Source organism: Mycobacterium sp. PDNC021 (genome assembly GCF_048282635.1).
Lineage (GTDB): Bacteria > Actinomycetota > Actinomycetes > Mycobacteriales > Mycobacteriaceae > Mycobacterium > Mycobacterium llatzerense.
The window spans coordinates 2,679,781-2,907,326 of sequence record NZ_CP182502.1 but is presented as its reverse complement, the minus strand read 5'-3'; the positions used below and the strand labels follow the sequence as shown (position 1 = coordinate 2,907,326).

The window sequence follows — 227,546 nt, the reverse complement described above, 5'->3', positions numbered from 1 at the left end:
GGTTGGTGTTGATCGCGATGCCCTTGCTGACGGTCTTCATGGCGTCGCAGAGCGCGATCTTGGCCGTGTCCTGCTCGGCCTCGGTGTACGTCTTGGCCTGATGCTTCACCGCGTACAGGGCGTAGCCGCCGATGGCACCGGCGATCAGGCCGATGACCACGGCCGCAATCGCGATGATCTGCGTGACGGACATCGAACCCGAATCCGACGTCGAGTCGGTGTCCTTGGCAGCTTTGCTCAGCGTGGTGGTCTTGTCTTCGGTCTTCTCGTCTTCCGCCATGACCGTGATAGTAACGGCCGAGCTAGGTATCGAGGCCGACGTCGAGCACCCGCACCGAATGTGTCAGCGCGCCAATGGCGAGGTAGTCAACGCCGGTCGAGGCGTAGGCCGCGGCCGAATCCAGGCTCAGCCCGCCCGACGACTCGAGCTTGGTGCCGGGTGCGCGGGCGTCGCGGCGCTGCACCGCGATCTGCGTCTGCCAGACCGGGAAGTTGTCCAGCAACACCAATTCGACGTTCTCGCCGAGGATTTCGTCGAGCTGCTCGAGTGAATCCACCTCCACCTCGCACGGCAGGTCCGGCGCCACGTTGCGCACCGCCTGTAGGGCTGCGAGCACCGATCCGGCGGCCGCGACGTGGTTGTCCTTGATCAACGCGGCATCGCCGAGCCCCAGCCGGTGATTGACACCGCCGCCGACCCGCACCGCGTACTTCTGCAGTAACCGCAAACCGGGCAAGGTCTTTCGGGTGTCGCGGATGGCCGTGTCGGTGCCGGCCACCTCCTGGACCCAGCGGGCCGTCTCCGAGGCGATCCCCGACAAGTGGCAGACGATGTTGAGCATGGTGCGTTCGGCGGTCAGCAGAGCCCGCGTCGGTGCCTCGACAGTCAGCACCGCGTCGCCGGGTTTGACCTCGGCACCATCCTCGGCGCGGTCCCGGATCTGATAGGCACCCGCGCCGATCACCTTGTCCAGCACCAGCACCGCGATGTCCAGGCCCGCGATGACGCCCGGCTGCCGCGACACCATCGATGCGACGGTCGTGGCATCGGCAGGCACCGTCGCCGCCGACGTGACGTCCGGCCCGTAGCGCAGATCCTCATCGAGCGCGCGATCGATGATCGCGTGCGCGTCTGCCAGTTCGGCTGCAGTCAATGCCATCAGTTACACACTCCTATCGGCAGGGCGGCCAGCGCGCGCCCGGCGGCGTCCAGCCGCACATCGATCGACACCCCGAACGCCGGATCGCGGTCCGGCCGGTCGCTTCTGTGGTGGCAGCCACGGGATTCGGCGCGGGCCGCCGCTGCCGCGGCCACCGCCGACGCCGTCACGGTCAGGGCCGCATCCTCGACGGCCGTGCGATCCGACATGGCCGTGCCACGGGCGCCGGCGAGCAACTCGCCCAGCTGCCCCAGTCCGGCCGCATCGCGCACCACCGACGCGTACCGCGTCATGCCGCGTTGCAGCGCATCCCGATCCAGCGCCGGCCGCTTGCCCAAATCCGGTTCCGGCACACGGTTTCCGCCGGCACTGCGAGCCCGCTCCGCTGCCGCTCGACCGGCCCGGCCACCGACCACCAGCCCTTCGAGCAGGCTGTTGGAGGCCAGCCGGTTACCGCCGTGCATACCGGTGCGGCCGACCTCACCAGCGGCGTACAGACCGGTCATCTCGGTGCGACCGTGCACGTCGGTGACCACGCCGCCGCAGCTGTAGTGCGCGCCCGGTACCACCGGAATCGGTTGGCGCGCAGGGTCGATACCGGCAGCCAGACAGGCGGCGGTCACCGTCGGGAACCGGGCGGCGACATCGGAGACACCGCGGGCATCGAGGTAGACGTAGTCGTCGCCGGTGGCAGCCAGGCGCGCATCGATGGCGGCGGCTACCACGTCGCGCGGCGCCAGATCACCCATCGGATGGACGCCGTCGGTCACCGAGTCGCCGTGGCGGTCACGCAGGATCGCGCCTTCGCCGCGCAGCGCTTCGGTGATCAGCGGGCAACGACCGCCGGCCGCGCCGGTGTACAGCATCGTGGGGTGGAACTGGACGAATTCGATGTCGCGGACCGGCAATCCGGCGCGCAGAGCCAGGGCGATGCCGTCGCCGGTGGATCCGTCGGGGTTGGTCGTCGCGGTGTACAGCTGGCCCAGTCCGCCGGTCGCCAGAATGACCGACGGCGCCGTCAGCACACCGGGTCCTTCGGGGCTCAGGACCAGCAGCCCGCTGACCGCTCCGTCGTGGTGCAGTACCTGCAGCGCAACATGATTGGGCTGGATATCCAGCGTCTGCGTCGCGGCGGCCAGAGCGCGCTGGACCTCAGCGCCGGTGGCATCGCCGCCGGCGTGGATGATGCGGCGGCGGCTGTGCCCGCCCTCGCGGGTCAGCGACCAGTCCCCCGGTCCGACCTCGTCGAAAGCCGCACCGGCGCCGACCAAGTCGCGCACCGCGGCATAGCCGTCGGCGACGATCGAGGTGACCGCCTCGATGTCACATAGACCGGCACCGGCCGCGACGGTGTCGGCGACGTGCGCCTGCACCGAGTCATCGGTGTCAGGGATGACGACTGCGATGCCGCCCTGGGCGTACGCGGTCGCCGTCTCGCCGGACTTGCCGACGACCACGACACGGCTGCCGGCCAGCTGAGCGGCACGTGCGGCCGCCAGGCCGGCCACACCCGTGCCGACGACGACCACGTCGGCCCGTTGGCGCCAGTAGCCCCGCCCGCCGCACGCGCCCAGCGGACGGGCCGCGTGGAGGCTCACCGCTACTCCCCGCCGCCGGGCTGCCCGATCCCGATCATGCGCTGCACGCTCAACCGAGCTGCGGCTGCGACATCCTCGTCGACGTTGACCTCGTCGGCACCGTCCCGCAGGCAGCGCAGCAGCGCGCCCGGCGTGATCATCTTCATGTACGGGCAAGAGGCCCGATCGTTGACGGCGAGAAACTCGGTTTCCGGTGCGGCACGGCGCAACTGGTGCAGCATGCCGATCTCGGTGGCGACCAGGACCTGCTTGGCCGTGGTCGCCCGGGCGGCGTCGAGCATGCCGCCGGTCGACAGGATCTTGACCCGGTCGTCCGGCACGGCGCCCTCGCCGGCCAGGTAAAGAGCCGAGGTGGCGCAACCGCATTCGGGGTGCACGAACAGTTCGGCATCGGGGTGCGAGCGGGCCTGGTCGGCGAGTTCGTCACCGTTGATGCCGGCGTGCACGTGGCATTCCCCGGCCCAGATGTGCAGGTTGTCGCGGCCGGTCATCCGGCGGACGTGCGCGCCGAGGAACTGGTCGGGGCAGAACAGCACGGTCTTGTCCGCCGGGATCGAGGCGACCACCTCGACGGCGTTGGACGACGTGCAGCAGATGTCGGTGAGGGCTTTGACCGCCGCGGTGGTGTTCACGTAGGACACCACGACCGCATCCGGGTAGTCGGCCTTCCAGGCCCGCAGGTCGTCGGCGGTGATCGAATCGGCCAGCGAGCAGCCTGCCCGCTGATCCGGGATCAGCACAGTCTTGGCCGGTGACAGGATCTTGGCGGTCTCGGCCATGAAGTGCACACCGCAGAACACGATGGTGCCCTCCGCGGCGTCCGCGGCGATGCGCGACAGCGCCAGCGAGTCGCCCACGTGGTCGGCGATGTCCTGAATCTCGGGCAGCTGGTAGTTGTGCGCGAGGATCGTGGCGTTGCGTTCTTTCGCCAGGCGGCGCACCTCGTCCGCCCACTGCGCGTCGGCGACCACGTCGCCGAAACCTTCGAACTCCGCCGGTCGGTCCAGAACCGTCATGGCCGTCTCCTTTGAACCTGGCCAGGTTTTCGACTTATGATCGAAAACATGCCACATACTAGCACTGCACACGAAAAGTTCACCTTGGTGTACCGCGCGCGACCCCAAAGGACCTGAAAGCCACCCAGCGCGAACTGGCCGCACCGCGACCAGTCGATCTGCGACACTGCCCGGTTTGACCAGCAAAGACGGCTACGGCCGTCCGGACCGAACCTCATCCAGCGTCGGCAATTTCCAGAGCACACGAACCAGCCGCCCCGTTGGCGCGCTCTGGGGAAGACGGCTCCGCTACCTACGCGGCGTCAGGACGATTCTGGATAGTTCTGCCAGGTCTGTTGCGTCTGGACGGCGATGGCGTCGTTCGCAGTTCCACTGCCGTCCCAAAGGCCCCGGCTGGCAACCAGCACGATGGGCCAGAAGTGGGCGGCGACATCACGCACCTGGCGGATCGGGATTCCCCTCGATACGGCGGCGTAGTGCAGCCAGTAATCGTCAGCCCGCGGACACACATGGGCGAACGCCTCGCCGCGATCCCGCAGCGCCCCAAGCAGTTCCGGAGGGTAGGCGACACCGGATACTCCTGTCGCGAATACCGTGTCGGATGCTTCGGTTGTGGTGCACATCGGCCAGGTGCCATACGGGCCATCGCTCCTGATGCGCGCACGAAAAGCGGTGACCTCGCCGGGCCGATGCGCCGCGAGCAGCTCCGCGAGCCAGGTGGGCGGGTAGTAGACGTCGTCATCCGCTGTGACAAGAGTGGCGTCGGGTTCGTCCGGCAGTATCTCGTTGACATACGGAAAGTACTTCTTGTGTGGTCCGTAGTCGCGGCAGTGACGAATTTCCAACCCGCGTGCCTGCAAGCGTTTCAATGTTGCCGGCGGATCGAGATACGCGTCGCGGTCATCCAGCCAGAGGATCAGGCGGCGAGGCTTCACAGCTCCGGCACCGATGGTCTCAATCGTTTGCCACACCGTGGAAATCCGCTTGCCATAACTCGTCAACGACACGTTGGCGGCACCGGTACCGACGACGAGCTCAAGGGACCTGTGGTTTCTCACGCTCAGTCGCGAACGCAGTGTGCCGAACTCCGCGAAGGTCAACATCCACCCGAGCGGGTCTGTTGGATCAACACCAATATTGCGCATGGCCCCCTGGCCCTTTCCCCCACGTACCGACCATGAAGTTTGCTGGAATCGCGCCTGGTCAGTCTAGCTACTGGGCGGCACCTGCGCCGGTTACAGCTATGGCCACCCACCGCCCCAGCGGGCGCTTTTGAACTCCGATGTTTTCGACTTAAAATCGAAAACGTGACGGATGTGGGTACTGCGCATGAAGTGCTCGCCGTCGTGTTTCAGGTGCGCCTCCTCGACGGAAAGAAACCGCAGCTCAGTGTGCTGTTGTGGGAGCGCGCCATGGAGCCGCAGCGTGGCGCATGGTCCCTCCCTGGCGGCCAGCTGCGGCACGACGAAGACATGATCAGTTCGGTCCGGCGCCAACTCGCCGAGAAGGTCGATCTGCGTCAGCTGACCCATCTCGAGCAGCTCGCGGTCTTCTCCGAGCCCAAACGCGTGCCCGGCCCACGCACCATCGCCTCGACCTTCCTGGGCCTGGTGCCCTCCCCCGCAACACCCGAACTCCCGAGCGACACGCGCTGGCACCCCGTGTCGGCACTGCCTCCCATGGCCTTCGACCACCGCCCGATGATCACGCACGCACACACCCGGCTGGTGGCCAAGATGTCCTATACCAACATCGGATTCGCCTTGGCGCCAAAGGAATTCACCCTGACCACGCTGCGGGACATCTACTCCGCCACGCTGGGCCACCCGGTGGACCCGACCAATCTGCAACGGGTACTGGGCCGGCGCGGCGTCATCACCCCGACCGGCACCACAGCCCGCTCCGGACGCAGCGGCGGCCGCCCAGCCGCGCTGTACCGGTTCACCGACTCGACATATCGCGTTACGGACGAGTTCGCCGCCTTACGCCCACCTAGTTAACCTACGGGTCGTGACGTAGGTCACTTTCCGGCCACATTTCGCGAGCCAGAATTGGTTTTTAAGGGTTCCTTAAGACATGATTTCCCGATGACCATGGGCAATGCAGCCAGGGCGTTCGACGCCGAGTGGATCGGCCAGCCGTACCACGAGGAACTCCAATCCGGCACCCGCCCACTGCGCCCCAGCGACGACGCGTTCTACGTCGCGCCCGTCGGCTTCGAGCACACCGCACCCGGCACCGTCCTGCGCTCGCGCGACGTCGAGCTCGGCTTCATGGGCGTGATACCCCAGGGCGTCACCGCCACGCAGCTGCTGTACCGCAGCACCGACCTCAATGGCACCCCGCAGGCCGCGGTCACCACCGTCCTGCTGCCCGTCGGGCACAACCCGAACGCCCGCTGCCCGATCGTCTCCTACCAGTGCGCCATCGACGCCGTCTCCGACGCCTGCTTCCCGTCGCACGCGCTGCGGCGCCGCGCCCGGGCCCTCGGCTCCGTGGCACAGCTCGAATACGTGCTCGTGGCCGCGGTCCTCGCGCAGGGCTGGGCGGTGTCCGTCCCCGACCACGAAGGCACCGACGGCATCTGGGGTGCCCCGCACGAACCCGGGTACCACATCCTCGACGGCCTGCGCGCGGCCATCAACACCGAATCCCTCGGCTTGTACGCCGACGCGCCGATCGGCCTGTGGGGATACTCGGGCGGCGGCCTCGCGAGCGCCTGGGCCGCGGAGGAATACGCCAACTACGCACCCGAGCTCAACGTCGTCGGCGCGGCCCTGGGGTCGCCGGTCGGTGATCTGGCCGAGGTCTTCCGCCAGCTGAACGGCACTTCCAAGGCCGGCCTGCCGGCCACGGTGATCGCGGCTCTCATGCATATCTACCCCGGCCTCAAGCGCGTCATCAACGAGCACGCCACCGAGGCCGGCAAGGCCATGCTGCGCAACATCGAGGGCATGACCACCGCCGAGGCGGTCTTCCGGCATGCCGGGCTCGACTTCGACAGCCTGTTGAAGTCGCCGCTGCAGGAAGTGCTCGACACGCCCGAGGTGCAGCACGTCTTCGAGGCCATCAAGCTCGGCAAGACCGCGCCGACGCCGCCGCTGCTGGTGATGCAGGCTGTGCACGACCAGATCATCAACGTCGGGAACATCGACGAGCTGACCGACACCTACGTCATGGGTGGCTCGCACGTGACCTACCACCGAGACATCCTCAGCGAGCACATCGTCCTGCACCCGCTGGCTGCGCCGATGACGCTGAGCTGGCTCGCCGACCGGTTCGACGGCAAACCGCTGGGCCCCACCGTGCGGACCTCGTGGCCGGCGCTGCTGAACCCGGCGACCTACCTCGGCCTGATCAAGCTGGGCGTCGTCAGCACGAAGGTTCTGCTGGGACTTCCGGTTGGGCGTCGGTAGCACCGGGAGCGGCGGCAACCGGTAGCCGGACGGGCGCCCATTCCACAGGCGGCCAGGCCCCCAGATCGTCGCGCTTGGTCGCCAGCGTGCAGAACAGATAGACCAGCGCGGCGATGCCGGCCGGGAAGAACAGCGTCGTCGCGATCACCCACGGCGAGTGCCCGAAGAACACCGGCGGCGCCTCGACCAGGTAGCCCACCCGATGCTCGGGAGACAGTGGCGCACCCGCAAGGTCCGGAGTCCCGTACCGCCAATGAGCGACGACCGCGCCGACACCGGCGAGCGCCCCTGCGGCAGCCACATTGCCGAGCGCCAGCGCACCGGCCAGGACCGGCCCACGATGCGCGCGCCACTGCCACACCAGCGTCGCCGCCACGACGGCGATCAACGTCAGCAGACCGACGGCCAGCGCACCACCCATGAACACCCGGTCCGACTCGTCTCCGAAGTACCCGTGGATGCGCTGACCCTTCTTGGTCAACGCGACGACGGCGTCGACCGGCGGCGCCAGAAACGCCCACAGCAGGCCGCCGAGCGCGCCGGCCAACGTCAGGCCGACGACGACCCGCAGCGCTGCCCTGCGATGCGAAAGCTTCGGCGGCTCAAGGGTTTCGGCGCCCTGCGCGAAATTCTGCTCTTCGCGCGGGCGCTCGTCGCCGCCGTCCGTCATCGCTGGGTCTCCAGGTCCTTCGAGTCCACCACCCCGTGCCGCGAGCACTTCGCCCACCAACCGTCGGGACGCACCTGCACCACCATGCGGCGGCCGCATTCGGCACAGAACCGGGGCGCCTCCAGGCCGAGCTGGGCCGTGGTCGGCATGACGGCGCCGTCGACGGCATCCGCCGCGACACCGGTGTAGACGTTGAACTTGCCGGCACTGACCGGTGCGGGCAATTCGCGAGTCATCACAGTGTGGCGTTGAGGGCCTTGATCGGCATCTGCAGATCGTCCAGCAGTTCCAGATCGGACTCGGCCGGGCGACCCAGCGTGGTCAGGTAGTTGCCGACGATGACGGCGTTGATGCCGCCCAGGATGCCCTGCTTGGCGCCCAGGTCGCCGAGGGTGATCTCGCGACCACCGGCGAAGCGCAGCATGGTGCGCGGCATGGCCAGACGGAACGCAGCGACGGCGCGCAGCGCGTCGGCGGCCGGCAGCACCTCCAGGTCACCGAACGGGGTACCCGGACGCGGGTTCAGGAAGTTCAGCGGCACCTCGTGCGGGTTCAGCTCGGCCAGGTTCGCGGCGAACTCGGCACGCTGCTCAAGGGTCTCGCCCATGCCGAGGATGCCGCCGCAGCAGACCTCCATGCCGGCCTCGCGAACCATCTCGAGGGTCTTCCAGCGCTCTTCCCAGGTGTGGGTGGTGACGACATTCGGGAAGTACGACTTCGAGGTCTCCAGGTTGTGGTTGTAGCGGTGCACACCCATGGCCTTGAGCCGGTCGACCTGCTCCTGATCGAGCATGCCGAGCGAGCACGCGATCTGGATGTCGACCTCATTGCGGATGGCCTCGATGCCGGCGGCGACCTGAGCCAACAGGCGCTCGTCGGGCCCGCGCACCGCGGCGACGATGCAGAACTCGGTCGCACCGGTCTTGGCGGTCTGCTTCGCGGCCTCGACCAGGCTCGGGACGTCCAGCCACGCGCTGCGCACCGGAGAGGCGAACAGGCCCGACTGCGAACAGAAGTGGCAGTCCTCAGGGCAGCCGCCGGTCTTGAGGCTGATGATGCCCTCGACCTCGACCTCGGGACCGCACCACTTCATGCGCACGTCGTGCGCCAGGGCCAGCAGGTCCTCCAGTCGATCGTCGGGCAGCTGCAGAACCTCGAGCACCTGCTCTTGGCTCAGGCCTTCGCCACGCTCGAGCACCTGCTCGCGGGCTACACCCAATACATCGGTCGCGGCCTGAGTCATCGGCGCTCCTTACTCCAGGCCGACTGCGGCCTACAACTTGAACGGTGTTTAGGATACAGACGTGCAACTGCACCGAAGCGACGTGGTGGCCAAGGCCGCCGAAATCCTGGACAACTACGGGATAGCCGACCTGACCATGCGCAGGCTGGCGCGTGAACTGAGCGTCAGCCCGGGCGCTCTGTACTGGCATTTCTCCGACAAACAGGAGCTACTGGGCGCGGTCGCCGACCGCCTGCTGGCCACCGCGGCTCCCCGCTCGATCAGCGGACCGGCCGGCGGACCGTGGCCGGACCGCGTCGTGGCGTTGTGCTCGGCTTTGCGTGACGCGCTGCTGTCCGCCACCGACGGCGCCGAGCTGGTCTCGGCCAGTTTCTCGGCCGGGCGATCGGCCGAGCTCAGCCGCATCGTGGAGGCGTTGGCCGACGCGTGCCGCGAGTCGGGCCTCACCGCCGACGACGCCAACCTCGCGGCCCGCACCATCATCTACTACGTACTGGGCTTCACCGCCGACGAGCAGTCCCGCCTCCAGTGGGACGCGGCCGGCGCGACCGTGGCCGACAGCGACTCGGTGTGGTCCGAAAACGCCGGTGGCCGTTTCACTTTCGGCCTGGACCTACTGGTCGACGGGCTCGCGGCGCACGGGGATGACCGCGCGCACACGGTTGACGCCCTGCGCGCCCCGTAAACCGTCCAGGTCAACATCACCCGAGCCTGACCGGACTCGAGCACCAGTAGGGATCACTGGAACGAGTTGAAAAGTCCTTGAGTGCAATCAAGTTGGCGATCTGCCCGTGATCATTGCACTCAGGGACGCCTGACGGTCTCGAGAAGTACCTAGCTTCAATCACGACGGGTGCGAAGGCCTCGCAATGGCAGCCAGGTACTTCAGCCGCTCGGTTCGGGGTCCGTCGCGCGGCGTCAGGGCATGCCGTTGGCGACGACGCCCGTGTTCAGCCAACCCTCGCTCAAAGGATCCGAATCTCTGTGCGCGCGTTGCCGTTCCACAGCCGCAGCCCGCTGGCGCTAGCACTGATCTCTGCCGGACGGCCGGCGATGCCGAGTGCGCGGGCGAGCCGGTCGGGCGGAACGCGACGCGCCAGGGTGACGTGCGGTGTCCAGTCACCCGGATTGGTGTGGGGCATCGGTCCCGGCCGCAGATGCGGTGCGCTGAGCCGGCAGACCTCGGCGTGCAGGTCGAGCAATTCGGCGCTGGGCACCACGAGCCGTGCCACGATTCCGGCAGCGCGGCCGAACACCAGCGTCGCACCGAGGCGGGCCGGGAAAGGGAACCTGCCGGCGAGGCCGGCCAGCACCGGTAGCACCGTGTCGTCGATCTGTTGAGCGACGCACAGGGTGGCATGTGGACGAGCGGCGGGCGACTGAGCAGCGATCCCCGTCTCGCGCAGGTCGTCCCAGGCGCGCCGGATCACGGCCTCGGTGTCGAGGTCGAACAGCAGCTCGACCGAGTGCACCACGTCAGCCGACCAGGCTCGAAACCCATTGCGGATCAAAGGCTTCCGCGCTGACCGTGGCGAAGACGTCAGGCGACAACCGGCCCGCGCCGTCGGGCAGCACGGCGCGCACCGAGGCAATCTCGTCGAGTGCACCCCGGTTGGATGCTTCCGCCAGCCCCGGCTCCTGAGGCCAGCTGCCGATCACCAATCCGGCGCAGGCAATGCCGTGCGCGGCCAGCGACTCGACCGTCAGCCCCGTGTGGTTGAGGGTGCCCAGGCCCGGCGCGACGACGACCAGGACCGCGGCCCCGAGTTCGAGGGCCAGGTCGCGCAAGGTGGTGCCGTCGGCGCCGAGTTGGACGAGCAGTCCCCCGGCGCCCTCGACGAGGGTCAGCTGGCGGGGCCGGTCCACGTTCTTGATGAGCGCGATCAGCTCGTCGCGTGAGGGCAACGTCATGCCCGCCAATTCGGCGGCGGCGACGGGCGCCAATGGCTCGGGATAGCGCCAGCCCGGCACCAGCGAGGTGACCCCGGCCAGGCGTCCCACTTCGGCCAGATCGTCGTCACCGTGACCGGCGGCCGGCGAGATTCCGGTCTGCACAGCCTTGCACACGGCGACGTCGAGACCGGCCTGTCGAGCGGCGCAGGCCAGCGCCGCGGTCGCAATGGTCTTGCCGACGCCGGTGTCGGTACCGGCGACAAGCAGCACGGTCACGACTGCACCAGGGCGAGCACCTCGCCGAGCACCCGGCCCGCCAAGTCCAGCTCGGCGTCGTCGAGCGACGCCCGCGCGGTCAGCCGCAGCCGGGAGGTGCCGGCCGGCACGGTCGGGGGCCGGAAGCAGCCGACCCGGACACCACGGTCCAGGCACGCTGACGCCGCGGCCAGCGCGACCTCGGGGTCGCCGAGGATAACCGAGACGACGGCGGAATCCGGGGTGCCGACGGCGCCGCCGAACCGGGCCAGCGTCGCGGCGTGGGTCAACACGGCCTGTGCCCGCCACGGCTCGGCGATCAGGACCTGAAGCGCCGCGCGGGCCGCGCCGACGGCGGCCGGGGCCAGGCCGGTGTCGAAGATGAAGGTTCGCGCGGCGTCGATGAGATGGGCCCGCACCGCGGCGGGGCCGAGCACCGCCCCACCCTGGCTGCCGAGCGACTTGGACAGCGTTGTCGTCACCACGATGTCGGGCTCGCCGGCCAATCCGACCTCGTGCACCAGGCCGCGCCCGCCGGTGCCGCGCACGCCGAGGCCGTGGGCCTCGTCGACGATCAGCAACGCGCCGTGCCGGCGACAGACCTCGTGCAGGGCGCGCAGCGGGGCCAGGGCACCGTCGGTGGAGAACACCGAGTCCGTGATCACGACGGCCCGCTCCTCGGACCGACTGACCAGCGCGGTCTCCACGGCGCCGACGTCGTTGTGCGGGGACACCACCACCCGCGCCCGGGACAGCCGACAGGCGTCCACCAGCGAGGCATGGCTGTAGGCGTCCGACACGACCAGTGAACCCGGCCCCGACAGGGCTGCGACCGCACCGATGTTGGCGGTGTAGCCGGAGGAGAACACCAGCGCCGACTCGGCGCCCATGAAGTCGGCCAGGTCGGCCTCGAAGTCCTCGTGCAGTTCGGTGTTGCCGGTCACCAGGCGCGATCCGCCGGAACCCGCGCCCCAGGTGTGCAGCGCCGTGACGCCGCCCTCGATGACGTCGGGATGCTGCGTCAGGCCCAGATAGTCGTTGGATGCCAGGTCCAGTTCGGTGGCCACCGCGGGCCGGACCCGCAGCGACCGGCGCAGGCCCGCCGCCCGGCGCTTGCGTTCGACATCGGCCAGCCAGGCCAGCGGCGAGTGATCAGTCATCGGCGCGCTCCTGACTCCAGTGCCATTGAACGGTGTTCAGGTTAACGCACGGGCAACGGCGACCACAGCAGAGGTGACCTGGTCGATCTCGTCGGGCGTGCAGATGAAGGGCGGCATCACATACAGCAGCTTGCCGAAGGGCCGCAGCCACACGCCGTGTTCGATCGCGGTGACCGTGGCCAGCGCCATGTTCACGGGTTCGCACATCTCGACGACGCCGATGGCGCCCAGCACCCGCACGTCGGCAACCGAGGGCAGCTCCGCGGCCGGCGCCAGCCCACGCCGCAGCCCCTCCGCGATCTCGGCAACCCGGGACCGCCAGTCCTGACCCAGCAGCAGCTCGACAGCCGCCACCGACACCGCGCACGCCAGCGCGTTCGCCATGAACGTCGGCCCGTGCATGAGGGCGCCCGGCTCGCCGGAACTGATCACCCGCGCGATCTCAGCGGTGCACAGCGTCGCCGCCAGCGTCACGTAACCACCGGTCAGCGCCTTGCCGACGCACATGATGTCGGGGCTGACGCCGGCGTGATCCGCGGCGAACAGCTCACCCGTCCGCCCGAAGCCGGTTGCGATCTCGTCGAAGATCAGCAGCACGTCGTGCCGGGTGCAGATGTCGCGCAACGCCGTCAGATAGCGCGAGTCGTGGAACCGCATGCCGCCCGCGCCCTGGACCACCGGCTCGACGATGACGGCCGCCAGCTCGTCCACGTGCGCGGCCAGCTGGGCCTCGAACGCGTCGACGTAGTTCTGGTCGAACTCCGTGGGCACCCGCGGCGCGAAGATCTGGGGCATCAGGACGTCGGTCCAGATCGAATGCATGCCGCCGTCGGGGTCGCAGACGCTCATCGGCGTGAACGTGTCGCCGTGGTAGCCGCCGCGCCAGGTCATCAGCTTGTGCCGGCCGGGACGGCCGAGGCTGCGCTGGTACTGCAGGGCCATCTTCGCGGCGACCTCGACGGAGACCGAACCCGAATCCGAGAAGAACACCGTGTCCAAACCGGTAGGGGTGATCTCCACGAGCAGCTGCGCCAGCCGCGCCGCGGGCTCGTGCGTCAGCCCGCCGAACATGACGTGGTTCATGGTGCGAAGCTGCCGGGTGATCGCGGCATCGAGCACCGGATGCCCGTGTCCGTGCACCGCCGTCCACCACGAGCTCATCGCGTCGATGACCTGGACCGGTTCGCCCTCATGGATGAGGGTCAGCATGATGCCGTGCGCCTCGGTAGCAACCACCGCGGGCAACGCTTCGGCGCCGATGGTGCTGTACGGGTGCCAGATGTGGGCGGTGTCGATCGCCGAGATTTCGGCAGGGTTCAGCGCTGGCACGATGACCGAGCCTAATCGCCCGCTCAGCACGTCGGAACCGGCCCACTCAGCGAGCGGGCGACTCGCCGCTACATGAACGCGGCTTGGATCTTGGGTAGATTGACAGCCGACCATGACGACTCTTGCAGCACCGCGGCCGGCGTCGCAGCCCGGGTCGGGCAACGCCGTGCACGTCACCGACAGCGGTGCGGACTCCGCTGCGGGCAACGCGCCGAGCGGGTTCTACCGCCACGACCTGGACGGCCTGCGCGGCATCGCCATCGCCATGGTCGCGGCCTTTCACGTCTGGTTCGGCCGGGTTTCCGGCGGCGTCGACGTCTTCCTGGCCCTGTCGGGCTTCTTCTTCGGCGGCAAGCTCCTGCGGATCGCGCTGACCCCGCACGCGCCGTTGTCCCCCGGTCCGCAGCTGCGCCGGCTGGTCCGTCGTCTGCTGCCCGCCCTGATCGTCGTGCTGGCCGCGGGCGCCGTGTTGACCATCGCGATCCAGCCCGAAACCCGCTGGGAGACGTACGCCGACCAGAGCCTGGCCAGCCTCGGCTACTACCAGAACTGGGAGCTGGCCGAGACCGCATCGAACTACCTGCGGGCCGGCGAATCCGTCAGCCCACTGCAGCACCTCTGGTCGATGTCGGTGCAGGGCCAGTTCTACGTCGCGTTCCTGGCTCTGATCTTCGGCTTCGCGTATCTGTTCCGGCGCCGACTCGGCGACCGACTACGGCCCGCGTTCATCGCATTACTCAGCGTGTTGACCGTCGCGTCATTCGTCTACGCGATCGTCGCTCACCAGGCCGACCAGGTCAGCGCCTACTACGACAGCTTCGCCCGCGGCTGGGAATTGCTGCTGGGTGCCCTCGTGGGGGCGCTGGTGCCGTCCGTCCGGTGGCCGATCTGGCTGCGCAATGTGGTGTCCGTGGTCGCGCTGGCGGCGATCTTGTCCTGTGGCGCCCTGATCGACGGCGTACAGGAGTTCCCCGGGCCGTGGGCGCTGGTGCCGGTCGGCGCAACCATGCTGTTCATCCTCAGCGCCGCGAACCACACCGGGCGGCTGCCCGCGCCGAACCGGCTCCTGGCCACCGGCCCGTTCGTGTCCCTGGGCGCGATGGCGTACTCGCTGTATCTGTGGCACTGGCCGCTGCTGATCTTCTGGCTGGCCTACAGCGGCCACAGCCGGGCGCATCTCGTCGACGGCGCCGCCGTGCTGCTGGTTTCCGGGGTGCTGGCCTGGCTCACCACCCGCTATGTGGAGAACCCGCTGCGCCGGCCGGCACGTACGCCTGACGTCCCACTCGGAACCCGGTTGCGCCGCCCCACCGCGCTGTTGGGGACCGTCGTCGCCATGATGGGTGTGACGCTGACCGCCACGGCATTCACCTGGCGCGAGCACATGAACACCGAACGGGCCAACGGTAAAGAACTCGCCACGCTGTCCCCCGTCGACTACCCGGGTGCACGTTCGCTGCTACACCACGCGAAGGTGCCGAAACTGCCGTTCCGCCCGACGGTCCTCGAAGCCAAGGACGATGTGCCGGCTACGACAGCCGACAGCTGTATCGCCGACTTCGACGACCTGTCGATCCGCAACTGCTCATACGGCGACATCGCCGCTACCCGCACCGTGGCGCTGGCCGGCGGCTCGCACGCCGAGCACTGGATCACCGCGCTGGACATCCTCGGCAAGCGGTACCACTTCAAGGTCGTCACCTATCTGAAGATGGGTTGTCCGCTGTCGACCGAGCCCAATCCGCTGGTGATGGGCGACAACCGGCCGTACCCGAAGTGCTACGAGTGGAACGAACTGGTCATGCCGAAGCTGGTGACCGACCGCCCGAGCTTCGTCTTCACCACGTCCACGCGCCCCTGGAACATCAAGCCCGGCGACGTCATGCCCGGCACCTACATCGGCATCTGGCAGCGACTGTCCGACGCGAACATCCCGATCCTCGCCATGCGCGACACCCCCTGGCTGGTCAAGGACGGTAAGCCGTTCTTCCCGGCCGACTGCCTTGCCAGCGGCGGTAATTCAACGTCCTGCGGTATCGCTCGGTCCGAGGTACTGTCCGAGCACAACCCGACCCTCGATTTCGTCGCGCAGTTCCCATTGTTGAAGCCGCTCGACATGAGTGACGCGGTGTGCCGTTCTGACATCTGCCGCGCTGTGGAGGGAAATGTCTTGCTGTATCACGACTCTCATCACCTGTCCGCCACCTACATGCGCACCATGACCGCCGAACTCGGCCGCCAGGTCGGGGCTGCAACCGGCTGGTGGTGAGCTGCCTTCATGGTTGTCGGCGTCTGGCCGGGTAGCGCCTATCCCCTCGGTGCCACGTACGACGGGTCCGGCACCAATTTCTCGCTGTTCTCCGAAGTCGCCGAGCGCGTCGAACTGTGCCTGATCGCCAAGGACGGCAGCGAGGAACGCGTCAACCTCGACGAGGTCGACAGCTACGTGTGGCACTGCTATCTGCCGGCCGTCACGCCCGGGCAGCGGTACGGGTTCCGGGTGTACGGACCATGGGATCCGGCCAACGGGCATCGCTGCGATCCCAGCAAGCTGCTGCTCGATCCCTACGGCAAGTCGTTCTACGGCGACTTCGACTTCACGCAGGCGCTGTACTCCTACGACATGTCGGCACCCTCGGCCACCGGCGAGCCGCCCGGCGTTGATTCGTTGGGGCACACCATGACCAGCGTGGTCATCAATCCTTTCTTCAACTGGGACAACGACCGCGTGCTGCGGACGCCCTATCACGAGACGGTGATCTACGAAGCCCACGTCAAGGGCATGACCCAGACCCACCCGGCAATTCCCGAGGAACTGCGCGGCACCTATGCCGGGCTCGCGCACCCGGCGATCATCGAGCATCTGCAGTCGCTCGGCGTCACGGCGATCGAGCTCATGCCGGTGCACCAATTCCTGCACGACCACCGACTACTGGACCTGGGCCTGCGAAACTACTGGGGCTACAACACGTTCGGCTTCTTCGCACCGCACTACCAGTATTCGTGGAACCAGCACGCGGGCAGTGCGGTCGCCGAGTTCAAGACCATGGTGAAGTCGTTCCACGAAGCCGGCATCGAAGTCATCCTCGACGTGGTCTACAACCACACCGCCGAAGGCAATCACCTCGGCCCGACGCTGAACTTCCGCGGCATCGACAACGCAGCGTACTACCGGCTCGATGACGACGACCTGTCGCTCTACAAGGATTTCACCGGTACCGGCAACAGCCTCAACGCCCGCCATCCCCACACGCTGCAGCTGATCATGGATTCACTGCGGTACTGGGTACTCGAGATGCACGTCGACGGCTTCCGCTTCGACCTCGCCTCGACCCTGGCTCGCGAGTTCTATGACGTGGACCGGCTCTCGGCGTTTTTCGATCTGGTGCAACAGGATCCGGTGATCAGCCAGGTGAAGCTGATCGCCGAGCCGTGGGACGTCGGCGAGGGTGGCTACCAGGTCGGCAACTTCCCGGGTCTGTGGACCGAGTGGAACGGGAAGTACCGCGACACCGTGCGCGACTACTGGCGCGGTGAGCCCGCAACCCTGGGCGAGTTCGCCTCGCGGCTGACGGGCTCGTCGGACCTGTACGAAGCAACCGGCCGGCGCCCGAGCGCGAGCATCAACTTCGTCACCTGCCACGACGGCTTCACGTTGACCGATCTGGTGTCCTACAACGAGAAGCACAACGACGCCAACGGCGAGGAGAACCGGGACGGCGAGAGCCACAACCGCTCCTGGAACTGCGGCGTCGAAGGCCCGACCGACGATCCCGAGATCGTCGCGCTGCGGGAGCGGCAGCGCCGCAACATCTTCGCGACTCTCATGCTGTCGCAAGGCACCCCGATGATCAGCCACGGCGACGAGATCGGCCGCACCCAGCAGGGCAACAACAACGTCTACTGCCAGGACAACACTCTGTCGTGGATGGACTGGGCCATGCGCGAAACCAATTCGGCGCTCCTGGAATTCACCCGCACCGTGGTGCGGCTACGCCGCGAACATCCGGTGTTCCGGCGCCGCCGGTTCCTGGCCGGACAACCGGTTCGGAGCAGCGGACAGGTCCGCGACATCGCCTGGCTGACCCCGGCCGGGGACGAGATGACGCTCGAGGACTGGGATTCCGGTTTCGGCAAGAGCATCTCGGTATTCCTCAACGGCGACGCGATCCCCGAGCCCAACGCGCGCGGTGAACGAGTCACCGACGACTCGTTCCTGCTGTGTTTCAACGCTCACGACGAAGGTCTGGATTTCGTGATCCCCGACCAGGGCTACGGCGAGAAATGGGCGGCGGCCCTGGACACCGCGGACCCGCACGGGCGCACCGAACTGGTGGCCGGCGCAGGTGAGACGATCTCGCTGCAGGCCCGCTCGCTGCTGGTGTTGCGTAAGACGGCGTGACCGAGATGGCAGCAGCGCCGGTCTTGCCCGTTGTTTCTACGTACCGGCTGCAAATGCGCGGCGACGGAATGACCTTCGACGACGCGCTGGCACTGCTGCCATATCTCGACGATCTCGGCGTCTCGCACCTCTACCTGTCGCCGGTGCTGACCGCCGTCACCGGGTCGACGCACGGCTACGACGTCACCGACCCGACGGCCATCTCGACGGAACTCGGTGGACCCGAGGGCTTCTCCCGGCTGTCCGCCGCGGCACGAGCGCGCGGCATGGGACTGATCGTGGATATCGTGCCGAACCACGTCGGCGTCGAACGGCCCGAGCAGAATCCGTGGTGGTGGGACGTCCTGACCCACAGCCGTGAGTCGCGCTTCAGCAGCTTCTTCGATATCGACTGGGACTTGGACCCCGACGGGCGAATCGTGTTGCCGGTACTGGGTTCTGCCGCCGACGCCGATGCCCTGACCGTCGACGGCGAGGTGCTGCGACTGGGTGACCGGATCTGGCCGATCCGGCCCGGGACCGGCGCGGGCACCGCGGCCGAGGTCCACGCCCGGCAGTCATACCGATTGGTGGGGTGGCGTTCAGGGTCGTGCGGGTACCGGCGGTTCTTCTCCATCACCTCGCTGGCGGCGGTGCGTCAAGAAGACCCCGACGTGTTCGACGCCAGCCACGCCGAGATCGGACGCTGGTTCCGCGCAGGTCTGGTGGACGGTTTGCGGGTCGATCACATCGACGGATTGACCGATCCCGCAGGCTATCTCGCCCGGCTGCGCGAGCTGACCGGGCCCGACGCCTGGATCGTCGCCGAGAAGATCCTGGCCGCCGACGAGCCGCTCGAACCCAGTCTGCCCATCGCGGGCACTACTGGATACGACGTGCTGCGGGAAATCGGCGGGCTGTTCGTCGACCCGGACGGTGTCGGGCCGCTGACGGAACTGGCGCACGAGACCCGGTGCGACACCCGGGAATTGAAGGCCAAGGCCGCCCGTGGGACCCTGCCCAGCGAGCTTGCCCGGCTGGGCCGCGCGATCGTGCGCACCACCGGAACCGACGACCCCGCGCTGCCGGAAGCCATCGCCCAACTACTCAGCCGTGTTGGCGGGTATCGCACCGACTACCCGGTGTTGGCCCCGGTGCTGCCCGAAGCCATCAGCGAAACCATCAGCGCGGCACCGGAACTGACATCCACTGTGCGGCTGATTGCCACAGCACTCGACCAGTCCGAACCCGCTTCCCGGTTACAGCAGTTATGCGGCGCGGTGACGGCCAAAGCAGTCGAGGACACGCTGTTCTACTGCGACGCTCGCCTGGTATCGCTGAATGAGGTCGGTGGCACCCCCGAGCGATTGGGCATGAGCACGGGCGAATTTCACCAGCGCGCCGCAGCGCGTGCACGGGACTGGCCCGCCACCATGGTGACCCTGTCCACACACGACACCAAGCGCAGCGAGGATGTCCGGGCCCGCATCACGGCGCTGTCCCAGTGCGCCGACCTATGGGCACAACGCGTGCGGCGCTGGAACACGGTGTGCGTACCGCCCGACGAGGGCACCGGATTGTTCCTGTGGCAGAACATCATCGGCGTGTGGCCGGTATCCGGCGAGGTCGACGACGCCCTCCGTAACCGGCTGCACGCCTACGCCGAGAAGGCGATCCGCGAAGCCGAGCTGCACACCGGCTGGGAGCAGCCGGACCGCGAATTCGAACGGGCCGTGCGTGACTGGATCGATGCGCTGCTCGACGGACCGGTCGCCAATGAGGTGACCGCGTTGGTCGGGCAGCTCGACGAGGCCGCGCGTTGCGATGCCGTCGCGCAGAAGCTGCTGGCACTCACCGTGCCAGGTGTCCCCGACGTCTACCAGGGCACCGAGCTGTTCGACGACAGCTTGGTGGACCCCGACAATCGGCGTCCGGTGGATTTCGCGCTCCGCCAAACCGAGCTCGATTCCTTGAGCCACCCCAAGATTCGGGTCGTCGCGGGAGCGTTGCGGTCGCGCCGGGAGCGGCCCGCCACGTACCTGTCGGGCGACTACACGCCCGTCGTCGCCGACGGACCCGCCGCCGACCACGTCATCGCGTTCCGGCGCGGCGCCGACGTGCTGGTGGTCGTACCTCGGTGGACGCTGAAGCTCGACGAATCCGATTGCTCCGTCACCACTATCGCGCTGCCCGACGGCGACTGGACCGACCGGCTGACCGGCCGGACCTGGTCCGGCACCGTGACCGCTGACGTGCTGTTCGCCGAACTGCCCGGCGTGCTCCTGGAGCAGGCCCGTGCCTGATCACGAGTTCTCGGTGTGGGCACCCACCCCTGACATCGTCGCGCTCGAGGTCGACGGGGCCAGATACCCGATGAGCCGCTCCGACGACGGGTGGTGGCGCGTCACCGTGGACGTACCCGCCGAGGCGCGATACGGCTTCGTCCTGGATGACTCCCAACCACTACCCGACCCGCGTTCGCCGCGGCAACCCGATGGCGTGCACGAACTTTCACAGCTGTGGCCAGCCGAGTCCGCGGCGCCCTGGGCCGGCCGGGCCATCGACGGCGCAGTGATCTACGAGCTGCACGTCGGGACGTTCACCGGGGCCGGCACGTTCGACGCCGCCGTCGAGCGGCTGGACCACCTGGTGGCACTCGGCGTCGACTTCGTCGAACTGATGCCGGTCAACGCGTTCGGCGGCAATCACGGCTGGGGCTACGACGGCGTGCTGTGGTACGCGGTGCACGAACCTTACGGCGGCCCTTCGGGTCTGGTGCGTTTCGTCGACGCCTGCCACCGGCGGGGCCTGGGCGTGCTGCTCGACGCGGTGTTCAATCACCTTGGCCCGTCAGGGAATTACCTGCCCAAATTCGGGCCGTACCTGACGGCAGGCCGGACCCCGTGGGGCGAGGCGATCAACATCGCCGGCGCCGACTCCGACCCGGTGCGCCGCTACATCATCGACTGCGCGTTGCGCTGGATGCGGGATTTCGGCATCGACGGCCTGCGATTGGACGCGGTGCACGCGCTGGTCGACACCACTGCGGTGCATCTACTGGAAGAGCTGGCCACCGAAACCGACGCACTGGCACAAGAATTGGGCCGACCACTGTCACTGATCGCCGAAAGCGACCTCAATGACCCACGCGTGATCACTCCGCGAGACCGCGGCGGGTACGGCCTGGCCGGACAGTGGGACGACGACATCCACCACGCCATCCACACCGCGGTCTCCGGGGAACGGCAGGGCTACTACGCCGATTTCGGGTCCATGCAGACGCTGACCACCACCCTGACCCACGGCTTCTTCCATGCCGGCACCTACTCGTCGTTCCGGCACCGCCGCCATGGCCGCCCGCTGGACATCGCGCAGATGCCGGCCACCCGACTGCTGGCGTACACGTGCACTCACGATCAGGTGGGCAACCGGGCGATCGGCGACCGCCCCTCGCAAAATCTCGATTTCGGGCAACTCGCGGTCAAGGCCGCACTGGTCTTCGGATCACCTTATACGGCAATGCTTTTCATGGGTGAAGAGTGGGGCGCATCGACGCCGTTCCAGTTCTTCAGTTCGCATCCCGAACCCGAACTGGCCCGCGCAACGGCCGAGGGACGCAAGGCCGAGTTCGCCGATCACGGCTGGGCCGCCGACGACATCCCCGATCCGCAGGACCCCGCGACGTTCCAGCGCTCCAAACTCGATTGGGACGAGGTCGGCACCGGCGAGCACGCCCGGCTACTGCAGCTGTACCGCGACCTGATCGCGTTGCGGCGCACCGAACCCGACTTCGCCAACCCGTGGCTCGATCAACTGCGCATCGAGTTCGACGAGTCCGACCGCTGGATCGTCATGCACCGTGGGGCGTTCGCCGTGGCATGCAACCTCGGCGAGCACCCCGTCGCGGTACCCGTCACCGGCGAACTGGTGCTGTCGTCCGCCGAGCCGAAGGTCGGTGCTGATACCACGACGCTGCCCCGCCAGAGCTTCGCCATCCTGCGCCGAGTGGCCAGTTAGCACAAGGTTTTTCGTGAAATTCGTGCGCTAGCTGACCACTCGGCGGGAGGAGGCTAGGTCAGGTAGCGGTACGCCGGCGACCCCGGCTCCAACGGCTCGACGTGGATGCCCGAATCGTGCATCCGCTCCAGCAGCCCGTCGAAGTTGGCGGCCGAACCGAGTTCGATGCCGACCAGCGCGGCACCGGTCTCCCGGTTGTTGCGCTTGACGTATTCGAACAGGGTGATGTCGTCGTTGGGTCCGAGCACCTCGTCGAGGAACCGCCGCAGGGCGCCGGGCTCCTGCGGGAAATCCACCAGGAAGTAGTGCTTGAGACCCAGGTGCACCAGCGACCGCTCGAGCACCTCGCCGTAACGCGAAACGTCGTTGTTGCCACCGGAGATCAGGCACACGACCGTCGAACCGGGCTCGACGCCGTTCTCCATCAACGCCGCCACCGACAGCGCGCCCGCGGGCTCGGCGATGATGCCCTCGTTCTGGTACAGGTCGAGCATCGCGGTGCACACCGCGCCCTCGTCGACCGTCGTCACCGACACCATGTCCCCGGCGGCGGCGAGCGCCGCGTAGGTCAGCGCCCCGGCCTGCGCCACCGCGGCGCCGTCGACGAACTGGTCGACATGCTCCAGCGTCACGGGCTCGCCCTTGGCCAATGCCGCGATCATCGATGCCGCTCCCGCAGGCTCGGCCCCGAGCACGGCGGTCGCTTTGGTGTGTGCGGTCAGGTACGTGGTGATGCCGCTGATGCAGCCGCCGCCGCCGACCGGCACGATCACCAGATCGGGCTCGCCGTCCAGTTGCTCGAGGATCTCGACCGCGATGGTGCCCTGACCGGCCATGGTGCGCAGGTCGTCGTACGGCGGGACCAGGGTGGCTCCGGTGCGTGCGACGTCCTCTAGCGCCGCCGCGGCGGCCAGGTCGTAGGTGGCGCCACCGACAATGAGCTCGATGAAGTCGCCGCCGTGGTATCGGATGCGGTCCCGCTTCTGCTTGGGCGTCTTGGCCGGGACGTACACCCGGCCATGCACACCCATCGAGCGGCAGGCCAGCGCGAAACCCTGGGCGTGATTGCCGGCCGACGAGCACACCACGCCGGCGGCCTTCTCCTCATCGGAGAGCTGCATCAACAGGTTGTAGGCACCGCGCAACTTGTAGGACCGCACCGCCTGCAGGTCCTCACGCTTGAGATAGACCTGGGCACCGGTCAACGCCGACAGCCGATCGCTGAACTGCAGCGGGGTCCGGGTGACCACCGAGGAAATTCGCTGGGCAGCCGCATCGATGTCAGCCGCGGTAAGCGGCGACGACCTGTGGGTTCCCTGGCTCAGCTCGGCAGACACCGTCTAATGGTGTCATCTCGGTGCGAAACTGAGCGCATGGACCCCACCCCAGAACCGGTGCCGCCGGCGGTCAGGACGTTCGTCGAGCGCACCCACCGTCTGACGCACAGTGCCGAAAGCCACGTGCCGTCGTGGCTGCGGCCGGGCGATCCGGAGAATCGGCTGCCGGTGATTGTCGCGATCCTGGCCGCGGTGACGCTGCAGCGCGCGATCCCTGTGCAGTACACCGTCCCGGAAATACCCCGGTGGCCGTTGATCACGCTGGAACTGCTGCTGGTGGCCGTCCTCATGGTCATCAATCCGGTTCGGCTGTCCCGGCAGACCACCGTCGGCCGCTGGACAATGATCGTGCTGACTGCGGCCATCACGCTGGACAACACGGCATCGGCGATCATCTTGGATTTGAATATCCTGTCCGGCAAGGTGAGCAACGACGCCGGCGTCCTACTGGGCAGCGGCGCAGCGATTTTCATCACCAACATCATCGTGTTCGGCATCTGGTACTGGGAGCTGGATCGCGGCGGCCCCTTCGCCCGGCGTGCGGGCGACAACCCCTACCCGGACTTCCAGTTCCCGCAGATGTGCGACCCGCAGAACGCCAAACCCAATTGGCGCCCGACTTTCGTCGATTACCTGTACACCAGCTACACCAATGTGGTCGCGTTCTCCCCCACCGACACCATGCCGCTGTCGCGTTGGGCCAAGACGATGATGACCATGCAGTCGATGGTGGCGGTGTCGACGACCGCGTTGGTCGTCGCCCGCGCCGTCAACGTGCTGAAGTAGGTCCGTCGCAATCGCGGTGCGGTTCCAGCAGCTCGGCCTGCCCCACCTCGGGGCGAGTGGTGGGCAGCCAGCGCCGCGTGGACTGCAGCGATCGCTCGATGAGCTCCGCGGAGCGGGAGAAGTCGACCGGCGAGACCCGTACCGGGCACAGCGGCGGCACGACATGCAGTTCGATCGATCCTTCGAACCGCTCGACGTCGGTGGCCAACCGCCGATTGATCGCCAGCGTGAAGGCGTGCATGGCCATGGCCAAGGCGGCCCTCGGCGGTTGCGGCATCGCGCACGAGTAGCCCGTCGGCAGCACCCACACCTCGGTCGCGCCCAGTTCCACCGCATACGACAGCGGTGTGTTGTTCACCACGCCGCCGTCGACCAGCTCGCGTCCGCCGATCCGGACCGGGGGCAGGACGGCGGGGATGGCGGCGCTGGCCACGATCGCGTCGATGGCGTCGCCCGACGACAGCAGGACGTCCTGCCCGGACAGGACATCGGTCGCCACCACATGCAGCGGCGTCGGCGCGTCCTGCAGCCGCCGGAAGCGGAGGTTCTGCTGGAGCAGAGAGCGGATCCCGCTGTCGGATACCAGGTGCGGACGGCGCCCCAGAAACCCGAGCAGCCCCATGCTCGGGCTGGTCGGGAACACTTTGCGGCGCGAGAGGGTCCGCCACAGATCGGCCAGCGCCAGGGCGCCGTCGTGGTCGGACCGCCCGGCGATCCACCCGCCGTTGAGGGCGCCGACCGAGGTGCCGACGATCAGATCCGGTGTGATGCCTGCCTCGGCCAGCCCCAGCAGCATGCCCACCTGGATGGACCCCAGGCTGCCGCCGCCGGACAGCACGAACGCCGTCGTCATGCCGACACAGTACGCACATCGAGGCGGTTCACCGGGACGATTCCGGACACCTGAAATGAGCGCCCGACGCCATCAGGGAATTGCTCGCGGTGCCCGATCATCCGCTAGAGTGAACAACGCCAGGCCGCAGTAACCCCGGGCCCCAAATTTCGCCGCCACGAGCGGCCTACCGCCGAGAGGCGTTCTGCGGTCTGGCTTTAACTTCTCGGACGTAGTCGGCCGACACCGTCGGCCGCCGCGTCAATCCAGCGAATTGCTGCGCCACAGCGCGGCTGCGGCATGCAGCTCGTTGGCGATGCGCGTGAACGTCACAGCGCGGTCGGTCAGCTCAGCGGCGCGCTCCGGCGCGGCCGTCGTCGCGTCCTCGGCCAGACTCGTGCAGCCGGCCGCACTCACCCGGCAGTACGCCGCCGCCCGTTCCAGCGCGACGGCGAAGTCGCCCTCGAACACGCCGCGCAGGATGCGGTCGGCGAGCTCCCGGATCTCCGTCGGCCCGACAGGGGTCTCGGCACCGGCAACCACAGGGTCGATCGAGTGCAGCACCTCGGTGCCGCGGCCGAACATCAGGCTGGCCGAGTACGGGTCGTCGCGGATCGACAACCGCAGCAGGTAGACCCGCCACAACGCGCCGGGCAGACTGCGCGCGCCGGCACCCGCCCACAATTCGGCGATGGTCTCGATGCCGTGTTCGTCGGTGTAGGCCACCAGCCGCGACACCACGTCGGGATCCGGGTAGCTGCGAACGCGTTCCAGGAGCGCAGCCGCCGTCTCGTGGGCGATGCGACTCTCCTGGACGGGGTCCTCGACGTCGTGGAACGCCTCGAAGCCGCGGCCCAGGAACTTGGTCGGCTTGTGGATCCGCCGACGGTCGTCAGTCATGCATCAATTCTTTCCCGTCGCTGCGCGCGCCGTCAGCGCCAACCGTCGGCGTCTTTCGCGGCCTGCAACAGCACCTCACACAGCTCTTTCAATTCAGTGGGTCCGGCGCCTTCGGCAACAGCCGTCGCGACGTCCTCGGCCGCACACCGTACCTGATAAACGCGGTCCGAGAGGGCCGCTGCTTCCTCTGCGCTGAGCACCACCGAGTCCTCGGCCAGCGAAGTTCCCTTGACCATGGCCCGCTGTTCATAGGCACGCTGCCGGCACGATTGGCGGCAGTACTGGCGACGACGACCCATGCCCGCGTCGGCCACCTCCCGGCCACACCACCGGCACGGTTGGGCCTTCGAGCGCTTCATGTCCGCCTCACGATCGTGACTGTATCGGGAGACGGTCCGAACCCCGGTATCATGGACAACCGAGTCGGGAACTTCACGGCGCTGGCCTGCGTTGATTCCCTGTCGCTATACCAAGGGAGTGATTGACGATGGCTGATCGTGTCCTGAGAGGCAGTCGCCTCGGAGCTGTGAGCTACGAGACCGACCGTAACCATGACCTGGCGCCGCGGCAGGTGGCCCGTTACCGCACCGACAACGGCGAGGAATTCGAAGTTCCGTTCGCCGACGACGCGGAAATCCCCGGTACCTGGGCGTGCAAGAACGGCATGGAAGGCACCCTGCTCGAGGGTGACGTTCCCGAGCCCAAGAAGGTCAAGCCGCCGCGTACCCACTGGGACATGCTGCTCGAGCGCCGTTCCGTCGAGGAGCTCGAAGAGCTGCTCAAGGAGCGGCTGGAGCTCATCAAGACCCGCCGCCGCGGCTAACTGCGCAGACGAAAAAGCCCCGCCTCGCGGCGGGGCTTTTTTGTGCTTGGTGGGTGACTAGCGCACGATGCCGCGGGCCCGGTCCAACCGGCCGCGGATGCCCCACTTGGCCACCTGCGACATGGCCTCGCGGATGTTCGAGCCGCTCATCTTCGACACACCCAGCTCACGCTCGGTGAACGTGATGGGCACCTCGACGACGGTGAAGCCCGCGTTGATGGCACGCCACGTCAGGTCGATCTGGAAGCAGTAGCCCTTCGAGTCGACGTCGTCGAGGCCGATCTTCTCCAGCACGTCGTGTCGGTAGGCGCGGTAGCCGGCGGTGATGTCGTGAATCTTGACGCCCAGCAGTACGCGGGCATAGGTGTTCGCGGTGCGCGACAGGACGAGCCGGCGACGGGGCCAGTTGCGGATGGCACCGCCGGGCACGTACCGCGAACCGATCGACAGGTCGGCACCGGCGTCGACAGCGTCCAGCAGCCGGTACAGCTCCTCGGGCGCATGGCTGCCGTCGGCGTCCATCTCGACCAGGACGCTGTAGCCGCGACCCAGGCCCCACGCGAACCCGGCGAGGTACGCGGCACCCAGACCACCCTTGCCGGCCCGGTGCATGACGTGCAGGCGGTCCGGATCGGCCAGCGCCAGCTCGTCGGCCAGCTGGCCGGTGCCGTCGGGGCTGTCGTCGTCGACGACCAGCACGTGGACGTCCGGACGGGCGGCGTGCACCCGGCCCACGATCAAGGGCAGATTCTCGCGCTCGTTGTAGGTCGGAATGATGACCAGCGTGCGCTGACTCGGACGATCTTCGCCCATGGTCAGTTCCCCTGTTCGTTGTCGGCGTCGGTGTCGGTATCAATCGCGGCGTCGTTGCCGGCCTGATGTTCCGCCGCCGCCTGGCGGCGGCGGACGAGCTTCCTATTGTGCAGCATGGCCGCCAGAAGAGCCGCAACGCCGACCCCGATGAGCACACTGTTGATGACCGGTCCCCACCGCGTGGCGAAGGTCAGATCGGTCTTCAAGCGCACCTGCCGGTCCAGATAGGCGGGCTGGAAGAACTCCGTCCGCTCCAGGACTTGGCCGTTCGGCGCGACCACCGCGCTGATCCCGGTGGTGCCCGCGACGATCACGTACCGGTCGTGTTCGACGGCCCGCAGCCGGGCGAACGCCAGCTGCTGCACGCTCATCGGCTCGTCGAACGTCGCGTTGTTGGCAGGGACGGCCAGCAGCTGCGCCCCGTTGAGGACCGACTGCCGCGCGGCGCGGTCGAAGATGACCTCCCAGCAGGTCGTCACCCCGATCGGCACCCCGGCGGCGGTGACGACGCCGCTGCCGTTGCCCGGCACGAAGTAGCCGGCCCGATCGGCGTACGGCGACAGCAGCCGGAAGAAACTGCGCCAGGGCAGGTATTCGCCGAACGGCTGCACGATGGCCTTGTCGTGGCGCTCCCCCGGCCCGTCGGTCCCGTTCCACACGATCACCGAGTTGGTGGTCACCGGGTGCTCCGGCGTGTATTCCGGCGCCGCCAGCACGGTGCCCACCAGGATCGGCGCGTGGATGGCGGACGACGCCGCAGAGATCAGTTCCGCGGCGTCGGCATTGACCAGCGGATCGATGTCCGACGAGTTCTCCGGCCAGATGACCACCGTCGGCTGCGGTGCGCGGCCGGCACGGACGTCTTCGGCCAGTTCTTTGGTCTCGTGCACGTGGTTGTCGAGCACCGCGCGGCGCTGGGCGTTGAAGTCCAGGCCGAGGCGCGGCACGTTGCCCTGAATGGCGGCGACGTTGATCGCGGGGTCGTCGCCCGCACCAGCGCCGGCCTTGCGGACGTGCGGCCAGGCCAGCACGGTGAGCAACAGGACGATGGCGATGCAGATGCCGGGGATGAACACCTCCGGCGGGGCCGCGGCACCCGTGCGGTGGTCATGCCGCCAGTGCCTGACCGCCTCGAGCACGATGGCTGTCGTGCTGAAACCAATCAGCGCCACCGCGAACGACACCAACGGCGCACCGCCGACCTGGGCGAGCGGCAGCAGTGGGCTGTCGGTCTGGCTGAAGGCCACGACGCCCCATGGGAATCCCCCGAACGGCACGGTCGACTTGAGCCATTCCGCAGACACCCAGAGCGCGGCGAACCACAGGGGCCAGCCCGGCAGGCGCCGCACGAGGACCGCGGTCAGCCCGAACACACCGGTGAAGAACGCCTCCAGAGCGGCGAGCATCAGCCACGGGATCGGCCCGACGAAATTGCTGATCCACGGCAGCAACAACACGTAGAACACCAGGCCGGCCAGCATGCAGTAGCCGAAACCGCCTGCGGGCGTTGTGCGTTCGTCGACCAGCGCCCAGGCCAGCAGCGCCAGCGCAGGGAATGACAGGTACCAGAGGTCGAAGGGCGGGAAGCTCGCGCACAAGAGCAGGCCGGCCACGACGGCCACGGCCAACCGCATCAACCGGGGCTCGAAGAACCGGCGCACGCCGGCGACGATGCGCGCGGCCCGGCCGGGACCCTGCGGCTGTTCGGGCTCTTCCGGCGTGGGCGACTCCGCCTCGTCCTGGACGTCGTCGTCCAGGGCTTCCTCCACGCTCTCCTGGCCCTCAGCCATGGATCTGCTCGCCGCGGTGGACGGTCTGCAAGCAGGTCGGCAGCTCGTCGTCAGGGCCCAGCGGAGGTAGCGCGGGTACCCGCGACCGCGGATCGGTGGACCAGCGCTGCACGGCGTCGGCCGGCGCGGTGACATCCAGGGCGTCGGCGCCGCCGGGCACCCGCCACACCGCGTACGACGCGACGGCCCCCGGCACCAGCGTCCCGGTCATGCCGTCGCGGACACCACCGGCCCGCCAGGCGCCACGGGTGGCAGCGAGGAACGCCGACCGCGCCGAGATGGCACTACCGGACGTGCGGTGGCTGATCGCGGCGCGCACCGATTCCCACGGATTGATGCTGGTGACGGGACTGTCCGAACCGAAGGCGAGGGGCACGCCTTGCGATGCTAACAGCGCAAACGGGTTCAAACCCTGTGCTCGATCGACACCGAGACGTTGGGCGTACATCCCGTCGGCGCCGCCCCACAGCGCGTCGAAATTCGGCTGCATGCTGGCGACCACGCCCCACGATCCCAGCCTGCGCGCTTGCTCGGCGTCCACCATCTCGAGGTGCTCCAGCCGGTGCCCGCAGCGCGCCACCGCGGGTGCCCCGAAAGCCGCCACGGTCCGGTCCAAGGCTGCCACGACGGCAGCGACCGCGGCGTCGCCGATGACGTGGAAGCCGGCGGTGATGCCGGCCTCGGTGCAGGCCAGCAGGTGTGCGGTGACGGCGTCGGTGTCCAGGTAGGTGTTGCCACAGCAGTCGGGCGCGTCGGCGTAGGACTGCTGCAGCCAGGCGGTCCGTGAGCCGAGCGCGCCGTCGATGAAGAGGTCACCGGCCAGGCCGTGGGCTCCGGTCCGGTCCATCAGGTCGCGGGCGGCTGCGGCGGTGTCGACCGCCTCACCCCAGTAGCCGACGATGTCGACGCCGTGTTCGGTGGCGCGCAGATCGGCCCAGTCGTCGAGGCCGCCGATCTCAGGGCCTGCGCACTCATGCACCGCGACGATGCCGTTGCGCGCGGCCAGGTCGAGCGCGGCGCGTTGGGCGCCGCGGCGCTGCGTAGCGCTGAGCAAGTTGCGGGCCGCGGCCCGCACGCGGTGGTGCGCGTCCGCGGTCAGTGGGCCCTGCTCGGAGAAGCCCGCGCTGTCGGCGAGCCCGGGTACCAGCTGCCGCAGGCCGGTCGTCGCGGCCGCCGAGTGCACGTCGACCCGGGCCAGGTACGCGGGCCGCCCGCCGAGCACTCCGTCGAGGTCGGCGGTGGTCGGGATGACGCGTTCGGGCCAGCCCGATTCGTCCCAGCCGTGTCCCCAGATGACGCCGTCCGGCTGCCGCGCGGCGTGCTCGGCCAGCAGGGTCAGCAGATGCGGCAGCGACGTCGCGGTGCGCAGATCCAGCCCGGCCACGGTGAGTCCGGTGGCGGTCAGGTGCACGTGGCTGTCGACGAACGCCGGGGCCACGAACGCACCTTCGAGGTCGACCACGGTGGCGTCCGGATGCAGCGCCCGGCCGACGTCATCGGAACCGAGCCAGGCCACCACTCCGTCGCGGATTGCGATCGCGGTGGCGTCGGGCGCAGCCGGGCTATGAATACGACCGCCGAGCAGCAGCGTCGTCGCAAAGGTCGTCACGAAGGTGAGACGTTAGTCCGTTCAGCCGGCCTGCCGGTGCACAGCGACCGGTGAGCTGTCGATGACGTCGATCACTTCCCCGTCGATGTACTCGCCGCGACCGCGGTAGCGCTCATCGTGATTGATGTAGATGACCTGCGTCGGGAAATCCATCGGGGTCAGCCGTCGACCGAACAAAGCGTTTGCCGCAGGCCGCACCGCGCGCCGCGTGAACGGCACCAGCATGAGCGCGCCGAGCACCGTGCTGGCCAGCCCGGGGACGACAACCAGCACCGTGCCGAGGGCCACCAACACACTGTCCGTGGCCAGCGTCGGGTCGGTGGATCGAGCGCTCAGCGCCTCGGACAACCTGCCGAAATGCCGGGTGATCTGGGTGCCTGCGATGGCCAGACCAGCGGCAAAGGTGGCCAACAGCGCAAGTAACGTCCATGCCACACCGATGGTCGAGGCCAGGACTGCCAGCACCGCGACCTCGACGAGCGCGTAAGCCAGAAATAGTCGCATCGCCATGCACTGGACAACGCCGAAACGCCGGAATTGGTTCCTAGTAGGCGGGAATCGGCTCCACCTCGATGGCCGCGTGCACCTTTTCGACACCGCCTCGGATGATGGCCTGCGGTATCCACCACCAGGCATGCCACCAGTAGCGCCTGGTCACCATGTCGAATACCCGCTTGGTCTCGGAGTCCGGCAAATTACGGGCGACGGCCTCGACCGGCTCCCCTTTGACCTTGCCCAGCGCACCGCACTTCTGGATGGTCACCCTCGGGGTGTTCTTGATCCGTTTGGTCTTCCACGAGCCCGCATCAGTGCTGATCAGCAGCTTGCCGTCGTGCGGCACACCCCAGACCGGAGTGGGCTTGGGCCGCCCATCCTTCGTGAAGGTCGTCAGCAACAGGTACTTCTCGCGGTACACGTCTTCGAACGTCGGCGCCATGGCTCTAGAAGACCACGGTTTCGTTGCCATGGCACAGGATGCGGTCCTGGCAGTGCCACAGCACCGCCCGGGACAGCACGGCTCGTTCCACGTCGGCACCGAGCCGCACGAGCTCTTCGACGCTGTCGTTGTGGTCGACCCGCACCACGTCCTGCTCGATGATCGGGCCTTCGTCCAGGTCCTCGGTGACATAGTGCGCCGTGGCGCCGATCAGCTTCACGCCGCGCTCCTTGGCCCGCCGGTACGGCGTGGCACCGACGAACGCCGGCAGGAACGAATGGTGGATGTTGATCAGCGGACACCCGATGGCGTCGAGGAACCCCGGCGTGATGATCTGCATGTACCGGGCCAGCACCACGAGATCGACATTGCCTTTGAGCAGCTCCAGCTGACGCTGTTCGGCCTGCTCCCGGATGTCCCGGGTCGCCGGGATGTGCACGAACGGCACCCCGAACGCCCGGACCTGCTCGGCCAGGTCGGCGTGGTTGGAGATCACCATCACAACGGTCATGTCGAGTTCGCCGCGGCGGTTGCGCCACAGCAGGTCGAGCAGGCAGTGATCGGCCGTCGAGGCCATGATGGCCACGCGCTTGGGTTTGGACGCATCGGTGAACCGGTAGTCCATGTCGAATTCTTCTGCCACCGCGGCGAATTCGCGCTCCAACTCGGGTTGGGCGGCAGCCAGCCCGGGCAGGTGGAAGACGGTGCGCTGCAGGAACACACCGTCTTCTGGAGCCGTCGAATGCTGATCCAGCGAGATGATGTTGGCGCCCGAGCGGGTCAGGAACGTCGACACCGCGGCGATCACGCCGCGACGGTCCGGACAGTTCAGCAACAGCCGGCCGATGTCCTTGTGGCGCGGCAACTTTGGCGCGCCGGCAGGGAATTGACTCACTATGCGGCCCGCAGCTCCAGCGCGACGTTGTTCTCCATACCGCCGCGCAGCTTGGAGAAGAAGTTGAAGGCCTTGCCGATCAACCCGTAGCGCTTGCCGATGCCGTCGTAGACTGCGCCGACCTGCGACTGGTCCAGGATCGCCGCCTTGGCCTCGACGGCCTCGCTCTTGGGGTTGCCGCGCATGTCGCACTTGGCGACGGTGACGCGCGGGGTGTTCCGGATTCGCTTGACTTTCCACGCCTTGGCCTCGGAGATGACCAGCAGCCGGTCACCGTCCGGGACCGCCCAGACGGCGGTGGGCTTCGGCCGACCGTCCTTGGTGAAGGTGGTCAGCAGGATGTAGTTCGCGGTGGCGACGTCGGCGAAGGTGAGAGCCATGGCCATCAGGTTAGTGCTTGTGCGACGAGCGTGAGCGCTGTGTACGTCCACCAAAGCAGATGCGTGCACAACCCTCGCAAGCGCTACGTCTTCTCGTGCGGCAGGTGCGGCGCGGTGGGGATCGGTGGCTGTGGAATCACCGGGTACTCGCCGGTGTATCCGACACGCTTGGCCGCGATCGCCAGGACCTTGCCCCGCACCGCATACCAGCCGCCGATCAGTAACGGGACCAGCAAGATGATGGCGATCAGATTCCAGTAGTTCTCGTAGCACATCAGCGCAGTGACGGCGACGAGGAACAGCAGCGTTGCGTAGCTGGTGTACGGCGTACCGGGCAACCGGAAGCTGGGCCGCTGCAGGATGCCCTTGGCCTCCCAGCGGTACAGCTGGATCTGGCAGGCGACGATCATGCCCCAGGTGAAGATGATGCCAAGCGCCGACAGGTCGAGGGCAATGTTGAATGCGTCTTCGGGCACGAACAGGTTGAGGATGACGCCCAACAGGGTGAGCCCGGCAGTCAGCGCGATCCCGCCGAATGGCACGCCGTTGCGGTTCATCTTCGCGGTGAATGCCGGGCCGCTGCCATTCATCGCCATCGAGCGCAGCACGCGGCCGGTCGAGTACAGGCCTGCATTGAGGCTGGACATCGCGGCTGTGAGTACCACCATGTTCATGATGCCGCCGGCCGCGGGAACGCCGATCTTGGAAAAGAATGTCACGAAAGGACTTTCGCCCTTGTGGTACGCCGTGTAGGGCAGCAGCAGCGCCAACACCACCAACGACCCGACATAAAAGATTCCGATGCGCGCGACCACGGAGTTGATCGCCCGCGGCATCACCTTGGCGGGCTCCGCCGTCTCCCCGGCGGCGATGCCGACGAGTTCGACCGCGGCGTAGGCGAAGACGACGCCAGAGGTGACGATCACCAGCGAGAACAGACCCACTGGGAAGAGTCCGCCATTGTCGGCGAGCACGCCGAATCCGGTTTCCTGTCCTTGGATTTCGAAGCGGCCGCCGAGGAAGACGATGCCGACCACCAGGAACGTGACCAGCGCGGCGACCTTGATGATCGAGGCCCAGAATTCCATCTCACCGAAGAGCTTCACCGAGATCATGTTCAGGGTCAGCACGATCCCCAGCGCGATGAGCGCGATCAACCATTGCGGTATCGCCTTGAACATGCCCCAGTAATGCATATACAACGCAACAGCCGTGACATCGACGATCGCGGTGGCCGCCCAGTTGAAGAAGTAGAGCCAACCGGTGACGAAAGCTGTTTTCTCACCGAAGAATTCGCGCGCATATGACACGAATGACCCAGAGGACGGCCGGTGCAGCACGAGTTCACCGAGGGCCCGCAGGATGAAAAAGACGAAAACGCCGCAGATGGCATACACCAGGAACAGGCCCGGCCCGGCCGAATGCAGGCGACTGCCCGCGCCCATGAACAAACCGGTGCCGATGGCGCCGCCGATGGCAATCATCTGGATCTGACGCGGTTTGAGGGCCTTGTGATATCCCTCGTCTTCGTGCGCAAGCGCTGAATTATCGTAACTCGTTGATTCAGTGGTCATTCGGTTCCCGTCAGCCGCCGGATGGGCTCTGTCGCCGCGGGGCCTTGTTGATGTCGTCCGCACGGGAGGTCGGCCCAACACTGCTCTGCGACTCCTGCACGTGGCCCCACGAAAACAGTAAGTCGGATGCTCCGTACGCGTCGGCTCAGGCTGTAAATACTGGGTGAACCATGAATTTCAGGGGCGCGACCACGCCGGCCACCGCCGGCCGCGCCGCTGCGGCGCCGCGACGTCCCGCAGTATCCTCGCGACTATGGCGACGAACTCGGTGCATGAGTCATAGCGCGCAGCGGGCTCTTTCGCGAGCGCCTTCGCGAACACCGAATTCAATGCGGTGGGCAACCAGGATCGGCGTGAGGTGAGCGTCGGCACTTCGTCGTGCAGATGGGCATATGTGATGGCGAACGTTGTGTGGCGTGGATACGGCGGCAGACCCGTCAACCACTCAAACATGGTGCAGGCCAACGCGTAGACATCCGTTTGCGGCAACAACTGTTGCGCTGTAAGAAGTTCCGGAGCCGCGTACGCAATCGACCCACGGACCCGACCATTGCGGGCCAGCGGTTTTGCATCGTCCAACAACTGCGCGATGCCGAAATCCGTCAAGAACGCCGAGCGCCGATCGGAGCTCAGTAAGATGTTGGCGGGCTTGACATCCCGATGTATCACGTCCATTTGATGCGCATAGTCCAGGGCCGAGCCAATCTGCGTCGATGCCCGAACGATCGCGTCGACATCAGGCTCCTGGTCCGGTCCGGGTATCAACACCGTCGACTCCGGGCCGTCGACGTACTGCATGGACAGCCACAGCCTGGTCGGTTGTGCACCATCTTCGTCTGCCCCACCGCCGCCGGCCCGCAGCTCTCCCTGCTCATACATCGCCACAATGTGCGGGTGCCTCAGTCGGGAGGCGATGCTGAACTCCCGCTCCAGCCGCCAGGCCACCCGGTCATCGGCATCCTGGTTGTGGAATATCTTCAGCGCCACCGGAACTGACTCCGCCGGTCGGCGAGCCCGGTACACATCAGCGCTACTGCCGCTGCCGAGGTGGCTTTCGATGACATAACCGGCGACCACCGCACCGACCTCGAACACCGAGCCAGGATACCTGCGAGCGTCGGATTTCTCCCGGTCAAGGAGCTTGGCGCTACCCCTCCAGCTCCCCTTCGGTCTCCAGCAGCACCTGCTTGAGCCCGTCCAGGGTCTCGGACTCCGGCGCAGCCCACATGCCACGGCCGGCCGCCTCCAGGAGCCGCTCGGCCATGCCATGCAGCGCCCACGGGTTGGACTCGCTCATGAACTTGCGGTTCTCCGGGTCCAACACGTAGCTCTGAGTCAGCTGCTCGTACATCCAGTCGGCCATGACGCCCGCGGTGGCGTCGTACCCGAACAGGTAGTCGACGGTGGCCGCCATCTCGAAGGCGCCCTTGTAGCCGTGCCGGCGCATGGCCGTCATCCAGCGCGGGTTGACGACCCGGGCCCGGAACACGCGCGTCGTCTCCTCCGACAGCGTGCGGGTCCGCACTGCGTCCGGCCGGGTGTTGTCCCCGATGTACGCGGCGGGGTCCTTACCGGTCAGCGCGCGCACCGTGGCGACCATGCCGCCGTGGTACTGGAAGTAATCGTCGGAGTCGGCGATGTCGTGCTCGCGGGTGTCGGTGTTCTTGGCCGCCACCGAGATTCGCCGGTAGGCCCGGTTCATGTCGTCGGTCGCCGGGGCGCCGTCGAGGCCACGGCCGTAGGCGAAGCCACCCCACGCGGTGTACACCTGGGCCAGGTCCGCGTCGTCGCGCCAGTTGCGGCTGTCGATGAGCTGCAGCAGCCCGGCGCCGTAGGTTCCCGGCTTGGAGCCGAAAATCCTTGTCGTGGCACGCCTTTGGTCGCCGTGATCGGCGATGTCGACCTGCGAGTGGGCGCGCACGTAGTTGTCCTCGGCGGCTTCGTCCAGGCCTGCGACGAGTTGGACGGCGTCGTCGAGCATGGTCACCACGTGCGGGAAGGCATCCCGGAAGAAGCCGGAGATGCGGACGGTGACGTCGATGCGGGGACGGCCGAGTTCGGCCAGCACGATGGGCTCCAGCCCGACCACGCGGCGCGACGCGTCATCCCAGATGGGCCGAACACCCAGCAGCGCAAGCACTTCGGCGATGTCGTCGCCCGCGGTGCGCATGGCCGACGTGCCCCACACCGAGAGCCCGACGGACTCAGGCCAGCGGCCGTAGTCGGTGCGGTAGCGCTCCAGCAGCGAATCCGCCATCGCCACACCGGTTTCCCACGCCAGCTTCGACGGCACGGCCTTGGGGTCGACGGAGTAGAAGTTGCGGCCCGTGGGCAGCACGTTCACCAGCCCGCGCAGCGGGGAGCCCGACGGCCCGGCCTCGATGAACCCGCCGCCGAGCGCGTGCAGGATCTGATCGATCTCCCGGTCGGTGCCACGCAGCCGCGGCACCACCTCGGTGGCGGCGAACCGCAGCACCTTGGCGACCTCGGCGTTGTCGGTGATGCCATCGACGGCGGCGGCGTCCCAGCCGGACGCCTGCAGTGCCGCGACCAGCTCCCGGGCCTGACTCTCCGCAGTGTCGACGGCTTCGCGTGCAGCAGAACCGTCCTCGGCCAGGCCCAGCGCCTCGCGCAGCCCCGGCACCGACTGCTCGCCGCCGAACAGTTGGCGCGCCCGCAGGATGGCGAGCACGAGGTCCAGTTCGGCCTCGCCGGTCGGTGCCTGGCCCAGGATGTGCAGACCATCGCGGATCTGGACGTCCTTGATCTCGCACAGCCAGCCGTCGACGTGCAGCAGCATGTCGTCGAACACGTCCTCGTCGGGCCGGTCCTCCAGCCCCAGGTCGTGGTCCATCTTGGCGGCGCGCATCAGCGTCCAGATCTGCTGGCGGATGGCCGGCAGCTTGCCGGGGTCCAGCGCCGAGATGTTGGAGTGCTCGTCGAGCAGCTGCTCGAGACGGGCGATGTCGCCGTAGGTCTCGGCGCGGGCCATCGGCGGGATCAGGTGATCGACCAGGACCGCGTGCGCCCGGCGCTTGGCCTGCGTGCCCTCGCCGGGATCGTTGACCAGGAACGGGTACACCAGCGGCAGGTCGCCGAGCGCGGCGTCGGTGCCGCATGCCGCGGACATGCCGAGGGTCTTGCCGGGCAGCCATTCCAGGTTGCCGTGCTTGCCCAGGTGGACCATCACGTCGGCGCCGAAATGCTTGTTGATCCAGTGGTAGGCGGCCAGGTAGTGGTGGCTCGGCGGCAGGTCCGGGTCGTGGTAGATCGCGACGGGGTTCTCGCCGAATCCGCGTGGCGGCTGGACGATCAGCACGATGTTGTCGGAAACCATTGCGGCGATGACGATTTCGCCGTCCGGGTCGTTGCTGCGGTCGACGAACAGCTCGCCCGGCGCCGCGCCCCAATGCTCGGTGACAGCGTCGGTGAGCTCGGCCGGCAGGGTCGCGAACCAGGCCCGGTAGTCCTTGGCCGACACCCGGACGGGGTTGGCTTCGAGCGCTTCGGTGCTGAGCCAGTCGGGGTCATGCCCACCGCGCTCGATCATCGCGTGGATGAGGGCGTCCCCATCTTCGGCGTCGACGCCGGGGACGTCACCGATGCGGTAACCGGCCTCGCGCATGGCGCGCAGCAGCGCGACGGCGCTGGCCGGGGTGTCGAGGCCGACGGCGTTGCCGATGCGGGCGTGCTTGGTCGGGTAGGCCGAGAACACCAGCGCGACGCGCTTGTCGGCCGGCTCGATGTACTTCAGCCGGGCGTGCCGGACAGCGAGTCGGGCCACCCGCTCGCAGCGCTCGGGGTCGGCGACGTACGAGATCAGACCCTCGCTGTCGATCTCCTTGAACGAGAACGGGACGGTGATGATGCGGCCGTCGAACTCGGGCACCGCCACCTGCGACGCGACGTCCAGCGGCGTCAGCCCGTCGTCGTTCTCGTCCCATTGCGCGCGCGAGCTGGTGAGGCACAGGCCCTGCAGGATCGGGATGTCGAGGGCCGCCAGGTGCGCGACGTTCCAGTTGTCGTCATCGCCGCCGGCGCTCGCGGTGGCCGGGGTCGCGCCGCCGGCCGCCAGCACCGTCGTGATCAGGGCGTCGGCGGTCCCCAGCAGCTCGATGAGCTCGGGTTCGGCGGTACGCAGCGAGGCACAGAAGATCGGTAAAGGGCGGCTGCCCGCGTCTTCCAGTGCCCCACACAGCGCATCGATGTACGCGGTGTTGCCGGCCAGCTGCTGGGCCCGGTAGTAGAGCACCGCGACCGTCGGACCCTCGGCATCCGACGAGCGCTGCAGCAGCCCCCAACTCGGAGCCGATACGGGCTCACCGAAACCGAAGCCGGTCATCAGGACGGTGTCTGAAAGGAAGGCGTGCAGGTTGCGCAGATTCTCGGTGCCACCCTGCGCCAGATAGATATGCGCCTGAAGGGCGACGCCCGCCGGGACGGTCGAATGGCTCATCAGGTCGGCGTCGGGCGCCTGCTCCCCCGACAGCACCACGGTGGGGACGCCGCTGGCGACGACGGCGTCGATGTCGTCCTGCCAGGTGCGATAGCCACCCAGTACCCGCACGACCGCCAGGTCCGCACCGGCCAGCAGGTCCTGCAGTTCCCCGGCGATCAGCCGGGACGGATTGGCCCATCTGTACTCGGCTCCGCTCGCGCGGGCGGTGATCAGATCGGTGTCGGACGTCGAGAGCAGCAGTACGGTCGGCACTGACTATTCGTACAGCACCGACGTGGTCGCGCGGTCGCGCCCCTGGAGTGGACCGGAAAGCGCAACGGGGCGGGTTGCTCTCGCAACCCACCCCGTCGGCGGTCTTATCTACGGCGCTGAATTAGCGCTCGGTGGTCTGCCAGCGCGAGTACCACGTCTTGCCCTGGTAGGGCAGGCCGGCGGCCACGATGAGCGCGAAGACGCCACCAGCGTAGAGAGCGAAATCGGACATTGCGTCCCTCCTTAGGTCATCCGAATGCGATGTAGCAAACGGAAGTTCGTGTTCCACGGTACGGGCGGATGCATTGAAAACAAGGGACTTGTAAGCCACGGAACAGGCCGGAAACGGCAGTGACCTATTTCACAATTTGCGGTACAACGTAACGTGGACAAGGTGATTCGGACGCGTGACGACGACGCCTGCCCAGGTGCCCTGCAGGTGCACCAGGCGGCTGACGGCGGCCTGGCCCGCATCCGCCTGGCCGGCGGCATGATCAGCGCCGCACAACTGGCGGCGCTGGCCCACTCCGCCGCCGAATTCGGTTCGCCGGCAATGGAACTGACCTCGCGCGGCAACATCCAGGTGCGCGGGATCCACGACGAGGCGGGGCTGGCGGCAGCGGTCGATTCGGCGGGCCTGCTGCCCTCGGCCACCCACGAACGCGTCCGGAACATCGTGGCGTCGCCGCTGTCGGGCCGCAGTGGTGGTCTCGGCGACGTCCGCGGGACCGTCCGAGAGCTCGATTCAGAGCTACAAAAACGCCCTGACCTGGCCGAATTACCCGGGCGCTTCTGGTTCGGCATCGACGACGGCCGGGGTGACATCTCAGGCCTGGCGCCCGATGTGAGCACCCATCTGACGACCCCCAACACCGCCGCCGTACTCGTGGCGGGCCGCGATACCGGGGTTCGCGTACCCACCGCGCACGCCGCGGACACCCTACTGGACCTGGCCACCTCATTCCTGAATACTCGCGGGAACCGCTGGCGGACAAGCGAACTGGACAACGCCGACGAGCTCCTGGCCGGGGCCGACCTGCGCCCCACCGAGCAGTCAGGTGCGACGTGGCCACCGATCGACGCGCCGCCGATCGGCTGGATCACCCAGGACGACGGTCGGATCACGTTGGGCGCGGCCGCCCCGCTGGGTGTGCTGCAGGCCCGCACCGCAGAGTTTGTGGCAGCCATCACCGCCCCGATCGTGGTCACGCCATGGCGCTCGTTACTCATCTGTGACCTCGAAGAGGGCGTCGCCGACACTGCCCTGCGGGTGCTGGCGCCGATGGGTCTGATTTTCGACGCGCACTCCCCCTGGCTGTCGATCAGTGCCTGCACCGGGAGTCCGGGGTGCGCCAAGTCACTGGCCGACGTCCGCAGTGACGCCGCAGCGGCCGCGGCAGCGGGCGAGCCCGGTGGCCGCCGGCATTTCGTCGGCTGCGAGCGCGCGTGCGGCAGCCCGACCAACGGCGAGGTGCTGGTGGCGACCAACGCGGGGTACGAACCACGCCACCCGTAGGGTTATCGGGTGCTCGACTACGTCCGCGACGCTGCGGAGATCTACCGGCAGTCGTTCGCGACGATCCGCGCCGAGGCGGATCTGGCGCGATTTCCCGACGACGTCTCACGCGTCGTCGTACGCCTGATCCACACCTGCGGCCAGGTCGACGTCACCGAGCACGTCGCCTACACCGACGACGTGGTGGCCCGCACCTATGCGGCCCTGGCGGCCGGTGCCCCGATCCTGTGCGACTCGTCGATGGTGGCGGCGGGCATCACCCGCTCGCGGCTGCCCGCCGACAACGAGGTGGTGTCGCTGGTCGCCGATCCGGGCGCGCCTGCCATGGCCGAGAAGCTCGGCAGCACCCGTTCGGCGGCGGCCGTCGACCTGTGGGCCGACCGACTCGGCGGCGCTGTGCTGGCCATCGGCAATGCGCCGACCGCCCTGTTCCGGCTGCTGGAGTTGCTGGACGAGGGCGCGCCCGTGCCTGCCGCGGTGCTGGGCGGCCCGGTGGGCTTCGTCGGCTCGGCGCAGTCGAAGGACGAACTGATCGCGCGGCCGCGCGGCATGGACTATCTGGTGGTGACGGGACGGCGTGGCGGTAGCGCCATGGCCGCCGCCGCGGTGAATGCGATTGCGAGTGAAACCGAATGACAACGGGAACCCTCTACGGTGTCGGCCTCGGCCCAGGCGACCCGGAACTGGTGACGGTCAAGGCCGCCCGGCTGATCGGCGAGGCCGATGTGGTCGCGTACCACAGCGCGCGGCACGGCCACAGCATCGCGCGGCGCATCGCCGAACCGTATCTGCGTCCCGGCCAGATCGAGGAGCACCTCGTCTACCCGGTGACGACCGAGACCACGTCGCACCCGGGCGGGTACGACGGCGCGATCGAAGACTTCTACGCCGAGGCCGCCGAACGCATCGCCACCCACCTGGCGGCCGGCCGCAACGTCGCGCTGCTCGCCGAGGGCGATCCGCTGTTCTACAGCTCCTACATGCACATGCACACCCGGTTGACCGAACGGTTCCACGCGGTGATCGTGCCGGGCGTGACGTCCGTCAGCGCCGCGTCGGCCGCGATCTCGACGCCGTTGGTGCAGGGCGAACAGGTCCTCACCATCCTGCCCGGCACGCTGCCGGCCGGTGAGCTGCAGCGCCGGCTGGCCGACACCGACGCCGCCGTCGTGATGAAGCTGGGCCGCTCGTACCCGGCTGTGCGGCAGGCACTTTCGTCGGCCGGACGGCTGGACGAGGCGTTCTACGTCGAGCGCGCGAGCACCGAGGCGCAGCGGGTGCTGCCGGCCGCCGACGTCGACGAGACGACAGTGCCGTACTTCTCGATCGCGATCCTGCCGGGCGGCCGGCAGGACCGGGCCACAGCCGGCAGCGTGGTCGTCGTCGGGCTGGGGCCGGGCGACCCCGAGTGGACGACGACTCAGACCCGTCGCGAGCTGGCAGCGGCCACCGATCTGATCGGCTACGGGCCGTACCTGGACCGCGTGCCGGACCGACCCGGCCAGCAGCGCCACCCGAGCGACAACACCGACGAGCGTGCGCGCGCCGAGCTGGCGTGCAAGCTGGCCCAGCAGGGCCGGACCGTCGCCGTGGTGTCGTCCGGTGACCCCGGGGTGTTCGCGATGGCGACTGCGGTACTCGAAGAGGCGAGGCAGTGGCCCGGCGTAGAGGTCCGGGTGATCCCGGCGATGACCGCCGCGCAGGCTGTCGCCAGCCGGGTCGGTGCGCCGCTCGGCCATGACTACGCGGTGATCTCGCTGTCCGACCGCCTCAAGCCGTGGGACATCATCGCCGAACGGCTCACCGCCGCCGCCCGTGCCGATCTGGTGCTGGCCATCTACAACCCGGCGTCGAAGACCCGCACCTGGCAGGTGGCCGCGATGCAGGACCTGCTGCTGGAATACCGCGACCCCAACACCCCCGTCGTCATCGGCCGTGACGTCGCCGGACCGAACGAATCCGTGCGGGTGGTGCGCCTGGCCGAACTCAACCCGGCCGAGATCGACATGCGCTGCATGCTGATCATCGGGTCGTCACAGACGGTGTGGCACACCACCGACGCTGGCGACCGGGTGTTCACCCCGCGGTATTACCCACACTGATTCGATTGGGCCACTAGGGTTTCCGTACATGAGCGAAAGCCCTCGAGTCAATCGCCTGGTCATGTACAAGCACGGCATGGCGCTGGTCGAACGCAGCGGTCCGGTCGACGGTGATTTCGCACTGACATTCCGCCACGCCCAGATGAAGGACGTGCTGAAGTCGCTGTCGATCACCGGCACTGGCACTGGCACCGAGTTGGCCGTCGGGGCGGTCTCGTTCGACACCCCAACCGACCCACACACCCAAATGGGCGGCCGCGGGATGCTGATCGACTCCGGCAACGCGCTGCGCGGACTGTTCGACGGGCTGCGGGGCCGCACCGTCGAAGTCGATTGCGACGGCACCCAGCACCGGGGCGAGGTGATCGGCGTCGATGAATCCGCAAAGTACCGGCAGGTGCTGGTCCTGCGCACCGACGCCGGGTCGGTCAGCCTGATCGAACTGGCCCGCATCGGTGCCGTGACGCTGACGGAGGGCCCATCGCGCGACAACCTCGACTACCTCCTGGACCGATCCCGTGCGCTGACCGCGGGCCAGCATTGCCAACTGGGCGTACAGGTTCGAGGCAGCGGGATCGTCCAGGTGTCCTATGTGGTGCCGGCTCCGCTGTGGCGGCTGTCGTACCGGCTGGTGCGCGACGGTGACAGTCTGGTGCTGACCGCGATGGGCATCGTGCACAACCCGGTCGACGAGGACCTCACCGACATCGAGCTGACCCTGACCACCGGCGAACCGGTCTCTTTCGATATCGACCTGTACCAGGGCAAGCACGTTCATCGTGAGGTCGTCGAGGAGAGCCGCCGCGGCGCAGCTCCGGTGCCTGTGCCCGCGGCGGCGAAGACTCGGTCTGCGGAGGCCATGCCGATGCTGGCGGGTATGCCGGCGCCCGCCGGAGCGGGATATGCCTATGCCGATGCCGTCGACGATGTCGAAACCGCTGACCGCGGTGAGTATTTCGAATACCGGCTGAGCACCCCGGTGTCGCTCAAGCGCGGCGGCGCGTCGATGATTCCGTTGGCAGTCCAGGCCGTCGACGGTGTCCAGCGCGAGTTGGTGTGGCACGGCCACGACGGCTCCCCCGAGATCGTGCTCGCCTTCACCAATACCGCGGGCATCGTGCTCGAGGAAGGTCCCGCCGTCATCTACGAGCAGGACGCCTATGCCGGTGAAGCGATGGTGCCCTTCACCGCCCGTGACGCGAAAGTGCGGCTGCCGTTCGCGAAAGACCTTGCGGTGCGCTGCCGACATACCTCGGCCGTCACCGACGTCACGGCCCGGGTCCGGCTCGCCCGCGCCGCGCTGGTGCACGAGCAGCGCCGCGAGCGGCTGCACACCCTGCGGGTCGAGAACGACCATGCCGAACCTGTCGAGGTGATCTTCGAAATCGCCCGTGTTCAGAGGCGTGGCGTCGAACCGCGGAACAACGTCACCGCGATCTCCGACGACGGGACCAACCACCGCATCACGGTCACCGCGGCGGGCCACCAGGCGGTTGAAGCGACGGTGCTGGAAAGCTGGCCCCTGTCCAGCGAGATCGCCTACGAACATCTCGCACCGGGTCAACTCGAAGAGTGGCTCGCCGACCGGTCACTCGACGCGACCACCATCACTGCGCTCGGCGGTGTCTTGGACCGGTGGGCGGCTGCCGAGCGGCTGGAATCCGAAGCCGAGCAGGTCCAGGCGGCGCGCTCGGGTGACTACGAGGCACAGAGCCGAATCTCGGAGCAGCTCAACGTACTCGGCAGCGACGGACCCGAAGGTGAACTACGGCGCCGACTCATCGTCGACCTGGAGACCCTGCGGGACCGCAGCACCGAGCATGGCGAACAGGTCCGTCAGCTCCGCGACGATGCGGAGGCACAACGGCGGGCGGCGTGGGACGAACTGCAGCGGCTCATCGGCGCTCCCTGACCCAGGCTTCGGCTTCGTCGACGGTGGCAGCCGTCGTCACGCCGACGGGCAGCCCCGGCCGATCCACCATGAGCACCGGAATGTTCAGCGCCGCAGCAGCATCCAACTTGGCGCGCGTCATGCCACCGCCGCTGTTCTTGGTGACCAGGGCATCGATGCGGTGGTCGACCAGCAATGCCAGCTCGTTGTCGTAGCCGTACGGGCCACGGGAGAGCAGGATTTCATGATCGGGTGGCAGCGTCTCGGCGTCGGGCGGCGTGACGGCGCGGATCAGGAACCAGGCGTCTGACTCGCGGAACGCCGTCGTGCCGGACCGTCCCGTGGTGAGGAAGACCCGTTGGTAGCCACGGTCTTTGACGGTCTGCGCGGCCTGTCGGTCGTCGGCGACGACGATAGCGTCGCCGCGCGGCCACGCCGGCCGGGCCAAGACCAGGTGCGGCAGCCCCAAGCCGGCACAGACCTGTGCGGCAGTGGCGGTGATGGTGGCGGCGAACGGGTGCGTGGCGTCGACGACGGCGGTGATCTCGTTGTCCTGCAGGTACATTCGCAGGCCGTCGATGCCACCGAAACCACCGATCCGCACCGGACCCACCGGCAGCGCCGGGTCGGGGACGCGGCCGGCCAGGGAGCTGATCAGGTCGATGTCGGGGTTCAGTCGTTTGGCCAGCGCCCGCGCTTCGGAAGTCCCACCCAGCAACAGGAGCTTCATCAGTGCGAGCTTCCCCTACGACGGTCACTCGAGTACAGGTAGCTATCGGCAAAACCTTGGGCGCCCAACACGTCTCCGACGAAGATGACCGCGGTCTTGGTGATGCCGGCCGCTTTCGTGCGTTCGGCCAGCTCCGCCAGGGTGCACCTGACGAGCTGTTCGGTCGGCCAGCTGACGAAAGCCACCACCGCACAAGGGGTTTCCGGACGGTACCCGCCCTCGAGCAGCTGTGGGACGATGTTGTCGATCTGCGCTGCCGCCAGATGCAGCACCAAGGTGGCGCCGGGCTTGGACAGAGTCACCAGATCCTCGCCGTCGGGCATCGCCGTCGACAGCGTCGCCACTCGGGACAAGGTGATTGTCTGAGCCACACCCGGTACCGTCAACTCCCGCCCGATGGCTGCGGCCGCAGCGGCGAAAGCCGGTACGCCGGGGACGATTTCGTAGTCGATACCGAGTTCGTCGAGCCGTCGGCACTGTTCAGCGACCGCACTGTAGATGGACGGGTCGCCGGAGTGCAGACGCGCCACATCGAGTCCGGCTTGGTGCGCGGCGGCCAGCTCGCCGATGATCTGCTCCAGGTTGAGCGGACCGGTGTCGACCACCCGAGCGTTCGGCGGGCACTCCGCCAGCAGGTCGTCGGGCATGATCGAACCGGCGTACAGGCAGACCTGGCACGACTGCAGCAGGCGCTGCCCCCGCACGGTGATGAGGTCGGCGGCACCGGGCCCCGCGCCGATGAAGTACACCGTCATTCTTTGACCACCGTCCACTGGGTTATCGGCAACGCCGGGCGCCAACCGGTGAAGCCACCGATCGGTTCGCCGTGATAGTGCTGGAAGCGGCGCAGGTCGCCGCCCAGCTTTGAATAGAGTTGCACCACATAGGCTTCCGACTCCGCCGTCACCGCGTTGGCGACCAGCCGTCCACCGGATTCGAGCGCGTCGAAGCAGGCGTCGAACAGGCCCGGCCGGGTCAGGCCGCCACCGATGAAGATGGTGTCCGGCGCGGGTACGTCGGCGAAACTCTCCGGCGCTGCGCCGCGGACATCGACCCGCACGCCGAATGTGGTGACGTTGTCGATGATCCGCTCGCGGCGCACGTCGTCGCTTTCGAAGGCGACCGCGCGACCACCCGAGGCCCGGCACCATTCGATCGCCACACTGCCCGAACCCGAGCCGACGTCCCACAGGATTTGGTCCGGCCGCGGCTGCAGCGTGGCCAGGGTCACCGCGCGCACGTGCTGCTTGGTGATCTGCCCGTCGTGCGCGAAAGCGGTGTCCGGCAACGCTGCTCCGATCCGCAGATCGGGGACGTACCGCACGGCAATGACATTCAACGCGTCGACGTCAGGGGCCGCCGCATCCCAATCCGCGGCAGTCATGGTGGTCACGCGTTCGGCCGGCCCGCCGAGTTGTTCCAGGACGGTGAATTCCGATTGGCCGCGCCGAGCTTCGGTGAGCAGCCGGGCCAATGTCCGCGGGGTGTCGGCACCCTTGGACAGCACGACTGCGTGGCCGCCGAGCCGCATCGCGGTGTGGGGCGCGGCGTTGACGAGGCTGATCACCTCGGTGTTCTGCACGCTCCATCCCAATCGCGCGCAGGCCAGGGTCACCGACGACACGTGCGGCAGTACCGTCACCCGATCCCGACCGCACAGCCGGATCAGGGTGGCGCCGATGCCGTGCAGCATCGGATCACCGGAAGCCACCACGTGCACGTCGGGCAGTCCGTCGAACAACGTGGGCAGGGCCGGCAGCAGCGGGGACGGCCAAGCCCGGCGCTCGGCGGTCACCTCCGGGTCCAGCAGGTCCAGCTGCCGCGGTCCACCGAAAATCACTGTGGCGCTGAGCAGTTCATTGCTCGCCGGCTGACCGAGACCGGCCATGCCGTCGGCCCCGATACCGACGACGGTGATTTTCCCTTCGCAAGCGCTCATCTCGGCATCTTCCGCCAGATCGCCTTCGGCACAAACCGCGTCGCGAAGATCAGCGGCCGGATACCCCAGGGCACCCACACCGCTGACTTGCCCCTCCGCAGCGCCGTCGCGGCAGCGTCAGCGACCTGAGCCGGCGTGCTCGACATCGGCGCCGGGTCCATGCCCTCGGTCATCCGGCCGATGACGAAGCCGGGCCGCACGATCAGCAGCTGGATGCCGGTGCCGTGCAGCGCGTCGGCCAATCCGCAGGCGAAGCCGTCCAGGCCCGCCTTGGCCGACCCGTAAACGTAGTTCGCCCGACGGACCCGGGCTCCGGCGATCGACGAGAACACCACGAGGCGTCCCCGCCCGGCGGCACGCATGCGCTGCGTCAGCAGCGTCAGCAGGTTCACCTGGGCCACGTAGTCGGTGTGCACGACGGCAACCGCGTGTGCGGCGTCATCCTCTGCCCGGGCCTGGTCACCGAGGACTCCGAACGCCAGGACCGCGGTACCGATCGGCCCGTGCTCGGCTTCGATCTCGTCCACCAGCGCCGCGTGTGAGGCCAGGTCGTCGGCGTCGAACTCGCAGGTCTGCGCGTTGACCGCGCCCGCAGCCCTGACCGCCTGCACCTCGTCGGTCAGCTGGTCGGCCCGGCGGGCCGCAAGCACCACCGTGTTGCCCGGCGCCAGCCGGATGGCCAGTTCCAGGCCGATCTCGCTCCGGCCGCCGAAGATGACGACCACCTCGCCGCCAGCATCCGCCGTGTCGTTCACGGCTGCGATTATCACCTGCGCTACTTTTGACCGTGATGGCCAAGGCAACGACACGGCTCACCAGTGACGCGCTGGCATTCCTCACCGAGCGTCATCTGGCGATGCTGACCACCCTGCGGTCGGACAATTCCCCGCACGTGGTGGCTGTCGGTTTCACCTTCGACCCGAAGACCCATATTGCGCGCGTCATCACCACCGGCGGTTCCCAGAAGGCGCTCAACGCGGCCCAGCGTGGCGTCGCGGTGCTGAGCCAGGTCGACGGCGCCCGGTGGTTGTCCCTCGAAGGCAAGTCGACGGTCAGCCATGACACCGACGATGTCCGCGATGCCGAACTGCGCTACGCCCAGCGCTACCGCACCCCGCGGGTGAATCCCCGGCGCGTGGTGATCGAGGTCCGGGTGGAACGCGTCCTCGGCTCCAGCGAACTGCTGGACCGCGGCGAGGCGTAGTCCCACCGGGGCGTTGCGCTTCGCCGACAAGGTGTAACGGGGCCTGACAACCCGGCCTCGCAGCGGCAACCAACCGGCATGACGCACGTCACCCCGGCATGGTTCGATCTAAGGCGCCATGACTATCGCCAGCCCTTTCCCCGAGGTCCAGATCCCGACGACGGCCGTCTACGAGTACATCTTCGGCGATCTGGCCGAGTCGGATGCCGATCGCATCGCCATCACCGAGGTCGCGACCGGCGCTGAGTTCACCTACCGCGAGCTGACCACCCGGATCGAGGCGTTCGCCGGTGCGCTGACCGCCCGAGGCCTGGGCGTCGGCGACGTGGTGGGCCTGCTGGCACCCAACAGCGCCGCGTTCGCGGTCGCCTTCCACGGCATTCTGCGCTCCGGTGCCACGGCCACCACGATCAATGCGTTGTTTACCGCCAAGGACATCGCCAAGCAGCTGACCGACTCCCGTGCCGCCGTGCTGATCACCGTTACCGCGCTGGCCCCGCAGGCGCTGCAGGCAGCCGAGTCCGTCGGGCTGGCCACCGACCGTATCGTCATCCTCGACGGTCCCGGCAGCTCGGCCGACAGCCATCCGAATGCCGCCGAACTGCTCGACGCCGCACTGCCCGCACCGCAGGTCAGCTTCGACCCCGCCACCCATCTGGCGGCGCTGCCGTACAGCTCGGGCACCACGGGAAATCCCAAGGGCGTCATGCTCACCCACACGAATCTGGCGGCCAACGTGGCGCAGATTCGCCCGATCCAGGCCATGGGCCAGGACGACCGGGTGCTGGCGGTGCTGCCGTTCTTCCACATCTACGGCATGACGGTGCTGCTCAACTCGGTCCTGCACGCGCGGGCCCGGCTGGTCATCATGCCCAGCTTCGACCTCGCCCAGTTCCTCGGGACCATCCAGGACCACAAGTGCACATTCGCGTTCATCGCGCCGCCGGTCGCGGTGGCGCTGGCGAAGCACCCGATGGTCGACTCCTACCGGCTCGATTCGCTGAAGGGGCTGATGTCGGGCGCCGCGCCGCTCGATGACGACCTCGGGATGGCGGTCGCAGACCGGCTCGGCTGCCCCATCGTGCAGGGCTACGGCATGAGCGAACTGAGCCCGGTGAGCCACTGCATGCCGTTCGACGGTGGCCGCGAACTCGTCGGTGCCGTCGCGCCATTGAGCTCGTGCGGCTGGACGGTGCCGGGAGCCGTCAGCAAGATCGTCGACCCCGATACGGGCGCCGAGATCGGCCAGCCCGAGCACGGCCTGAGCGAGGTCGGCGAACTGTGCTTCCGCGGCCCCAATGTCATGGCCGGCTACCTCAACAACGATGCCGCCACCCGCGAGACCATCGACGCCGACGGATTCCTGCACACCGGCGACCTGGCTCGGGTCGACGCCAGCGGCTGCATCTACATCGTCGACCGGCTCAAGGAACTCATCAAGTACAAGGGCTACCAAGTGCCGCCGGCCGAGCTCGAGGCGGTGCTGCTCACGCACCCCGGTATCGCCGATGCGGCGGTCGTCGGGGTCCGCGATCCGGATTCGGGCGAGGAAGTGCCCAAGGCATTCGTGGTGCTGCAGCCGGAGGCCACGTTGTCGGGCGACGAGATCATGGATTTCGTCGCCGGCCAGGTCGCGCCGTACAAGAAGGTCCGTCAGGTCGCGTTCATCGATGCGATCCCGAAGTCCGCGGCCGGCAAGATTCTGCGCCGCGAACTGCGCGCCATCCGCGAGATTTAGGGACGGATCGGCAGGCCGACATCGCGCGCGGCCTTGGCCTGCCGATACCCGACCGCGAGTCCGATGAGCGGCATCAGCACCAACCCGGCCAGCCCGAACAGGTCGCCGCGCACCCCGACCGGCTCGGCGGCGGCCCACACCGGGATACCGGTGTGGTCGACAGACAGCAGATCCGCGGCGCCCTCCTCGCTCGGCGCCGCCGGCGCGGGTACCTCGACGACGGGCGGCGCCACGTTCGGCGCTGACCACCAGGACCGGCCCGCCGGCGCTGTGCCGGTGTGCTGTTCGGCTACGACGACGGGCACCGGCGGGTTGACCGGCGTGGGCACCACCGCGACAGGGCCGTCAGAACCGCTGTTGGCCTGGGCACCCGGTGCGAAGTTGTTCCAGCCGCCGTTTCCATTGCCATTGCCGTTCGATTTCGACGAATTTCCGGTGTTGGTCTGGCCCGAGGCCGACGATTTGGGGCCAGAGTTGCCGTTCCCGGCGGACCCGCCGCCAGTGCCGGAGTTGCCGCGCGCCGCGCTGCTCTGGCCGGAACCTGACTTGCCTGAGTTGCTGTTCCCACCGTTGCCATGCGATCCGCCGGGGTCGGCGGCGGCGATCGGCAGCGAAGGGCCGGCCAGCATCAGAAAGGCAGCGATCGAAAAGGTGGCAACCCTCGGCAGCGCATCGTCACGGCGCACGTCCGCCCCCGATCACTCCGGCTGAGTGGCAACCCCCTGCGCACTCCGGATCCTCATCATGGCACGTCACCACGCCCGGGTTGACGATTTCCGCGGTTCGCCGGGCAGGTCAAGCTCAAGCGGAATCCGGGTCCTGCGCGATCCCATCGGCGGCCTTGCGCAACAGCGTCAGTGCGCTGCGCGCCCACGTCTGCGTCGCGCCGGCCAGACCGCAGGCGGGTGTCAATCCGACGCGCTCGCGTAGGACCGCGCGCGGAAAGCCGAGTCGATCGGTGACACTCGCGGCTGCGGCGGCGACCTGCTCGACCGGGACCGGATGTTCCGGGGCGACGCCCGGCAGCACACCCAGCACAATGGTCCGGCCCGCCTCGACCCACTCGCCGATGCCGTCGAGATCAGCCGCGGTCAGCTTGGACGCATCCACCGAGATCGCGCTGAAGGCAGTGCGCGCCAAGGTTTTCCACGGCACGTCGGTGGCACATACGTGAATACTCGCCGGTCCCCCGACGGTCGCGATGCACTGATCGAGCAGGCTCGCGGCCAACAGCGCGTCGACCGGCGCCACCGGCGACATCCGGGTCACTCCCGCCAGCCGCCCGGCCAGGGCGGCGGGCAGTGATGGTTCGTCGAACTGCACCACCACCTCGGCGTCGCAGCGCCGGGCAACCTCGGCGCGATGGTGCGCAACGCCCTCGGCGAGTGAACCGGTCAGGTCGCGCAGCGCGCCCGGATCGGAGATGGCCCGGTGTCCCCCGGACAATTCGAGTTCGGCGGCCAGCGTCAACGGACCAGGAACCTGCACCTTGATGGTCCGTCCGGTCCCGCGCAGCCCGGCCTTCTCCCACGCCTCTTCCAGCGCATCGACATCCTCGTCGAGCAGACCCGTTGCGCGGCGCACGACGGAGCTGCGGCCGGGGGCGATGCGATACCCGCGCGAAACGGTGTCCATGCCGATATCGACCAGCAGCGCAGCTGCCCGTCCGATGATGTCGGCTCCCACACCGCGGGCGGGAAGCTCCACCAGGTGCGGCAGGGCGGGCAGCTCACCGACCACAACGGCAGCCGCTTCCCGGGCGACCGTTCCCGGCCACGAGCCGATACCGGTTGCCTGGGCGAAAATAGTCACGCGGCCAACACTATTCGATGGGCTCTTCCACGTAGCTGCGCAGGCGGTCGAGTGCGCGGTCCCAGCGCTTCGACAGAGCGATCAGGTACTCGCTGGCTTCGGCGAGCCGAACAGCCGGCAGCGCAACCGTTTGGTTGCTCTTGATTGGGTTCAGCGCGCGATGGTGGCGCTGCCGATGACCTCGTCACCGTCAGGGTCGCGACGGTACAGCACCATGGTCTGGCCTGGGGCGACACCACGCAGTGGCGTCCGCAGCTGCACATCGAGCACCCCGTCGGCGAACTCGGCGACCGCGTCGGCCAACCCACCGTGCGCCCGCACCTGGATCAGGCATTCGATAGGCCCGACCGGCTCCACACCCGAGGTGAACACCGGACGCTCGCCGGTCAACGAGTGAATCTCGAGATCTTCCACGCCGCCGACGTGCACGGTTCCGGTCTCCGCATCGATGCCGGTGACGTAGCGCGGCAGGCCGTCCGGCCCCGGGCCGGCGATGCCGAGGCCCTTGCGCTGCCCGATGGTGAACCCATGCACGCCGTCGTGCTCCGCGAGTTTCGTGCCGCCGGCATCGACGACGGCGCCGGGCCGGATGCCGATGCGGGCGCCCAGGAAGGCGCGGGTGTCGCCGGACGGGATGAAGCAGATGTCGTGGCTGTCCGGCTTCTCGGCCACTGCCAGCCCACGCTCGGCGGCTTCCTGCCGGATCTGCGGCTTGGGGGTGTCGCCGATCGGGAACAGCGCGTGGCTGAGCTGCTCGGCGGTCAGGACACCGAGGACGTACGACTGGTCCTTGTCCGCGTCGACGGCACGACGGAGCCGACCGTCCTCCAGTCGCGCGTAGTGCCCGGTTGCGACGGCGTCGAAACCGAGCGCCAATGCGCGGGCCGACAGCGCCGAGAACTTGATCTTCTCGTTGCAGCGCACGCAGGGGTTCGGCGTCTCGCCGCGGGCGTACGACTCGACGAAGTCGTCGATGACGTCTTCCTTGAATCGGTCCGCGAAATCCCAGACGTAGAACGGGATTTCCAGGATGTCCGCGACCCGGCGGGCGTCCCCGGCGTCTTCCTTGGAGCAGCACCCGCGCGACCCGGTGCGCAGGGTGCCGGGCGCGGTGGACAGTGCCAGGTGTACGCCCACGACGTCATGGCCGGCGTCGACCATGCGCGCCGCGGCCACCGAGGAGTCCACTCCCCCACTCATCGCTACCAGAACCCGCATGACTACCTTCCCAACCCGGCACTGGCCAATGCAGCCTGACGAGCCCGTTCGACCGCAGCCGGCAGCACAGCCAGCACGGCGTCGATGTCGGCATCAGAACTGGTGTGCCCCAACGAAAATCGGAGTGATCCGCGGGCACTGGCCGGAGCGGCGCCCATCGCGATCAAGACGTGTGACGGCTGCGCGACGCCGGCCGTGCAGGCCGAACCCGTCGAGCATTCGATGCCCTTGGCATCCAGCAGCATCAGCAGGGCATCGCCTTCGCAGCCACGAAAAGTGAAGTGCGCGTTGCCCGCAAGGCGGTCATCGCCGGTGCCGCCATTGAGCACCACATCCTCGATGCCGGACAGCACGCCGTCGACCAGGCGGTCACGCAAGGCGCCGATCCGGGTCCGGTGCGCGTCCAGGCCCTCGACCGCGACGCGCGCCGCGGCGGCCATGGCCACCACGCCCGCGACATCCGGTGTGCCCGAACGCACGTCACGTTCCTGCCCACCGCCGTGCAGCAACGGCACGCATGCGACATCGCGGCGCAGCAGCAGCGCACCCACCCCGGTGGGGCCGCCGAACTTGTGTGCCGCCACGCTCAACGCGGACAGCCCGCTCGCGGCGAAATCGACCGGCACCGCACCGATCGCCTGGATCGCATCGCTGTGCATGGGTACGTCGAATTCAGCTGCCACAGCGGCCAATTCAGCGATCGGCTGGATGGTGCCGACCTCGTTGTTGGCCCACATGACACTGACGAGCGCGACGTCGTCGTGGGTTTCGAGAATCTCGCGCAATGCCTCGGCCGACGTGCTGCCCGTGCTGTCCACGGGCAACCAGGTCACCTCCGCGCCTTCGTGCTCGACCAGCCACTCGACGGCGTCGAGCACCGCGTGGTGCTCGATCGGCGACGTCACGATCCGGCGGCGTCCCGGGCAACTGTCCCGGCGCGCCCAGAAGATGCCCTTGACGGCCAGGTTGTCACTCTCGGTGCCGCCGGCGGTGAAGATCACCTCGGAGGGCCGGGCACCCAACTGCTGGGCCAGGGACTCGCGGGCCTCCTCCATCCGGCGCCGGGCCGCCCGGCCGGACGTGTGCAACGAGGACGCATTACCACCGGCCGCCAGGACCGCCGTCATCGCCTCGATGGCAGCGGGCTGCATCGGGGTCGTGGCGGCGTGGTCCAGGTATGCGGGGCTCATGGCCTGTCCAGGATACCGGCCAGGCCAAACCGGTCAGGCGGCCAGCGCGTGCCCGTGAACAGCAGCGACGGGCAGCGGGCCCACCTGGTGCACCGCAGCTTGGCAACGGCCGGCCAGATCGCGGCGGTCGGCGCCGGGCAGCTGCAGCGACTGCACCTGGATGTGGCACACCGTGAGCTTGGCGGTGATGACGCGTTTGATCGACGTCAGCAGCGAGTCGTCACCGATGAACGCCGGAACGGTCGACTGCGCGCCGTCGCGGTGCCGGTACGTCAGCTGCAGCGGCTGTACGGGGCGACCGGCGTCGACCGCGGCCTGGAACATCGCCGGGGCGAACGTGCCGTGGCCCAGACCGCACCACGTGGTGCCCTCGGGGAAGGCGACGACGGTCTGACCTGCGGTGAGCCGGTCCGCAACGGTGCGGACCACATCGGGGAGACGGCGCAGACTGTTGCGGTCGATCGGGATGACCTTCATCAACCGAGCCAGGAAGCCCAACGCCGGCCACTCGATCAGATCGGCACGCGCCACGAACGACCCGGGCATGACCGCGCCGATCACGAAGATGTCGACCCACGAGACATGCCCGGCGACCACCAGGACGCCGCTCAGGTTGCGGATCGGCCCGCCGGAGACAGTGATCCGGACGCCCAGGCCGCGCAGCACCAGCCGGCAGTACATCCGCTGGATGCGTGACCGGCCGGGCAGCGGCACCGCCAGTAGCGGCAGGGTGGGCAGCAACAACAACGTCATGACCAACCGCGCGGCGGTGCGCAGCGCGACGACGACCGGACGGCTGACGTGTGCGGCGTCCACCCGGATGCAGCTGGCGTCGCAGGACGCCTTGGGCAGCCAGGGGTGCTCCTGCACCGTCGCGGGCGCAGTCACTGTCCGGCCTTGTCGGTTGCGGCGGCGGCCGAACGCAGCCGCGTCAGGTACCGGACGTCGGCCTCCCGCTTGTCCAGCAGGGCCGGGAAGTCACCGACCCCGAAGTCGGGGTCGTAGGCCGGGTCGCCGCACACCTTGGCGCCCAGGCGCAGGTAACCGCGCATCAGCGGCGGCACGGTCACGCGGGCCGGCGGCTCGATGTCGTCGAGCAGCTTGCCGTCGATGATCACCGGGCGGTACGGGCGCACCTTGTACTCCGAGGCGTGCCGCTTGTTGACGAAGTCGCGCACACCGCGAATCTGGGTGGCCGGGGCCTCGTCGGGGCTGCCCTGGATGGGCACCGACACACAGCCGGTGACGTAGTCGTAGCCGCTGTGGTCCAGGTAGGCCAGGATGCCGCCCCACATGAGCAGCACGACGGCGCCGTTGCGGTGATCGGCGCGCACCACGGCGCGGCCCATCTCCACCATCGACGGGCGGATGCTGTCCAACGCGCTGACATCGAATTCGGTTGCGGTATACAGCCCGCCCGCGGCGATGGCGCCGGGCGGAGGGAGCATGCGGTAGCAGCCGACGTACTCGCCGGTGTGGTCCTCGCGGACCAGCAGGTGGTCGCAGAATTCGTCGAATCGGTCGGCGTCCCGGCCGCTTTCGAAACCGGGGCTGTCGTCGGTGAGGGTGTAACCCGGCTCCGAGGTGAACACGTGGTGACGAAGCCGTTGCGCGGCCTCGATGTGTTCGGAGTCGGCCGACAACAGCAGTGTGTACCGCGGAGTGTCGGTCGATGCAGTGGTGTCGTCAGGGGCGATGAGTACAGAACTAGTGCTCATGTTGTGCACGGTGACGGAGCCGTTCGGCGCGGCGGCATCAAGCACGTAACGCGTTGATGACCGGTTGCGAAACATCACGGTCCGTTACATTCGGCGCATGATGCCGCGATGAGGAGCCGCGCCGCGATTGTCCGTGAGGTCGGCGGGGACTGGTCGGTGGAGGAATTCGAGCTCGACCCGCCACGCGCCGGTGAGGTTTTGCTGCAGATGGCGGCCGCCGGACTGTGCCACTCCGACGATCACATCCGATCGGGGCAGCTGGCCGCGCCCAAAGGTGCTGCGGTGCCGAGCATGCCGCCCACGATCGGTGGTCACGAAGGTTCGGCGGTGGTGCTCGAGGTGGGTCCGGGCGTCACCCGGTTCTCCCCCGGCGACCACGTGGTGACGTCGTTTCTGGCGGTGTGCGGGAAATGTCGTTGGTGCACAAGCGGTATGGAGTATCTGTGCGACGTGGGCGCCGGCACCCTCATCCCGGGAATGCCGACCGATGGCACCTTCCGCCACCACAGCCTCTCCGGCGAGGAGCTGCGGCACACCTCGAAGATCGGCGCGTTCGCCGAACACACTGTGGTGGCGGCAGATTCGCTGGTGAAGATCGACCCGTCGTTGCCCCTGGTGCCCAGCGCGCTGCTGTCCTGCGCGGTGCCCACCGGCTACGGGTCTGCGGTGCGCCGCGCCGGGGTACGCGCCGGCGACACGGTCGTGGTCATCGGCGCCGGAGGCATCGGCACCGCCGCAGTCCAGGGTGCGCACCTCGGTGGCGCATCGCAGGTTGTCGCGGTCGATCCGGTGGCGTTCAAGCGGGATTCCGCGCTGTCCTTCGGCGCGACCCACACCGCGGCGACGGTCGCCGAAGCTGTTGACCTCGTTCGGGAGCTGACCCGCGGCGTGATGGCCGACGCCGTGGTCGTGTCACCGTCGATGATCGGTGACGGCGACGTCGCCGACGCCTTGTCCCTGACCCGGAAGGGCGGCACCTGCGTGCTGACGGGGATGGCCGCGCCGTCTGCCGGGGCCGTGCAGCTCGACCTGCAGGACCTGATCCTGATGAACAAGAACCTGTGCGGCACGCTTTTCGGCTCGTGCAACCCGACCACCGAAGTGCCGGCGCTGGCACAGCTGTATCAAGATGGCCGGCTCAAGCTCGACGAGATGATCACCCGCCGCTACCGGCTCGACGAAATCAACTCTGCGTTCGACGATCTGCTCGGCGGCCGGGTGATTCGGGCCGTGCTGGATTTCACCTAGCCCAGGACTGCGTTGATCCTGTAACCAGGGCGGTGGTTACTCGCACAAACGAGCCGTAGGTACAGGGTCAACGGTTTCCCGCAATGCCCTTGGCGACCAGCTTGGTCTCCAGGTACTCCTCGAATCCGGCCAGGCCCATCTCCCGGCCGATGCCGGACTGCTTGTAGCCGCCGAACGGTGCGTCCGGCGAGTACCAGACACCGCCGTTGACGTTGATGGTCCCGGTGCGCAACCGCGAGGCCACCCAGTCGACCCGGTCCTGATCGGTGCCGACGACCGCGCCGGACAGGCCGTACGGCGAGTCGTTGGCGATGCGCACGGCGTCGGCGTCACCGTCGTGGGCGATCACGGTGAGCACCGGGCCGAAGATCTCTTCGCGGGCCACCCGGGCGTCGTTGGTGAGGCCGGCGATGACGGTCGGCTCGATGTAGAAGCCGCGGGTCCGGTCCGCGGGGCGGCCGCCGCCGCAGGCGAACCGGCCGCCCTCCTCGAGCGCCAACCGCAGGTAGCCCTCGACCCGGTCGCGCTGGCGCGCCGAGATCAGCGGACCGCACACCGTGGCCGGGTCGGTCGGATCCCCGAAACCGATGCCGGACATGGCCGTTGCCGCCGCGGCGACGGCCTCGTCGTACCGCGCGCGCGGCACCAGCAGTCGGGTGGTGAAGGCGCAGCCCTGGCCGGCATGCATCGCGACGCCGGCGGCCGCGGCGGCACAGGCAGCAGGTAGGTCGGCGTCGTCGAGCACGAGGTAGGCCGACTTGCCGCCGAGTTCCAGGAACACCTTCTTGATGGTGTGCGACGCGGCCACCATGACGGCCCGGCCGGTGGCCGTCGATCCGGTGAACGACACCAGATCCACACGTGGATCCTCGGTCAGTTGCGCGCCGATCCGGTGCTCGCTGGAGGTGACGACGTTCACGACACCCGCGGGAAAGTCCGTGCGTTCGTTGATGATCCGGCCCACTTCAGCCGCGCACCACGGAGTGTCCGGGGCTGCCTTGAGCACGACGGTGTTGCCGGCGGCCAGCGCCGGGCCGAGTTTGGCGAAGTTGATCTGGTGCGGGAAATTCCAGGGCGTCACCGCACCGACGACGCCGCAGGGCTCGCGGACCACGGTGCGCCGGGTCGGTTTGCCGAACGGCGCGGCCTCCCCGAGATCGGTTGTCCATTGGTAGTTCTCGGCGAGGTCGGCCACATAACCCAGACCGTCGACCGGTGCCTGCAGGTGACCGCCGTAGGTCGGCGCGACCGGGGCGCCCACCTCGGCGACGGTGATGGTCCGCAGGTGCTCGATCTCGTCGGTGAGCGCATCGTGCAACTGCCGCAGGCAATGCACCCGCAGCGCGGTGTCCCGGGACCAGTCGGTGTCATCGAATGCGGTGCGGGCCGCGGCGATGGCGCGGTCCATGTCGTCGCCGTCGGCGTCGGCGGCATGCCCCAGCGCCTCCTCGGTGGCCGGGTTGATCGTCGCGAACTCGCCGGCGCCGCCCGCCACGAGCTGCCCGTCGATCAGCAGGGCGGTGATCACGTGATCGTCAGTCCCTCAAGGGTTTCCGCGTCACGCCAGGCCGCGAGAATGTCGGCGTACTCGGTGGGGCTGCCGAAGAAGAAGCTGTCCTGGTTCAGCCGATCGCTGGGCTGCCCTTCGCGGTTGTAGTAGCCGGGTGTGCAAGCTTCGCGGCGGCCGGCGATCACCACCGACCGTGCCACCACATTCCGGACCCAAGCCTCCTCGGCCGCTTCGCTCGCTTCCAGTTCCGCGATGTCGTTCTTGAGCGCCCACGCGATCACCCACGCGGTGTGCCTGGACTGGGTGTCGATCAGATACGGGAAGTTCACCGTGAATCCGGACTGCGCGATGCTGGCGATGAAACAGTTGGGAAATCCGTTGACGTGCAAACCATGCAGGGTGCGGACCCCATCGGACCACTTGTCGGTCAACGTCTTTCCGTCGCGGCCGATCACCTCGAAGCCGGTGCGCCGGGTGTAGTCGGTGCCGACCTCGAAGCCGGTGGCGAAAATCAGGCAGTCCAAAGGGAACTCGGTGCCGTCCACCACGACCCCGGCAGCGCTGATCTGCTCGACACCGCGGCCCCGGGTATCGACCAGGGTGACGTTGTCCCGGTTGAACGCCTGCAGGTACTCGTCGTGGAAGCAGGGCCGCTTGCAGTAGTAGCCGTACCAGGGCTTGAGCCCCTCGGCAGTGGCCGGGTCGGTCACCAGCGCGTCGATGCGCGCGCGGATCTGTTCCATCTTCGCGAAATCGGCCAGCTCCGCTGTCGAGGCCCGCGGGTCGGTGCCTTCCTTCGCGATCGGCATGGCTTTGGCCAGGCCCGTCCAGGCATCAGCCACCAGGTCCTCATCGGCCTGCCCACCCGCGGTGAGGATCTGAAAATTCTCGATGCGGCGCTGCTGCCAACCGGGTTCGAGCGCTGCCGCCCAGGCCGGGTCGGTGGGCGCGTTCGCCCGCACGTCGACCGTCGACGGCGTGCGCTGGAACACGAACAACTCTCCGACCGCCGGCGCCAGGCGCGGCACGCACTGGATGGACGTCGCACCGGTCCCGATGATCCCGACCCGCTTGTCGGCCAGGTTCTCCAGGCGTGCGCCGGTGTACTCGTAGTCCCAGCGGCTGGTGTGGAACGCATGACCTTGGAACTCGGTGATGCCCTCGATACCCGGCAGCTTCGGCTTCTGCAGATAGCCGTTGGCCATCGAGACGAACCGGGCCCGGATGGCGTCGCCGTGGTTGGTGGCGATCACCCAGCGCGAATCGGCCGGGTCCCAACGGATTTCCTGCACCTCGGTCTGCAGGCAGGCGTTCCGGTACAGGTCGTAGTGCTCGGCGATGGCCTGGCAGTGCGCGAAAATCTCGGCACCCTTGGCGTACTTCTCGGTCGGCACGTAGCCCAGCTCTTCGAGCAGCGGCATGTACACGTACGACTCGACGTCACAGGCGATCCCGGGATACCGGTTCCAATACCAGGTGCCGCCCACGTCGGACGCCTTGTCGATGAGCCGGATATCGGCCACGCCCAATTCCCGCAGCCGGGCGCCGGTGAGCAGCCCGCCGAAACCGGCCCCGATGATCGCTACGTCGACCTTGTCGGTCATCGGCTTGCGGGTGAAACCCGGCTCAGCCCAAGGGTCTTCACCGAAGGTGGCGAATCGGCCGGTGATCTCCACGTATTGGCCGATGCCGTCGGTCCGCAGCCGCCGCGCGCGTTCCTCCGCGTACCGCCGGCGCAATGCCTCTGGGTCGAACGTCGCGCTGCTGCCGCCATGCGTCATCGATGCATATTGGAACACGTTTCAGTTTCTGGCAAGGGTTCATGCGCTGTCCCGGTGCGCCAGCGCCACGCGCAGCTGCTGCCGGCCGCGCGACACCCGCGACACCACCGTGCCCATCGGCACGCCCATGAGCACGGCAGTCTCGGCGTAGGTATGGCCCTGGACCCCGACGTAGAACACGGCCGTCCGGGCACCGTCGGGCAACTCGGCCAGCGCGGCCACGACGTCAGCGTCGGGCATGACGTCGAGCACCTCCACCTCCGCGGAACGACGGGCGGCCGATGGTTCATGGCCAACCGCGGCGACCACCTCGAGTGACACTTCGGCGGGTCGACTCTGCCGGTACCGGTGTCGGCTTACCCACCGGTTGTGCAGAATCCGGAAGAGCCACGCGTTGAGATTGGTGCCCGGCCGAAACGATCCGAAGCCCTCGTAGGCATGTAACAGGGTGTCCTGCAACAAATCTTCGGCGTCGGCTTCAGAGTGCGTCAGTCGGCGGGCGCCGCGGCCGAGCGCGTCGAGCAGCGGGACCGCCTCGACGACGAACCGGGCCGCGAGTTCAGGGTCCGGCACCGCTGCTGCCGTCACGATCGAATCCCCTTTGCAACCGGTGACGGTGATGTCGCACCGCTGAATTCAGACTCGTCGCACGGCGGCCGCAGGGGACCTTTGAAAGTCCGTAGTCGACAACTCGGATCCGTGGTCGCGGCGGGATGGATGACTTCGCGGGCCGGCTCGCGTTCAACACCGCGCAGGGTCAACTCCCTGCCGAACCAGCCAAAGGAGACAACGTGAGCTTGGACAACATTTCCCACCTCGGGCAGGCAGGGCTCGGTGAGTTGGTTCCGTCGCGCTACGCGCTACCCGTCGGCGACATCGACGTACTGGTGATCAGTGACGGCGTCCTGCCGATCACGGCGTCGACGCTGGGCACCAATGTCCCGCCGGCCGAACTGACGGAATGGTTGGACGACAACTTCCTGCCACCCGAGATCGTCGACTGGCCGCTGAACATCGTGGTCGTCCGTAGCGGGGACCGCACGATCCTGGTCGACGCCGGGCTGGGGCTGGAATTTCCGGACTTCCCGCGGGCCGGGCAGACCATCCAGCGCCTGGAGGCCGCCGGTGTCGACCTCGCGTCGGTGACCGATGTCGTGCTGACCCACATGCACATGGACCACGTCGGCGGGCTGATCACCGAAGGGGTGAAGGAGCGGTTCCGGCCGGACCTGCGCGTGCATGCCGCCACCGCCGAGGCCGAGTTCTGGGCGGCGCCTGACTTCTCCCACACCGTCATGCCCGGGCCCATCCCGGACGTGCTGCGCCGGTGCGCCACGCAGTTCCTGGATCAGTACAGCGGTCAACTGCGGACATTCGAGACGGACTACGAAGTCGCGCCAGGCGTGCTCATCTCCCGCACCGGCGGTCACACCCCAGGGCACAGCGTGGTTCGCCTGGAGTCGCGCGGCGAAAAGCTCACCTTCGCAGGCGATGCCGTGTTCGCCCCCGGCTTCGATAATCCCGAGTGGCAGAACGGTTTCGAGCACGACCCCGAAGAGGCGGCCCGCGTCCGTGTCCGCCTGCTGCGGGAGGTCGCGGCGACCGGCGAGGCATTGGTTGCGACGCACTTGCCGTTCCCTTCGGTGTGCCATGTGGCCGCCGTCGGCGACACCTTCCGGTGCGTGCCCGCAGTCTGGGACTACTGACCCCAGCAACGAGAACGGCCCCCGGACCTATTGTCCGGGGGCCGTTCTCAGCCTGTCTTTCGGTGGGATCAGGCCGCCGCGCCGCCGCCGTCCGCGTGCAGCGTCGAACCGGTGATGAAACTGGACCGCGGGGACGCCAGGAACAGCACCGCCTGCGCGATCTCGGCCGGCTGTGCCGTGCGACCCAGCGGCAGCCCGCGTCCCAGTTCGTCGTTGCTGTCACCCCATTCGGCGACCACACCGGGTGTCGCGGTCGGTCCGGGGGCCACGCTGTTGACGCGCACGCCCTGTGGCCCGAATTCCGTTGCCCACGTGCGGGTCAGCGATTCCAGCGCGGCCTTGGACGCGCTGTAGCTCGATGCCCCGGGCACACCCTTGAACGCGACCATCGAGGTGACGTTGACGATGCTCCCCCGGCCTCGGCGGAGCATGCCCGGCACCAGTGCCGCGACGAGGAAATAGGCGCCGCGCACATTGGTGTCGAAGGTGGATTCGAACGACGCCACGTCCTGCGCCACGGTCAGCGCGCCCGGAAAGCTGGCGGCGTTGTTGACGACGATATCGACATCACCGCACTGTCGGGCAAGGGCTTTCACCGATTCGAGGTCGGCCAGGTCCGCGGCGATGAACCGCACCCCGAGTGCGGCGGCCGCCGCCGCACCGCGGTCCGCGGAGCGTCCGGTGATGATCACCGCGGCGCCTTCAGCGGCCAGCAGGCGCGCCGTCTCGAACCCGATGCCCGCGGTCCCGCCGGTGACCAGCGCGGTCAGCCCGGTCAGTTCCGTCACTGCGTGGCCAGCCAGTCCACCAACCGGAGGTCGGAGATGATGGCGTCGCCGCTGGTGACCAGACCCGTGTCGCCGACCTTGGTGCCGAAGTACACGGCCGCCGGGTCGACCACGATCGGTAGGGTTTGGCCGCGGTGGGCCAGCGCCAGTTTGGCCAGGCCGGCGAACGTCAGCTTGTCCGGTCCCCCGATGTTCACGATGCCGTCGACTGGTGCGGCCTGCGCGGCCCGTGCGACTTCCGCGGCCACGTCGGCGCCGGCGATCGGCTGGATGAGACCCTCGGGCACCCGAACCTCGCCGTCCACCGTCAGCGATGCGGTGATCGCGTCGGCGAACTCATGAAACTGGGTGGCCCGCACGAGGGTGTACGGCAGCCCCGACTCGACGATGATGCGTTCCTGGGCGACCTTGGCGCGCATGTACCCGCTGTCGGGCAGGCTGTCACACCCCACGATCGACAACGCGACGTAGTGTCCGACGCCCGTGGCCTTCGCCGCAGCCACCAGATTGGTCGCCGACTTGGTGAAGAACTCCAGCACCGGACCGTCGGCGAAGTCGGGCGAGTTGACGACGTCGACCAGCACGTCGGAGCCCGCGAGCGCCTCCGTCAGACCCGCGCCGGTCAGGACATCGGCGCCCGTGTCCCGCGAAGCCGCTACGGTCTCGTGACCGGCCTCTTTGAGCAGCGCGACGACCTTCGAACCGATCTGGCCGCTGGCGCCCATCACAGTGATCTTCATCAGACACACCCTTTCGAGTTGTTTCGGTTGTGCAGCTTCAAGCCTGGCAGTTACCGAGGGCGTGCGGACCCCGGAAAGTCCGTAGTCTGCGCCCGGTGATCAGTCGAGGAAGGCCACGTTCTCGCCGATCGGATTTCGGGGCGTATCAAGGTGGTTGGCCGGGAAAGCCGGGTCGGGGTAGCCGATCGCGATCCCGCACAGGATCGAGAGCTCCTCGGGAATGTCGAGCTGCTCACGCAGCACCTCCGGGTAAAAACTGATCGACACCTGAACACAACTCCCCAGGCGCCGCTCGGTCAATGCCAGCATCAACGTCTGCAGGAACATCCCGACGCCCATCGCGTCCACGGCGCCGAAGTCGCGGTGCATGCACACCACCCCCGCGACGGGGGCACGAAAGAACTCCCAGTTGCGCCGCTGCGCCGCCCAGCGGCCCTCCGCGTCGGTGCGCTCGATGCCCATCGCGCCATAGACCAGAGCGCCGCTCTCCCGACGCAGGTGCGCGAACCGGGGCGGCAGACCGGCCGAGCCCACCTCGGGCGGCGCGGTGTCGACGGCGGTGAGCAGTGCATCGACCAGCCGTGCGCGCCGCTCGCCGGTAACGAGGTACACGTGCCACGGCTGGGTGTTGGAATTCGACGGCGCCCGGATCGCCAGCGCCAGGGCCTCGTCGAGCAGCTCACGCGGAACCGGCTTGTCCGGCAAGAACATCCGCGCTGAGCGACGCGCCCGGACGATGTCGCCGAACCCGGCCGTCATCGGACTCGCCGGTCCTTGCGAGCTTCGAGTTCGTCCTCCTCGACGACCACGAGCATCGGCACGCCCGGCGTGCAGATCATCGTGACGAGGAACCGCAGCGGCACATCAGTGCGGTTGTTGGCGTCCGAGTAGTGGATGATGTCGCCGCCGGGCTCCCAGAAGGCTTCCCCGGCCTTGATCACCCGAGGTGCTTCACCTTCCAATTCGAAGAGCATCTCGCCCTCCAAGACATAACCGAACGACGGTCCACCGGGGTGCCGGTGCGGCGGTGCACCCGCGCTGCCGGCGGGCCACTCGATGATCGACGTCATCACGTGGGCATCGGCCGGAATGAACGGCGGCGTGACGGTCTGGATCGTCGTGATGGCTTTCATGAGGTCAGCTGTCGCGAACATCGTTGCTCCCTGCGTCGAATTCAGACCCGGCCGGACGGCCATCGCGGGTATGACTTCAGCGTCGCAGCGGAGTGGATCGGCGACACCCTTGGAAGTCCGTAGTCCTGTGGGCGCCGACTCAGCTGGCCGGGAAGATCGTGCGGAGCTGACGCCGGGAGGTGATACCCAACTTCACGAAGACCTTTCGCAGATGCCATTCCACGGTGTGCGTGCTGATGAACAACTGCGCACCGATCTCCTGGTTCGTCAGCCCTTCGCCGGCGAGGCGGGCGATCTGGGCCTCCTGGGCCGTCAGCTCGTCCCCGGAGTTCACCGGCTCCTTGCGGACCTTCTTCCCGGCGGCGATCAGCTCTCGACGCGCCCGCTCGGCGAAGGCCTCCGCACCCATGCGGCTGAAAAGCCGGTACGCCTCGTCGAGGTGCTTGCGGGCATCGGTGCGCCGGTTCATCCGACGCAGCCATTCGCCGTAACACAGGTGGGTCCGCGCCAGGTGGATGACGATCGTGGTGCGCTCGAGTCGCTCGATCGCTTCGACGTACAGGGCGTCGGCGTCGGCGTCATCGGCGATGAACGCGCGCGCATGGGCGAGCGCACCGAGGCCCCAGTCGGTGCCACTGGGGCCCGCACGCAATGCCAGCAGCTGCACCGCCCACTCGGCAGTTGCCTTGTCACCGACGCGCGTTGCCGCTTCGGTCAGCTCGAACAGACCCCAGCTGTGGAAGCCGAGGTCGTTGTATTCACAGCAGTCCCGGGCCGCGGCGAAGGCCTCCGGATACCTACCCAGCCCGTTATAGAGCACCGCGGACAGATAGCCCGTGACGCCGAGCACCCGACCTTCACCCCTGGCCCGCGCGTCGGCGGCGGCAGATTCGATCAGGCCGGTCGCTTCACCCGGAACGCCGCGGAACGCCGCCAACGACAGCGAGTGGTAGCGCAGGGGTGCATAGTCCGTCGCGGCGGCGATCGAGGCGGCCTCATCGATCAGCGTTGTCGCCGTGCTGAATTCACCTGCCACCATGTGAACACCCGCCCGGAAGGCGAGCGCCGCCGGAAGGACGGCCAGGGCTCCGGCATCCCGCGCCTGCCGCACCGCGGCGGTGGCCAATTGCCGGTAGTGCGCATCGTCCCACACCTCACCGGTGGCTGATTCCTGAATGATGGCCAGGCCCAACGACATCCACCGCAGGACATGTCCGTCGTGCGCATCACTGCACATGAGTTCCAATGCGGCGCGCATCTGTTCCCCACCGCCGCCGGTGGTGATTCGGCTCGTCACACCACTCAACAACAGGTCGACGGGGCGATCGAGGTTCTTCGCGTCACCGAGCGCCGCACCCGCCGCTTCGGCCACCCGCACCAACATGTCCGGTCCGCCGAGCCGGCCGGCATACATCGCCGCGGCCAGCGCTTCGAGGTACGTCTCTCTGGCGAGGTTCTCGTCAAGCGCCTCAAGACATTTCGCCGCCGCAAGTAGTTCCGGCACGGAGTCGCTGAGCGGCCGGACGTCGGGACCGCCGCCCCGACTGCGAGCGAACGCCATCTGGGCTCGCAACCGATCCACTTGCGCGCGTTGCAAATCCGTGAGTGGACCGAGCTCTGCAATCGCCAGCAGTTCATATGCGGCAGCCGGTGCTGCGGCGTCGCGTTTGGCCTGTGCCGCTGCAAGCGCCCGGACCGTGCGCGTCGCCGGGTCTGCGGTGAGCACAGTCGCACGCTCCAAGAACGCCGCCGCCGCCGCGATGCCGCCCTTGCCGTGCGCGCGGTCGGCGGAACGCGCCAGATCCGCGGCAACCACATCGTCGGGACCAGACGCGGCGTTGGCCGCGTGCCAGGCCCGGCGGTCCGGGTCATGGATCGGATCTGTGGCATCGGCCAGCGCCCGGTGGACTGCCCTGCGCTCGTTCAGGTTTGCCGCGCGGTATGCGGCCGAACGCATCAACGGATGACGGAAGCGCATCCGCGACCCGAGCTCGATGCATCCCGCTGCCTCGGCCGGCGCCAACGCGTCGACGGGCACCCCCAGGTTGGCCGCCGCGCGTACGAACAACGCGGCGTCGCCCACCGGTTCCGCAGCCGCCAACAACAACAATCGCCGGGCATCCGGTGAAAGCGCCTGGATACGACGGATGTAGCCGTCCTCGACCTGCCCCATCACGCCGCGTCCGGTCGCCATGTTCCAGAAACCGCCCGCAAGCTCCGCCGCGGGGACACTTCGCGGCACTTCGAGCAGGGCCAGCGGAATCCCCCGCGTCTCGGCCACGACGCGGTCGCGGACCCGCTCGTCGATCCGGGCCAGGAGCACCGAGTCGAGTAGATCGCGAGCGTCGGCATCCGACAGACCGGTTATCGCCAGTTCAGGCAGGCCACCAAGCGCCTCGGCACCGGTGTTGCGGGCCGCGAACAGGACCACGACCGGCTCGGCCAGGAAGCGCCGCGCGACGAAGGCGAGGGTCTGCACCGATACCTGGTCAAGCCACTGCGCGTCATCGACGAGGCACAGCAGGGGCTGGTCGGCGGTCGCGGCGGCCAGCAGGCTGAGCACCGCAAGCCCCACGAGAAACCGATCGGGCGCCGCGCCCACGCCCCGACCGAAGGCCACATCCAAGGCTTCGCGCTGCGGCGTGGGCAGCTCGTCGAGGTGATGCAGCAGGGGTGCGCACAGCTGGTGCAGGCCCGCGTAGGCCAGCTCCATATCGGACTCGACGCCCGTCACCTGGATGCGGCGAAATCCGTCGGCCGTCTCCGCCACGTGCCGCAGCAGCGCGGTCTTGCCGACCCCGGCCTCACCGCGCAGCACCAGCACCTGGCTGCCGCTGGACTGCGCGGTCGACAACAGATCGCGCAGCGTCGCGATCTCCTTGTCACGGCCACGCAAGCGCGGCCCACGCCCCTGGCTCGACATCGGCACCACCGAATCTAGTTGCTGTCAGCAGTCTTACCAGACACAAAAGTGCCCCAAAACCGGAGTTCTGGGGCACCTTCGCGTCTGCTCGTGCAGAGAAGAACTAGCCCTTGCGAGCCTTGATGGCGTCGGTCAGCTGCGGGCTGACGTTGAACAGGTCGCCCACGATGCCGAGGTCCGCGATCTCGAAGATCGGGGCCTCTTCGTCCTTGTTGACCGCGATGATGGTCTTGGACGTCTGCATGCCGGCGCGGTGCTGGATGGCGCCCGAGATACCCAGGGCGATGTACAGCTGCGGGGCAACGGTCTTACCGGTCTGGCCGACCTGGAACTGACCGCCGTAGTAGCCCGAGTCGACCGCGGCACGCGAGGCACCGACGGCACCGCCGAGCGAGTCGGCCAGGGCCTCGACGACCGCGAAGTTGTCGGCGCTGCCGACACCACGGCCACCGGCGACCACGACGCTGGCCTCGGTGAGCTCCGGACGGTCACCGGCGACAGCCGGCTCGCGCGAGGTGATCTTGGTGGCGTTCTCGGCCTGGGCCGGAACCTCGACGTTGACGACCTCGCCGGCGCCAGCTGCCGGGGCGGCCTCGATGGCACCCGGACGGACTGCGATGACCGGGAGCACGTCGTTGGCCTGTGCCTCGACGGTGTAAGCGCCACCGAAGATGCTGTGCACGCCAACGCCACCGGCCTTGACGTCGATGACGTCGACCAGCAGGCCGGCGCCCAGACGCGCGGCCAGGCGACCCGCGACCTCTTTGCCCTCGGTGCTGGCGACGGTCAGGACCGCGGCCGGGCCGGCGGACTCGACGAGCGCCTCCAGCACATCGACGGTGGGGGTGACCAGGAAGCTGGCCGCGTCAGCCGACTCGGCGACGTAGATCTTGGCCGCGCCGGCGGCCTTGAGGGCGTCGGTCAGCGGGGCGGCGGTGCCCGGGGCACCCACCACCACGGCAGCCGGCTCACCGAGCACGCGAGCGGCGGTGATCAGTTCGGTGCTCACCTTCTTGAGGGCACCATCGGCGTGCTCGACGAGCACAAGTACTTCAGCCATGCGTATTTGCCTCTGTGTCTTTCGTGGAAGTTTCGGTGGGGTGGGGGCTAGATCAGCTTCTGAGCAACGAGGTACTCGGCGATCTTGTTGCCACCCTCGCCCTCGTCAGCGATCTTCTCGCCCGCGGCCTTGGCCGGCTTCGGCGTCGACGACAGCACCTTGCTGCTGGCGTTGGCGACACCGACCTCGTCGGCCTCGACACCGATCTCAGCCAGGGTCAGCACGGTGACCGGCTTCTTCTTGGCGGCCATGATGCCCTTGAACGACGGGAAGCGGGCTTCGCCGATGCGCTCGTTGACACTGACGACGGCGGGCAGTGCGGCCTCCAGGCCGAAGACGCCCTCGTCGGTCTCGCGCTCACCGGTGACCTTGCCGCCCTCGACGGAGATGCTGCGCAGGGAGGTCAACTGGGGCAGGCCCAGCAGCTCGGCGATGACCGCGGGAACCGCGCCACCGACACCATCGGTGGACTCGTTGCCACCGATGACCAACTCGGCGCCCTCGATGGTGCCCAGGGCGCGGGCCAGGGTCCAACCGGTCTGCACGATGTCCGAACCCTTGAGCTGGTCGTCCTTCACGTGCACCGCGTTGTCGGCGCCCATGGACAGAGCCTTGCGGATGGCCTCGGTGGCCCGCTCCGGTCCGACCGTCAGCACGGTGACGGTGCCGGCGCCGCCGGCGGCCTCTTCCTTTTCCTTGATCTGCAGCGCTGCCTCGACGGCGCGCTCGTTGATCTCGTCGAGCACCGCGTCCGCGGACTCGCGGTCGAGGGTGAAGTCGCCGTCGTTGAGCTTGCGCTCCGACTCATAGTCAGGGACCTGTTTGATCAGGACCACGATGTTCGTCATGGGTGTGGTTCGTCCTCCTCGATGAGGCCGGCGTCGGCCTGGCATTCACGATTCACGCAACGACCAACATGTTACTACTCGGTAACTTATGTGGCATGGCGCAGGAACACCATAGCTGGTCGAGCGCCGCCCGAGGATGCCGCCTTTTGTTTTCTTGACCACACTTGAACCGGTTCGGCAACATGGCAGAACCAGCAGGTGGGACGGCCCAACCAATTGGGCCTGGTAGTTCAGCGACCACTCTGCACTAGCCTGCCTATCTAATGAGCACTTTTCCCGAAACCCAGCCGACGACAAACGAGGCCTCGGCTGCAACGCTCTTGCCAGTCATGCCACTGACCGGTGAGCGCACCGTTCCGGATCTGGCCGAGGAGAACTACTGGTTCCGCCGCCACGAGGTGGTCTACCGGCGACTGGTCGACCGCTGCCGCGACCGCGACGTCCTGGAAGCCGGTGCCGGCGAGGGCTATGGCGCAGATCTCATCGCCGACGTCGCGCGCCGCGTGATCGGACTGGATTACGACGAGTCCTCGGTGGCGCACATCCGCGCCCGCTACCCGCGGGTCGAGATGCTGCACGGCAACCTCGCCGCGCTGCCCCTGCCCGACGCCTCGGTCGACGTGGTGGTCAACTTCCAGGTCATCGAACACCTGTGGGACCAGGGCCAATTCGTCGCCGAGTGCCTGCGCGTGCTGCGTCCGGGTGGCGTCCTGCTGATGTCGACGCCGAACCGCATCACCTTCACGCCCGGCAGCGACGTCCCGCTGAACCCGTTCCACACCCGCGAACTCAACGCCGCCGAGATGACCGAGCTGCTGACCGAACAGGGCTTCGTCATGGAGGCCATGCTGGGCGTCTATCACGGTGCCGGGCTGCGTGCGCTCGACGCCCGGTACGGCGGCTCCATCATCCAGGCGCAGATCGACCGCGCGGTGGCCGACGCACCCTGGCCGACGGACCTGCTGGCCGACGTGGCCGCGGTGACGATCGACGACTTCGATCTGCTGGATGCCGCTGCTGCCGACATCGATATCGACGACAGCCTCGACCTGGTGGCAATCGCGGTGCGGCCGTGAGTGATTCGTCCAGCACGCCCGTACCGGGGATGTTCACCCTGGTGCTGCACACGCACCTGCCGTGGCTGGCGCACCACGGCCGCTGGCCGGTCGGCGAGGAGTGGCTGTATCAGTCATGGGCGACGGCGTACCTGCCCCTGACCCGCGTGCTCCACGAGCTGGCGGAGGAAGGTCGCAGCCACCTCCTGACCCTGGGCATGACGCCCGTCGTCACCGCACAACTCGATGATCCGTACTGCCTGGCCGGCATGCAGCAGTGGCTGTCCAACTGGCAGCTGCGCGCCCTCGAGGCGACCACCGTTCGGGACGGCGGCGGCGCCCCCGAGACCTTCAACTCACCGGAAGCGTTGCGCGCCTTCGGCATTCACGAGCACCAGCAGGCCGGTGCGGCACTCGCCGAATTCGCCGACCACTGGCAGCACGGCGGCAGCCCAGTGCTGCGGCAGCTCATCGGCGCGGGCACCATCGAATTGCTCGGCGGCCCGCTGTCGCATCCGTTCCAACCGCTGCTCAACCCCCGGCTGCGGGAGTTCGCACTGGGCGAGGGCCTGGCCGACGCCGGCGCCCGGTTCGCGCACACCCCCGGCGGCATCTGGGCGCCCGAATGTGCGTACGCCCCCGGCATGGAGACCGGCTATGCGGCCGCCGGCGTCACCCACTTCATGGTCGACGGCCCGTCGCTGCACGGCGACACGGCGCTCGGCCGCCCGGTCGGCGAGTCGGACGTCGTCGCCTTCGGGCGCGACCTGCAGGTTAGTTACCGCGTGTGGTCCCCCAAGTCCGGTTACCCGGGACACCCGGCCTACCGGGACTTCCACACCTACGACCATCTCACCGGACTCAAGCCCGCCCGGGTCACCGGCCGCACCGTCGCGTCGGAGTCGAAGGCGCCCTACGAGCCGGAACGGGCCGTCGCGGCCATCGACGCGCACGTCGCGGATTTCGTCAACACCGTTCGGCGACGGCTGCTTTCGGAGTCCGAGCGCATCGGACGCCCGGCACACGTGGTCGCCGCATTCGACACCGAGTTGTTCGGGCACTGGTGGCACGAGGGACCGGAATGGCTGGCGCGGGTATTGCGCGCGCTGCCCGAGGCCGGGGTCCAGGTCGGCACCCTGTCGGACGCGATCAACAACGGCTTCGTCGGCTCCCCGGTCGAGCTGCCGCCCAGCTCCTGGGGTTCGGGCAAGGACTGGCAGGTCTGGTCCGGTGAGCAGGTCGCCGACTTCGTCACGCTCAACGCCGAGGTCGTGGATACCGCGCTGACCACGGTGGACAAGGCCCTGGCCCAGGATTCGGCCTACCCGGCACGGGACCGCGTGGCCGACCAGATCCTGCGCGAGGCGCTGCTGACCGTCTCGAGCGACTGGCCCTTCATGGTCAGCAAAGACACCGCGGCGGAATATGCTCGCTATCGCGCGCATCTGCACGCACACGCCACCCGCGAGATCGCCGGTGCCCTCGCGTCTGGACGGCGCGATCAGGCCCTGACGCTCGCGGAGGGTTGGAACCGCGCCGACGGACTGTTCGGCGCCCTGGATGCCAGGCGGTTGCCCCGATGAAAATCCTCATGGTCTCGTGGGAGTACCCACCCGTGGTGATCGGTGGCCTCGGACGCCACGTCCACCATCTGGCGGTCGAGCTGGCCGCCCGCGGCCACGAGGTCGTGGTGCTGTGCCGCCGGCCCGCGGACACCGACCCCAGCACGCACCCCACCACCAACGAGGTGCACGAGGGCGTGTGGGTGATCTCCGCGGCCCTCGACCCGAACGAGTTCACCTTCGGCACCGACATGATGGCCTGGACGCTGGCCATGGGGCACGCCATGGTTCGTGCCGGCCTGAGCCTGCGCGACTGGACGCCCGATGTCGTACATGCCCACGACTGGCTCGTCGCGCACCCCGCGGTCACCCTGGCCGAGTTCTTCGACGTGCCACTGGTCTCCACCATCCACGCCACCGAGGCAGGCCGGCATTCCGGCTGGCTCTCCGGTCCGGTGAGCCGGCAGGTGCACTCGCTGGAATCGTGGCTCGTGCACGAGTCCGACTCACTGATCACCTGTTCGGTGTCCATGGGCGAGGAGATCACCGAGCTGTTCGGGCCCGAGCTGCCCGACGTGAGCGTCATCTGTAATGGCATCGACACGGCCGGCTGGCCGTTCGCGATGCGGCGCAAGCACGACGGCCCGGCCGAGCTCCTGTTCGTCGGCCGCCTCGAGTACGAGAAGGGCGTGCACGACGTCATCGCCGCGCTGCCCCGCATCCGGCGGACCCACCCCGGCACCACGCTGACCATCGCCGGCGACGGCACCCAGTACGACTGGCTGGTCGAGGAAGCCCGCAAGAACAAGGTCACCAAGGCCGTGAATTTCGTTGGCCGCGTGGACCATTCAGGCCTGCTGGAGCTGCTGCACCGGGCCGACGCCGCGGTGCTGCCGAGCCACTATGAGCCGTTCGGCATCGTGGCGCTGGAGGCCGCCGCAGCCGGCACGCCGCTGGTGACCTCCAACGTCGGCGGGCTCGGCGAGGCCGTGATCAACGGCAAGACCGGTGTCTCGTGCCCGCCACGGAACGTCGGCGCGCTGGCGTCCGCGGTCCGCAAGGTGCTCGACGATCCGCCGGCCGCGCAGCAGCGCGCCCTGGCCGCCCGGGACCGGTTGAACCACGACTTCTCGTGGCAGCACGTCGCCGCCGAGACGTCGGACGTGTACCTGGCCGCCAAGCGCGGCGAACGCCTGCCACACGCCCGTCGTCCCATCGTGGAGCGCCCCCTGCCCGACCGCGGCTGAGGGTTTCGCCGCGAGCTTCGCTTGACGGATATACCCCCCGGGGGTACAAACGGCAGTGTGTTCACTCGCCGCAGTTTCCTGATCGCGTCTGCTGTCACGGGCGCGTCCACCTTCGCCGGGGTCGCCGCGTGCGGCAAGACGCCGTCCCCCGCCGCGGCAAGTGGCATCGACAAGAAGGCCATTGCCGCCGCCGAGGCGGCCCGTCCGCACACCGGCCGCACCGTCTCCGTGGCACTGCGCCCGCAGCCGGCCACCGTCGACCTCGGCGGCGTCACCGTGCAGACCCTCGCATACGGCGACCAGGTGCCCGGCCCGCTGATCCGCGCGTCGGTGGGCGACGAGTTGGCAGTCCGCGTGTCCAACGGCCTCGACCATGACACGTCGTTGCACTGGCACGGCATCGCGCTGCGGGGCGACATGGACGGCGCGTCGCCCGCGACACCGAACATCAAGCCGGGCAACGACTTCACCTACAACTTCTCCGTCCCGCACGCCGGCACCTACTGGGCGCATCCGCACACCGGGCTCGACGCGGACTACGGGCTGTACCTACCGGTGATCGTCGACGACCCGGCCGACCGCGGCCGGTACGACGCGGAATGGATTGTGGTCCTTGATGACTGGACCTCAGGCGCTGGCAAGTCACCGCAGCAGATCTACGACGGCCTGCGCGCGATGGGCAACATGGGCGGGCACGACATGAGCAGCATGGGCGACATGCCAATGGCGACGAGCGCGCTGCTCGGCGGCGACGCCGGTGACGTCAAGTACCCCTACTTCCTCGCCAACGGCCGCATTCCCACCGCACCAACAGTTTTCAATGCCAAGCCGGGACAACGAATCCGGCTGCGCATCATCAACGCCGGCGCCGATACCGCATTCCGGGTGGCCCTGGCCGGGCACCGCATGACCGTCACGCACACCGACGGATTCCCGGTCGACCCGGTGGACGTGGACGCGCTGCTGCTGGGCATGGGCGAGCGCTACGACGTCATCGTCACCGCGGGCGACGGGGTCTTCCCATTGGTGGCAGAGGCCGAGGGCAAAGACAGCGCCGCCCGCGCCATCCTGTCGACCGGCGCGGGCACCGCGCCGGAGCCAGCATTCCGGCCCAAGGAGCTGACCCAAAAGGTCGGCACCGTCGCCGATTTCACCGCCACCTCAGCCGTCGACCTGGGGCCGCTCACGCCGGACGTCGCGCTGACCGCGGAACTCACCGGCTCGATGATGAAGTACGACTGGGGTATCAACGGGCGGTCGTTCGACAACCGGCAGGCACTGACCGTCCGTCAGGGCCAGCGCGCCACCATGACCTTCGCCAACTCGACGACCATGTGGCATCCCATCCACCTGCACGGGCACACCTTTCAGGTGCTACACGCCGACGGGAGTCGCGGCCCACGCAAGGACACGCTGATCGTGCTACCCAAGCAGAAGGTGACCGTCGCGCTCATCGCGGACAACCCCGGCGAATGGATGCTGCACTGCCACAACGCCTATCACCAGGAGGCAGGCATGATGACGACGCTCAACTACACGAGCTGACTACCGAGAGCTCTTCTTGCGTTCGATGTCGGCCAATGCCCGGGCGAGTTCCTCGCGCTCGGCGGCGGAGGTCTCCCAGTCCAGCTTGCGGTTCCTGACCACCTTGGCCGGTGCACCGACGGCAATGGAGAAGTCCGGAATCTCGCCCTTGACCACCGCGTGGGCACCCAGCACGCAGCCGCGGCCGATGCTGGTGTTGCGCAGGATCGTCACCTTGGCGGCGACCCAGGTGTCCGGACCGATCCGCACCGGGCCCTTGACGATGCCCTGGTCCTTGATCGGCAGCTCCATGCTGTCCATCTTGTGGTCGAAGTCGCAGACGTAGCACCAGTCGGCCATCAGCGCCGAATCGCCGAGCTCGATGTCCAGGTAGGTGTTGATGACGTTGTCGCGGCCCAGCACCACCTTGTCGCCGAATCGCAGCGACCCCTCGTGACAACGAATGGTGTTCTTGTCACCGATGTGGACCCAGCGGCCGATCTCCATCTGCGCCAGCTCGGGCGTGCACTGAATCTCCACGCCCTTGCCGAGGAACACCATGCCGCGCGTGATGATGTGCGGGTTGGCCAGCTTGAACTTGAGCAGGCGCCAGTACCGCACGAGGTACCACGGGGTGTAGGCCTTGTTGTCGAGCACCCATTTCAACGACTCGCGGGTGAGGAAGCGCGCCTGTCGCGGATCGCGCAACCGCGAACCCCGCCATCGTTTGTGAATCGGTGCGCCCCACATCGTCGTCATGGCCGGAAAGCCTACGCGAGGCGAAATCGGACATTCGCCGGTCTCGGGCTAGTCTCGGGACTCGATGCCTGCACACCGAATGCGCCGTCTTGCCGCCAGCACGGCCACTGTCGCCACCACCCTGCTGACCTCGGCGGCCGCCCTGACCATTGCCGGGTGTGGCAACACCGACTCCTGGGTCAAGGCCCATCCTTCGGACGGCTGGCCGGCACAGTACGGTGACGCCGCCAACAGCAGCTCGACCACGCTGGCCGGGGCAAGCAACCTGAAGCAGGACTGGGCCCGGTCGGCCAAAGGCAACCTCGGCGCCCAGGTGATCCTCGGCTCCGGCAACTATCTGGCGATCAACGCGCAATCGGCCAACGGTTGCTCACTGATGGTCTGGGAAAGCGACGAGCACGGCCGCCAGCGCTGGTGCACGCGCCTGTGGCAGGGCGGTGGGATGTCCAGCCCACTCTTTGATGGCTTCGACAACATGTATGTCGGGCAACCGGGCGCGATCATGTCGTTCCCGCCGACCCAGTGGATCCGATGGCGCCAGCCGGTGATCGGGATGCCGACGACGCCGCGCATCCTGTCGCCCGGCCAGCTCCTGGTGGTGACGCATCTGGGCCAGGTGCTGGTGTTCGACGCGCACCGCGGCCAGACCATCGGCGCCCCGCTGGATCTGGTCAGTGGCGTCGATCCCGCCGACTCGGCGCGCGGCCTCGCCGATTGCCAGCCCGCCAAAGCGGCCTGCCCCATCGCGGCGGCGCCCGCGTACTCCCCCGACACCGACATGGTGGTGCTGGGTCTGTGGCAGCCGGGCACTGACGCCCCCGCCCTCGTCGGGCTGCGCTACCACGAGGGCCAGACGCCGCTGCTCAGCCGCGAATGGACCAGCACCGCGGTCGGCGGCGGCCCGATCGCCAGCCCGGTGCTGTCGGCCGACGGCAAAACCGTCTACGTCAACGGCCGCGACCAGCACCTCTGGGCGCTGAACTCCGCCGACGGCAAGGCCAAGTGGTCCGTCGATCTCGGCTTCCAACCGCAGACGCCGCCGTCGGTGACGCCGGACGGCCTGGTGGTCGCCGGAGGCGGGCCGCAGACCAAGCTCACCGCGGTCAAGGACAAGGGCAACAAGGGCGATGTGGCGTGGTCCCGCAACGACGTCGAGCCGCTGACGACGTCTACGCGCGCCGGCAGCGACGTCGGATACGCCGTAGTCCGCGACGGCGATCACGGCCAGGCATTGCTGGTCTTCTCCCCCGCCGACGGCCACACCATGAACAGCTACCCGCTGCCGGGTGCCACCGGCTGGCCGGTCGGGGTGTCCGTCGGGCACGACAAGCGCGTCGTCACAGCGACCAGCGACGGCCAGGTCTACGCGTTCGCGCCTGCCTGATCAGGGATTTGTGCACGAAAATCCGCGGCCGGCGCGGAAAATCGTGCACAAATCGCTAGGCCAGCATCGCGTCGACCGGGGCCCGAGGCACCGTCACCTGCACCGCACCGGCGGATTCCGGCAGCACTTGGCCCTGGCTGAAGAAGAAGATCAGCGAGTCGTTGGTGATCGCGAAGTTCTGATACGTCGACGGGTCCAGTCCCGCGCCCGGCGGCAGCAGCACGGGCTGCGCGGACTGCCTGACGAGTTCACCCTGCACCATCGGCAGGATCACCGGAAATGGTTGTGCGCCAGGGGCGAATAGGTTGTCGATGGTGATCGGCCGGCGCTGACTCTGGTCCCAGTTGAACGACTTGTAGAAGGTCTGCGGGTGCGCTCCGCCGACATCCTGGAACGTCTTGAACACCACCGACTGGGTGTTGCGAGGCGGGATCGTGGCGGTGTACTGGGTTGCTGTGGTGTCCAACTCGTACGACGTCTCATGCGGCCCAGGCATCTTCGCGACGTTGACATAGCCGTCACGGGTCTGCGTGATGTAGTCGACCACGGCCTGCTGATCCGGGTAGTCGATCGGGTAGCTGATGTTCAGCGAGTAGCCGCGTGAAGTGTCTCGAATCTGGCACATCCGCGAGCCGTCGACCACACCGGCCAGCTCCGCGCATTTCGGCGGGTTCGCGGCTGCCAGAGGCACGCCGAGCCAACCGACAGCGCCTGAAGCAGCGATCACTGCGGCGAGTACGGGAAGGCGCATCTGGTGAATCCTCCGGGGGATGAATGAATGGCGGCACATCGCCGCCGGTTCCAGCGTACCTGTCAGTCCCACCCGGACCGGGCATGATCTGCGACCAGGTGGTTCAGCGCGATGGGCGGCAAATGAAGGCCGTCGGCCGGGCCGCGGCACCGGTCCCGATACGGGTGATCACCACCGACAGCTGCACACCCGAACGCTGGAGCTTCAGCTTGGACCGCAACGCATCCGGGTCGACGTCGACGCCACGAATCAGGATCTCGACGGCCGACGCCCCGTGCGCGGAGAGCGCCTGGCGCAGCCGCTTCTCATTGAAGGCGATCTGCTCGACGACCTCGAATCCTCTTGTGCCGCTCGGCAACTCGTCGCCAGACAGGTAGGCGATCGCCGGATCCAGCTGCCACAGGCCATGCCGCGCCGCGTAGTGGCGGACCAGACCGGCCCTAACCACCGCGCCATCGGGGTCGACGATCCACCGCCCCACGGGTGCACAAGGACAATCATCGGGGTCCGTATCGGCGAATTCCTCGGCTACCCGGCCCGTCTTGTCCAGCACGGTGGCCCGGCGGGTGACCCCGGATACCGTCAGCCCCGGCGACCACAGACAGGCCTCCCGGACGCTGCCGGCCAGCGACGTGATCTGCACCTCGCCGCGGAATCCCAGCTCGGCCAGCTGGCCGAAATCGACGCCGGGAGCACACTTCACCACCAGGTCGCGGCCCCGGTACACCTCGAGCAGCTCGTCCAACGGCGGCGCATAGTCGCGGGGGTCGAACTTGCGGCGCCCGGAGCTGCGCCGCGCCGGGTCGACGACCACCACCGCGTCCCGGGTCACCGGGCGCAGCGCGTCGGCGCGGCACAGCAGCGCATGGTCGCCCACGTTGTGCTGCGCCATGGCCAGACGGACCGCATCGAGGTCGCTGCCGATGAGAAGAGACGCCGAATCACCCGAATCGCTCAGGGCGGCAAGCTCTGTCCCGACCGAACACGTCGCATCGTGCACGACACGGCCGGACAGCCGGCGCGCGCGATGCACCGCGACGGCCCCGGCGGTGGCCTGCTGCAGCGCCTCGTCGGTGAACAGCCAGCCGGCGACGTCGCCGAGGTCGCCCAGTTTGGCGGCAGCCCGCCGGCGCAGCAGCACCGTCGCGACCAGTACCGCCGCGCGGTCGCCGAAACGCGAACGCGCCCAGGCGATGTCGGATACCCGATGGGCGTCGGTCAGCGGCCGGGCGGCCACCTCGACGAGCGCCTCCTGACCGGCTCCGGTCAGGTAGGCGACATCGTCGAGCGTGAAAGCGTAACCGCTCACGTCGGGAGCGTCAGATGCGTCAGGGACGCCGTCAGGACGGCTTGACCCCGGTGATCATCACGTTGTAGAACCAGCCCTTCGGCACCACGCGGCGCCACACGTTGGCGTCGAACCAGCTCAGCGTGGTCCAGCCGCCGAAAGCGAACTTGGCCCACTTGAAGCCGAGCTTGCCCTGGGGCACCGTCGACTCGAAGGTCCGCACCGGCCAGCCCAGCATGGCGGCGGTGAATTCCTCACTGGCGGTGGCGACTTCGACCGCACCGGCGTTGGTCGCCATGCGCTCCAGGTCTGCGGGATCGAAGGTGTGCAGATCGACGATCCACTCCAGCGCCGCGGCGCGCGAGTTCTCGTCGAGCTCTTCCTGCGGACGGCGCCAGGACTCCAGCCCGGGCAGCTTCATGGCCGCGACGGTGGTCTTCCAGGTCAGGTCGGCCAGGCGACGAGCGTAGAAGTTACCGACGGTGGTGGGCTCGCCGGCGAAGATGAACCGGCCGCCCGGCTTGAGCACCCGGACCACCTCGCGCAGCGACAGCTCCACATCGGGGATGTGGTGCAGCACCGCGTGTCCGACGACCAGGTCGAAGGTGTTGTCCTCATAAGGGATTCCCTCGGCGTCGGCGACGCGGCCGTCGATGTCCAGGCCGAGGGCCTGGCCGTTGCGGGTGGCCACCTTGACCATGCCCGGGGACAGGTCGGTGACCGAGCCACGGCGGGCGACGCCGGCCTGGATCAGGTTCAGCAGGAAGAAGCCGGTGCCACAGCCGAGCTCGAGGGCGCGGTCGTAGGGCAGCTCACGCTGGACCTCGTCGGGGACGATGGCGTCGAAGCGCCCGCGGGCGTAGTCGATGCACCGCTGGTCGTACGAGATCGACCACTTGTCGTCGTAGCTCTCGGCTTCCCAGTCGTGGTACAGGACCTGCGCCAGCTTGGTGTCGTGGCGTGCCGCCTCGACCTGCTCGGCAGTCGCGTGCGGGTTGGGTGCCTGGTCAACTACGTCGGACACCTGGGTGGCTGCCTCGGCTGCCGCGACCTCAGACGTCTGGTCGGTACTCGTCATGCAGGTCAGCCTAACTGCCCGGTCACCGTGAGTTCACATCCACGGTTCTGTACATGGATCGAGCAGCGGTTCAGCGAACCCCGAACGCTGCCTTTGCTGTGGCCAGCGCCTCGGGCGCGGAGTCCAGGAACCTGCGCGCCCACTGCTGCGCCTCGTCGTAGACGTGGTCGGGAGCCACCAATTGGTCGATCAGACCCAGCGACACCGCTTCCTCAGCGCCGGCGAACCGGCCGCTGAACACCAGGTCCTTGGCTCGGCTGTCGCCGACGGCCGCCGCCAGCCGCGCGGCCGCGCCCTCGGCCGGTGCCCGGCCGGACAGGATCTCCGTCGACCCGACCTTCACGTTGTCGCCGCTGATCCGCCAGTCGGCCGCCAGTGCCAGCGTCAGGCCACTGCCCAGCGCGTAGCCGGTCACGGCCGCGACGGTGGGCCGCGGGATGGCGGCGACGGCGTCGACCGCGGCACGGCAGACCGCGCCCGCGACGCGCGCTTCGGCCGCGTCGAGCGTGCTGGTCTCGTGGTCGTCGTCACCGGTGCAGAACACCTCGTGGCCGCCGTACACGATGACAGCGTTGACGTCGGACCGCTGCCCCAGCTCCTCGGCGGCCACCCCGATCTCCCGGCACATCTGGCGGGTCAGCGCGTTGAGCGGGGGCCTCGCCAGCAGCAGGGTGCCGATGCCGTCGGTGACGTGGATCTGGACGAACTCGCCGATGTCCATCACTGCGCCCTACCGCCGCGCGCGGCCTTGTACCGGTCAGCGTCGAAGAACTCGATGTCCCAGCTGCCTTCGCCCATGGTGAGCACGGGTTCGATCGGCTCGATCTTCCGCTCGTCCTTGAGCAGTTCACCGACCGTACGGCCGTCCAGCGAGCTGAGCTGGGTCCAGGTGGGAGGCAAGAGGAACGAATGCCCTTGCGCGAACTCCTGCAGCGCGGCTTCGGGTGTGCGCCAGGCGACGTGGTCACTCTCGGTGTTGTTGCCGTCGGCCCGCTGTCCGGCCGGCAGGGCGCCGACGAAGAAGAACGTGTCGTAGCGGCGGGTGCGTTCTTCCTTGGGCGTGATCCAGTTGGCCCACGGCCACAGCAGATCGGCGCGCAACACCAGCTTCTCGCGGGCCAGGAACTCACCGAACGACAGCTCGCGGCTCTCGAGCGCGACCCGCGAGTCGTGGTACACGGAGCTGTCGGAGACGATGCCGTCCGGGTCATCGGCCGGCCCGGCGAACAGCACGCCGGACTCCTCGAAGGTCTCCCGGGCGGCGGCGCACACCAGCGCGCCGGCCAGCACCGGGTCCACTCCGAACTTCTCGGCCCACCAGGTGCGGTCGGGTCCGGTCCAGGCGATGTCGGCGTCGCGGTCGCGCTCATCCACGCCGCCGCCGGGGAACACCGTCATACCGCCGGCGAATTCCATCGACATGGTGCGGCGCATCAGGAAGACCTCGATGCCAGGGGCACCGTCGCGCACCAGCATCACGGTCGCGGCCGGCCTCGGATGCAATGGGTCTGGTTCGGTCATAAACGCCTCCTGTGTGCCGCACGACTGCGGGTACGACGGGCGAAGTACCGCCCGTCGATGTACTCCAGGGCAATCGACTGACCGAAGGCCTGGGAGAGATTTTCGGACGTCAGCACGTCGGTCAGCAGACCTGAGGCGACGGCCTGGCCTTCGGAGAGCAGCATGCAGTGCGTGAAGCCCTCGGGGATCTCCTCGACGTGATGGGTCACCAGGACCGACGCCGGTGCGTCCGCGTCGGCGGCCAGATCCGCCAGTCGGGCCACCAGTTCTTCCCGGCCGCCGAGGTCCAGCCCGGCCGCCGGCTCGTCGAGCAGCAGCAGTTCCGGATCGGTCATCAACGACCGGGCGATCAGCACGCGCTTGCGCTCGCCCTCGGACAGCGTGCCGTAGCGGCGGTCGGCGAGGTGTTCGGCACCGATGCTCTCCAGGGTGTCGAGCGCCCGGTTGTAGTCGACGTCGTCGTACTGTTCGCGCCACCGGCCCAGCACCGCGTAACCGGCGGAGACCACCAGATCGCGCACCACTTCGTCGTCCGGTATCCGCTGCGACAGCGCCGAACTGCTCAACCCGATCCGGGACCGCAGCTCTGACATGTCGGTGCGGCCCAGCCGCTCGCCGAGGACGAACGCGGTGCCCGACGACGGATGTTCGACGGCGGCCGCCATACGCAGCAGCGACGTCTTGCCGGCGCCGTTGGGGCCGAGGACGACCCAGCGTTCATCGAGTTCCACCGACCAATCGATCGGACCGACCAGGGTGGCTCCGCCGCGGCGCAGCGTGACCCCGGAGAATTGGATCAGGAGGTCGGGGTCGGCGGGGCCGACGATCAGACCGGGGTCGGCGGAGTCGATCAGCTGGTTGGAGTCGGGCGCGACATCTGGTCTTGCGGGGTTGTTGCTGAGGGCGCCGGGCACTCGCTCATCGTAGCCACGGCCGGTTCGACATCCGATTGGCCGGCCCGGTCCCCCACCACGTGCGCCCATCCACTGGCCGCGAGCCAGCGAGCCGGGGTGCACCGCAGCACCAGTTGCACCAGCGGCCCAATCCCCAAGGCGTACACCACGGTTCCGACGCCGACGGTGCCGCCCAGCAGCCAGCCGGTGGCCAGCACCGTGACCTCGATGCCTGTGCGAACCAGTCGCACGGACCATCCGGTCCGAGCCACCAGCCCGGTCATCAGTCCGTCGCGTGGGCCTGGTCCCATCCCGGCACCGATGTACATCACGGTGCTCACCGCGTTGAGCACCACGGCGCCGACCATCATGACCGTGCGCACCGGCAGCGTCGCCGGCTGCGGCATGACCGCCAGTGCGGCGTCGACGGTGATGGAGATGACGATGACGTTCGCGACGGTGCCGACACCGGGCCGGTTGCGCAGCGGGATCCAGCCCAGCAGCACCACGACGCCGACGAGCGCGGTGGCGCCGCCGATGGTCAGCCCGGTGTGCTTGGCCAGGCCCTGGTGGAAGACGTCCCACGGGTCCAGGCCGAGGCCGGCCCGCACGAACAGCGCCATCGAGACGCCGTAGCCCGTCAGCCCCGCCAGCAGCAGCACCGAGCGGGCGGCAGTGGTCGCGGCCCTGCGTCCGGATGCGCGTGCCACCTGCTGCTTCACGCGTGGTCCTGGAAGCGCGCACGGATGGCATCCAGTTCGTGACGGACTCGGGCGGCATCGAGGTCCCGGATATCGGCGCGGTTGTCGCGTCCTGACCGGAGACGCTTGGCAGCCAGTTTAGATAGCCAGTTCGTACGCATGACACCAGTTTTCCGACCAACTGGCTTGCTTATCAATAGCCAGTTGGTCGATACTGGCTTCAATGTCGATCGAGATGTCAGCCAGATCACTTGACGAAGTCCTTCTGGCACGCGAACTGGGCAACTGGCGCACCTCCAGCCTCAGTGGCCCCGCCTATCTGGGCCTGGCCGACGCCATCCGGCTGCTCATCGTCGACGGCCGGCTCCCCGTCGGCGCCCGGTATCCGAGCGAACGCGCGCTGGCCGACGCCCTGCGCGTCTCCCGCACCACCGTCACCGCGGCCTACGCCCAGCTCCGCGAGGACGGCTACCTCAACGCCCGGCGCGGCGCCCGCAGCACCACGGCCCTGCCACCCACCGCGCCGACCGCCGGGCCGACGCCCATCGTCCGAACAGGCACGCTGAGCCTGGCCGACGCCGCCCCGTCCGCACCGGCGGCCGCCACCCTGGAAGCCTTCACGCGCGCCACCCAGCGCCTGGCGCCACACCTGCACGACATCGGCATCGAGCTCACCGGCGTCCTCGAACTCCGCCAGGCCATCGCCGAAAGATATTGCGCCAGAGGACTTCCCACCGATCCCGACGAGATCATGGTGACCAGCGGGGCGCTGCACGCCATCAATCTGGTGCTGGCCACCTATGCCCGTCCAGGCGACCGGGTGCTGATCGAACAGCCGACGTACCACGGCGCCATCTCGCTGATCGCCGCGTCCGGAGCCCGACCGGTGCCGGTCAGCATGACCGACGACGGCTGGGAACTGGACGCCGTGCAGGCCGCCATGCGGCAACTGGCCCCCAATCTGGCCTACCTGATCGTCGACAACCACAACCCGACCGGGCTGAGCCTGCCGGCCGCGGGGCGCGAGCGCCTCGCCCGCATCATCTCCGAGACCCGGACCCGCACCATCATCGACGAAACCATCTGCGACATCTGGCTGGACCAGCCACTGCCGCCGCCACTGGCCTCCTACCTGGAGAGCCGCCGCGACCTGGTGATCACCGTCGGCTCGATGTCCAAGTCGTTCTGGGGCGGGCTGCGGGTGGGCTGGATCCGTGCCGAACGGTCCACGCTGGCCGCCATCGCCGCGGTGCGGCCGTCGATCGACCTGGGCACCGCCATCGTCGAGCAACTGGCGTCGGCCGACCTGCTCCGGCAGGCCGACACCGTGCTGCCCACCCGGCGCGAACTGCTGCGTGCCCGGCGGGACCTCGTGAGTTCGCTACTGCGAGAACAACTTCCGGATTGGACGGCCAGCCCCTGCCACGGCGGCATGTCGATGTGGATGCGGCTACCCGCACCCATGAGTTCAGCGCTGTCCGCCGCGGCATCCCGGATGGGACTCGTGATCCCGGCGGGTCCCCGATTCGGGGTCGACGGCACGCTCGAGCGCTTCATCCGGGTGCCCTACACCCAGCCCGAGGAGCGCCTGCGCGAATCGGTTGCGGTGCTGGCTCAGGCGTGGCGCGGCGTCACCGGCGCCGGCGCGCCGGACGCGCACGCCGTCATGGTCTGAGCGGTATTACTGCTGACTCTGGATCATGCCGATGCACGAACCCATGTGCTCCGGCGTGCAGGGAATGCCGTTCACCGTCTGCAACCCACCGACCGACTGGGTGATCTGAGCACCCGTGCCGCTGTTGGACGTCTGCGGCGGCACCGCCTGCGGGCCGCTGCCATTCGCCGTGCCCTTGACGCACACGCCTTCGAAATGGCTCGGCACGGTCCCCCACGGGCACGCGTAGGCCGGCGCGGCCGCCGTCAGCGACACGACCGACAAGGGGCCGGCGACCAACGCGACAGCACTCACACCAACCAGAACCGCACGCTTCATGTCACCATCTCCCAAACGCTTACGCAGCAAATCAATATCAATAGTCACCACTGTAACGCGACAGTGGACCCAGTGTGTCCTGGCTAGGGAATATCGACCCGGCGCACCACACCGTCAACGGCGTCGGCGGCCTCGATCTCGCCACGCGTGATGCCGAGGATGAACAGCACGGTGTCCAGATACGGGTGGCTCAGTGAAGCGTCGGCGACGGCCCGCAGCGCCGGCTTGGCGTTGAACGCCACCCCGAGGCCCGCGGCCGACAGCATGTCGATGTCGTTGGCGCCATCGCCGACCGCGACGGTCTGTTCCATGGGCACGCCGGCCTGGTTGGCGAAGTCACGCAGCGCCTTCGCCTTGCCCGGACGGTCGACGATCGGGCCGGTCACCCGTCCGGTCAACTTGCCGTCGACGATCTCCAGGTGGTTGGCCGCCACGAAGTCGAGCATCAGTTCCTCGGCCAGCGGCTCGATCACCTGACGGAACCCGCCGGAGACCACACCACAGTGGTAACCCAGCCGGCGCAGCGTACGCAGGGTGGTCCGGGCGCCCGGAGTGAGCTCGATCTGATCGGCGACCTCGTCGACCACCTCGGCCGGCAGACCGGCGAGCGTGGCCACACGTTCCCGCAGCGACTCCTCGAAGTCGAGCTCGCCGCGCATGGCCGCCTCGGTGATCGCGGCGACCTTGGCCTCGGCGCCGGCACGGGCGGCCAGCATCTCGATGACCTCACCCTGGATCAGGGTCGAGTCGACGTCGAACACGATGAGCCGCTTGGCCCGCCGGGCCAGGCTGTAGTCCTCGAGCGCGATGTCGACGCCCTCGTCGACCGCGACGCGGGCCAGCGCCGCCTGCAGCTGCGCGTAGGCCCCGCCCACCGGCGGCACCGACACCCGCAGTTCCAGCCCGGTCACCGGGTAGTCGGACACACCGCGGATGAAGTCGATGTTCACCCCGAGCGCCGCGACCTCGCGGGCAACGACCGTGAAGGCCTCGGCAGTGATGGGCCGGCCCAGCACCACGATGGTGTGGGTCGACGGTTCGGTCAGGACGGGCTGGTCGTCACTGCTGTCGATCGTGACATCAAGACCCAGCTCCCCGATGGCCTGCTGCACGTCACTGCGCAGGACCTCGCCGGCCACCTCGGCCGGCACCGCAACGAGCACGCCGAGGGTCAGGCGGCCTCGGATGACCACCTGCTCGACGTTCAAGAGTTCGATGTTGTGCCGCGACAGCACGCCGAACAGCGTCGACGTCACACCCGGCTTGTCCAGTCCGGTGACGGTGATCAGCACCGACCCGTTCGATTTGCTTTCCTGCGTCATCCGTTAGGTCCCCTAACGCAGAACCGCCCGCGCCTTAGGCGCGGGCGGGTCGGCTGATTTCTAGTGGTGCGATCGGCCGATGTGCGCTTCGGCGCGCATCCGCTCGACCATGTGCGGGTAGTGCAGCTCGAACGCCGGGCGCTCCGAACGGATCCGGGGCAGCTCGGTGAAGTTGTGCCGCGGCGGCGGGCAGCTGGTGGCCCACTCCAGGGAGTTGCCGTAGCCCCACGGGTCGTCGACCACGACGGGCTCGCCGTAACGCCAGCTCTTGAACACGTTCCACACGAAGGGCAGCGTGGACAGGCCCAGGATGAAGGCACCGATGGTCGAGATCACGTTCAGCGTGGTGAAGCCGTCGGTGGGCAGGTAGTCGGCGTAACGACGCGGCATGCCCTCGTCACCGACCCAGTGCTGGACCAGGAAGGTGGTGTGGAAGCCGATGAAGGTCAGCCAGAAGTGCAGCTTGCCGAGGCGCTCGTCGAGCAGACGGCCCGTCATCTTCGGGAACCAGAAGTAGATGCCCGCGTAGGTGGCGAACACGATGGTGCCGAAGAGCACGTAGTGGAAGTGCGCGATGACGAAGTAGCTGTCCGTCACGTGGAAGTCCAGCGGCGGGCTGGCCAGCAGCACGCCCGACAGACCACCGAGAAGGAAGGTGATCAGGAAGCCGACCGAGAACAGCATCGGCGTCTCGAAGGTCAACTGCCCCTTCCACATGGTGCCGATCCAGTTGAAGAACTTGATACCGGTCGGGACCGCGATCAGGAACGTCATGAACGAGAAGAACGGCAGCAGCACGGCGCCGGTGGCGTACATGTGGTGCGCCCACACGGCGACCGACAGAGCGGCGATACCGAGCGTCGCGTAGATCAGGGTGGTGTAACCGAAGATCGGCTTGCGGCTGAACACCGGGAAGATCTCCGACACGATGCCGAAGAACGGCAGCGCGATGATGTACACCTCGGGGTGGCCGAAGAACCAGAACAGGTGCTGCCACAGCAGGACGCCGCCGTTGGCGGGGTCGTAGATGTGCGCGCCCAGGTGGCGGTCAGCGGCCAGGCCGAACAGCGCGGCGGTCAGCAGCGGGAAGGCCAGCAGCACCAGGATCGAGGTCACCAGGATGTTCCAGGTGAAGATCGGCATGCGGAACATGGTCATACCCGGGCAGCGCATGCAGACCACGGTGGTGACCATGTTGACGGCGCCGAGAATGGTGCCAAGACCACCGACGGCCAGACCGACGATCCACAGGTCGCCACCGGCACCGGGCGAGTGGATCGCGTCGGTCAGCGGCGAGTAGGCGGTCCAGCCGAAGTCAGCGGCACCACCGGGGGTGATGAAGCCTGCGATGGCGATCATTGCGCCGAACAGGAACAGCCAGAAGGAGAAGGCGTTCAGACGCGGGAACGCGACGTCCGGGGCGCCGATCTGCAGCGGCAGCACCAGGTTCGCGAAGCCGAACACGATCGGGGTGGCGTAGAACAGCAGCATCACGGTGCCGTGCATGGTGAACAGCTGGTTGAACTGCTCGTTGCTCAGGAACTGCAGTCCCGGCATGGCCAGCTCGGTGCGCATGAACAGCGCCATCAAGCCACCGATGAAGAAGAACACGAAGCAGACGACGCAGTACATGATGCCGATCAGCTTGTGATCGGTGGTGGTCACCAGCTTGTAGATCAGGTTGCCCTTGGGGCCCATACGCTCCGGGAACGGGCGACGAGCCTCGAGTTCTCCGATTGGGGGCGCTTCGGCTACCAACAGATCCTCCAAATGTTCCGGGCGAATAGTTCGAGCACACGGGGCATCCCATGTTGTCTGCCGGTGATCTTATCCCCCATTGCACAGCCTTGCGGCGAGGGTCCTACAAACTGTCGTAATTGGCTGGACCGGCCGCCGGCGTCGGCGTGGCGCCGGCGGCCGCGACCGCGCCTCAACTGGGCCGGACCACCCGAGTGTTACCGTCGGCCACGTGCAGTTTCCGACTCCCCGTACCCGGCCGGCCAGCGCGAGCGCAGCGGTCCTCACCGCCCTCAGCGCGGCGGCCGCGACCGTCCTGACGGGCTGTTCGGGCAACACCAGCGACCCGCCGACGGCGAACTCAGCTCCCATCACCAGCACCACGCGTATCGCAACCTCCGGCGTGTTGGGCAACCAGCGCCGGCCCGACGACTCGTGCGCGCCGGCCCCAGCAGCACTTGAGGACGGCCCGCCGACGCGCTCGGTGCACCATGCGGCGGGAGACACGGACGTCAAGGCCGACCCGCAGCGCATCGTCGTGCTCTCGGGCACCGCACTCGACGCGCTGTGCGCGCTGGGACTGCAGTCCCGCGTCGTCGCCGCGGCGACCCCGACGGATTCCTCGGGCCAGACGTCGTACCTGGGCACCGTCATCCACAACGCGCCGACGGCGGGCACCCGGAGCGCGCCCGACATGGCCGCCATCAAGGGCGCCAATCCCGACCTGATCATCGGCTCGCAGGCGTCGGCGACGTCGGACACCTACGGCGCCTTGTCGGCGATCGCGCCGACCGTGCTCACCGGACCGTCCGGCGCGGCCTGGCAGGACGATCTGCGCATGGTCGGTGCGGCCACGGGTCGCGGCGTCGCCGCCGGCGCACTGGTCGACGGATTCAACGCCGACGCCTCGAAGGTCGGCGGACAGAACGACGCACCGCATTTCCAGGTGTCGGTGGTGCAACTGACCGAGGGCACCATGCGGGTCTGGGGCGCGAACAACTTCCCCGGCAGCGTGCTGGCCCGGATCGGCGCGGATCGGCCTGCGCCACAACGATTTACCGACAAGCCGTACCACGAGATCGACATCTCGAAGCTGCGTCCCAGCACCGATTTCTCGTCGGCCGACGGCGACATCGTCTATCTGTCGTTCGATTCCCCGGCCGCCAAGGAACAGGCCAAGACCCTGCTCGACAGCCCGGCCTGGAAGAAGCTCGCGGCCACCCGCGACAACCGGGTGTTCATCGTGAACAACGAGGTGTGGCAGACCGGTCAGGGCATCGTGGCGGCCCGCGGCATGCTCGACGACCTGCACTGGCTCAACGCGCCCATCAACTAGTCCACCTCCTGCAGGGCCTGCTGGCCGAACTGTCCCAGACCCAGCGAACCGTCGGGCAACACCAGCTCGCCCGTCTCGATGCGCTGCCGGAGGTAGGCGAAGGTCTGCGCGGTCTGCGCGAAGAGGTGCTCGCCGGCCCGTAAGGTGGGGCGGCTCCTGGCTTCCGGGGTGGCGAACTGCGGCAGCGGCTTGACCTCGGTGTAGTAGTCGACGTTGAAGAACAGCGGGAATGAGTACCGCTCCTCGGCCACCTTGCGGACCCGGTGACTGGTCGCCACGAACGCGCCGTTGGTCCACAGCTCGAGCAGGTCGCCGATGTTGACGACGAACGCACCGTCCACCGGCGGCACGTCGATCCACTCGCCCGCCCCATTGAGCACCTCCAGTCCCGGCGCGGTGGGCTTGAGCAGCGTGAAACATTCGTAGTCGGTGTGCGCGCCGATCCCGATGCTGTCCTTGGCATCCGGGTTGTAGGGGTAGTGGATGAGCCGCAACTGGCTCGGGGTCTTGGTGGCGTGCCGGGAGAACACCTCGGGGTCTTCGCCGAGCGCCACCGCGAATGCCCACAGCAGCCGCTGCCCCACCGCCAACAGCGCCTGGTAGTAGGCAGTCACCGCCGGGGCGAAACCCGCGAGCTCCGGCCAGGCGTTGGGGCCGAGCATCGGGTTGCCGGACAGATAGTCCGGGTCGTCGACAGGCAGGTCGAGCGCGGTATCGAATGCTTCTTTCAGGTCCGGGACGGTGCCCTCGAGGCCCTCCTCCCCGATCGGCACGTAGCCGCGATGGCAGCGGGAGAGCCCGATGTAGTTGCGCATCTTCTCGTCCACCGGCAGCGCGAAGAACTCCTTGACGGCGGCCAGCATGGCGTCGAACAGCGACTCGTCGATACCGGTACCACTGATGTAGAAGAAGCCGACTTCGGCTGCCGCACGGCCGATCTCGGCAGCCACCCGTTCCTGCTCGGCGCACTCGGGTGAGTACAGTCCACCGATGTCGATGACCGGCACCGACGTGAATGACGTTATGCCACTCATGAATTCAAATCTCCTTCCGATTCATCCACCGTCCAGCGCACGCCGTTGGCCTGGAATTCGTCGCCGCACATCACGATTCCGAGCTGCTGGTAGGCGGCATCGCCGACGGTGCCGATGAGCACCTGGCCACGATCGGCCCAGCCGAACAGCCCGCCGGCCCGGACCAGCAGAGCCTGGGCGCCGTCCGCTCCGGAGAGGAACACTGCGCCTATCGGACCGTCCAAGTCCGGGTCGCGGACCCAATGTTCGATGTAGTTCTCGTGCACACCGGCTTCGATGAGAACCTCACCGTCCCAGGTCATCACGCCGGCATCCGGAAACGGGCCGGGCGGCTCCACGTCTACGGCACGATGCCACTCGAAGACGTCGCCGTGCTGCGCCAGCGTCCCCGCGAAGCCGCGCGAGTCGACGTACGCCGTCAGCCCCTGCAGCCACAGCACTCCGGGCTCGTCGTCCCGGGTGCCGTCCGCCCCGATCAGCAGGGTGCGCCGCCACAGCCCGGCGCACTCGGTCATCTGCACGGTCACGAACTCTCCTCCCATCGGTCATGCAGTACCTGCAACCCGTCGGCGGTGGGAACCCCGAGTGCCCGCACCCTGGCGATCCCGCCGTCCGGGTAGGCCTGCACGCGCAGTGCGGCCACGCCGGCCACATCGACCGGGAAGACCTGTCGCGCATCGGGAATCAGCGTCGTGCGCGCCAGCACCGGGACGTCGAAAGCGACCAGACCCCAACCGTGTTCACGATCGGCACCACAGCGGCTGCCCAGCACCGACACCTCGGGGCTGGCGTTGAACACGAAGTAGGACGTGTCGATCTCGATCCGGAGCAGGTCGGCGGGGACCGCGAACGAGATGATCACCGCATCGTGGGTGTCGGGCCCGATATCGCGGCGCCGCCGCGTTTCCCAACCATCACCCATGTTGTGCGGCCGGTTCGGGGCGATCAGCGAGCCGGCGCTGGAATAGAAGCTGTCGCTGCACCATTCGACGCGCCCGCCCTGCTCGAGGCCCGACACCTCGACGGTGACACCGGCCCACAGCGCCGGGTTCGGCACCACTTCGCCGTAGGCGCGCAGCCGCGCGACACCACCGTCGGATTGCAACCGCAGCCGTAGATGCGTCCACCGGCGCCGGTCTGTCACGGCCAGCAGATTGTGCGAATCTGGCTTCAGCACAGTCATTTCCACTATCGGTGTCCACACCACGGCGGGGCCCGCCGGATCCTCGGTGCGCTCCAGTGCGCAGGCGTCGATGGCGCAGGCGGTCGGGTGGTTGCCGGAAAAGAACCGGGTGTCGACGTCGACACAGTGCAGCCGGCCGGCGGCACCCAGCCGGATGATCGCCCAGTCACCGTCTCGCCCTGCGTGGCGTTTGGTCTCCCAGCCGTCCACCACTTCGCCGCGCAGGTCGTAGGTACCGGGCACGAAGGCGGGCTCGGCCGGATCGACGAGCCGTTCCTTGAACCCGAACGATTCGTCGCTGGCCGCCACCACGCTGCCTCCGACGACGCGGGAGGCGAGATCGACGTCGGTCATGAACCCGGAACTCCCGACCCCAGCGCTGTTGATAACGGCCAATGACTGCGCGGATTGTCCGGCCCGGGTGCGTAAACCCCGGCCTTGCTGGTGGACAAGCCGAGGCCGACAACGGCTTGTGCGAGGGCCACCGCGGCGGCCACTCCGTCGACGGCGGGAACACCGAGTTTGGCCGAGATCGCCGCCGTCACACCGGCCATCCCGGCGCAGCCCAGGCAGATCACGTCGGCGCCGTCCTCGCTGATCGCACGGGCCGCCTCGTCGACGATCGCCTGCACGGCACCGGCCGGGTCGGCGTCCACCTGTGCCGTGCCCAGGCCGCAGGCCCGCACGGAAGCGCAGTGCGCGTTCAGCCCGGCGAGCAGCAGACGGTCTTCGATGGCAGGGATCGACCGGGCCAGCGTGGTGATCACCGAGAACCGCCTACCGATCAGATGGGCGACGTGCGCGGCGCATTCGGCGATGTCGAACACCGGCACGGTCAGCATCTCCGCCAGCGCATCGCGCCCGTGCTCACCGAATCCCGCCAACACGACCGCGTCGAAGTCGAAGACCCCGTCCCCGGTGAGCCGGGCCACGACATCCATCACCCCGACCGCCGACAGATAGCTCTCCGCCGCGGAATCGATCGCCTCCGCCCCGAAATACGGTGACATGCAGACGATCTCGACCCCAGGATGGGCCGCCGCCCGTGCGGCATCCGCGATCTCGGTGGTCATGGCCGCCGAGGTGTTGGGGTTGAGCACCAGAATTCTCATACCGACTCCCCTATCCGGGCCAGCGCGGGCCTGCCCGCCACCCACGTCTGCAGCACCGCACCACGCAGGCGCACACCGTCGTACGGGCTCACTGGGTGACGGTGCCGCAGCGTGGCCGCGCTCACCGTCTCTTCTACGTCGGGGTCGAAAGTGCACAAGTCGGCCCGCATTCCCACCGCGATCCGGCCGCGGTCGCTGTAGCCGGCCAGGGCCGCCGGTTGCTCCGACATCCACCGGCTCAGGTCGGCGAGCCCGAAACCGCGTGCGGCGGCCTGGGTCCACACCACCCGCGGACTGAGCTGCAGCGAGCTGATCCCGCCAAAAGCCCGGCCGAAATCGCCGCCGGCTTTGAGCTGCGGCGCACAGGGCGAGTGGTCCGACACCACCAAATCCAGGGTGCCGTCGTGCAGCGCGGACCACAGCATCTCCCGGTTGGCTCCGTTGCGAATAGGCGGACAGCAGGCGAATTCAGTTCCGCCGTCGGGGACCGCCTCTGCGGTGAATGTCAGGTAATGCGGACAGGTTTCGGCTGTCACCGCAATCCCGGCCCGCTTGGCCGCCGCCAACCGGGACAGCACCGCGGCACTCGAGACATGCACGACATGCGCCCGGGCCCCGGTCTCCCGCGCCGTGTCGATGACCAGCGCCACAGCATCCGCTTCAGCGACATCCGGGCGTGACGCCAGGAACGACCGGTATCGGCGACCCGATGGTGCCGGCCCGGCGTCGATCACTCGGTGACTCTCCGCGTGTACCAACATCACCGACCCCAGTTCGGCGACGCGTGCCATGGCGTCCCGGAATTGTGCAGGGGTCAGGTGCGGAAAATGCGGGTTGCCGGAATCGGCGAGAAAACACTTGAAGCCGCGTACCCCGGCGCGCAGCAGCAGGGCCAGCTGATCCAGGTTGTCCGGTACCACGCCGCCCCAGTACCCCATATCGACGTGGCAATTATCCTCGGCCGCGGCCTTTTTCACATTCAGCGCCGCGACGCTGGTGGTGACCGGATCACAGTCCAGCGGCATGTCCACCAGCGTCGTGGTACCGGCCGCGGCGGCCGCCGCGGTGGCGGTGTCGAACCCCTCCCAGTCGGTGCCCGGATCGTCGATATGAACGTGCGTGTCGACGAACCCCGGCAGCAGCACCGCGGTGTCAGGTATCCGAATCTCTTCGGCGGCAGCGCAATCCGCGTCGACGGGGCCGATGAACTCGATCCGGCCTCCGGACACGCCGATCGACGCCGGGCGCATATGACCGTCGACAAGTGCCTGATCCGCGCGCAGTACGCACTGCATCACACCGGACCGAACCTGTGGTGGAAATGCTCGGTGAGGTCCGGCCAGACATGTGGGTCATGTCCGGGGATCAACTGGAACCCCTTATCCGCGGCCAACTTCTTGAGCTTGCGAATCGGCTCGATGGTGTCCTGCGGGTCGACGTCGATGAACCCGCCGATGGCGAGTTCGTGCTCGATGTTCTCGGTGAGATCAGCCGCGTCGAAGGCGAATACGAAGCCATCACCGCCGACGGACTGGTCCAGTTGGACGACGAAGCTCTGATGACCCGGCGTATGCCCGTACGTGGGCACCGCGGTGATCCCCGGGGCTATCTCGGCTTCCCCATCAGCCAGGCGCCATTCGATGTTCGGGTCGTCGAAGTCCACCCGATTGATCGCATTGCGTTCGGGCTCAGGATGATTCGACAGCCCGTACTCGAGTTCGCGGCGCTGGGCATGTACCGGCACCTTGCCGGCGAACAGTTTCAGGCCGCCGGCGTGATCGTGGTGCAGGTGGCTGACGGCGACGGTGTGGATCTCATCGAAATCCACCCCGACCTCGGCGAGCCGCTGCTCGATGGGCTCGCCGGGACCGGGCAGCACCGGGCGGTATTCGACGGTCGGGAAGTACCGCCGGTACAGCGCCGGGTCACGTATGAGCGCGGTGTTGAAGCCGGTGTCGAGCAGTACCCAACCGCCGTCGGTCTGCAGCAGTACCCCGGGCACCGGCTCGCGCATCCGCTCCTCCGGTGGCGCGCCGTACACCGACACCGACTTCGGCAGTTCCTCCCAGCCCAGGGTCAGCAGGATGATCCGCCGCACCCCGGGCTTGCCGACGAGCGTTGCCATCAGCCGACCGAAAGCGCGTTCAGGCGAAGCGAGTTCGGGTTGGTGACGACGTGTGCCTGTTCGATTCCCTTCAGCCAGGGCTGGGCGACCATGAAGTCGTTGACATCAGCGACATTCAGCCAGCAGCCCGTCTTGACCGCTTCCACACCGGCGGTCGAGAAGTCGGTGGCCGAGGCGTTCGGCAGACCCGCGGCGAGCGCCGCGCTGACCGGCGGCGCTGAACACCCGAAGAAGTTCAGGCCACCGTCGGCGTCCCACGAGATGTGACCCCAGGTGTACGGCGACGGCGCATCCGGCCAGCCGAGGTAGGTCATGATCTCCGGCGCGGCCTGCCCGTCACCACCGACCCAGCCATAGATCTCCGACGTGGGGTACGCCTGCACCTTGGCAGTCAAACCGGCAGTGGCCAGTTCGGTCTGAATCAGGTTGCTGATCAGCTGGTTATCCGGGTTGCTGGAGTCGTAGCCAATGGTGACGGACTTCTGATCGGCCGGCAGTTTCCCGGCGATTTCGGACAGCGCAGACAGATCGTGCGGGACCGACTGCTTGCCGAACTCGGCGGCCATCATGTTCGGCGGGTAAATCTGCTCGGCCTTCTTGCCGCGCCCGAAATACGTCTGCTTGACCAGTTCGTCGACGTCGATCGCCTGCATCACGGCGGTGCGATTCTTGACGTCGGTCATCATGCCCTTACGCGGGTTGACGTACACGTAGTTCGACATCATCGTCGGCAGCGAGTAGTTGGCGAACGACTTGTTGCTCAGATAGGACTGGACGGCTGACGACGGCAGGTCGTGCAGGATCGCGGCCACCTGGCCGTTGTTGAACTGCAACTGCTGCGCCGATACGTCGGTGATGACCGGGATGTCGACCTTCTCGAAATACGGTTTGGTCCCCCAGTAGTCAGGGAAGGCGGCGAGTGCGTAGTGCGAGCCCACCGCCGCATCCGTCAGCACGAACGGGCCGGTACCGAGATCATGGGTGGTCAGGTAGGCCTGTGCGTTGTCGGCAGCGCCGTTCTTCTTGAGGCCTTCTGGACTGAGCATGCGGGGACCATAGGGACATGCCAGGTAGTCGAGGAATGCCGAGTTCGGCGCCTTGAGCGTGATGGTGACGCCGTAATCACCTTGCGTGGTAACCGATTCCACATCTTTGACCATGTAGGCCGGCCCCTGGTTGACCGCCAGCCTGCGATCGAACGACGCCTTGACCGCCGCCGAGGTGAACGGCGTGCCGTCGTGGAACTTGACGCCCTCGCGGAGTTTGAACGTGTACACCTTGTTGTCCGGTGACGCTGTCCAACTGGTGGCCAGCAGCGGCTCCAGGACGGCCTTATCGATGCCGGATTTGTATTGCAGCAGCCCTTCATAGCTGTTGGTGGTCAGCAGCAGACCCTGGCCGGCGTAGTAGATGTCGGGGTCCGGCGGCTGGCCCGGATCCTGCAGGAACGACAGGTGTAGCACTTTGTCGGTGGGGGCGGCATTCGGGGTGCCGCCGCCACCGGAATTCGAGCCACCGCAACCACTTAGCGTCAACATCACGGCGGCACCGGCGGCCGCGTACCGCCACCCGCCACGTGCGCGAGCGGGGACCTTGTGGCTCTTCATCATCGGGCAACTCCTTCGAGGGCGGGTTCGGACAATTCGGTGGACATCTCAGTGAAGGCGGCGACGATTTCATCGGTGGTCCGCATGGCGCCGGACTGCAGGTACTCCATGGCGTCCAGGGCAGCGTCGTGCCGGTACTCCGACGAGCCCCCCACGCAGTCGGTGACCACCCGTACGTAGAAGTCGCGCTGGTGCGCGTCGGCGAACGTGTAGTGCACGCAGACATCGGTGAGCCCACCGATGAGGATCAGCGTCGAGGCCCTGAGACCGGACAGCACGATCTCGAAATCCGTTCCGATGAAACCGGAATAGCGGCGCTTGACGATATGGAACTCGTGGTTGGGTCCGGCGAAGTCGGGCCGCAGTGCGGGATGCAGCGGCGTGCCGGGCCGGCCGTCGACACAGTGCTCTCCCTCGGCGCCGTCGAGTTCGCGGCCGAAGTCGATCCCGTTGGGGCGGTGCACCTCTTGGAAGAACACGATCGGGATTCGCGCGGCACGTGCCGCGGCGATCAGGCGCTGCGCCCGGGCTATTCGGCCGTCGTACCCGGTCATGTGCGCGATGCCGACCAGTTCGGCCGGCATGTCTCCGGACTCCTGCATGTCAACCACGACCAGCACGGGATTGCCCACGATGAGCGGCTGTTTCGGCATCTAACCTCCTGTGATTGCGATACGTGGATCGGCGGCAGCCTGGAGCAGATCCACGACTGTGTTGATGACGACGTAGATCGCACCCAGCATCAGCGTGACGCCGGCGATCGCCGGAAAGTCCGCGACGGGAATGCTCTGCGCGACGTACTGTCCGATACCCGGCCAGCCGAACACCTGCTCGACCACCAGGACCCCCGAAAACATCAGGCCCACTTGAAGTCCCGTCATCGACAGGGCAGCGCCGACCGAGTTGCGCAGCACATGCCTGGCCAGGATCCGGGTCTCGGACAACCCTTTGGCCCGGGCGGTCCGCGCGTAGTCGCTGTCGATATCGGCCAGCAGGCTGCTGCGCAGTACCCGGCCGATCGCGACCGCCGGGCCGATCGCAATGACGAACGCGGGCAGAATCAGGTGGTGCATGGCATCGGCCACGACATCGAGCCGTGCGTGTAACAGACCGTCGACGGTGAGCATGCCGGTCGGGCCGGTCGGCGGGTTCGGCACCGCGATCCGCCCGTTGGCCGGCAGCCAGCCCAAGTCCTGATAGAAGACGATGAGCCCGAGGATGCCGAGCAGGAACATCGGCGCCGAGGAGCCGGTGAACAGCACTGCCCGAAGCACATTGGCGCCGCGCCACTTCAGGGTCGTGCTGAACGCCAGCAGCACCGCGAGCGCGATGGCGATCGCCAGGCCGCACAGCGCCAGTTCCAGGGTGGCCGGAACGAACGACCCGAGATCGGACACCACCGAGTGCCGGGTCCGATACGAGGTGCCCAGATCGCCGGTGGCGGCGCCGACCAGGTAGTGCCAGAACTGCACCAGGACAGGGTCGTTGAGTCCCAGGGCTGCCCGCCGAGCAGCCACCGCATCGGCAGACGCCTGCGCACCCAGCTGCGCTTTGACGGGATCGAGCGGCGAGATGTTCTGCAGGACGAACATCACTGCCGTGAGGGCGACCAGGATGGCCACCATCGCCCCGAGACGGGACGCTATGAATGTCTTAATGGTCGCCGACCTCTCTTCGCACAGGCACTCCGTGTCCCCAACCGGCCCATCGTCATCAGGCGGTCGTCTTCATCAAATTGCGCAAGCAGTCGCCGGAGATGTTGGCGACCAGAGCCAGCACCAACACGCCCAGCCCCGGCATCACCGGGATCCACCACTGCTGCAGGAAATAACTCAGGTTTCGCGCCGAGTCGGCACCGAGCTCCGGAGCGGGCGCGGCTTGGCCGAGTCCGAGAAAGGACAGGCCGGCCAGGGTGAGGATCAGGGTGCCGATGTCGAGGCTGGCGGCGACCAGCGCGCCCGGCACCGCGCCCGGCAGCAGGTGCCGTCCGGCGAGCCGAAATCGGCTGACGCCGGCCAGCTTTGCGGCCTCGACATGTGGGCGCGCAGCCAGCCGCGCCACCTCCCCGCGTACCAGCCGGGCATAGAACGGCCACCACACGATGGACACCGCGATGAGCGTGTGAAGGAAACTCGGTCCCATCGCTGCCACCACCGCGATCGCCAGCACCGGTGCGGGCAGGGACAGGAAGCCGTCGGTGATGCGCATCAGCGTCGAGTCGATCCAACCGCCCGTCGCACCGGCGACCAGGCCCACGAACCCGCCGATCAGCAGCCCCAGCGCGACCACCGCCAGTGCCGCCAACCAACTCGACCGCGCGCCGTAGAGCACACGCGACAGGATGTCGCGTCCCACGCTGTCGGTGCCGAGCAGGAATCCGTGGTCGCCCGGCGCTTGTAGCGGCATCCCGACCGGAATCAGCGGGTCGTGCGGAGCCAGCAGTGGCACCGCGATGACGACCAGGGACAACACGATCACCAGGGAGAAACCGACCCAGTTCACGATCATCGAGCGCGACTGCGGCAGGGCCAGGCGCAGCCGGCCGCGGACCAGGCTCGGGGCGGAGAGCGCGACAGCCATCAGGGCACCTTCTTTTCGATACAGGCCACCTGGTGTGCGCCACCGGCCTTCCCCACGAGTCGGACATCGAGTTCGTCGCCGCTGCACGCGTCGACCGAGATCGGGCACCGCGGATGGAACGCGCATCCCGTCGGCGGTGACAGCGGGCTTGCGGGTTCGCCTGGCAATACCCGTGATTCGCGTCCGAGGTCGGGAATCGCATCGACCAACGCGCGGGTGTACGGATGCGTCGGATCTCCGATGACCTGTTCGGCCGGCCCGATCTCCACGATGCGGCCCAGGTACATCACGGCGATTCGATCGGCCACCACGCGGGCGACCGACAGGTCGTGTGTCACGAAGACCACCGACATGTCCAGACTGCGGCGCAGGTCGCCGATGAGGTTGAGCACCGAGGCTGCCAGTGATACGTCCAGCGCACTCGTCGGCTCGTCGCACAACAGCACCGCGGGCGGCACGATGGTCGCGCGGGCCAGCGAAACCCGTTGGCGCTGACCACCAGACAGTTGACCGGCACGCGATTTCGCCACCTCGGCGGGCAGCCCGACTCGGGCAAGCACCTCGATGACGGCATCGCGTCTGGCGGCCCGGGAGAGTTTCGCGCCGCGCAATCGCTCGGAGATCAACTCGCCAACCGACAGCCACGGGGTGAGTGACGCGCCCGCGTCCTGGAACACCATCTGCGGTCGCTGCTCGCCGGCCACCTCCACACTGCCCGTGGTCGCCTTCTCCAGGCCGGCGATCACGCGCAACAGGGTGGATTTCCCCGAGCCGCTCTCCCCCACCAGCGCCAGCGATTCGCCGTGTCCCACCTGCAGCCGCACGCCGCGCAATGCCTGCAGCTTGCCGTGCGGCGCGACGGCAAAGGTCTTGGTCACGTCAGTCACCGTGACGGCGGCGGGTAGCTCTGCGTCGGCCGCACTGATCGGCTGTCCGACAACGGGTTCCGGCATGTCGACGGGGCCCGGCTCACGCTCGTCCGGCAGCTGCTCCGGTGTCAGCAGGCAGGCACTGACCCGGCCGGCACCGACGGAAACCGGCTCGGGCGGTGATTTCGCGCAATCGTCGGTGGCATGCTCGCAGCGGGGGGTGAATGCGCATCCGGGCAACGGCGTCAGCGCACTCGGTACCGACCCCGGCATCGCGGCAAGCCGCGTGTCACGGGCGGTCTGCAACGTCAACCGTGAACGCAGCAGTCCGCGGGTATACGGGTGAGCGGGCGAACCGAGGACCTCTGCGGTGGGGCCGACCTCGGCAATCCGGCCCGCATAGAGCACCGCGATGCGGTCGGAAATTTGGGCCGCCACCCCGAGGTCGTGAGTGATGAATACGATGCTGCAACCGATTTCGTCGCGCAGCCGCTGCAGCAGCCGGAGTACCTGGGCTTGCACGGTGACGTCGAGTGCGGTGGTCGGCTCGTCCGCGATGATGAGGTCCGGGTTGCCGGCGATCGCGATGGCGATCATGACCCGCTGCCGCAGACCGCCGGAAAGTTCGTGCGGATAGGCACGCATCCGCCGCGCCGGGTCGGGGATGCCGACCGCGGTCAACAGGCGCAGCGCTTCGTCGGCGCTGCCGGCGGCCTCGGCGACCTGCTTGCCAATCCGCATCGTCGGATTCAACGACGTCATCGGGTCCTGGAACACCGCGCCCAGATCGAGCCGACGAACGGTGCGCAGCGCCTTGGCGTCACCGTGCACCATGTCCGAACCGGCGACCGAGATACTGCCGTCGATTCGGGCCGACGCCGGCAGCAGTCCGAGCATGCCGAATCCCAATACGCTTTTGCCCGAGCCTGATTCGCCGACCAATCCCAGGATTTCACCGGGCAACACCGCCAACGACACACCGCGTAGCGCGTGCACCTCGCGCCCATTACGCCGAAAGGTGACATGCAAGCCCGTGACCGTTGCCACCGCGTCGGGGTTCGGCGATGCCGCGGGGCGCGCCTGCGACGCGTCCAGTACAGATACAGCGGTGCCCATGAGCGCTCTCCCGCATTGTCATCGCCACGCCTTGGTACGTCTGCGAACCGCTGGCCTGTCAGTTGACAGTTTTCCCTTCGGACGAGCCCGCCTGGTATCGCCTGGGTAAGCACGATGTAAGCAACTCGCTCGCCTGAGTAACCGCGGCATATCGCATGTTTCTGTCGCATGACAGATACGGGCGGCGATACCGGTCGGCGCCACGATGGACCACGATGAATGGATGTCGATCACCCGCACCGGACGACCACGGCTGCACACGCAACGTCGTCCGGGCATCACCGCACGAGACGAAATACTCGATGCGGCAAGCGAATTGTTCACCACGTTGGGATACACGGGCACGTCCACGAGAACCATTGCCGACTCGGTCGGCATCAGGCAGGCCTCGCTGTATCACTACTTCAAGACCAAAGACGACATCCTGTGCGCCCTGCTGAGCCAAACCGTCACACCGACACTGGCGTTCATCACCACCCTGACGGACGCCGCCCCGACCTTGACCGCCACTGAACACCTGCACGCACTCGCAGCCTTCGACGGAGACCAATTGCTCAGTGGCAACTGGAATTTGGGCGCACTCTATTTGCTTCCCGAGGTGCGCGCCGACCGTCTCGAGCCGTTCTGGTCCGATCGCGAACGGCTTCGACTGCACTACCTGGCACAGAGCGAGCGAGTGCTGGAGCGGACCGGCGTGCATCCGGCCGCCGCCGATCTACCGTTTCGGCTGGTCGAATCCCTGGTCAACATGTGGTCGGTGCCGCACGGCCCGCGGCGATCGGAATTACCCATGCACGTCGCCGATGCCGGCGTGCGGGTACTGGGCGTCCTCGACGCCGAGACACCCGGACTGCGCAAGCGCACCAGCCAAGTCATCGAGCTACACACCGGCGGTCATCAGCCGGCATGAACCTCACTTCCGCCCGGAACGCGACGCCCGTCCACCGTCACCAGCCCTGCCGGATAGCCTCGTAGCGTGTTTCACGTACTGAACATCACGTACACCCAGCCCCTCGACGTCGTCGACCAGTCGCGGCCGGCGCATCTGGAATGGCTTGGCAAGCTGGTCGAGGAACGCCGCATCCTGCTGGCCGGCCGGCTGGAGTCGCAGGGCGGCGCCGTGCTGATCGCCTCGGACATGTCGGCTGAAGAAGCCGACGCCCTCACCGCCTCCGACCCGTACGTGCACGCCGGCGTCGCCAGCTACGAGCGGGTCAGCTTCAACGCCGGATTCCGCGCCGCCGGACTGTAGCGCGCAATTCACAGCCGAATCCGGGATTAGTTCCGCCCCGGCTGCCGTTGAGTGTGGTCAGGGCTTCACAATTGCCCTCATTTCGTTACCTTCGCTAATCTTTTGCGTTAGGTACACGCCGCTAGGCAAGCCGAGAATGAAGAGGACTGACAAAGCATGACCACGACTGTTTCCGCCTACGCCGCGACCTCAGCGACCAGCCCGCTGACCAAGACCACCATCGAGCGCCGTGACATCGGCCCGCACGACGTGGCATTCGACATCAAGTTCGCGGGCATCTGTCACTCGGACATCCACACCGTCAAGTCCGAATGGGGCCCGGCCAACTACCCCGTCGTACCCGGTCACGAGATCGCCGGTGTGGTCACCGCCGTCGGCTCCGAGGTGACCAAGTACCAGGTCGGCGACCACGTCGGCGTCGGCTGCTTCGTCGACTCCTGCCGTGAGTGCGAGAACTGCCTGGCCGGACTGCAGCAGTACTGCACCGGTAAGGGCGGCAACATCGGCACGTACAACGCCACCGGCCGCGACGGCACCCCCACCTACGGCGGCTACAGCACCGCCATCGTGGTCGACGAGAACTACGTGCTGCGCATCCCGGACAGCATCCCGCTGGACAAGGCCGCTCCCCTGCTCTGCGCCGGCATCACGCTGTACTCGCCGCTGCGGCACTGGAACGCCGGGCCGGGCAAGAAGATCGCCGTCGTCGGCCTCGGCGGCTTGGGCCACGTCGGCGTGAAGCTCGCGGTCGCGATGGGCGCCGAGGTCACCGTCCTGAGCCAGTCGCTCAAGAAGATGGAAGACGGCCTGCGCCTGGGTGCGCACCACTACTACGCCACCAACGACCCGGACACCTTCCGCACGCTGGCCGGCAGCTTCGACCTCATCATCAACACCGTGTCGGCGAACCTGAACATGGGCCTGTACCTGAACCTGCTCAAGTCCGACGGCACGCTCGTCGAGCTGGGCGCGCCGGAGAAGCCGCTCGAGGTGCCGGTGTTCCCGCTGGTCGGCATGCGTCGCACCCTCGCTGGTTCGTTGATCGGCGGCATCCCCGAGACCCAGGAGATGCTGGACTTCTGCGCCGAGCACGACGTCACCCCGGAGATCGAGATCATCGACGCGTCGTATGTCAACGAGGCCTACGAGCGCGTCATCGCCAGTGATGTGCGGTACCGCTTCGTGATCGACACCGCGACCATCTAGCCGCGGGTTCCCCTCGTCAACGCCGAGGATTGCGGTCGAATAGTGACCGCAATCCTCGGCGTAACGCGTTATCGGCCGTCTTTGACACCCGGGGTCAACCCACCACTGGACGCGTTCCTGAAATCCCTCTGAGCACAACCGGTGGCCAAGCACTGCCGTCCCGGCATCCTCGGCATGGTGACCCGCGTTATCCGCTTCAACGCCTTTGACATGAACTGCGTCGCCCACCAGTCCCCCGGCCTGTGGCGCCATCCAGAAGATCAGTCCTGGCGGTACAAGGACATCACCTACTGGACCGAACTGGCGAAGTTGTTGGAACGCGGTCGTTTTGATGGTCTGTTCATCGCTGACGTGCTCGGCACGTATGACGTGTACGGAGCCAGCGATGAAGCAGCGATCCGGCAGGCCGCGCAGATCCCCGTCGGGGATCCGATGCTGTTGGTATCGGCCATGGCCCTGGTCACCGAGAATCTCGGCTTCGGGATCACCACCGGCACGGGATTCGAGCATCCGTACCCCTTCGCCCGGCGGATGTCGACGCTGGATCACCTCACCAACGGTCGCGTCGGCTGGAACGTCGTCACCGGATATCTACCTGCCGCCGCGCGCAACATGGGCCAGACCGATCAGCCGGCGCACGACGCGCGCTACGACCATGCCGACGAGTACCTCGAGGTGCTCTACAAGTTGTGGGAAGGGTCCTGGGAGGACGGCGCCGTGGTCCGCGACGCCGAACGCGGAGTCTTCACCGATCCAACGAAGGTGCACCACATCGGCCATTCCGGAACACATTTCAACGTCCCCGGGGTGCATCTGGCCGAACCTTCGCTCCAGCGCACGCCCGTCATCTACCAGGCCGGCTCCTCGCCGCGCGGGGTGCGTTTCGCCGCCGAGAACGCCGAGGCGATCTTCACCGCGGCGCCTACCAAAGCCCTTCTGCGTGAGACGGTTTCCACGATTCGCCGCGAACTCGAGTGGGCCGGCCGGGATCCGTACTCAGCCAAGATCTTCAACCTCACCACCATCATCACCGGTGAGAACGACGAGGGCGCCCACGCCCGGCACGCCGAGTACCTCGCGTACGGCGATCCCGAGGGCGCGCTGGTGTTCATGTCCGGGTGGTTGGGCGTGGACCTGGCCCGCTACGGCCTGGACGAGCCCATCGGTAACGTCGATTCCAACGCAATCCTGTCCGCGGTCAAGGCATTTCAGTCCGCCTCGGACAAGGGCGGCGAGTGGAACGTGCGCGATATCGCCGAGTGGGGCGAGATCGGCGGCATGGGGCCGCGCATCGTCGGATCCGGCGTGCACGTCGCCGACACCCTGCAGGAGTGGGTCGAGGAAACCGACGTCGACGGCTTCAACCTGGCGTACGCGATCACGCCCGGATCCTTCGAGGAGTTCATCGAGCACGTCGTCCCGGTTCTCACCGAGCGCGGCGCCTACCAGTCGACATATGCGCCGGGCAGTCTGCGCAACAAGCTGCTGGGCCACGGCGACCGCCTGGCCGACGAGCACCGCGGGGCCAGTTACCGGGTAGGAGGGCCGAATTCGACGATCATCGAGCGCCCGTCGACCGTGCCGTCGTCGTCGGGGTCGACGGCTGCTCAACCCGCGCGGGGCCGATGAAACTCGCCAAGCAGACGCGGTACCGGGAACAATCACCTTCATGTCCGACGATCCGGTAGACGTCCTGCAACGCTGGGAGCTTGCCGGCGGCGTCTGGCGGATCATCGGTCGCCGCGTGCACGAACTCACGATCGGACTGTTCCAGTGCGATGGTGGTGAACGCGTCGACGTGATCCGGTCCAACGACGCCGCACTGCTCGCCTTCGTCGGCGACCGGGAGACGAACGCGGACTAGCGGACTAATTGACGCGTCGATGAAAAAGTTGACGGCGTTCGTTGTGGCGCATTACAAATTGACCATGACGTCCACCTGCCGCGTTCCGCTGTCCCAGCTGGCTCTCGCCGGCGTGGCCATCGCTCTGCTGCCAGTGAGCGTCGCGCATGCCGACCCAGATCCGGCTCCCGATCCAGCTCCAGTGTCCCCCGGCGTCACCGGCGTACTGAACGACTGGCAGAAATCCGTATGTGCGCCGGGCAGTTTCACTCAGGACGATCCCGCGATCGCCGCCCGCGACTGGCCGGGCGCGGTCCGGGCGGGCACCTGCGCGAGTGCGGTGAATCCCGGTCTGACCAACGGCCTGTGGATCTCGCAGTGGACCGCCAACAGCGACATGACCTCGGCGCTGCAGCGGAATTTCATGGCGCTGTTCGCGTCAGCAGTCAGCGATCAGACGGCGATCATCACGTTCGCAGTGGCCTCGCCCGAAGCGCGGAAATCGCTTGAGCCACTGACCAAATTCGGGTTCACCATCAACCCGGTGCCGCCGCTGGCCTGACGGCCTGCACCAACGCCGAGCCAACTAACTGCGGGGCGCATTCGGCAAGCCGATACGCCCCGCAATCACAGCATTGAACTGCGCTTCTAGAAATCCCAGTCCGCGTCTTCGGTGTTGACGGCCTTGCCGATCACGTACGAGCTGCCCGAGCCTGAGAAGAAGTCGTGGTTCTCGTCGGCGTTCGGGGACAGCGCCGACAGGATCGCCGGGTTCACGTCCGTCTCGTCGCGCGGGAACAGCGCTTCGTAGCCGAGGTTCATCAACGCCTTGTTGGCGTTGTAGCGCAGGAACTTCTTGACGTCCTCGGTCAGGCCGACGCCGTCGTACAGGTCCTGCGTGTACTCGACCTCGTTGTCGTACAGCTCGAACAGCAGCTCGTAGGTGTAGTCCTTGAGCTCGGCACGCTTGGCCTCGTCGACCAGGGCCAAGCCACGCTGGTACTTGTAGCCGATGTAGTAACCGTGCACCGCCTCGTCACGGATGATCAGCCGGATCATGTCGGCAGTATTGGTGAGCTTGGCGCGCGAGGACCAGTACATCGGCAGGTAGAAGCCCGAGTAGAACAGGAAGCTCTCCAGCAGCGTCGAGGCCACCTTGCGCTTGAGCGGCTCGTCGCCCCGGTAGTACTTCATGACGATCTCGGCCTTGCGCTGCAGGTTCGGGTTCTCCTCCGACCAGCGGAACGCCTCGTCGATCTCCACGGTCGAGCACAGCGTCGAGAAGATGTTGCTGTAGCTCTTGGCGTGCACCGACTCCATGAAGGCGATGTTGGTGTAGACGGCCTGCTCGTGCGGGGTCAGCGCATCGGGGATCAGGCTGACGGCGCCGACGGTGCCCTGGATGGTGTCCAGCAGCGTCAGACCCGTGAAAACGCGCATGGTGAGCTGCTTTTCACTGTCGGTCAGCGTGCCCCAGGACGGGATGTCGTTGGACACCGGCACCTTCTCCGGCAACCAGAAGTTGCCCGTGAGGCGGTCCCAGACCTCGGCGTCCTTGTCATCCTGCACACGGTTCCAGTTGATCGCGGAGGCCCTGTCGATCAGCTTCATACCTTCAGACACCGTGACCCCATTTCACCTGGAACTGTGTTTGCCGAGCTGGCACCACAGACACTACCCCTGGTGTTTACCTTCGACGAACACCGCTAAAAGTTGTGTTTTCGTGTCGCGCCAGCGAGGCCGATTCAGCGGATGAATTCGTACTCCGTCGACTGGAATTTCCGGGTCTCGAGCCAGTACTGCCAGGTCATGCCGCTCCACAGCGTGCGGTTCACGCCGTGCTCGTCCATGTACCAGCTGTGGCAACCCCCGGTGCTCCACACGGTGCCGGCCAGGTCCTGCTGCAACTCGGCGTTGTAGTCGTCCTGCGCGCGCCGGCTCGGCATCAGCGCGGCGGCGCCCGCCTTGTCCGCCGCGGCGATCGCCTGCGCGGCGTAACGGATCTGCGACTCGATCATGAACACCACCGAGTTGTGCCCCAGCGCGGTGTTCGGCCCCAGCAGGAAGAACAGGTTCGGCATGTTCGCCACGGTGATGCCGCGGTGCGCCGCCATGCCCTCGCGATTCCACCGGTCGACCAGGTCCTCTCCCCCGAGGCCCTTAATGTCGACGTAGGTGTACGAGTCGGTGACGTGAAAACCGGTGCACCACACCACCACATCGACCGGATGCTCGACGCCGTCGCGGGTGACGATGCCGTTGGCCGTCATCCGCTCGATGCCCTCGGTGAACACCTGCGTCTTGGGGTTGGCGATGCCGCGATAGTAGGTGTCGGAGTTCAGGATCCGCTTACAGCCCGCCACATAGTTCGGGGTGAGCTTGCGACGCAGTTCCCGGTCTTTGACGCTGCGGTTGATGTTCCATTTGCCCAGCAGCTCACCGATTTTGAGCAGTCGCGGCTGTTTGGTCATCGCGAAGCCGACGCCTTCGTGGATCCAGTAGATGCCGGCGCGCATCAGCGCGCGAGCACCGGGCACCCGGCGGAAGGTGTCTTTCATCCACTCCGGAAAAGCGTTGTTGGGCCGAGGCATGACCCAGGCCGGGGTGCGCTGGTACAGGTGCAGCTCGGCCACCTGGTCGACGATTGCGGGCACGATCTGGATGGCACTGGCACCGGTGCCGATCACCGCGACGCGCTTGCCGGTGATGTCGACGCTGTGGTCCCACTGCGCGGAATGGAAAGTGGCACCGGCGAATTCGTCACTGCCGTCGATCTCGGGGACGGACGGGATATGCAATCCGCCGGCCCCGGAGATGAGGAACTGCGCGACGTACTCCTGGCCGCTGCTGTCGTAGATGTGCCAGCGCCGTTCGTCTTCGTCCCAGTGCGCGCGGTCGACGTGCGTGTTGAAGCGGATGTTGCGGCGCAGCCCGTGCTTGTCGGTAACGCCCTTGAGGTAGTCGAAGATCTCGGGCTGGAACGACCACATGTGCGTCCAGTCCGCCTTCGGCTCGAAGGAGAACGAGTACATGTGCGACGGGATGTCACACGCGCAGCCCGGGTAGGTGTTGTCGCGCCAGGTGCCGCCGACCTCGCCGGCCTTCTCCAGGATCAGGAAGTCGCGCTCACCGAAGCCCTGCTTCCGCAGCGCGATGCCCATGCCCAACCCGGAAAAGCCGGACCCGATGATCACCGCCCGCGTGACGATGGGCTCGGCGGCGACGTCAATGTCGGCAGACTGCTCGGAGACCGTCATGAACCTGCTCTTTCCTGGGAACGGCGGTACCGGATACTTCACAGTCTCCGGTCAGACCCACGCGGTGTCAACGCACCACGTCAGGACCGGATTGTCAGCCGACGGATTCTTCGCGGCGCACCGCGTCGTGCACCGGCAGGTCGAGGTCGAACCGGATGCCGAGCAGCCTGGCGGTGCCGTTGATGGCACCGATCATGATCGTGGTCATGTGCGCGACGAACTGGTCACGGGGCAGCCGGCGCGGGGTGTCGTCACTGCCGCCGAGCCACCAGTCGGTCGCCGACGCGGCCGCGCCGAAGAGCGTGAACGCGGCCAGCTCGAAGATCGCCGAGTCCAGGTCCATGTCCTTGAGCTCGCCGCTGATCATGGCGGCGATGGCCAGGGTGATGTCGCGGCCCCGGTTGACGGTCGTCATCGCGGCGGCAGACTGGTCGGCGAACCGACCCTGCAGCAGGAAGCGCACCACGTTGGGGTGCTGGTCCACCAGGTCGACGTAGTGCTCGACGGCACGGCCGATGATCTGCCCCGTCGAATCGTGCTCGATGTCGATGGACGGAATGACGGCCGCCCACAACATGTCCCGCATCCGCTCGCCGATCTGCGAGAACATGTCGGACTTATCGGCGAAGTGCCGGTAGATCTTGGGTTTGGCCGTACCGGCCTCTTCGGCGATCTCCCGCACGCTGACGTTCGGGCCGAGCCGGTCGATCGCGCGGAACGCGGCGTCGACGATCTCCTCGCGGACCTTCAGCCGATGTTCGCGCCAGCGTTCGCTGCGCGCATCGACCTTCTCGGGCGCACCCTTGGGCGGAGTGACCTTCACCTGCACGGTGACCGAGGGAACGTTCACGCCCGGCACACCAGGAACTTTCACCCCGGCCTGGATGCCGGTACGTGGAAGAGATGGCCTGCGCACCCAGCCACTGTACCGGGCCAGGCAATTCTGACCTGCTCAGACTGCCCGGCGCGGCGAACGTCACATGCGCCGGCACGTCGTCGCACCCAGGCGACCGACAGGCTTCGCGCGTAGCATCAGCCTCAGGCCCCGCCCGAAAGTACCGGCCTGACAGGGACTGATCACATGGTGCAGCGGTACGACGTCGTCGTTGCCGGCGGAGGTCCGGCGGGATCGGCCGCTGCCTGGCAAGCCGCGCAGACCGGCGCGAGTGTGGTCGTCCTCGACAAAGCCACGTTCCCGCGCGACAAGCCGTGCGGTGACGGCCTGACCGCCCGCGGGGTCAGCTACCTGCAGAAGATGGGCCTGGCGAAACAGGTCGCCGAGTTCCACCAGATCAACCGGGTCACGGTGTTCAGCCCACACCGGTGGGAGCTGTCATTCCCCCGCCGCCCTGGCATGCCCGACCACGGCTGCACCGTCAGCCGTACCCGGTTGGACGCGCTGCTGCTCGGCCACGCCGCCGCCGCGGGCGCGGAAGTGCGCGAGGACACCGAGGTGTCGGGCGTCGAGTGCAATGACGACGGCAGGGTCACAGGTGTCGTCCTCAAGGACGGCGAGACCGTGCACGGCGACGCCGTCATCGCGGCCGACGGTGCGTACTCACCGATCAAACGGGCGCTGCATGTCGAGTCCGATTACCAGGGCTATTCGGCGATCGCGATTCGTGCCGAGATGCCGGCCGACCGTCCCGACTCCGATGCCCTGGAGATCTATCTCAAGCTCATCTTCGATGGCGACCAGTTGCCCGGCTACGGCTGGGTTTTCCCAATGGGCAACGGCGCCTTCAACATTGGGCTCGGCTATGTAAACAGCTACCGGAACTGGCAGGCCATCAATGCGACCCGGTTCCTCGGTGACTTTCTGCACACGCTGCCGCGCGACTGGGATCTGCCGTCGATCGACGCGTTGAAGAAGAACAAGAGCGTGCGGGCTTGGCGGTTGCCGATGGGGTTCACCACGTGGCCGCCGTGGCGGCCCGGGGTCTTGTTCGCCGGCGACGCGCTGGGCGCCGGTAAACCCGCCTCCGGTGCCGGCATCTCCAAGGCGCTCGAATCCGGTTTGGCCGCAGGCGAATGCGCCATCGCTGCGCTCATGAACGGCAGTCCCGACGACTTCACCAACTACCAGCAGCGCATCGAATCCGCGTGGGGCCGCGAATACCGGCGCGGCCGCTTCTTCCACAAGCTGGCCGGTATCCCGATGGTGGCCGGCGCCGGGCGCAGAGCGGTCGACAGCCGTGCCTTCCGCGATCTGCTGCTCAAGTCGCTGTACAAGAAGGCCGAGGGGCCGGCGCACACCTAGCGCCGAATGGCCACTTACCGCATGGTTTTTCGCATTTAGCGTGCAACAGCCGGCCGCTCGGTGTCGACCGGCGTCGCCGCCTCAGCGACGGCCGCGCTGCGCCTTCCCCGGCTTGCGGGCGACCTTGCCTGCCGCGGTTTTTCCCGCCGCGGCCCGGGCAGCCTGCTTCGCCAGGGTCTTTTCCCGCGCGCTGCGTTTCGGCGCCGGCTCGGCCTGCCCCCGCGACGAGCTGGCCTTGCGGCCCCGCACGATGCCGATGAACTCCTCGACCAGTTCCGGCTGCTCCCCTTCCGGGAAGGCGAGCGCGACGGGGCAGGTGGGCGCGTCGGTGATCGGCCGGTACGTGAGGTCTTTGCGGTGATACAGCCGCGCCAGTGACTGCGGAACGATGAGCGCACCCATCCCGGCGGCGACGAGTTCTATTGCGTCCTCGGTGGTTTCGGGCCGGTGATCGACTGGGTTACCGGGCGCGTCCGCCCACGCGACGACGTGGTCGAGCGGGATGAGGATCGGCTCACCGTCAAGGTCCGCGGCAGCGATGTCGTCGACGGCGGTGAGCACGTGATCGGTCGGCACCACGGCCACCGTCGTCTCCTCATAGAGCGCGATGACGGCCAGTCCCGTCGTGTCCGCCGGCAGCCGGAGCAGAGCGACGTCGATGGTCCCGGCCCGCAGTGCGTCGGCCGCAGCCGCCGCGGTGACGGGGTGCAGCACCAGCGGGACCCTTGGGTGGCGATCGGCCCAGATCCGCGCCCACTTCGCGGGCGTCCCGCCGGGGACGTACCCGAGGGTCAACGAGGGCGAACTCACGGCCATCACGCTACCCAAACGAGTGTCGGGTGGTTCGCTGTCGGCGCCGATAATTGAGGCATGACCCGACTCGGCGTCTTCACATTCCATCTCGTCGAGATGCCTGTCACTGCGACGGTGCCGCTACTGCGACGACCGCCGCGGCCGGAGCAGGTGGCAGGGCTGCACTACGCCGAGTGCCTGTCGTTGATGCGGCTCGGCGCGCCGACCGTCTCCCCCGACCGACTGCAGTTGCGGCGGCTGGCGATGTTCGCCCGCTGGGACGACGAGAGCGCGATCGACGAATTTCTGGCCGGTTCCGGCGCGCGGTTCGCCGCGGGCTGGCACGTCCGGATGACGTTCCTGCGACGCTGGTCCACACTGGCGGCGCTCCCCGGCCTGCCGCAACAGGCAGATGTCTCCGACGACGACGAGCCCGTCGTCGCAGTCACCCTGGCCCGGATGCGATTGCCCGAGGTCCCCCGCTTCCTCACCTGGGGCAAGCCGGTCGAGCGGCTGGTCCGCGACCATCCGGAGGCCACCCTGGCGCTGGCCGCGATGCGCCCGCCCCGCTCGATCTCGACCTTCTCGATCTGGAACTCGGTTCGGGCGATGACGGACATGGTGCACGGCCGGGGTGCCGCGGCAGAGGTCGTCGAGCCGCTTCGACATGCCGATGCGATGGCAGAACGGCGTCGCCGCGACTTTCACCGCGAGTTCGCGACCTACCGGTTCCGTCCGCTGTCCGAGCACGGCAGTTGGGACGGGCGTACCGGTTACGTTCCGCGGCGTTCCAGCTTGTAGTGCAAGCGGACGGCCGGCATGTTCCACATCCGCAGGACATGATCGGTGCGGAGCACCTGCTCACCGTCGACGTAGAGGTCGAATGTCTCATGCACGGGCGCGCGCCGCGCGAAATAGCGCCCGCGATCGCGCACCAGGACGTACGCCCCTTCGGCACCCCACGGGCCCGCCGGTGAGGACAGTCGCAGGCCGCCGTCCGGCAGGTGCTGCGGCTGCAGGAACACCTGAACGTTGCCCTCCTCCAACGGGAACGTCACGTGCACGCTCGGCCGCTCGGCACCGGGAAGCGTTCTGCGCGAATAACATCCGCTGAACACGGTGTCACCATTGCCGCGCAGGGTCCGAATCCAGCCAGCGGCAACCTGTGCCCCGCCGCCGTCAGTGATCACCGAAACCCGGCCGTCGATGCCCCGCGCCACATCGAGGGGTCGCATCGGCAGAGCCAGTTGCTGCACGCGCTTGCCGAACACACGCGAAATCAGCTCACCGCCCGGCCAGAACAACGGCGACCAGCTGCTCCAGACCTCCATGCGCCACCGCGCCGTGTGCGTGTAGAAATCGTGAATCATCGGGTGGACGGCCGCGGCGTCGAACCCCGGCCCGGAAAGACCCTCGAGATCGGGTTGCAGGCCGGCGTCCAGATCGCCGTCCAGCAAGGCCCCACCGCGCCGAGCCGCTTCCTCGAGCAGCCAGCTGTTCCCGCCGCCGCGGGATCCAAGTGGCGCCTGCAGCCAGGCCTCGCCGCCATCGAGGTCGACGCCTCGTCCGGTCGCCCGCCAGAACTTGCGTGTCGCGAGATCCAGCGTCGAAAACTCCACCTCGCGGATCGTACGGGGTTATCCCGGCGACCTACCGATAGGCTGATGCCCATGAGCAGGCCCAACGCGCAGTCCATGAAACCCGCCACCGCGGCGAAGAAGCTGGACGTCTACTTGCCCGCGACGCCTGCGGAGTTCCAGGAGAACGCAATCACCCGCGACGAGCTCGCCGCCCTGCAGGCCGACCCGCCGCAGTGGCTCATGGACCTCCGCAAGAACGGGCCGCACCCCAAGAACCTGGTGGCTGCCAAGTTGGGCATCTCGATCTCCGGTCTTGCGCGCGGTGACGTCGGGGATGCCCTGACCACTGAGCAGATCGAGCAGCTGCTCGAGGAGAAGCCGGATTGGCTGATCATCGAACGCGAGAGCTACCAGCAGGTGCTGCGCGATCAGCGACGCATCAAGGCGCTGCACGCGGATCAGGCCCGCGAAGGCTGACGCCTGACTTGATCTGAGACGGGTAGCTCGCGGGGCCTACGAGCGCACCACGATCTGATTGCGGCCCCCGAGTTTGGCCCGGTACAGCGCCTCGTCCGCCTCATTGACGAGGGCGTCCAACCGGGATCGCGGGCCGCCGGCGGCGATCCCGAAACTCGCAGTCACCGTTGCCATTCCGTCGCCGAGCTCGGGAGCTTGAGCGACCATCCGGGCCCGGGCGGCGTCGGCCCACTCGACGGCGGTCTGGGTATCGGCGTCGGGCAGCAGGACGGCGAACTCCTCGCCTCCGACGCGACCGATGATCCGCGCCTCGCCCGGACATTGGTTCAGGATGCGCGCGAAGGCCTTCAGCACCTTGTCTCCGCCCGAATGCCCCAAGGTGTCATTGACGGCCTTGAAGTGGTCGAGGTCAGCCAGGATGAAAGCGCAGCTCTCGGCGCTCTGGAGCATGGCCTCCGCACGATGGTTGAAACCCCGCCGATTGAGCACACCCGTCAGCTCGTCCCGATCCCGCTGGAACCGCAGCTCCTGCACGACATCGATCACAGTCACAGCCAACAGCGTGATCATGCACGCCGGCAGCACGATCGTGCTCGCCACGATGAGAAACACCTCGAGGTTCGAAGACATGTAGCTGTCCAGTTCGGCCCGGTTCGTCAGTTCACGCGGCACGTTCGAGAACAGTGCGGCCACCACATCCGCGCCGAGAGCGACCGCCAGCGCAGCCGAGGCGGTGAGCGCGGCCCGATCGGTGCCGGTTTTTGGCACGCGGCGCCAGAGGCGACGCACCACGGCAAACAGTAGCAGCGCCGTCCCCAGATTCTGGGTGATGATCCGTCCGACGATGAGGGGCCAGGGGTAAGCGAGGCACCACACCACGATCACGGAGACCGTGACGTACCAGACCAGGTAACCGCGGGGCAACCGGTCTCCCACCCGCCGCAGCAACCCATCGGCCAGCAGCGCCATGGCGACCGGGAACAGTACTCCGTGGACCGATGATGCGAACGCTGCAGGCAGCGGGACCGAAAGCGCGGTCGTCGCCGCGCTGTAGCACCCGATCGCCAGGGCGAAAAAGAGCGCGCTGGTCCGCCTTCGGTCCACCAGCCATACGACGAAGAAGAGCAGCCCGACGCCCGCCATCGCCAGGGTTCCCAGACTGACGGCGAGCACCCACTCCTGCGACACGACCACCCTCTCCGTCGGTACGACAGCGCGATCAGCGTGACACTACCTGCAGATCTAGCAAACGCGGCGGGTTAAGCGGCTGCACCGGCTGAATCGCACTCCACCGATCGGCCAACTCATCGCACACACAGTCGCGATCTGCGTGCAATGACTAGCCAGTCGGCGTGCAACCCGAGGCGCGACGACGTCACCATGCCGATCTGCTTTGGTAGACCCGATGACTGACACGCCAAACTCGCCGCTGGGCATCGCCACGTTCAACGTCAACGGGGTCCGGGCGGCACGCCGTCGCGGCTTCGACGCCTGGCTCGCCGGGCGGGGGCTCGATGTGGTGGCCCTGCAGGAGTTGCGCTGCCCACCCAAGGAGGTCGGCGCATTCGACGGTTATCACGCGGCAATCGACTGCGGCTCGATCCCGGGCCGCAACGGCGTCGCGATCCTGACGCGCGAAGCACCGTCGGGTGTGCGGACCTGGGTCTCACATCCGCCGCGCACTCGGGGCCTCGGGGCCTATGCGCACGAGGGCCGGTACCTCGAGGTCGACCTCGCGGACGTTCCACTCACGGTGGCGTGCCTATACCTGCCGAAGGGCGGCCTGCCCGCGCACCTGCAGCGGCCCGGCAACATGCGCGATACGCCTGACGGTGGCGCCAAGTACGACCGGAAGATGCGCTTTCTCGGGGCATTCGCGCGCGAGATGAGCCGGAACCGCCGAGCGGCGCTCCAGGCGGGCCGCGAGTTCCTGCTGCTCGGCGACCTGAACCTGGCCCATCTTCCGCACGACGTGACCAATTGGCGGCCCGCACAGAAGATGGAGGGCTTCCTCCCTGAGGAACGCGCCTGGCTGGACGCACAGATCGGGCCGCGCACTCTCGTCGACGTGGTCCGGACGTTGCACGGCGACCGCCCGGGGCCGCTGTCCTGGTGGAGTTGGGCCGGCGAGTCATTCGTCAAGGACGTGGGCTGGCGGATCGATCACCACCTGGCCACGCCGCGGCTCGCGCGGACCGCCGTGTCGGTGACCGTCGACAAGGAAGCCGCACCCGACGCGCGGCTGTCCGACCACGCGCCCGTGGTCGTGCGGTACGCCTTCCCCTGAACACGGGCCGCGCGCGACGCTACCGGTCGACATCGGAACATCTTCGCGCACACGATGAGTTCCGCGTGGGTGGGCGGTCTACCTCTGTGACGGCCCCACTTCCGGGCGCCGCGGACCACAGGAGTTGCCCGATGCATCCCATGCTCTTCATCAACATGCCCGTCGCCGACGTCGCGCGCTCGCGAGAGTTCTTCAGCGGCCTCGGGTACTCGTTCAACGAGAACTTCAGCAGCGACAGCGCCGTGACGTTGACGCTGGGCGAGAACCAGTTCGCGATGCTGACGCAGCGCGACGTCTTCGACTCCTTGCATCCAGTCCAGACCGCTGACGCGTCGCAGAAGGAATGCGTTGTCTGTTTGGGCGTCGACAGCCGCGAGTGCGTGGACGGGCTCGTGGACCGCGCCATCGCCGCTGGCGGCACGGTGGGCGACACCGATGACGAGGACTTCATGTACGGCCGGAGCTACAACGATCTCGACGGCCATTCCTGGCAGATCTTCTGCATGACGCCCGTGGCGGCAGGAGTGTCCGAATAGAAGCAGGCCAAGGGATCTGGCCGTCAGCGCGGGCAGCACAACCCTGAGCGAAACGCGCAAAAGCCCGATTAATATGTACAAGCTCGCATTGTGATGCCGGTTACAGCGACGCTTCTGAGATTGCTCCAGTCACACCCTCAGGAGATAGCTGATGTTGGTTGCCCTCGGCCTGACCATGGTCGCCGCCTTCATGGTCGTCATCATGACCAAGCGCGCAACGCCCATTGTGGCGTTGATCGCCGTTCCCGTGACCTTCGGCCTGCTGGCCGGGGCGGGCAGCGGGATCGGGAAGATGATCACCGACGGCATCAAGGACCTGGCGCCCACCGCCGCGATGCTGTTCTTCGCGATTGTGTTCTTCGGGATCATGATCGATGTCGGACTGTTCGACCCGGTGATTCGCACCGTCATCCGCATGGTGGATCACGATCCCGCGAGACTGGTGGTCGGCACCGCGGTGCTCGCGGCGGTGGTCTCGCTCGACGGTGACGGTTCGACCACCTTCATCGTCACGGTCTCCGCGCTACTCCCCCTCTACTTGAAGCTGGGGGTGAGCCCGGTGGTACTCACCGTGGTCGCCGGCTTGGCGAACGGCACCATGAACATCCTGCCGTGGGGCGGCCCGACCGCGCGCGCGGCGGCTGCACTGAAGATCTCTCCGTCCGAGGTGTTCGTCCCGATGATCCCGTCGCTGATCGCGGGAATGTTCATCGTGCTGGCGTTCGCATGGCACCTGGGAGTGCTGGAGCGCAAGCGGATCGGCTCGATCGTGGTTCGCGAGCGGGTCCTGGCCGGTGTCGGAGGTGGGTCGGAACCGACAGGCCTCGGCGGTGATGCATTCGAGGGTGCCGCCGACGACTCGGGCGCGATCTCCGGTGAATTCGCTCGACCAAAACTGTTGTGGTTCAACGCGATCGTCACCGTCGCACTGCTCGCGGTGCTCACCATGGACATCCTGCCCATCCCGGTGCTCTTCATGATCGCCGCCGCGGTGGCCCTCATGGCGAACTTCCCGCAGGTGGCCGAACAACAGGCCGCGATCACCCGGCACGCGTCGTCGATCGTGTCGGTAGTGGGCATGGTGCTCGCCGCAGCTGTGCTGACCGGAGTGTTCAAGGGCACCGGCATGGTGGAGGCGGTGGCCACCTGGGTCACCGGCATCATCCCCGAGTCGATGGGTCCGCACCTCGGCGTGATCACCGGCGTGCTGTCCATCCCGTTCACGTTCCTGATGTCCAACGACGCCTTCTACTTCGGCGTCCTGCCGGTGCTCTCGGAGACCGCGAGCCACTACGGAATCAGCGCGGCCGAGATGGCGCGGGCCTCGATCACCGGCCAGCCGTTCCACATGCAGAGCCCACTGGTGCCGGCAATCCTGCTGCTGGTCGCGCTGGCCGGCGTCGGGCTCGCCGACCATCACAAGAAGGTGTTGTGGCGTGCGGCGGTGGTCTCGCTGGTAATGCTGGTGGTGGGCGTCGCTCTCGGCCAGATACCGCTCTGACGCGCCGATCCGCGGCCGAGGCGTCATCGGCGGGGATAGCCTCGACCATCATGCCGAGGATCCGATTACGCACCCAGATCCTGATCCTGCAGATGGTGATCGTGACCGCCAGCCTGGCCGCCGGTTTCGGCATCATCATCCACCGCACCGACACGCAGACCCGAACCGAATTCGCGCACCGCGCCCAGGCCATCGCGGAGACAGTGGCCTCGGATCAGGAGGTCCGGGCCGGTGCTGCCGCCCAATCTGCGGCGCGTCGGGCCGGGCACCCCGCCTCCGCTGCCGAGTTGGCTGCCGCCCCGCTGCAGCGGCAGGCCGCAGCCATCACCGCCCGTACCGGGGTGCTGTTCGTGGTCATCGCCGACGACGCCGGCTATCGCATCGCACATCCCGACGCGACGCTGCTGGATCGGCCCCTCAGCACCGATCCGTCCGCCGTACTCGGTGGAGAGTCCGAGCTGACCGTGCAGCAGGGCACACTCGGCGATTCGGTCCGCGCAAAGGCACCGATCCGCGGTCTGGACGGCACCGTCGTCGGCCTGGTCAGTGTTGGCGTGCCGATGGATACCGTAAATCGGGCGACCCACCGCAGCCTGCTGCTCCTGATTGCACTGGTGGGGTTTGCGCTGACAGTGGGGACGATCGGCTCGGCCCTGTTGACCAGGCGGTGGCGCCGCCTCACCCTCGGCCTGGAGCCCGAGGAGATGGCCGAGCTGATCCGTGAACAGGACGCGGTATTGCATTCGGGTGCGGAGGGAGTCATCGCGATCGACGCGGATGGCATCGCCCGCGTGATCAACGAGCGGGCGCGGGAGTTGCTCGGTGTCACCGCCGCGCCGGGAACGCCGCTCAGCGATCTGGGCCTCACCCCCCGCGTGTCCGCGGTCGCGGCGGAGCCGACGACGGTGCCGGTCGCCGCGGCCGTCAACGAACGCGTCGTGCTGGTGTCGTCCCGACGGGTGCACCGCGACGGCACCGACCTGGGCACCGTGCTGACCGCCGTGGACCGCACCGACATCGAGGCGCTCACGCGAGAACTGGACTCGGTGCAAGCGATGAGCTCGGCATTGCGGGCACAACGCCACGAGTCGGCGAACCGCCTGCACGTGGTGGCAGGCCTGCTCCGCGACAACCGGACCGCCGAGGCGCTGACGTACCTCGACGAGATCACCGGGCAAGCCGGCGTCGCGCCCGTGCCGGGTCTCGAGCGGCTGGACGAGCCGCATCTGCGGGCGTTCGTCGGCGCGAAGGCCGCCCGTGCACACGAGCGCGGTGTCGTGCTGCGGGTGGGCGAAGAGACGGCACTGGTCGGCACGCTCGCCCACCCGGTGGATACCACCACGGTGGTGGGGAATCTGCTCGACAACGCGATCGACGCGGCGGCCGATATCTCGCATGCGCAGCCTCCGGTCGTGGAGCTCGATCTGCTGCGCGACGGAAATGATCTGGTGATCGTGGTGACCGATACCGGGGCCGGGTTCACCGTCGACGACCCTTTCCTGGAGGGGGTCACCACGCGATCGGATCCGACGGTGCCGGGTGGGCGCGGTATGGGCCTGGCCATCGCACGGCAAGTGGCGCGTGGGCACGGCGGGGACGTCGTCGTCGCCGCGCGCGGCGGCGGCACGGACGGCGAGCCGACCACAGTGCTGGCCAAAATTCCGGGAGGTGTTCTGAACGATGACGCGTGACCTGCGAATCCTGGTGGTGGACGACGACTTTCGGGTCGCCGCGCTGCACGCCTCGGTGGTGGACTCGATGGTCGGATTGGTCACGGTCGGCTCGGCGCGAACCGTCGCGGAAGCGACGGCGATCGTGGCCCGCGCCGACGCCGCGCAGGTACCCGTGGACCTGGCGCTGGTAGACGTCTACTTGCCGGACGGCTCTGGCATCGACCTGGTGCGTAGCTTGCGCTGCGACGCGTTCGTCCTGGGTGCCGCGGACGATGCGGCGAGCATCCGGGCCGGGTTCGCGGCGGGCGCCCTGCACTATCTCATCAAGCCGTTCCCGAATACCGAGTTGGCGCGACGCCTGGCCGCCTACACGGCCTATCGGCGGATCCTCGACGGCCCACACCTGACTCAGGAGCAGGTGGACTCTGCGGTCTCGGCGCTGCGGTCCGAGCGGCCAGCCACCAAGAAGGACGACGGCGCCCCGCTGACCGAGCGCCTGATCGTGGACGCGCTCCGCGAGGCGGGCGAACCTCTGTTGGCGGACGAAATCGCGCAGCTGGTCGGCGTCGCTCCGGCTACAGCGCGGCGCTACCTCGCGGATCTGGTGCGAGCCGGCACGCTCACGATGGGCCTGCAGTATGGCTCGACCGGCCGACCTCGCCAGCGCTACTCCCCGGCGTGAGCAGGTGACTGGCTTTCAGCCCTGATCCGGTGAGGACCGCAACGATCGTGTCTGCGGCGTTGAGCTCGCCGGCTGCCCGTAGCCGGCGCAGCGCCGGCAAGATCTGGGCGCTGGTGGGTTCAACGAACAGCCCGGTGCGGGCGAATTCACTGACTGCAGGCAGCAATTCGTCCTCCGGGATCGCGACAGCCGTCCCCCTGGTATCCCGGATCGCTTGCAGGACTTCACGATCCCGCACCGGCTTCGCGATGGCTGTGCCCTCGGCGAGGGTCGTCGACCATCGTTGTTCAACAGCCTCAGCCCGGCCCTGCTCGATGGCGGCGACGAGCGGGCAGCAGTTCTGCGGCTGACTGACGAAGATTCGTGGCACGCGGTCGATCGCGCCGGATCGGTACAGTTCGCCGAATCCGACAGCGCAGCCGAGGACCAGACTGCCGGCGCCGGCAGGAACGACAATCGCGGTGGGAGCGCGGAATCCGAGGTCCTCCCAGATCTCGTAGGCGATCAGTTTGATGCCTTGCAGGAAGTACGGGTGCCAATTATGGCTTGCGTAGAAACATGTTTCGGCTCGACGCACGGCCTCGTCGGCCACCTCCTGACGAGTGCCCGGCACCAGCTCCACGATGGCACCGTGCAGTCGGCTCTGCACGATCTTGTTCGGCGAGGTGGCAGCGGGCACCAGGATGTGGGCTTCGATGCCCGCCGCCGCACAGTACGCGGCGACGGAAGATCCTCCGTTGCCGCTGGAATCCTCGAGTGCCCGGCTGATCCCCTGATGACGTAAGGCAGTCGTCATCACCGCAACGCCGCGATCCTTGAAACTGCCGGTGGGGTTCATCGACTCGACTTTCAGTCCGACGTCGATGCCGTCGAAATTGCGGGTCATCAATGGTGTCCGACCCTCACCGAGGGTCACCGGTTCGATGTGCGCCAACGGATTTGGCAGAGCGGCGCGATACCGCCACTGGGAGTTGATCGCGGTATCGATCTGCTCGCGGCCGATGCCCGGCAGCGCCTCGAAGACCAACGGGGTGCCGTCATCACCACGCCATCGGGGTTCGTCAGCCGGATATCGCCGGCCAGCGCGGTCGATCAGGATCGGTCCGTGCGAGCTCGCGGGCACACTCAACTCGAGTCTTCAATGCAGTACTGGCAGGTGTCTTTCTTGATTCCGCGATTTGTGTGGTGTCGGGTATGTGCACTACGTCGACTCGACGGCATCGGCCGGCCTTTTAGAGCCGCTGACAGTTTGGCGCGCGTTTCTTCGCTCGCACTCCGACCAAAATTGGGGTTTCCAGCGCCTTTCCGCTGCTCTGAAAGCTTGGCCTTGGCCTCGTCCGACATCACATGGCCGAAACTGGGGTGGTCAGCACCAAACTTCCCGTAGTTGGGATTGTCAGCACCGACGTTCGTGCCTTTACGTGTCACCGACCACTTCGCTCGTTGCTCGGCGGAGTGCGTCCGCTGATAGAACGGGTTCTCCTCGCCGAATCGGCTGGGAACCTTCCGACCGGTCGATCGAATCCTCGCCGCCTCTCGCATCTCCGCGGTCCACACAACGCCCGTCGGTCCGAGTCCACCGTCCGCGAGGTTCAGCAGTGGATGACCCTCCTGGCGAAGAAGCGATATCCACGCAATCTCGGCCTCGCCGAGCTCGTCGAGTCCGTCTGTCCAGTCCAGCGGATCCACGATCAGATCTTCGCGCTGCTGCTTACGCAACCAGTCATAGAACGGCGTCTTTGTCTCGGTACCAGCGACTTTCAGATGCTGCCGCAGCCGCACCTGTGCCGTTTTTGTCGTAAGGCCGACATAGCGATAAACAGACTCCGACCGGAGCCTGATCCCATAGATCAGGCCTCCGGTCGGAGTTCTGGCAGTCATGAATCCCGCTGTCAGCAACCAAGTATCACAGCATGCAGCTGACGCAATTCTCCACGGCCGTCCCTTCCAAGGCCATCTGGCGGAGCCGGATGTAGTACAGCGTTTTGATGCCCTTGCGCCAGGCGTAGATCTGCGCCTTGTTGACGTCACGAGTACTGGCTGTGTCCTTGAAGAACAGCGTCAGCGAAAGCCCTTGGTCCACATGCTGAGTGGCCGCGGCGTAGGTGTCGATGATCTTCTCGTAGCCGATCTCGTACGCGTCCTGGTAGTATTCCAGGTTGTCGTTGGTGAGGTACGGCGCCGGGTAGTAGACGCGGCCGATCTTGCCTTCCTTGCGGATCTCGATCTTCGACGCGACCGGGTGGATCGAGCTCGTCGAGTGGTTGATGTACGAGATCGAGCCCGTCGGGGGAACGGCCTGCAGGTTCTGGTTGTAGATGCCGTGCGCCTGCACCAACTCCTTCAGTGAACGCCAATCGTCTTGCGTCGGAATGTGAATGCCGGCGTCGGCGAAGATCTGGCGGACCTTGTCAGTCTTCGGTGTCCACTCTTGCTCGGTGTACTTGTCGAAGAACTCACCCGAGGCGTACTTCGACTTCTCGAACCCACCGAACTTCGTACCGCGTTCGATCGCAATGCGATTCGAGGCGCGCAGCGCGTGGAAGAGCACCGTGTAGAAGTAGATGTTGGTGAAGTCGATGCCCTCGTCAGAGCCGTAGTAAATCTGCTCGCGAGCGAGGTAGCCGTGCAGGTTCATCTGGCCAAGGCCGATGGCGTGAGAGTCGTTGTTGCCCTGCTCGATCGACGGCACCGACCAGATGTGGGTCTGATCCGACACTGCGGTGAGCGCGCGGATCGACACCTCGATGGTCTGCGCGAAGTCCGGCGAATCCATGGCCTTCGCGATGTTCAGCGAGCCCAGGTTGCACGAGATGTCCTTGCCGACCTTGGCGTAGGACAGGTCCTCGTTGAACTCCGACGGGGTGGAGACCTGCAGGATCTCCGAGCACAGGTTGGAGTGGGTGATCTTGCCGGCAATCGGATTCGCCCGGTTCACCGTGTCCTCGTACATGATGTACGGGTAGCCCGACTCGAACTGCAGCTCGGCGAGGGTCTGGAAGAACTCGCGGGCCTTGATCTTGGTCTTCCGGATGGCGCCGTTGTCGACCATCTCGTAGTACTTCTCGGTGACGTTGACGTCGGCGAACGGCACCCCGTAGACCTTCTCCACGTCGTACGGCGAGAAGAGGTACATGTCCTCGTTCTTCTTGGCCAGCTCGAAGGTGATGTCCGGGATGACGACGCCCAGCGAGAGCGTCTTGATCCGGATCTTCTCGTCGGCGTTCTCGCGCTTGGTGTCGAGGAAGCGGTAGATGTCGGGGTGGTGCGCGTGCAGGTACACCGCACCCGCGCCCTGACGGGCACCGAGCTGGTTGGCGTAGGAGAACGAGTCCTCCAGCAGCTTCATGATCGGGATGACACCCGAGGACTGGTTCTCGATGTTCTTGATCGGCGCACCGTGCTCGCGAATGTTGCTGAGCAGCAACGCAACTCCGCCGCCGCGCTTGGACAGCTGCAGCGCCGAGTTGATGGAGCGGCCGATGGACTCCATGTTGTCCTCGATGCGCAGCAGGAAGCACGACACGGGCTCGCCGCGCTGCTTCTTGCCCGAGTTGAGGAACGTCGGGGTGGCCGGCTGGAACCGGCCGTCGATGATCTCGTCGACCAGCTTCTCGGCCAGCTCGGTGTCACCGGCGGCCAGCGTGAGGGCCACCATGACGACGCGGTCCTCGAAGCGCTCCAGGTAGCGCTTGCCGTCGAAGGTCTTGAGCGTGTAGCTGGTGTAGTACTTGAACGCACCCAAAAACGTTGGGAAACGGAACTTCTTGGCGAAGGCCCGGTCCAGCAGCTCTTTGACGAAGTTGCGGCTGTACTGGTCGAGCACCTCGCGCTCGTAGTACTCCTTCTCGATCAGGTAATCGAGCTTCTCATCCTGGCTGTGGAAGAACACCGTGTTCTGGTTCACGTGCTGCAGGAAGTACTCCCGCGCTGCGAGCGCATCCTTGTCGAACTGGATCTTGCCGTCCGCGTCGTACAGGTTGAGCATCGCGTTGAGAGCGTGGTAGTCGCTCTCACCGGGCAGCGCGTGCGTGGTTGCGGCTACCGGTTCTGCAGCTGTGACGGTTGGTGGCACGAGAGTTCCTTCCAGAAGTCTTCCAGACCCTCACGAACGGCAGTGACGTCGTCCGGGGTTCCCATGAGTTCGAGGCGGTAGAGGTACGGAACACCGCACTTACGGGAGACCACATTGCCCGCGTAGGCGAATTCAGCACCAAAGTTGTTGTTGCCCGCGGCAATAACGCCACGGATCAACGACCTGTTGTGTTCATTGTTGAGGAAAGCGATGACCTGCTTCGGTACGTAGCCACCGTCGTTGACGTCCGGGGTGGCCCGCCCGCCGCCGTAGGTCGGCAGCACCAGGACGTAGGGTTCGTCGACCTCGACGCGGCCATGCAGGGGGATGCGAGTGGCCGGGATACCCAGCTTCTGGACGAAGCGGTGGGTGTTCTCCGACACGCTGGAGAAGTAGACGAGATTGCTCACTGTTCCTTCTCCTCCCCCGGTTGGTTGGTTGCTAGGCGGTGACCGCCACGGTGCTGAGCGCCTTGATCCGGTCGGGGCGGAAGCCCGACCAGTGCTCGCTGTCGGTCACCACGACCGGGGCCTGCAGGTAGCCGAGCGCCAGCACGTACTCACGAGCTTCATCATCGATGCTGATGTCGACCTTCTCGTAAGCGATGCCCGCCTTGTCCAGCGCCTTGTAGGTGGCGTTGCACTGCACACATGCCGGCTTGGTGTACACGGTGACGGTCATCTCGGTACGACTCCTCTTCGAAGGCCTGGAAGCTGAACTGAACATGGCTGGCAACTGACGGGTTATCGCTTTCCGCTGATATCCCCATCTGGATCAGCGGCCCGGCAATCCCTGAAATTCCCGCATCTCCGGTCGTCCTGAGCCGCTCCGCCAGTACGTCCGAGAATCCCTGAGAATCCCCGCCCGACTGATTTTCCGGCCCCGGCCGACCCTCAATTCGTTGGGGCCTGTCGGTCCGTCAAACACTACACCTAGTGGGCGACAAACCGAACAGATACAAGATGTTCTGAACAACATTCGTGAAATTCCCAGGTCGTAAGGCTGATACCGAGACACTCTCCCGGCGTGTCGCACATCACACCCGGGGGCGTGTCGCGCTCCAACTACCGGTTTATCACCAGCCACCGACAAGTTGCGGCGACGCGCCGCCTGCGACACGCCGGACCCCGTCCGACGGAAGTCGCCAGCTACGCCGATTCCCGCGCGACAGACGCCACAGCTGTGGTACAGCCGTGACGGACGTGACAAATGCGACTATCACCCCCGCGTGGCACGTACCGCCCACACCCCTGCCGCCAGCACGGCCACCGCTTCGGCGACCACACTGAGGACTGCATACGGTACCGGCTCCCAACCCGTCTCCACGAATCCGAACAATCCGACTGTTCGCGACATGCCGAAGGCCGCCAGCGCCCCCGCCGACAGCAGGCCCGACGCCCAGCCGAACCACCGCGGAGCACCCACCGCCAGCAATGCCCCGACGGCACAGAACACCGACGCCTGCACCAGGAAGCCGGTGCCGACCGTCGGGATGTGCCGGTACCCGTGCAGATAGAGGTACGCGTGCAGCACGCCGCTCGCCAGCATGGCCGCTGCGATCACGAGACGGTAGACAAGAGTCACAGCAGGGTCCGTTCCTTGAGCGCGAGCGCCTGCTGGCCGGTCTGGTAGCTGACCTCACGGATACCGAGCGCGTCGTGCAGCTTGCCGGCCGGCAGCGTCAGCGGTTTCGGCGCCGGACCGTCCCCGGGATGCGGCAGCGGATAGGCAGTGGTGGTCCCGCTGTGGAAGGTGATGTTGCCTTCCGTCTTGGAAAACACCTGGTGCACATGGCCGTTGAGGCAGGTCACCGACGCGAACCGCTTCAGGTAGCTCAACGCCTGCGCGGAGTCGTCGGTCCCCCAGCCCCAATCGGGGTACATCGCGAACAGCGGGATGTGGCTGAACACCACGACCGGCGTATCACTGGACAGCGAGGCGACGTCCTTCTCCACGAATTCGAGCTGATCGACGCCCAGGTGACCGAGCTTCTTGAGGTTCAGGGTGTTCACCAGAGCGATGACATGAACCCCGGCGATATCGAAGCTGTACCAACCGTCACCGCGGGTGCCCGCCCCAAACGCCTGCCGGTACTTGGCCCCGGCGTCGTCGGCCGAATCATGTTCCCCCGGAACGGTGAACACGTGCGGCGTGCGCAACCCGGTCATCATCTGCCGGACCTGATCGAACTGTTCCGAGGTCGCCAGATGCGTCAGATCGCCGGTGTGGATGACGAAATCCGGGGTGTAGCCCAGGTTGTTGATGGTGTCGATGGCATGGGTGAACGAGCCCGCGACGTCGGTATTGGCGGCACCGGTGAAGCCGATGTGGCTGTCACTGACCTGCGCGAAGCGCAGCGTGGGCTGCGGCGACGGGCCGGATGAGTTGCCCGCGACATGCGACAGCACTTCCCCACCGACCACCGACAATCCGACTGCGGCGCCGAACCACGCGGTGTGCCGGAGCAATTGACGACGGTTCATCTGCTGCGGGTCGCCGGTTGCCGAGTCATTCATCGGACCACCACCGTCCCGTGCATGAAGGGATGAATCCCGCACACGTACGTGAACGTGCCGGGCGCCGCGAAGACGTAGCTGAAGGTGGCCCCGGAACCCATTGTCGGAGAGCGGAACTGGCCACCTTCGGCGACGATGTTGTGCGGGTCTTCGTCGCGGTTGGTCCAGGTCACCGTCGTTCCGGCCGGCACCGTCAGGGTGTCGGGAGCGAAGGCGAAGTTGTCGATGTTGACGGCGTTCGGCCCCGCTGGAGCCGGCGCCTGGTGGCCGGGTTCGGGCGGGGACATGGTCATCGACCCCATCGAGCCCATCGCAGGTCCGGAGCCGGCACCAGGTCCGCTCATCCCGGGCGTCCCACTGACGTCGGAGCTGAAAACAGGTGTGGGTGCTGCTTTTTGCTGCGGTGCCGTCGAGCTGCATGCGGCCAGCAGCAGGGCGGCGGCAGAGAGCGCCACCAGGGATCGTCGCGACACGACGGGAACCTCCGTAGTCGTCGGGTACGGGTGCGCCTGCGCACCCTCACCAACAGATACGGCGGCGGGTTACACGCCTCAGGCCGGCTGAGTCGGAGGAGTCGGCGCGAACACCTCGATCACGCCGCCCACCTCGCGAACATCGAACTTCGGCAAGGGTTTTGGCGCGATCGGCAGCTGATGCGTCAGGACGTGCCCATCCGTGGCGAACGACGTGGAATGGCACGGGCAGCGCAGCCGGTTGTCCGGTCCGTCGAACCAGAGCCGGCAGCCCTGGTGCGTGCAGACCCCCGAGATGCCTTGCACGTTCCCGTCGACCCTGCGCACGAACCCCACGACCGAGCCCAGGTCGAACGGATGCACGGCCCCCTCAGACACGTCGGAGCTGTCGGCGACCTTCTGCCAGCTGCCCGCGGACGGCACCATCTCCTGGCTCGCGGTGTCCGGATTCGCCGGCCCACTGCGCCCCACCAAAGCCCGGTCGACGGCCACCGCCGCGACCGCGGCGCTGGCGGCCGCGGAGGTCCCGACGATCACCTGACGACGGTTGGCACGTAGCCAGCTGGTCTTCGCCGCTGCCGCGTCGTCGCCGTCGAATTGCGCAGCCAGGCGACCCTGCAGATCGGCGAGGAATTCCGGACGCGGCTCGTCGGCACCGGGCCGGGCCGCCTGCAGGTCGATCGCCGTCCGCATCTGCGCCGCATCGAAGTCGTCGGGCTTGAACCCGGACGGCTTGCGCCCGCGCAGCAGATCGTCGAGGTACCGACGCAACCCCCGCGCGTTCATGGCTCGCCCTTCTCGTTGATCTGTGCCGCCAGCCGTAATGCCCGGTGTTGCAACACCTTTGCGTTGGCGACGCTGACACCGAGCTCCGCTGCCGATTCCTTGATCGACTTGGTCTGGAGAAATCGCAGCTCCAGTATGCGTCGATAGTTGTCCGGCAAGGCCTCCAACACCGCGGCGACGCGGTCCGGCGCGGTGCTGATCGACGGTTCCGCTTCCGGTGGCGCCTCGATATCGAGGTCGATCACGGTGATCTCCCGACCCATCGTCTCGCGCCAGTGCGCGGCGAGCACCGTGCGCGCGGTACTCCGCAGATAAGACCGCACCTCAGCGGCACTCGCCGTCAGCCGCAACGGCCGCAACGCGGCGAGGAACACCTCGGCGGTGAGGTCCTCGGCGTCGGCCTGATTGCCGACCCGCGCGTAGATCGTGCGGTACACCCACCTCGCGTTGTCCTGATAGACGGATTCCCAGTCGGGATACCGGGAATCCGACGAGACCACCCGCAGTGGGGGTCGGTGCACAGGGTCACGCTGTGCAGACACATTGGCCCCGTCTCATCGGTGCGGCCCGGCACACCCCGGGGCCACTTCGAGAAGTAGATAGCCACCGGGGTTACACGAAGGGACATCGCGCGCCAGCATGGCTCGCCGTCACCCGCCCCTACCCGCCGTCATCCGCCGGATCCAGCATTCGGTCACCGAACTGACTGCACAGCAGCAGGGCGACTTCCACGTCGAGCCGGTCGTCTTCGATGGGCCTGCCCCGGCGTTCGATCGCGCGCTGCACCCGGTACTTCACCGAGTTCGTGTGCAGATGCAACTCCTCTGCCGCGGCCTTGTTGCTGCCGCCCGCCTTCAGGAAGGCCTGCAGCGTCTCCCGCAGGCGCTGGTCGCTGACCGTCGAACAGGCCAGTGGGCCAAGCACTTCCGTGGCCCACGCAGACAGCGCGTCGACGTTCGACCCCAGCAGCGCCGCGAGCGCGACACCGCGGTGACCGAACGCGGTGAATCGCCGGCGCTGCGGTCCCGACGCCACGGCGACGATGCGGGCATCTTCGGCCTGCCGGTGTGACAGCCGAAAGCCGGCGACGCCGGACTGCGGGGTGCCGACCGCCACGTATGGGCCCTCGGCCGGCACCAGGCTGCCCAGCCACGTCACCGCCTCATCCATCACTGCCGCGGGCACCGCGACCCAGGCCCACGCCGTGGCCCGATCAACCGAGATGAACAGTGGAGAATCTGCCGCGCCGATCGATGCGGCGAACTGCTGGACCAGGCGCTCCATCTCGGCCAGCCGATCCTCGGAGTCGTCGCACCACAAGACCACTGCGAGGTGGGTGCGCTGCAGCGGGTACCGGATCGCCACCGTCGCGGTGTCGATGTCGACGTCGCCACCGGCAAGTAGTTCACGAATCTCTGTGATACGCACGCTATTTCGGTTCTCCAGCCAGCTCTCCCGAGCCTGCTGGTAGACCTCGACCACCTCTTGGGAGATCCGGTCGATGTAGTTGAACGAGATCGTCGACATCACGTCGAACACGTCCAACCCCAGTCGCGGATCGAGGTCCGCGGTCCGGATCTCCTCCAGCACAGCTTTCAACACCGCCTGATGACCCAGTCGGTACGACCGGACCAGCACATTGGCCGAGATGTCCCGTTGCGCCAGTCGGCGCGCGTGTTCGATCGCGGCCGCCGGAGCGTGCAGGAGGTCGATCGAGATACCGTGCCGGGCTGCGGCGAAGAACGCGTCGATGTTCGCGGCGACCGAATCGCCCAGAATCTGCTGCAGTTGTTCCTCGTCGCGCAGCTCGGCGATATCGGACACCAGCTGATCCGAGACCGAGCGCGTGATGTCGGTGAGGCGAGTGTCCAGCCGCGTGCCGATTCCGGCCACCGCTTGGGTCAACGCGTCATCGTTGCGGTCCCCGCCACCGGCCATTAGCTGCCTGTTCTCCCGGCCACCCCCAAACCGTAGTTCGTCGTCAGTCCTTTTGTCCCCGAAGGACGACAAAGGGCCGTCGGCATCCGTTCCCGGATGCCGACGGCCCTGCCAGTTCTTGGGTCAGCCGACCTCGGCGGCCAACTTGGCGATCACCTCGCGCACGCCATCGACAACCTCCGCAGCCTCCCGCGGATGTTTGCCGTCGAACGCCGAAGCCGGCAGCGACAACTTGACGTCCACGACATCCGCACCGGCGATGCCGAACGACTTGCGCGTCTCGTCGTGCGCCCACACACCGCCGTACTGCCCGAGCGCGGTACCGATCACGGCCAACGGCTTGCCGCTGACGGCACCGGCGCCATAGGGGCGGGACAGCCAGTCGATCGCGTTCTTCAAGACGGCGGGAATGGTGCCGTTGTACTCCGGCGTCACGGCCAGGATGGCGTCGGCGTCGCCCGCGATCTGGCGCAGCGCGACCACCGCTTCGGGCAGTGACTCGTTGTCCAGGTCTTCGTTGTAGAACGGCAGGTCGGCCAGCCCGTCTGCCACGCGTACCGTCACACCGTCTGCCGACGACTCGACCGCGACCTCGGCGAGTTGCCGGTTCAGCGAGGCCGCACGGAGGCTGCCGACCAGGACCAGGACCTTGGTTTCTGCCATTTTCTTTCCCCTAGCTTGTGTCTGTGGCCGGTTCCGGCGAACCGATCCTCGCACGAGTCAACCGGACTGTGGTCCGATTAATTCCACCTGAGCTAAAGTTTTTTCATGAGCGACGGGTTGGCGCAGCTGCGGCCGACAAACCTGCCCATGGCCGGCCTGCCGATGACACCCGCGGCGCCGGTCGAACGCGGCGACGCAGCGCGCAACCGGCTCCTGCTGCTCGACGCGGCCCGCCGACTCATCGCCGAGCGCGGCGCCGAGGCCGTCACGATGGATGACATCGCAGTCGAGGCCGGCGTCGGCAAGGGCACCTTGTTTCGCCGGTTCGGCAGCCGCTCCGGCCTGATGCTCGTACTTCTCGACGAGGACGAGCAGGTCGAGCAGAATGCCCTGATGTTCGGCCCACCCCCACTTGGACCCGGCGCACCACCACTGGAACGGCTGGTCGCCTACGGCCGTGACCGGCTCCAGTTCGTCTGGCAGCACCGTGCCCTGCTGTCCGACGCGGGGCGCGACCCGCAGAGCCGCTTCGGGGCCGCTGCCGCCGTCCACCGCACCCACGTCCGGATGCTGCTGAACTCCGCCGGCACCACGGGGAATCTGAATGCCCAGACCGATGCCCTGCTGGCCCTGCTCGAAGCCGACTACGTGAGCCACCAGCACGACGATCTCGGCCACAGCCTGCAGGCGCAGGGCGCTGCGTGGGAAAGCGTGGCGCACAAGCTTTGTGGGCACTGAGATGACGTGGGTGCTGCACGTCGACCTCGACCAGTTCCTGGCTTCCGTCGAACTGCGCCGGCACCCTGAGCTGGTCGGGCAGCCGGTCATCGTGGGTGGTAGCGGCGATCCCACCGAACCTCGCAAGGTCGTCACCTGCGCCTCCTACGAGGCAAGGGAATTCGGCGTCCACGCCGGGATGCCGCTGCGCACCGCAGCCCGCAAGTGTCCGGAGGCCGTGTTCCTGCCCTCCGACGCGCCCGCGTATGACGAAGCCTCCGAACAGGTGATGGGCCTGCTCCGCGACCTCGGACATCCGGTCGAGGTGTGGGGCTGGGACGAGGCGTATGTCGGTGCGTCCGTGGCTGATCCGTTCGAACTCGCCGAGAAGATTCGCGCCGTGATCGCCGCCGAGACCGGGCTGTCGTGCAGCGTCGGCATCAGCGACAACAAGCAGCGCGCCAAGGTCGCCACCGGATTCGGCAAGCCGGCCGGGGTTTTCGCCCTGTCGGCCGAGAACTGGATGACGGTGATGGGCGACCGTCCGGTCGACGCGCTCTGGGGCGTCGGCCCCAAGACCGCGAAAAAGCTTGCCGAGCTCGACATCACCACCGTCGCAGAGCTGGCCCGTACCGATGCGGAGCTGCTCACCTCGACCTTCGGCCCGACGACGGGACTGTGGATTCTGTTGCTGGCCAAGGGCGGCGGCGACAGCACCGTGACGGCCGAGCCGTGGGTGCCGCGCTCGCGCAGTCATGTGGTGACGTTCCCGCAGGACCTCACCGACACCGCCGAGATGGCAGCCGCTGTCACGGATTTGGCTCGGCGCACGCTGGACGAAATCGTCGAGCAGGGTCGGGAGGCAACCCGGGTCGCGGTGACCCTGCGCACCAAGACGTTCTTCACCCGCACCAAGATTCGTAAGTTGCCGGTTGCCGGGACCGATCTCGAGACCATCACCCGGACCGCCATCGATCTGTTGCACGAGTTCGAGCTGGACCGGCCGGTGCGGCTGCTCGGGGTACGCCTGGAACTGGAGATGCCGTAGCAGTGCTCACCACCATCGCCATCCGGGGCTACCGGTCGCTGCGCGAGATCGTGCTGCCGCTCTCGGAATTGACCGTGGTGACCGGCGCCAACGGCACGGGCAAGTCGTCGGTGTACCGGGCACTGGGACTACTGGCCGACTGCGGGCGTGGTGAGGTCATCGGATCCCTGGCCCGCGAAGGCGGGTTGCAGTCGGTGCTGTGGGCCGGCCCGGAGAACACCAGTGGGGCCCGCCGGACCGGCGCCACAGAGGGCACCGGCCGGACCCGGCCCGTGTCACTCGAACTCGGCTTCGCGGCAACCGATTTCGGCTATTTCATCGATCTCGGGCTGCCGCAGGACCCGGGCCACAACTCGATGTTCGGGCAGGACCCGGAGATCAAGCGGGAGACCGTGTTCGCGGGGCCGTCGCCCCGGCCGAGCAGTTCCTTGGTCCGTCGCACCCGGACCTACGCCGAAGTGGCCTCCGATTCGGGCCGCGGTTTCGACGAGCTGACCCGCGCCCTGCCCAGCTACCGCAGCGTGCTGGCCGAGTACGCGAACCCGGAGGCACTGCCCGAGCTGGCCGCGGTTCGGGATCGGTTGCGCGACTGGCGCTTCTACGACGGCTTCCGGGTCGACCGGGATGCGCCGGCCCGCCGCCGCCAGGTGGGTACCCGCACCCCGGTGCTCAGCGACGACGGCAGCGACCTGGCCGCCGCCGTGCAAACCATCCTCGAAGCCGGGTTCGACGATCTGCCACGGGCGGTCGGGGATGCGTTCGACGGCGCCGAGATATCGGTGAGCTCCGACGGCGGCCTGTTCGAACTGCAGCTGCACCAGCGCGGCATGCTCCGTCCGCTCCGGTCGGCAGAATTGTCCGACGGCACACTGCGATTCCTGCTCTGGGGCGCCGCCCTGCTGTCCCCCGAGCCACCTCAGCTCATGGTGCTCAATGAGCCGGAGACGTCACTGCACCCCGACCTGGTAGGTCCGCTCGCGGACATGATCGCCGCCGCCGCGCGCAAGACGCAGATCGTGGTGGTCACCCACTCGGCCAGGCTGCGCGAGCTGCTGGCCGGTTGCGACGCAAGCGAAGTCGAGCTGGTCAAGCAGTGGGGCGAAAGCCATGTCGACGGCCAGACCATGATCAGCGCGCCCCCGTGGGACTGGGGAAAGCGCTGACCCTCAGCGGTTTTGGGGCTCAGCCCGTTTGGGCCGCAGGGCCCGGGTGAACAACACGTTCACCTGACGCATCGACACGCTGTAAGGCCACCATGCCAGCCGCTTGAACAGATACAGCGCCCGGATGTCCGCCGACGTGTAGATCATGAACCGGTTCTTGGCCACCCCGGACAGCAGTTTGTCCGCGGCCTGCTCCGGCGACACCGCGTGTCCGGCGAACCTGGCCACCCAGCGCTGCACCTGCGGATCGTCGCGATCCACGCCCGCGATCTGAACCGTCTGCACCAGAGGCGTTTTCACCGCGCCGGGCACCACGACCGACACCCCGATACGGTGCCGGGCCAGGTCGAAGCGCAGCACCTCGCTCACGCCACGCAGGCCGTACTTGCTGGCACTGTAAGCGGCATGCCAGGGCAACGCGACGATGCCCGCGGCCGACGACACGTTGGCCAGGCGTCCGCCGCGGCCGGCGGCCACCATGGGCGGAACCATGGTCTCGATGACGTGGATGGGCCCCATCAGGTTGACGTCGACCATCGAGCGCCAGTGCTGATGGGTCAGGGTGCTGACGGTGCCCCAGGCCGAGATCCCGGCGATGTTGAGCACCACATCCATGGCCTCGTGCCGGCTGTGGATGTCCGCGGCGAAGGCCGCGACGGCGTCGTAGTCGGAGATGTCGAGCGCACGGCATTCGGCCACCTCACCGCCCAGTGCACGGGCATCGGCGGCGGTCTGTTCCAGACCCGAAGCGTCGCGGTCCGTCAGGAACAGGATCGCGCCCTGCTGGGCCAGCTTGAGCACGGTCGCCCGGCCGATCCCGCTGGCCGCCCCCGTCACGAAACACTGCTTACCTGCGTAGCCGCTCCACCGCGTCATGGCCCGACCCTACACAGGCAGGTCTCCGCCACCCCATAACGCGCTGAGCCACATCCGCTCCACGACCTCGATGGCGCGCTGCGGGTCACCGTCGCGACCGATGAAGGCACTGTCGCGGGACAGCGTCAGGGCCGTCGTGGACACCAGGATCCGGACCAACCCGGGCAGATCGCCGGAGATCGGCCGGGCGCCCGTGTCCTGTTCGACGACCCCGACGATCTTGGCGATCACCCCGTCTTCGAAATCGGCCATCAAGTCGCGGATTTCTGCGTCGGTGTTCTGCGCGATGGTGCACGCCGCCATGATCGGGTCATTGCTGGCGAATACCGCCGCCGCACTGCCGACCATTCGCTTGGCGAAGGACGCCGGCGTCTCGCCCGGCTCGCGCGGCGCGAAGTTGTGGGTGAGCGAATCCAGTTCCTCCATGGCCTCGGACACGATCTTGGCCAGCACGGAGTACTTGGAGTCGAAGTAGAAGTAGAAGCCCGACCGCGCCACACCTGCCCGGGCGCTGATGGTGCTGACAGACAGGTCGGCGAACGGCTTCTCCTCCAGCAGCTCCCGGACCGCGGTGATGATGGCGTCGCGTTGCCTGTCGCCTCGGCTGCGGCCCCTGTCGACCGTCTCGACTTCAGCGCTCATGGCGCTCACGATGTCACCGCCGACACACCAATTCAAAACTTGACACGCGTCAAGTATGCCAGCCAAGATGACATCAGGTGGTGACTTTCACCACAAACTTCGCATTCAGGAGTGGTCAATGGCGACTATCAGCACCCCGAACTACCTCCTCGATCAGGCCATCCGGCGAATCAAGCCCACGCCGTCCAACCTGCCGGGCATGGGCCTCGTCGAGCAGCGACTGCGCGCCAAGAAGTGGGACGAGTTCGTGTTCGCCGAGCCGCCGGCGGGCAGCGGCCTCAAGGCGATCAAGGGCGATTCGGGACTGCCGGTCATCGGCCACCTGATCGAGGCGTTCCGCAGTGGCCCCGAGTTCGTGCTGGAGCAGTACCGCAAGCACGGTCCGTTGTACTTCGCCGACTCGCCCGCGATGTCCGCGGTCGCCGCGATGGGACCCGACGCCACTCAGGCGGTGTTCTCCAACCGCAACAAGGACTTCTCCCAGAAGGCCTGGGATCCGGTGATCGGACCGTTCTTCGAGGGCGGCCTGATGCTGCTCGACTTCGACGAGCACATGTTCCACCGCCGGATCATGCAAGAGGCCTTCACCAGGTCCAGGTTGACCGGTTACGTGTCGCACATCGACTCCGTCGCCACCAAGGTGCTGGCCACCGACTGGGTGGCCAACGATCCCCGGTTCCTGTTCCACCCCTCGGTCAAGGAACTGACCCTCGACATCGCCGCCGAGGTCTTCATGGGCATCCCGGCGGGCACCGACCACAAGCTCGTCACCACCGTCAACCAGGCCTTCACCACCACGACCCGGGCCGGCAACGCGATCGTCCGGACGCCCGTCCCTCCCCTCAAGTGGTGGCGCGGCATCCAGGCCCGCAAGACGCTGGAGGAGTACTTCTCCCGCTCGATCGCCGAGAAGCGCCGCAGCGAGAGCACCGACATGTTCAGCGTGCTCTGTCACGCCCAGGACGAGGACGGCGGCAGCTTCACCGACGACCAGATCGTCAGCCACATGATCTTCCTGATGATGGCCGCGCACGACACCTCGACGTCGACGATGACCACAATGGCCTATCACCTGGCGGCCAACCCGGAGTGGCAGGACAGGTTGCGCGAGGATTCCGCGCGCATCGGGGACGGCCCGCTGGACATCGAATCGCTGGAGAAACTCGAGACCTACGACCTGGTGATCAACGAAGCACTGCGCTTGCAGACGCCGCTGCCGTTCAACTTCCGGCGGGCAGTGCGCGACACCGAGCTGCTGGGCTACTACATCCCGGCGGGCACCGACGTCATCACCTGGCCGTCGCTCAACCACATGCTGCCCGAATTGTGGACGGCGCCCGAGAAATTCGATCCGGACCGCTTCGCCGAGCCGCGCAATGAGCACAAGTCGCACCGCTACGCGTTCGCCCCGTTCGGCGGCGGTGCGCACAAGTGCATCGGCATGGTCTTCGGCCAGCTGGAGATCAAGACCGTCATGCACCGGTTGCTGCGTCGCTACCGCCTGGAACTCCCGCACAAGGGCTACAAGCCGCGATACGACTACGGCGGCATGCCCGTGCCGATCGACGGCATGCCGATCACGCTGCGCCCCATCAGCTGATCCCCCGCCGAAACGGCATTCCAGCAGGTGCTTACTCGCACTTTCTCTGCTGGAATGCCGTTTCGGCGTCTAGAAACTAGGCGTGCAGCCGGTTGGCGCACGCGATCATCGCCCGCAGCGCCGACTGGACCGGGTCGCGGGCCCAGCCCATGGCCCACTCCGCGCGCACACCGTCGGTGCCCTGGATGAAAGTTGCGATGCCGCCGCCGACGGCGGGCAGCTGATGGAACTTGATCATCTCGACGGCCATGCCGCGCTCGTGCAGCATCGCGGTCAGGGCCGCGATGGGGCCGGTCGCGGCCGCCGTCGAGGTAGCGATGCGGTCGCCGACGGCGATGCTGGCCCGGTACCGGCGCGCAGCGGTGACGCCGCGGCGACGGTCGTCGTCGCCGGTGGTGCCCCAACTGCCGAGGCGGACCGGCCCACGCTGATGGCCGTAGTGATCGATGAAGGTGTCGTGACACATCGCTTCAGCGTGTTCGCGCAGGTCACGAGGCACGGGGCGGTCAAACAGATCCGCGAAACGCGAAGTGGTGGAGATGGCGGTGGAGGTGAACATGCGTCGGTCTTTTCTGCTCGAAAGAAGTGACCGACAGGTAGTAGCGTCCGACCCACAGCGAGGGGTCGGTCAGGATCAGACCCCGCTGTGGGTACTGGCTACTACGAGCATGTGAAGCATGGTCGCCGAGGTTAGTCCGCGACCGCGCCTCGGGTCAAGGCGATTTCACGGCCTTGTTGAGCAGCCACAGGAACGGCCGGTGGCTGGCGTGCCCGTCCCGGTGCAGCGGCGTGCTGTCCCGCGACGCGGAATACCAGGCGGCGCGGCTGATACCGGTGAAGTCCAGTTGCCGCCCGCATCGGCCGGCGAGCGCGTGCAGCAGCAGCATCCCGGTGCGCCCGTTGCCTTCCCGGAACGGGTGAATCTGGTTGTACCGGGCGTATAGCCGGGATAGTTCCCAGGCCAGCCTCGGGTTGTCGAAGCCGGCTCCGATGTCCGCCAATACTGTTGCGGTGAGCTGGATTTCAGCCAGCCGAGCCGCGACGTCAACCTGCCACGTGAACGCCGAGTTGCCGCGGCGAAGGTCGACGGTGCGCAGCTCCCCCGCCCAGGAATACACGTCACCGAAGAGCTCGCGGTGCAGGGCGCTGATATCGATGCTCGCCTCGGACTGCCTGCCGTGCCACAGCACCATTCGGCCCGCCGTCACCTGAAATTCCACCGCCGCCAGATCAGGCCCGTGTTGAATACCAAAGTTGTTGCGCAGCACCGATGTTCCGGGTATCAGGTACGGCACCCGGCGCCGGAGGAACCGGCGCCGCACCGGCGCCGACGGATACTGCTCGCGACGCCGCGTCAGGTAGTCGCCGAAATCCATGGCGCCAGAAGCCAGTGCGCCCAACTCGACAATGTGGGCGGGCTCGGGTTCCCAGCCTTCGATGCGTTGGGCGGCGAGTGTCTGCTGCACCGCGCGGTGTGCCGCGAGCGCCGTCGCGGTGGCCTCGGTGAACTCTGCCGCCATCAACGGAACGCCGACGTCGACGCGAGAAAAGTCAGCTTGCGGCTGATGCCGGCCACCTCTCGGGCCACACTGCGCAGCATGGCTCGCTCCTGCGGCGGCAGCTCCGAGAGCACCACCTGGTCACCGCCGGACCTCGACATCCACCGAAATCTCACCAACGCGGTGAAACACTCATGAAGGCTCGAAACATCTTCGGCATCAAGCACATTCGCGGCTCCGGCGGCGTCGAGCCGGCTGGGCGTCGACAGCGCGGTGGAACCGGCCGACACCGCCGCCCACCGCGCGATCTTCACCAGCGGATCGATCGCAGCCAGTTTGAGGTCGACGGCGTCGGACTGGTTGGCCAACATGCGCAGCCGGGAGGGAAACGTGGCCCGAAACGTGGTGGCGTCCTGCAGCAGGTACTGACGGACCGGGTAGTTGTCACCGGCAGCGCGCACCACCTGGGCGCGCAGTAAGTCGTCGGTCACCGTCGCGTCGGCCAGGTGGACGGCACGGGAGTCGGCGAGCACGCCGGTCATCACCACGCCGCGGTCCTGCCGCGGATCGGCTGCCCAGTGCGCGATGCCGTCAGACCACGCGCTCGCCGATCGGCAGAACCGCGGCCGGCTGGCCAGCACCCCGTTGGCATCGGCTCGCACACCGCACCGCTCCAGGACGGCGTGCACTGCGGCGGCCGCTTCCAGTGCCTCGTCCCGCCCGGCGTCGTCCGCCAGCACGACCAGGGTCTCGACGTCGGATCCCGCCACCGCCTCGCCCCGCGCGACACTGCCGGAGACGAACCACGACCATGGCATACCGACGGGCGTCAGCCGAACAGCCGCTGCGACGCCGGATCGGAGCACCTGAGACCAGGCGGCCGCGACCTCACCGGCCGGAGCCGACGCGCGTGCCGCGGCCCGCACCGCCTGCAGGCCCTGCTCGATTCCCGAGCGCAGCGCGGCGTCGTCGCCCGCCTCATCGATCGCACCGATCGCGTCCATGACGCTATTTCTATCGGACGACAGTTACCTCCGCGTTTCGTGCACGATTTTCCGCGGTCAGCGCGGATTTTCGTGCACAAATCGCCAGGTTGTAGGGTTTGCCGCGATGAGCTGGCAGCACGCACTACTTCTGCTCGCCGCCGGTGTCGCAGGCGGCCTGACCGGCAGCATCGCGGGGCTGGCATCCGTCGCGACGTATCCGGCCCTGCTGATGGCCGGGCTGCCGCCGGTGGCGGCGAACGTGACCAACACCGTCGCGCTGACCTTCAACACCATCGGATCGGTCTGGGGTTCCCTCCCCGAACTCGACGGCATGGGACCGTGGCTGCGCCGCGTCCTGCCGGCCGCCGCACTCGGCGGGGCGGCCGGAGCAGCCCTGCTGTTGGCCCTGCCGGCCGAAGGCTTCGAGGTGGTGGTTCCGGTGCTGCTCGGCCTGTCCTCGGTCACCATCGCCATTCCCCAACGGCGCGGCGCCGACACCGAACCCGGCCGGGGGCGGGCGGTGCTCATCTCCGTCGCGATCTTCGTGATCTGTTTGTACGGCGGGTATTTCGGCGCCGCGGCCGGCGTGGTGCTGCTCGCCTTGTTGCTGCACAGCGGCAGTGAGTCGATGGCCCACGCCAACGCCGCGAAGAACGTCATCCTCGGCGTGGCCAATGGTGTTGCCGCCGTGGGCTTCATCGCGCTCGCCCCGGTGAACTGGCTTGCGGTGGTCCCGCTGGGCTTCGGGTGTCTGGTGGGCTCCCGACTGGGTCCGGTCGTGGTGCGGCACACCCCGGCGACACCGCTGCGATTGACCATCGCAGTGGCCGGCCTGGCGTTGGCCGTCAAACTGGGCTGGGATACCTACCGATAGGCGAACGGGTTGTCGCCCTTGGCAACCCGCACACCCAGGTGGATCAGCTCGGTGGCGGAGGCGTGCAGCTTCTCCCCTGCCTCGCGGTCGGCCAGACCCGCCAGGAAGCGCGACCAGGTGCCCTCGATGACGATGCCCAACTTGAAGCAGGCCATCGCGAGGTACCAGTCCAGATGCTCGGTGCGTCGGCCGCCCGCGGCGAGATAGGCGTCCAGCAGTTCGTCCCGCCCGGCCAGTCCGCCGGCCTCGGCCAGCGCGGCGCCGACGACAATGGCGTTGGGCGCGGTCGGCCAGCACACCAGCATCCAGCCCAGGTCCAGCAGCGGATCGCCGACGGTGCACATCTCCCAGTCGACGAACGCCGCCAGGTCCGGCTTGTCGTGACGCAGCATGACGTTGTTCAGGTGGCAGTCGCCGTGCATGATTCCGGGCTCGCCATCGGGCGGCCGGTTGTCGGTCAACCAGGTCGCCAGCTGCGCAACCCCGTCCAGCGATTCGGGGTCGTAGTGGTCGTGCCGATAGCTCTGCAGCAGGCCGACGAACTGCGGAACCTGCCGTGCCACAAACGATCCCGGCTTTCGGATGGCTGCCAACGGGCTACCTTCCCAAGCCACGTTGCCCAGCTGCGCCAGGCTCGCCGCGTACGACGGCCCGACGTCGTGCCGCAGGCTCGGGTCGGCCGCGTAGGCCGGCGACAGCTCCTCGCCGGGGTTGAAGCCGTCGACCTCGGCCATCAGGTAGAAGACGACGCCGAGCACCGACGGGTCCTCGCAGCCGGCGATGAACGCAGGATGCGGCACCGAGGTGCCGGCCAGGGTCCACAGCACCGCGATCTCGCGCTGCATGGTCTTGTCACTGGTCGGCCGCGGATGCAGCGGCGGTCGGCGCAGCACCACCGGCCGGCCGTCGATGTGCAACCGCACCACGATGTTCTGCGTACCGCCGGTCAGCGGCTCGACGTCGGCGAGGTGCTCACCCAGTCCCTCGGCACGGATCCAGTTCTGGACGATATCTAGGTCACGGTCGGTCAAGGTCGGCTGCATGATGCTGTGATTCTGGCCCGGAATCACCCGAACGGGCAGCTATTTCTTACGATCCGTTTTCATTTGAGACTGACCCGCCAGGTGAGTCGTACTGTGGCTATGTGGCACCTCGACTGGATCCGCACCGATCACTCGCCGGCCTGGCGGCCGCGGCCGTGGCTCTCGGCGTGGCTGCGCTCCTGGCGATTCCGCTTGGGCCGCACGCCGATTCCCGCACCGCGGTCGGGTCGGTGGTCATCGATCAGACCCCGGGACCGCTCAAAGAGTGGGCCATCCAGACTTTCGGCACCAACGACAAACTGTTTCTGACCGTGGCGGTGATCCTGGCCATCGCGGTGATCGCCATGGTGACAGCGCAATTCGAGGACCGGAAGCTCGGCAGTATCGCCATCGGGCTGGCCGGGGTGCTGGGCGGCGCCGCAGTGCTGTCCCGCACCGGCGCCCGCCTCATCGACGTCGTCCCGTCCCTCGTCGGCGCGGCGGCGGGTATCGCGGTCCTGCGCGTCCTGGTCTCCGAGCGCCTCGATCCCCGGGTCCCCGAACCAGACGCGGACACCGGTGCCGCCGATCCCGGCCGGCGTCGATCGCTGGCGGCCCTGGGCTTCTTGGCCGCCGGCACGCTGGCCGGGGTCATCGGCACCGTCCTGGGCCGCGCGGCGTCGTCGGTCTCGGGCGACCGCAGCGCCTATACCCCGCCAGCGCCCAAAATCCCTGGCCCGCCGATCCCGTCGGACGTGCAACCCGCCGGGGTGGACCTGCCGCCGTTCATCACCCCGAACGCCGACTTCTACCGGATCGACACGGCGCTGTCCGTCCCGCAGGTGCAACGGCAGGACTGGCGACTGCGGATCCACGGGATGGTCGACCGCGAGGTCACCTTTCGTTTCGACGAGCTCGCTCAGTTCGAGGCGATCGACAAGGTCGTCACGCTCACCTGCGTGTCAAACCCGGTGGGCGGCAACCTGATATCGAATGCCACCTGGACCGGCTACCGGGTGCGCGACCTGTTGGCCCGGGCCGGCATCCACGCCGACGCCGACATGGTGCTGTCCAAGTCCATCGACGGGTTCACCGCGGGCACCCCCGTCGAGGCACTGACCGACAACCGCGACGCGCTCCTGGCCGTCGCCATGAACGGCGAACCGCTGCCCACCGAGCACGGCTACCCGGCGCGGCTGGTGGTTCCCGGTTTGTACGGCTACGTCTCGGCGACCAAGTGGCTCGTCGATCTGGAACTCACCAGATTCGATCGGGCCCAGGCCTATTGGACGAAGTTGGGCTGGTCCGCGCATGGGCCGATCAAGACCGAGTCGCGCATCGACGTACCGCGCGCCGGCTCCGGGGTGCCGATGGGTCCGGCGACGTTCGGCGGCGTCGCGTGGGCGCAGAATCGCGGCGTCAAGGCCGTCGAAGTCCGCATCGACGACGGTCCGTGGCGGCCGGCGACGCTGGGCGCCGCATATTCGAACGACACCTGGCGGCTGTGGAGTTACCCCTGGCAGGCAGACCAGCCGGGGCGCCACACCATCACCGTCCGCGCCACCGATGGCACCGGTGCGGTGCAGACCTCCGACGTCGCCGGCGCCGTCCCCGACGGAGCCACGGGCTGGCATTCGGTGTCCTTCACCGTGGCTTGAGCCGGATGATGATGCTCCTATTCATGTCAAGCCGCGTTGAGCCAGTTTCTGTAGGTGTCTGCGAAGGTGTCGTCGCGTTGTAGTCCGCGTTCGATGCGGGAGATCACGGTGGGCCAGACCCCGAAATGGTTGGCTGCGGCGGTCACGGTGATGTTCTTGGCTTGCCGAGCCGGGCGCAGGTCGGTGTACTCGGGCACGTCGATCTGGCGGGTCAGCAGGGTGAATATTTCTCGGGCGATGGCTCGTTTGAGCTTGCGCAAGATCTCCTTTTTGCTGTGCCCTTTTGTGACCTGGCGTTGCACGTAATCGCGGGTCCGATCGTGGTTGGACATCCGTACTAGTGCGATGCGGTGCAGTGCGCTGTTGGCGGCGCGGTCACCACCGCGAGAGAGTCGGTGTCGGTTGGTCTTACCCGAGGACGCCGGTACCGGCGCGGCCCCACACAACGCGGCGAACGCAGCTTCACTGTGCAGCCGGTGCGGGTTAGCCCCGGCAGTGATCAATAGCTGAGCGGCGGTGTCCGCGCCGACGCCGTGGGCCGCGCGTAGTGCGGGATTGGCCGCGGTGACGAATGCGTCGATCTGGGCGCCGAGTGCCTCGGCTTGGGTTTCGAGGAATTGCACGCGTTGGGCGAGCAGCTTGGCTGCGCTGAGCATCGACTGCGCCCACGGCTCGGGCTGGGTGTCGGGGCGGCAGCGGGCGATCGCCTCGACCATCTTCAATGTCGTTAAACCACGGTATTTTTCGCGTATCACATCGGGCGCCGATACCAGCATGGCTTTGATCTGGTTGATCACCGCGGTGCGGTGCTTGACCGCCGACCGACGAGCGACATGCAGGGCCCGCAGGCCGGCGGTGGTGTCGTCTTTCGGGGTGGCCAGCCCGTCACCGGCCAACGCGGTCCGCGCGGCGCTGTAGGCATCGAGCGGATCAGATTTGCCTCTGAGGCGGCGAGTGGATTTAACCGCCCGGGTCACCTCGACGACCTCAACGCCAGCCGCGGTCAGCACCCGGGTGAATCCGGCACCATAGCTGGCGGTGCCTTCCACACCGATCCGTTCAACCTGACCCAGTGAGGTCAGGAAGCTGATGGCCGCGCTGTATCCGGCGCGCGTGGTCGGGAACTCCCGATCATCAACAGCGGCACCAGTCATGGTGATCGCGGCGACATGGATCGTGCCGGCATGGGTGTCCGCACCGGCAACGATGCGCGCAGATTCTGTCAAGATGATGGTGTCCCTTCTGACCAGCATTAGGTGGGGCACACCGGCCAGGGCGGGCAGACAAGACATTGGTGAGGAACGGCCAAGCTCCTGATTAAGTCATGTCCGTCCTGTCCGGCGTGAACAAGACGCGCACCACACAGGCCGGACAGATCAAGTTAAAGACAACCCAGCAGAGCGTCAGTCAGACCCAGGGTCACGACCTGCGCGGTAACGCTCTTTCATCATCAATGTCGGACCCCCGTGCCAAGCTGAGTTGGTGCTCCTTACCGACGTCGCCGCGGCTTCAGCCGAGGTCGGTGCGCTATCTGCGCGGTCGGCGAAGATCAGCCGGATCGCGGCCGTGCTCGGCGCCGCCGCCGACCATCCGGTCACTGTCGCCATCGTCGTCGACTGGCTGTCCGGTGAGCTGCCCCAGCGCCAGATCGGGGTCGGCTGGGCGGCACTGCGTTCGCTGCCGCCACCGGCCGAGAGCCAGGCGCTGACCGTCATCGAGGTCGACGCCGCCCTGTCGGCCATCAAGGCAGTCGCCGGCCGCGGTTCAGCGGCCACCCGCACCGAGCTGCTGCACGCGCTGTTCGGGGCGGCCACCGAGGTCGAACAGACCTTTCTGCGTGGGCTGCTCAGCGGCGGGCTGCGTCAGGGCGCGCTGGCCGGGGTGATGGCCGACGCAGTCGCGAAAGCCGCGGGTATCCCCGCCGCCGACGTGCGGCGCGCCGCGATGCTCAGCGGTGATCTGGCCACGGTGGCTGCCGCGGTGATGTCCGACGGTGCCGACGCGCTGCGGTGCTTCACGCTCGCCGTCGGCCGCCCGGTGAGTCCGATGCTGGCCCAGACCGCGACCGATGTCGGCGATGCCCTCGAAAAGCTGGGTGGCGCCGCGATATTCGAGACCAAGCTCGACGGTGTCCGGGTGCAGATTCATCGATCCGGCACCGAGGTGTCGGTCTACACCCGCAGCCTGGATGACATCACGGCCCGCGTACCTGACGTGGTGAGCGCCGTGTTGGCACTGCCCGTGACGAACCTGATCGCCGATGCCGAGGCCCTGGCCATGCGCCCTGACGGTCGTCCGCACCGGTTCCAGGTGACCTCATCGCGGATCGGCAAACGCTCCGATGATGGAGCGCAACCGCTTTCGGTGTTCTTCTTCGACATCCTGCACCGTGACGGCATCGACCTGCTGGATCAGCCTGCGCAGCGCCGCCGCGAAGCGCTCGACGAGGTGGTCCCCGAACCACTGCGGGTGCAGCGCTGCGTCACCTCCGATTCGGTTGTCGCCCAACAGTTCCTCGACGAGACGCTGGCCGCCGGCCACGAAGGCGTGATGGCCAAGCACCCGGAGTCGCCGTACGAGGCGGGCCGGCGGGGCGCCGGCTGGCTGAAGGTCAAACCGGTCCACACCCTGGACCTGGTGGTGCTGGCGGTTGAGTGGGGTTCCGGACGGCGCACAGGCAAGCTGTCGAACATCCATCTGGGCGCTCGTGACCCGGCCACCGGTGGTTACACCATGCTGGGCAAGACCTTCAAAGGCATGACCGACGCGATGCTGGACTGGCAGACGACGCGGTTCACCGACCTCGCCGACGGCCCGATGGACGGTTACGTCGTGCGGCTGCGCCCCGAGCAGGTGGTCGAGATCGCGTTCGACGGCGTGCAGGGTTCAAGCCGCTACCCGGGCAAGATGGCGCTGCGGTTCGCCCGGGTGCTGCGCTACCGCGACGACAAGCGGCCCGACGAGGCCGACACCATCGACACCGTTCGGTCGCTGTACGAACGCTGAGTGTTACCCCGCGATCCAGAGCCACCGATGACAGGATGTGGGGCATGTCACCAGCCACCGCGTACCCCGACGAGTCCGTCGGTGACGTCACCTATGTGCGTACCGACCCGGACCTGCCACCGGTCGCGATCATCGACCGCTCGCCCATCACCACCCGGCATCGGGTGATCTTCGGCGTCATCGCGGTGCTTGCCGCCGTGGCATGGGCCGTCATCGCCTTCGCCCGTGGCGAGACCGTGAACGCGGTGTGGTTCGTCATCGCCGCGATCTGTACCTACGTCATCGGATACCGGTTCTACGCGCGGCTGATCGAGATGAAGATCGTCAAGCCCCGCGACGATCACGCCACCCCGGCCGAACTCCTCGAGAACGACACCGACTACATGCCGACCGACCGTCGGGTCCTGTTCGGTCATCACTTCGCGGCCATCGCCGGCGCCGGCCCGCTGGTCGGACCGGTCCTGGCCATGCAGATGGGTTATCTGCCGGGCACCATCTGGATCATCGTCGGCGCGGTCGTCGCCGGTTGTGTGCACGACTACCTGGTGCTGGTCATCTCGACGCGGCGGTGCGGGCGGTCCCTCGGCCAGATGGCGCGCGACGAACTCGGGCCCATCGGCGGCGCCGCCGCGATCGTCGCGGTGTTGGTGATCATGGTGATCCTGCTGGCCGTGCTGGCGCTGGTGGTGGTCAACGCTCTCGCCGAAAGCCCGTGGGGCGTGTTCTCCATCGCGATGACCATCCCGATCGCCATCTTCATGGGTCTGTACCTGCGGTTCCTGCGGCCCGGCCGGGTGTCGGAAGTGTCCCTGATCGGCGTCGCACTGCTACTGCTTGCGGTGGTTTCCGGCGGCTGGGTCGCGGAAACATCCTGGGGCGCAGACTGGTTCACGCTGTCGAAGGTGACGCTGTCGTGGTGCATCATCGTCTACGGCCTGGCCGCCTCGGTGTTGCCGGTGTGGTTCCTGCTCGCCCCCCGCGACTACCTGTCGACGTTCATGAAGGTCGGCACCATATCGCTGCTGGCGGTCGGCATCCTGATTGCCCGTCCGGTCATGGCGGCCCCCGCGGTGTCGCAGTTCGCCACCCGCGCCGACGGCCCGGTGTTCGCCGGTGCGCTGTTCCCGTTCCTGTTCATCACCATCGCGTGCGGTGCACTGTCGGGCTTCCATTCCCTGATCTCGTCGGGCACGACTCCGAAGCTGCTGGAGAAAGAAGGGCAGACGCGGCTCATCGGTTATGGCGGCATGTTGACGGAGTCTTTCGTCGCGATCATGGCGCTGATCACCGCGGCGATCCTCAACCAGCACCTGTACTTCGTGATCAACTCCCCCACCGCGGCGACCGGCGGCACCGCGGCCACCGCGGCCACCTACGCCAACGGACTCGGTTTGTCGGGAGCCCCGATCACTCCCGCAGAGGTGACGGCCGCCGCGACCGACGTCGGTGAGCACTCGGTCGTTTCGCGCACCGGCGGCGCGCCGACGCTGGCCCTTGGCATGTCCGAGGTCCTACAGCAGGTCTTCGGCGGCTCGAGCATGAAGGCCTTCTGGTACCACTTCGCGATCATGTTCGAAGCGTTGTTCATCCTCACCACCGTCGACGCCGGCACCCGGGTCGCCCGCTTCATGCTGTCCGATGCCCTGGGCAATCTGGGTGGGCCGCTGCGGAAGCTGCGCGATCCCAGCTGGCGCCTCGGCGCGTGGACCTGCAGCCTGCTCGTCGTCGCGGGGTGGGGCAGCATCCTGCTGATGGGCGTCACCGACCCCCTCGGCGGCATCAACACGCTGTTCCCGTTGTTCGGCATCGCCAACCAGCTGCTCGCCGCCATCGCGCTGACCGTCGTCACCGTCGTGGTGATCAAGAAGGGCCTGCTCAAATGGGCCTGGATTCCGGGGCTGCCGCTGTTCTGGGACGTCCTCGTCACCCTCACCGCGTCGTGGCAGAAGATCTTCTCCCACGATCCCAAAATCGGTTACTGGCAACAGCATTCGCAATACCTCGCAGCCAAGGCCGCCGGCAAGACGACGTTCGGTTCCGCCAAGAACCCCGACCAGATCGACGCCGTCATCCGGAACACGTTCATCCAGGGCACGCTGTCGATCGTGTTCGCCGTACTGGTGGTGATCGTCGTGGTCGTCGGCATCGTCGTGGCCCTGCAAGCCATCCGCGGCGGCGGCCGGCCACTGACCGACGACGAGGCGGTGCCGTCGCGGCTGTTCGCCCCGCGCGGCCTGTTCCCGACCGACGCCGAGAAGGAGGTGCAGAAGCAGTGGGACGCGCTACCGAGTTCGCACGCCAAATCCGTTGGTACTGGTCATCATTGATGGGTGACAACCACTACGCGCGGTACCTGGAACACCGCCGTCGCACGCATGCCGGCGAGCCGGTGCTGACCGAGCGCGACTACTGGAAGGCCCGGCACCGCGCCGCCGACCTCAACCCGCAGGGCCGCTGCTGCTGATCTGCACGTCTCTGCGGCCACGGTCGGACAACAGCATCACCGCATAACTGAAGACAAATCGCACACAGCGCGCGCAGAATTTCTCTGGAAGGCCGTCCGTCCGGCGCACCGGGGAGGGAATGCTGATGTCGAAACGCATCGTGGTGTGTTGTGACGGCACCTGGAACACGCCCGACGAACTGCGGAACGGCCAAGCCAGCCCGACAAACGTCTGCAAGATCGCCCTCGCCGTGGCAGACCGCGGGAGCGACGGCACCAAGCAGGTGACGTACTACCGCAGCGGGGTCGGCACGATGCGGTCCGAAAAGTTCACCGGCGGTGCTTTCGGTGTCGGACTGTCGCGCGACGTGATGTCGGCATACCGGTACGTCGTCGCCACGTATGAGCCGGGCGATCAACTGTTCCTGTTCGGCTTCAGCCGTGGCGCCTTCACCGCCCGCAGTGCGGCGGGATTCATCCGTAACTGCGGCATCCTGCGCCGTGAGCACGCCGACCGGATCGACGAGGCCTATGCGCTCTACCGCAGCCACAACGACGCCACCAAGCCGCGGGGCATCGAGTCGACGCTGTTTCGCCAGGCCTATTCGTACGAAGCTTCGGTCTACTTCATCGGCGTCTGGGATACCGTTGGCTCACTGGGCATTCCGTTGTCGGGCAATCCCCTGGTCAACCTGATCAACAAGCGCTGGCAGTTTCACGACACCGACCTGAGTTCCACGGTCCGTTTTGCCTACCAGGCCCTGGCCATCGACGAAGAGCGTCGCCCCTTCGAGCCCACCCTCTGGACCCAGCCGAGGGATACGCCGACCCAGAAACTCGAACAGGTCTGGTTCTCCGGTGTCCACTGCGACGTCGGCGGCGGATATTTCACCCACGAACTCAGTGACATCACGCTCAGCTGGATAACCGAGAAGGCCCACGCGTGCGGTCTGCATTTCAAGCCCGGGGCCTTCGCCGTACACCCGCCGGTCCCCCCTGCTTCCGCCGACACGGTGCCAATTGTGGACGCGTACACCAGCATTCAGCCCAATCCGTTGGGCGAGAAGCACAATTCCATGACGCTCATGTACCGGCTGCTGGGACGCTATGTCCGACATATCGGCGTGAAGGATCCCGATCATGAATACGTGTCCTCGACCGCACTGACCCGGGAGGAACAGGACTCCACGTATCGCCCGAAACCGTTGGCGAACCCACCAACGGGCGGGTTCCACCGCATGCCTGTCGACCCGGACTGATCCATGGCTGCACCCACGCTCACACCCGCGACCACACTCGATGAAGTCATCGATCGAATCGACACGATAATCGGTTGGGCGATAACCGAATCCAACAGGCTCGGCTATTTCGCCGCGTTGTACAAGCGCATCACGGCAGCCGTCAAAACCGCGGTGGCCGAGGGACGGTTCGACGACGGCCCCCGGATGGCCCGCCTCGACGTGGCATTCGCCAACCGCTATCTCGACGCGTTCAACGGATATGCCGGGCGCGGACAATTCAAGAAGCCGACGCGATCGTGGCAGGTGACCTTCAACGCCGCCACGGACGTGCAGCCGATCATGCTGCAACACATGCTCGCCGGGATCAGCGCTCACATCAGTCTCGACCTCGGAATCGCCGCCCAAACCATCGATGCCAAGACCCGCGATCTGGAGGACGACTTCGACCGGATCAATGCGGTTCTGGCCAGTCAGGTCAACGGGATCGTGGGCGATATCAATGAGCTGTCCCCGGCGCTGGCCGAGATCTATGCAGTGCTGTCGAACAATGAAATCTTCGTGATCAATGAGGCGATCACTCAATTTCGGGACGATGCGTGGAGATTCGCTCGGATTCTGTCGTTCGAACCGGGCTTCGTCCGGCCGGTGACCATCGGCATTCGCGACTTTGCGGTGGCCAAGCAAGCCGGGCTCATCTACCACCCGCCCAGCCTGGTCGGGGTCACTCAGGCCGCGGTGAATGCGGTCGCGGCGCGCGAGAGCCGGGATGTGCAGCACAACATCGCGGTGCTCAACGAAATCGCCGCAATACCGGCGCCCATCTCGACGAGCCTCTGACACCGCGACGACGACGGCCGTCTACACAACCTTCCGCACAGTGGACGCATACCGCCATCGGGGCCTCACAGGGTGGTACCAAAAGAGACGATCCTCACTCCGTGGTACTAAATGAGTGTATGGACAGATGTCCAGTTGTTGACCCACCAGCCTTAGGAGAAACGTGCTGTTCACGGTTTCCGACGTCACCGACGCCGTCGCTGCAGCCATCCCGGACCGCACCCTGGTCATTCAGGGCGACCGCCGGTTCACCTACGCCGAGGTCGTCGCCCGCTCCAACCGGCTCGCCGCCTACCTGCACGCGCAGGGCCTGGGCGTGCACACCGATCGCGACCAGCTGGCCGGCCATGAAGTAGGCCAGGACCTCGTCGGCATCTACGCATACAACGGCCCCGAGTTCGTCGAGTCCCTGCTCGGCGCATTCCGGGCCCGGGTGGCGCCGTTCAACGTGAACTACCGCTACGTCAAGGCCGAGCTGCAGTACCTGCTGAACGACGCGGGCGCCTCGGCCCTGATCTACCACGCCGCGTTCGCGCCGACCCTCGCCGAAGTGCTGCCGGAGCTGCCGAACCTCAAGGTGCTGATCCAGATCGCCGACAGTTCGGGCAACGAGCTGCTGCCCGGCGCCGTCGACTACGAGACCATCGTGAACGCCGACGTCCCGCCACCGCCCGTGACGCCGTCACCCGACGATCTCTACGTGCTGTACACCGGCGGCACCACCGGCATGCCCAAGGGCGTGCTGTGGCGCCAGCACGACATCTTCATGGCGTCGTTCGGCGGCCGGAACGCGATGACGGGCGAGCCCGCCCAGTCGGCCCAGGAGATCGTCGACCGGGCCTCGGCCGCCACCGAGATGCGCATGATGATCCTGCCGCCGCTCATGCACGGCGCCGCTCAGTGGGGCGTGATGACCGGCATCAACAACGGCCAGACCATCGTGTTCGCCAAAGACGTCGAGGGCTTCAACGCCAACGAAATCGTCGAGACCATCGCCCGCGAGAAGATCGCGATCGCGACGGTCGTCGGTGACGCCATGGCCCGGCCGTTGGTCAGCGCCATCGAAGAAGCGCTGGCCGACGGCAGCCACGACCCGACCTCGCTGGTCGTCGTCGCCAACGGCGGCGCGTTGTTCACGCCGGCCGTGAAGGGCCGACTGGTCGCGGCACTGCCGAACGCCATGGTGATCGACGGTGTGGGTTCGTCGGAGACCGGCGCGCAGATGTCGCACGTGTCGACCAAGGCCAACGTGTCCAGCGGCACCTTTACCGCCGGTCCGGCCACCCGGATCGTCTCGGAGGACTTCTCCTCGCTCCTGGCCCCCGGCCACGATGGCAACGGCTGGCTGGCCCAGGAGGGCCACGTGCCGCTGGGCTACAAGGGCGACGCGGCCAAGACGGCCAAGACGTTCCCCGTGATCGACGGCATCCGGTACGCGGTGCCGGGCGACCGCGCCCGACTGCTGGAGGGCGGCACCGTCGAGCTGCTCGGCCGCGACTCGGTGACGATCAACTCCGGTGGCGAGAAGATCTTCGCCGAAGAGGTCGAGTCCGCCATCGCATCGCACCCGGCCGTGGTCGACGTGGTCGTCGCCGGACGCCCGAGCGAGCGCTGGGGCAACGAGGTGGTCGCGGTCGTGGCGCTGGCCGACGGCTCCGAGGTCGACGCCGCCGAGCTCATCAAGCACGCCTCGGAATCGATCGCCCGATACAAGCTGCCGAAGGCCATCGTGTTCCGGCCGACCATCGTGCGCAGCCCCGCCGGCAAGGCCGACTACCGCTGGGCCAAGGAACAGGCACTGCAGAACTAGGTCCTGCACAGAACGGCCCCCTTTCGGTGGAAAGGGGACCGTTCTGCGTCCGCTGGAAGGTCAGCCCGCAGCCCACTCCTTGGCCCGGTCCAGTTCGTCGAGACCGAAGATCTGGAGGTCGCCAGGAATCATCCAGGCGACGGCGTGCAGTGTGTGGGCGACCCACGCTTTGTCGGACACCACCGCGATGCGTTTGAACGCCGAGTGGTGTTTGAACAGCGCACCGAACCCGACCTTCAGATCCTCAACGAGCCCACCCGGCCCGAAGCCCTCGTAGTCGGCGGCGATGACCTCGACGATCCTGATCTCCCCACCGACGACGAGATCGTCCATGGTGGGCTCGAATTCACGGATGTCGTCCCCGCTCACGCGCCCCGAAACGCGAATGCCGGTCACACCGTCGGGCATGTCTGACAGCACTTCGATCATGTTCCCCAGCCTACGTCTGCTCGCGGGGAGTGATCACGCCCCGAATCGGGCGAGCGGATCGGCGGTCGCCTCGATCTTGGCGACGAGCCCGTCACGAATCGTCAGGACCACCACCGCGAACAGCTGCCGGTGCGCGAACGCCAGTAGCACGGGTTGCCCGAGCGGGCCGGCGACCACGGTGGTGCCCGGTCCGAGGTACAGCATCAGATTCTCGGCGACCCGCTGCGGTCCGTGATTGACGATGGGCGGGATCGGCGGATCGCTGAGCACCGTGCCGACGCCCCAGACCGTCGGATCCAGCACCGCGGCCAGCGCTTGCACATCGCCGCCGGCGCAGGCGGTGATGAACTTCTCGGTGACGAGTTGATGTTCGGTCACCTCGACGTCGTCGGCACGTACCTCGGTGCCTGCCACCTTCGCGCGGGCCCGACGGGCCAGTTGCCGGCAGGTGCCGACCGGTCTGCCGACGGTCTCGGCGATCGACTCGAACGGGACACCGAACACGTCGTGCAGGATGAACGCCACGCGCTCGCCGGGACTCAATTGCCGCAGCACCCGCAGCAGGGCACCCGACACTTCGTCGTCCAGGGTGATCCGGTCTGCAGGGTCAGGCTCTGCCGACGGCAGCTCGGGGATCGCGTCCTGCTCCAGATCGGTCGGTTGTTCCCGCCGTGCGCGCGCCGAGCGCACCAGGTCGAGGCACAGCCGGCCGGCGACGGTCGTCAGCCACGCGCGGACGTCCTCGATCTCGCCGGGCGCCGTGCGGGACAACCGCAGAAATGCTTCCTGCGCAACATCTTCGGCGTCGCCGACGTCACCCAGCATCTGGTAGGCGAGATTGACCAGATACGGATGGTGGTGGCGCCAGGCCGCGGTGAATCCGGTGATTTCTGTCATGAGCTATAGACGATTCGGTGTGGTGAAAAGTTACCGCACCGCGCGAACCGCCGGCGGTCGTAACTTTTTCCGGCGGCATTCCGTCCTTGGTTCATGACCATTCTCATCACTGGGGCCACCGGCAACGTCGGCCGCCCACTCGTCGAACAGTTGCACGCCGCAGGCATGAAAGTCCGTGCCGTCACCCGTAATCCATCCTCGAACTTCCCGCCGGAGGTCGAGACCGTGGCATCCGTACGCGAGGGCCTGGCCGGCGTCAGCGCGGTGTTCCTCAACTCCCGCGCGCTCGGTCCGGACCTGGCCTGGACGGTCGAGGCCGCCAAGGACGCCGGAGCCAAACTGGTGGCGCTGTCGGCGATCAACGCCGACGACGACTTCTCCCGCCAGCCGTCGAGATTCCGGGGCGACCGGAACAAGGAAGTCGAACAGCTCGCCGTCGATTCAGGACTGCCGTGGGTGAGCCTGCGGCCGGCATTGTTCGCCACCAACTTCATCGGGATGTGGGCCGGGCAGCTGCAGGCCGGCGAGGTCGTGGCCGGTCCCTACGCTGCCGCGTCCAGCGCACCGATCGTCGAAGCCGACATCGCCGCGGTCGCCGCGCACGGCCTGCTCACCGATGAACTGGACGGCCGCAAGATCCCGCTGACGGGCCCGCAGTCGCTCACCAACGCCGAACTGCTGGCCATCGTCGCCCGGGTCCTGGGCCGCGATCTTCGCTACCTGGAAATCCCGGTCGAACAGGTCCGCGAGCGCTTCGTCGCCATCGGCTTCCCTCCGGAGTTCGGCACCGCATACACCGCGCTGCTGGCAGAAACCGTCGACACCCCGGCACCGGTGAGCGACGAGGTCGAGCGCATCCTCGGCCGGCCGGCCCAGCCGTTCGCCGAATGGGTGGACCGCCACCGCGGCGCCTTCGCCCGGAATATGGAGACCAGCCATGTCTGAGCAGCCCACATCAAATCCGCGACCGCCGCGCTACCTGAAGCAGATGAACAAGGTCGTCGTCGCCGTCGGGAAGCTCGGCATCGCCGTCGGCCCCGCGATGGTGCTGACCGTGCCCGGCCGCAAGACCGGCACGCCGCGGAGCACCCCGATGACGCCGTTCGTCGTCCACGGCGCGATGTACGCCGTGGCCGGCTACCCAGGCGCGCACTGGGCGCTCAACGCCCGCGCCGCCGGTACCGGCACCTTGACGCGGGGCCGCAAGTCCCGGCCGGTGAAGATCACCGAGCTGACGATCGACGAAGCGCGGCCGGTACTGCGCGAGTTCCCGGTGCAAGTACCGGTCGGCGTGAAATTCGCCAAGAGCTCCGGCATGGTCGCCGAGGGCACGCCCGACGAATTCGAGTCACTGGCAGGCAGACTCGCCGTCTTCCGGTTCGATCCGCTGAGCTGATCGGGAGTTCGGCACCTAGCGGATCACACCACGTTCACAGAGGTGCTCGGTCAGCGGCTGGACACCGACCTCGAAGTGTTCGGCCATCGCCGTCCGGGCCGCGTCGCTGTCGCCGGCCTGCAGCGCGGCGATCACCCGGCGGTGGTCCCGGATCGACAGATCCGGCCAGCCCTCGAGCGTCGGGAATACTGCCTCCGGTGCGTAACGCGTTATCCCCGACATGAATTGGGTCAGCTTGGGCGAATCGGCGGCGACGTTGATCAGCCGATGGAACTCGTGGTTGAGCCGCACCATGCGGTCGACATCGGTGTGCTGGTAGGCCTGCTCGAGCGCCTCCTGGATTCGGGTGAGCTCGGCGACCTGGTCGGCGGTGATGTGCTCGGCGGCACGGGCCGCCAATTCGCCACCGACGAACGCCTGCACCATGGCCACGTCGGACACGTCGCGGGCGGTGACCTCGAGCACCATGAAGCCGCGTCGCGGGTGCTGCACCAACAGCCCCTCGGCCCGCAGATTCAGCAGTGCCTCGCGGACCGGGGTGACGCTCACACCCAGTTCGGTGGCCAGCTGGTCCAGCCGCAGGTACTCCCCCGCCGGAAACGTACCGTTGAAGATCCGCCGACGGACGTACCGCGCCACATCGTGGGAAAGCTGTGCGGGCGCGGCGAATTCGGGTTCAGATGCGGTATTCATTGAGCAGGTTCTTGCTGATGATGGTCTTCTGGATTTCGCTGGTGCCCTCGCCGATCAACAGGAACGGCGCGTCTCGCATCAGGCGTTCGATCTCGTACTCCTTGGAGTAGCCGTAGCCGCCGTGGATCCGGAAACTCTGCTGAGTGACCTCCGAACAGAACTCGCTGGCAAGGTATTTGGCCATACCCGCCGCGACGTCGTTGCGCTCGCCTGAGTCCTTCAGCCGGGCGGCATTGACCATCATCAGATGTGCCGCTTCGACTTTGGTGGCCATCTCGGCGAGCTGGAAGGCGATGGCCTGGTGGTCGGCGATCGGCTTACCGAACGTCTCCCGCTGCTGGGCGTAGCGCACCGCCAGTTCGAAAGCCCGGATACCGACCCCGCACGCCCGTGCGGACACGTTGACGCGGCCGACCTCGATACCGTCCATCATCTGGAAGAAGCCTTCGCCGGGCTTGCCGCCGAGCACGTCGTCGGCGCCGGCGTGGTACCCGTCGAAGATGAGCTCGGTGGTGTCGATGCCCTTGTAGCCCAGCTTGTCGATCTTGCCCGGAATGGTCAGACCGGGTTTGACCTCACCGAAACCGGTCGGCTTCTCGACCAGGAACGCCGTCAGGTTGCGGTGCGGTTTGTCCGCTCCCTCATCGGTCTTCACCAGTGCCGCAACCAGAGTCGAGCTGCCACCATTGGTCAGCCACATCTTCTGGCCGGTGATGGTGTAGCCGCCATCGGCGTCACGCACGCCCCTGGTGCGGATCGCGGCGACATCGGATCCGAGTTCCGGCTCGGACATCGAGAAGGCGCCGCGCACTTCGCCGGTCGCCATCCGGGGCAGGTAGCGCTGCTTCTGCTCTTCGGTGCCGTGCTGGCGCAGCATGTAGGCGACGATGAAATGCGTGTTGATGACGCCCGAGATGCTCATCCAGCCCCGGGCCAGTTCCTCGACGCACAGCGCATAGGTCAACAGCGACTCACCTAGCCCGCCGTACTCCTGCGGGATCATCAGGCCGAACAGACCCAGGTCCTTCATCTGATCGACGATGGCCTGCGGGTAGGTGTCCGAGTGTTCGAGCTCCTGGGCAGCCGGGATGATCTCCCGATCGACGAATTGCCGGACGGTAGCGACGATTTCGCGCTGCACCTCGGTGAGGCCGGCGGTCTGGGCCAGACGTGTCATGGGGTGATCCGTTCAAACACGGCGGCCAACCCCTGGCCGCCTCCAATGCACATGGTTTCCAGTCCATAGCGGGCATCCCGCAGGTGCAGTTCACGCGCCAGGGTCGCGAGCATCCGGCCGCCGGTCGCGCCGACGGGATGACCGAGCGAGATGCCCGACCCCCGCACATTCGTGCGCTCCCAGTCACTGTCGGTGAACTTCCACTCCCGGGTGCAGGCCAGCGCTTGCGCGGCGAAGGCCTCGTTGAGCTCGATCAGATCGATATCGGCAAGGGCCAGACCGGCTCTGGCCAGCGCGACCTCGGTGGCCGGCACCGGGCCGATCCCCATGACGTTCGGCGCCACCCCGGCCACGCCCCACGACACCATGCGCACCAGCGGCCGCAGCCCGAGTTCGGCCGCCCGCTCCGGGGTGGTCACGACGCACATGGAGGCCGCATCGTTCTGCCCGCTGGAGTTGCCGGCAGTCACGGTGGCATCCGGATCGCTCTTGCCCAGAACGGGTTTGAGCTTGCCCAACGCTTCGACGGTGGTGTCGGCGCGGGGATGCTCGTCGGTGTCGATCACCTGGTCGCCGGCGCGCGAGCTCACCGTCACGGGCACGATCTCGTCGGCCAGCACGCCACTGCTTTGCGCCGCAACGGCTTTCTGATGCGACCGCACGGCCAGCGCGTCCTGTTCGACGCGGGAGATCGCGTACTGCCGACGCAAGTTCTCCGCCGTCTCCAGCATGCCGCCCGGCACCGGATGGTTCTTGCCGCCGGCGGTGGTCCGCCCGCGGGCCAGCCCGTCGTGCACCGTGATGCCGCCGCGCGAGCCACCCCAGCGCATGTCGGTGGAGTGGAACGCGACGTTGCTCATCGACTCCGCGCCACCGGCGACGACGAGATCGTTTGCGCCACTGGCCACTTGCAGGCAGGCCTGGATGACGGCCTGCAGCCCCGAACCGCAGCGCCGGTCGACCTGCATGCCCGGAACGGTGACGGGCAGCCCGGCATCGAGCGCCACCACCCGGCCGATCGCCGGGGCTTCGCTGGACGGGTAGCAGTGCCCGAGAATGACGTCCTGCACCGCTGCCACCGGAATCCCGGTCCGCTGCAACAGACCTTGCAGCGCCGCGACACCGAGCTCGACCGCGGTCAGCGACTTGAACATGCCGCCGTACCGGCCGATGGGGGTACGCACCGGCGCACAGATGACAGGACTGGGCGCGGTCATCTAGATGTGCCGTCCCCCGGTGATTTCCAGCACGCAGCCGGTCATGTACGACGACATGTCCGACGCCAGGAACGTGACGACCGACGCCACTTCGCTGGGCTCGGCGGCCCGTCCCATCGGGATCTCCGCCAGCTTCTGGTCCCAGATCCGTTGCGGCATGGCCTCGGTCATCGCGGATCGGATCAGGCCTGGCTGCACGGCGTTGACCCGCACCCCGAGGTGGGCGACCTCCTTGGCGGCCGCCTTGGTCAGGCCGACGATGCCCGCCTTGGCCGCCGAGTAGTTGGTCTGGCCGATCAGGCCGACCTTGCCCGAGATCGACGAAATGTTGATGATGGCACCGCTTTTCGCCTCCCGCATGACGCCCGCAGCCAATCGGGTGCCGTTCCAACAGCCTTTCAGATGCACGTCGATGACCTGGTCGAACTGTTCCTCGGTCATCTTGCGCATGGTGGCATCGCGGGTGATGCCGGCGTTGTTGACCATGATGTCGAGGCCGCCCCATCCGACGGCAGCGTCGATCAGCGCCTGCACATCGGCAGCAGACGTCACGTCGCACTGAACAGCCTTCGCCACTTCCGGGCCGCCCAGCTTGGCCACCGCAGCTTCGGTCGCCTCGAGGTTCAGGTCACCGATCACGACGCGGGCCCCCTCGGCGATGAACCGCTCCGCGATCGCGTATCCGATGCCCTGGGCACCACCGGTGATCACTGCGGTACGTCCGTCCAGCAGCGGCATGTCGTCCACTCCCTCTCGATCGACTGACCCGGCCGCGCACCCGGCAACCGGCTTCATACATAAAATATGATATTTCTTGCATCAAACCAGACGCGCTCTCGTGTTGCACAAGGAGACCCAGACATGGCCGAACCCGCCACCGCGCCGACCGTCAGCGAGCAGGATTTCCGCGACATCCTCGACGCCACCCGCCAGTTCGTCCGCACCGCGGTGGTGCCGCGTGAGCTGGAGATCATGAACGACAACCGGGTGCCCGACGACATCCGGGACCAAGCCAAGGACATGGGGCTGTTCGGCTACGCCATCCCCCAGGAATGGGGCGGTCTGGGACTCAATCTGGTCCAGGACGTCGAGATGGCCATGGAGCTGGGCTACACCACACTGGCCGTACGCTCGATGTTCGGCACCAACAACGGCATCGCCGGGCAGGTGCTGGTCGGATTCGGCACCGACACGCAGAAAGAGCGCTGGCTGGAGCCGATCGCCAGCGGCGAGTGCGTGGCGTCCTTCGCATTGACCGAGTCCGGCGCCGGCTCCAACCCCGCGGGCCTGCGCACCAAGGCCGTCCGGGACGGGGACGACTGGATCATCACCGGACACAAGCGTTTCATCACCAACGCTCCCACCGCCAACCTGTTCGTGGTGTTCGCCCGGACCCGGCCCGCCGACGCTGACGGACCAGGTATCGCGGTGTTCCTGGTGCCTGCCGACGCTCCCGGCGTCGTGGTCGGGCCCAAAGACGCGAAGATGGGCCAGGAGGGAGCCTGGACCTCCGACATCACGTTCGACGACGTGCGGGTCGGACCCGACGCCCTCATCGGCGGCACCGAGGACATCGGCTACCGCGCGGCACTGACGTCATTGGCCCGCGGGCGGGTGCACATCGCGGCGGTGTCAGTGGGCGCGGCACAGCGTGCCCTCGACGAGTCGGTGGCATACGCGGCGACCGCCACCCAGGGTGGCACCGCGATCGGGGAATTCCAGCTGGTGCAGGCGATGCTGGCCGACATGCAGACCGGTGTCATGGCCGGCCGCGCCCTGGTCCGCGACGCCGCGCAGCTGTGGGTCAGCGGCGCAGACCGCCGCATCGCACCATCCGCCGCGAAACTGTTCTGCACCGAGATGGTCGGCAAGGTCGCCGACCTGGCCGTGCAGGTGCACGGCGGCAGCGGGTACATGCGCGACGTGCCCGTCGAACGGATCTACCGCGACGTACGTCTGCTGCGCCTGTACGAGGGCACCAGCGAGATTCAGCGTTTGATCATCGGTGGCGGACTGGTGAAGGCCGCGCAGCGGTCGGCCTCAGGCCGCTGACCAGAACCGACAGGCTCCGGACCAGCGGCCCGTCCAGCAATCAACCGATGATTCGCACGATCGACTCGACCACGGCGGCGGGCTTGTCCGAACCCTCGATCTCGACCGTGATCGTCATGGTCGCCTGAACGGCACCATCGAGCTCATCGATTTTCGAAATGACGGCGCTCGCGCGCACATTTGCTCCGACCTTGACCGGCGTGATGAATCGCACCTTGTTATAGCCGTAGTTGACGGCCAAAGCGACGTTGTCGACGCGATACAGCTGGTGCGTGAAATGCGGTAGCAGGGAAAGCGTCAGCAAACCATGTGCAATTGTTCCGCCGAACGGCCCCGCGGCGGCGCGCTCAGGATCGACGTGAATCCACTGGTGGTCGTCGGTGGCCTCGGCGAACAGATTCACCCGATCCTGGGTGATTTCCATCCACTCGGACGGTCCAAGCTGACTACCTGCTGCTGCGACGAACTCGGCCAGATTGCTGAAGACTTTCACGGTTGCCTCTCTCAACGCGGCCGCTGCCGGGCCACACCGCTATTACTTCTAACGCCTCCGTCGGGGCGGCACAATGCACAGATTTTGGGCCAATGTCTCCTACTTAGCTGGCCAAAGTTCGCCATATCCACGTACCGTCTGCGTTAACCTGCAAAAACACAGATATTCGGGATTGCCAACATCCGTCGCACCAGCACAATCGTTTTGGCCAATTCTTCGGCGCCCCGAAGGACGACAGACAACGTTTCACCACTAGCTGGATGCAGGACCCCAACAACCCCGATACTGAATTCAGGAATGCAGTCCGCGCGAGATGCGTTTACCGCAACCGACTGCCAACTGAAGTTGCAGTGACTGCCGGAAACGAATGGGGCAACGATGTCGGTGGAGTATGTCGAATACGAATCCAACGTCGATATTCGCTTTGCCGAAAACGTCGTCTGGTCCGACCCAGACACCGAATGCACCGTGGTGCTGTCGCAACCCGACACCGACCCAGAACTGTGGAACCGCTACCTCGATGCGGCTCAGCAAAGTTATCGCCGGCACTGCGTCGAAGCGGTCGTGGATGCTGCCGCGATCCGCGACGGCACGGACACCGCGCTGTTCTGGACGGTCCTGGACCGCCACGACAATATGGTCGGCGGACTACGCGCCAAGGCCCCCCTCGGCTGCGCCGAGGACTCTCACGCGGTGATGGAATGGGCCGCCCGACCTGGGCTGGCCATGGTGCGCAAGATGATCAACGATCGGGTGCCCTTCGGCGTCATGGAGATGAAGACGGCCTGGGTGTCCGACAATCGGGGGAGCCAACACGCCATCACCCACCTCCTGGCCCGCACCGCCTACCACGCGACCAGCATCATGGGCGTGCAGTTCGTGATGGCCACGGCAGCCCAGCACGTCCTGGAGTTGTGGAAGTCCGGTGGTGGCGTGGTGGCGCCGATTCCGGCCACGCCGTACCCCGACGAGCGCTACCGCACCAAGATGATGTGGTGGGACCGAAGGACCATGGTCAATCATTCTCAACCAGAGCAGATTACGAAGGCGCTGCACGAGATCGACCAGATATCAACCACGTTGGCCGCCAGCTGAAGGCAGCCCCGGACGCCAGCCGCGAGGCGGCCGGCGCACCGTCTCTGAGGACAGCGCAGGTTAAGCTGAACGCCTCATGTCCATCGACGAATCTCCCCCTTCACTGGATCGCGTGGTGACAGAGGTGGCGACGCGTTTGATGGCGGCGGACTCCACCAACAACACCAAGGTGTACACGGACGTTCTGGAGATCCTGGTCGACTACTTCGGCGTCGACGTCAGCTTTCTGCGCCGCAACGACCATGAGATCGGTGCCTCGATACTCGTCGCGGAATGGCCAGTGCGGCCAGAGATTCCGGACCCCGACCCCCTGCGCGTGGTGTACTTCGCCGACGCCGATCCGGTCTTCGCGGAAACCGAACATCGCAAGACACCGCTCATCGTGCGCCCCGACCCGGAACCCGACGATTACCAGCGCCGTATCGAGGCGGATCGCAACGTTTCCCAGATATCACTGGCAGCAACGCCTTTGGTGTCCGGCGAGCGCACCACCGGCGCTCTCGGGTTCGTCAAGTACGGCAACCGCGAATGGCTCACCGAAGAGATCAATGCGCTTCAGGCCATCGCTTCGCTGTTGACCCAGGCCCAATCTCGGGTACTGGCCGAAGAGCAGCTTCGATACCTGGCCGAACACGATGACCTCACCGGACTCAACAACCGCCGTGCTCTCATCGCCCACCTCGATGCCCGGCTGCAGCAGGGACAACCCGGGCCGGTGACCGCCCTCTTCTTCGACCTGGACCGGCTCAAGGCCATCAATGACTACCTGGGGCACAGTGCCGGTGACTCATTCATCCGGGTGTTCGCCCAGCGCCTCACCGAGGGCGTCGACAGCAAGACGGTGATCGCCCGGCTCGGCGGTGACGAGTTCGTCGTCGTCCCGGCGGAACCGATATCCGCGAGCAAGGCCGAGGCACTCGCCTATCAGCTCCAGGACTCGTTGCGGCGCCGGGTGTGGATCGACGGCGAACGCCTCACGCGGGCAGTGAGTGTCGGCGTCGCCTCCGGCACGCCGGGCTCCGACAACTCGTCCGACCTGCTGCGCCGGGCCGACCAGGCAGTCCTGAGCGCGAAGTCCTCCGGCGGGGATCGCGTCGCGGTGTTCACCAACGCGATGTCCCTGGAAACGGCCTACCGCAACGACATCGAGCTGCATCTGCAGGACGTCATCGAGAACGGTGCGCTGCTGCTCAACTATCTACCCGAAATCGACATGCGCACCGGGAAACTGCTCGCCACCGAAGCACTCGTGCGATGGGACCACCCCACCCGCGGACTGCTCCCCCCGGCCGCCTTCATCGGTATCGCCGAATCGATCAACCTGGCAGGCGAATTGGGCCGCTGGGTGCTGCGCACAGCATGCCGCGAATTCGCGCGATGGCGTGACGAGTTCCGGGCAGCCACGGCCGGCACTGATGCGGCCGATGATCGCGACGATTTCGAGTTGCGCGTCAACGTCTCCCCGGTCCAACTGGTCACCGACGGCTTCGCCGAGTCGGTGGCCGACATCCTCGACGAATTCGGCCTCGACCGCGGATCGGTCTGCCTGGAGATCACCGAGAATGTCGTAGTCCAGGACAGCGAGTCCTCGCGCGCGACACTGGCCGACCTCCGGAGAACCGGGGTGCGGTTGGCGATCGACGACTTCGGCACCGGATACAGCGTGCTGTCCCACCTCAAGTCGCTGCCCGTCGACATCCTCAAGATCGACCGCAGCTTCGTGACCGACCTCGGCTCCAACCCTGGCGATCTGGCGATCGTCCGGGCGATCATCGCACTGGCCGACTCGTTCGGTCTGCAGATCGTCGCCGAGGGTGTCGAAACCAAGGCTGCCGCAACGACATTGCTGCGTCATGGCTGCCACAGAGCGCAGGGGTTCCTGCTGTCGCGGCCGCTACCGAGCGATCAGATGGCGACGCTGTACCGCAAAGGCCGCGTGCCGGTCCGGTTCGCCAGCGAGATGTGACACCGAACAGCGTTACCGCGCAACAAGTTCCACGCGGGCGAACCTGCTGGCGGGGTGGCCCACGATGCAGACCTCGAGAGCCCCGGCGGGTGGGGCGGCATTCTCCGCCGGCGCGCCCACATTCGTGAAATCGGGTGAAATCACCACACCGTGGCGGGCCCGTACGAAGTACAGCCCATCGGGCGTGTTCAGCTCCGCTCCGATGATGCGACGGTCTTCGAAGAGCAGGGACTCAAGCGTGCTGTCCGAGCTGACCGCGATGTCACGCTCAGCGGCAGCCGCCGCCAGCCAGTCGAACAGTTCGTCCAGTCCATCGCCGGCGTTCCATTCGATGGGGCCGAGGGAAGAGAGCCGAAGCGTCGTGCCCGACGAGTCTCGGAGGGTCTCCGCGGTCCAGCCGCGAACCGTGCTGTAGAGCGCCCCGGTGGCAGAACCCAGGCACACCCGAGCCCAGTCTAGGAGCCCCGCGCCGAAGAACGTCTCGATGCTGCGGCTGTGCGTTTCGGACTCTGTCAGCTCGCGCACCGTGCGGGTCGGCACTGACCGACCATTCGATGGCTGCGCGCTGACGTCGGCATCTACTTCGGCGGTCACCGCGGCGAAATAGACGGCGGTGACATCGAGCTGCTGGTCGGCGACCGGCTCGGCCGGATGGACCTCGCCGGATTCGCCGGATTCGCCGGCGTCGCCGGATTCCGGCTCAGGCTCCTCGTCGGCAACGCCTCGCGGCACCCCGAACGCGTCGATCCGTGCATCGAGGACGGCGCCCAAAGTGGCGCAGCGGACTTCGTCGCCGCGCACCCAGCGCCCGTCGTCGGCGCGCAGCAGTGCTCCGGTCACCATCACGTCTGCGGCAGCATCGACCGCGGCAATGGCTGTCGCCAGGCCACCGATACCGGCGCCGATGCACAGCACGTCAACTTCTGCGTCCCAATCCAACTTGAATTCCCTGAGTTGAGTGTCAGCGAGTTACAACAATCCGACAGCCAGGGGTCGATTTCGCCGTTCGGCTACTTTACATACTCTCAGAATGAACGACACCATCAACGGCCGAGGTTATGGGACCCTTAGGATGATCCGGGGGGCTTGCCACTGAACGCGCGCTGACGGAAGGTGATCGACGAATGGGGCGCCAGCCGCGATCCGAAGTGACCCGACGAAAGATCATCGATTCCGCTGTCGATTTGATCAACGAGATCGGTTACCCCGCCGCCGGTTTGGCCGACATCATAGAACGCGCCGAACTGACCAAAGGCGCGCTCTACTACCACTTCGATTCCAAAGAAGCGCTGGCCACTGTCATCATCGAAGAAGCGATGGTGTTGCTGCACAACGTCTTCCAGTCCGCGCGCGACTCGGAACACACTGCGATGGAGTCGCTGATCGTCGGCACCTTCACCACGAGTGACCTGCTCTCGACCAACCGGACCGCCCAAGCGGGAACCAAACTGCTGCGCACGTTCGCGGGGTTCAACCCGACCGCGAGGCACAGCTACGTCAACTTCGTCGATCAGTTCACCTCGGACATCAAACGGGCTGAAACCGACGGCGACCTCCGCCCGGGCGCGAACCCTGCCGATGTCGCCAACACTCTGGTGGCCTGGATCCTCGGCGCCGAGCTGATGTCCAGCGCCGCATCCGACGGCCAAGACCTCCGGGACCGATTCGCCCAACAGTGGCGCGTACTGATGCCGGCGATCGTCACCGCGGAATCACTCGATCATCACCTCGCCTTCATGGTCGGCGCGTCGACGCGACAGACGAACACCGCGGAGCCCACGACCACTACCTGAACCCACATCGCTAACTAAGTTCACTTCTTTGTTGCTAGGCTGCTATCAGCCCAAGCGACAGAGGAGTCTGCATGGACCTCAATTGGTCGGCCAGCGATCTGGCATTCCGTGATGAAGTACGCACGTTTCTGCAGGAAAACCTGACACCGGAGATCCAAGAGGCCGGTCGCCTGATGACCAGCGTCTACAGCGATCACGACGCGAGCCTGGCCTGGCAGCGCATCCTCCACGAGCGCGGTTGGGCCGCGCCGGCCTGGCCGGTCGAATACGGCGGCTGCGATTGGAGCCTGACTCAGCACTACATCTTCAGCCGGGAATCAATCCTGGCCGGGGCGCCGTCCCTGTCCCCGATGGGCATCCGGATGGTGGCCCACGCGATCGTCCGGTTCGGCACGACGGAACAGCGGGACTACTTCCTGCCCCGCATCCTGACCGGCGAGGTCTTCTTCTGCCAGGGCTACTCCGAGCCCGAAGCCGGATCCGACCTGGCCGCCCTGACCATGGCTGCCGTTTCCGATGGCGACGACCTGGTGTGTACCGGCAGCAAGATCTGGACCACCCACGCCACCGAGGCCAACTGGATGTTCGCGCTGGTGCGCACCACCCGCTCCGGCAAGAAGCAGCAGGGCATCACCTTCGTGCTGATCGATATGAGCACGCCGGGCATCGAGATCCGCCCGCTGGTGATGACGTCCGGCGAAGAGGTCCAGAACCAGGTGTTCTTCGACGAGGTCCGGGTACCCAAGAGCAACGTCATCGGCCAGATCGACGACGGCTGGACCGTCGCGAAGTATCTGCTCGAGTTCGAGCGCGGTGGTGGCGCCGCCGCCCCGGGTCTGCAGGTGTTGGCCGACGAGATCGCCACCGCCGCGGCCCAGGCGCCGGGCCCAGACGGTGGCCTGCTACTCGACGATGCCGCGTTCTCCCGCAAGCTCGCTGACGCGCGAATCCGCACCGAGGTGCTCGAGATCCTCGAATACCGCGTACTGGCCGCACTGGCCGGCGGCGGACATCCGGGGGCGGCGTCGTCGATGTTGAAGGTGCTCTCGACCGAGTTGAGCCAGACCTTGACCGAACTCGCCATGGAGGCCGCCGGCCCGCGCGGCCGCGCGTACCAACCGCACGCCACGCGCCCAGGTGGGCCGGTCGCCGAGTTCGCGCCTCCCCCAGACGGTTACGTCAGCGGCGAGCCATGGCAGGCGGTCGCGCCCCTGCGGTACTTCAACGACCGTGCCGGGTCGATCTACGCCGGCAGCAACGAAATTCAGCGCAATATCCTCGCCAAAGCAGAATTGGGGCTGTAGATGGACTTCACCTTCACCGCGGAACAGGAACTGCTCCGCGACGGCCTGTCCAAGTTCTTGGCCGGCCGATACGACCTCGAAACCAGCCGCGCCGCAGCCAAATCCGGCCCCGGCTGGCAGCCCGACATCTGGCACTCGTTCGCTGAGGAACTCGGCATTCTCGGCGCCGCTCTGCCGGAGGACGTCGGCGGCATCGGCGGCGGGCCCGTCGAGGTCATGCTGATCGCCGAAGCACTGGGGCACGCGCTGGTCATCGAGCCCTACGTGGACACCGCGGTGGTCGCCGCCGGCCTGCTGCTGCGATCCGGCAGCGCGGCCGCCGGTCCCATATTGGAGGAAATCGCCTCCGGCACAGCGATTGTCGCGTTCGCCGCCGCCGAAGCCGAAAGCGGCGACCGGTGGCAGGACATTCAGACCACTGCCTCCCGCGACGGTGACGACTGGGTGCTCTCCGGCGACAAGATCATGGTCATGAATGCGCCGGTCGCCACCCACCTGCTGCTCACCGCGCAGACAGCAGGCGGCATCTCACTGTTCCTGGTCGACGTCACGACACTGCCCGCCGGGCTCACCCTGCACAGCTATCGCACCGTCGACGACCGTCGCGCAGCCGACCTGGAGCTGCGCGAACTCCGGTTGCCGGGCGATGCACTTCTCGGCGCCGAAGGCGAGGCCTGGCCGTCGATCGCCCAGGCCCGCGACGAAGGCGCCACCGCCGTGTGCGCCGAAGCCGTCGGCAACATGCGAAAGGTGCTGGCCGACACCGTCGAATACGCCAAGCAGCGCCAACAGTTCGGCCAGCCGATCGGCAGCTTCCAGGCGTTGCAACATCGCATGGTCGACATGCACATGGAGCTCGAGCAGTCCGTGTCCGCGGTCTACCTCGCGGTGTTGAACCTGGAGGCCGACGCGCACACCCGGGCGCGTTCGGTTTCGGCAGCCAAGGCCACCATCGGCCGGGCGGCACGGTTCATCGGCCAGAACGCGGTGCAACTGCACGGCGGCATGGGCATGACCGAGGAGCTCGCCATCGGCCACTACTTCAAGCGGCTCACCGCCGTTCAATACGAATACGGCTCCACCGACTACCACGTGACCCGCTACGCAAAACTGACCCGGGGCTGACTTCGACTCGAGTGGGCACGACCGCCGTCACCTGATCCAGCCGGATCAGGTGGGCGTCATCTGCTTCTGCGCGTACAACTGCGCCCACTCGGCGCGCGGCCGGATCGACACATCGACATCGGTGGCCTTGGCGCGCAACGCACCTGCCGTCGCCTGGTCCTTCGGCGTCAGCGTGAAGGGATCCCAGCCGAAGAACCGGCAGGAGTTCTGCCAGGTGATCTTATTGATGTCGGAGTCCGAGGCCCCGGCCGCGTTGAGCTCGGCCAGCACCTGCTCGGGGGCGTCGGGCCAGAAGCAGTCCGAGTGCGGGTAGTCGCATTCCCAGGCGATGTTGTCGATACCGATCTCGTGGCGCAGCTTCAGCGACGTCTTGTCGGTGACGTAGCAAGCCAGTGAGTGCTCGCGGAAGACGTCGCTGGGCAGCTTGTTCCCGAAGTCGCGGCGCAGCCATTTCTGGTTGGTGTAGTGCCGGTCGCTGCGATCCAGATAGAACGGAATCCAGCCGATGCCGCCCTCGGAGAAGGCGAATTTCAGGGACCTGTCAGATGGTTTGTGTAGGAGCTGCATGAGCCAGATGGAGCACGATGATGTCCATGGTTGTTCGGCAGGACAGTCAGGCCGCTGACGGCGAAGACGATGATGATGCGGACCGGTTGGTTTCGGGCCGGCAGGCGTTCGAGGAGTTGAAGGCCGCGGGCGGTTTCGATGAGGTACTGGCCAAGATCGACGCCGGTGAGCTGCAGTTGACCGGCGAGGGTGGCTTTCTGCAGGAGATGGTCAAAGCGGTCCTCGAGCGAGGCCTGCAGACCGAGCTGTCCAGCCATCTGGGCTATGACAAGGGAGATCCCGTCGGTCGGGTGTTACCCAACTCCCGCAACGGTTTTAGCGCCAAGACAGTGGCCAGTGAGGTTGGTGATGTGACGCTGGCGATCCCGCGTGATCGCGACGGCAGCTTCATCCCGATGCTGGTCCCCAAAGGGTCGCGGCGCGTGGGCGGACTGGATTCGATGATCATCAGTCTCTACGCCGGCGGCATGACCATCCGCGATATCGAACATCACCTAGCCACCACGATCGGGACCGAGATCTCGCGGGAAACGATCAGCAAGATCACCGATTCGGTGCTCGAGGAGGTCCTCGAATGGCAACACCGACCGCTAGACCCGATGTATCCGATCGTCTATCTGGACGCCTTGGTGATCAAAATCCGCGACGGCAACCAGGTCCGCAATAAAGCTGCTCACATCGCCGTTGGCATCGATATCGACGGTATCCGCCATGTCCTGGGGATTTGGGTTCAGCCCACCGAGGGGGCGAAGTTTTGGGCCGGTGTATGCGCTGAACTGGCCAATCGTGGCGTCAAGGATGTGCTCATCGCCTGTGTGGACGGGTTGACCGGTTTCGGTGACGCGATCGCCGCGACGTGGCCGCAGACCATTGTTCAAACGTGCACCGTGCATCTGATCCGGGCCTCGATGCGTTTTGTCGCCTACGGCGATCGCAAACCAGTGGCCGCCGCACTGCGTGGCATTTACACCGCACCCACCATCGATGCTGCTGAAACCGCTTTGCACGAGTTCGCCGGCTCAGCGTGGGGGCAGAAGTATCCCACCGCAGTTCGGGCCTGGGAATCGGCCTGGGAACGGTTCACCCCGTTTCTGGCGTTCCCACCCGCGGTCCGCAAAATCATCTACACCACCAACGCGATCGAATCGCTGAACTACCAACTCCGCAAGATCATCAAGAACCGTGGGCATTTCCCCAACGATCAAGCGGCAGTGAAGCTTTTGTGGCTGGCGATCTGCAACATCGAGGACAAACGGGCCCGAGAACGCGTCCGTCAGCGCGAGCGACTGGCACCTCGCGACAACAAACGGACAGACCGCCTCGTCGAAGGCGCCATCGTCGTCGGCTGGAAACACGCACTGGCCGCCCTCGTCCTTAACTACCCAGACCGACTAGAGCCCTACATCTACTAAATGACCGCCACTCATACACAAAAATCTTGACAAGCTCAATTTCAGGTCCGGGTAGTTGCGCATTGCCGGGCCCCACAACAGATCCTGGGCACACATCGCCGACACCTGCGTGGCGAGGATGATCAGATTGTCGATCGGGGCGTCCTTGGCCATCGAGATCGCGCCGAAGCCGGTGCCGATGTGCAGACACATCACCACGTTCTCCTCGGACAGCGTCCGGAACACGGGACCCCAGTAGTCCTCGTCGAAGTAGCTCGGCAGGCCTTCCAGATGCGGCAGCTCGGGCATCGTCACGGCCCGGCAGCCCTTGGCGGCCACCCGGCGGATCTCACGGCACATCGCCTCGGGGTTCCACGTCGGCAGGATCGCGATGGGGATGAACCGATCCGGGTACGACCCGGCCCATTCGTCGATGTGCCAGTCGTTGTAGGCCGAGACCATCACCAGGGTGGCATCTTCGCGGTGCATGTTGAGGTGCCGGGCGGAGAAACCGGTGAAGGTCGGGAAGCACATCGAGGCGAGGATGCCGTTGCGGTTCATGTCTCGCACCCGCTCATGTACGTCGTACACGCCGGGGCGCATTTCGGCGAAGCCGGCGGGATCGCGGCCCCATTCCTCGGCCGGCCAGGACACCACAGCGTTGAGTCCGCTCACACCTTGGGGGCGGCCCTGGTACATCCACTGATCGACGCCCTTGTCATCGGTGACGACGATCGGCGCCTCGGGCTTGTACTTGTCCGGCACGTGGTTGACGAACATGTCAGGGGGTTCCACGACATGGTCATCAATGCTCACCAGGATCAAGGCGTCGGTCTGCATACCTCAGTAGTACCGTCTAGAGGCGTGACCGTCTCTGCACTTTCGGACAGAGGTTTATCCCGAACGGCCAAAATGGCCGCGCGGCCGGTGATCGAGCTGCGCCGCGGCGGGCACGCGCTCGGCGGCAGCTACCTCTACGAGGGCGACGCCCTGATCACCGGCTGGCACTCACACGAGGTGCACCAGATCGAGTACGCGCTGCACGGCCTGGTCGAGGTGGAGACGGATGTCGCCCACTACCTACTGCCGCCGCAACAGGCAGCCTGGATACCGGCGGGCCTACCCCATCAGGCGGTGATGAACCCGGATGTGAAGACCGTCGCCGTGATGTTCGATCCAAGCCTGATCGCCGACCGGTCGGATCGAGCACGCATCATCGCCGTATCCCCGCTGATCCGCGAGATGATGATCTACGCGCTGCGGTGGCCCATCAACCGGGCACACGGCGACATCGTCTCGGACGGATTCTTTCGCACCCTGGCGCATCTCGTGTCGGAAGCGTTGGACCACGAAGCACCGCTGAGTCTGCCGACTGCCGAGCACCCGATCGTTGCCGCGGCAATGGATTACACCAAAGAACATCTGACGTCGGCGACGGCCGAACAGGTGAGCCGTGCGGTCTCGGTATCGCAGCGGTCGTTACGCCGGCTGTTCCAGGAGTCCATCGGATTATCTTGGCGCACTTACCTGCTCAACGCCCGAATGCTCCGGGCGATGGCGTTGCTGACGGAGCCGGGGCAATCTGTGCAAGCCACCGCCACGGCGGTCGGCTTCGAGAGCCTCAGTGCGTTCACTCGCTGCTTCACCCAGTTCAGCGGGGAATCACCATCGGCGTACCGGCGTCGGACCGCGGAGACGGCGCGCTCATGACCGATCACCGTCGTCCATGCCCCAGGTGCGATCACACAGCCCCTCGGTCTCGGCGATCAGCTCCGCGTTCGGCTCGTCGACCGCTCGTACCCAATGCTCGGCCGCGATCAGGCTCCGCCCGCCGGCGATGTGGCGTGCGAGCAGTCGCTTCCGCCGCACCTCGTCAGCGCCCTTCAGGTAGTACAGCCGGTCGATCAGCTGCCGCGCACCGGAAAAGTTGTGAGACGACAGCGCCAGGTAGTTGCCCTCCGTGACGACCAGCCGCGCCGCTGCCGGGACCACCAGGCCCGCTGCGACAGACTCTTCGAGCGCCCGATCGAACTGTGGCACATAAACATCAGCGCTCTGGTAGGCGTCGCGCACCCGAGCCAGCGATACCAGAAAGCCGGCCGCATCGAAGGTGTCCGGGGCGCCCTTACGCCCTTTTCGGCCGAGCCGTGCGAGCTGCGCGTTGGACAGATGGAAACCGTCCATCGGCAGCAGGGCGGCGAAATCGCGCTGCATGGAATTGAATTCGTCGACAACCCGCGCCGCCACCGTCGATTTACCAACGCCCGGCGGCCCGGTCAGACCGACGACGACCCGGCCCGACCGCTCGTCGAGCAGTCGGGCGACATCGTCTGTCAGTGGCGCCATTCCGCGGACATTAGCCGCTGAGTGCGCCCAAGTCGAAGACATGAGGCACCTGACGTCGACATGTCACCGGTGCTGGGGCTCCGGCGCACACGCGGTCAATAGCTCCTTGCCGTCCTTTGCGGCGATGTCAGCAGGACTCAGCCAGCCGAATCCCTCAAACCAGAAGGTGTCCGGCGCATGTTGGCCCGATTCGGTGACCGCCGGACCGAGGTCGGTGGTCGTGGTCCACGGATCGCCGTTGGTGCGATAGACCCGCAGCAGCACCGTTTTCTGTGTCCGCCAGTCGAATCCGCTGGGCAAGGGCCGCACCACCGCAAAGCCGGGATACGGTCCGGTGGCGGTCAAGGAGTCGAATGGGGTTGCCTGGTGCGGGTCGGCGGCCAGCACGAGATCGGCCTGACCGGGCTGGAAAGTCAGCATCACGTTGTCCACAGGACCGCAGTATTGGCCGGGCCAGATCCGCAGCGTGCCGTCGGTGACGCGAGCGCCGAAAACCCTTGGTAGCTGGCGACCTTGAGCGGGGTCGCGTGAACAGAGCGTCAGGAACTTCTTGCCGTCCTGAGCAGCGATGTCCTGAGGATTGAGCCAACCGAACCCCTCGAACCAGTAGGTATCCGCGGGATGCCGGTCGGATTCCTTTATCGCCTCACCCACCTTGCTGGTGGCTCCGAATGCCTGTGGGGCCTGCGGGAAGATGAACACGGTGTCCGCAGTGCGCCAATCGAATCCGGCCGGTAGTTGAGTGACCACGTCGAATCCCGGGTACGGTCCGCCGACGGTGAAGTACTCCACTTCGGTACCCGGATTCGGCGGAGCCTTTTGTGAACCAACAACTTCCGGTAAGGGCGTCGCCTCGAGCTTCAACTCCGCCTTGTCCGGTCGATCCATGTTGAAGGTGACGTTGACTGCCGTCGTGCCACGGCATGGCGATCCGGTCCAGAGCCGCAGCTGTCCGTCGGTCACCCGGACCCCGAACTGAACCGGCAGCGACGGTTTCCCGAGCGGATCACAAGCGCACAATGCCATCAGAGTCGCGAAAGTGACACCTAGGCAGAGCATTCGACGAATCATGAATAGCCGCCGTCCGAAGCGCCGGCGTTCGTCTCGAACGGATTGCGACGGCCGGTGAGCCTTTCGGCCCCCAGACTGATCGCGTACTGCTTGGCGAATTCGGCCGGCCCCAATGCGGCCCACTGTTCCGAGTGCCGCTCTTCATGATGCAAGATGCGGTCGATGTCCATGTCCTGTTGGCGTGCGCCGCCGGGTCCGTCGTACCACATCTGACCTGACCCGATGATCTTGCGAAGCTGGTCGCTCGCGTCCGCTGGATGATCGATGTTGATCAGGAAGACGTCACCGTAGGTGGACCCGCCCTGCTGGCTCAGCTGGTTCTGCACGAAGCCGCCACCGAGCCCCATGAGCATCCCGTTGGGCGTGGCCGCGAAGCGCCCGCCACTGCCCGCCAGTCGCGGAACCTGTTCGTAACTCCAGGAATTCGCCGACTGCCGGTCGAGGATGCGCTGCACCTCGTTCGCGGTGTACGGCGTCTCGGCGAAGTCTGTGTTCGGATTTCCCTTTGTGTAACCGGTGCCCGCGTTCAGGATGTACGTCATCAACGCGGCCCGGCGGGCAGCGTCGGCACTCGTCCCCGCGGGCAGCAGGAAGTAGGTGTTGTCGTCGCTGGGATCGCTGCTCGTCCGGTTGTTGTCGACGACGCGCTCCATGCCCTTGAGGACGTCGAAACTCGCCGGCGTGATGTGCTGCTGCCGAGCGATGTCGACGATCACCTGTGGCGGCACACCCTTTTTCGCCGCGTTCTGCAGCCACTCGCGGTAGTACCGGCCGCTGGTTCCGTCCAGCAGCCCCGCTATGCGCAGAGCGTCCTCGTACTTGTTGACGGGGTCGTATCCGGGTTCGCCGGGATCGTCGCCGATCCGTTCGTCTTTCGGTTCCGGCACGTCGAACGGGATACGTTCGGCGGCCGCGTGATCGCCGTGCTCGTAAAGGTAGGCAGCCGAATCGAGCTTGCCTGCGAACGCGGACATGCCCTGCCCCAGCGATTGTGCGCGCCGCAGGAACGCGTCGCCTGCCTCTCGGCACGCCTGGCCACTGTCCAGTCCCGCTACCGGCTCAGCGTCGGCCGAGAGCCGGGGACCGCCACCGTCGTTGGACAGGCCGCTCGCCAGGTCCTCCAGCTCCGTCGCGGTTTCCCGCAGCGACGCCACCACGACGGTTAACGGTGCGGTCATGCCAACTCCCAACCGACCTTGCGAATTTGATGGCCGGTGTCCCGGTCGGCCGCTTCGAATTTCGCGAGCAGCAGCTTGATCGCGTTCTCGACCTCGATGCGTTTGGCCGCGATCTGCAGCGCCTGGACCGGCGAGACCCTCGCATACCAACGCAGCCAGAATCCGGGCGTGACCCCACCGTCGTCGGCGACGTCCCACTGCGCCTGCGCGGCATCGACGGTCTTCTTCAAGTTTGCCCGGAGCTCGGTGAGCTGCGCGCCGCCCGCCGCCAAAGGCTTGGCCACGGCGTAGAGGTGGTCCCGATAGGTGGTCTGCTCGTCGAGTGATTCGCGGCCCTGCTTCTGCGCGGCATCGGCGGCTGTGCCGGTCCAGTCGTCGGCGAGGTGGGCAAATCGTGTTCGTGCCCGGTCGATCTGAGCATCGACGCGCTGGGCTGCGGCCCGCGCGTCGAGCGACGCGGTGAGCAGCGATTCCGGATCGGAATTCATCACCTGCGACACCGAGTAGGGCATGGATCGTCCCCCGTTCCAGTCGGCCTCCCCATTGTCCCCCACCGAACTCGGACCGCCGGTCACCAAAATCAATCCCGACAGACCGGCTCAACTCGGGTGTCACCAAGTGGGAACCCGCCTTCCACGGGCCCTGCAGGCGGACTAAGACCGAATGATGACCTCGCACACCGCTCCCCCGCCGAACACAATGCAAGCAATGGTGCTGACCGAGTTCGGCGGCCCCGATGTGCTCCACGCCGCCGAGTTGCCCACCCCGGTTCCCGGTGCCGACGAGGTGCTGGTCGAGATCGCCTGCACCAGCGTCAACCCGGCGGACTGGAAGACCCGCGAGGGCAAGCTCTCCGCCTACATCGACTACCACTTCCCGTTCGTGCTTGGCTTCGACCTGGCCGGTGTCGTCGCGGCTGTCGGGCCGGGAGTTACCCGCTGGCAGGTGGGCGATCAGGTCTTCGGGATGTCCAATCAGCGCAACGGGGCAGACGGCACGTACGCCGAATACTGTCTCGCGTCCTCCGAACTGCTGGCGCCGCTACCGGAGGGCTGGAGCTACGCCGAAGCCGCGGGTCTGCCGGTGGCGGGTAGCACCGCCTACGGCGGCATGGTCGATGCCGGTGAGCTGCAGGCCGGCCAGACCGTGCTGATCAACGGCGGCGCCGGTGGCGTCGGCAGTATCGCCATCCAGATCGCCCGTGCGCTGGGTGCGCGGGTCGCGGTGACCTGCAGCCCGAAGAACTTCGACTACGTCACCGAACTCGGCGCCGAACTGGCCATCGACTACCGGGCCGGCGACGTCGTCTCGCCGCTGCGCGCCTGGGCCCCGTCGGGCGTGAATCAGGTACTCGACGCGGTCGGCCTGGACACGCTGCTCCCGCACGCCGAAGAACTGGTGGCGCCCGGCGGGAGCTACGTCGAGATCGAGACGCTCATCTCGCGCGCCGACGAGGAGCGGGTGGCCCGCGCCGCCGAACGCGGGGTGCGGGTCGTCTCCAACATGATCGCGGTCCAGCGCCAGCCTCAGCACCTGATGAAGTTGGCCGCGCTGTGCGCCAAGGGTGCGATCCGGCCGCCGGAGACGCAGGTGCTGCCGTTGTCGAAGGTTGCCGACGCGCACCGCATGGTCGAGGCCGGTCACGTCCGTGGGAAGGTCGTGCTCGCCGCCCATACCGACTGAGATCCCCCGGCCAAAACCCTTGGGACGGAGAAGTATCCGCGACCTGGGCTGGTAGCGTGTGGCGGATACTCAGGCCGAGACACGGGAGGCGTTGTGGGGCACGGTGAATTGCTCCATCACCTGGTGTCCGGCGCCGCCGCGGTTGCGCCCGATCGTCCGGCCATCATCGCCGAAAACGGCACCGTCTCGACGTTCGCGCAATTCGACCGGGCGATCACGGCTGCCGCGGGCTGGATCGCGTCCCGGACCACCCGCGGCGACCGGGTCGCGGTGATCGCCGACAACGGCCCCGACTACGCGACGCTCTACTACGCGGTGCCCCGCGCCGGTTGCATCCTCGTCCTGATCAATCAACGGCTCAGCGCCGACGAACATGCCGCACAACTGGCCACTGCGGCGCCCACCCTGGTCCTGGGTGACGCCCGCTATCTGGAACCGCTGAGCCGGACCGACTCGATCTCGTTCGACGACGACGAACAGTGGACTGCGGCAACGCAATCGACACGATGGCCCGTGCCCGACGAGCCGGACGCGGACGACCCGGTCTGGCTGCTGTTCACCAGCGGCTCCACGGGAACACCGAAAGGCGTTGTGCACACGCACCGTTCGATCACCACGGCGGTCCGGGGCAGCATCGCCGGCAGGTCGGTCCGTCCGGGCGGCGTGTATCTGCTGCCGTTCCCCATGTGCCACATCGCCGGGTACAACATGCTGGTGCACCACGGCGCACAGTCGACGGTGCTGCCGGTGGCGGCATTCCGGCCCGAAGCCTTCGCCGCCGCGGTGAACCGGTACCAGGTGACCTCGTGTTCACTGGCCCCGACCATGCTGCACAGCCTGCTAGCTCATCTCGACGAGACCGGCACCGACCTGCCGTCGTTGCGGGACATCGCCTACGGCTCGTCGGCCATCCCTGCCGACCTGCTTCGGCGTGCCCTGGGCCGCCTCACCGTCGGATTCCACCAGGGCTACGGAATGACCGAAACCGGTGGCAATGTCACGTTTCTCGGCCCCGAGGACCACCGTGCAGGCGCCGCTGGTGACACCGCCCTGCTCGCCACGGCCGGCCGGCCCCACGCCGGGGTACAGATCCGGATCGCACCGACCGGCGAAATCCTGGTTCGTGGCGACCAGGTGGCAGTCCGGTACTGGCCCGACACGCCCACGACCGATGACGGCTGGCTGCACACCGGCGACGTTGGGTATCTCGATGACGAGGGCCGACTCGTGGTGACCGACCGACTGAAGGACATCATCATCACCGGTGGCGAGAACGTGTCCTCCCGGGAAGTCGAAGACGTGCTGTCGTCTCATCCCGACGTGGATCAGGTTGCGGTCGTTGGGGTTCCCGATCCGTACTGGGGCGAGGCGATCTGCGCGGTCGTGGTGGCCACCGCCAACACCCAGCCCGACGCCGACGATCTCGTCACGCACGTACGAGAGCGCATCGCGGCGTTCAAACGCCCCCGCCACGTCGTTTTCGTCGACGCGCTGCCCCTCACGACCAACGGCAAGATCGCCAAACAGGCACTGCGCGAACAACTCCGGGAACAGTTCGCCGGATAACTCAGGCCGCGGCGGTCGCCGATCCCGCGCGCTCGACACTCATCAGACTCTCCGTCTCGTGTTCCTGCCGGTACGCCGCGCCACCGCCGTTGAGCCCGAACAGCCGCTTGCTCCACAACAACCACAGCACCGCAATGACGTTCACCAGGAACATCGCCAACCGCAGGGCGGTGACCTTCTCGGTCAACTCGTAGATCTCCAGCGGCAGAAAGAAACTGGTGGCCACCACCGCGAAGTACTCGCCCCACCGCCACATCCCCCACAGCCCAACGGCTTCCACCAACTCGATCAACGCGTACACGGCAATGCCGATCCCGATCAGCAGCAGGGTGCTGCTCGACATCGTGAACGCATCGTTGATGTGCCGAATGATCTTGGAGCTGTCGAGATTCCAGCCGATCTGGTCCGCCAGCGGCCGCAGCAATGGCAGGTCCTTCTCGAACATGTCCCGCAGATGCACCCGGGCCGCTCGCACCCGGAACACACCGTAGGACATCGCGGCCAACAGCAGGAACCGGAAAACGCGCTCTACGGCCAACACCCGCATCAGCACGCGGTCGCGCAACAGCCGGCCACGGGGCACTTCAGGGGCCGATTCCGCGGGTCCCTTCCCCCGCGGCGCACCGACGACGAATGTCTCGCACCGCAGGCATCGCCACGCCTCACCGACCGGCGTCTGCACATGCAGGCGGGCGGCCAGCTCCGGTTCGTCCGGAGCGAACGTTGCGTGGCCACGTAGTCCACAGGACCGCAGGGCGAAATCCACCATGTTTCGTACCGTAGTGGGCGCTCTTGACCGTCGGCCCCGAATTCGGTCGGCAATGACGAGGCTCGGACTGGCCGCACTGGTGGCACACAGATTGGCGGCAGCGGCGCCCAGAGACAGTAGAGCCGGGTCATGGGCGGGGTGTGGGGTTGTATTCATACGTTTTCGCAAACATCGCCCCACGGGATTCATGGATTCGGCCGCTAGCTTCATGTCCCGTACGGGCAGCGATCAGCCGGCGAAGATCCCGGCCAGACCGGTCGTGCCGAGGGGCTGTCGCCGATGTCGGTACATCGCCGGCAATCCCACGGCTGCCTTGGCTGTGTGGGCATCGTCGCCCACCACCGGACCATTCATCACCTGGTTCGGCGAATCGACACACGGATCGGAGCACATCGTCATGACAGAGCACCACACCCCCGAAGAGATGGTCGAGCAACCGGCTCGGGTACAGACGCTGCGCCGGGTTCTGGGGTCGGCCAGCGATGCCGCCGAACCAATCGTGGACCTACTGCGCCCCTACCTAGACGGGCTCGAGAATCTGCCCGCTGACGGCCGATTTCTGTTGGTGGCCAACCACACTCAGGGCGGTGTGGAGGTACCGCTGATCCTGCACTTCGTGCGGCGTGGCATCGGGACGCGGGTGCGGCCGCTGGCTGAGCGGGGGCTGGGCAAGATGCGCGGCCCGATGGGCGATGTGATCGCCGCGGTCGGCGCTGTCGTCGGATCTCCGGAAAACGCCCAGGAATTGATGCGGAACAACGACACGATTCTGGTGTTTCCCGGCGGCGGTCGGGAGATCGCCAAGTTCAAAGGTGAAGAGAACACCATCAATTGGAGAGGCCGCGCGGGCTTTGCCCGCGAAGCCATTATCGGCGGCTACCCGATCGTGCCCGTGGCTCTGGTCGGCGGCGACGATATGTACGAGCATCTGTTCACCCGAGATAGCACGCTGGGGCGGCTCAGTATGACGATCAGCGAGAAGATCACCGGCCGTCCGAACATGCCGATGCCGCTGATGCGAGGGATCGGTCCCACTCTGATCCCGCGCCCGCAGCGCATGTACCTGCGGTTCGGTGCCCCGATCACCACCACCAAACCCGCCGGCGTCTCCGATGAGACGTGGATCGCCACGGTCAAGGAGACGACCCAGGAAGCGCTGGAAGCCAGCATTGCCGATCTGCTGGAAATCCGGGCCGCCGACCCGTACCGCGCACTGAATCCGCTGGCGTGGCTCCGTGCCACACGCCCGGTCGACATGAGCGCGGACACTCGTGGTTAGCCCGGCGCGCACCGGGGGCCGCTCCGGCCTGCTCCCCGGGGAGATGGCGCATGCCTCGGTAGTCGCGGCGGCGTCGGCCGGATTGGCGATCTCGGCGGCCGTCGTCCCGGTGACAGGATTCCTGGCGTTCGTCGCCACGGTGCCGGTCGGGCTGCTGGCCTATCGACACCGGCTGCGGGTACTGGTCACCGCCGCCACCGCCAGCGCGACGATCGCATTCCTCATCATTGGTGTGCCCGGCGCTGTCACCGTGCTGTCCTGCGCCTACATCGGAGGGCTGGCCGGCATCGTCAAACGCCGAGGCGGCGGCATCGTCGCCGTCGCCGTCGCCGGTGTCGCCGCCGGCGCGGTCCTCGGGGCCGTCACATCGGGTGTGTTGCTGGTGCTGGCCCCGTTGCGAGTGCTGGTCTTCAGCGCACTGGATGCGACCATGAACGGACTGGCCGCCGCTCTACGCGCGATCCCCGCCCTACGTGGCCTCGGCGACGGCCTGGCACACCTCACCCTGGCCGGGTTCAGCGTCTGGCCGCTGCTGCTAACCGGCTGGCTGGCGGGCATCGTGACGATCGTGTCGATCATCGGCTGGTGGATCATGTCGGGTGTTCTGCGCCGCCTCGGCGGTATCCCCGACGTCCACAAATTCGACCCGCCACCGGCCGACCTGGCCGGGGCCGTGACCGCCCCGCTGCCCGTCCACATGGACGACGCCAGCTTCCGGTATCCCGGCGCCCAACACAACGCCTTGGCTCCGACCAACCTCACCGTCGATGTCGGTGAACGTGTGGCCGTGGTCGGCTGCAACGGGTCCGGCAAGAGCACACTGGGTCGCATCCTCGCCGGCGCCGAACCCACTGCCGGCACCGTGCGCCGCCCCGGTGGGGTCGGCCTGGGCCGCATCGGAGGCACGGCCGTGGTGCTGCAGCACCCGGAAACACAGGTGCTCGGAATGCGGGTCGCCGACGACGTCGTCTGGGGCCTGCCCACGGACACGCCGGTCGACGTCGATGCAATCCTGCACCGGGTGGGGCTGGCCGGGATGCGCGAGCGGGCGACCGATGGGTTGTCCGGAGGTGAACTGCAGCGCCTGGCCGTGGCCGCCGCTCTGGCCCGCTCACCGAAACTGTTGATCGCCGACGAAATCACGTCCATGGTCGACCCCGAGGGCCGTGCGGCCCTGCTGGCGGTGGTGGACGGCCTGACCGCACACCAGCAGATGTCGGTCGTGGAGATCACGCATTACCGCGACGAAGCCGAGAGCGCCGACCGGGTCATCAGCCTGTCCGAAACCGGGGACAACACCGCCGTGGTGCCCACCGTGCCGGCACCAGCTTCGGTCCCGGCGGCGGCCGGCCTCCCCGCGGTGACGAGACTGCCCGGGCTACCCGTGCTGCGGCTCGATGGTGTCAGCCACCAATACGCCGCCGGCACACCGTGGGCGCACACCACCCTCTGCGACATCAACCTCACCGTGTACGAGGGTGACGGCGTATTGATCCACGGAGGCAACGGGTCCGGCAAGTCGACGCTGGCGTGGATCATGGCCGGCCTGACCACGCCCTCCGTGGGATCGGCCCTGTTCGATGGCAAACCCACCGCCCAGCAGGTCGGTGCGGTCGCCGTCGCTTTCCAGGCCGCCCGCCTGCAACTCATGAGGTCGCGGGTCGATTGCGAAATCGCATCCGCGGCAGGATTCGATGTCGATGACACGGATCGTGTGGTGGCCGTGGTGGCCAGCGTCGGCCTGGACGCCGCGCTCGCGCGGCGGCGCGTCGATCAGCTCTCCGGCGGACAGCAGCGCAGGCTCGTGCTTGCGGGCCTGCTGGCCCGAAAGCCACGGGTGCTGATCCTCGACGAACCCCTGGCCGGTCTGGACGCTGCCAGCGCACGCGGGTTGGTGCAGCTGCTGACCGACCTGCGCCGCGACACCGGACTGACGATCATCATGATCTCGCACGATTTCCTCGGCCTGGATCAATTGTGCCCACGTGTCCTGCGCCTGCACAACGGCGTGGTCCAGACCCCGATCTCCCCTTCGACGGGAGCATCGTCGTGACACCCCGTGAAGCAGTCAGGCATCGAGGGCCGAGGCCGTTGGTATTGCTGCGTCCCGTCCCGGGCACCAGTCCGGTCCACTCGTTGTGGGCGGGCACCAAGATCATCATCATCGTCGCCGTCTCGGTGATGCTCGCCATCGATCCGAGCCCGGTGCCGATCGCCGCGGTCGGCGTCCTGGACCTGGCCGCGATCTCGCTGGCACGCATCCCGCGTAGCGCCTTCCCCTCCGTACCGCCGCCGGTGTGGGCGGTCGTCTTGATCGGCGCCGTGTTCCTGACATCCGCAGGCGGGGCCCCGTTCGTCGTCATCGCCGGCCTGCATGTGGGACTCGGTGGCCTGCTGCAGTTCCTGCAACTATCGGCTCTGACCATCGTCCTGCTGCTCTCAGGTGCGGTGCTGTCCTGGACCACCGACGTTGCCGACGTCGCGCCAGCACTGGCGACACTGGGCCGTCCTCTGCGCCGCCTGGCTATCCCCGTCGACGATCTCGCGGTCACCCTGAGCTTGGCACTGCGGTCGTTTCCCATGCTGATCGACGAATTCAGGGTCGTAAACGCCGCCCGCACCTTGCGGCCAAGACCACGACTACGAGGGACGCGAAGAGTACGACAACGTATCCGTGACGGTGTCGACCTGATTGCCACCGTCACCGCGATGTTGTTGCGCCGCGCCGACGAAATGGGCGACGCGATCGCTGCTCGCGGCGGAACTGGACAACTCACCGCTGCCCGCATCAAGCTCCAACAGTCCGATTGGGTAGCGCTGGCGATCGCCGCAGCCGTCTGCGCCACTGCCCTCGGTCTCGATGTGACTGCCGGCGGCATCGGCGGCCCGCCTGGGCCCCCACCAAGGTTTGGACCACCCCCATCGGGACTCCCGGGCGGCCCCGGATTCAGCCCGCCGGGATCACCCGAAATACAGCGCTTACCAGCGGGAACACCTGCTTCATAGGTTCTCCATAGGCCAACCACAGATCGTCGCTAAACGGGTTGGCAACAATGGCGCGATGCAAGAAGCCCCAGATGCCTATGCCGCGGTCCGTCGGCCACAGACGACGGCTCCTGCAGCTCCCGCCCCGATCACTCGCCACGACGGCAGCCCGATCGAGGTCCTCGTGGTCGACGACGAACCGGCGCTCGGCGACCTGGTAGCCATGGTGTTGCGATACGAGGGCTGGCAGGTCACCGCCGCCCGCGACGGTGCGTCGGCCATCAAGAAAGCCGCCGCCGAGAAGCCCGACATCGTGGTGCTCGACATCATGCTGCCTGACATGAGTGGGCTCGATGTGCTCCACGAATTGCACCGGATCCGGCCCGAACTACCAGTACTGCTACTCACCGCCAAAGACACCATCGAAGACCGCATCGCCGGATTGTCAGCGGGCGGAGACGATTACGTCACCAAGCCGTTCAACGTCGAGGAAATGGTCCTGCGGATGCGAGCACTGGTCCGCCGCTCCGGCGTCGGCGTTGTAGCCGACAGCGCGCAACTGGTCGTCGGCGATCTGGTATTGGACGAAGACAGCCGCGAAGTAACCAGAGCGGGCGCCGAAATCAATTTGACCGCAACCGAATTCGAAGTGCTTCGGCTGATGATGAACAACCCTCGGCGGGTGCTGACCAAGACCCAGATCCTGCACGCCGTATGGGACTGGGACTTCGAGGGCCGCTCAAATGTGGTCGAGCTGTACATCTCCTACCTACGCAAGAAGATCGATGCCGACCGCGCACCCATGATCCACACGGTCCGCGGGATCGGCTATGTCCTCAAACCCCAGTGACATCGTGATGGCAGACCCGCCCCCACGCTCGCGATGTAGCCGGAAGTATGCACCGCGCACCTGGACGTTGCGGAGCCGCTTGATTGTCGTGGTGGCGGTGCTCGGCGCGGGGCTGTGCGCCGCTGTCGGTGCCGGCACTCTGATTGCGTTGCGGCACTTCCTCATCGGCCAACTCGACAACCAGGTTCTCGATGCCCAATCCCGGTCCATTGCGTTCTTCGAGTTCGGACCGCCACCATTCCTGCGGTTCTCCGGTCCCGGGCCGATGTTCCTCGATGGCCCCGGCCAATCGGCGGGCACTGTGGGCGCGATCATCTCGCAGCCCGGTCAGAGCCAAGCGGCGGTCATCTTGACCAGTGGCGACCGCCGACCGGTCAGCTCAGCGGCATTGACACAGCTGGAACGAGTTCCCCAAGGACGCCCCGCCAGCGTCGACCTCGATGGCCTGGGTCCCTACCGGCTCGTTGCGCAGCCGTCCCACAACGAGGTCGTGGTGTCGGGCCTGCCGCTGTCTGGGGTGCAACAGACTCTCCGATCCGTCACCTGGATGATCGGTGGGTTTTCCGCGCTGGCGCTGGCGGCGGCGATTGCCGCGGGCACTGTGATGATTCGCCGCGAACTCGTCCCGCTGTCACGGATGTCCGAAGCGGCACACCACGTTGCCGGACTTCCGCTGCACGAAGGTGACGTACAACTTCCGTCCCAGATCGAACCTGTCGACGCCGACACCGCTCATACCGAGGTGGGCCGGCTGGGCACCGCCCTCAACAGCATGGTCGACCGAGTGGCCGACGGGTTGGCCACCCGCCACGCAAGCGAGACCCGGGTACGGCAATTCGTCGCCGACGCCAGCCACGAATTGCGGACACCGCTGGCCTCCATCCAGGGGTACACCGAGGTGGCCCGCCGATTGGTCACCGGACTACCGCACGACGCGGACGATGCGTTGCGCAACGACCTGGTCTACGCAATGAACCGAGTACACGCCGAGTCCCGGCGGATGAGTCAACTGGTTGAGGACATGCTGCTGCTGGCCAGGCTGGACGCCGGCCGGCCCTTGGAGTACGACGAAGTCGACCTGTCCCAGATGGTGATCGACGCAGTGAGCGACGCTCACATGGCCGGACCCGAACACCGGTGGGCCTTGGACCTGCCGGATCACCCGGTTGTCGTCGTCGGCGACCGGGCACGGTTGCATCAGGTGCTGACCAATCTGCTGTCGAACGCCCGAGTCCACACCCCTGCCGGTACCACGGTGATCACCGCACTGGCCGGCGCCGCCGACGGGCCGGTGTCATTGACAGTGACCGACGACGGACCGGGTATTGCACCCGACGTGCTACCGGAGATCTTCGAACGCTTCGCGCGCGGAGACGAATCCCGTTCCAGGGCGGCCGGGAGCACGGGGCTGGGCTTGGCTATCGCGCAAGCCGTGGCCAAAGCACACGCCGGCACGATCACCGTGCAGACCGACGCGAATGGATCGGCGTTCACGGTGACATTGCCCGCGCCGCACGGCCCGCGGTCATAGCTGCCGCCCAGACTCGACCAACGACGAACCCAGGCAACTCACGAACCATGAGAAGCATGTTGCAGAACCTCACCGCGCGACCCGCGCGGCAACCCGATGGCGAGTCGGCCACTTCGGTGTCCCCGCCTGCGGCAGACCCACGTTGGGCGCGGCCGGCTCTCGCTGCATTGCTGGTGGCCACCGCCGCGTTCTGGACTGTCACGCTGGGCCGGATGGGTTGGGCCAACGCCTTTTACGCCGCTGCGGTGCAGGCCGGCACCCAGAGCTGGAGGTCAACCGCCCGGCTGTGTCCGGGTCCGCTCCGCCGACGGTCCGACCGTGTACTCGGCGGCCGGTTCGGTGGCCTGCTGAATCAAGATAGCCGCAACCGCCGCACCCAATCCCGCTCCGACGGCTATCAACCCGACGGCTGCCAGCACCACGCCGGCCCGACGACGCGCCTTGCACTGCATGCTCATGCGGACCATCTCCTCGTTGTGGAACAACCTGACAGGCGCAGACGATAACCTGAACGTGGTTGGGTGCGCTTAACGGCCGAATTTGCCGAAGTAGCAACAGAAACCGTCACAGATGGCACAGCAAAGCAAGCATGCATCTCGCCAACAAAGCTTTGAACATATTGCACAAGAACAGATTTCAGTTTTCGATCGGCCAACTCGACGCTGTCTGACGGCGGCCGGTATCGACGCCGGCAGACCGGCGCCGCCGCATTGCCGTCGCCAGATTCATATCGGCGGAATACAGAATCCATATGAATTCCCCAGTGTTGGACTCCGCCCAGCGTGGTCAACCGCGACGCACCACCTGGCGCCAGAGCCTCGTGGTCGGCAAGTATGGAGCCGTGCCTTCCCTGCTCTGGTTTCGCCGAGACCTCAGGCTCAGCGACCTACCGGCCCTATCGGCAGCGGTCGACCAGAACAGCGAGGTGCTCGCCTGCTTCGTGCTCGATCCGCAGCTTGAGGCGTCATCGAGTGTGCGCCGGCTGCAGTTCCTGGGCAACTGCCTGAGACATCTGCAAGCAGAGCTGGACGGCCGGCTGCTGATCACCCGTGGACGCCCAGAAGAGCGAATTCCGCTGATCGCCAAAGAGATCGATGCGAGTGCCGTGCACGTCTCGTCGGACTTCACCCCGTTCGGCGAGCGCCGTGACGAGCGGGTCCAGGAGGCGCTCGGCAGCGTCCCACTGGTCGCGACCGGCTCCCCGTACCTGGTCTCGCCCGGACGCGTCACCAAAGACGACGACAGCCCCTACCGGGTATTCACGCCGTTCTTCCGACGCTGGCGTGAGCACGGTTGGCGGCAGCCGGCCCGCACCGGTCCTCAATCGGCACAGTGGATCGATCCGAACAGTCTGGCTGGCACAGCAGCCAAACCTGCCGACATCCCGGACCCCAAGGTGCCGCCCTGCTTCGCTGCCGGCGAGGAGGCGGCCCTGCACCGGTGGCGACAATTCATCGACGCGGGTTTGGACGACTACACCGAACAGCGTGACCTACCCGGCGCCGACGGGACCAGCCACCTGTCGGTGCACCTGAAGTTCGGCACGATCCACCCACGCACCATGGTCGACGGCCTCGACCTGCACCACGCCAGTCACGTTGCTTACTTGCGCCAGCTCGCTTTTCGTGACTTCTATGCCGCGGTGCTGCACCACTGGCCGGACAGCGCCTGGCGCAACTGGAACCGTGACTACGACGCCATCGAAACCGACACCGACGACGCAGCCGAGCGGCTCTTCGACGCCTGGAAGGCCGGCCGGACCGGGTTCCCGTTCGTCGACGCCGGCATGCGGCAATTGCGCGAGACCGGCTTCATGCCCAACCGGGTGCGGATGATCACCGCGTCCTTTCTGGTCAAGGATCTGCACCTGCCGTGGCAGTGGGGTGCCCGCTGGTTCATGGAGCAGCTGGTCGACGCCGACATCGCCAACAATCAGCATGGCTGGCAATGGTGCGCGGGCACCGGCACCGATGCCGCTCCGTACTTCCGGGTGTTCAATCCGACAGCGCAGGGCCAGAAATTCGACCCCACCGGTGCCTATGTCCGCCGCTGGGTTCCCGAATTGGCCGACGTGGCCGATGCCCACCTCAAATCAGGACCACGCCCGCCGGGCTACCCGGAGCCGATCGTCGATCACGGCGAGGAACGCGCCGAAGCGCTCCGGCGCTATCACGCAATCGGCAATCACGGGTGACCCGAGCCCGTGGAAACGGGCCGACCGCCCGGCCGTATCCCGGTCCACATCAGCGACAACCGGGTTACGTGCCGGACGGTCGAATCACTACGCCGACTCAGAGCCGACTCAGAATGGCGGAGGCGGCAGGAGCGGACCGCCCGGCGGCGGCGGAACGCCCGGTCCCGGAGGCGCGAGACCGGGACCACCGGGCGGCGGTACACCGGGGCCCGGGGGCAGGATGCCTGGGCCGGGCGGTGGCGGTGGCTGCGCGCCGGCAACGGCGGAGCTGAATCCAACGCCCGCACCCATCAGCGCGAGCGCAACCAATGCGACGCCCGCATGATGACGCGTCTTGTGCTGCTTTGACATTCGCACATCTCCTCTTCGTGGAACTACTGACAGCTGCCGACATTAACCCAATCGGGCGCCGCACCAATTTGTCTACTTTCGATAACATTCGAAACCAAGGCGTTAACATTTGAATACGTCAGCTAATCGAAAATGAGTCGATATTCATACCCAATCTGTTTATAGAGAACATCTTAAGCAGAATCGAATTTCCGCTCAGCAACGCTGACTTCGACACAATTCAGGCCAACGATTCGCGTCTGCCACCATCAGTGGCAGGCTTCCGCCGTCATATTCATATCCGCGCAATACACAATCCATACGAATTCCCCAGCATTCGGCCCGCGCAACGGTCACGACAGCCACCGCATCACCACGTCTACGCGGCGAAAACGGTAGTGGTACATCGGTTTATGGCAGCATCGAACGTGGGCACACCAAATGGCCAGTGCCATCGAGTTTTTGACGCACCCAGGGAAGGGACTTCATGCGTATCACCACCCTGCTGATAACCGCAGCCGCAACCGTCGCTACCGCGGCAATCGGCGGTGCGGCGACAGCGCCGGCAGTCCGATCGAGTTGGTATGCGCAGCTGCGCAAGCCCGCCTATCAACCGCCTCGTGAAGTGTTCCCTGTGGTCTGGCCCGCGCTCTACACAGACATCGCCGTCGTGTCCGCCGCCGCGATCGACGAATTGGGTGCAACCGGCCGCGACATCGAGCGTCGTGCCTACCGGAACGGACTCGCACTGAATCTCGTACTCAACGCTGCGTGGTCCTGGTTGTTCTTCAATCGTCGTCGCTTCGGCACCGCGACCGCCGTCAGCGCGGCGCTCACGGTGAGCAGCGCCGACCTGACGCGGCGGGCTGTCGACGCCATCGGCGGACGGGCTGCACCATTGACGCTCTATCCCCTGTGGTGCGCGTTCGCCACCGTGCTCTGCGGGCATATCCGGCAGCTGAACAGGCGCGCCGAACGGTCGTAGCCGCGAAGGTCTGGCACATACCAGGGCAATCGACTTACGCTGGCGACCATCCACGCTCGACTCATGCGGAGGCCAGGTTGCAGAATCCGGAAGCTTTTCTCGACCAGTTCTCCGACGACGCGGCCGGCCGCGCCTTCGCCGAGCCGTACCACACGCCCGACGGAGCGACCGTCATCCCCGTCGCCAAGGTCAACCACACCGGCACGAGCACATCGGCAAAACCGCTCGGCGTCTTCGTCATCCGCGATACCGGGACGGTGTGGGTGCCTGCGGTGGACGCGGACCGGATCGCGCTGGTCGGCGTCATCACCGGCCTGGCGGCTGCCGTGATCGGCTGCCTGGCGATCCTGCGGCGCCCGCCGTGGCCTGACCTGTCCGACCACGGGCGTCCGGTGTCGCGCCGCCGTCGACTGAATCCTTAACTCTCCACATTGCGTGTTTCGCGGTCCCGCACGTGGGTATCCGTGCTGCGGGGGTCGTGGAATTTGTTCTGCCGCAGAACTGCGCGGAGGAACGATTCCTTCACATCACGAGCACACGCAAGGAGTTCAACTCATGACCTTGAAGAAGATCGCAGCGCGTGCAGTCGCGACGAGCGCGCTGGGCCTGGCAGGACTGGGCGTCGGAGCTGGTCTCGCCTACGCCGACCCAGTCGGTCCCATACCGACACCGCCGTTTCCCACCCCAGGCGTTGCCGGACCCGGCGTAAACGTCGGTGCACCTGGTAATCCGCTGTCGGCGGGCCACGGCTACCTGCCGCCTCCCGGGCACGGTGGGCCGCTGCCGCAGGACCGCATCCCGTTCACAGCTGCGCCCGCGTGGGTGGTTGTGCCGGTCGTGCCGCCGATGGGCACTCCGCCGGCACCGGCACTGCCCGACTGGGCCGCCGGTATGCAGGCCGTCTGGGACCCTGACCTCGGCGCCTGGGGCGTGTGGGACGCACAAGGCAGCGCATTCATTCGCATCTAGCACCACGGTCGCGGCCGCCACCCTGACAGGGTGGCGGCCCGCATAGGGCTATCGGCACCCCTGCCGCAACCAGCAAGTCGCAGGGAACTGTACGAATACTCCTAGCTGCATCCCAGGCGGAAATGCTAACTCCGCCGTCAATTCTTTCTACCGTTACCGCGGACGGCCAACAGCGGACGGGCGAAGGGAACGACCATGGGTTGCTCACGGTACATCGGTCGGGTCGGAGCCCTGGCAGTGTTTCTCGGGGTCGGCATATCGCTCACGACTGGGCAAGGAATCGCCTACGCCGAACCCTCATCGACGGCGTCGGACACTTCGCATGCCACGGATGCGGCGGGCCCCAGCAAGCCGGCTCCCAAACACACGCCCACCCCGGCGACAGCGGCACAGCCCGACGCCACACCCGCATCGCCATCAGACGACTCGGCGCCGCCCTCTGCCCACAAGCCCAAGCCGCAGTCCAACAAGAGCAGCGACGCAACCAACCGTCACCGTAGCGCGAACCTCAATGCGCACGCCGGCGGCGCCACGAAGACCGCGTCGACCTCGACGCCCGCGGCCGGCGAATCCGTCAGCGCCACAAAGAAAATCGGTCAGCCGCAACCCACCGCCGCCACGGTCGACCATTCCCCGGCACCATCGATCGTCGCCACGGCGGCCGTGCCGACCACCGCATCAGTAGCCCGTACCGCGGCGGCGACACCGTCGGCGGCACTCGTCACCCCCACCGTGTCCGCCCCGACCGCGACCGGCGCAATCGGCCAGATCGTCACCGCGGCAAAACAACTCATCAGTATCGCGCTGAGGCCGCTGGTATCGACCCTGCCGTCGAACGTGCCGGCAAATTCGCCGGTCCTGTGGACGGTGCTCGCCTGGGTCCGCAAGCAGATCGAGACGAATCTCCTGCCACCCCATGTGGTTTCGGCCTGGAACGTGACCAGCCCGAATCTCCTGACCAATCCCAGCGCAGAGCTCGGTGATCCATCGCTGTCCGGCGGCAGTACGGTGTCCATCCCCGGCTGGACCGTCACCGGTACGCCGACGGTCATCAAGTACGGCACCGTGCGCCAGATCCCGCTGGGCCTGCCGACACCCGGGCCGACACTCCCCGCCATCTTCAACTTCCCCAGCGATCGGCCCACCCCGGGCGACACGCAGTTTTTCGGCGGCGGCAATGTCGCGACCTCCACGTTGACCCAGACAGTCGATCTCAGCGGCGCCGCATCGGGCATCGATGCCGGCACGACGCCGTTCAAGCTGAGTGGGTTCCTGGGCGGCGCCATGATCGATCCCTCGGCGGCGTCGATCAAGGTCACGTTCCTGGACGCCACCGGAACGCAGCTGGGTGTCGGGAAAGTGGCGCCTGTCGGTCCCCTGGAGCGCTGGTTGCAGACCGGACTGCTCCAGCGCAGTACCGAAGGGACCATCCCCGTCGGTACGCGCACAGCGCAGGTGGTCGTGACACTCAAGGACTCGAACCCGTTCACCGGCGGATACAACAACGCATTCGCCGACGATCTGTCGTTCACCGTGGGAGCCGCGCTCCCGACACCTCCGCCGCCCACGCCGCCGGCATCGACGGTGGGCGCGCTCGACCACGTGTTCATGGTCTATCTGGAGAACAAGGGCTACAAGGACATCGTCGGCAGCCCCAACGCGCCGTACCTCAACAGCCTGATCAACACCTATGGCGTCGCGACCGACTACTACGCGCTGACCCACCCGAGCGACCCGAACTACTACCCGATCCTCGGCGGCTCGGACTTCGGTCTCAGCTACAACTGCGCGACCAACTGCATCGATGCCACAAACCTCGCCGACAGAATCGAATCGGCCGGCAAGACGTGGGCCGGGTATGCGCAGGGCATGTCCGCGGCCGGGCCCTACGTCTCGACGAGCGATTACGCGCCCGACCAGCTCCCGTTCCTGGCGTACCGCGACATCTTCAACGACCAGGCTCGCGCCGCCGCGCACCTGCACCCGCTGACCCAGCTGGCGACCGACCTCTCGTCGTCGGCCACCACGCCGAATTTCGCGTGGTTCGCGGCGAACGAGGCCAACAACGGCGAAGGGCCGCTCGACTTCCCCGGCGGCTATCTCAACTACATCGGCGCGCTGCTCACCAACCACCAGTACAACGTCAAGGCGGCCGACCAGTTCGCGCAGCAGACCATCCCGACCATTCTGAATTCGGCGGTGTGGAATGACCCGACGCAGAAGTCGGCCATCGTCGTCACATTCGACGAAGACACCGACAATCTGTCACTGGGCTTCGGCAACGGCGGCAATCGTGTTGTCACCGTGGTGATCCCGTCCCCCGGCGCAGTCAGCGCCGGGATGCGGTCGGGCAACTTCACCGACACCAGCTATGCCAATCACTACAGCCTGCTGCGCACCATCGAGGACGCACTGGAGCTGGCACCGCTGACCAACAACGACGCTTACGCCGTGCCGCTCAACGACTTCTGGGGAACGCCACCAGTCATGCCGTAACCGGCGGCCGTATTCCACTCCCCCAATTCCGTTGGGGCTCAATTCGTTTGTCTCGAAGGAGACTTGCCGCCTCGTGGCGTGCCTGCAATCCGGCTGGGTGATGTAGCTAACAGTGCCTACCGCATCGTGTTTCTAATCGCTATATTACTAACAGTCATATACCCCCGGTCAACGGCGACAATGTGGAGGCCTCTGTGATTTCCGAACTCGAATCGACCACCCCCGGTGCTGTGCTCGATCGGGTGTGCTTGATCCTCGACGCGTTCGATGGGACCGGCCGCCTGACCCTGGCGCAGATCGTGCGCCGCACCGGCCTGCCCCGTTCCTCCGCGCATCGCATGCTGGAACGCCTGGTCCAGCTGCGATTCCTGCGCCGCAATGGCCGCGACTACGAATTGGGCATGCGCCTCGTCGAACTCGGCTCGCTGGCCGTGCACCAAGACCGGATGCATCGCGCCGCAATGCCCCTGCTTCATCAACTGCACCGCGCCACCGGCCTGGTCGTCCACCTCGCCGTGCTCGACGGCAGCGACGTCGTCTATCTGGAGAAGGTCGGCAACGCGCTGATCACCTCGGTGCCCTCGCGAGTTGGCGGCCGACAGCCGGCGCACTGTACCGCCGTCGGCAAGGCCATCCTGGCCTACAGCCAGGACGCCCAGGTCGACCTCATGAGCCGCAAGACCAAGTACTCCATCGCCAACCGCGCCCAGCTGGATGCCGAGCTCGCCAAGGTCCGCGCCCACGGCGTCGCCATCGACCGCGAAGAGTCGGTGCCTGGATTCGGTTGCGTTGCAGCACCTATCGGGAATCAAGGGGAAGCCGTAGCCGCAGTGTCGGTGTGCGGCCCGATGAGCCGCATGGCCTTCGAACAGCTCACCGCGCCGGTGCGCATGACCGCCATGGGCATCTGGCGCAACGCCGAGGACGGCCCCGCCCGCGTCGCGCCCGCCCTGCAACCGATGCGCCCGCTTCGCATGGGCCCCGGCGCCATCCCACCGCAGAAATGAGCGTCGGACCCGAGAAAACCTCGGGTCCGACGTCTACTTCCGGGTGCGGCTAGCTGATCAGAACCAGTCGACCTGTGCGTCGACGGTGGTGCGGTCCAGGCTGGCGAGCAGGTCCAGCTGGGTCGTCACCTTGGGCAGCTCGTAGCGGAAGAAGTACTGCGCCGCAGCACGTTTCCCGTCGTAGAAGTTGCCGGTGTTGCCGCCGACAGCGTTCAGCTGCTCGAGCCAGATCCAGGCCATCACGATGTGGCCGGCGGCCTCCAGGTAGGCAGTCGAGTTCGCCAGGGTGGTCTCCGCGTCGCCGGCGGCCCACACAGTGGCGGTCACCTCCACCAGGCGCTCGATCTGAGCCTGCAGATCCCGCGCGTAGGTGGCAGTGGCCTCCGACTGCAATGCGGTCTGGACGGTTTCACCGATCCGCCGCTGCAGCAGCTTCAGGCCGGCGCCGTCCTGCATGACGACCTTGCGGCCGAGCAAGTCGATGCCGTGGATGCCGTGGGTGCCTTCGTGAATGGCGTTCAGGCGGTTGTCGCGGTACTGCTGCTCGACGTCGTATTCGGTGGTGTAGCCGTAGCCGCCATGAATCTGGATGCCGAGGTTGTTGGCTTCCAGGCACCACTGCGACGGCCAGCTCTTGGCGATCGGGGTGAGCACCTCGAGCATCAGGTTGGCCTCGTCGAGTTCGGCGCCGGTGAAGATCCGCATCTCGTCGACGAGCCGCGCGCAGTACAGCCCCAGCGCCAAGGCGCCTTCCACATAAGACTTCTGAGCCAACAGCATGCGCTTGACGTCGGCGTGCTCGATGATCGCGACCTGCGCGCGCGACGGGTCCTTGTCACCGACGGGACGACCCTGCGTGCGCACCTTGGCGTACTCCAGCGACGTGAGGTAACCGGCGTAGCCGATGGCGGTTGCCATGGAGCCGACCGCGACGCGGGCTTCGTTCATCATGTGGAACATGTAGGCCAGGCCGCGGTGCTCCTCGCCCACGAGGTAGCCGACAGCGCCGGGCTCGTCGGTGGGCTGGTGGCTGCCGTCACCGAAGTTCAGCAGCGCGTTGGTGGTGCCGTGGTTGCCCATCTTGTGGTTGAGACTGACCAGCGCGACGTCGTTGCGGGTGCCGTCGGTCAGGAACTTCGGCACGACGAACAGCGAGATGCCCTTGACGCCGGGGCCGCCGCCCGGGACCTTGGCCAGGACCAGGTGCACGATGTTCTCGGCCAGCTCGTGGTCGCCACCGGTGATCCACATCTTGGTGCCGGTGACCCGGTAGGTGCCGTCGGCCGACTTGGTGGCCTTGGAGCTGATGTCGGCGAGCGACGAGCCGGCGTCGGGCTCCGAGAGGCACATGGTGCCGAAGTACCGGCCCTCAAGCATCGGGCGGACCCAGGTGTCGATCTGCTCTTCGCTGCCGTACTCGGTCAGCAGGTTGGCGTTGCCGACGGTCAGGAACGCGTACGAGAAGGTGCTGGGGTTCGCGGCCCGGAAGAACGCTGCCGAGGACTGTGTGACCACGTTGGGCAGCTGCATGCCGCCGACGCGCTCGTCGAACGAGCTGGCCATCAGGCCCGCCCCGTTGAAGTCGTCCAGCGCCTGCTTGATCTCGTCGATCAGCACGACCTTGCCGCTTTCGTCGACGAACGGCGGGTTGTGGTCGGCCTTCTTGTTGTGTGGCGCGAAGCGCTTGGTCGCGATGTCGGCGCTGAGGTCGAGGACGGCGTCGAAGGTATCCCGGGAATGCTCCGCGAAGTGCTCGTGCTTGGTGAGCTCGACAACATCGAGCCACTCGTACAGCAAGAAGTCCAGGTCGCGCCGAGACATGAAATCAGTCACTGGGTTCTACCTTCCAATGCAGCCAGACATTAGCAGTCGCTCATTTCCTAAGCGATTGCTAATATCGCCTATCACCCTGGCATGTGTCAACTGTGTGTACGATCACGTGCACATGAAGACCGACCGGACCACCGATTCGGCCGCCGCCGAACGCATCCGGCGCGCGGCCATCGAGGCATTCGCCGAGTCCGGCTACGGGGGCACCTCCACCCGCCAGATCGCCAAACGCCTCAACATGAGCGCGACGGCGATGTACCCGCATTACCGCTCGAAGGAAGAGCTGCTCTACGCCATCGCGCTGGAAGGACACGGCAGCCTGCTGGCGACCCTGCGTGCCACCGATGACCCCACCGCGCCGTGCGCCGAGCGCTTCCACACGGTCGTCGCGGCCTTCGCCACCTGGCATGCGGAAAACAGCAAGCAGGCCAGGGTCGTGCAATACGAGCTGCACGGCCTGACCCCGGCCCACTACCGCACCATCGCGCCACTGCGGCACCAGGTCACCGCGGTGATCGCCAACATCATCGAAACCGGCATGGCGACAGGCGAATTCCACGTCGACAACCTCGATGACGTCGTCATGGCGATCTCGTCGCTGTGCGTCGACGTCTGCCGGTGGTTCCCCTCGCGCACCCACCGCGATCCCCACAAACTGGGCGAAATCTACGCCCAGGTCGCAGCCCGCCTGGTGCGCTGACCGACCTACCGGTCACCGGTGCAGGACGACCCCCACGACGTCGTGCAGCGCAACGGGGCTCTGCACGTCGCGGCCGAACAACTCCATGATCTGGACCTGGATTTCACCGACGATTCCGCCCAGCATCGCACCGACGGCGATCACCAGTTTCTCGTCGTCCTTGAAGATCGGGCGCAGAATCGACTCGTATTCTTCGTTGGTGAGCTGACTCATCTTGTCGACGATGATGTTCTCCAGGTCCATCATGTCCTTGGCGTAAACCTCCGCCAGCGCAAGCGTTTCAGGCAATCGAGCGAGCACGGTGTCCACCACGGTGTCTTTGAGCGCGTTGTACCGCTGCCCACCGACCACCAACTTCACGAACGGGACGGCGGCGCCGAGCTGGCTGTCGATGGCGGCCTGAATCTCCTTGGCCGCCAACGCGAACAGCTTGTCCGCACCCGGCCCGGTCAGCACGGCGTCGAACAGGATGTCGGGCGAGAAGAGATCCTGGGCCAGGATCTTGGCGTAGTCGCGGGTGATCTTGTCGCGCTGGTCGTGCAGCAGCCCCCGAAACGGAAACAGCCCGAGATACTTCTTCCGATAGACCGGGCGGAACAGCATGTTCAGCGCGATGTAGTCACTGACCGAGCCGATCCCGAATCCGAAGGCCGGCATGATCCACGGATTGCGGAACAGACCCCACGCAACCATCTGCACGCAGCCGATGCCGAGCCCGAAGTAGATGCCACTACGACGCATGAACGCCATCGCATCGTCGGCGACGCTACGCATCAACCTGACGAGTTTCTCCTTGTTGCGCACCAGGGTGGTCACCGCGATGAACTGGAAATCCAGATAGCGGTTCAGGTCGGAACTGATCTCCCCGAGCATGTGTGCCACGATGCGGGGCGTTTGCGCCTGAACCCGGGCCGAAATGGCCTGGCGCGCGGCGTCGGGCAGCGCGTCCCACAACCCGGGCCGGAGTTGTTCGGCAAGCTCGCGCGACATCTCGTCGACCGCTCGGGTCAGCGGCACCCGCAATGCCGCCACCAGCTCGTCGGCATCGACCCGGCTCAGTAGTTCGTCGGGTTTGAGCAGGTTCGCGGTCAGCAACTCGATGGTCTTGGAGCCGACCTTGCCGGCCCGCCGCGGCACGATGCCCTGCCAGCCGAACGGACCGATGCCCTTGTAGTCCAAGGGCCGGTACAGCATCTCGAGCGCCACGATCTTCGTGCTCCATCCCACGAAAGCGGCGACGAAGGGCATGGACAGGTAGACCAGCCAGTTGACACCGAAATCGGCCTTGATCTCGGACCAGCTCTGGATCGCGAGGATGACCTCGCGGTTCACTGATCACCGTCCCGCATGGCGGCAAAGGCTATGCCGAAAGGCCATATATTGCATGATTTTTCAGCAGGTACCTGCGATAACCGGCCAGTGAGCGCCGAAGGTCGTGATGTACTTGCTGCCGACGACAGGAGGCCCGATGGTCAACCCTCCACTGGAGGATCACGATGAGGTCGTGACGGCAGCCTCGGGTGACACACCGTCCGAGGTCCGGCCGCGGCGAGTGCGCGGCCGGTTCAGCATCCAGTCGAAGCTCATCGCGATGCTATTGGGGGCCAGCATCGTGTCGGCCGCCGTGGTCGGGTTCATCGGGTACCAGACGGGACAGGCCTCGCTGCGCAACGCCGCTTTCGACCGGCTCACGCAGGTCCGGGAGACCCAGTCTCGACAGTTCCTCATCCAGATCGCCAACTTGAAGAATGCTCTGCTCATCTACACGAGCGGACCGGCGATGGCCGAAGCCGTGCAGGCCTTCGCCGCCGGGTTCAACGAATTGGCCAATGCCACAATCGATCCTGCCGAGCAACAGGCCATCGTCAACTACTACAACCAGGATCTGATCGACCCCGTCGAACGTGCGACAGGCGCCAAGCTCAACCTCGACGTGCTGTTGCCGTCGTCCAACGCGGCCAGGTATCTGCAGGCCCGGTACACCGTCGCCGCCGCGCGGCCCAATGGACCGCCACCCCCACCCGACCCCAGCGCCTGGGGCGCCGCCGCCAGCCGCTACAACGCGTTCTTCCAAGAGATCGTGCGGCTGTTCGGCTACGGCGACGCCCTCTTGATCGACTCGTCGGGCAATGTCGTGTACTCGGCCAAGAAACGCGCGGACCTCGGGACGAACGTGCTGTCCGGTCCATACCAGCAGGGCAACCTGCATGAGGCCTACGCGAAAGCCATGGGCGCCGACCGCGTGGGGTACGTCGCTGTCACCGACTATCAGACCTATCACCCGGCCGGCGACCACCCCACCGCGTGGATGGCAGCGCCGGTCGTGGCCGCGGGTCGCACGGTGGGAGTGGTGGCGCTGCAGTTCCCGATCAGCGGGCTGAACGAGCTGATGACGTTCAACGGCAAGTGGCAGGCGAACGGTCTGGGGGCCACCGGCGAAACCTATCTCGCCGGGACCGACGACCTCATGCGCTCGAATTCGCGCCTGTTCGAGGAGAATCCGCAGACCTATCAGCGCGATGTCACGGCGGCCGGAACGCCGGCCGAGCTGGCGCAGCGGGCGGTCCGCCTCGGCGGCACGACGCTGCTGCAGCCCGTCGGTGGCCCTGCGACCCGCGCGACGCAGCGCGGCCAATCCGGGGTGGTGATCACCACCGACTACCTGGGCAAGGAAACGCTGCAGTCGTATGCACCGATGACCGTCGGGCCCGACGTGAGCTGGTCGATCGTGGCCAAGATCGACACCGCCGAAGCCTTCGCGCCCGAACGCGTCTTCACCAGGACCATGGGCGTGGCGGTGACCGCGATCGTCATCTTGGACTGCCTGGCCGCGATGGCGCTGGCGCAGCTGTTCGTGCGGCCCATCCGTCGCCTGGAGGCCGGCGCCCAAAAGGTCAGCCGCGGCGACTACGACGCGATGATTCCCGTGCGGACCCGGGACGAGTTCGGCGATCTGACCAAGACGTTCAACGACATGAGTCGCCTGCTCGGCATCAAGGACGATCTGCTGCGCCGCGAACGCCGGGAGAACGCACAGTTGCTGCGTTCGCTGATGCCCGAATCGATCGTCGAGCGGTACCGCAGTGGCGAGGAGACGATCAGCGAGAACCACCAGGACGTGGCGGTGCTCTTCGCCGATATCGACGGCCTCGACGCCCTGTCCAACGAACTGCCTGCCGACGAATTTCTCACCGTGGTCAACGAATTGGTGCGCCAATTCGACGACGCCGCCGAACGCAGCGGGGTCGAACCGGTGCGAATCCTGCGCAACGGCTACACGGCCAGCTGCGGATTGAACGTGCCTCGGCTGGACAACGTCGAGCGCACCGTCAACTTCGCCATCGAATTGCAGCGCATCGTGGCCCGCTTCAATGACGAGGACAACCTGCAGCTGGGTTTCCGGGCGGGTATCGATACCGGCACCGTCACCAGCGGCCTGGTGGGCGGCACCACGATGATGTACGACATGTGGGGCAGCGCAGTCGATTTGGCCTATCAGGTCCAGGCCGGCGGCGCCGAACCCGGGATCTACATCACCGCGCGAGTGCACGACGCCGTGCACGACACCCACCGGTTCACCCCGGCCGGCCAGCTGACCGTCGGCGATATCGAGGAGCCGATCTGGCGGCTCGCGGGGCGGCGGTAAGCGTGTATTCCTCCGGTGCGTCATGGTTCGTGTGGGTCGCGGCAATAGCGATCGGACTGCCGGTCGGCCTGATCGTCCTGACCGAGTGGCGCCGGTCCCTGATCCGCCGGCACAGTCCGCTGGCCGGGCCCGTCGGACTGCTGCGTACCTATGTGCTGCCGGTGATCGCTGTCCTGTTGCTGATGCTCAAGGTCGCCGTCGTGCCCGCCCGCGACGTGCCCATCCGGATCGTGGCAACGGTACTGGTTTTCCTGGTGCTGCTGCTGGTGCTGTCCGGCCTGAGCAACACCGTGTTCGCGAACGCCCCGGAGACCTCGTGGCGCAGCCGCATCCCCCGCATATTCCTCGACGTGGCCCGGATGGTGCTGATCATCCTCGGCTTGGCGGTGATCTCCCGGTACATCTGGGGCAGCAACATCAAGGGCGTCTTCACCGCGGTCGGCGTCAGCTCCGTGGTCCTCGGCCTGATGCTGCAGCACTCCGTCGGCCAGATCGTGTCCGGCCTGTTCATGTTGTTCGAGCAGCCGTTCCGGATGGGCGACTGGCTCGACACGGCCGCGGCCCGGGGCCGCGTCGTGGAGGTCAACTGGCGCGCCGTCCACATCGAGTCCGGCACCGGTATACAGATCACCCCCAACTCGGTGCTGGCCGGCACGTCGTTCACCAACCTGAGCCGGCTGGCCACCTCGCACATCACGATCACCACCACATTCGGCGCGACGGATGCGCCCGACCAGGTATGCGCGACGCTCACCCGGATCGCCGCCGCCCTGCCGAACCGTGGCGACATCGTCGAGCCCGCCACCGTGCCCATCGGCGACCACAAGTACCGCACCACCATCGGCTTGAAATCCCCCGGGGACGACGACGCGGTACAGGCTACGTTCCTGCGCTGGGCCTGGTACGCCGCGCGCCGCGACAAACTTCATCTCGACGGTGTCGGCGACGACTACTCGACCGACAAACGCGTCGAAGCGGCACTCGAATCGGTCGCGGCGCCCGCCCTCCGGCTGAACAAGGCCGACCAACAAGCGGTGGCGCCCTACGCACGCCTGATCCGGTACGGCACCGGCGAACTCATCCACACGCCCGGTGACATCCCCGCCACCGTCTCGGTGATCGTGTCCGGACACGTCCGACTGGCGGTGGCCACACCCGATGGGTCGATCGCAGGCGTCCGCACCCTCGACAAGGGTGCGCTGTTGGGAGTTGCCGCCTTCACCCACCAGGCCAACCTGGCCTACGTAAGCGCCCTGGACGAGGTCACCCTGCTACAGATCGAGCATGACGAGATCCAACGACTGCTGACCGACCGGCCGGTACTGTCTCGCGAGTTCGGCCGCCTCATCGATGAACGCCGCAGCGAGGCGCAGGCGGTGCGCATCGCGGCGAAGAAACCGAAACACGGCACCGATAGGGACGCCGCAGGCACCGCGGTTCCCGGGAATTAGGGTTTTCGGGGCCACGCCGCGGGCGCCGGGTGCTGCCGATGATTCAAACGTTGCCGATGGACGTCAGACTTGCCCCTGCTGCCTCACGTCCGAGAAGACGACGGACCACGAGCTTGGCCCGTCGTCCGTAGCGCAGCTGCACGCGCAATGACCCGGGCAGTCGTGGCGCGATCACCGCATGTTTGCGCACATGATCCTGCACCGTCCAGGTGGCCCAGGTTCCGGCTCGAAACAGGGCGGCATCGCCTGCTGCCAGATAGGTCGGGACAACGCCGTCGCCCTCCACCTCGACAGCGCCGGAGATGACGTGGACCGTTTCGTCACACAGGAAGAACCAGCGGAACGTCCCTGCCGTGCATTCCCACACATAGTTGTCGGCGATTCCGTCGGTGCCAGATGACCACCAAGCGCACCGCGCTGTGGGCGTGCCCGCAAGGATCCACTCGGGGTTGATCGGGTCGTCGGCCAGCTGGAGATCCGCCAGGCGGCAGAACTCGATCGGCATTGCTGTCGGCATGACGCAAACTTACGATGCACTCACAGGGTCTTCGCAGGAAACGCTCAAATCACCGGCCAGTTCCCGCCGCAGGACCAAGTTTTCGAATCTCCGTACCTCCACGGCACGCGTTAGCTGTCGGCTACCCCGTCGAATTTGCGGAGTTGCCGGTCGAAGTACTCGCCGATCTCGTCATGGCCGACGGACAACCCGAGTGAAGCTTCCAGCGCCACCAGCTGCGACGTCCCGACGATCAAGGAGACCACGACGATCGGGGGCAACTCGTCAGCATCGATGCCGCTCCGCGCCAGGACGGATCCGACCAACTCCGCCTGCCCTTCCAGGAACTGCTGCGCGGCACTGGCGATCTCCGGCCGAAGGTCTTTTCGATGATTGGCCAGGGTCACATATTCCACTATCAGCGCACTTTCACGGTTCTCGGTGAGAAACGCCCACAGCGCTCGCAGCGGGTTCGGCGCTAGCTGGATCCGTGACTGAGCCGTCAACCCACTCTCAATCCTGCGCCTGAATGCGGCCAAGAACAGGTCGTCCATGGTCCGGAAGTAATAATGGACCAGTTGTGGCTTCAGACCAGCCCGTTCGGCAACCCGCCGGGAGGTCACCGCTGCGTAGCCCTCATCAAGCATCAGCGCCTCGGCGGCATCCAGCAGAGCCCCGCGGTTCTTCGACTCGGGTCCAGCGATCCTTCGCTCCGATGCCATACCGTCACTGTCCGTTCTCGATCGGCGTCGCACCGATCGTCATTCTCTGTGCCCCACCGCGCGACGGCGCCAACGCCATGCCCAGATGCTAAGCAGCTGCTCGGCGCGAGCAACTAGCAGCCCGTCCTCAGGTAAAGTGCGTGCGTGTTCTCCGCCGATGACATGGGCGTGTGGTGACCAGCCCGCAAGAAGATCCGCCGTGGAAGCAACGCGCGGTCGAGCGCTCCGTCAAGACGGCGAAACTCCGGGCAGCTCAACGCATCCAACGATTCATGGACGCCGCCCAATCGATCATCGTCGAAAAGGGCAGCACGGACTTCACCGTCCAAGAGGTCGTCGACCGCTCACGTCAGTCGCTGCGGAGCTTCTACCTTCAGTTCGACGGCAAGCATGAACTCCTACTAGCCCTGCTCGAAGATGCATTGGGCCGCTCAGCCAACGAAATCCGGGCTGCAGCCGCCGCCGAAAGCGACCCTCTAGTCCGACTGAAGATCGCCATCGAGTTGCTCTTCGAACTATGCCGACCCGAGCCTGCCGCCAAGCGACCACTGCTCACCGAATTCGCTCCCCGGCTCCTAGTGACTCATCCGGCTGAGGTGAGGATCGCCCACGCACCGCTGCTTGCGTTACTCACCGATCTGATGGAAAGCGCTAGCGCTGCAGGCGAACTGCGCTCAAACGTCGATCCGCGACGCATCGCCGCGATGGCCATGCAGACGGTGATGTTCATCGCCCAGTCCAACGGGGGCACCGACGAGTCAACCGCCCGCCCCATCAGCCCCGACGAAGTCTGGGACTTCTTGGCGAACGGGTTCGCCGCGCCAAAGAAAGAAACGGATACCTAGCTTCAAGATGGGATGCCGACAGTGGCAAAGATAGCAACCACCGAAAAGCGCCCGCGGCGTGAGCGCGGTTCGATCAATCCGGACGACATCGTCAATGGTGCATTCGAGCTCGCAGAACAGGTTTCGATCGACAACCTCAGCATGCCAATGCTGGGCAAGTACCTCGACGTCGGCGTCACCAGCATCTACTGGTACTTCCGCAAGAAGGACGACCTCCTCGACGCCATGACCGACCGCGCCTTGCGCCAGTGCGTGCTCGCCGCAACGCATGTCGAATCCAAAGATTGGCGTTCGACGTTGCGCAACCATGCCCGCACGATGCGCGAGACGTTTGTGGGGAATCCGATTCTGTGCGACCTGATTCTCATTCGGTCCGCACAGAGCCCGCACATCGACCGCTCGGACCTACAGGCGGTGGAGAAGGCGATCGCGAGCTTGGTGGACGCTGGGCTATCAACGGGGAGCGCTCTTAGTGTTTATTCAGCGGTATCAGCACATGTCCGTGGATCTGCTGTGCTGCAACGTCTTCGGGACAAGACAGCTGCCAATGACAAAGCCAGAGGCCGCCAACACGAGCTCGCCATCAATCCCGAGACCACACCACTGCTCGCGCAGGCCGTTCAGGAGGGTCAGCACGTCGGCACGGCGGACGAGCAAAACTTCGACTTCGGGCTCGAGTGCATTCTCGACCATGCCGAACGCCTGATCGAGCTTAACAGGAAGTCGGCGCCGCGAGCGCGTAAGGCGCCACGCCCCTAGCCACCCGAGGCACGCAGGCCGAGGTGTGCGTCCATCCCAATGGTTTCCAAAGTCCGGCCGTACCGTTCACGGCACCGACGTCGATCCATTAGAGAGCTCAAGGGATTCACCGTCCGTATGAGCGTTCTGAACAACCGCACCAAGCTCGTAGCGACCGCAAAACGCAACGCGGCCAACGCCCTTCGCGTCGAACTCCCCGATACATCGGGGCAACCCGTGGGCGAGGCTCGCTGAAAGTCGGGCCCCAGCGTGCTCCTCGGCTTCAAGAACTGGGGCGCAGCAGCTACAACCGCCTGAGGCGGCTAGCTGCGGCTCGTCTTGATGTCGAAGCCGACCTTCTCGCCGTCCACGCTGGTGATCTTCAAGTGCGCCTTGTACGGCCCTTCCGGACCGGTGAAGGTGCAGTCGAATTCACCGCCGACCTTGGCGTCGACGCCGGACGGGCATTTGACGTCCGTCGGGTGGAACCCGGTTTGGCTGGTCACCAAATCGGTGACCGACTGCGCGGCGCCGTCGGGCTTGATGGTGGAACCGCATGCGCTGAGCTGCAGCGTGAGCACTCCGCAGATGAGCGTCGTGCCGATGAATCCGGTGGATCGGGTCATGGCAGGAACGTAGCTACGGGCAGTTGGAATTGCATTGGAGGCCGATTCCACGCGGCCGCCCACACGCGATTCGCGAAAAGTGTCCCGTTCCGGTCCGGCGGCCGCTCCTACCCATAGGCGGGCCTCACGGTGAGGCCCCACCTGGAAATGGGAGATGACAGTCATGAACCGCACCCACAACACCAAGACAAACCGGATCATCGCAGCGATCGGGGTCGCGGCGGCACCTGCCCTGATGCTCATCACGTCGAGCTGGACGGCCGCGCCTGCCTTCGCAGTCTGCAATGAGGGAACGCCGAACTGCCAGCAGGTCGATTCCGGGCACCAGAGGGCTCTCGACCAAATCAACGGCGCTTTGCTGAGCGGACAATGCGCAGGACCGGACGGCTTCTGCGACGACAGCATCCCGGGCAGCGACGTCACGCCCCAGCAAGGCGCTCCGAAGACCAAGACGGGCGTAGTCCACACTCCGGGCGCGACCAGCATCCGGAAGTAGACGGATTCAGCGCGCTACTGAGACCGGCGGATCCGTTCCCCAACAGCGGCAACCCGACGGCGCACCCGTGTAACCCGCGGGACGTACTCGGCGGCCCGTCGGGCTCCGTCCAGAATCGTGGTCATCGACTGCAACGGTGCGGAGATGCGCGTCGGGGTGCGGTCGACCTGCGGCGGCTGATCTCCTTGCCACCACACCGGCTCGGTCAGCCGCTGCACGAACGGCACCGAGCTCTCGACCGACGCGTTGCCCCACTCGATCGCGCGATCGATGGCTTCCGGAGCGGCCGCCAACGTGACCGGCGAGAGCGTCGGGCTGAACCGGATGACACGATCCGCGAAGGGCGCGTTGCGCACCATCTGCAGCTGCAAGGCCTGGGTAATGGGTTGCAGCCAAAGGTGTCTCGGATTCCACTGCGGGTGGAAGCAGTCCCAGCCGATGAAGCACGCGTTGCGCGTGCCGAGGCGACCGTCTTGAATGCGCTTCCACGCCAGCTCAATTGGGACATTGCTGGCCGCTCCCCCGTCGACCAAGGCGGCGACGTCCTTCTCCACGAGCAACTGATCGAGGAGGCCCCACATGCGCGGATCACTGGACTCGTGATGCAGAATCCCCGGGATCGCCGACGAAAAGCTCGCGGCGTCAACGACATTGAAGTCGGCCGTCAGATCGTCGCCGCCCAGCACGATCGGCTTGACGACGCGGGAGTCGATGAACGCCGCGACCTGCCACAGCCGATTGACGACGCCTGGCGCGTAGCCCAGCTTGAGGTGTTCGAGCGCCCGCACCCCCATCATCATGAAGTGCGACGGATGGAACTGCCCGGGTAGGCGGTCGAACGACTGTTTCCTGACCCCGGCGACGACGGTTTCGTACGGGATCGCGAGGTCCGTCATCCGCATCGGTTCACCGTCCTCGCGGGTGAACATCTCTTTGGCGAACTCGTCGAACTGCAGTGAGAACAGTCCGTTGAGGCCGTGGCGCCGCCGGGTCCTGGCCGGAGCCAAGACTCCGCGGTAGGTGACGGTCTTCGCCCACGCGACGTAGTCCTCGATGGGCACCGGCAGCACGCGGGCCATCACACTGCCCACGATGGCGCCGAAGGAGTTGGTCAGCATGTAGGCGGGCGGCAGACCCGCCGCCAGCATGCGCTGCATCCCACCGAGATACACGTAGCCGGCGCCGCCACCACCGCCCAGGACGGCGACGTAGGTCTTGTAACCGAGCTCGGTATCGAGTTCGGCCGCCGAGAAGTCGTTGCCGTGACGTTCCAACAGCAACGACCGTTCGTACTCCACATCCTCGGCGAAGTTCGCGAGGACTGCCTTCGCCGCGTCCAACCGCTCCTGCGCCGAGGTACGGCCACGGAGCGGGTTGTACAGCGCGTCGATCACTCGGTTCCGGAAGCCGCTGATCTCGTCGCCGACCGTCACATCGCCGCGGCCGCGGGTACCGCCCGGACCGGCCGCGCCCGGTTCGAACACCGTCAGACGCGCGAAGCTCAAGAGATAGCGCAGGCGCCGGAACTGCTCGGGGCTGAGCACGTCGGGGCATTCGAGGTCGGCGCGCACCAGCGCGGCCTCCATGTGCTGCAGCGCCAGGGTGGGATTGCTGCCCGGAAGCCCAGGAGGTTCGACTTCCTCTACCAGGGCCAACTCATTGGACAGCTCGCCGAACGGTACGAGCTCGGAATTCGCCATCAGTCCATTCTTGGTCACCCGGCACGCAGCCGCGGCGGTTGGGTCGGATTGCCGGAGTTGCCCGACAACGTCAACTCCGTGGCGGCTCGGCCAGCACGTCCGAGAGCCACTTGATCACCAGTTCAGGCTGCTCGTCGATGATGAAGTGACCGCAGTTGGGTACCTCGGTGATGTTCAGATCGTCGGCATGGTCCTTGAAACCGTCCAGCAGCGACGGGTGCACCGCCACGTCGTCGAGACCGAACAGGACGCGCACCGGCATCGCGAGCTTCTGGTCGTCGTAGGGACCGCGCGCCAGCTTGGCGAACTCCTTGCCGACCATCGACCGATAGATCTTGGAGCCCGCCACGCGACGGTCCCGGTCCCGGAAGCAGCTGCGGAAGAAGTCCACCGACTCCTGCGGCATGCCACTACGGCGGATGAACCACCACAGCGTCGGTGACAGGTGCGAGAGCGGCCCGACACCAGGGGCTCCCACGACAAGTTGGTACGCCAATTTGTGGGCATGTCGGGCCACCCGGCCCGGCTCCTGCCACACCGGCGGAATGTTGAGGATCGCCAGCCGCGTGATCCGCGACGGCGCCTTCAGCGCCACCAGCTGCGCGGTCCAACCGCCCCAGTCATGGCCAACCAAGTCAAAGGAGTCGAGCCCGAGCGCGGTCGCCGCGGCCAGCACGTCGGAGGCGAACTGCTCCTTCTCATAGCCCTTCGGGGTGACCTCGCTCCAGCCGGCGCCACGCAGATCCATGGCGTGCACCCGGTAGCCGGCATCGGCCAGCGCGGGAATCACCTTGTGCCACATCCACCAGTTCTCCGGCCAGCCGTGCAACAGCACGACCGGGCTCCCACCCTCCGGTCCGGCCACGGCCACGTGAATCTTCACATCACCGGCCTGCACATATTCATGGGTCACGCCATCGAGAGTGGGCATGCTGCGCTGAGTCATTCGGGCATCTTACCGTGCGGTCAGTTCCACAGGAGGGCGCAGCTGCGAAGGTCGGGAAGTCGGTGTCGATCGATCGCTCACTACACGGCCACAGACAACGGAAGGGAGCCGAGTTTCCGGGCATGCGACCACACACAAACCGGCGCACGACAACTCATGACCAGTCTGCTGGGCAGAACATCCAGTCGAATCCACATTCGCCGGAGCACGCAGGGCAATCACAGCCTCAACGCGCCGCCCACTACGCGCATCGTCACCTGCCCGGAATGCGTTGCAGAGCAGGACATCCCGGCGTCGGTGAACAAGTACCGCTGCGGACAGTGCGACGTTATCAAGCCAGCAGTTTGAAGATCAGCCAGTTCCAGACCAGAACGGAAAGTCACGCCGGGGTTCGATTTGTGAATCTCAGGTCGCCGAGACGACCACCGAGACGAACATCTCCGTGGAGCTAAGGGGATTCGAACCCCTGACCCCCACATCCGCAGACTCCGATCAAATCAGGCAGACGCACCCGGTCAAACGCCAACCCTTGCTCAATTAGTATGCGTTTCGTACCCCAAAGAAGTACGTTTCGCATACTCAAGAGGTGAGCGTCGGCCAGCAGCGTAGTCGATCGACCCAGACTCAGCGTTGGGGTGAAATGCCTTGACTTCGACCTTGCCCGCAAACGAGAAAACCCGCTCTGACCGAAGTCAGAGCGGGTTTTACTTGTGGAGCTAAGGGGATTCGAACCCCTGACCCCCACACTGCCAGTGTGGTGCGCTACCAACTGCGCCATAGCCCCTTAAGTGGTGCCTGATGAAGCTACACCACCGGCCCCATGGTGAACAAAACGGCTGGTCAGAGGGACCCCTCCACCGGCTCGTGACCCAGTGGACAGATCGGGGTTTCCTCGTCGTCACCAGAATGACGCGTCTCCGGAGCCAGCCACCAGCCCACCGCGGCCGCCAGCAGGATCACCCCGCCCACGCCGAACGCCGCGGTGAAGGACACGTGCTGGGCGATCTGCCCCGCGACCAGCGAGCCGACGATCGTGCCGAGGTCGGACATCATCTGGAAGGTCGCCACGGCGGTGCCGCCCCGGGCCTGGTTGCCGATGATGTCCGCGACGGCCGCCTGCTGCGGCGAGATGAAGATGCCGCTCGCCGCGCCGGTCACGAACGCGATCGCCAGGAACACCGGCAACGACGTGGTCCAACCCAGCAGCACTGTCGAGACGGACGACACCGCCAGCCCGACGATCAGCAGCTTGCGCCGGCCCACCCGATCGGACAGGTGCCCGCTGGGAATCACGGCACACACATTGCCGACCGCGAACATCGCCAGCACCAGACCGGCCATGCCCGCGCTGCGGTGCAGCACGTCGACCACGAACAGCGGAACCAGCGCCACCCGCAAGCCCAGCGCGGCCCATCCGGCCGCCAGGTTCGACAGCAGTGCGGCTTGATAGGCGCGGTTTCGCAGCACCGTCCGCACCGACACCGTCGGCCCGGTTTCCTCTTCCGGAGCGGCCAGTGTCGAGTTCCGCAGGCTGACGAACACCACGGCCGCGGCAACCATCAGCGCCAGGCCGTAGATGCCGAACGGCACGGCCAGGCCCAGCCCGGCAGTCACGCTGCCCAGCACCGGGCCGGCGACGCCACCGATCATGAAGGCGCTGGAGAACAGGCCGGCCACCCGGCCGCGCGCATCGAACGGCGACAGCCGGATCATCAGCGCCAGGGACGACACCGTGAACATGGTCGACCCGGCGCCGCCGAGGGATCGGAACAGCAGCAGCTGCCAGTAGGTCTGAGCGAAAGCGCAGGCCAGCGTCGACAACGCGACGATCAGCAGCCCGGTCAGATACACCCGCCGCTCACCGAGTTTCTGCACCAGCAGGCCGCTGGGCGGCGCGAAGATCAGGCGCATCGCGGCGAACGCGGTGATGACGAACGTCGCCGCGCTGATGCTGACACCGAAGTTGCGGGCGTACGCCGGCAGCACCGGAGCCACGACGCCATAGCCGAGTGCGATGACGACGTTGGCGCCGGCCAGGACCCAGATCTCGGTGGGAAGCCGAGTCGGGCGACGACCGTCTTCGGTGACAGCGTTCACCCGATAACTGTATTCACCACGTCCCTCGCAGCGGCCTGGACCTGCGCCAGATGTTCTGGACCCTTGAACGACTCGGCGTAAATCTTGTAGACGTCCTCGGTGCCCGACGGCCTCGCGGCGAACCACGCGTTCTCGGTGGTCACCTTCAGACCACCGAGCGGCGCGCCATTACCCGGCGCCGCGGTGAGCTTCGCGACGATCGGTTCGCCCGCCAACTCGGTCGCGGAGACCTGCTCGGCCGACAGCTTCGACAACCGGGCCTTCTGTTCGCGATTGGCCGGCGCATCGATGCGGGCATAGGTCGGGGCACCGTACTTTTCGGTCAGCTCGGCGTAGCGCTGCGACGGCGAGACCCCGGTGACCGCGAGGATCTCCGAGGCCAACAGCGCCAGGATGATGCCGTCCTTGTCGGTGGTCCAGACGGTCCCGTCCGTCCGCAGGAACGACGCCCCCGCGCTCTCCTCGCCACCGAATCCGATTGTGCCGCCGAGCAATCCGTCGACGAACCATTTGAACCCGACCGGAACCTCGATGAGCTTTCGTCCCAGCCCGGCCACCACCCGGTCGATGATCGATGAGCTGACCGCCGTCTTGCCGACCGCGGTGGAGCCCGGCCACCCCGCGCGATGGGTGTACAGGTAGTCGATCGCGACGGCGAGGTAATGATTCGGGTTGAGCAGCCCGCCGTCGGGTGTGACGATGCCGTGCCGGTCGGAGTCCGCGTCGTTGCCGGTGGCGATCTGGTAGCGGTCCCGGTTCGCGATCAGCGAGGCCATGGCATTCGGCGAACTGCAGTCCATCCGGATCTTGCCGTCGGTATCGAGTGTCATGAACCGCCAGGTCGCGTCGACCAGCGGGTTGACCACGGTCAGGTCGAGTTGGTGCCGTTCCGCGATGGCGGCCCAGTAGTCGACGCTGGCACCGCCGAGCGGGTCCGCTCCGATGCGTACCCCTTCGGCCCGAATGGCGTGCAGATCAACGACATTCGGCAGATCCTCGACGTAGGCATTCAGATAGTCGTGCCGCTCCGTCGAGCCCAACGCGCGCGCCAGCGGGATCCGCTTCACGTCGCGCAGCCCGTCACGCAGAATCTCGTTGGCGCGCTTGGCAATCACGCTCGTCGCATCGGTGTCGGCCGGACCGCCGTTGGGCGGGTTGTACTTGAATCCCCCGTCGCGCGGCGGGTTGTGCGACGGGGTGACGACGATTCCGTCGGCGAGATCGCCTTCGCGGCCGCGGTTGAAGGTCAGGATCGCGTGACTGACCGCCGGGGTGGGTGTGTAGCGGTCGGCGGCGTCGATCATCGCGACGACCTCGTTGCCGGCCAGCACCTCCAGTGCCGTGACCCAGGCCGGCTCGGACAACGCGTGGGTGTCGCGGCCGATGAACAGCGGTCCGGTGGTGCCCTGCGCGGCGCGGTACTCGACGATCGCCTGCGTGGTGGCCAGGATGTGCGGCTCATTGAACGCCGCGTCGAGGCTGGACCCCCGGTGGCCCGAGGTGCCGAAGACCACCTGCTGGTCGACGTTCTCGGGGTCCGGCGCCACTGTGTAGTAGGCGGTGACCACGTGGGCCACGTCGATCAGGTCATCTGGTTGGGCCGGTTGGCCGGCGCGCGGGTTGGCCGTCATGGGCTCGATTCTGCTACCCGCACTCCCCCGGTGTCGCCCGGTCGACGGTCGGTCACGATACTTTTGCTTCATGTTCGGCCACGACAACCGAGAATTGGCCGCCGTGTTCGTCGGTGGCGCGATCGGTACCGTCGCGCGCGCCGTCCTTGCGGTCTACGGGGCACCCCATCCCAACCAGTGGCCGTGGCCCACCTTCGCGGTCAACATCATCGGCGCTTTCTTGCTCGGGTACTTCACCACGCGCCTGCTGGAGCGGCTGCCGGTGTCGAGCTACCAGCGCCCACTGCTCGGCACGGGCATCTGCGGCGGCCTGACCACGTTCAGCACCATGCAGGTCGAGACGGTGCGGATGCTCGAGCACGGCGCCTACGGGCTGGCCGCCGGCTACACGGTCGCCAGCATCGTCGCGGGCGTGGCCGCGGTGTACCTGGCGACCGTCCTGGTGCGGCGGGTAAGGGTGCGGGCATGACGGCGGTGGTGTGGGCCGGCGTCGCGCTCATCGGCGGCGTGGGCGCGGTGACCCGTTTCCTGGTCGACCGGGCCGTCTCGAAACGCAAGAGCAGCAGCTTCCCGTACGGCACCTTCGTGGTGAACCTCAGCGGCGCCTGGCTGCTCGGCTTCTTCGGCGGACTGGCGCTCAGCCCCAATGTCGCACTGCTGGCCGGTACGGCGTTCGTCGGCGCGTATACGACGTTCTCGACGTGGATGCTGGAAACCCAGCGGCTCGGCGAAGAACGGCAGGTCTGGTTCGCACTGGCCAATATCGTGGCGAGTGTGGTGCTCGGTCTGGCTGCCGCGGCGCTGGGACTATGGATGGGCGGCCTGCTGTGAGCGATTCCGCGGACTACCTGAAACTCACGACGTATTTCGGTGAGCGGCAACGTCATCAGGGCCGGTTCCTGGCCGAGGAGCTGCTCGACCTCTACGGCGCCGAGAACGTCGCCACCAGCGTGGTGCTGCGCGGCATCGCCGGATTCGGGCCACGGCACCAGCTGCGCACCGACCAGACCCTGAGCCAGTCCGAGGACCTGCCGGTGGCCATCGCCGCGGTCGACACCGCCGACAAGATCGCGGGGCTGGCCGAGCGGACCGTAGAGCTGACGACCCGAGGACTGGTCACGCTCGAACGCGCCCGGCTGGTCACCGCCACGAATGCCGGCGGGCATACGAAGCTCACCGTCTACGTCGGACGCCAGCACCGGATCAATGGCCGGCCGGCTCACGTCGCGGTGTGCGATCTGCTCCACCGCAGCGGATTCGCCTGTGCCTCGGTCTTTCTCGGGGTCGACGGCACGGTCCGCGGCCACCGCGAGCGGGCCCGATTCCTGAACCGGAACACGGACGTGCCCGTCATGATCATCGCGATCGGCGACGGTGACCGCGCTGCCGCGGTCGTGCCCGACCTGGAGCGCCTCCTACCCGACCCGTTGGTGACGGTGGAGCGGGCCGAGCTCTGCAAGCAGGCGGGAACGCTACTGACCCGCCCCGGCGCGCTCCCCGCCCACGATGCCGATGGATCGCCGTTGTGGCAGAAGCTCATGGTGTACACCACCGAGGACACGCTGCACGGCGGCGAGCCGGTACACCGCGAGATCGTGCGCCGCTTGCGTGCCATCGAGGCCACCCGCGGCGTCACCGTCCTGCGCGGCATCTGGGGCTTCCATGACGGACGAACGCCGCATGGTGACCGGCTGTTTCAGCTCGGCCGCCAGGTTCCCGTCACGACCATCGTGGTCGACACTCCCGAAAACATCGCTACCGCTTTCGATCTCATCGATGAGGTGACGTCCGACCATGGAGTGGTCACCTGCGAGCGGGTGCCGGCGCTGGTTTCCGTCGACAACGGATACCGGGACGGCGGTACCAGTCTGGGACACTTTCTCACCTAGAAGGTAAGCCTAGCCTAAACAGCTTCGGTCGACTACGGTCCCTCGGCATGGAGTCAACAACTGAATCGGTCAGCGCTGGCTTGGCCAAGATCATGCAGGACGACATGGGCGTGGACATCAAGCGCGTCACCCGTGAATCACGGCTCATCAACGATGTCGGTCTGGACTCGGTGGCTTTCGCCGTGGGCATGGTCGCAATCGAAGACCACTTCGGCGTCGCGCTGTCCGAAGAAGACCTGCTCGGCAGTGAGACCGTCGGCGACCTCGAAGACGCGATCGCCGCGAAACTTCCTACCGCCCAACGCTCATGAGCACATCGAGCCTCGCGTCCGACCTGTCGCAGGCGATGACCCAGTCCGGTTGCGACCTGGTGACCCTCGATCCGAAATCTGGTGACTGGCGGCGGCATCCCTGGCAGGAAGTGCACGCCCGCGCAGAGAACGTCGCCGTACACGTCGATGGCCAAACACGAGTGGGCCTGGTCGGCGAACCCACGGTGGAATTCCTGGCAGGCATCTACGGCGCCATCTTCGCCGGCGCCGCCGTATCCATCCTGCCCGGACCAGTTCGCGGGGCCGACACCCAAGCCTGGGCCGATGCCACCCTGACCAGGTTCGCCGGTATCGGCATCGACACGGTGCTCAGCCACGGCAAGCATCTCGACCTGTTGCGCACCGGCGCCACCGGCACGCAGCTGCACGACGTCAATGTCGTTGCACACGAACAGCGTTCGACCACATTCATCCCCTCCCAGAGCGCCGACATCGGCATCTTGCAGGGCACCGCGGGATCGACCGGCACCCCCCGCACCGCCCAGATCCCGGCAAACGCGGCGTTGGCGAACCTGCGGGGCCTGGTCGCGCGGATCGGCGTCACCGACGCAGATCGTGGACAGTCGTGGCTGCCGATCTACCACGACATGGGCCTGGCGTTCATGCTCACCGTGACGCTCGGCGGCGGCGAACTGTGGCAGGCACCCACCACCGCATTCTCGGCGTCGCCGTTCAACTGGCTCAAATGGTTGACCGAGAGCAAGGCAACCATGACCGCGGCCCCGAACATGGCCTACGGACTGCTCGGCAAGTACGCCCGCCTGGTCAGCGATGTCGACTTGGGCGCACTGAGATTCGCGCTCAACGGCGGCGAACCCGTCGACTGTGACAGCACCAATCGGTTCGCCACCGAGATGTCCAGGTTCGGGTTCGATGCGAACGCCCTCTGCCCGTCGTACGGACTGGCCGAATCAACCTGCGCGGTAACCGTTCCCGCCCCAGGCGGCGGACTACGCTGCGACGATGTCACGGTGACCGTCGACGGCAGCACCGCTGTGCGCAGGTACGCGATACTCGGCCGGCCGATCGACGGCATGGAAGTCCGCATCGCCCCCACGGATGTGCCCCACGAGCTCACGGGACGTGATGTCGGCGAAGTCCAGGTACGTGGCACCTCGATGATGGCGGGCTATCTCGGCCTGGACCCGATCGACCCCGAAAATTGGTTTACCACTGGCGATCTCGGATACTTCACCGATGACGGCCTGGTGGTGTGCGGTCGACTCAAGGAACTCATCACCGTCGCGGGGCGGAACATCTTCCCGACGGAGATCGAGCAGGTGGCCGCACGCGCCGACGGAGTGCGCGAGGGCGCCGTCGTGGCGGTGGGCACCAACGACACCGGCGCCCGACAGGGTTTGGTGATCGCCGCGGAGTTCAAGGGCGACGACGAATCGACCGCCCGAAGCCAAGTGGTGTCGCTCGTAGCCTCCGAGTGCGGCATCGTCCCGGCCGACGTGGTGTTCCTCAAACCGGGCTCACTGCCACGGACCTCCTCGGGGAAGCTCCGACGCCTCGAGGTCAGACGCACGCTGGAAACGGCGGGCTCATGACCACATTCGAGCCGTGCACCACCGAGAGCTATCGAGAGCTGCTCGGCGAGGTCTTCGACGAGCGGGTCCGTGACTGGACCGCGGAAGCCGAAGAATCCGAACGATTTCCGCGCAAGCTCATCGAATACCTGGGCCGGTCCGAGGTTTTCGCCGCCAAGTGGGGCGACCGCCAGCATCCGGATGTGGCCAAGGTGTTCGCGCTCGCCGAGCAATTGGGCAAGCTCGGGTCCGCGGGAATCGGCGTGGGAGTGAGCCTGCACGACTCGGCCATCGCAATCCTGCGCCGATTCGGCAAATCCGACTACCTGCGCGATATCACCGAGCAGGCCATCCGTGGCGACGCCGTGTTGTGCATCGGCGCGTCGGAAGAGTCCGGCGGCTCGGATCTGCAGATCGTCGAGACCGAAGTCGTCTCCGCGCGTGGAGGTTTCGAGGTCCGCGGCAGCAAGAAGTTCGTGTCGCTGTCGCCCATCGCCGATCACATTATGGTGGTCGCCCGCAGCGTCGACCACGATCCGGGCAGCCGCCACGGCAGCGTGGTGGTTGTTGCCGTGCCGACCGCCCAGGTCGATGTCCAGACCCCCTACCGCAAGGTGGGTGCCGGCCCGCTCGACACCGCGGCAGTCCACATCGACACGTGGGTGCCCGCGGAAGCGTTGGTGGCGCGGGCGGGCACCGGTCTGGCGGCCATCTCCTGGGGCTTGGCGCAGGAGCGGCTGTCGATCGCCGGTCAGATCGAGGCCAACTGCCGCAGGATCATCGGAATCACGTTGGCCCGCATGATGAAACGGCGTCAGTTCGGCCATACCTTGTACGAACATCAGGCCCTGCGGATGCGGCTGGCCGACCTGCAGGCTCGGGTCGATCTGTTGCGCTACGGATTGGTGGGACTTGCCGCGCAGGGACGCATGGACTTGCGCGCGGCCGCGGCCATCAAGGTCACCGCGGCACGACTCGGCGTCGAGGTCGTTGACGAGTGCATGCACATCTTCGGCGGTGCCGGATATCTGGTGGACGAGACACCCTTGGGTCGGTGGTGGCGCGACATGAAACTCGCGCGGGTCGGCGGCGGCACCGACGAGGTGCTCTGGGAACTGGTGGCCGCGGGCATGCGACCCGACTACGAGGGCTACGACGCGGTGGTTACGTCACCAGCCGGGTTCATCGCTTGACGAGGTTCACCAGGAATTCGATGGTGACGATCGGATCGACGGCGAGCAGTCCCGCCGGCGGCGCCGGCGGGATGATGCCGTAATCGGCGAAGGTGACCGGGATTTGCCCGACGGCAACAACCCCGCTACCCGACCGCTGCACTTCCAGCCGCACAGCCACCTGCCGGGCGACGCCCTTGAGCGTGAGTTGCGCCGACACCTCCTGAGTCGTGGGCGTGCCGTCCCCGGCGATGGACGACAGGTTCACCGGATCGAGCACAGCGAGCTTTGCCGTCGGAAACCGGGCGGCGTCCATCACGTCGGTACTGCGGAACTTGTCATCGCGGCCGCGGTGCGGTGACTGTATCGTCCCGACGTCGACGACGAAGCTCGCCGCCTGCAAGGTGCCGCCCGCGACGGTGGCGTCGCCCCGCACCGCATTGGTCCGCCCGGTGACGGTCACGGTCTCCCACAACAGTTGTTGTCTGGCTCGGTAACCGGCTTGGGAGCGGTTGGCCTCGTCGTCGGGACCCGCGGCCACGACCCACTTGCCGTCGAGGTTTGTGGTGGCCGGACGAAGCGTCGACGGCAGAGTCAGGACCGGAGCCGGCAGGCCTTCCATCTGGGTTCGGTAGAACCACGGTCCGGCGCACACCCCCACGACGGCGAGCACTGTCAGCGCCAGCAGAAGCCTTTTTGCCACTCCCCCTATATACAGGGCGGGTCGGACGTCAGACGGATGGGCGCGCCAGCGCGTACAGCGCCATCCTGCGGTTCGCCATGTCGTGTTCACCGAGAAATTCGCAACCGGCATGCTCGCACAGCCGTCGCGCGCCGGAGTTGCGGTGGTCGGGATCGAACATCACCCGACGGCACGACGGCACCAAGTCGAACAGACTCGCCAACACCTGAGGCAACAACATCGGCGCCAGGCCCCGATTCACAAAACGCTCATCCGCGATCGCGGCGTGCAGTCCCAAGTCATGGGGATCGGCGTCGTATCGAGGAGCGATGGAATCCTTGGCAGCCCAGTACAGCTCGAGGTAGCCCATGGCTTTGTCCTGGTAGCTCACCAGCAACGGCCGCGAGTACTCACCGTCGAGCTGTGCCTGAAGGTGCCGCCGCCACCAATGCGGCGGTCGGTCGTACTCCCAGGCCTCGGCCAGATGGGGCCGATTCATCCATTCGGACAACAGCTCAGCGTCGGCTTCGGCGTCGACAAGACGCACTGCCCACGGAGCCGCCAGCTGCGGAACGGGTGGTGCACCCACCGCGCGCACTTCAGCGGACAGCGACGTCAACTCGCGCGGCAGCACCGGCCCCTGATCAATCTCGGTCATTTCAGCGGCGAGCCTACCGGATTCGTTTAGGTTAGGTTTGCCTACATCACCTGTGTGTTGCGCGTTGCCCGACCGAACGCCCAAGGCCGTCAATCCGGGCGCCCAGCACACCCGACAGAACGCCCCGAACGCGCGAATCAGACCCTGTAACGCTCAGCCACGGCCGATCGATAGAGCTGCTAACGTAGTCATCAATCACTTTGGTCGCATCGGTTAGCTGGTGCGGGAGGGGAATACACAATGTCTTTCACCACTCGGATGATGGTCGGCGCGGGCTCTGCACTGGTTGCCGTCATGGCCAGCGGCGCTGTCGCCACCGCTCAGCCGGACCCCACCCCGATCATGTACTCGACCTGCACCTACCCGCAGGTGATCGCCGCGCTGACCGCACTCGACCCGGGTGCTGCCGCTGAGCTGCAGGCAAACCCGATCGGCGTCGGCTACCTGCATCAGCTGATCGCCTCCGGTCCGCAGCAGCGTAAGGCGCTGATCACGCGTGCGTACAACACCCCGGGTGCCGCTGGGTACACCGACCTGGTGCTGAACGTCGCGAACACCTGCAACAACTTCTGATCCCAGAAGCCAAGACAACGCAGCTCAATCCTTCGGGATTGAGCTGCGTTGTGCTTTCTGCGAGTAGCCGCCGATAGTCAGAATCCGCGGTTCGAGCCACGGACCGCGGCGACGGCCTCGTCGGGTCCGGTGAAGGTCACTTGCGTGGGCCCACGGCCTGCCGCGAAGAGCAGCAGCTCGCCGGGTGCGCCGGCCACCGTCACCTCAGCGCCGCGGCCGGCCGCGGCCAGGCGACGGCCCTCGGGGGTCACCAGCACGATCCGTGCCGGCGCGTCCTTTATCCCCATGCGTGCCATGTTCGCCACCTGTCCGGCTAATGCGGACACCAGTCGGTCATCGAGCTCCCGCGGCTCCCAGGTCGGCCCCGCCCGGCGGACGTCCTCGTTGTGAATGAACATCTCGGCGACGTTGACGAACGGGTCGAGCAGTTTGAATGGCGAGTACAGCGGCGGACCCGCGGCAATCATGTCGACCAGCTTTTCCCAGTCGGTGGATGCGGTCACCTGCGCCTGGACGCGTTCGGTGTAGCCGGCCAGCTGCGGCACCAGAATTCCGGGCGCGGCATCGAGCCGACGTTCCCGCACCACCAGATGGGCGGCCAGATCGCGGGCAGTCCATCCTTCGCACAACGTGGGTGCATCGGGCCCATGCTCGCGCAGGGATTCGACGAGTGCGGCGCGTTCCCGCTGGGCGGCTGTCATGCGCTGAAGTCTAGGTCGGACGCTCTTGCGCCAGCATTGCGACGCGGGTCACCTTCGCCGGGCAAACGCCAGGTGAACGATCGCGACGTGGTTACAGATGAGTACCCATCCGCACACCAGGGGCCACATGAACCTCATTAATAACTATGGTCACAAAAGCCCCTCACTGGCGTCCGAGCGCCGCCCGCCATCCGAAAGGTGTGACCGTGTCGCCGCGTCCTCGCATTGCATCGATGGCTTTGACAGCCGCCGTCGTTCTCGGCGGAGCGGTCGGCATCGCGCCGCCCCGCGCAGCTGCCGATCCGTGCACCGGCCCCAACGCGGGTGTCCTGCCGCCGAACGGGGTGCCGTCGAGCGGCGTCATGCGGCCAACGTCGGGCGGCCATCGACCGAGCAATGCGATCGACAAGGCCCCGCTGCCGACTCTGGGCAAGCTGTCCCGATCACTGCTCAGCGCCTTCACCAAGGGCACCGTGCAACAGCAGGCCGGAGTGCTGCCCGGTACACCTCGGGTGCCGCAGCCGCCGGTCCAACAACGCGCGGCCCAGCCCGCTCCGGCCGCTACGCAGCCCCAACCCGCAGCAGCACCGGCACCGCCCATCGACGCAGGTACCACGTCCCTCGTCGGGTGGGTGACCGGCGACCAGAGTGCGGGCGGCGACACCCTGCAACGGTTCGGCATCTCCGGCACCGACCTCGGCATCATGTGGGACAACGGCGACCCGGTGAACAACCAGGTGCTGATGATGTTCGGTGACACGTACGGCTACTGCGCCACCCCGAACCAGCAGTGGCGCTACAACACCATGGTGCGCACCAGCGACCGCACGCTGTCGGGCGGTGTCCACATCCCACCCGGCTCGGTGACGAACCCCTATTCAGGCTCACCCGAGTGGCAGCCGAACCTGGCCAAGCAGACCATCCCCACCATCCGCTGGGCGCCCGTCGAGAAGGGCATCATCCCGACTTCCGGTGTCTCCGTGGGCAAGACGCAGTACGCCAGTTTCATGTCGATCAAGAACTGGGACAGCGCCGGCGCGTGGACGACCAATTACTCGGCGATCGCTGTATCCAACGACAACGGCCAGAACTGGGGCGTGTACCCGAGCAGCGTTCGGCCGATGGCACCGGACAGCGTGTCCCGGGTCGCCTACATGCCCGGCAACGAGAACTTCCAGCAGGGCGCATTCCTCAAAGGCAGTGACGGTTACATCTATTCGTACGGAACCCCTTCTGGCCGAATCGGATCCGCCTTCGTTTCGCGGGTGCCGCAGAACCTGTTGCCCGACATGAGCAAGTACGAGTACTGGAACAACGAGAGCCAGTCATGGGTGCCCAACAACCCCGGCGCGGCCTCACCGATCATTCCCGGCCCGGTCGGTGAGATGTCGGTGCAGTACAACACCTACCTCAAGCAGTACCTGGTGATGTACTGCAACAACCTGTCCGACGTGGTGATCCGTACCGCGCCGACGCCGCAGGGACCTTGGGGCCCAGAGCAATTGGTGGTGTCGTCGCAGCAGTTCCCCGGCGGCGTCTACGCGCCGTACCTGCATCCGTGGTCCAACGGTCGCGATCTGTACTTCACTCTGTCGCTGTGGTCGGCGTACAACGTGATGCTGCTGCACACCGTACTGCCCTGAGCCAGTTCAGGTTTGGTGATCAGTCGAGGGTGTTCCAGAACTCGGTGAGAGCCGCGGCGGCCGCACCGGGTGTACGGGTCATCGGTGGCCGGCAGAGCAAGACCAGGTTTGGCTCGCGCGTTTGCGAGGTCACGCCGGCCTCGGCCATCGCGGGTGGACGCGCCGACCGGTGACAACTCCGCGGCGGCATCCGATGTGATGGCATCAGTGCCCAAACAGCTGCCTACCTGACGGTGACTATGTTCTCGGCGGCGGGGTGGCCGCCGGGCCCAACAGGTCGGCGCTGCTGTTCGACGAGGTACGACGCCAGCGCCCGGACAGCGGCAACTCGCGCAACGACTCTCCGCCCACGGACCACCGTCGCGCCACGAAGCGGATGGCGGTCCGCACATAGCGGTTCGTCTCGGAGTACCAACGCCATTCGTACAGGCGACCGGCCTGCAGCCAGTGCGCGAGCGCTTCGGATTCGACGCCCTGCAAATACGGCCGGACCCAGGTGACCATCACCCACGTCTGTGCCGCCGTGCCGTCGGGAAGCCGGAAGGTCCACTCCAGCGGTTCGTCACCGGCGATCATGGTGTGGCGCAACGCCGGCGGGGCCGGCTCGGCGCCCTCGGGTGCACCGAACAGCTGCACTGCCACGTTGTGATAGACCGCGGGCCCGCCGACCTCGAACCGCACCGTGTAGCTATCGGCCCCGTCGCGCTCGACGGAGAACGCCGCCAATCCGCCGACCGCGACGTAGCGCGCGAACACCAACCCGCTCACGACCATGACCACTCGGCGCACCGCCAGCAGCACCGTGAACGTCGCAACGGTCAGCGCGACGACACGCCACATCAGGTCCACGTGCACAGACTGTCAGAGCGTCAGCGACACGTCATGGCAATCACCGACGTGCCACTCAATCCGCCGCCTTCGCCTTCTCCAGTTCACGCAGGAGAGATAACGACAGGAAGGTCATCGGTCCCGCGTCCATGAAGTTGCCACCGGCGTTGCCCGAGATGCCGCCCTCAACGGCGAGGTCGCTGATCAGGTCGAGCTTGAGCTGCGGGCTGCCCTCGCTGAAGTCGAGATCAGCCAGATCCACCCACACGATGTTGGGCCGTGTGGTGGATTCGTAGACATAGCGCCTGTTGGTCAGGTCCAGCACTACCTGCCAGATGGTCTGCGAGGCGTCGGGCTTGCCCGGATCCGGAATCCGGAAGGGCTGGGCGGCATTTCGGATCACCGAGAACATGCTGGCGATCGCTTCCACCTGGCTGGTCGGCGTGGGGAGCCGGCCGGCGTAGTAGGTGGCCCGCGCGAACCTGTCAGAGGCCAACGTGGAACCCGGCAAAGGCTCGGTGCCGCCGAGGCCCTCGAAGTTCTTCACCAGTTCGAGCTGCTGATCGAAGGTGGGTGAGTTCGTCATCACCCGAAAGTCCTTGCTGTGGTAGACCTTCGGCTGGCCGTCGAGGTACTCGACGATCGCCGAGTCGCCCGTGGCGTCATCGAGCGCCAGATGAATGGTGGGCGGATTGCCACCGGTGGGGTCGTCGAGTTGGACCACCTGCATGTTGGACTCACCGATCCACGCGACCGCCTCGGCGACCGTCGCGAAGTTGTCCAGGAAGTACTGCAGCCAGATCGCCTGGCTCAGCTGGGTCCGTCCGGCATCCGGTGTGCCGTAGGTGGATTCGGCCAGCCACAGCACGTGCCCGGCCAGTCCGGCCTCGTTGAGGCCGTCCACCGAAATGATGTCGAAGGCGGTGGCAATCACGCTGCCGTATTTCGAGGTCCAGGTCAGCTTGCCGGCGACCCCGTCGTCGCGGGTCACGCCTCGCGGTTGCTTCCACAAGTTGGTCATGAGGTCTCGATGGAAGTCCATGTTGCGGCCGACCAGGACCGCGTCGCCCGCGTCAGGCCAGATCACTCGTGTGCACACCGGATCAAGCCTAACTTTCCCCGCGCGACACAACCTGGGCTTGCCCCCGGCAGACTCCTAGGCGCCGAAGCGCGCGAGCACTAGGCCCAGCGGTTCGCCAGCAACTTGAAACTCGGCAGATCCTCCAACGGCACGAGCGCCTCGTAGATCCGCTGGTACCCAGTGCTGGCGATCCGCCACACACCGTCCTCATCCTTGCGATAGGTATCGGCGTAGTAGCCCGAACCGCGGATCATCGCGTGACCCGGCACGATCACGGTGTCCTCGAACACCCACGAGCCGTGCGCAGTCGTGTCGGAGTCGAGGTCAATCTCCGGGTGGCTGGCGATGTGCGTGGTGATGATTCCGTTGTCGAGGTTCGTCCGCATGAAGTCGACGACGTCCGATCGCCCGGTGTAATGCACCGGCTCACCCATCGCATGCGTGCCGTAGCGGGTCACGACATCTGCAGTGAGGCAGTCCCCGAAGGTGTCCCACTCCTTGAGGTCCAAGGACCGAAAGTACCGGTACTTGAGTCGCTGAATATCAGCGATCGCCGCCAAGTTGCTCATGACGCGAGACTAGAACACGTTTCATTTTCTGTCACGAGAATGCGGAATGCGGCTCACCACATGGTGGTATCGAAACTACGAAGCGTGTGGCACGGACGGGGTTGACCTCAACCTACGTTGAGGTTTTAGCGTGGAGTGCATGTCCTTCAAAGCACACGAAATCGAATTCATGAAGACGGCAGACCTCGGGCGACTGGCCACGATCCAGCCCGACGGCACACCGCAAGTCAGCCCAGTGGGCTTCACCTACAACGAGGAACTGGGCACAATCGACATCTCGGGCTACCACATGGCCAAGAGCCAAAAGTTCCGTAACCTCGCCAACCACGACAAGGTGGCCTTCGTCATCGACGACATCGCCTCTCGCGACCCATGGCGCGTGCGTTGCCTGGAGATACGCGGCACCGCCCAACAGGCCGTGACAGCGTCAGGACAACATGGCCCCGCAGGGGATGCCCTCGATTCCGCAATCATTCGCATCACGCCCCGTCGCATCATCAGCTTCGGCATCGACGACACCGATACCGAACCCCACCTGCTCAAAGCAGACATCCGTAACGTCTGAGCCCAAGGGCGTGTGGGACAGACCAAACGAGGCGGCCAAACGAAAAGGCCCGGCTCATTCGAGCCGGGCCTTCCCTTGTGGAGCTGCCGGGAATTGAACCCGGGTCCTACGGCATTCCCTCAAGACTTCTCCGTGCGCAGTTCGCTATGCCTCTACTTGGATCTCCCGGTCACGCGAACAAGCCGAGATGACGATCCCAGTCGCTGTTTGATGTCCCCATGGGTTCCGCGACCGAACCCGTGGGTGGTTCCCTCTAGTCGATGCCAGGGTCCGGGCCGAGGGCGTTCCCGGTCTGACAGACACGCGGTCGCTACTTAGGCAGCGAGGGCGTAGTCGCGCTGATTGGAATCGGCGCTTAATTGGTTTACAACGACGCTTACGGTGGTCAGTTGCCTGCACCGGCACGCTTCTCTTGATTCGATGCGCGAAGTCGAAACCGTTCAGCCCCTCGCACCCCTACCGACTTTCGGTAGGACACTCCATCATACCGGCCGCACCGACAACTTCCACCGAGTATCCGGCGCAGCCGTCCGAACAGGTCAGATGACGTAACCCAGATTCTCGACGATGCGCTGCCCAACCTCGGCGTCACCCTCGAACTCGACGACGACCGGCCGCACCGCCCCCAGCGGGCGTCCACCGCACAGCCGCGTGAACTGCCAGCCATCCAGCCGGATCACCGTGGTCGGCTCGGCACCGCCGAAGTCGGGCACCACCGCGGCGCGGCCGTCGACCGCAACCCGAATGGTGCGCGCCATGGGGCCGGTCAACTCGATCGCCACCCGCGATCCGTCCGGCGCTCCTCCACGCTTGGCGACGACGAACCCCATCATCGTCTCGATCTCGTCGAGCGACAGCCGCGCTTCCGGCTTCTGCAACGCCACGTCCGGCGCCGGGCGCGCGACCGACTCGCGGATGTCCTGCGCGTGCATCCACGAATCGAACGTCCGGATCCGGACGAACCGGCCCACGCTGTCCTGGCCGGCCGGCGTCATCGTGGGGGTGTTCCACTCCTCGTCCGACATCGCGGTCAAGGTGGCCCGGCGGTCGCTGGTGACGGCACGGAATTTCTCCAACAACTCGGTACTCGAGAGGGCGCCGAACGACCGGACCCAGCACTCGTTCATCACACCGATGGGGTTGTGGACGTGGTCCAGCTCCGAGACGTCGATGTCGGCCTCCGGCACCGGCTCTCCCTTGAGCATCAGCTCTGTGCCGATGATGTGCGCGACGACATCCCGGACGTGCCAGCCGGGCAGTTCGGTCTGCGTGGTCAGCAGCTCCGCTTCGGAAATGGTGGCCAGCAGTTTGTCCAGGTCGTCCCATACCCCGAACAGGGCGGGTAAAACATCGGACTTCTCCAGAACGGTGACGGGTCGGGTTGAGCTGCTCACCGATTGACCGTACGACGACCAGACCGCCCTCGACAGCGGTTTGCGCGATGCGTCCCAATGATTGGTCATGCGACGATGACCCTCATGGCGGACGACCGGGCGGAAGCGCAACGCCTACGGGACATCACGGTGATCCGGAAGGTGCGGGACCGGATCGACCGGGAGTACGCCAAGCCGCTCAATGTCGAAGACCTGGCCCGCGGCGCGCACATGTCCGCCGGCCACCTGAGCCGGGAATTCCGGCGCATCTACGGCGAATCGCCCTACTCGTACCTCATGACACGACGCATCGAACGGGCCATGACGCTGCTCCGGCGCGGCGATCTCAGCGTGACGGATGTCTGCTTCGCCGTTGGCTTTTCATCACTGGGCACGTTCAGCACCCGATTCACCGAGCTGGTCGGGGTCGCGCCGAGCGTGTACCGCCGCGACCATACGCAGGCAGCCGACGGCATCCCCGCTTGTCTGGCACGGCAGGTCACCAGACCGGTCAGGAATCAAGAAGCACCGCCGCACTGAGCGCCACTACCGTCATGGGCATGGACATATCCATTCACTACGCATTCCTGCCCCACACCGACGCCGAGGCCACGCTCACGTTCTACCGCGACGCGCTGGGCTTCGAAGTTCGCAAAGACGTTGGCTACCAAGACATGCGGTGGATCACCGTCGGCCCGCCCGGACAGCCGGGCACGTCGATCGTGCTGCACCCGCCGGGCGCCGACCCCGGCATCACCGACGACGAGCGTCGCACCATCCTGGAGTTGATCGCCAAGGGCTCCTATGGCGCCGTCACCTTGGCCACCGATGACCTGGACGCGCTGTTCGCGCGCCTGGAGGCCGCCGGCGCCGACGTCCTGCAGGAACCCACCGACCAGGATTACGGCGTGCGCGACTGCGCATTTCGCGATCCGTCCGGCAACCTGATCCGGATCAACCAGCTCTAGTTCAACCAGCTATCCGGCGGCGATCATCGCGACCGAACTCAAAGCCAGTGCCATGCCGACGGCCTGCCAGGCCCGCACCCGCTCTTTGAGCACCACCATGGCCAGCGCGACGGTCGCCGCCGGATAGAGCGAGATCAGCACGCTCGCCAACGACAGCATGGAAGCCTGCAGCGCCAGCAGCATCCCCACGTTCGCGATGACGTCGAGCGCCGCCGCGATCAGGGCGAGCTTCAGTGGAAGTCCGCGTGGCAGAGCGAAATTGCGGGTCGCCAACGCGGCGACCATCACCACCGCGGTGGCCGCGAAGCGGGCGAATACCAACGGCCAGAGCTTCGCCTCGTGTGGCACCTGATGGATCACGGCGAAGCTGAGCCCGAAGGTCAATCCGGAGCCGACGGTCAGCCAGGCGACCTTGGCGGTGAACCGGTGCGGTACCTCGTCCTCATCGGTGGCCTGGGCACTGACCAATGCCACGGCGACCAACGCCAGCGCGATCCCGGCGATCGCCAGCCCGCTGGGCCGCTCCCCCATGGCGACGCCGACGACAATCGGCCCCGCCGACACCAGGATCGCGGTCAGCGGCGAGACGACCGATATCGGTCCAGAGCCCAATGCGGCGTAGAACCACCAGATCCCGAACGCCTGCAGAACGCCGCACAACACGCCCCAGAGCACCGCATTCGACGAAACCTGGCCGCCGACAACGCACGCCATCAGCGTCAGCAGCACGCCGGCGATGGGGTATGACACCAGCACGACCCGCAGCGCGGCGACACGTCGTGAGGCGATGCCGCCGACGAAATCGCTGATGCCGTAGCCCAGCGCGGACAGCAGCGCCAGCAGAACCCCGGTCAGATCTTGCCCTTGAAACGTCGACCCATCTCGCGGGTGACCTCACGCTGCGCA

215 protein-coding genes, 1 tRNA gene, 1 other RNA gene and 3 pseudogenes (2 of these 220 only partly in view) are annotated in these 227,546 nt (G+C 66.9%); 90 read left to right on the top strand and 130 right to left on the bottom strand.

All coding sequences use genetic code 11. The features are described from left to right. The 5 genes from ACNO8X_RS13740 to ACNO8X_RS13720 form a co-directional block, all read right to left on the bottom strand. A protein-coding gene (locus tag ACNO8X_RS13740) for a hypothetical protein (RefSeq protein WP_418001446.1) crosses the window boundary here: on the bottom strand, positions 1-280 show its 5' portion. It extends 275 nt beyond the left edge of the window; 280 of the gene's 555 nt are visible here — the first part of the coding sequence; the start codon lies at positions 278-280; its stop codon lies off the left edge, out of view. Between the two features lie 22 nt (positions 281-302). Continuing rightward, entirely contained in the window at positions 303-1,160 is an 858-nt protein-coding gene (gene nadC / locus ACNO8X_RS13735) for a carboxylating nicotinate-nucleotide diphosphorylase (protein WP_133760360.1), read from the bottom strand. Further along, positions 1,160-2,758, bottom strand: a complete 1,599-nt coding sequence (locus tag ACNO8X_RS13730; protein ID WP_418001445.1) for an L-aspartate oxidase — start codon at positions 2,756-2,758, stop codon at positions 1,160-1,162. The genes nadC and ACNO8X_RS13730 overlap by 1 nt, the downstream gene beginning before the upstream one ends. A gap of 2 nt (positions 2,759-2,760) precedes the next feature. Continuing rightward, positions 2,761-3,774 carry a quinolinate synthase NadA gene (nadA, locus tag ACNO8X_RS13725; RefSeq protein ID WP_418001444.1) on the bottom strand — a complete coding sequence of 338 codons (1,014 nt, stop codon included), beginning with the start codon at positions 3,772-3,774 and terminating at the stop codon, positions 2,761-2,763. Positions 3,775-4,076: 302 nt separating this feature from the next. Then, a complete protein-coding gene (locus ACNO8X_RS13720; RefSeq protein ID WP_418001443.1) occupies positions 4,077-4,919 on the bottom strand; it encodes a hypothetical protein in 843 nt (280 codons plus the stop codon). A gap of 162 nt (positions 4,920-5,081) precedes the next feature. Here ACNO8X_RS13720 and ACNO8X_RS13715 point away from each other — a divergent pair, with 162 nt between their 5' ends. Together ACNO8X_RS13715 and ACNO8X_RS13710 are read left to right on the top strand one after the other, a co-directional pair. Next, positions 5,082-5,774 carry an NUDIX hydrolase gene (locus tag ACNO8X_RS13715; RefSeq protein ID WP_418005731.1) on the top strand — a complete coding sequence of 231 codons (693 nt, stop codon included), beginning with the start codon at positions 5,082-5,084 and terminating at the stop codon, positions 5,772-5,774. 87 nt (positions 5,775-5,861) lie between these two features. Next, a complete protein-coding gene (locus tag ACNO8X_RS13710) occupies positions 5,862-7,190 on the top strand; it encodes a lipase family protein (RefSeq protein WP_418005730.1) in 1,329 nt (442 codons plus the stop codon). On the opposite strand, the gene ACNO8X_RS13705 is transcribed toward ACNO8X_RS13710, so the two are convergent. The 3 genes from ACNO8X_RS13705 to bioB are packed head-to-tail and all read right to left on the bottom strand — an operon-like array spanning position 7,147 to position 9,103. Beyond that, on the bottom strand, positions 7,147-7,860 hold the full coding sequence (locus tag ACNO8X_RS13705; protein WP_418005729.1) for a DUF2567 domain-containing protein: 714 nt from the start codon (positions 7,858-7,860) through the stop codon (positions 7,147-7,149). The two genes, ACNO8X_RS13710 and ACNO8X_RS13705, sit on opposite strands and share 44 nt — an antisense overlap. Then, a complete protein-coding gene (locus ACNO8X_RS13700; RefSeq protein WP_043398517.1) occupies positions 7,857-8,096 on the bottom strand; it encodes a hypothetical protein in 240 nt (79 codons plus the stop codon). Before ACNO8X_RS13700 ends, ACNO8X_RS13705 begins: the two co-directional genes overlap by 4 nt. Next, a complete protein-coding gene (gene bioB / locus ACNO8X_RS13695) occupies positions 8,096-9,103 on the bottom strand; it encodes a biotin synthase BioB (RefSeq protein ID WP_133760367.1) in 1,008 nt (335 codons plus the stop codon). Before bioB ends, ACNO8X_RS13700 begins: the two co-directional genes overlap by 1 nt. 61 nt (positions 9,104-9,164) lie before the next feature. Here bioB and ACNO8X_RS13690 point away from each other — a divergent pair, with 61 nt between their 5' ends. Beyond that, on the top strand, positions 9,165-9,788 hold the full coding sequence (locus tag ACNO8X_RS13690; protein ID WP_418005728.1) for a TetR/AcrR family transcriptional regulator C-terminal domain-containing protein: 624 nt from the start codon (positions 9,165-9,167) through the stop codon (positions 9,786-9,788). Positions 9,789-10,068: 280 nt separating this feature from the next. Here the strand turns inward: ACNO8X_RS13690 and ACNO8X_RS13685 are convergent, their stop codons facing one another. The 4 genes from ACNO8X_RS13685 to ACNO8X_RS13670 are packed head-to-tail and all read right to left on the bottom strand — an operon-like array spanning position 10,069 to position 13,740. After that, on the bottom strand, positions 10,069-10,578 hold the full coding sequence (locus ACNO8X_RS13685; protein WP_418005727.1) for a 2'-5' RNA ligase family protein: 510 nt from the start codon (positions 10,576-10,578) through the stop codon (positions 10,069-10,071). Position 10,579: 1 nt separating this feature from the next. Next, positions 10,580-11,272 (bottom strand): dethiobiotin synthase, encoded by a 693-nt coding sequence (bioD, locus tag ACNO8X_RS13680; protein ID WP_418005726.1) that lies wholly within the window; start codon positions 11,270-11,272, stop codon positions 10,580-10,582. After that, a complete protein-coding gene (locus tag ACNO8X_RS13675; RefSeq protein WP_418005725.1) occupies positions 11,269-12,411 on the bottom strand; it encodes an 8-amino-7-oxononanoate synthase in 1,143 nt (380 codons plus the stop codon). The genes bioD and ACNO8X_RS13675 overlap by 4 nt, the downstream gene beginning before the upstream one ends. Before the next feature lie 36 nt (positions 12,412-12,447). Next, positions 12,448-13,740, bottom strand: coding sequence for an adenosylmethionine--8-amino-7-oxononanoate transaminase (locus ACNO8X_RS13670; RefSeq protein ID WP_418005724.1), 1,293 nt, complete (start codon positions 13,738-13,740; stop codon positions 12,448-12,450). A 112-nt stretch (positions 13,741-13,852) separates the two neighbouring features. On the opposite strand from ACNO8X_RS13670, the gene ACNO8X_RS13665 reads away from it, so the two are divergent. Genes ACNO8X_RS13665 through treZ form a run of 4 tightly spaced genes read left to right on the top strand, consistent with a single transcriptional unit; the run spans position 13,853 to position 22,138 of the window. Next, positions 13,853-16,009 (top strand): acyltransferase family protein, encoded by a 2,157-nt coding sequence (locus ACNO8X_RS13665; RefSeq protein ID WP_418005723.1) that lies wholly within the window; start codon positions 13,853-13,855, stop codon positions 16,007-16,009. A 9-nt stretch (positions 16,010-16,018) separates the two neighbouring features. Next, positions 16,019-18,142, top strand: coding sequence for a glycogen debranching protein GlgX (gene glgX / locus ACNO8X_RS13660; RefSeq protein ID WP_418005722.1), 2,124 nt, complete (start codon positions 16,019-16,021; stop codon positions 18,140-18,142). 5 nt (positions 18,143-18,147) lie between these two features. Then, positions 18,148-20,424 carry a malto-oligosyltrehalose synthase gene (gene treY, locus ACNO8X_RS13655; RefSeq protein ID WP_418005890.1) on the top strand — a complete coding sequence of 759 codons (2,277 nt, stop codon included), beginning with the start codon at positions 18,148-18,150 and terminating at the stop codon, positions 20,422-20,424. Then, positions 20,417-22,138, top strand: coding sequence for a malto-oligosyltrehalose trehalohydrolase (gene treZ / locus ACNO8X_RS13650; RefSeq protein ID WP_418005721.1), 1,722 nt, complete (start codon positions 20,417-20,419; stop codon positions 22,136-22,138). The genes treY and treZ overlap by 8 nt, the downstream gene beginning before the upstream one ends. A 53-nt stretch (positions 22,139-22,191) precedes the next feature. Here the strand turns inward: treZ and ilvA are convergent, their stop codons facing one another. Then, positions 22,192-23,475 carry a threonine ammonia-lyase IlvA gene (ilvA, locus tag ACNO8X_RS13645; protein ID WP_418005720.1) on the bottom strand — a complete coding sequence of 428 codons (1,284 nt, stop codon included), beginning with the start codon at positions 23,473-23,475 and terminating at the stop codon, positions 22,192-22,194. Positions 23,476-23,511: 36 nt separating this feature from the next. Between ilvA and ACNO8X_RS13640 the strand changes: the two genes are divergently transcribed. After that, positions 23,512-24,261, top strand: coding sequence for a hypothetical protein (locus ACNO8X_RS13640; protein ID WP_418005719.1), 750 nt, complete (start codon positions 23,512-23,514; stop codon positions 24,259-24,261). Here ACNO8X_RS13640 and ACNO8X_RS13635 read toward each other — a convergent pair. From ACNO8X_RS13635 to ACNO8X_RS13625, 3 genes are all read right to left on the bottom strand, one after another. After that, positions 24,245-25,114, bottom strand: coding sequence for a patatin-like phospholipase family protein (locus tag ACNO8X_RS13635; RefSeq protein ID WP_418005718.1), 870 nt, complete (start codon positions 25,112-25,114; stop codon positions 24,245-24,247). The genes ACNO8X_RS13640 and ACNO8X_RS13635 overlap by 17 nt on opposite strands. A gap of 240 nt (positions 25,115-25,354) precedes the next feature. Next, positions 25,355-25,993 carry a DNA-directed RNA polymerase subunit beta gene (locus ACNO8X_RS13630; RefSeq protein ID WP_418005717.1) on the bottom strand — a complete coding sequence of 213 codons (639 nt, stop codon included), beginning with the start codon at positions 25,991-25,993 and terminating at the stop codon, positions 25,355-25,357. Positions 25,994-26,025: 32 nt separating this feature from the next. Then, a complete protein-coding gene (locus ACNO8X_RS13625) occupies positions 26,026-26,352 on the bottom strand; it encodes a hypothetical protein (protein WP_043986050.1) in 327 nt (108 codons plus the stop codon). Between the two features lie 128 nt (positions 26,353-26,480). Between ACNO8X_RS13625 and ACNO8X_RS13620 the strand changes: the two genes are divergently transcribed. Next, complete coding sequence (locus ACNO8X_RS13620) at positions 26,481-26,816, top strand: RNA polymerase-binding protein RbpA (protein WP_043400890.1); 336 nt, start codon at positions 26,481-26,483, stop codon at positions 26,814-26,816. Between the two features lie 57 nt (positions 26,817-26,873). Here the strand turns inward: ACNO8X_RS13620 and ACNO8X_RS13615 are convergent, their stop codons facing one another. From ACNO8X_RS13615 to cobN, 10 genes are all read right to left on the bottom strand, one after another. Then, complete coding sequence (locus ACNO8X_RS13615) at positions 26,874-27,629, bottom strand: polyprenol monophosphomannose synthase (RefSeq protein ID WP_043986051.1); 756 nt, start codon at positions 27,627-27,629, stop codon at positions 26,874-26,876. A gap of 2 nt (positions 27,630-27,631) precedes the next feature. Continuing rightward, positions 27,632-29,419, bottom strand: a complete 1,788-nt coding sequence (gene lnt / locus ACNO8X_RS13610; protein WP_418005716.1) for an apolipoprotein N-acyltransferase — start codon at positions 29,417-29,419, stop codon at positions 27,632-27,634. Beyond that, positions 29,412-31,028, bottom strand: a complete 1,617-nt coding sequence (locus tag ACNO8X_RS13605) for an amidohydrolase (protein ID WP_418005715.1) — start codon at positions 31,026-31,028, stop codon at positions 29,412-29,414. The genes lnt and ACNO8X_RS13605 overlap by 8 nt, the downstream gene beginning before the upstream one ends. Before the next feature lie 21 nt (positions 31,029-31,049). Further along, on the bottom strand, positions 31,050-31,538 hold the full coding sequence (locus ACNO8X_RS13600; RefSeq protein WP_418005714.1) for an FxsA family protein: 489 nt from the start codon (positions 31,536-31,538) through the stop codon (positions 31,050-31,052). A 34-nt stretch (positions 31,539-31,572) separates the two neighbouring features. Further along, on the bottom strand, positions 31,573-31,965 hold the full coding sequence (locus tag ACNO8X_RS13595; protein ID WP_418005713.1) for a PPOX class F420-dependent oxidoreductase: 393 nt from the start codon (positions 31,963-31,965) through the stop codon (positions 31,573-31,575). A gap of 4 nt (positions 31,966-31,969) precedes the next feature. Continuing rightward, positions 31,970-32,863 carry a formyltetrahydrofolate deformylase gene (purU, locus tag ACNO8X_RS13590; RefSeq protein ID WP_260972565.1) on the bottom strand — a complete coding sequence of 298 codons (894 nt, stop codon included), beginning with the start codon at positions 32,861-32,863 and terminating at the stop codon, positions 31,970-31,972. Then, positions 32,860-33,240, bottom strand: coding sequence for a PPOX class F420-dependent oxidoreductase (locus ACNO8X_RS13585; RefSeq protein WP_133760383.1), 381 nt, complete (start codon positions 33,238-33,240; stop codon positions 32,860-32,862). The genes purU and ACNO8X_RS13585 overlap by 4 nt, the downstream gene beginning before the upstream one ends. 83 nt (positions 33,241-33,323) lie before the next feature. Beyond that, a complete protein-coding gene (locus tag ACNO8X_RS13580; protein WP_418005712.1) occupies positions 33,324-34,814 on the bottom strand; it encodes an amino acid permease in 1,491 nt (496 codons plus the stop codon). Positions 34,815-34,991: 177 nt separating this feature from the next. Continuing rightward, entirely contained in the window at positions 34,992-35,909 is a 918-nt protein-coding gene (locus tag ACNO8X_RS13575; protein WP_418005711.1) for a serine/threonine-protein kinase, read from the bottom strand. 52 nt (positions 35,910-35,961) lie between these two features. Further along, a complete protein-coding gene (gene cobN / locus ACNO8X_RS13570) occupies positions 35,962-39,525 on the bottom strand; it encodes a cobaltochelatase subunit CobN (protein WP_418005710.1) in 3,564 nt (1,187 codons plus the stop codon). Positions 39,526-39,919: 394 nt separating this feature from the next. On the opposite strand from cobN, the gene cobG reads away from it, so the two are divergent. From cobG to ACNO8X_RS13550, 4 genes are read left to right on the top strand one after another with little or no spacing between them, the layout of a single operon-like run. Then, positions 39,920-41,041 carry a precorrin-3B synthase gene (gene cobG / locus ACNO8X_RS13565; RefSeq protein WP_418005709.1) on the top strand — a complete coding sequence of 374 codons (1,122 nt, stop codon included), beginning with the start codon at positions 39,920-39,922 and terminating at the stop codon, positions 41,039-41,041. Between the two features lie 9 nt (positions 41,042-41,050). Then, positions 41,051-41,677: a precorrin-8X methylmutase gene (locus ACNO8X_RS13560; RefSeq protein ID WP_418005708.1), complete on the top strand. Its 627-nt coding sequence runs from the start codon at positions 41,051-41,053 to the stop codon at positions 41,675-41,677. Next, positions 41,674-43,143 carry a precorrin-2 C(20)-methyltransferase gene (locus ACNO8X_RS13555; RefSeq protein WP_418005707.1) on the top strand — a complete coding sequence of 490 codons (1,470 nt, stop codon included), beginning with the start codon at positions 41,674-41,676 and terminating at the stop codon, positions 43,141-43,143. The genes ACNO8X_RS13560 and ACNO8X_RS13555 overlap by 4 nt, the downstream gene beginning before the upstream one ends. Positions 43,144-43,171: 28 nt before the next feature. Next, a complete protein-coding gene (locus ACNO8X_RS13550; protein WP_418005706.1) occupies positions 43,172-45,055 on the top strand; it encodes a hypothetical protein in 1,884 nt (627 codons plus the stop codon). Here the strand turns inward: ACNO8X_RS13550 and ACNO8X_RS13545 are convergent. The 4 genes from ACNO8X_RS13545 to ACNO8X_RS13530 are packed head-to-tail and all read right to left on the bottom strand — an operon-like array spanning position 45,039 to position 48,458. Next, positions 45,039-45,764 carry a cobalt-precorrin-6A reductase gene (locus tag ACNO8X_RS13545; protein WP_418005705.1) on the bottom strand — a complete coding sequence of 242 codons (726 nt, stop codon included), beginning with the start codon at positions 45,762-45,764 and terminating at the stop codon, positions 45,039-45,041. The two genes, ACNO8X_RS13550 and ACNO8X_RS13545, sit on opposite strands and share 17 nt — an antisense overlap. Next, positions 45,764-46,519 (bottom strand): precorrin-4 C(11)-methyltransferase, encoded by a 756-nt coding sequence (cobM, locus tag ACNO8X_RS13540; RefSeq protein WP_418005704.1) that lies wholly within the window; start codon positions 46,517-46,519, stop codon positions 45,764-45,766. Before cobM ends, ACNO8X_RS13545 begins: the two co-directional genes overlap by 1 nt. Then, entirely contained in the window at positions 46,516-47,703 is a 1,188-nt protein-coding gene (gene cbiE, locus ACNO8X_RS13535; protein ID WP_418005703.1) for a precorrin-6y C5,15-methyltransferase (decarboxylating) subunit CbiE, read from the bottom strand. Before cbiE ends, cobM begins: the two co-directional genes overlap by 4 nt. Then, positions 47,700-48,458: an SDR family NAD(P)-dependent oxidoreductase gene (locus tag ACNO8X_RS13530; RefSeq protein WP_418005702.1), complete on the bottom strand. Its 759-nt coding sequence runs from the start codon at positions 48,456-48,458 to the stop codon at positions 47,700-47,702. The genes cbiE and ACNO8X_RS13530 overlap by 4 nt, the downstream gene beginning before the upstream one ends. 35 nt (positions 48,459-48,493) lie before the next feature. Between ACNO8X_RS13530 and ACNO8X_RS13525 the strand changes: the two genes are divergently transcribed. Beyond that, complete coding sequence (locus tag ACNO8X_RS13525; RefSeq protein WP_043395247.1) at positions 48,494-48,907, top strand: F420-dependent biliverdin reductase; 414 nt, start codon at positions 48,494-48,496, stop codon at positions 48,905-48,907. A gap of 118 nt (positions 48,908-49,025) precedes the next feature. Beyond that, positions 49,026-50,645, top strand: a complete 1,620-nt coding sequence (locus tag ACNO8X_RS13520) for a 4-coumarate--CoA ligase family protein (protein ID WP_418005701.1) — start codon at positions 49,026-49,028, stop codon at positions 50,643-50,645. On the opposite strand, the gene ACNO8X_RS13515 is transcribed toward ACNO8X_RS13520, so the two are convergent. The 6 genes from ACNO8X_RS13515 to ACNO8X_RS13490 form a co-directional block, all read right to left on the bottom strand. Next, positions 50,642-51,331, bottom strand: a complete 690-nt coding sequence (locus ACNO8X_RS13515) for a hypothetical protein (RefSeq protein WP_418005700.1) — start codon at positions 51,329-51,331, stop codon at positions 50,642-50,644. The genes ACNO8X_RS13520 and ACNO8X_RS13515 overlap by 4 nt on opposite strands. Before the next feature lie 115 nt (positions 51,332-51,446). Beyond that, positions 51,447-52,457, bottom strand: coding sequence for a methionine synthase (locus ACNO8X_RS13510; protein ID WP_418005699.1), 1,011 nt, complete (start codon positions 52,455-52,457; stop codon positions 51,447-51,449). A 150-nt stretch (positions 52,458-52,607) separates the two neighbouring features. Beyond that, positions 52,608-53,675 carry a tRNA 2-thiouridine(34) synthase MnmA gene (gene mnmA, locus ACNO8X_RS13505; protein ID WP_418005698.1) on the bottom strand — a complete coding sequence of 356 codons (1,068 nt, stop codon included), beginning with the start codon at positions 53,673-53,675 and terminating at the stop codon, positions 52,608-52,610. Positions 53,676-53,677: 2 nt separating this feature from the next. Beyond that, positions 53,678-54,865, bottom strand: coding sequence for a cysteine desulfurase family protein (locus tag ACNO8X_RS13500; RefSeq protein WP_418005697.1), 1,188 nt, complete (start codon positions 54,863-54,865; stop codon positions 53,678-53,680). Positions 54,866-54,898: 33 nt separating this feature from the next. After that, entirely contained in the window at positions 54,899-55,753 is an 855-nt protein-coding gene (locus ACNO8X_RS13495) for a lysophospholipid acyltransferase family protein (RefSeq protein ID WP_418005696.1), read from the bottom strand. Further along, positions 55,750-56,583, bottom strand: a complete 834-nt coding sequence (locus ACNO8X_RS13490; protein ID WP_043395367.1) for a GNAT family N-acyltransferase — start codon at positions 56,581-56,583, stop codon at positions 55,750-55,752. The genes ACNO8X_RS13495 and ACNO8X_RS13490 overlap by 4 nt, the downstream gene beginning before the upstream one ends. Before the next feature lie 108 nt (positions 56,584-56,691). Here ACNO8X_RS13490 and ACNO8X_RS13485 point away from each other — a divergent pair, with 108 nt between their 5' ends. After that, positions 56,692-57,831 (top strand): NDMA-dependent alcohol dehydrogenase, encoded by a 1,140-nt coding sequence (locus ACNO8X_RS13485; RefSeq protein ID WP_418005695.1) that lies wholly within the window; start codon positions 56,692-56,694, stop codon positions 57,829-57,831. 67 nt (positions 57,832-57,898) lie between these two features. Here the strand turns inward: ACNO8X_RS13485 and ACNO8X_RS13480 are convergent, their stop codons facing one another. From ACNO8X_RS13480 to ACNO8X_RS13470, 3 genes are read right to left on the bottom strand one after another with little or no spacing between them, the layout of a single operon-like run. Continuing rightward, positions 57,899-59,359: an aldehyde dehydrogenase gene (locus tag ACNO8X_RS13480; RefSeq protein WP_418005694.1), complete on the bottom strand. Its 1,461-nt coding sequence runs from the start codon at positions 59,357-59,359 to the stop codon at positions 57,899-57,901. After that, complete coding sequence (locus tag ACNO8X_RS13475) at positions 59,356-61,122, bottom strand: flavin-containing monooxygenase (protein ID WP_418005693.1); 1,767 nt, start codon at positions 61,120-61,122, stop codon at positions 59,356-59,358. The genes ACNO8X_RS13480 and ACNO8X_RS13475 overlap by 4 nt, the downstream gene beginning before the upstream one ends. 39 nt (positions 61,123-61,161) lie before the next feature. After that, on the bottom strand, positions 61,162-61,710 hold the full coding sequence (locus tag ACNO8X_RS13470; RefSeq protein ID WP_418005692.1) for a sigma-70 family RNA polymerase sigma factor: 549 nt from the start codon (positions 61,708-61,710) through the stop codon (positions 61,162-61,164). Positions 61,711-61,913: 203 nt separating this feature from the next. On the opposite strand from ACNO8X_RS13470, the gene ACNO8X_RS13465 reads away from it, so the two are divergent. Next, the gene (locus ACNO8X_RS13465) at positions 61,914-62,828 is read left to right on the top strand and encodes an MBL fold metallo-hydrolase (protein ID WP_418005691.1); all 915 of its coding nucleotides are present in this window, start codon (positions 61,914-61,916) and stop codon (positions 62,826-62,828) included. A gap of 68 nt (positions 62,829-62,896) precedes the next feature. Here the strand turns inward: ACNO8X_RS13465 and ACNO8X_RS13460 are convergent, their stop codons facing one another. The 7 genes from ACNO8X_RS13460 to ACNO8X_RS13430 form a co-directional block, all read right to left on the bottom strand. Then, entirely contained in the window at positions 62,897-63,616 is a 720-nt protein-coding gene (locus tag ACNO8X_RS13460) for an SDR family NAD(P)-dependent oxidoreductase (protein ID WP_418005690.1), read from the bottom strand. After that, positions 63,613-64,356 (bottom strand): SDR family oxidoreductase, encoded by a 744-nt coding sequence (locus ACNO8X_RS13455; protein WP_418005689.1) that lies wholly within the window; start codon positions 64,354-64,356, stop codon positions 63,613-63,615. Before ACNO8X_RS13455 ends, ACNO8X_RS13460 begins: the two co-directional genes overlap by 4 nt. Before the next feature lie 99 nt (positions 64,357-64,455). Further along, positions 64,456-65,115 (bottom strand): nitroreductase, encoded by a 660-nt coding sequence (locus ACNO8X_RS13450; RefSeq protein ID WP_418005688.1) that lies wholly within the window; start codon positions 65,113-65,115, stop codon positions 64,456-64,458. Continuing rightward, entirely contained in the window at positions 65,112-65,510 is a 399-nt protein-coding gene (locus ACNO8X_RS13445) for a cupin domain-containing protein (RefSeq protein WP_418005687.1), read from the bottom strand. The genes ACNO8X_RS13450 and ACNO8X_RS13445 overlap by 4 nt, the downstream gene beginning before the upstream one ends. Positions 65,511-65,628: 118 nt before the next feature. Next, the gene (locus tag ACNO8X_RS13440; protein WP_418005686.1) at positions 65,629-68,412 is read right to left on the bottom strand and encodes an AAA family ATPase; all 2,784 of its coding nucleotides are present in this window, start codon (positions 68,410-68,412) and stop codon (positions 65,629-65,631) included. Between the two features lie 103 nt (positions 68,413-68,515). Continuing rightward, positions 68,516-69,472, bottom strand: a complete 957-nt coding sequence (locus ACNO8X_RS13435; RefSeq protein WP_418005685.1) for an electron transfer flavoprotein subunit alpha/FixB family protein — start codon at positions 69,470-69,472, stop codon at positions 68,516-68,518. Positions 69,473-69,519: 47 nt separating this feature from the next. Beyond that, positions 69,520-70,320, bottom strand: a complete 801-nt coding sequence (locus ACNO8X_RS13430) for an electron transfer flavoprotein subunit beta/FixA family protein (RefSeq protein ID WP_418005684.1) — start codon at positions 70,318-70,320, stop codon at positions 69,520-69,522. 329 nt (positions 70,321-70,649) lie between these two features. Here ACNO8X_RS13430 and ACNO8X_RS13425 point away from each other — a divergent pair, with 329 nt between their 5' ends. Genes ACNO8X_RS13425 through ACNO8X_RS13410 form a run of 4 tightly spaced genes read left to right on the top strand, consistent with a single transcriptional unit; the run spans position 70,650 to position 75,729 of the window. After that, on the top strand, positions 70,650-71,396 hold the full coding sequence (locus ACNO8X_RS13425; RefSeq protein ID WP_418005683.1) for a class I SAM-dependent methyltransferase: 747 nt from the start codon (positions 70,650-70,652) through the stop codon (positions 71,394-71,396). A gap of 29 nt (positions 71,397-71,425) precedes the next feature. Continuing rightward, positions 71,426-72,958, top strand: a complete 1,533-nt coding sequence (locus ACNO8X_RS13420) for a 1,4-alpha-glucan branching protein domain-containing protein (protein ID WP_418005889.1) — start codon at positions 71,426-71,428, stop codon at positions 72,956-72,958. Further along, positions 72,955-74,184 (top strand): glycosyltransferase family 4 protein, encoded by a 1,230-nt coding sequence (locus ACNO8X_RS13415; protein WP_418005682.1) that lies wholly within the window; start codon positions 72,955-72,957, stop codon positions 74,182-74,184. Before ACNO8X_RS13420 ends, ACNO8X_RS13415 begins: the two co-directional genes overlap by 4 nt. Positions 74,185-74,241: 57 nt before the next feature. Further along, positions 74,242-75,729, top strand: coding sequence for a multicopper oxidase family protein (locus tag ACNO8X_RS13410; protein ID WP_418005681.1), 1,488 nt, complete (start codon positions 74,242-74,244; stop codon positions 75,727-75,729). On the opposite strand, the gene ACNO8X_RS13405 is transcribed toward ACNO8X_RS13410, so the two are convergent. Continuing rightward, complete coding sequence (locus ACNO8X_RS13405) at positions 75,730-76,467, bottom strand: acyltransferase (RefSeq protein WP_043395209.1); 738 nt, start codon at positions 76,465-76,467, stop codon at positions 75,730-75,732. It abuts the gene before it with no gap. 64 nt (positions 76,468-76,531) lie between these two features. Between ACNO8X_RS13405 and ACNO8X_RS13400 the strand changes: the two genes are divergently transcribed. Then, positions 76,532-77,851, top strand: coding sequence for a PQQ-binding-like beta-propeller repeat protein (locus tag ACNO8X_RS13400; protein WP_418005680.1), 1,320 nt, complete (start codon positions 76,532-76,534; stop codon positions 77,849-77,851). 55 nt (positions 77,852-77,906) lie between these two features. Here ACNO8X_RS13400 and ACNO8X_RS13395 read toward each other — a convergent pair whose 3' ends face one another. From ACNO8X_RS13395 to ACNO8X_RS13365, 7 genes are all read right to left on the bottom strand, one after another. Next, a complete protein-coding gene (locus ACNO8X_RS13395) occupies positions 77,907-78,602 on the bottom strand; it encodes an esterase (protein WP_418005679.1) in 696 nt (231 codons plus the stop codon). Between the two features lie 103 nt (positions 78,603-78,705). Then, a complete protein-coding gene (locus tag ACNO8X_RS13390) occupies positions 78,706-79,911 on the bottom strand; it encodes a THUMP-like domain-containing protein (protein ID WP_418005678.1) in 1,206 nt (401 codons plus the stop codon). 31 nt (positions 79,912-79,942) lie between these two features. Then, on the bottom strand, positions 79,943-80,968 hold the full coding sequence (locus ACNO8X_RS13385) for a class I SAM-dependent methyltransferase (protein ID WP_043987816.1): 1,026 nt from the start codon (positions 80,966-80,968) through the stop codon (positions 79,943-79,945). Positions 80,969-81,038: 70 nt separating this feature from the next. Then, positions 81,039-81,689: an enoyl-CoA hydratase gene (locus ACNO8X_RS13380; RefSeq protein ID WP_418005677.1), complete on the bottom strand. Its 651-nt coding sequence runs from the start codon at positions 81,687-81,689 to the stop codon at positions 81,039-81,041. Next, positions 81,689-82,489, bottom strand: coding sequence for an NUDIX hydrolase (locus ACNO8X_RS13375; RefSeq protein ID WP_418005676.1), 801 nt, complete (start codon positions 82,487-82,489; stop codon positions 81,689-81,691). Before ACNO8X_RS13375 ends, ACNO8X_RS13380 begins: the two co-directional genes overlap by 1 nt. Then, positions 82,486-83,343 carry an ABC transporter ATP-binding protein gene (locus tag ACNO8X_RS13370; protein ID WP_418005888.1) on the bottom strand — a complete coding sequence of 286 codons (858 nt, stop codon included), beginning with the start codon at positions 83,341-83,343 and terminating at the stop codon, positions 82,486-82,488. The genes ACNO8X_RS13375 and ACNO8X_RS13370 overlap by 4 nt, the downstream gene beginning before the upstream one ends. Continuing rightward, complete coding sequence (locus tag ACNO8X_RS13365) at positions 83,340-84,005, bottom strand: YczE/YyaS/YitT family protein (protein ID WP_260942225.1); 666 nt, start codon at positions 84,003-84,005, stop codon at positions 83,340-83,342. Before ACNO8X_RS13365 ends, ACNO8X_RS13370 begins: the two co-directional genes overlap by 4 nt. Before the next feature lie 301 nt (positions 84,006-84,306). Between ACNO8X_RS13365 and ACNO8X_RS13360 the strand changes: the two genes are divergently transcribed. Further along, positions 84,307-85,758, top strand: coding sequence for a PLP-dependent aminotransferase family protein (locus ACNO8X_RS13360; RefSeq protein WP_418005675.1), 1,452 nt, complete (start codon positions 84,307-84,309; stop codon positions 85,756-85,758). Positions 85,759-85,764: 6 nt separating this feature from the next. Here ACNO8X_RS13360 and ACNO8X_RS13355 read toward each other — a convergent pair whose 3' ends face one another. The 3 genes from ACNO8X_RS13355 to ctaD all read right to left on the bottom strand — a co-directional run bounded on the left by ACNO8X_RS13355 (position 85,765) and on the right by ctaD (position 89,156). After that, positions 85,765-86,076 carry a hypothetical protein gene (locus tag ACNO8X_RS13355; protein WP_418005674.1) on the bottom strand — a complete coding sequence of 104 codons (312 nt, stop codon included), beginning with the start codon at positions 86,074-86,076 and terminating at the stop codon, positions 85,765-85,767. Between the two features lie 83 nt (positions 86,077-86,159). Continuing rightward, a complete protein-coding gene (gene serB, locus ACNO8X_RS13350) occupies positions 86,160-87,398 on the bottom strand; it encodes a phosphoserine phosphatase SerB (RefSeq protein ID WP_260941885.1) in 1,239 nt (412 codons plus the stop codon). A gap of 60 nt (positions 87,399-87,458) precedes the next feature. After that, the gene (gene ctaD / locus ACNO8X_RS13345) at positions 87,459-89,156 is read right to left on the bottom strand and encodes a cytochrome c oxidase subunit I (RefSeq protein WP_061004131.1); all 1,698 of its coding nucleotides are present in this window, start codon (positions 89,154-89,156) and stop codon (positions 87,459-87,461) included. 211 nt (positions 89,157-89,367) lie between these two features. On the opposite strand from ctaD, the gene ACNO8X_RS13340 reads away from it, so the two are divergent. Next, positions 89,368-90,471 carry an ABC transporter substrate-binding protein gene (locus tag ACNO8X_RS13340; RefSeq protein ID WP_418005673.1) on the top strand — a complete coding sequence of 368 codons (1,104 nt, stop codon included), beginning with the start codon at positions 89,368-89,370 and terminating at the stop codon, positions 90,469-90,471. Here ACNO8X_RS13340 and ACNO8X_RS13335 read toward each other — a convergent pair. From ACNO8X_RS13335 to ACNO8X_RS13285, 11 genes are read right to left on the bottom strand one after another with little or no spacing between them, the layout of a single operon-like run. Beyond that, positions 90,468-91,505, bottom strand: a complete 1,038-nt coding sequence (locus ACNO8X_RS13335; RefSeq protein ID WP_418005672.1) for an isopenicillin N synthase family dioxygenase — start codon at positions 91,503-91,505, stop codon at positions 90,468-90,470. The two genes, ACNO8X_RS13340 and ACNO8X_RS13335, sit on opposite strands and share 4 nt — an antisense overlap. Next, entirely contained in the window at positions 91,502-92,032 is a 531-nt protein-coding gene (locus tag ACNO8X_RS13330) for a hypothetical protein (protein WP_418005671.1), read from the bottom strand. Before ACNO8X_RS13330 ends, ACNO8X_RS13335 begins: the two co-directional genes overlap by 4 nt. Then, positions 92,029-93,042 (bottom strand): allantoicase, encoded by a 1,014-nt coding sequence (gene alc / locus ACNO8X_RS13325; RefSeq protein WP_418005670.1) that lies wholly within the window; start codon positions 93,040-93,042, stop codon positions 92,029-92,031. Before alc ends, ACNO8X_RS13330 begins: the two co-directional genes overlap by 4 nt. Further along, positions 93,039-93,800, bottom strand: a complete 762-nt coding sequence (locus ACNO8X_RS13320; protein WP_418005669.1) for an aspartate/glutamate racemase family protein — start codon at positions 93,798-93,800, stop codon at positions 93,039-93,041. Before ACNO8X_RS13320 ends, alc begins: the two co-directional genes overlap by 4 nt. Continuing rightward, positions 93,797-95,095 (bottom strand): allantoinase AllB, encoded by a 1,299-nt coding sequence (gene allB, locus ACNO8X_RS13315; protein ID WP_418005668.1) that lies wholly within the window; start codon positions 95,093-95,095, stop codon positions 93,797-93,799. The genes ACNO8X_RS13320 and allB overlap by 4 nt, the downstream gene beginning before the upstream one ends. Beyond that, the gene (locus tag ACNO8X_RS13310) at positions 95,095-95,925 is read right to left on the bottom strand and encodes an N-acyl homoserine lactonase family protein (protein WP_418005667.1); all 831 of its coding nucleotides are present in this window, start codon (positions 95,923-95,925) and stop codon (positions 95,095-95,097) included. The genes allB and ACNO8X_RS13310 overlap by 1 nt, the downstream gene beginning before the upstream one ends. Beyond that, a complete protein-coding gene (locus ACNO8X_RS13305; RefSeq protein ID WP_418005666.1) occupies positions 95,925-97,535 on the bottom strand; it encodes an ABC transporter substrate-binding protein in 1,611 nt (536 codons plus the stop codon). Before ACNO8X_RS13305 ends, ACNO8X_RS13310 begins: the two co-directional genes overlap by 1 nt. Then, positions 97,532-98,185: a cysteine hydrolase family protein gene (locus ACNO8X_RS13300; RefSeq protein ID WP_418005665.1), complete on the bottom strand. Its 654-nt coding sequence runs from the start codon at positions 98,183-98,185 to the stop codon at positions 97,532-97,534. Before ACNO8X_RS13300 ends, ACNO8X_RS13305 begins: the two co-directional genes overlap by 4 nt. Continuing rightward, positions 98,186-99,190, bottom strand: coding sequence for an ABC transporter permease (locus ACNO8X_RS13295; RefSeq protein WP_418005887.1), 1,005 nt, complete (start codon positions 99,188-99,190; stop codon positions 98,186-98,188). Positions 99,191-99,245: 55 nt separating this feature from the next. Continuing rightward, positions 99,246-100,112 carry an ABC transporter permease gene (locus tag ACNO8X_RS13290; RefSeq protein WP_418005664.1) on the bottom strand — a complete coding sequence of 289 codons (867 nt, stop codon included), beginning with the start codon at positions 100,110-100,112 and terminating at the stop codon, positions 99,246-99,248. Then, entirely contained in the window at positions 100,112-102,097 is a 1,986-nt protein-coding gene (locus ACNO8X_RS13285; protein ID WP_418005663.1) for a dipeptide ABC transporter ATP-binding protein, read from the bottom strand. Before ACNO8X_RS13285 ends, ACNO8X_RS13290 begins: the two co-directional genes overlap by 1 nt. 223 nt (positions 102,098-102,320) lie before the next feature. Between ACNO8X_RS13285 and ACNO8X_RS13280 the strand changes: the two genes are divergently transcribed. The 6 genes from ACNO8X_RS13280 (at position 102,321) to ACNO8X_RS13255 (ending at position 106,960) form a co-directional block, all read left to right on the top strand. Beyond that, positions 102,321-103,007, top strand: coding sequence for a TetR/AcrR family transcriptional regulator (locus tag ACNO8X_RS13280; RefSeq protein WP_418005662.1), 687 nt, complete (start codon positions 102,321-102,323; stop codon positions 103,005-103,007). 66 nt (positions 103,008-103,073) lie between these two features. Next, complete coding sequence (locus ACNO8X_RS13275; protein ID WP_260941843.1) at positions 103,074-103,349, top strand: YciI family protein; 276 nt, start codon at positions 103,074-103,076, stop codon at positions 103,347-103,349. 156 nt (positions 103,350-103,505) lie between these two features. Next, complete coding sequence (locus ACNO8X_RS13270; RefSeq protein WP_418005661.1) at positions 103,506-104,555, top strand: NAD(P)-dependent alcohol dehydrogenase; 1,050 nt, start codon at positions 103,506-103,508, stop codon at positions 104,553-104,555. Positions 104,556-104,732: 177 nt separating this feature from the next. Continuing rightward, entirely contained in the window at positions 104,733-106,184 is a 1,452-nt protein-coding gene (locus tag ACNO8X_RS13265; protein WP_418005886.1) for an LLM class flavin-dependent oxidoreductase, read from the top strand. 40 nt (positions 106,185-106,224) lie between these two features. After that, the gene (locus ACNO8X_RS13260) at positions 106,225-106,419 is read left to right on the top strand and encodes a hypothetical protein (RefSeq protein WP_418005660.1); all 195 of its coding nucleotides are present in this window, start codon (positions 106,225-106,227) and stop codon (positions 106,417-106,419) included. Positions 106,420-106,483: 64 nt separating this feature from the next. Beyond that, complete coding sequence (locus ACNO8X_RS13255) at positions 106,484-106,960, top strand: hypothetical protein (protein ID WP_418005659.1); 477 nt, start codon at positions 106,484-106,486, stop codon at positions 106,958-106,960. A gap of 86 nt (positions 106,961-107,046) precedes the next feature. On the opposite strand, the gene nrdF is transcribed toward ACNO8X_RS13255, so the two are convergent. The 3 genes from nrdF to ACNO8X_RS13240 form a co-directional block, all read right to left on the bottom strand. Beyond that, entirely contained in the window at positions 107,047-108,009 is a 963-nt protein-coding gene (gene nrdF / locus ACNO8X_RS13250; RefSeq protein ID WP_418005885.1) for a class 1b ribonucleoside-diphosphate reductase subunit beta, read from the bottom strand. A gap of 134 nt (positions 108,010-108,143) precedes the next feature. After that, complete coding sequence (locus ACNO8X_RS13245) at positions 108,144-109,655, bottom strand: flavin-containing monooxygenase (protein WP_418005658.1); 1,512 nt, start codon at positions 109,653-109,655, stop codon at positions 108,144-108,146. Positions 109,656-109,749: 94 nt separating this feature from the next. Beyond that, the gene (locus ACNO8X_RS13240) at positions 109,750-110,484 is read right to left on the bottom strand and encodes a TetR/AcrR family transcriptional regulator (protein WP_043985139.1); all 735 of its coding nucleotides are present in this window, start codon (positions 110,482-110,484) and stop codon (positions 109,750-109,752) included. Between the two features lie 252 nt (positions 110,485-110,736). Between ACNO8X_RS13240 and ACNO8X_RS13235 the strand changes: the two genes are divergently transcribed. Continuing rightward, complete coding sequence (locus tag ACNO8X_RS13235; protein ID WP_418005657.1) at positions 110,737-111,915, top strand: NAD(P)/FAD-dependent oxidoreductase; 1,179 nt, start codon at positions 110,737-110,739, stop codon at positions 111,913-111,915. Between the two features lie 81 nt (positions 111,916-111,996). Here the strand turns inward: ACNO8X_RS13235 and ACNO8X_RS13230 are convergent, their stop codons facing one another. After that, positions 111,997-112,725 (bottom strand): LysR family substrate-binding domain-containing protein, encoded by a 729-nt coding sequence (locus ACNO8X_RS13230; RefSeq protein WP_418005656.1) that lies wholly within the window; start codon positions 112,723-112,725, stop codon positions 111,997-111,999. A 60-nt stretch (positions 112,726-112,785) separates the two neighbouring features. Here ACNO8X_RS13230 and ACNO8X_RS13225 point away from each other — a divergent pair, with 60 nt between their 5' ends. Further along, positions 112,786-113,508 (top strand): hypothetical protein, encoded by a 723-nt coding sequence (locus tag ACNO8X_RS13225; protein ID WP_418005655.1) that lies wholly within the window; start codon positions 112,786-112,788, stop codon positions 113,506-113,508. Here the strand turns inward: ACNO8X_RS13225 and ACNO8X_RS13220 are convergent. Then, positions 113,481-114,326 (bottom strand): hypothetical protein, encoded by an 846-nt coding sequence (locus ACNO8X_RS13220; protein ID WP_418005654.1) that lies wholly within the window; start codon positions 114,324-114,326, stop codon positions 113,481-113,483. The genes ACNO8X_RS13225 and ACNO8X_RS13220 overlap by 28 nt on opposite strands. A 51-nt stretch (positions 114,327-114,377) precedes the next feature. Between ACNO8X_RS13220 and ACNO8X_RS13215 the strand changes: the two genes are divergently transcribed. Further along, positions 114,378-114,764, top strand: coding sequence for a DUF5997 family protein (locus tag ACNO8X_RS13215; protein ID WP_418005653.1), 387 nt, complete (start codon positions 114,378-114,380; stop codon positions 114,762-114,764). A 36-nt stretch (positions 114,765-114,800) separates the two neighbouring features. Here ACNO8X_RS13215 and ACNO8X_RS13210 read toward each other — a convergent pair whose 3' ends face one another. Further along, positions 114,801-115,952 carry a diguanylate cyclase gene (locus tag ACNO8X_RS13210; RefSeq protein WP_418005652.1) on the bottom strand — a complete coding sequence of 384 codons (1,152 nt, stop codon included), beginning with the start codon at positions 115,950-115,952 and terminating at the stop codon, positions 114,801-114,803. A 217-nt stretch (positions 115,953-116,169) separates the two neighbouring features. Here ACNO8X_RS13210 and ACNO8X_RS13205 point away from each other — a divergent pair, with 217 nt between their 5' ends. The 5 genes from ACNO8X_RS13205 (at position 116,170) to ACNO8X_RS13185 (ending at position 121,443) form a co-directional block, all read left to right on the top strand. Continuing rightward, positions 116,170-117,051 carry an exodeoxyribonuclease III gene (locus ACNO8X_RS13205; RefSeq protein WP_418005651.1) on the top strand — a complete coding sequence of 294 codons (882 nt, stop codon included), beginning with the start codon at positions 116,170-116,172 and terminating at the stop codon, positions 117,049-117,051. A gap of 131 nt (positions 117,052-117,182) precedes the next feature. Then, positions 117,183-117,587: a VOC family protein gene (locus tag ACNO8X_RS13200; RefSeq protein ID WP_418005650.1), complete on the top strand. Its 405-nt coding sequence runs from the start codon at positions 117,183-117,185 to the stop codon at positions 117,585-117,587. A 151-nt stretch (positions 117,588-117,738) separates the two neighbouring features. Further along, on the top strand, positions 117,739-119,088 hold the full coding sequence (locus tag ACNO8X_RS13195; RefSeq protein ID WP_418005649.1) for a CitMHS family transporter: 1,350 nt from the start codon (positions 117,739-117,741) through the stop codon (positions 119,086-119,088). A 50-nt stretch (positions 119,089-119,138) separates the two neighbouring features. Further along, the gene (locus ACNO8X_RS13190) at positions 119,139-120,779 is read left to right on the top strand and encodes an ATP-binding protein (protein ID WP_418005648.1); all 1,641 of its coding nucleotides are present in this window, start codon (positions 119,139-119,141) and stop codon (positions 120,777-120,779) included. Next, positions 120,769-121,443 carry a response regulator gene (locus ACNO8X_RS13185; RefSeq protein ID WP_418005647.1) on the top strand — a complete coding sequence of 225 codons (675 nt, stop codon included), beginning with the start codon at positions 120,769-120,771 and terminating at the stop codon, positions 121,441-121,443. Before ACNO8X_RS13190 ends, ACNO8X_RS13185 begins: the two co-directional genes overlap by 11 nt. Here ACNO8X_RS13185 and ACNO8X_RS13180 read toward each other — a convergent pair. From ACNO8X_RS13180 to ACNO8X_RS13125, 12 genes are all read right to left on the bottom strand, one after another. Further along, the gene (locus tag ACNO8X_RS13180) at positions 121,382-122,566 is read right to left on the bottom strand and encodes a threonine synthase (RefSeq protein ID WP_418005884.1); all 1,185 of its coding nucleotides are present in this window, start codon (positions 122,564-122,566) and stop codon (positions 121,382-121,384) included. The genes ACNO8X_RS13185 and ACNO8X_RS13180 overlap by 62 nt on opposite strands. A gap of 2 nt (positions 122,567-122,568) precedes the next feature. Continuing rightward, the gene (locus ACNO8X_RS13175) at positions 122,569-123,324 is read right to left on the bottom strand and encodes an NUMOD3 domain-containing DNA-binding protein (protein WP_418005646.1); all 756 of its coding nucleotides are present in this window, start codon (positions 123,322-123,324) and stop codon (positions 122,569-122,571) included. A 25-nt stretch (positions 123,325-123,349) separates the two neighbouring features. Next, entirely contained in the window at positions 123,350-125,518 is a 2,169-nt protein-coding gene (gene nrdE / locus ACNO8X_RS13170) for a class 1b ribonucleoside-diphosphate reductase subunit alpha (RefSeq protein ID WP_418005645.1), read from the bottom strand. After that, positions 125,485-125,928 carry a class Ib ribonucleoside-diphosphate reductase assembly flavoprotein NrdI gene (gene nrdI, locus ACNO8X_RS13165; protein WP_418005644.1) on the bottom strand — a complete coding sequence of 148 codons (444 nt, stop codon included), beginning with the start codon at positions 125,926-125,928 and terminating at the stop codon, positions 125,485-125,487. The genes nrdE and nrdI overlap by 34 nt, the downstream gene beginning before the upstream one ends. A 31-nt stretch (positions 125,929-125,959) precedes the next feature. Further along, a complete protein-coding gene (gene nrdH, locus ACNO8X_RS13160) occupies positions 125,960-126,199 on the bottom strand; it encodes a glutaredoxin-like protein NrdH (protein ID WP_020104016.1) in 240 nt (79 codons plus the stop codon). 537 nt (positions 126,200-126,736) lie between these two features. Continuing rightward, positions 126,737-127,066, bottom strand: a complete 330-nt coding sequence (locus ACNO8X_RS13155; RefSeq protein ID WP_418005883.1) for a hypothetical protein — start codon at positions 127,064-127,066, stop codon at positions 126,737-126,739. Positions 127,067-127,098: 32 nt separating this feature from the next. After that, positions 127,099-128,034, bottom strand: a complete 936-nt coding sequence (locus ACNO8X_RS13150) for a metallophosphoesterase family protein (protein WP_418005643.1) — start codon at positions 128,032-128,034, stop codon at positions 127,099-127,101. Beyond that, entirely contained in the window at positions 128,031-128,507 is a 477-nt protein-coding gene (locus ACNO8X_RS13145) for a cupredoxin domain-containing protein (RefSeq protein WP_418005641.1), read from the bottom strand. Before ACNO8X_RS13145 ends, ACNO8X_RS13150 begins: the two co-directional genes overlap by 4 nt. Before the next feature lie 78 nt (positions 128,508-128,585). Continuing rightward, complete coding sequence (locus ACNO8X_RS13140; protein ID WP_418005640.1) at positions 128,586-129,293, bottom strand: Rieske (2Fe-2S) protein; 708 nt, start codon at positions 129,291-129,293, stop codon at positions 128,586-128,588. Further along, positions 129,290-129,835: an RNA polymerase sigma factor gene (locus ACNO8X_RS13135; protein ID WP_043395129.1), complete on the bottom strand. Its 546-nt coding sequence runs from the start codon at positions 129,833-129,835 to the stop codon at positions 129,290-129,292. Before ACNO8X_RS13135 ends, ACNO8X_RS13140 begins: the two co-directional genes overlap by 4 nt. A 118-nt stretch (positions 129,836-129,953) precedes the next feature. Beyond that, on the bottom strand, positions 129,954-131,231 hold the full coding sequence (locus tag ACNO8X_RS13130; protein ID WP_418005639.1) for a PucR family transcriptional regulator: 1,278 nt from the start codon (positions 131,229-131,231) through the stop codon (positions 129,954-129,956). A 123-nt stretch (positions 131,232-131,354) separates the two neighbouring features. Further along, positions 131,355-131,894, bottom strand: a complete 540-nt coding sequence (locus ACNO8X_RS13125; RefSeq protein WP_418005638.1) for an NADPH-dependent FMN reductase — start codon at positions 131,892-131,894, stop codon at positions 131,355-131,357. A 147-nt stretch (positions 131,895-132,041) separates the two neighbouring features. Here ACNO8X_RS13125 and ACNO8X_RS13120 point away from each other — a divergent pair, with 147 nt between their 5' ends. From ACNO8X_RS13120 to ACNO8X_RS13110, 3 genes are read left to right on the top strand one after another with little or no spacing between them, the layout of a single operon-like run. Further along, positions 132,042-132,632, top strand: a complete 591-nt coding sequence (locus ACNO8X_RS13120) for a helix-turn-helix domain-containing protein (protein ID WP_418005882.1) — start codon at positions 132,042-132,044, stop codon at positions 132,630-132,632. 1 nt (position 132,633) lies between these two features. Next, positions 132,634-133,659: a DNA polymerase IV gene (locus ACNO8X_RS13115; RefSeq protein WP_418005881.1), complete on the top strand. Its 1,026-nt coding sequence runs from the start codon at positions 132,634-132,636 to the stop codon at positions 133,657-133,659. 2 nt (positions 133,660-133,661) lie between these two features. Next, positions 133,662-134,822, top strand: coding sequence for an AAA family ATPase (locus ACNO8X_RS13110; RefSeq protein WP_418005636.1), 1,161 nt, complete (start codon positions 133,662-133,664; stop codon positions 134,820-134,822). A gap of 3 nt (positions 134,823-134,825) precedes the next feature. On the opposite strand, the gene ACNO8X_RS13105 is transcribed toward ACNO8X_RS13110, so the two are convergent. Continuing rightward, positions 134,826-135,698: an SDR family oxidoreductase gene (locus ACNO8X_RS13105; protein ID WP_418005635.1), complete on the bottom strand. Its 873-nt coding sequence runs from the start codon at positions 135,696-135,698 to the stop codon at positions 134,826-134,828. A 9-nt stretch (positions 135,699-135,707) separates the two neighbouring features. Further along, positions 135,708-136,340, bottom strand: a complete 633-nt coding sequence (locus ACNO8X_RS13100) for a TetR/AcrR family transcriptional regulator (RefSeq protein ID WP_418005634.1) — start codon at positions 136,338-136,340, stop codon at positions 135,708-135,710. A 118-nt stretch (positions 136,341-136,458) separates the two neighbouring features. Between ACNO8X_RS13100 and ACNO8X_RS13095 the strand changes: the two genes are divergently transcribed. Next, entirely contained in the window at positions 136,459-137,940 is a 1,482-nt protein-coding gene (locus tag ACNO8X_RS13095; RefSeq protein ID WP_418005633.1) for a cytochrome P450, read from the top strand. Between the two features lie 76 nt (positions 137,941-138,016). Here ACNO8X_RS13095 and ACNO8X_RS13090 read toward each other — a convergent pair whose 3' ends face one another. The 3 genes from ACNO8X_RS13090 to ACNO8X_RS13080 form a co-directional block, all read right to left on the bottom strand. Beyond that, positions 138,017-138,499, bottom strand: coding sequence for a homocitrate synthase (locus ACNO8X_RS13090; protein ID WP_418005632.1), 483 nt, complete (start codon positions 138,497-138,499; stop codon positions 138,017-138,019). A 154-nt stretch (positions 138,500-138,653) separates the two neighbouring features. Beyond that, the gene (locus ACNO8X_RS13085) at positions 138,654-139,460 is read right to left on the bottom strand and encodes a Fic/DOC family protein (RefSeq protein ID WP_418005631.1); all 807 of its coding nucleotides are present in this window, start codon (positions 139,458-139,460) and stop codon (positions 138,654-138,656) included. Further along, positions 139,460-140,443 (bottom strand): putative nucleotidyltransferase substrate binding domain-containing protein, encoded by a 984-nt coding sequence (locus ACNO8X_RS13080; protein ID WP_418005630.1) that lies wholly within the window; start codon positions 140,441-140,443, stop codon positions 139,460-139,462. Before ACNO8X_RS13080 ends, ACNO8X_RS13085 begins: the two co-directional genes overlap by 1 nt. Before the next feature lie 106 nt (positions 140,444-140,549). Between ACNO8X_RS13080 and ACNO8X_RS13075 the strand changes: the two genes are divergently transcribed. Then, entirely contained in the window at positions 140,550-141,299 is a 750-nt protein-coding gene (locus tag ACNO8X_RS13075) for a sulfite exporter TauE/SafE family protein (protein WP_418005628.1), read from the top strand. Here ACNO8X_RS13075 and ACNO8X_RS13070 read toward each other — a convergent pair. After that, the gene (locus ACNO8X_RS13070; protein ID WP_418005627.1) at positions 141,290-142,342 is read right to left on the bottom strand and encodes a phosphotransferase family protein; all 1,053 of its coding nucleotides are present in this window, start codon (positions 142,340-142,342) and stop codon (positions 141,290-141,292) included. The two genes, ACNO8X_RS13075 and ACNO8X_RS13070, sit on opposite strands and share 10 nt — an antisense overlap. A gap of 101 nt (positions 142,343-142,443) precedes the next feature. Here ACNO8X_RS13070 and ACNO8X_RS13065 point away from each other — a divergent pair, with 101 nt between their 5' ends. Further along, positions 142,444-143,979, top strand: coding sequence for a molybdopterin-dependent oxidoreductase (locus tag ACNO8X_RS13065; RefSeq protein WP_418005626.1), 1,536 nt, complete (start codon positions 142,444-142,446; stop codon positions 143,977-143,979). A gap of 26 nt (positions 143,980-144,005) precedes the next feature. On the opposite strand, the gene ACNO8X_RS13060 is transcribed toward ACNO8X_RS13065, so the two are convergent. Then, on the bottom strand, positions 144,006-145,205 hold the full coding sequence (locus ACNO8X_RS13060) for an IS110 family transposase (RefSeq protein WP_418004667.1): 1,200 nt from the start codon (positions 145,203-145,205) through the stop codon (positions 144,006-144,008). A gap of 256 nt (positions 145,206-145,461) precedes the next feature. Here ACNO8X_RS13060 and ACNO8X_RS13055 point away from each other — a divergent pair, with 256 nt between their 5' ends. From ACNO8X_RS13055 to ACNO8X_RS13030, 6 genes are all read left to right on the top strand, one after another. Continuing rightward, a complete protein-coding gene (locus ACNO8X_RS13055) occupies positions 145,462-146,985 on the top strand; it encodes an ATP-dependent DNA ligase (RefSeq protein ID WP_418005625.1) in 1,524 nt (507 codons plus the stop codon). A 44-nt stretch (positions 146,986-147,029) separates the two neighbouring features. Further along, the gene (locus ACNO8X_RS13050) at positions 147,030-149,312 is read left to right on the top strand and encodes a carbon starvation CstA family protein (RefSeq protein WP_418005624.1); all 2,283 of its coding nucleotides are present in this window, start codon (positions 147,030-147,032) and stop codon (positions 149,310-149,312) included. After that, positions 149,312-149,449, top strand: coding sequence for a YbdD/YjiX family protein (locus tag ACNO8X_RS13045; RefSeq protein ID WP_276525132.1), 138 nt, complete (start codon positions 149,312-149,314; stop codon positions 149,447-149,449). Before ACNO8X_RS13050 ends, ACNO8X_RS13045 begins: the two co-directional genes overlap by 1 nt. 125 nt (positions 149,450-149,574) lie before the next feature. Continuing rightward, the gene (locus ACNO8X_RS13040; protein ID WP_418005623.1) at positions 149,575-150,687 is read left to right on the top strand and encodes a DUF2235 domain-containing protein; all 1,113 of its coding nucleotides are present in this window, start codon (positions 149,575-149,577) and stop codon (positions 150,685-150,687) included. Positions 150,688-150,690: 3 nt separating this feature from the next. Next, complete coding sequence (locus ACNO8X_RS13035) at positions 150,691-151,506, top strand: DUF5995 family protein (RefSeq protein ID WP_418005622.1); 816 nt, start codon at positions 150,691-150,693, stop codon at positions 151,504-151,506. A 163-nt stretch (positions 151,507-151,669) separates the two neighbouring features. Continuing rightward, on the top strand, positions 151,670-153,316 hold the full coding sequence (locus tag ACNO8X_RS13030; RefSeq protein ID WP_418005621.1) for an acyl-CoA synthetase: 1,647 nt from the start codon (positions 151,670-151,672) through the stop codon (positions 153,314-153,316). 60 nt (positions 153,317-153,376) lie between these two features. Here ACNO8X_RS13030 and ACNO8X_RS13025 read toward each other — a convergent pair whose 3' ends face one another. Both ACNO8X_RS13025 and sigI read right to left on the bottom strand, forming a co-directional pair. After that, positions 153,377-153,745: an STAS/SEC14 domain-containing protein gene (locus ACNO8X_RS13025; protein WP_418005620.1), complete on the bottom strand. Its 369-nt coding sequence runs from the start codon at positions 153,743-153,745 to the stop codon at positions 153,377-153,379. Between the two features lie 33 nt (positions 153,746-153,778). Further along, positions 153,779-154,642, bottom strand: coding sequence for an RNA polymerase sigma factor SigI (gene sigI, locus ACNO8X_RS13020; protein ID WP_418005619.1), 864 nt, complete (start codon positions 154,640-154,642; stop codon positions 153,779-153,781). A gap of 93 nt (positions 154,643-154,735) precedes the next feature. Between sigI and ACNO8X_RS13015 the strand changes: the two genes are divergently transcribed. After that, positions 154,736-155,587, top strand: coding sequence for an NmrA family NAD(P)-binding protein (locus ACNO8X_RS13015; protein ID WP_418005618.1), 852 nt, complete (start codon positions 154,736-154,738; stop codon positions 155,585-155,587). Then, positions 155,580-156,038 (top strand): nitroreductase/quinone reductase family protein, encoded by a 459-nt coding sequence (locus ACNO8X_RS13010; protein ID WP_418005616.1) that lies wholly within the window; start codon positions 155,580-155,582, stop codon positions 156,036-156,038. Before ACNO8X_RS13015 ends, ACNO8X_RS13010 begins: the two co-directional genes overlap by 8 nt. A gap of 15 nt (positions 156,039-156,053) precedes the next feature. On the opposite strand, the gene ACNO8X_RS13005 is transcribed toward ACNO8X_RS13010, so the two are convergent. From ACNO8X_RS13005 to fabG, 4 genes are read right to left on the bottom strand one after another with little or no spacing between them, the layout of a single operon-like run. Next, positions 156,054-156,731 (bottom strand): GntR family transcriptional regulator, encoded by a 678-nt coding sequence (locus ACNO8X_RS13005; protein WP_043395088.1) that lies wholly within the window; start codon positions 156,729-156,731, stop codon positions 156,054-156,056. Further along, positions 156,715-157,908, bottom strand: coding sequence for an acyl-CoA dehydrogenase family protein (locus ACNO8X_RS13000; RefSeq protein ID WP_418005615.1), 1,194 nt, complete (start codon positions 157,906-157,908; stop codon positions 156,715-156,717). The genes ACNO8X_RS13005 and ACNO8X_RS13000 overlap by 17 nt, the downstream gene beginning before the upstream one ends. Next, the gene (locus ACNO8X_RS12995) at positions 157,905-159,125 is read right to left on the bottom strand and encodes an acetyl-CoA C-acetyltransferase (RefSeq protein WP_418005614.1); all 1,221 of its coding nucleotides are present in this window, start codon (positions 159,123-159,125) and stop codon (positions 157,905-157,907) included. The genes ACNO8X_RS13000 and ACNO8X_RS12995 overlap by 4 nt, the downstream gene beginning before the upstream one ends. After that, positions 159,126-159,863, bottom strand: coding sequence for a 3-oxoacyl-ACP reductase FabG (gene fabG / locus ACNO8X_RS12990; RefSeq protein WP_418005613.1), 738 nt, complete (start codon positions 159,861-159,863; stop codon positions 159,126-159,128). A gap of 123 nt (positions 159,864-159,986) precedes the next feature. Here fabG and ACNO8X_RS12985 point away from each other — a divergent pair, with 123 nt between their 5' ends. Then, positions 159,987-161,177: an acyl-CoA dehydrogenase family protein gene (locus ACNO8X_RS12985; RefSeq protein WP_418005611.1), complete on the top strand. Its 1,191-nt coding sequence runs from the start codon at positions 159,987-159,989 to the stop codon at positions 161,175-161,177. A gap of 40 nt (positions 161,178-161,217) precedes the next feature. Here the strand turns inward: ACNO8X_RS12985 and ACNO8X_RS12980 are convergent, their stop codons facing one another. Beyond that, the gene (locus tag ACNO8X_RS12980; RefSeq protein WP_418005610.1) at positions 161,218-161,670 is read right to left on the bottom strand and encodes a MaoC family dehydratase; all 453 of its coding nucleotides are present in this window, start codon (positions 161,668-161,670) and stop codon (positions 161,218-161,220) included. 378 nt (positions 161,671-162,048) lie between these two features. Between ACNO8X_RS12980 and ACNO8X_RS12975 the strand changes: the two genes are divergently transcribed. Next, positions 162,049-162,765, top strand: a complete 717-nt coding sequence (locus ACNO8X_RS12975) for a hypothetical protein (RefSeq protein ID WP_418005609.1) — start codon at positions 162,049-162,051, stop codon at positions 162,763-162,765. A gap of 76 nt (positions 162,766-162,841) precedes the next feature. Beyond that, positions 162,842-164,731 (top strand): putative bifunctional diguanylate cyclase/phosphodiesterase, encoded by a 1,890-nt coding sequence (locus ACNO8X_RS12970; protein ID WP_418005608.1) that lies wholly within the window; start codon positions 162,842-162,844, stop codon positions 164,729-164,731. 12 nt (positions 164,732-164,743) lie between these two features. On the opposite strand, the gene ACNO8X_RS12965 is transcribed toward ACNO8X_RS12970, so the two are convergent. Further along, positions 164,744-165,670, bottom strand: a complete 927-nt coding sequence (locus ACNO8X_RS12965) for a hypothetical protein (RefSeq protein ID WP_418005607.1) — start codon at positions 165,668-165,670, stop codon at positions 164,744-164,746. A 185-nt stretch (positions 165,671-165,855) separates the two neighbouring features. On the opposite strand from ACNO8X_RS12965, the gene ACNO8X_RS12960 reads away from it, so the two are divergent. The 3 genes from ACNO8X_RS12960 to ACNO8X_RS12950 all read left to right on the top strand — a co-directional run bounded on the left by ACNO8X_RS12960 (position 165,856) and on the right by ACNO8X_RS12950 (position 168,953). Further along, positions 165,856-166,524 carry a ScbR family autoregulator-binding transcription factor gene (locus tag ACNO8X_RS12960; protein ID WP_418005606.1) on the top strand — a complete coding sequence of 223 codons (669 nt, stop codon included), beginning with the start codon at positions 165,856-165,858 and terminating at the stop codon, positions 166,522-166,524. 71 nt (positions 166,525-166,595) lie between these two features. Further along, positions 166,596-167,828, top strand: coding sequence for an acyl-CoA dehydrogenase family protein (locus tag ACNO8X_RS12955; RefSeq protein ID WP_418005605.1), 1,233 nt, complete (start codon positions 166,596-166,598; stop codon positions 167,826-167,828). Beyond that, on the top strand, positions 167,829-168,953 hold the full coding sequence (locus tag ACNO8X_RS12950) for an acyl-CoA dehydrogenase family protein (RefSeq protein WP_418005604.1): 1,125 nt from the start codon (positions 167,829-167,831) through the stop codon (positions 168,951-168,953). Between the two features lie 45 nt (positions 168,954-168,998). Here ACNO8X_RS12950 and ACNO8X_RS12945 read toward each other — a convergent pair. Further along, positions 168,999-169,487, bottom strand: a pseudogene (locus tag ACNO8X_RS12945) (amidohydrolase); the annotation flags it as partial. 59 nt (positions 169,488-169,546) lie between these two features. On the opposite strand from ACNO8X_RS12945, the gene ACNO8X_RS12940 reads away from it, so the two are divergent. Beyond that, the gene (locus tag ACNO8X_RS12940) at positions 169,547-170,932 is read left to right on the top strand and encodes an IS256 family transposase (protein WP_418002018.1); all 1,386 of its coding nucleotides are present in this window, start codon (positions 169,547-169,549) and stop codon (positions 170,930-170,932) included. Between the two features lie 27 nt (positions 170,933-170,959). Here ACNO8X_RS12940 and ACNO8X_RS12935 read toward each other — a convergent pair. Continuing rightward, positions 170,960-171,751: pseudogene (locus tag ACNO8X_RS12935) on the bottom strand (amidohydrolase family protein); the annotation flags it as partial. Between the two features lie 24 nt (positions 171,752-171,775). Between ACNO8X_RS12935 and ACNO8X_RS12930 the strand changes: the two are divergent. Beyond that, positions 171,776-172,621, top strand: coding sequence for an AraC family transcriptional regulator (locus ACNO8X_RS12930; protein WP_418005603.1), 846 nt, complete (start codon positions 171,776-171,778; stop codon positions 172,619-172,621). Here ACNO8X_RS12930 and ACNO8X_RS12925 read toward each other — a convergent pair. The 4 genes from ACNO8X_RS12925 to ACNO8X_RS12910 all read right to left on the bottom strand — a co-directional run bounded on the left by ACNO8X_RS12925 (position 172,616) and on the right by ACNO8X_RS12910 (position 176,018). Next, positions 172,616-173,257, bottom strand: coding sequence for a nucleoside/nucleotide kinase family protein (locus ACNO8X_RS12925; RefSeq protein ID WP_418005602.1), 642 nt, complete (start codon positions 173,255-173,257; stop codon positions 172,616-172,618). The two genes, ACNO8X_RS12930 and ACNO8X_RS12925, sit on opposite strands and share 6 nt — an antisense overlap. Positions 173,258-173,320: 63 nt before the next feature. Continuing rightward, entirely contained in the window at positions 173,321-174,220 is a 900-nt protein-coding gene (locus ACNO8X_RS12920; protein ID WP_418005601.1) for a hypothetical protein, read from the bottom strand. A 104-nt stretch (positions 174,221-174,324) separates the two neighbouring features. Further along, positions 174,325-175,506: a type VII secretion target gene (locus tag ACNO8X_RS12915; RefSeq protein WP_418005600.1), complete on the bottom strand. Its 1,182-nt coding sequence runs from the start codon at positions 175,504-175,506 to the stop codon at positions 174,325-174,327. Continuing rightward, entirely contained in the window at positions 175,503-176,018 is a 516-nt protein-coding gene (locus ACNO8X_RS12910; protein WP_418005599.1) for a WXG100 family type VII secretion target, read from the bottom strand. The genes ACNO8X_RS12915 and ACNO8X_RS12910 overlap by 4 nt, the downstream gene beginning before the upstream one ends. 196 nt (positions 176,019-176,214) lie before the next feature. On the opposite strand from ACNO8X_RS12910, the gene ACNO8X_RS12905 reads away from it, so the two are divergent. Both ACNO8X_RS12905 and ACNO8X_RS12900 read left to right on the top strand, forming a co-directional pair. Then, positions 176,215-177,189 (top strand): NADP-dependent oxidoreductase, encoded by a 975-nt coding sequence (locus ACNO8X_RS12905; RefSeq protein ID WP_418005598.1) that lies wholly within the window; start codon positions 176,215-176,217, stop codon positions 177,187-177,189. 93 nt (positions 177,190-177,282) lie between these two features. After that, positions 177,283-178,755, top strand: a complete 1,473-nt coding sequence (locus ACNO8X_RS12900; protein ID WP_418005597.1) for an AMP-binding protein — start codon at positions 177,283-177,285, stop codon at positions 178,753-178,755. 1 nt (position 178,756) lies between these two features. On the opposite strand, the gene ACNO8X_RS12895 is transcribed toward ACNO8X_RS12900, so the two are convergent. Further along, on the bottom strand, positions 178,757-179,524 hold the full coding sequence (locus ACNO8X_RS12895; RefSeq protein ID WP_418005596.1) for a DUF2127 domain-containing protein: 768 nt from the start codon (positions 179,522-179,524) through the stop codon (positions 178,757-178,759). A 397-nt stretch (positions 179,525-179,921) separates the two neighbouring features. Here ACNO8X_RS12895 and ACNO8X_RS12890 point away from each other — a divergent pair, with 397 nt between their 5' ends. The 5 genes from ACNO8X_RS12890 to ACNO8X_RS12870 all read left to right on the top strand — a co-directional run bounded on the left by ACNO8X_RS12890 (position 179,922) and on the right by ACNO8X_RS12870 (position 186,169). Further along, a complete protein-coding gene (locus ACNO8X_RS12890; protein ID WP_418005595.1) occupies positions 179,922-180,803 on the top strand; it encodes a lysophospholipid acyltransferase family protein in 882 nt (293 codons plus the stop codon). A 43-nt stretch (positions 180,804-180,846) separates the two neighbouring features. After that, a complete protein-coding gene (locus ACNO8X_RS12885) occupies positions 180,847-182,856 on the top strand; it encodes an ATP-binding cassette domain-containing protein (RefSeq protein ID WP_418005880.1) in 2,010 nt (669 codons plus the stop codon). Further along, positions 182,853-183,809 carry an energy-coupling factor transporter transmembrane component T family protein gene (locus tag ACNO8X_RS12880; RefSeq protein WP_418005594.1) on the top strand — a complete coding sequence of 319 codons (957 nt, stop codon included), beginning with the start codon at positions 182,853-182,855 and terminating at the stop codon, positions 183,807-183,809. Before ACNO8X_RS12885 ends, ACNO8X_RS12880 begins: the two co-directional genes overlap by 4 nt. Before the next feature lie 127 nt (positions 183,810-183,936). Beyond that, complete coding sequence (locus tag ACNO8X_RS12875) at positions 183,937-184,638, top strand: response regulator transcription factor (protein WP_166651198.1); 702 nt, start codon at positions 183,937-183,939, stop codon at positions 184,636-184,638. 88 nt (positions 184,639-184,726) lie between these two features. Continuing rightward, complete coding sequence (locus ACNO8X_RS12870; protein WP_418005879.1) at positions 184,727-186,169, top strand: ATP-binding protein; 1,443 nt, start codon at positions 184,727-184,729, stop codon at positions 186,167-186,169. Between the two features lie 272 nt (positions 186,170-186,441). On the opposite strand, the gene ACNO8X_RS12865 is transcribed toward ACNO8X_RS12870, so the two are convergent. After that, entirely contained in the window at positions 186,442-186,627 is a 186-nt protein-coding gene (locus ACNO8X_RS12865) for a hypothetical protein (protein ID WP_418005593.1), read from the bottom strand. Positions 186,628-187,010: 383 nt separating this feature from the next. On the opposite strand from ACNO8X_RS12865, the gene ACNO8X_RS12860 reads away from it, so the two are divergent. Beyond that, complete coding sequence (locus tag ACNO8X_RS12860; protein WP_418005592.1) at positions 187,011-188,363, top strand: cryptochrome/photolyase family protein; 1,353 nt, start codon at positions 187,011-187,013, stop codon at positions 188,361-188,363. A 108-nt stretch (positions 188,364-188,471) separates the two neighbouring features. Here ACNO8X_RS12860 and ACNO8X_RS12855 read toward each other — a convergent pair whose 3' ends face one another. Continuing rightward, on the bottom strand, positions 188,472-188,714 hold the full coding sequence (locus ACNO8X_RS12855; RefSeq protein WP_418005591.1) for a hypothetical protein: 243 nt from the start codon (positions 188,712-188,714) through the stop codon (positions 188,472-188,474). 466 nt (positions 188,715-189,180) lie between these two features. Here ACNO8X_RS12855 and ACNO8X_RS12850 point away from each other — a divergent pair, with 466 nt between their 5' ends. From ACNO8X_RS12850 to ACNO8X_RS12830, 5 genes are all read left to right on the top strand, one after another. After that, a complete protein-coding gene (locus ACNO8X_RS12850; protein WP_418005590.1) occupies positions 189,181-189,678 on the top strand; it encodes a TspO/MBR family protein in 498 nt (165 codons plus the stop codon). Between the two features lie 77 nt (positions 189,679-189,755). Then, the gene (locus ACNO8X_RS12845; RefSeq protein ID WP_418005589.1) at positions 189,756-190,100 is read left to right on the top strand and encodes a hypothetical protein; all 345 of its coding nucleotides are present in this window, start codon (positions 189,756-189,758) and stop codon (positions 190,098-190,100) included. A gap of 133 nt (positions 190,101-190,233) precedes the next feature. After that, positions 190,234-190,647, top strand: a complete 414-nt coding sequence (locus tag ACNO8X_RS12840; protein WP_418005588.1) for a hypothetical protein — start codon at positions 190,234-190,236, stop codon at positions 190,645-190,647. Positions 190,648-190,842: 195 nt separating this feature from the next. Next, positions 190,843-193,143 carry an alkaline phosphatase family protein gene (locus ACNO8X_RS12835; RefSeq protein ID WP_418005587.1) on the top strand — a complete coding sequence of 767 codons (2,301 nt, stop codon included), beginning with the start codon at positions 190,843-190,845 and terminating at the stop codon, positions 193,141-193,143. Positions 193,144-193,337: 194 nt separating this feature from the next. Then, positions 193,338-194,150 carry an IclR family transcriptional regulator gene (locus ACNO8X_RS12830; protein ID WP_418005586.1) on the top strand — a complete coding sequence of 271 codons (813 nt, stop codon included), beginning with the start codon at positions 193,338-193,340 and terminating at the stop codon, positions 194,148-194,150. A 57-nt stretch (positions 194,151-194,207) separates the two neighbouring features. Here ACNO8X_RS12830 and ACNO8X_RS12825 read toward each other — a convergent pair whose 3' ends face one another. Next, a complete protein-coding gene (locus ACNO8X_RS12825; RefSeq protein ID WP_418005878.1) occupies positions 194,208-195,971 on the bottom strand; it encodes an acyl-CoA dehydrogenase in 1,764 nt (587 codons plus the stop codon). Positions 195,972-196,095: 124 nt separating this feature from the next. Here ACNO8X_RS12825 and ACNO8X_RS12820 point away from each other — a divergent pair, with 124 nt between their 5' ends. Then, on the top strand, positions 196,096-196,680 hold the full coding sequence (locus tag ACNO8X_RS12820; protein WP_043395314.1) for a TetR/AcrR family transcriptional regulator: 585 nt from the start codon (positions 196,096-196,098) through the stop codon (positions 196,678-196,680). A gap of 12 nt (positions 196,681-196,692) precedes the next feature. On the opposite strand, the gene ACNO8X_RS12815 is transcribed toward ACNO8X_RS12820, so the two are convergent. Beyond that, the gene (locus tag ACNO8X_RS12815) at positions 196,693-198,012 is read right to left on the bottom strand and encodes a DUF445 domain-containing protein (protein WP_418005585.1); all 1,320 of its coding nucleotides are present in this window, start codon (positions 198,010-198,012) and stop codon (positions 196,693-196,695) included. A 136-nt stretch (positions 198,013-198,148) separates the two neighbouring features. On the opposite strand from ACNO8X_RS12815, the gene ACNO8X_RS12810 reads away from it, so the two are divergent. After that, on the top strand, positions 198,149-200,326 hold the full coding sequence (locus tag ACNO8X_RS12810; RefSeq protein ID WP_418005584.1) for an adenylate/guanylate cyclase domain-containing protein: 2,178 nt from the start codon (positions 198,149-198,151) through the stop codon (positions 200,324-200,326). A gap of 2 nt (positions 200,327-200,328) precedes the next feature. Next, the gene (locus ACNO8X_RS12805; protein ID WP_418005583.1) at positions 200,329-201,777 is read left to right on the top strand and encodes a mechanosensitive ion channel domain-containing protein; all 1,449 of its coding nucleotides are present in this window, start codon (positions 200,329-200,331) and stop codon (positions 201,775-201,777) included. A gap of 43 nt (positions 201,778-201,820) precedes the next feature. Here the strand turns inward: ACNO8X_RS12805 and ACNO8X_RS12800 are convergent, their stop codons facing one another. Continuing rightward, positions 201,821-202,294 carry a cupin domain-containing protein gene (locus ACNO8X_RS12800; protein WP_418005582.1) on the bottom strand — a complete coding sequence of 158 codons (474 nt, stop codon included), beginning with the start codon at positions 202,292-202,294 and terminating at the stop codon, positions 201,821-201,823. A gap of 110 nt (positions 202,295-202,404) precedes the next feature. Next, the gene (locus ACNO8X_RS12795; RefSeq protein ID WP_418005581.1) at positions 202,405-202,995 is read right to left on the bottom strand and encodes a TetR/AcrR family transcriptional regulator; all 591 of its coding nucleotides are present in this window, start codon (positions 202,993-202,995) and stop codon (positions 202,405-202,407) included. A 173-nt stretch (positions 202,996-203,168) separates the two neighbouring features. Here ACNO8X_RS12795 and ACNO8X_RS12790 point away from each other — a divergent pair, with 173 nt between their 5' ends. Together ACNO8X_RS12790 and ACNO8X_RS12785 are read left to right on the top strand one after the other, a co-directional pair. Next, positions 203,169-203,840 (top strand): TetR/AcrR family transcriptional regulator, encoded by a 672-nt coding sequence (locus ACNO8X_RS12790; RefSeq protein WP_418005580.1) that lies wholly within the window; start codon positions 203,169-203,171, stop codon positions 203,838-203,840. A gap of 21 nt (positions 203,841-203,861) precedes the next feature. Beyond that, positions 203,862-204,599 (top strand): TetR/AcrR family transcriptional regulator C-terminal domain-containing protein, encoded by a 738-nt coding sequence (locus ACNO8X_RS12785; RefSeq protein WP_418005877.1) that lies wholly within the window; start codon positions 203,862-203,864, stop codon positions 204,597-204,599. Between the two features lie 302 nt (positions 204,600-204,901). Here the strand turns inward: ACNO8X_RS12785 and ACNO8X_RS12780 are convergent, their stop codons facing one another. After that, positions 204,902-205,204, bottom strand: a complete 303-nt coding sequence (locus ACNO8X_RS12780; RefSeq protein WP_051954822.1) for a DUF4333 domain-containing protein — start codon at positions 205,202-205,204, stop codon at positions 204,902-204,904. 163 nt (positions 205,205-205,367) lie between these two features. Here ACNO8X_RS12780 and ACNO8X_RS12775 point away from each other — a divergent pair, with 163 nt between their 5' ends. Next, complete coding sequence (locus ACNO8X_RS12775; RefSeq protein ID WP_418005579.1) at positions 205,368-205,700, top strand: hypothetical protein; 333 nt, start codon at positions 205,368-205,370, stop codon at positions 205,698-205,700. A gap of 14 nt (positions 205,701-205,714) precedes the next feature. On the opposite strand, the gene ACNO8X_RS12770 is transcribed toward ACNO8X_RS12775, so the two are convergent. From ACNO8X_RS12770 to pgm, 5 genes and pseudogenes are all read right to left on the bottom strand, one after another. Then, positions 205,715-207,400 carry a patatin-like phospholipase family protein gene (locus ACNO8X_RS12770; protein ID WP_418005578.1) on the bottom strand — a complete coding sequence of 562 codons (1,686 nt, stop codon included), beginning with the start codon at positions 207,398-207,400 and terminating at the stop codon, positions 205,715-205,717. 70 nt (positions 207,401-207,470) lie between these two features. Beyond that, on the bottom strand, positions 207,471-208,346 hold the full coding sequence (locus ACNO8X_RS12765; protein ID WP_418005577.1) for an alpha/beta fold hydrolase: 876 nt from the start codon (positions 208,344-208,346) through the stop codon (positions 207,471-207,473). A 711-nt stretch (positions 208,347-209,057) separates the two neighbouring features. After that, positions 209,058-209,130: transfer RNA gene (locus ACNO8X_RS12760), tRNA-Ala, on the bottom strand. Positions 209,131-209,190: 60 nt separating this feature from the next. Next, a pseudogene (locus tag ACNO8X_RS12755) lies at positions 209,191-210,443 on the bottom strand (MFS transporter); the annotation flags it as partial. Next, a complete protein-coding gene (gene pgm, locus ACNO8X_RS12750) occupies positions 210,440-212,074 on the bottom strand; it encodes a phosphoglucomutase (alpha-D-glucose-1,6-bisphosphate-dependent) (RefSeq protein WP_418005576.1) in 1,635 nt (544 codons plus the stop codon). The gene pgm and the pseudogene ACNO8X_RS12755, both read right to left, overlap by 4 nt. A 70-nt stretch (positions 212,075-212,144) precedes the next feature. Between pgm and crcB (ACNO8X_RS12745) the strand changes: the two genes are divergently transcribed. The 6 genes from crcB (ACNO8X_RS12745) to mbtN are packed head-to-tail and all read left to right on the top strand — an operon-like array spanning position 212,145 to position 217,020. After that, positions 212,145-212,543: a fluoride efflux transporter CrcB gene (crcB, locus tag ACNO8X_RS12745; RefSeq protein WP_418005575.1), complete on the top strand. Its 399-nt coding sequence runs from the start codon at positions 212,145-212,147 to the stop codon at positions 212,541-212,543. After that, positions 212,540-212,905, top strand: a complete 366-nt coding sequence (crcB, locus tag ACNO8X_RS12740) for a fluoride efflux transporter CrcB (RefSeq protein WP_043394752.1) — start codon at positions 212,540-212,542, stop codon at positions 212,903-212,905. Before crcB (ACNO8X_RS12745) ends, crcB (ACNO8X_RS12740) begins: the two co-directional genes overlap by 4 nt. Next, positions 212,902-213,963: a DUF190 domain-containing protein gene (locus ACNO8X_RS12735; RefSeq protein WP_418005574.1), complete on the top strand. Its 1,062-nt coding sequence runs from the start codon at positions 212,902-212,904 to the stop codon at positions 213,961-213,963. Before crcB (ACNO8X_RS12740) ends, ACNO8X_RS12735 begins: the two co-directional genes overlap by 4 nt. A gap of 47 nt (positions 213,964-214,010) precedes the next feature. Beyond that, positions 214,011-214,274, top strand: coding sequence for an acyl carrier protein (locus ACNO8X_RS12730; protein ID WP_071287115.1), 264 nt, complete (start codon positions 214,011-214,013; stop codon positions 214,272-214,274). Next, on the top strand, positions 214,271-215,848 hold the full coding sequence (gene mbtM / locus ACNO8X_RS12725; RefSeq protein ID WP_418005573.1) for a long-chain-fatty acid--ACP ligase MbtM: 1,578 nt from the start codon (positions 214,271-214,273) through the stop codon (positions 215,846-215,848). The genes ACNO8X_RS12730 and mbtM overlap by 4 nt, the downstream gene beginning before the upstream one ends. Then, positions 215,845-217,020 (top strand): mycobactin biosynthesis acyl-ACP dehydrogenase MbtN, encoded by a 1,176-nt coding sequence (gene mbtN / locus ACNO8X_RS12720; protein ID WP_418005572.1) that lies wholly within the window; start codon positions 215,845-215,847, stop codon positions 217,018-217,020. Before mbtM ends, mbtN begins: the two co-directional genes overlap by 4 nt. Here mbtN and ACNO8X_RS12715 read toward each other — a convergent pair. Both ACNO8X_RS12715 and ACNO8X_RS12710 read right to left on the bottom strand, forming a co-directional pair. After that, positions 217,010-217,702 (bottom strand): YceI family protein, encoded by a 693-nt coding sequence (locus tag ACNO8X_RS12715; RefSeq protein WP_418005571.1) that lies wholly within the window; start codon positions 217,700-217,702, stop codon positions 217,010-217,012. The genes mbtN and ACNO8X_RS12715 overlap by 11 nt on opposite strands. 28 nt (positions 217,703-217,730) lie before the next feature. After that, positions 217,731-218,339: a GNAT family N-acetyltransferase gene (locus ACNO8X_RS12710; protein ID WP_418005570.1), complete on the bottom strand. Its 609-nt coding sequence runs from the start codon at positions 218,337-218,339 to the stop codon at positions 217,731-217,733. A gap of 240 nt (positions 218,340-218,579) precedes the next feature. Here ACNO8X_RS12710 and ACNO8X_RS12705 point away from each other — a divergent pair, with 240 nt between their 5' ends. Then, positions 218,580-218,912 (top strand): hemophore-related protein, encoded by a 333-nt coding sequence (locus ACNO8X_RS12705; protein ID WP_071287112.1) that lies wholly within the window; start codon positions 218,580-218,582, stop codon positions 218,910-218,912. A gap of 77 nt (positions 218,913-218,989) precedes the next feature. Here ACNO8X_RS12705 and ACNO8X_RS12700 read toward each other — a convergent pair whose 3' ends face one another. Beyond that, positions 218,990-219,613, bottom strand: a complete 624-nt coding sequence (locus ACNO8X_RS12700; RefSeq protein ID WP_418005569.1) for a TIGR03085 family metal-binding protein — start codon at positions 219,611-219,613, stop codon at positions 218,990-218,992. A 206-nt stretch (positions 219,614-219,819) separates the two neighbouring features. Here ACNO8X_RS12700 and ACNO8X_RS12695 point away from each other — a divergent pair, with 206 nt between their 5' ends. Beyond that, the gene (locus tag ACNO8X_RS12695; RefSeq protein WP_418005568.1) at positions 219,820-221,256 is read left to right on the top strand and encodes a DUF4185 domain-containing protein; all 1,437 of its coding nucleotides are present in this window, start codon (positions 219,820-219,822) and stop codon (positions 221,254-221,256) included. Positions 221,257-221,493: 237 nt separating this feature from the next. Here ACNO8X_RS12695 and ACNO8X_RS12690 read toward each other — a convergent pair whose 3' ends face one another. The 3 genes from ACNO8X_RS12690 to ACNO8X_RS12680 form a co-directional block, all read right to left on the bottom strand. Beyond that, complete coding sequence (locus tag ACNO8X_RS12690; RefSeq protein ID WP_418005567.1) at positions 221,494-222,105, bottom strand: hypothetical protein; 612 nt, start codon at positions 222,103-222,105, stop codon at positions 221,494-221,496. 55 nt (positions 222,106-222,160) lie between these two features. Further along, the gene (locus ACNO8X_RS12685) at positions 222,161-223,183 is read right to left on the bottom strand and encodes a linear amide C-N hydrolase (RefSeq protein ID WP_418005566.1); all 1,023 of its coding nucleotides are present in this window, start codon (positions 223,181-223,183) and stop codon (positions 222,161-222,163) included. Positions 223,184-223,263: 80 nt separating this feature from the next. Beyond that, positions 223,264-223,734, bottom strand: coding sequence for a nuclear transport factor 2 family protein (locus tag ACNO8X_RS12680; protein WP_418005565.1), 471 nt, complete (start codon positions 223,732-223,734; stop codon positions 223,264-223,266). A 139-nt stretch (positions 223,735-223,873) separates the two neighbouring features. Here ACNO8X_RS12680 and ACNO8X_RS12675 point away from each other — a divergent pair, with 139 nt between their 5' ends. Beyond that, on the top strand, positions 223,874-224,299 hold the full coding sequence (locus ACNO8X_RS12675) for a PPOX class F420-dependent oxidoreductase (protein ID WP_418005564.1): 426 nt from the start codon (positions 223,874-223,876) through the stop codon (positions 224,297-224,299). A 75-nt stretch (positions 224,300-224,374) separates the two neighbouring features. On the opposite strand, the gene ssrA is transcribed toward ACNO8X_RS12675, so the two are convergent. Together ssrA and ACNO8X_RS12665 are read right to left on the bottom strand one after the other, a co-directional pair. Beyond that, positions 224,375-224,747, bottom strand: a transfer-messenger RNA (tmRNA) gene (gene ssrA, locus ACNO8X_RS12670). Positions 224,748-224,838: 91 nt separating this feature from the next. Next, positions 224,839-225,693, bottom strand: coding sequence for a maleylpyruvate isomerase family mycothiol-dependent enzyme (locus ACNO8X_RS12665; protein WP_418005563.1), 855 nt, complete (start codon positions 225,691-225,693; stop codon positions 224,839-224,841). Positions 225,694-225,768: 75 nt separating this feature from the next. Between ACNO8X_RS12665 and ACNO8X_RS12660 the strand changes: the two genes are divergently transcribed. Both ACNO8X_RS12660 and ACNO8X_RS12655 read left to right on the top strand, forming a co-directional pair. Beyond that, the gene (locus ACNO8X_RS12660; protein WP_418005562.1) at positions 225,769-226,212 is read left to right on the top strand and encodes a helix-turn-helix transcriptional regulator; all 444 of its coding nucleotides are present in this window, start codon (positions 225,769-225,771) and stop codon (positions 226,210-226,212) included. A gap of 20 nt (positions 226,213-226,232) precedes the next feature. Next, positions 226,233-226,640, top strand: a complete 408-nt coding sequence (locus tag ACNO8X_RS12655; protein WP_418005561.1) for a VOC family protein — start codon at positions 226,233-226,235, stop codon at positions 226,638-226,640. A gap of 9 nt (positions 226,641-226,649) precedes the next feature. Here the strand turns inward: ACNO8X_RS12655 and ACNO8X_RS12650 are convergent, their stop codons facing one another. Both ACNO8X_RS12650 and smpB read right to left on the bottom strand, forming a co-directional pair. Continuing rightward, complete coding sequence (locus tag ACNO8X_RS12650) at positions 226,650-227,495, bottom strand: EamA family transporter (RefSeq protein ID WP_418005876.1); 846 nt, start codon at positions 227,493-227,495, stop codon at positions 226,650-226,652. Next, on the bottom strand, positions 227,492-227,546 hold the end of the coding sequence (gene smpB, locus ACNO8X_RS12645) for an SsrA-binding protein SmpB (RefSeq protein WP_260940522.1). Its footprint extends 446 nt past the window's final position; the window shows 55 of its 501 coding nt (coding positions 447-501); its start codon lies off the right edge, out of view; the stop codon is at positions 227,492-227,494. Before smpB ends, ACNO8X_RS12650 begins: the two co-directional genes overlap by 4 nt.

Excerpts from the sequence above, each read along its gene's own strand:
- nadC (WP_133760360.1), bottom strand. The coding sequence starts at position 1,160 with ATGGCATTGACTGCAGCCGAACTGGCAGACGCGCACGCGATCATCGAT.
- nadA (WP_418001444.1), bottom strand. The coding sequence starts at position 3,774 with ATGACGGTTCTGGACCGACCGGCGGAGTTCGAAGGTTTCGGCGACGTG.
- ACNO8X_RS13720 (WP_418001443.1), bottom strand. The coding sequence starts at position 4,919 with ATGCGCAATATTGGTGTTGATCCAACAGACCCGCTCGGGTGGATGTTG.
- ACNO8X_RS13710 (WP_418005730.1), top strand. The coding sequence starts at position 5,862 with ATGACCATGGGCAATGCAGCCAGGGCGTTCGACGCCGAGTGGATCGGC.
- ACNO8X_RS13705 (WP_418005729.1), bottom strand. The coding sequence starts at position 7,860 with ATGACGGACGGCGGCGACGAGCGCCCGCGCGAAGAGCAGAATTTCGCG.
- ACNO8X_RS13700 (WP_043398517.1), bottom strand. The coding sequence starts at position 8,096 with ATGACTCGCGAATTGCCCGCACCGGTCAGTGCCGGCAAGTTCAACGTC.
- bioB (WP_133760367.1), bottom strand. The coding sequence starts at position 9,103 with ATGACTCAGGCCGCGACCGATGTATTGGGTGTAGCCCGCGAGCAGGTG.
- ACNO8X_RS13675 (WP_418005725.1), bottom strand. The coding sequence starts at position 12,411 with ATGACTGATCACTCGCCGCTGGCCTGGCTGGCCGATGTCGAACGCAAG.
- ACNO8X_RS13665 (WP_418005723.1), top strand. The coding sequence starts at position 13,853 with ATGACGACTCTTGCAGCACCGCGGCCGGCGTCGCAGCCCGGGTCGGGC.
- glgX (WP_418005722.1), top strand. The coding sequence starts at position 16,019 with ATGGTTGTCGGCGTCTGGCCGGGTAGCGCCTATCCCCTCGGTGCCACG.
- treY (WP_418005890.1), top strand. The coding sequence starts at position 18,148 with ATGGCAGCAGCGCCGGTCTTGCCCGTTGTTTCTACGTACCGGCTGCAA.
- ACNO8X_RS13640 (WP_418005719.1), top strand. The coding sequence starts at position 23,512 with ATGGACCCCACCCCAGAACCGGTGCCGCCGGCGGTCAGGACGTTCGTC.
- ACNO8X_RS13635 (WP_418005718.1), bottom strand. The coding sequence starts at position 25,114 with ATGACGACGGCGTTCGTGCTGTCCGGCGGCGGCAGCCTGGGGTCCATC.
- ACNO8X_RS13630 (WP_418005717.1), bottom strand. The coding sequence starts at position 25,993 with ATGACTGACGACCGTCGGCGGATCCACAAGCCGACCAAGTTCCTGGGC.
- ACNO8X_RS13625 (WP_043986050.1), bottom strand. The coding sequence starts at position 26,352 with ATGAAGCGCTCGAAGGCCCAACCGTGCCGGTGGTGTGGCCGGGAGGTG.
- ACNO8X_RS13620 (WP_043400890.1), top strand. The coding sequence starts at position 26,481 with ATGGCTGATCGTGTCCTGAGAGGCAGTCGCCTCGGAGCTGTGAGCTAC.
- ACNO8X_RS13615 (WP_043986051.1), bottom strand. The coding sequence starts at position 27,629 with ATGGGCGAAGATCGTCCGAGTCAGCGCACGCTGGTCATCATTCCGACC.
- lnt (WP_418005716.1), bottom strand. The coding sequence starts at position 29,419 with ATGGCTGAGGGCCAGGAGAGCGTGGAGGAAGCCCTGGACGACGACGTC.
- ACNO8X_RS13600 (WP_418005714.1), bottom strand. The coding sequence starts at position 31,538 with ATGGCGATGCGACTATTTCTGGCTTACGCGCTCGTCGAGGTCGCGGTG.
- ACNO8X_RS13595 (WP_418005713.1), bottom strand. The coding sequence starts at position 31,965 with ATGGCGCCGACGTTCGAAGACGTGTACCGCGAGAAGTACCTGTTGCTG.
- ACNO8X_RS13585 (WP_133760383.1), bottom strand. The coding sequence starts at position 33,240 with ATGGCTCTCACCTTCGCCGACGTCGCCACCGCGAACTACATCCTGCTG.
- ACNO8X_RS13580 (WP_418005712.1), bottom strand. The coding sequence starts at position 34,814 with ATGACCACTGAATCAACGAGTTACGATAATTCAGCGCTTGCGCACGAA.
- ACNO8X_RS13555 (WP_418005707.1), top strand. The coding sequence starts at position 41,674 with ATGACAACGGGAACCCTCTACGGTGTCGGCCTCGGCCCAGGCGACCCG.
- ACNO8X_RS13550 (WP_418005706.1), top strand. The coding sequence starts at position 43,172 with ATGAGCGAAAGCCCTCGAGTCAATCGCCTGGTCATGTACAAGCACGGC.
- ACNO8X_RS13545 (WP_418005705.1), bottom strand. The coding sequence starts at position 45,764 with ATGAAGCTCCTGTTGCTGGGTGGGACTTCCGAAGCGCGGGCGCTGGCC.
- cobM (WP_418005704.1), bottom strand. The coding sequence starts at position 46,519 with ATGACGGTGTACTTCATCGGCGCGGGGCCCGGTGCCGCCGACCTCATC.
- cbiE (WP_418005703.1), bottom strand. The coding sequence starts at position 47,703 with ATGAGCGCTTGCGAAGGGAAAATCACCGTCGTCGGTATCGGGGCCGAC.
- ACNO8X_RS13525 (WP_043395247.1), top strand. The coding sequence starts at position 48,494 with ATGGCCAAGGCAACGACACGGCTCACCAGTGACGCGCTGGCATTCCTC.
- ACNO8X_RS13520 (WP_418005701.1), top strand. The coding sequence starts at position 49,026 with ATGACTATCGCCAGCCCTTTCCCCGAGGTCCAGATCCCGACGACGGCC.
- mnmA (WP_418005698.1), bottom strand. The coding sequence starts at position 53,675 with ATGCGGGTTCTGGTAGCGATGAGTGGGGGAGTGGACTCCTCGGTGGCC.
- ACNO8X_RS13500 (WP_418005697.1), bottom strand. The coding sequence starts at position 54,865 with ATGAGCCCCGCATACCTGGACCACGCCGCCACGACCCCGATGCAGCCC.
- ACNO8X_RS13490 (WP_043395367.1), bottom strand. The coding sequence starts at position 56,583 with ATGAGCACTAGTTCTGTACTCATCGCCCCTGACGACACCACTGCATCG.
- ACNO8X_RS13485 (WP_418005695.1), top strand. The coding sequence starts at position 56,692 with ATGAGGAGCCGCGCCGCGATTGTCCGTGAGGTCGGCGGGGACTGGTCG.
- ACNO8X_RS13475 (WP_418005693.1), bottom strand. The coding sequence starts at position 61,122 with ATGACGCATGGCGGCAGCAGCGCGACGTTCGACCCAGAGGCATTGCGC.
- ACNO8X_RS13455 (WP_418005689.1), bottom strand. The coding sequence starts at position 64,356 with ATGAAGATCACTGTGATGGGCGCCAGCGGCCAGATCGGTTCGAAGGTC.
- ACNO8X_RS13450 (WP_418005688.1), bottom strand. The coding sequence starts at position 65,115 with ATGACGGCCGGGTTCGGCGACATCGTCCGGGCGCGTCGCTCAGCGCGG.
- ACNO8X_RS13445 (WP_418005687.1), bottom strand. The coding sequence starts at position 65,510 with ATGTTCGCGACAGCTGACCTCATGAAAGCCATCACGACGATCCAGACC.
- ACNO8X_RS13440 (WP_418005686.1), bottom strand. The coding sequence starts at position 68,412 with ATGTCGAGCCAGGGGCGTGGGCCGCGCTTGCGTGGCCGTGACAAGGAG.
- ACNO8X_RS13435 (WP_418005685.1), bottom strand. The coding sequence starts at position 69,472 with ATGGCTGAAGTACTTGTGCTCGTCGAGCACGCCGATGGTGCCCTCAAG.
- ACNO8X_RS13430 (WP_418005684.1), bottom strand. The coding sequence starts at position 70,320 with ATGACGAACATCGTGGTCCTGATCAAACAGGTCCCTGACTATGAGTCG.
- ACNO8X_RS13425 (WP_418005683.1), top strand. The coding sequence starts at position 70,650 with ATGCCACTGACCGGTGAGCGCACCGTTCCGGATCTGGCCGAGGAGAAC.
- ACNO8X_RS13420 (WP_418005889.1), top strand. The coding sequence starts at position 71,426 with ATGTTCACCCTGGTGCTGCACACGCACCTGCCGTGGCTGGCGCACCAC.
- ACNO8X_RS13415 (WP_418005682.1), top strand. The coding sequence starts at position 72,955 with ATGAAAATCCTCATGGTCTCGTGGGAGTACCCACCCGTGGTGATCGGT.
- ACNO8X_RS13405 (WP_043395209.1), bottom strand. The coding sequence starts at position 76,467 with ATGACGACGATGTGGGGCGCACCGATTCACAAACGATGGCGGGGTTCG.
- ACNO8X_RS13400 (WP_418005680.1), top strand. The coding sequence starts at position 76,532 with ATGCCTGCACACCGAATGCGCCGTCTTGCCGCCAGCACGGCCACTGTC.
- ACNO8X_RS13395 (WP_418005679.1), bottom strand. The coding sequence starts at position 78,602 with ATGCGCCTTCCCGTACTCGCCGCAGTGATCGCTGCTTCAGGCGCTGTC.
- ACNO8X_RS13385 (WP_043987816.1), bottom strand. The coding sequence starts at position 80,968 with ATGACGAGTACCGACCAGACGTCTGAGGTCGCGGCAGCCGAGGCAGCC.
- ACNO8X_RS13380 (WP_418005677.1), bottom strand. The coding sequence starts at position 81,689 with ATGGACATCGGCGAGTTCGTCCAGATCCACGTCACCGACGGCATCGGC.
- ACNO8X_RS13375 (WP_418005676.1), bottom strand. The coding sequence starts at position 82,489 with ATGACCGAACCAGACCCATTGCATCCGAGGCCGGCCGCGACCGTGATG.
- ACNO8X_RS13365 (WP_260942225.1), bottom strand. The coding sequence starts at position 84,005 with ATGGCGCTGTTCGTGCGGGCCGGCCTCGGCCTGGACCCGTGGGACGTC.
- ACNO8X_RS13360 (WP_418005675.1), top strand. The coding sequence starts at position 84,307 with ATGTCGATCGAGATGTCAGCCAGATCACTTGACGAAGTCCTTCTGGCA.
- ACNO8X_RS13355 (WP_418005674.1), bottom strand. The coding sequence starts at position 86,076 with ATGAAGCGTGCGGTTCTGGTTGGTGTGAGTGCTGTCGCGTTGGTCGCC.
- serB (WP_260941885.1), bottom strand. The coding sequence starts at position 87,398 with ATGACGCAGGAAAGCAAATCGAACGGGTCGGTGCTGATCACCGTCACC.
- ACNO8X_RS13335 (WP_418005672.1), bottom strand. The coding sequence starts at position 91,505 with ATGAGTGGCATAACGTCATTCACGTCGGTGCCGGTCATCGACATCGGT.
- alc (WP_418005670.1), bottom strand. The coding sequence starts at position 93,042 with ATGACCGACGTCGATCTCGCCTCCCGCGTCGTCGGAGGCAGCGTGGTG.
- ACNO8X_RS13320 (WP_418005669.1), bottom strand. The coding sequence starts at position 93,800 with ATGAGAATTCTGGTGCTCAACCCCAACACCTCGGCGGCCATGACCACC.
- allB (WP_418005668.1), bottom strand. The coding sequence starts at position 95,095 with ATGCAGTGCGTACTGCGCGCGGATCAGGCACTTGTCGACGGTCATATG.
- ACNO8X_RS13310 (WP_418005667.1), bottom strand. The coding sequence starts at position 95,925 with ATGGCAACGCTCGTCGGCAAGCCCGGGGTGCGGCGGATCATCCTGCTG.
- ACNO8X_RS13305 (WP_418005666.1), bottom strand. The coding sequence starts at position 97,535 with ATGATGAAGAGCCACAAGGTCCCCGCTCGCGCACGTGGCGGGTGGCGG.
- ACNO8X_RS13300 (WP_418005665.1), bottom strand. The coding sequence starts at position 98,185 with ATGCCGAAACAGCCGCTCATCGTGGGCAATCCCGTGCTGGTCGTGGTT.
- ACNO8X_RS13290 (WP_418005664.1), bottom strand. The coding sequence starts at position 100,112 with ATGGCTGTCGCGCTCTCCGCCCCGAGCCTGGTCCGCGGCCGGCTGCGC.
- ACNO8X_RS13285 (WP_418005663.1), bottom strand. The coding sequence starts at position 102,097 with ATGGGCACCGCTGTATCTGTACTGGACGCGTCGCAGGCGCGCCCCGCG.
- ACNO8X_RS13280 (WP_418005662.1), top strand. The coding sequence starts at position 102,321 with ATGTCGATCACCCGCACCGGACGACCACGGCTGCACACGCAACGTCGT.
- ACNO8X_RS13270 (WP_418005661.1), top strand. The coding sequence starts at position 103,506 with ATGACCACGACTGTTTCCGCCTACGCCGCGACCTCAGCGACCAGCCCG.
- ACNO8X_RS13260 (WP_418005660.1), top strand. The coding sequence starts at position 106,225 with ATGTCCGACGATCCGGTAGACGTCCTGCAACGCTGGGAGCTTGCCGGC.
- ACNO8X_RS13255 (WP_418005659.1), top strand. The coding sequence starts at position 106,484 with ATGACGTCCACCTGCCGCGTTCCGCTGTCCCAGCTGGCTCTCGCCGGC.
- nrdF (WP_418005885.1), bottom strand. The coding sequence starts at position 108,009 with ATGAAGCTGATCGACAGGGCCTCCGCGATCAACTGGAACCGTGTGCAG.
- ACNO8X_RS13245 (WP_418005658.1), bottom strand. The coding sequence starts at position 109,655 with ATGACGGTCTCCGAGCAGTCTGCCGACATTGACGTCGCCGCCGAGCCC.
- ACNO8X_RS13235 (WP_418005657.1), top strand. The coding sequence starts at position 110,737 with ATGGTGCAGCGGTACGACGTCGTCGTTGCCGGCGGAGGTCCGGCGGGA.
- ACNO8X_RS13225 (WP_418005655.1), top strand. The coding sequence starts at position 112,786 with ATGACCCGACTCGGCGTCTTCACATTCCATCTCGTCGAGATGCCTGTC.
- ACNO8X_RS13215 (WP_418005653.1), top strand. The coding sequence starts at position 114,378 with ATGAGCAGGCCCAACGCGCAGTCCATGAAACCCGCCACCGCGGCGAAG.
- ACNO8X_RS13205 (WP_418005651.1), top strand. The coding sequence starts at position 116,170 with ATGACTGACACGCCAAACTCGCCGCTGGGCATCGCCACGTTCAACGTC.
- ACNO8X_RS13200 (WP_418005650.1), top strand. The coding sequence starts at position 117,183 with ATGCATCCCATGCTCTTCATCAACATGCCCGTCGCCGACGTCGCGCGC.
- ACNO8X_RS13195 (WP_418005649.1), top strand. The coding sequence starts at position 117,739 with ATGTTGGTTGCCCTCGGCCTGACCATGGTCGCCGCCTTCATGGTCGTC.
- ACNO8X_RS13190 (WP_418005648.1), top strand. The coding sequence starts at position 119,139 with ATGCCGAGGATCCGATTACGCACCCAGATCCTGATCCTGCAGATGGTG.
- ACNO8X_RS13185 (WP_418005647.1), top strand. The coding sequence starts at position 120,769 with ATGACGCGTGACCTGCGAATCCTGGTGGTGGACGACGACTTTCGGGTC.
- ACNO8X_RS13175 (WP_418005646.1), bottom strand. The coding sequence starts at position 123,324 with ATGACTGCCAGAACTCCGACCGGAGGCCTGATCTATGGGATCAGGCTC.
- nrdH (WP_020104016.1), bottom strand. The coding sequence starts at position 126,199 with ATGACCGTCACCGTGTACACCAAGCCGGCATGTGTGCAGTGCAACGCC.
- ACNO8X_RS13155 (WP_418005883.1), bottom strand. The coding sequence starts at position 127,066 with ATGCTGGCGAGCGGCGTGCTGCACGCGTACCTCTATCTGCACGGGTAC.
- ACNO8X_RS13150 (WP_418005643.1), bottom strand. The coding sequence starts at position 128,034 with ATGAATGACTCGGCAACCGGCGACCCGCAGCAGATGAACCGTCGTCAA.
- ACNO8X_RS13140 (WP_418005640.1), bottom strand. The coding sequence starts at position 129,293 with ATGAACGCGCGGGGGTTGCGTCGGTACCTCGACGATCTGCTGCGCGGG.
- ACNO8X_RS13130 (WP_418005639.1), bottom strand. The coding sequence starts at position 131,231 with ATGGCCGGTGGCGGGGACCGCAACGATGACGCGTTGACCCAAGCGGTG.
- ACNO8X_RS13125 (WP_418005638.1), bottom strand. The coding sequence starts at position 131,894 with ATGGCAGAAACCAAGGTCCTGGTCCTGGTCGGCAGCCTCCGTGCGGCC.
- ACNO8X_RS13120 (WP_418005882.1), top strand. The coding sequence starts at position 132,042 with ATGGCCGGCCTGCCGATGACACCCGCGGCGCCGGTCGAACGCGGCGAC.
- ACNO8X_RS13115 (WP_418005881.1), top strand. The coding sequence starts at position 132,634 with ATGACGTGGGTGCTGCACGTCGACCTCGACCAGTTCCTGGCTTCCGTC.
- ACNO8X_RS13105 (WP_418005635.1), bottom strand. The coding sequence starts at position 135,698 with ATGACGCGGTGGAGCGGCTACGCAGGTAAGCAGTGTTTCGTGACGGGG.
- ACNO8X_RS13100 (WP_418005634.1), bottom strand. The coding sequence starts at position 136,340 with ATGAGCGCTGAAGTCGAGACGGTCGACAGGGGCCGCAGCCGAGGCGAC.
- ACNO8X_RS13095 (WP_418005633.1), top strand. The coding sequence starts at position 136,459 with ATGGCGACTATCAGCACCCCGAACTACCTCCTCGATCAGGCCATCCGG.
- ACNO8X_RS13090 (WP_418005632.1), bottom strand. The coding sequence starts at position 138,499 with ATGTTCACCTCCACCGCCATCTCCACCACTTCGCGTTTCGCGGATCTG.
- ACNO8X_RS13085 (WP_418005631.1), bottom strand. The coding sequence starts at position 139,460 with ATGGCGGCAGAGTTCACCGAGGCCACCGCGACGGCGCTCGCGGCACAC.
- ACNO8X_RS13080 (WP_418005630.1), bottom strand. The coding sequence starts at position 140,443 with ATGGACGCGATCGGTGCGATCGATGAGGCGGGCGACGACGCCGCGCTG.
- ACNO8X_RS13075 (WP_418005628.1), top strand. The coding sequence starts at position 140,550 with ATGAGCTGGCAGCACGCACTACTTCTGCTCGCCGCCGGTGTCGCAGGC.
- ACNO8X_RS13070 (WP_418005627.1), bottom strand. The coding sequence starts at position 142,342 with ATGCAGCCGACCTTGACCGACCGTGACCTAGATATCGTCCAGAACTGG.
- ACNO8X_RS13050 (WP_418005624.1), top strand. The coding sequence starts at position 147,030 with ATGTCACCAGCCACCGCGTACCCCGACGAGTCCGTCGGTGACGTCACC.
- ACNO8X_RS13045 (WP_276525132.1), top strand. The coding sequence starts at position 149,312 with ATGGGTGACAACCACTACGCGCGGTACCTGGAACACCGCCGTCGCACG.
- ACNO8X_RS13040 (WP_418005623.1), top strand. The coding sequence starts at position 149,575 with ATGTCGAAACGCATCGTGGTGTGTTGTGACGGCACCTGGAACACGCCC.
- ACNO8X_RS13035 (WP_418005622.1), top strand. The coding sequence starts at position 150,691 with ATGGCTGCACCCACGCTCACACCCGCGACCACACTCGATGAAGTCATC.
- ACNO8X_RS13025 (WP_418005620.1), bottom strand. The coding sequence starts at position 153,745 with ATGATCGAAGTGCTGTCAGACATGCCCGACGGTGTGACCGGCATTCGC.
- sigI (WP_418005619.1), bottom strand. The coding sequence starts at position 154,642 with ATGACAGAAATCACCGGATTCACCGCGGCCTGGCGCCACCACCATCCG.
- ACNO8X_RS13015 (WP_418005618.1), top strand. The coding sequence starts at position 154,736 with ATGACCATTCTCATCACTGGGGCCACCGGCAACGTCGGCCGCCCACTC.
- ACNO8X_RS13010 (WP_418005616.1), top strand. The coding sequence starts at position 155,580 with ATGTCTGAGCAGCCCACATCAAATCCGCGACCGCCGCGCTACCTGAAG.
- ACNO8X_RS13005 (WP_043395088.1), bottom strand. The coding sequence starts at position 156,731 with ATGAATACCGCATCTGAACCCGAATTCGCCGCGCCCGCACAGCTTTCC.
- ACNO8X_RS13000 (WP_418005615.1), bottom strand. The coding sequence starts at position 157,908 with ATGACACGTCTGGCCCAGACCGCCGGCCTCACCGAGGTGCAGCGCGAA.
- ACNO8X_RS12995 (WP_418005614.1), bottom strand. The coding sequence starts at position 159,125 with ATGACCGCGCCCAGTCCTGTCATCTGTGCGCCGGTGCGTACCCCCATC.
- fabG (WP_418005613.1), bottom strand. The coding sequence starts at position 159,863 with ATGCCGCTGCTGGACGGACGTACCGCAGTGATCACCGGTGGTGCCCAG.
- ACNO8X_RS12985 (WP_418005611.1), top strand. The coding sequence starts at position 159,987 with ATGGCCGAACCCGCCACCGCGCCGACCGTCAGCGAGCAGGATTTCCGC.
- ACNO8X_RS12975 (WP_418005609.1), top strand. The coding sequence starts at position 162,049 with ATGTCGGTGGAGTATGTCGAATACGAATCCAACGTCGATATTCGCTTT.
- ACNO8X_RS12970 (WP_418005608.1), top strand. The coding sequence starts at position 162,842 with ATGTCCATCGACGAATCTCCCCCTTCACTGGATCGCGTGGTGACAGAG.
- ACNO8X_RS12960 (WP_418005606.1), top strand. The coding sequence starts at position 165,856 with ATGGGGCGCCAGCCGCGATCCGAAGTGACCCGACGAAAGATCATCGAT.
- ACNO8X_RS12955 (WP_418005605.1), top strand. The coding sequence starts at position 166,596 with ATGGACCTCAATTGGTCGGCCAGCGATCTGGCATTCCGTGATGAAGTA.
- ACNO8X_RS12950 (WP_418005604.1), top strand. The coding sequence starts at position 167,829 with ATGGACTTCACCTTCACCGCGGAACAGGAACTGCTCCGCGACGGCCTG.
- ACNO8X_RS12940 (WP_418002018.1), top strand. The coding sequence starts at position 169,547 with ATGGTTGTTCGGCAGGACAGTCAGGCCGCTGACGGCGAAGACGATGAT.
- ACNO8X_RS12925 (WP_418005602.1), bottom strand. The coding sequence starts at position 173,257 with ATGGCGCCACTGACAGACGATGTCGCCCGACTGCTCGACGAGCGGTCG.
- ACNO8X_RS12915 (WP_418005600.1), bottom strand. The coding sequence starts at position 175,506 with ATGACCGCACCGTTAACCGTCGTGGTGGCGTCGCTGCGGGAAACCGCG.
- ACNO8X_RS12910 (WP_418005599.1), bottom strand. The coding sequence starts at position 176,018 with ATGCCCTACTCGGTGTCGCAGGTGATGAATTCCGATCCGGAATCGCTG.
- ACNO8X_RS12905 (WP_418005598.1), top strand. The coding sequence starts at position 176,215 with ATGGTGCTGACCGAGTTCGGCGGCCCCGATGTGCTCCACGCCGCCGAG.
- ACNO8X_RS12895 (WP_418005596.1), bottom strand. The coding sequence starts at position 179,524 with ATGGTGGATTTCGCCCTGCGGTCCTGTGGACTACGTGGCCACGCAACG.
- ACNO8X_RS12890 (WP_418005595.1), top strand. The coding sequence starts at position 179,922 with ATGACAGAGCACCACACCCCCGAAGAGATGGTCGAGCAACCGGCTCGG.
- ACNO8X_RS12885 (WP_418005880.1), top strand. The coding sequence starts at position 180,847 with ATGGCGCATGCCTCGGTAGTCGCGGCGGCGTCGGCCGGATTGGCGATC.
- ACNO8X_RS12865 (WP_418005593.1), bottom strand. The coding sequence starts at position 186,627 with ATGAGCATGCAGTGCAAGGCGCGTCGTCGGGCCGGCGTGGTGCTGGCA.
- ACNO8X_RS12855 (WP_418005591.1), bottom strand. The coding sequence starts at position 188,714 with ATGTCAAAGCAGCACAAGACGCGTCATCATGCGGGCGTCGCATTGGTT.
- ACNO8X_RS12850 (WP_418005590.1), top strand. The coding sequence starts at position 189,181 with ATGCGTATCACCACCCTGCTGATAACCGCAGCCGCAACCGTCGCTACC.
- ACNO8X_RS12840 (WP_418005588.1), top strand. The coding sequence starts at position 190,234 with ATGACCTTGAAGAAGATCGCAGCGCGTGCAGTCGCGACGAGCGCGCTG.
- ACNO8X_RS12835 (WP_418005587.1), top strand. The coding sequence starts at position 190,843 with ATGGGTTGCTCACGGTACATCGGTCGGGTCGGAGCCCTGGCAGTGTTT.
- ACNO8X_RS12825 (WP_418005878.1), bottom strand. The coding sequence starts at position 195,971 with ATGTCTCGGCGCGACCTGGACTTCTTGCTGTACGAGTGGCTCGATGTT.
- ACNO8X_RS12820 (WP_043395314.1), top strand. The coding sequence starts at position 196,096 with ATGAAGACCGACCGGACCACCGATTCGGCCGCCGCCGAACGCATCCGG.
- ACNO8X_RS12810 (WP_418005584.1), top strand. The coding sequence starts at position 198,149 with ATGGTCAACCCTCCACTGGAGGATCACGATGAGGTCGTGACGGCAGCC.
- ACNO8X_RS12800 (WP_418005582.1), bottom strand. The coding sequence starts at position 202,294 with ATGCCGACAGCAATGCCGATCGAGTTCTGCCGCCTGGCGGATCTCCAG.
- ACNO8X_RS12795 (WP_418005581.1), bottom strand. The coding sequence starts at position 202,995 with ATGGCATCGGAGCGAAGGATCGCTGGACCCGAGTCGAAGAACCGCGGG.
- ACNO8X_RS12780 (WP_051954822.1), bottom strand. The coding sequence starts at position 205,204 with ATGACCCGATCCACCGGATTCATCGGCACGACGCTCATCTGCGGAGTG.
- ACNO8X_RS12775 (WP_418005579.1), top strand. The coding sequence starts at position 205,368 with ATGAACCGCACCCACAACACCAAGACAAACCGGATCATCGCAGCGATC.
- ACNO8X_RS12770 (WP_418005578.1), bottom strand. The coding sequence starts at position 207,400 with ATGGCGAATTCCGAGCTCGTACCGTTCGGCGAGCTGTCCAATGAGTTG.
- ACNO8X_RS12765 (WP_418005577.1), bottom strand. The coding sequence starts at position 208,346 with ATGACTCAGCGCAGCATGCCCACTCTCGATGGCGTGACCCATGAATAT.
- pgm (WP_418005576.1), bottom strand. The coding sequence starts at position 212,074 with ATGACGGCCAACCCGCGCGCCGGCCAACCGGCCCAACCAGATGACCTG.
- crcB (WP_418005575.1), top strand. The coding sequence starts at position 212,145 with ATGTTCGGCCACGACAACCGAGAATTGGCCGCCGTGTTCGTCGGTGGC.
- crcB (WP_043394752.1), top strand. The coding sequence starts at position 212,540 with ATGACGGCGGTGGTGTGGGCCGGCGTCGCGCTCATCGGCGGCGTGGGC.
- ACNO8X_RS12730 (WP_071287115.1), top strand. The coding sequence starts at position 214,011 with ATGGAGTCAACAACTGAATCGGTCAGCGCTGGCTTGGCCAAGATCATG.
- mbtM (WP_418005573.1), top strand. The coding sequence starts at position 214,271 with ATGAGCACATCGAGCCTCGCGTCCGACCTGTCGCAGGCGATGACCCAG.
- mbtN (WP_418005572.1), top strand. The coding sequence starts at position 215,845 with ATGACCACATTCGAGCCGTGCACCACCGAGAGCTATCGAGAGCTGCTC.
- ACNO8X_RS12710 (WP_418005570.1), bottom strand. The coding sequence starts at position 218,339 with ATGACCGAGATTGATCAGGGGCCGGTGCTGCCGCGCGAGTTGACGTCG.
- ACNO8X_RS12705 (WP_071287112.1), top strand. The coding sequence starts at position 218,580 with ATGTCTTTCACCACTCGGATGATGGTCGGCGCGGGCTCTGCACTGGTT.
- ACNO8X_RS12700 (WP_418005569.1), bottom strand. The coding sequence starts at position 219,613 with ATGACAGCCGCCCAGCGGGAACGCGCCGCACTCGTCGAATCCCTGCGC.
- ACNO8X_RS12680 (WP_418005565.1), bottom strand. The coding sequence starts at position 223,734 with ATGAGCAACTTGGCGGCGATCGCTGATATTCAGCGACTCAAGTACCGG.
- ACNO8X_RS12675 (WP_418005564.1), top strand. The coding sequence starts at position 223,874 with ATGTCCTTCAAAGCACACGAAATCGAATTCATGAAGACGGCAGACCTC.
- ACNO8X_RS12660 (WP_418005562.1), top strand. The coding sequence starts at position 225,769 with ATGACCCTCATGGCGGACGACCGGGCGGAAGCGCAACGCCTACGGGAC.
- ACNO8X_RS12655 (WP_418005561.1), top strand. The coding sequence starts at position 226,233 with ATGGACATATCCATTCACTACGCATTCCTGCCCCACACCGACGCCGAG.